186 protein-coding genes and 1 pseudogene (2 of these 187 cut by a window edge) are annotated in these 230,686 nt (G+C 70.9%); 76 read left to right on the forward strand and 111 right to left on the reverse strand.

The window, feature by feature from the left end; genetic code table 11:
* From ACLQ3B_RS23970 to ACLQ3B_RS23980, 3 genes are all read right to left on the reverse strand, one after another.
* On the reverse strand, positions 1–306 hold the 5' portion of the coding sequence (locus ACLQ3B_RS23970; RefSeq protein ID WP_266301961.1) for a TraR/DksA family transcriptional regulator. It extends 27 nt beyond the left edge of the window; only the first 306 of its 333 coding nucleotides appear in the window; the start codon lies at positions 304–306; its stop codon lies off the left edge, out of view.
* 423 nt (positions 307–729) lie between these two features.
* A complete protein-coding gene (locus ACLQ3B_RS23975; protein ID WP_425782944.1) occupies positions 730–1,464 on the reverse strand; it encodes a VOC family protein in 735 nt (244 codons plus the stop codon).
* Between the two features lie 58 nt (positions 1,465–1,522).
* The gene (locus ACLQ3B_RS23980) at positions 1,523–1,891 is read right to left on the reverse strand and encodes a DNA polymerase ligase N-terminal domain-containing protein (RefSeq protein ID WP_425782945.1); all 369 of its coding nucleotides are present in this window, start codon (positions 1,889–1,891) and stop codon (positions 1,523–1,525) included.
* 175 nt (positions 1,892–2,066) lie between these two features.
* Here ACLQ3B_RS23980 and ACLQ3B_RS23985 point away from each other — a divergent pair, with 175 nt between their 5' ends.
* Both ACLQ3B_RS23985 and ACLQ3B_RS23990 read left to right on the forward strand, forming a co-directional pair.
* On the forward strand, positions 2,067–2,687 hold the full coding sequence (locus ACLQ3B_RS23985; RefSeq protein WP_425782946.1) for a TetR family transcriptional regulator: 621 nt from the start codon (positions 2,067–2,069) through the stop codon (positions 2,685–2,687).
* Positions 2,688–2,809: 122 nt separating this feature from the next.
* Entirely contained in the window at positions 2,810–4,309 is a 1,500-nt protein-coding gene (locus ACLQ3B_RS23990; protein WP_425782947.1) for an FAD-dependent monooxygenase, read from the forward strand.
* Positions 4,310–4,344: 35 nt separating this feature from the next.
* Here the strand turns inward: ACLQ3B_RS23990 and ACLQ3B_RS23995 are convergent, their stop codons facing one another.
* From ACLQ3B_RS23995 to ACLQ3B_RS24015, 5 genes are all read right to left on the reverse strand, one after another.
* Complete coding sequence (locus tag ACLQ3B_RS23995) at positions 4,345–5,463, reverse strand: Gfo/Idh/MocA family protein (RefSeq protein ID WP_425782948.1); 1,119 nt, start codon at positions 5,461–5,463, stop codon at positions 4,345–4,347.
* A complete protein-coding gene (locus ACLQ3B_RS24000; protein WP_425782949.1) occupies positions 5,433–6,143 on the reverse strand; it encodes a ThuA domain-containing protein in 711 nt (236 codons plus the stop codon). The genes ACLQ3B_RS23995 and ACLQ3B_RS24000 overlap by 31 nt, the downstream gene beginning before the upstream one ends.
* 274 nt (positions 6,144–6,417) lie before the next feature.
* Positions 6,418–7,908 carry an RICIN domain-containing protein gene (locus ACLQ3B_RS24005; protein WP_425782950.1) on the reverse strand — a complete coding sequence of 497 codons (1,491 nt, stop codon included), beginning with the start codon at positions 7,906–7,908 and terminating at the stop codon, positions 6,418–6,420.
* A gap of 91 nt (positions 7,909–7,999) precedes the next feature.
* The gene (locus tag ACLQ3B_RS24010) at positions 8,000–9,439 is read right to left on the reverse strand and encodes a glycoside hydrolase family 43 protein (protein ID WP_425782951.1); all 1,440 of its coding nucleotides are present in this window, start codon (positions 9,437–9,439) and stop codon (positions 8,000–8,002) included.
* Between the two features lie 35 nt (positions 9,440–9,474).
* Complete coding sequence (locus ACLQ3B_RS24015) at positions 9,475–10,926, reverse strand: family 43 glycosylhydrolase (protein ID WP_425782952.1); 1,452 nt, start codon at positions 10,924–10,926, stop codon at positions 9,475–9,477.
* A gap of 258 nt (positions 10,927–11,184) precedes the next feature.
* Here ACLQ3B_RS24015 and ACLQ3B_RS24020 point away from each other — a divergent pair, with 258 nt between their 5' ends.
* Positions 11,185–11,667: a hypothetical protein gene (locus ACLQ3B_RS24020; RefSeq protein WP_425782953.1), complete on the forward strand. Its 483-nt coding sequence runs from the start codon at positions 11,185–11,187 to the stop codon at positions 11,665–11,667.
* A 63-nt stretch (positions 11,668–11,730) separates the two neighbouring features.
* On the opposite strand, the gene ACLQ3B_RS24025 is transcribed toward ACLQ3B_RS24020, so the two are convergent.
* Positions 11,731–12,360 (reverse strand): response regulator transcription factor, encoded by a 630-nt coding sequence (locus ACLQ3B_RS24025; protein WP_425782954.1) that lies wholly within the window; start codon positions 12,358–12,360, stop codon positions 11,731–11,733.
* Entirely contained in the window at positions 12,357–13,478 is a 1,122-nt protein-coding gene (locus ACLQ3B_RS24030; protein WP_425782955.1) for a sensor histidine kinase, read from the reverse strand. The genes ACLQ3B_RS24025 and ACLQ3B_RS24030 overlap by 4 nt, the downstream gene beginning before the upstream one ends.
* A 216-nt stretch (positions 13,479–13,694) precedes the next feature.
* Here ACLQ3B_RS24030 and ACLQ3B_RS24035 point away from each other — a divergent pair, with 216 nt between their 5' ends.
* A complete protein-coding gene (locus ACLQ3B_RS24035; RefSeq protein WP_425782956.1) occupies positions 13,695–14,345 on the forward strand; it encodes a DUF998 domain-containing protein in 651 nt (216 codons plus the stop codon).
* Between the two features lie 26 nt (positions 14,346–14,371).
* On the opposite strand, the gene ACLQ3B_RS24040 is transcribed toward ACLQ3B_RS24035, so the two are convergent.
* From ACLQ3B_RS24040 to ACLQ3B_RS24055, 4 genes are all read right to left on the reverse strand, one after another.
* Positions 14,372–14,773, reverse strand: coding sequence for a phosphotransferase (locus ACLQ3B_RS24040; protein ID WP_425782957.1), 402 nt, complete (start codon positions 14,771–14,773; stop codon positions 14,372–14,374).
* Between the two features lie 311 nt (positions 14,774–15,084).
* A complete protein-coding gene (locus tag ACLQ3B_RS24045; protein ID WP_425782958.1) occupies positions 15,085–15,480 on the reverse strand; it encodes a hypothetical protein in 396 nt (131 codons plus the stop codon).
* Between the two features lie 94 nt (positions 15,481–15,574).
* The gene (locus ACLQ3B_RS24050; protein ID WP_425782959.1) at positions 15,575–16,450 is read right to left on the reverse strand and encodes an endonuclease/exonuclease/phosphatase family protein; all 876 of its coding nucleotides are present in this window, start codon (positions 16,448–16,450) and stop codon (positions 15,575–15,577) included.
* Between the two features lie 151 nt (positions 16,451–16,601).
* On the reverse strand, positions 16,602–17,228 hold the full coding sequence (locus tag ACLQ3B_RS24055) for a disulfide bond formation protein DsbA (RefSeq protein ID WP_425782960.1): 627 nt from the start codon (positions 17,226–17,228) through the stop codon (positions 16,602–16,604).
* A gap of 39 nt (positions 17,229–17,267) precedes the next feature.
* Between ACLQ3B_RS24055 and ACLQ3B_RS24060 the strand changes: the two genes are divergently transcribed.
* On the forward strand, positions 17,268–18,302 hold the full coding sequence (locus tag ACLQ3B_RS24060; protein WP_425782961.1) for a GNAT family N-acetyltransferase: 1,035 nt from the start codon (positions 17,268–17,270) through the stop codon (positions 18,300–18,302).
* Positions 18,303–18,343: 41 nt separating this feature from the next.
* Here ACLQ3B_RS24060 and ACLQ3B_RS24065 read toward each other — a convergent pair whose 3' ends face one another.
* The 3 genes from ACLQ3B_RS24065 to ACLQ3B_RS24075 all read right to left on the reverse strand — a co-directional run bounded on the left by ACLQ3B_RS24065 (position 18,344) and on the right by ACLQ3B_RS24075 (position 21,081).
* Positions 18,344–19,246, reverse strand: coding sequence for a CPBP family intramembrane glutamic endopeptidase (locus tag ACLQ3B_RS24065; RefSeq protein WP_425782962.1), 903 nt, complete (start codon positions 19,244–19,246; stop codon positions 18,344–18,346).
* A gap of 130 nt (positions 19,247–19,376) precedes the next feature.
* A complete protein-coding gene (locus ACLQ3B_RS24070; protein ID WP_425782963.1) occupies positions 19,377–20,393 on the reverse strand; it encodes a sensor histidine kinase in 1,017 nt (338 codons plus the stop codon).
* Positions 20,386–21,081, reverse strand: a complete 696-nt coding sequence (locus tag ACLQ3B_RS24075) for a response regulator transcription factor (protein WP_425782964.1) — start codon at positions 21,079–21,081, stop codon at positions 20,386–20,388. Before ACLQ3B_RS24075 ends, ACLQ3B_RS24070 begins: the two co-directional genes overlap by 8 nt.
* Before the next feature lie 159 nt (positions 21,082–21,240).
* Here ACLQ3B_RS24075 and ACLQ3B_RS24080 point away from each other — a divergent pair, with 159 nt between their 5' ends.
* Complete coding sequence (locus ACLQ3B_RS24080; protein ID WP_425782965.1) at positions 21,241–22,320, forward strand: NAD-dependent epimerase/dehydratase family protein; 1,080 nt, start codon at positions 21,241–21,243, stop codon at positions 22,318–22,320.
* Here ACLQ3B_RS24080 and ACLQ3B_RS24085 read toward each other — a convergent pair.
* Positions 22,292–23,656, reverse strand: a complete 1,365-nt coding sequence (locus ACLQ3B_RS24085; protein WP_425782966.1) for a hypothetical protein — start codon at positions 23,654–23,656, stop codon at positions 22,292–22,294. The genes ACLQ3B_RS24080 and ACLQ3B_RS24085 overlap by 29 nt on opposite strands.
* A gap of 147 nt (positions 23,657–23,803) precedes the next feature.
* Between ACLQ3B_RS24085 and ACLQ3B_RS24090 the strand changes: the two genes are divergently transcribed.
* The 11 genes from ACLQ3B_RS24090 to ACLQ3B_RS24140 all read left to right on the forward strand — a co-directional run bounded on the left by ACLQ3B_RS24090 (position 23,804) and on the right by ACLQ3B_RS24140 (position 33,716).
* Entirely contained in the window at positions 23,804–24,481 is a 678-nt protein-coding gene (locus ACLQ3B_RS24090; protein WP_425782967.1) for a glycosyltransferase family 2 protein, read from the forward strand.
* Entirely contained in the window at positions 24,478–25,158 is a 681-nt protein-coding gene (locus ACLQ3B_RS24095) for a TIGR04282 family arsenosugar biosynthesis glycosyltransferase (RefSeq protein WP_425782968.1), read from the forward strand. Before ACLQ3B_RS24090 ends, ACLQ3B_RS24095 begins: the two co-directional genes overlap by 4 nt.
* Positions 25,155–25,868, forward strand: coding sequence for a class I SAM-dependent methyltransferase (locus ACLQ3B_RS24100; RefSeq protein WP_425782969.1), 714 nt, complete (start codon positions 25,155–25,157; stop codon positions 25,866–25,868). Before ACLQ3B_RS24095 ends, ACLQ3B_RS24100 begins: the two co-directional genes overlap by 4 nt.
* The gene (locus ACLQ3B_RS24105; protein ID WP_425782970.1) at positions 25,865–27,031 is read left to right on the forward strand and encodes a molybdopterin-dependent oxidoreductase; all 1,167 of its coding nucleotides are present in this window, start codon (positions 25,865–25,867) and stop codon (positions 27,029–27,031) included. The genes ACLQ3B_RS24100 and ACLQ3B_RS24105 overlap by 4 nt, the downstream gene beginning before the upstream one ends.
* Complete coding sequence (locus tag ACLQ3B_RS24110) at positions 27,028–27,453, forward strand: hypothetical protein (protein ID WP_425782971.1); 426 nt, start codon at positions 27,028–27,030, stop codon at positions 27,451–27,453. The genes ACLQ3B_RS24105 and ACLQ3B_RS24110 overlap by 4 nt, the downstream gene beginning before the upstream one ends.
* Positions 27,454–27,497: 44 nt before the next feature.
* A complete protein-coding gene (locus tag ACLQ3B_RS24115) occupies positions 27,498–28,346 on the forward strand; it encodes an S-methyl-5'-thioadenosine phosphorylase (RefSeq protein WP_425782972.1) in 849 nt (282 codons plus the stop codon).
* 57 nt (positions 28,347–28,403) lie between these two features.
* Complete coding sequence (locus tag ACLQ3B_RS24120; protein WP_425782973.1) at positions 28,404–28,982, forward strand: DM13 domain-containing protein; 579 nt, start codon at positions 28,404–28,406, stop codon at positions 28,980–28,982.
* 367 nt (positions 28,983–29,349) lie between these two features.
* Positions 29,350–30,696, forward strand: a complete 1,347-nt coding sequence (locus tag ACLQ3B_RS24125) for a lectin (RefSeq protein ID WP_425782974.1) — start codon at positions 29,350–29,352, stop codon at positions 30,694–30,696.
* A 68-nt stretch (positions 30,697–30,764) separates the two neighbouring features.
* On the forward strand, positions 30,765–32,102 hold the full coding sequence (locus ACLQ3B_RS24130; protein ID WP_425782975.1) for an RICIN domain-containing protein: 1,338 nt from the start codon (positions 30,765–30,767) through the stop codon (positions 32,100–32,102).
* Between the two features lie 381 nt (positions 32,103–32,483).
* Entirely contained in the window at positions 32,484–33,197 is a 714-nt protein-coding gene (locus tag ACLQ3B_RS24135; RefSeq protein ID WP_425782976.1) for a GAF and ANTAR domain-containing protein, read from the forward strand.
* Positions 33,198–33,308: 111 nt separating this feature from the next.
* The gene (locus tag ACLQ3B_RS24140; protein WP_425782977.1) at positions 33,309–33,716 is read left to right on the forward strand and encodes a four-helix bundle copper-binding protein; all 408 of its coding nucleotides are present in this window, start codon (positions 33,309–33,311) and stop codon (positions 33,714–33,716) included.
* A 94-nt stretch (positions 33,717–33,810) separates the two neighbouring features.
* Here ACLQ3B_RS24140 and ACLQ3B_RS24145 read toward each other — a convergent pair whose 3' ends face one another.
* The 4 genes from ACLQ3B_RS24145 to ACLQ3B_RS24160 all read right to left on the reverse strand — a co-directional run bounded on the left by ACLQ3B_RS24145 (position 33,811) and on the right by ACLQ3B_RS24160 (position 35,244).
* Positions 33,811–34,047 carry a hypothetical protein gene (locus ACLQ3B_RS24145; RefSeq protein ID WP_425782978.1) on the reverse strand — a complete coding sequence of 79 codons (237 nt, stop codon included), beginning with the start codon at positions 34,045–34,047 and terminating at the stop codon, positions 33,811–33,813.
* Positions 34,048–34,118: 71 nt separating this feature from the next.
* Positions 34,119–34,301, reverse strand: coding sequence for a ribonuclease (locus tag ACLQ3B_RS24150; RefSeq protein ID WP_425782979.1), 183 nt, complete (start codon positions 34,299–34,301; stop codon positions 34,119–34,121).
* Between the two features lie 134 nt (positions 34,302–34,435).
* Positions 34,436–34,819: a VOC family protein gene (locus ACLQ3B_RS24155; protein WP_425782980.1), complete on the reverse strand. Its 384-nt coding sequence runs from the start codon at positions 34,817–34,819 to the stop codon at positions 34,436–34,438.
* A 206-nt stretch (positions 34,820–35,025) separates the two neighbouring features.
* Positions 35,026–35,244 (reverse strand): hypothetical protein, encoded by a 219-nt coding sequence (locus ACLQ3B_RS24160; protein ID WP_425782981.1) that lies wholly within the window; start codon positions 35,242–35,244, stop codon positions 35,026–35,028.
* A 254-nt stretch (positions 35,245–35,498) separates the two neighbouring features.
* Here ACLQ3B_RS24160 and ACLQ3B_RS24165 point away from each other — a divergent pair, with 254 nt between their 5' ends.
* Positions 35,499–36,764 (forward strand): serine/threonine-protein kinase, encoded by a 1,266-nt coding sequence (locus tag ACLQ3B_RS24165; protein ID WP_425782982.1) that lies wholly within the window; start codon positions 35,499–35,501, stop codon positions 36,762–36,764.
* Positions 36,765–36,848: 84 nt separating this feature from the next.
* Entirely contained in the window at positions 36,849–38,618 is a 1,770-nt protein-coding gene (locus tag ACLQ3B_RS24170) for an extracellular solute-binding protein (protein ID WP_425782983.1), read from the forward strand.
* 44 nt (positions 38,619–38,662) lie between these two features.
* On the opposite strand, the gene ACLQ3B_RS24175 is transcribed toward ACLQ3B_RS24170, so the two are convergent.
* A complete protein-coding gene (locus ACLQ3B_RS24175) occupies positions 38,663–39,247 on the reverse strand; it encodes a hypothetical protein (protein ID WP_425782984.1) in 585 nt (194 codons plus the stop codon).
* 301 nt (positions 39,248–39,548) lie between these two features.
* Positions 39,549–40,403 carry a hypothetical protein gene (locus ACLQ3B_RS24180; protein WP_425782985.1) on the reverse strand — a complete coding sequence of 285 codons (855 nt, stop codon included), beginning with the start codon at positions 40,401–40,403 and terminating at the stop codon, positions 39,549–39,551.
* Positions 40,404–40,488: 85 nt separating this feature from the next.
* Here ACLQ3B_RS24180 and ACLQ3B_RS24185 point away from each other — a divergent pair, with 85 nt between their 5' ends.
* Positions 40,489–41,466 (forward strand): phosphotransferase family protein, encoded by a 978-nt coding sequence (locus tag ACLQ3B_RS24185; protein ID WP_425782986.1) that lies wholly within the window; start codon positions 40,489–40,491, stop codon positions 41,464–41,466.
* A 9-nt stretch (positions 41,467–41,475) separates the two neighbouring features.
* Here the strand turns inward: ACLQ3B_RS24185 and ACLQ3B_RS24190 are convergent, their stop codons facing one another.
* Genes ACLQ3B_RS24190 through ACLQ3B_RS24200 form a run of 3 tightly spaced genes read right to left on the reverse strand, consistent with a single transcriptional unit; the run spans position 41,476 to position 43,756 of the window.
* Positions 41,476–42,492, reverse strand: a complete 1,017-nt coding sequence (locus ACLQ3B_RS24190; RefSeq protein WP_425782987.1) for an ABC transporter permease subunit — start codon at positions 42,490–42,492, stop codon at positions 41,476–41,478.
* A complete protein-coding gene (locus tag ACLQ3B_RS24195; RefSeq protein ID WP_425782988.1) occupies positions 42,489–43,370 on the reverse strand; it encodes an ABC transporter ATP-binding protein in 882 nt (293 codons plus the stop codon). Before ACLQ3B_RS24195 ends, ACLQ3B_RS24190 begins: the two co-directional genes overlap by 4 nt.
* The gene (locus ACLQ3B_RS24200) at positions 43,367–43,756 is read right to left on the reverse strand and encodes a GntR family transcriptional regulator (protein ID WP_425782989.1); all 390 of its coding nucleotides are present in this window, start codon (positions 43,754–43,756) and stop codon (positions 43,367–43,369) included. Before ACLQ3B_RS24200 ends, ACLQ3B_RS24195 begins: the two co-directional genes overlap by 4 nt.
* Positions 43,757–43,966: 210 nt before the next feature.
* On the opposite strand from ACLQ3B_RS24200, the gene ACLQ3B_RS24205 reads away from it, so the two are divergent.
* From ACLQ3B_RS24205 to ACLQ3B_RS24215, 3 genes are all read left to right on the forward strand, one after another.
* Positions 43,967–45,142, forward strand: coding sequence for a hypothetical protein (locus tag ACLQ3B_RS24205; protein ID WP_425782990.1), 1,176 nt, complete (start codon positions 43,967–43,969; stop codon positions 45,140–45,142).
* A gap of 197 nt (positions 45,143–45,339) precedes the next feature.
* The gene (locus ACLQ3B_RS24210; protein ID WP_425782991.1) at positions 45,340–45,948 is read left to right on the forward strand and encodes a response regulator transcription factor; all 609 of its coding nucleotides are present in this window, start codon (positions 45,340–45,342) and stop codon (positions 45,946–45,948) included.
* A gap of 120 nt (positions 45,949–46,068) precedes the next feature.
* Positions 46,069–46,653 carry a response regulator transcription factor gene (locus ACLQ3B_RS24215; protein WP_425782992.1) on the forward strand — a complete coding sequence of 195 codons (585 nt, stop codon included), beginning with the start codon at positions 46,069–46,071 and terminating at the stop codon, positions 46,651–46,653.
* A gap of 11 nt (positions 46,654–46,664) precedes the next feature.
* Here ACLQ3B_RS24215 and ACLQ3B_RS24220 read toward each other — a convergent pair whose 3' ends face one another.
* The 5 genes from ACLQ3B_RS24220 to ACLQ3B_RS24240 all read right to left on the reverse strand — a co-directional run bounded on the left by ACLQ3B_RS24220 (position 46,665) and on the right by ACLQ3B_RS24240 (position 53,634).
* The gene (locus tag ACLQ3B_RS24220) at positions 46,665–48,443 is read right to left on the reverse strand and encodes an ATP-binding cassette domain-containing protein (protein WP_425782993.1); all 1,779 of its coding nucleotides are present in this window, start codon (positions 48,441–48,443) and stop codon (positions 46,665–46,667) included.
* Entirely contained in the window at positions 48,440–50,167 is a 1,728-nt protein-coding gene (locus ACLQ3B_RS24225; RefSeq protein ID WP_425782994.1) for an ABC transporter ATP-binding protein, read from the reverse strand. Before ACLQ3B_RS24225 ends, ACLQ3B_RS24220 begins: the two co-directional genes overlap by 4 nt.
* Before the next feature lie 72 nt (positions 50,168–50,239).
* The gene (locus ACLQ3B_RS24230; protein ID WP_013734295.1) at positions 50,240–50,359 is read right to left on the reverse strand and encodes a SapB/AmfS family lanthipeptide; all 120 of its coding nucleotides are present in this window, start codon (positions 50,357–50,359) and stop codon (positions 50,240–50,242) included.
* Between the two features lie 5 nt (positions 50,360–50,364).
* On the reverse strand, positions 50,365–52,962 hold the full coding sequence (gene lanKC, locus ACLQ3B_RS24235) for a class III lanthionine synthetase LanKC (RefSeq protein ID WP_425782995.1): 2,598 nt from the start codon (positions 52,960–52,962) through the stop codon (positions 50,365–50,367).
* A gap of 132 nt (positions 52,963–53,094) precedes the next feature.
* Positions 53,095–53,634: a carboxymuconolactone decarboxylase family protein gene (locus tag ACLQ3B_RS24240; protein WP_425782996.1), complete on the reverse strand. Its 540-nt coding sequence runs from the start codon at positions 53,632–53,634 to the stop codon at positions 53,095–53,097.
* 475 nt (positions 53,635–54,109) lie between these two features.
* Here ACLQ3B_RS24240 and ACLQ3B_RS24245 point away from each other — a divergent pair, with 475 nt between their 5' ends.
* The 3 genes from ACLQ3B_RS24245 (at position 54,110) to ACLQ3B_RS24255 (ending at position 56,987) form a co-directional block, all read left to right on the forward strand.
* On the forward strand, positions 54,110–54,688 hold the full coding sequence (locus tag ACLQ3B_RS24245; RefSeq protein ID WP_425782997.1) for a hypothetical protein: 579 nt from the start codon (positions 54,110–54,112) through the stop codon (positions 54,686–54,688).
* A gap of 223 nt (positions 54,689–54,911) precedes the next feature.
* Entirely contained in the window at positions 54,912–55,517 is a 606-nt protein-coding gene (locus tag ACLQ3B_RS24250) for a lytic polysaccharide monooxygenase auxiliary activity family 9 protein (protein ID WP_425782998.1), read from the forward strand.
* A gap of 213 nt (positions 55,518–55,730) precedes the next feature.
* Complete coding sequence (locus tag ACLQ3B_RS24255) at positions 55,731–56,987, forward strand: hypothetical protein (protein ID WP_425782999.1); 1,257 nt, start codon at positions 55,731–55,733, stop codon at positions 56,985–56,987.
* 64 nt (positions 56,988–57,051) lie between these two features.
* Here the strand turns inward: ACLQ3B_RS24255 and iolB are convergent, their stop codons facing one another.
* The 7 genes from iolB to ACLQ3B_RS24290 all read right to left on the reverse strand — a co-directional run bounded on the left by iolB (position 57,052) and on the right by ACLQ3B_RS24290 (position 65,097).
* Complete coding sequence (gene iolB, locus ACLQ3B_RS24260) at positions 57,052–57,876, reverse strand: 5-deoxy-glucuronate isomerase (RefSeq protein ID WP_425783000.1); 825 nt, start codon at positions 57,874–57,876, stop codon at positions 57,052–57,054.
* A 46-nt stretch (positions 57,877–57,922) separates the two neighbouring features.
* Entirely contained in the window at positions 57,923–59,107 is a 1,185-nt protein-coding gene (locus ACLQ3B_RS24265) for a glycoside hydrolase family 88 protein (RefSeq protein ID WP_425783001.1), read from the reverse strand.
* 84 nt (positions 59,108–59,191) lie between these two features.
* On the reverse strand, positions 59,192–59,869 hold the full coding sequence (locus ACLQ3B_RS24270; protein ID WP_425783002.1) for a hypothetical protein: 678 nt from the start codon (positions 59,867–59,869) through the stop codon (positions 59,192–59,194).
* A gap of 5 nt (positions 59,870–59,874) precedes the next feature.
* Entirely contained in the window at positions 59,875–60,768 is an 894-nt protein-coding gene (locus ACLQ3B_RS24275; RefSeq protein WP_425783003.1) for a carbohydrate ABC transporter permease, read from the reverse strand.
* Positions 60,768–61,631, reverse strand: a complete 864-nt coding sequence (locus ACLQ3B_RS24280) for a carbohydrate ABC transporter permease (RefSeq protein ID WP_425783004.1) — start codon at positions 61,629–61,631, stop codon at positions 60,768–60,770. The genes ACLQ3B_RS24275 and ACLQ3B_RS24280 overlap by 1 nt, the downstream gene beginning before the upstream one ends.
* A 116-nt stretch (positions 61,632–61,747) precedes the next feature.
* Positions 61,748–63,052 carry an ABC transporter substrate-binding protein gene (locus tag ACLQ3B_RS24285; RefSeq protein ID WP_425783005.1) on the reverse strand — a complete coding sequence of 435 codons (1,305 nt, stop codon included), beginning with the start codon at positions 63,050–63,052 and terminating at the stop codon, positions 61,748–61,750.
* Between the two features lie 41 nt (positions 63,053–63,093).
* Positions 63,094–65,097 carry a DUF2264 domain-containing protein gene (locus ACLQ3B_RS24290; RefSeq protein WP_425783006.1) on the reverse strand — a complete coding sequence of 668 codons (2,004 nt, stop codon included), beginning with the start codon at positions 65,095–65,097 and terminating at the stop codon, positions 63,094–63,096.
* A gap of 412 nt (positions 65,098–65,509) precedes the next feature.
* Here ACLQ3B_RS24290 and ACLQ3B_RS24295 point away from each other — a divergent pair, with 412 nt between their 5' ends.
* Positions 65,510–66,649 carry a substrate-binding domain-containing protein gene (locus ACLQ3B_RS24295; protein ID WP_425783007.1) on the forward strand — a complete coding sequence of 380 codons (1,140 nt, stop codon included), beginning with the start codon at positions 65,510–65,512 and terminating at the stop codon, positions 66,647–66,649.
* A 35-nt stretch (positions 66,650–66,684) separates the two neighbouring features.
* Here ACLQ3B_RS24295 and ACLQ3B_RS24300 read toward each other — a convergent pair whose 3' ends face one another.
* The 4 genes from ACLQ3B_RS24300 to ACLQ3B_RS24315 all read right to left on the reverse strand — a co-directional run bounded on the left by ACLQ3B_RS24300 (position 66,685) and on the right by ACLQ3B_RS24315 (position 69,814).
* Positions 66,685–67,326: a serine hydrolase gene (locus ACLQ3B_RS24300; protein ID WP_425783008.1), complete on the reverse strand. Its 642-nt coding sequence runs from the start codon at positions 67,324–67,326 to the stop codon at positions 66,685–66,687.
* 274 nt (positions 67,327–67,600) lie between these two features.
* Positions 67,601–68,215 (reverse strand): hypothetical protein, encoded by a 615-nt coding sequence (locus tag ACLQ3B_RS24305; protein ID WP_425783009.1) that lies wholly within the window; start codon positions 68,213–68,215, stop codon positions 67,601–67,603.
* 230 nt (positions 68,216–68,445) lie between these two features.
* Positions 68,446–68,946: a SigE family RNA polymerase sigma factor gene (locus tag ACLQ3B_RS24310; RefSeq protein ID WP_425783010.1), complete on the reverse strand. Its 501-nt coding sequence runs from the start codon at positions 68,944–68,946 to the stop codon at positions 68,446–68,448.
* Entirely contained in the window at positions 68,939–69,814 is an 876-nt protein-coding gene (locus ACLQ3B_RS24315) for a hypothetical protein (protein WP_425783011.1), read from the reverse strand. The genes ACLQ3B_RS24310 and ACLQ3B_RS24315 overlap by 8 nt, the downstream gene beginning before the upstream one ends.
* Positions 69,815–70,147: 333 nt before the next feature.
* On the opposite strand from ACLQ3B_RS24315, the gene ACLQ3B_RS24320 reads away from it, so the two are divergent.
* On the forward strand, positions 70,148–71,131 hold the full coding sequence (locus tag ACLQ3B_RS24320) for a GNAT family N-acetyltransferase (RefSeq protein WP_425783012.1): 984 nt from the start codon (positions 70,148–70,150) through the stop codon (positions 71,129–71,131).
* 235 nt (positions 71,132–71,366) lie between these two features.
* Here the strand turns inward: ACLQ3B_RS24320 and ACLQ3B_RS24325 are convergent, their stop codons facing one another.
* Positions 71,367–72,917 (reverse strand): mucoidy inhibitor MuiA family protein, encoded by a 1,551-nt coding sequence (locus ACLQ3B_RS24325; protein ID WP_425783013.1) that lies wholly within the window; start codon positions 72,915–72,917, stop codon positions 71,367–71,369.
* A gap of 124 nt (positions 72,918–73,041) precedes the next feature.
* On the opposite strand from ACLQ3B_RS24325, the gene ACLQ3B_RS24330 reads away from it, so the two are divergent.
* The 10 genes and pseudogenes from ACLQ3B_RS24330 to ACLQ3B_RS24375 all read left to right on the forward strand — a co-directional run bounded on the left by ACLQ3B_RS24330 (position 73,042) and on the right by ACLQ3B_RS24375 (position 82,457).
* Complete coding sequence (locus ACLQ3B_RS24330) at positions 73,042–73,710, forward strand: GAD-like domain-containing protein (RefSeq protein WP_425783014.1); 669 nt, start codon at positions 73,042–73,044, stop codon at positions 73,708–73,710.
* Between the two features lie 115 nt (positions 73,711–73,825).
* Positions 73,826–74,065, forward strand: a complete 240-nt coding sequence (locus ACLQ3B_RS24335; RefSeq protein ID WP_425783015.1) for a DUF7161 family protein — start codon at positions 73,826–73,828, stop codon at positions 74,063–74,065.
* Between the two features lie 5 nt (positions 74,066–74,070).
* Positions 74,071–74,457 carry a hypothetical protein gene (locus ACLQ3B_RS24340; protein ID WP_425783016.1) on the forward strand — a complete coding sequence of 129 codons (387 nt, stop codon included), beginning with the start codon at positions 74,071–74,073 and terminating at the stop codon, positions 74,455–74,457.
* Between the two features lie 511 nt (positions 74,458–74,968).
* Positions 74,969–76,342, forward strand: a complete 1,374-nt coding sequence (locus tag ACLQ3B_RS24345; protein WP_425783177.1) for an endo-1,4-beta-xylanase — start codon at positions 74,969–74,971, stop codon at positions 76,340–76,342.
* Positions 76,335–76,528 (forward strand): annotated as a pseudogene (locus tag ACLQ3B_RS24350) (non-reducing end alpha-L-arabinofuranosidase family hydrolase); the annotation flags it as partial. The gene ACLQ3B_RS24345 and the pseudogene ACLQ3B_RS24350, both read left to right, overlap by 8 nt.
* Positions 76,529–76,671: 143 nt before the next feature.
* Positions 76,672–78,003 carry a ricin-type beta-trefoil lectin domain protein gene (locus ACLQ3B_RS24355; protein WP_425783017.1) on the forward strand — a complete coding sequence of 444 codons (1,332 nt, stop codon included), beginning with the start codon at positions 76,672–76,674 and terminating at the stop codon, positions 78,001–78,003.
* Positions 78,004–78,540: 537 nt separating this feature from the next.
* Entirely contained in the window at positions 78,541–79,761 is a 1,221-nt protein-coding gene (locus tag ACLQ3B_RS24360; RefSeq protein ID WP_425783018.1) for a PP2C family protein-serine/threonine phosphatase, read from the forward strand.
* 258 nt (positions 79,762–80,019) lie between these two features.
* Positions 80,020–81,471 carry a PLP-dependent aminotransferase family protein gene (locus tag ACLQ3B_RS24365; RefSeq protein WP_425783019.1) on the forward strand — a complete coding sequence of 484 codons (1,452 nt, stop codon included), beginning with the start codon at positions 80,020–80,022 and terminating at the stop codon, positions 81,469–81,471.
* Positions 81,459–81,629: a hypothetical protein gene (locus tag ACLQ3B_RS24370; protein ID WP_425783020.1), complete on the forward strand. Its 171-nt coding sequence runs from the start codon at positions 81,459–81,461 to the stop codon at positions 81,627–81,629. Before ACLQ3B_RS24365 ends, ACLQ3B_RS24370 begins: the two co-directional genes overlap by 13 nt.
* 12 nt (positions 81,630–81,641) lie before the next feature.
* Positions 81,642–82,457 (forward strand): NAD-dependent epimerase/dehydratase family protein, encoded by an 816-nt coding sequence (locus ACLQ3B_RS24375; RefSeq protein WP_425783021.1) that lies wholly within the window; start codon positions 81,642–81,644, stop codon positions 82,455–82,457.
* A gap of 52 nt (positions 82,458–82,509) precedes the next feature.
* Here the strand turns inward: ACLQ3B_RS24375 and ACLQ3B_RS24380 are convergent, their stop codons facing one another.
* From ACLQ3B_RS24380 to ACLQ3B_RS24420, 9 genes are all read right to left on the reverse strand, one after another.
* Positions 82,510–84,669 (reverse strand): hypothetical protein, encoded by a 2,160-nt coding sequence (locus tag ACLQ3B_RS24380; RefSeq protein ID WP_425783022.1) that lies wholly within the window; start codon positions 84,667–84,669, stop codon positions 82,510–82,512.
* Positions 84,670–84,907: 238 nt separating this feature from the next.
* Positions 84,908–85,168, reverse strand: a complete 261-nt coding sequence (locus tag ACLQ3B_RS24385; protein WP_425783023.1) for a hypothetical protein — start codon at positions 85,166–85,168, stop codon at positions 84,908–84,910.
* Positions 85,169–85,376: 208 nt separating this feature from the next.
* Entirely contained in the window at positions 85,377–86,363 is a 987-nt protein-coding gene (locus ACLQ3B_RS24390; RefSeq protein WP_425783024.1) for a bifunctional lysylphosphatidylglycerol flippase/synthetase MprF, read from the reverse strand.
* Positions 86,364–86,391: 28 nt separating this feature from the next.
* Complete coding sequence (locus tag ACLQ3B_RS24395; RefSeq protein ID WP_425783025.1) at positions 86,392–89,247, reverse strand: FAD-dependent oxidoreductase; 2,856 nt, start codon at positions 89,245–89,247, stop codon at positions 86,392–86,394.
* Positions 89,247–89,783, reverse strand: coding sequence for a hypothetical protein (locus tag ACLQ3B_RS24400; RefSeq protein WP_425783026.1), 537 nt, complete (start codon positions 89,781–89,783; stop codon positions 89,247–89,249). Before ACLQ3B_RS24400 ends, ACLQ3B_RS24395 begins: the two co-directional genes overlap by 1 nt.
* A gap of 2 nt (positions 89,784–89,785) precedes the next feature.
* Positions 89,786–90,274 (reverse strand): SRPBCC family protein, encoded by a 489-nt coding sequence (locus tag ACLQ3B_RS24405; RefSeq protein WP_425783027.1) that lies wholly within the window; start codon positions 90,272–90,274, stop codon positions 89,786–89,788.
* Position 90,275: 1 nt separating this feature from the next.
* Positions 90,276–91,559 carry an aspartate aminotransferase family protein gene (locus ACLQ3B_RS24410; protein ID WP_425783028.1) on the reverse strand — a complete coding sequence of 428 codons (1,284 nt, stop codon included), beginning with the start codon at positions 91,557–91,559 and terminating at the stop codon, positions 90,276–90,278.
* Positions 91,560–91,567: 8 nt separating this feature from the next.
* On the reverse strand, positions 91,568–92,698 hold the full coding sequence (locus tag ACLQ3B_RS24415; RefSeq protein WP_425783029.1) for an acyl-CoA dehydrogenase family protein: 1,131 nt from the start codon (positions 92,696–92,698) through the stop codon (positions 91,568–91,570).
* Positions 92,695–94,311, reverse strand: a complete 1,617-nt coding sequence (locus ACLQ3B_RS24420; protein WP_425783030.1) for an aldehyde dehydrogenase family protein — start codon at positions 94,309–94,311, stop codon at positions 92,695–92,697. The genes ACLQ3B_RS24415 and ACLQ3B_RS24420 overlap by 4 nt, the downstream gene beginning before the upstream one ends.
* 112 nt (positions 94,312–94,423) lie before the next feature.
* Here ACLQ3B_RS24420 and ACLQ3B_RS24425 point away from each other — a divergent pair, with 112 nt between their 5' ends.
* On the forward strand, positions 94,424–94,918 hold the full coding sequence (locus tag ACLQ3B_RS24425; protein WP_425783031.1) for a hypothetical protein: 495 nt from the start codon (positions 94,424–94,426) through the stop codon (positions 94,916–94,918).
* A gap of 10 nt (positions 94,919–94,928) precedes the next feature.
* Here ACLQ3B_RS24425 and ACLQ3B_RS24430 read toward each other — a convergent pair whose 3' ends face one another.
* The 5 genes from ACLQ3B_RS24430 to larE all read right to left on the reverse strand — a co-directional run bounded on the left by ACLQ3B_RS24430 (position 94,929) and on the right by larE (position 102,026).
* Positions 94,929–95,855, reverse strand: coding sequence for a lysophospholipid acyltransferase family protein (locus tag ACLQ3B_RS24430; protein WP_425783032.1), 927 nt, complete (start codon positions 95,853–95,855; stop codon positions 94,929–94,931).
* Positions 95,856–95,868: 13 nt separating this feature from the next.
* The gene (locus ACLQ3B_RS24435) at positions 95,869–97,446 is read right to left on the reverse strand and encodes a lactate racemase domain-containing protein (RefSeq protein ID WP_425783033.1); all 1,578 of its coding nucleotides are present in this window, start codon (positions 97,444–97,446) and stop codon (positions 95,869–95,871) included.
* A 50-nt stretch (positions 97,447–97,496) separates the two neighbouring features.
* A complete protein-coding gene (locus tag ACLQ3B_RS24440) occupies positions 97,497–98,753 on the reverse strand; it encodes a zinc-dependent alcohol dehydrogenase (RefSeq protein WP_425783034.1) in 1,257 nt (418 codons plus the stop codon).
* Positions 98,750–101,074, reverse strand: a complete 2,325-nt coding sequence (locus ACLQ3B_RS24445) for an HAD-IB family hydrolase (RefSeq protein ID WP_425783035.1) — start codon at positions 101,072–101,074, stop codon at positions 98,750–98,752. Before ACLQ3B_RS24445 ends, ACLQ3B_RS24440 begins: the two co-directional genes overlap by 4 nt.
* 67 nt (positions 101,075–101,141) lie before the next feature.
* Positions 101,142–102,026, reverse strand: coding sequence for an ATP-dependent sacrificial sulfur transferase LarE (gene larE, locus ACLQ3B_RS24450; protein ID WP_425783036.1), 885 nt, complete (start codon positions 102,024–102,026; stop codon positions 101,142–101,144).
* Here larE and larB point away from each other — a divergent pair.
* The 3 genes from larB to ACLQ3B_RS24465 are packed head-to-tail and all read left to right on the forward strand — an operon-like array spanning position 102,017 to position 105,334.
* The gene (gene larB, locus ACLQ3B_RS24455) at positions 102,017–102,712 is read left to right on the forward strand and encodes a nickel pincer cofactor biosynthesis protein LarB (protein ID WP_425783037.1); all 696 of its coding nucleotides are present in this window, start codon (positions 102,017–102,019) and stop codon (positions 102,710–102,712) included. The genes larE and larB overlap by 10 nt on opposite strands.
* Positions 102,705–104,042 carry a nickel pincer cofactor biosynthesis protein LarC gene (larC, locus tag ACLQ3B_RS24460; RefSeq protein ID WP_425783038.1) on the forward strand — a complete coding sequence of 446 codons (1,338 nt, stop codon included), beginning with the start codon at positions 102,705–102,707 and terminating at the stop codon, positions 104,040–104,042. Before larB ends, larC begins: the two co-directional genes overlap by 8 nt.
* A gap of 8 nt (positions 104,043–104,050) precedes the next feature.
* Positions 104,051–105,334, forward strand: a complete 1,284-nt coding sequence (locus ACLQ3B_RS24465; RefSeq protein WP_425783039.1) for a glycosyltransferase — start codon at positions 104,051–104,053, stop codon at positions 105,332–105,334.
* Positions 105,335–105,455: 121 nt separating this feature from the next.
* Here the strand turns inward: ACLQ3B_RS24465 and ACLQ3B_RS24470 are convergent, their stop codons facing one another.
* The 7 genes from ACLQ3B_RS24470 to ACLQ3B_RS24500 all read right to left on the reverse strand — a co-directional run bounded on the left by ACLQ3B_RS24470 (position 105,456) and on the right by ACLQ3B_RS24500 (position 112,850).
* Entirely contained in the window at positions 105,456–106,808 is a 1,353-nt protein-coding gene (locus ACLQ3B_RS24470; protein WP_425783040.1) for a cation:proton antiporter, read from the reverse strand.
* The gene (locus ACLQ3B_RS24475) at positions 106,805–108,130 is read right to left on the reverse strand and encodes a PLP-dependent aminotransferase family protein (protein WP_425783178.1); all 1,326 of its coding nucleotides are present in this window, start codon (positions 108,128–108,130) and stop codon (positions 106,805–106,807) included. The genes ACLQ3B_RS24470 and ACLQ3B_RS24475 overlap by 4 nt, the downstream gene beginning before the upstream one ends.
* 5 nt (positions 108,131–108,135) lie before the next feature.
* Positions 108,136–109,317, reverse strand: a complete 1,182-nt coding sequence (locus ACLQ3B_RS24480; RefSeq protein WP_425783041.1) for an alpha-hydroxy acid oxidase — start codon at positions 109,315–109,317, stop codon at positions 108,136–108,138.
* A complete protein-coding gene (gene hppD / locus ACLQ3B_RS24485; RefSeq protein WP_425783042.1) occupies positions 109,314–110,393 on the reverse strand; it encodes a 4-hydroxyphenylpyruvate dioxygenase in 1,080 nt (359 codons plus the stop codon). The genes ACLQ3B_RS24480 and hppD overlap by 4 nt, the downstream gene beginning before the upstream one ends.
* Positions 110,394–110,437: 44 nt before the next feature.
* The gene (locus tag ACLQ3B_RS24490; protein WP_425783043.1) at positions 110,438–111,793 is read right to left on the reverse strand and encodes an NAD(P)/FAD-dependent oxidoreductase; all 1,356 of its coding nucleotides are present in this window, start codon (positions 111,791–111,793) and stop codon (positions 110,438–110,440) included.
* A 21-nt stretch (positions 111,794–111,814) separates the two neighbouring features.
* Complete coding sequence (locus ACLQ3B_RS24495; RefSeq protein ID WP_205780232.1) at positions 111,815–112,093, reverse strand: phosphopantetheine-binding protein; 279 nt, start codon at positions 112,091–112,093, stop codon at positions 111,815–111,817.
* Between the two features lie 202 nt (positions 112,094–112,295).
* The gene (locus ACLQ3B_RS24500; RefSeq protein ID WP_425783044.1) at positions 112,296–112,850 is read right to left on the reverse strand and encodes a TetR family transcriptional regulator; all 555 of its coding nucleotides are present in this window, start codon (positions 112,848–112,850) and stop codon (positions 112,296–112,298) included.
* A 233-nt stretch (positions 112,851–113,083) separates the two neighbouring features.
* Here ACLQ3B_RS24500 and ACLQ3B_RS24505 point away from each other — a divergent pair, with 233 nt between their 5' ends.
* Positions 113,084–113,602 carry a methyltransferase family protein gene (locus ACLQ3B_RS24505; RefSeq protein ID WP_425783045.1) on the forward strand — a complete coding sequence of 173 codons (519 nt, stop codon included), beginning with the start codon at positions 113,084–113,086 and terminating at the stop codon, positions 113,600–113,602.
* A gap of 118 nt (positions 113,603–113,720) precedes the next feature.
* Here the strand turns inward: ACLQ3B_RS24505 and ACLQ3B_RS24510 are convergent, their stop codons facing one another.
* The 5 genes from ACLQ3B_RS24510 to ACLQ3B_RS24530 form a co-directional block, all read right to left on the reverse strand.
* A complete protein-coding gene (locus ACLQ3B_RS24510; protein WP_167493162.1) occupies positions 113,721–113,879 on the reverse strand; it encodes a hypothetical protein in 159 nt (52 codons plus the stop codon).
* Between the two features lie 900 nt (positions 113,880–114,779).
* Positions 114,780–116,213, reverse strand: a complete 1,434-nt coding sequence (locus ACLQ3B_RS24515; RefSeq protein ID WP_425783046.1) for an MFS transporter — start codon at positions 116,211–116,213, stop codon at positions 114,780–114,782.
* A gap of 9 nt (positions 116,214–116,222) precedes the next feature.
* Positions 116,223–116,741, reverse strand: a complete 519-nt coding sequence (locus ACLQ3B_RS24520) for a flavin reductase family protein (protein WP_425783047.1) — start codon at positions 116,739–116,741, stop codon at positions 116,223–116,225.
* Between the two features lie 32 nt (positions 116,742–116,773).
* Positions 116,774–118,333: an AMP-binding protein gene (locus ACLQ3B_RS24525; protein ID WP_425783048.1), complete on the reverse strand. Its 1,560-nt coding sequence runs from the start codon at positions 118,331–118,333 to the stop codon at positions 116,774–116,776.
* A gap of 32 nt (positions 118,334–118,365) precedes the next feature.
* Positions 118,366–119,502, reverse strand: a complete 1,137-nt coding sequence (locus tag ACLQ3B_RS24530; protein WP_425783049.1) for an acyl-CoA dehydrogenase family protein — start codon at positions 119,500–119,502, stop codon at positions 118,366–118,368.
* Positions 119,503–119,653: 151 nt separating this feature from the next.
* On the opposite strand from ACLQ3B_RS24530, the gene ACLQ3B_RS24535 reads away from it, so the two are divergent.
* Complete coding sequence (locus ACLQ3B_RS24535; protein WP_425783050.1) at positions 119,654–120,244, forward strand: TetR family transcriptional regulator; 591 nt, start codon at positions 119,654–119,656, stop codon at positions 120,242–120,244.
* On the opposite strand, the gene ACLQ3B_RS24540 is transcribed toward ACLQ3B_RS24535, so the two are convergent.
* From ACLQ3B_RS24540 to ACLQ3B_RS24565, 6 genes are read right to left on the reverse strand one after another with little or no spacing between them, the layout of a single operon-like run.
* Entirely contained in the window at positions 120,222–121,973 is a 1,752-nt protein-coding gene (locus ACLQ3B_RS24540) for an NAD(P)/FAD-dependent oxidoreductase (protein WP_425783051.1), read from the reverse strand. The genes ACLQ3B_RS24535 and ACLQ3B_RS24540 overlap by 23 nt on opposite strands.
* A gap of 8 nt (positions 121,974–121,981) precedes the next feature.
* Positions 121,982–123,649, reverse strand: a complete 1,668-nt coding sequence (locus ACLQ3B_RS24545; protein WP_425783052.1) for an NAD(P)/FAD-dependent oxidoreductase — start codon at positions 123,647–123,649, stop codon at positions 121,982–121,984.
* A gap of 22 nt (positions 123,650–123,671) precedes the next feature.
* Positions 123,672–125,432: an NAD(P)/FAD-dependent oxidoreductase gene (locus tag ACLQ3B_RS24550; protein ID WP_425783053.1), complete on the reverse strand. Its 1,761-nt coding sequence runs from the start codon at positions 125,430–125,432 to the stop codon at positions 123,672–123,674.
* 23 nt (positions 125,433–125,455) lie between these two features.
* Positions 125,456–127,195, reverse strand: coding sequence for an NAD(P)/FAD-dependent oxidoreductase (locus tag ACLQ3B_RS24555; RefSeq protein ID WP_425783054.1), 1,740 nt, complete (start codon positions 127,193–127,195; stop codon positions 125,456–125,458).
* A complete protein-coding gene (locus ACLQ3B_RS24560; protein WP_425783055.1) occupies positions 127,192–133,923 on the reverse strand; it encodes a thioester reductase domain-containing protein in 6,732 nt (2,243 codons plus the stop codon). Before ACLQ3B_RS24560 ends, ACLQ3B_RS24555 begins: the two co-directional genes overlap by 4 nt.
* Position 133,924: 1 nt before the next feature.
* Positions 133,925–141,961 (reverse strand): type I polyketide synthase, encoded by an 8,037-nt coding sequence (locus ACLQ3B_RS24565; protein ID WP_425783056.1) that lies wholly within the window; start codon positions 141,959–141,961, stop codon positions 133,925–133,927.
* A 101-nt stretch (positions 141,962–142,062) separates the two neighbouring features.
* Here ACLQ3B_RS24565 and ACLQ3B_RS24570 point away from each other — a divergent pair, with 101 nt between their 5' ends.
* Positions 142,063–142,860: a thioesterase II family protein gene (locus tag ACLQ3B_RS24570; RefSeq protein WP_425783057.1), complete on the forward strand. Its 798-nt coding sequence runs from the start codon at positions 142,063–142,065 to the stop codon at positions 142,858–142,860.
* On the opposite strand, the gene ACLQ3B_RS24575 is transcribed toward ACLQ3B_RS24570, so the two are convergent.
* From ACLQ3B_RS24575 to ACLQ3B_RS24605, 7 genes are read right to left on the reverse strand one after another with little or no spacing between them, the layout of a single operon-like run.
* Complete coding sequence (locus tag ACLQ3B_RS24575; protein ID WP_425783058.1) at positions 142,781–143,815, reverse strand: phosphatase PAP2 family protein; 1,035 nt, start codon at positions 143,813–143,815, stop codon at positions 142,781–142,783. The two genes, ACLQ3B_RS24570 and ACLQ3B_RS24575, sit on opposite strands and share 80 nt — an antisense overlap.
* Positions 143,812–144,741: a phytanoyl-CoA dioxygenase family protein gene (locus ACLQ3B_RS24580; RefSeq protein WP_425783059.1), complete on the reverse strand. Its 930-nt coding sequence runs from the start codon at positions 144,739–144,741 to the stop codon at positions 143,812–143,814. The genes ACLQ3B_RS24575 and ACLQ3B_RS24580 overlap by 4 nt, the downstream gene beginning before the upstream one ends.
* A 10-nt stretch (positions 144,742–144,751) precedes the next feature.
* Positions 144,752–146,056 carry a beta-ketoacyl-[acyl-carrier-protein] synthase family protein gene (locus ACLQ3B_RS24585; RefSeq protein WP_425783060.1) on the reverse strand — a complete coding sequence of 435 codons (1,305 nt, stop codon included), beginning with the start codon at positions 146,054–146,056 and terminating at the stop codon, positions 144,752–144,754.
* Position 146,057: 1 nt separating this feature from the next.
* A complete protein-coding gene (locus tag ACLQ3B_RS24590; protein ID WP_425783061.1) occupies positions 146,058–146,615 on the reverse strand; it encodes a beta-ketoacyl synthase chain length factor in 558 nt (185 codons plus the stop codon).
* The gene (locus ACLQ3B_RS24595) at positions 146,612–147,727 is read right to left on the reverse strand and encodes a beta-ketoacyl synthase N-terminal-like domain-containing protein (RefSeq protein WP_425783062.1); all 1,116 of its coding nucleotides are present in this window, start codon (positions 147,725–147,727) and stop codon (positions 146,612–146,614) included. The genes ACLQ3B_RS24590 and ACLQ3B_RS24595 overlap by 4 nt, the downstream gene beginning before the upstream one ends.
* Positions 147,724–147,966, reverse strand: a complete 243-nt coding sequence (locus tag ACLQ3B_RS24600; protein ID WP_425783063.1) for a phosphopantetheine-binding protein — start codon at positions 147,964–147,966, stop codon at positions 147,724–147,726. The genes ACLQ3B_RS24595 and ACLQ3B_RS24600 overlap by 4 nt, the downstream gene beginning before the upstream one ends.
* Before the next feature lie 2 nt (positions 147,967–147,968).
* Positions 147,969–148,256 carry an acyl carrier protein gene (locus ACLQ3B_RS24605; RefSeq protein ID WP_425783064.1) on the reverse strand — a complete coding sequence of 96 codons (288 nt, stop codon included), beginning with the start codon at positions 148,254–148,256 and terminating at the stop codon, positions 147,969–147,971.
* Between the two features lie 15 nt (positions 148,257–148,271).
* Here ACLQ3B_RS24605 and ACLQ3B_RS24610 point away from each other — a divergent pair, with 15 nt between their 5' ends.
* On the forward strand, positions 148,272–148,904 hold the full coding sequence (locus tag ACLQ3B_RS24610) for a 4'-phosphopantetheinyl transferase family protein (protein WP_425783065.1): 633 nt from the start codon (positions 148,272–148,274) through the stop codon (positions 148,902–148,904).
* A gap of 49 nt (positions 148,905–148,953) precedes the next feature.
* On the opposite strand, the gene ACLQ3B_RS24615 is transcribed toward ACLQ3B_RS24610, so the two are convergent.
* Entirely contained in the window at positions 148,954–150,378 is a 1,425-nt protein-coding gene (locus ACLQ3B_RS24615; RefSeq protein WP_425783179.1) for a class I adenylate-forming enzyme family protein, read from the reverse strand.
* Positions 150,379–150,605: 227 nt separating this feature from the next.
* Between ACLQ3B_RS24615 and ACLQ3B_RS24620 the strand changes: the two genes are divergently transcribed.
* The 5 genes from ACLQ3B_RS24620 (at position 150,606) to ACLQ3B_RS24640 (ending at position 155,107) form a co-directional block, all read left to right on the forward strand.
* Entirely contained in the window at positions 150,606–151,070 is a 465-nt protein-coding gene (locus ACLQ3B_RS24620; protein ID WP_425783066.1) for a TetR/AcrR family transcriptional regulator, read from the forward strand.
* A gap of 97 nt (positions 151,071–151,167) precedes the next feature.
* A complete protein-coding gene (locus ACLQ3B_RS24625; protein WP_425783067.1) occupies positions 151,168–151,521 on the forward strand; it encodes a hypothetical protein in 354 nt (117 codons plus the stop codon).
* Positions 151,518–152,615, forward strand: a complete 1,098-nt coding sequence (locus ACLQ3B_RS24630) for an alpha/beta hydrolase family protein (protein ID WP_425783068.1) — start codon at positions 151,518–151,520, stop codon at positions 152,613–152,615. The genes ACLQ3B_RS24625 and ACLQ3B_RS24630 overlap by 4 nt, the downstream gene beginning before the upstream one ends.
* 125 nt (positions 152,616–152,740) lie before the next feature.
* Positions 152,741–154,081 (forward strand): carbohydrate-binding protein, encoded by a 1,341-nt coding sequence (locus tag ACLQ3B_RS24635; RefSeq protein WP_425783069.1) that lies wholly within the window; start codon positions 152,741–152,743, stop codon positions 154,079–154,081.
* A gap of 114 nt (positions 154,082–154,195) precedes the next feature.
* Positions 154,196–155,107 carry a GNAT family N-acetyltransferase gene (locus ACLQ3B_RS24640; protein ID WP_425783070.1) on the forward strand — a complete coding sequence of 304 codons (912 nt, stop codon included), beginning with the start codon at positions 154,196–154,198 and terminating at the stop codon, positions 155,105–155,107.
* Between the two features lie 42 nt (positions 155,108–155,149).
* Here the strand turns inward: ACLQ3B_RS24640 and ACLQ3B_RS24645 are convergent, their stop codons facing one another.
* Positions 155,150–156,499 (reverse strand): lysine N(6)-hydroxylase/L-ornithine N(5)-oxygenase family protein, encoded by a 1,350-nt coding sequence (locus tag ACLQ3B_RS24645; RefSeq protein ID WP_425783071.1) that lies wholly within the window; start codon positions 156,497–156,499, stop codon positions 155,150–155,152.
* Positions 156,500–156,625: 126 nt separating this feature from the next.
* Between ACLQ3B_RS24645 and ACLQ3B_RS24650 the strand changes: the two genes are divergently transcribed.
* The 5 genes from ACLQ3B_RS24650 (at position 156,626) to ACLQ3B_RS24670 (ending at position 183,498) form a co-directional block, all read left to right on the forward strand.
* A complete protein-coding gene (locus ACLQ3B_RS24650; RefSeq protein ID WP_425783072.1) occupies positions 156,626–157,570 on the forward strand; it encodes a methionyl-tRNA formyltransferase in 945 nt (314 codons plus the stop codon).
* A gap of 140 nt (positions 157,571–157,710) precedes the next feature.
* Complete coding sequence (locus tag ACLQ3B_RS24655; RefSeq protein ID WP_425783073.1) at positions 157,711–162,117, forward strand: amino acid adenylation domain-containing protein; 4,407 nt, start codon at positions 157,711–157,713, stop codon at positions 162,115–162,117.
* On the forward strand, positions 162,114–172,526 hold the full coding sequence (locus ACLQ3B_RS24660; protein ID WP_425783074.1) for an amino acid adenylation domain-containing protein: 10,413 nt from the start codon (positions 162,114–162,116) through the stop codon (positions 172,524–172,526). The genes ACLQ3B_RS24655 and ACLQ3B_RS24660 overlap by 4 nt, the downstream gene beginning before the upstream one ends.
* Positions 172,523–183,292: an amino acid adenylation domain-containing protein gene (locus tag ACLQ3B_RS24665; RefSeq protein ID WP_425783075.1), complete on the forward strand. Its 10,770-nt coding sequence runs from the start codon at positions 172,523–172,525 to the stop codon at positions 183,290–183,292. The genes ACLQ3B_RS24660 and ACLQ3B_RS24665 overlap by 4 nt, the downstream gene beginning before the upstream one ends.
* Positions 183,289–183,498, forward strand: a complete 210-nt coding sequence (locus ACLQ3B_RS24670) for an MbtH family protein (RefSeq protein WP_124820737.1) — start codon at positions 183,289–183,291, stop codon at positions 183,496–183,498. Before ACLQ3B_RS24665 ends, ACLQ3B_RS24670 begins: the two co-directional genes overlap by 4 nt.
* A 22-nt stretch (positions 183,499–183,520) precedes the next feature.
* On the opposite strand, the gene ACLQ3B_RS24675 is transcribed toward ACLQ3B_RS24670, so the two are convergent.
* From ACLQ3B_RS24675 to ACLQ3B_RS24695, 5 genes are read right to left on the reverse strand one after another with little or no spacing between them, the layout of a single operon-like run.
* Entirely contained in the window at positions 183,521–185,251 is a 1,731-nt protein-coding gene (locus ACLQ3B_RS24675; protein WP_425783076.1) for an ABC transporter ATP-binding protein, read from the reverse strand.
* Positions 185,248–186,930, reverse strand: coding sequence for an ABC transporter ATP-binding protein (locus ACLQ3B_RS24680; RefSeq protein WP_425783077.1), 1,683 nt, complete (start codon positions 186,928–186,930; stop codon positions 185,248–185,250). The genes ACLQ3B_RS24675 and ACLQ3B_RS24680 overlap by 4 nt, the downstream gene beginning before the upstream one ends.
* Complete coding sequence (locus tag ACLQ3B_RS24685) at positions 186,927–187,769, reverse strand: ABC transporter ATP-binding protein (RefSeq protein ID WP_425783078.1); 843 nt, start codon at positions 187,767–187,769, stop codon at positions 186,927–186,929. The genes ACLQ3B_RS24680 and ACLQ3B_RS24685 overlap by 4 nt, the downstream gene beginning before the upstream one ends.
* Positions 187,766–188,806, reverse strand: a complete 1,041-nt coding sequence (locus tag ACLQ3B_RS24690; RefSeq protein ID WP_425783079.1) for a FecCD family ABC transporter permease — start codon at positions 188,804–188,806, stop codon at positions 187,766–187,768. Before ACLQ3B_RS24690 ends, ACLQ3B_RS24685 begins: the two co-directional genes overlap by 4 nt.
* A gap of 44 nt (positions 188,807–188,850) precedes the next feature.
* Positions 188,851–189,930, reverse strand: a complete 1,080-nt coding sequence (locus ACLQ3B_RS24695) for a FecCD family ABC transporter permease (protein ID WP_425783080.1) — start codon at positions 189,928–189,930, stop codon at positions 188,851–188,853.
* Positions 189,931–190,026: 96 nt separating this feature from the next.
* On the opposite strand from ACLQ3B_RS24695, the gene ACLQ3B_RS24700 reads away from it, so the two are divergent.
* Positions 190,027–191,070, forward strand: coding sequence for an iron-siderophore ABC transporter substrate-binding protein (locus ACLQ3B_RS24700; protein ID WP_425783081.1), 1,044 nt, complete (start codon positions 190,027–190,029; stop codon positions 191,068–191,070).
* Positions 191,071–191,135: 65 nt separating this feature from the next.
* On the opposite strand, the gene ACLQ3B_RS24705 is transcribed toward ACLQ3B_RS24700, so the two are convergent.
* Positions 191,136–191,624: a MarR family winged helix-turn-helix transcriptional regulator gene (locus ACLQ3B_RS24705; protein WP_425783082.1), complete on the reverse strand. Its 489-nt coding sequence runs from the start codon at positions 191,622–191,624 to the stop codon at positions 191,136–191,138.
* Positions 191,625–191,632: 8 nt separating this feature from the next.
* Complete coding sequence (locus ACLQ3B_RS24710; RefSeq protein ID WP_425783083.1) at positions 191,633–192,880, reverse strand: FAD-dependent oxidoreductase; 1,248 nt, start codon at positions 192,878–192,880, stop codon at positions 191,633–191,635.
* A 170-nt stretch (positions 192,881–193,050) separates the two neighbouring features.
* Between ACLQ3B_RS24710 and ACLQ3B_RS24715 the strand changes: the two genes are divergently transcribed.
* Both ACLQ3B_RS24715 and ACLQ3B_RS24720 read left to right on the forward strand, forming a co-directional pair.
* On the forward strand, positions 193,051–194,346 hold the full coding sequence (locus ACLQ3B_RS24715) for a homoserine dehydrogenase (RefSeq protein WP_425783084.1): 1,296 nt from the start codon (positions 193,051–193,053) through the stop codon (positions 194,344–194,346).
* 65 nt (positions 194,347–194,411) lie between these two features.
* Positions 194,412–195,122, forward strand: coding sequence for a siderophore-interacting protein (locus ACLQ3B_RS24720; protein ID WP_425783085.1), 711 nt, complete (start codon positions 194,412–194,414; stop codon positions 195,120–195,122).
* A gap of 25 nt (positions 195,123–195,147) precedes the next feature.
* Here the strand turns inward: ACLQ3B_RS24720 and ACLQ3B_RS24725 are convergent, their stop codons facing one another.
* Entirely contained in the window at positions 195,148–195,738 is a 591-nt protein-coding gene (locus tag ACLQ3B_RS24725) for a dihydrofolate reductase family protein (protein WP_425783086.1), read from the reverse strand.
* Positions 195,739–195,801: 63 nt separating this feature from the next.
* Entirely contained in the window at positions 195,802–196,638 is an 837-nt protein-coding gene (locus ACLQ3B_RS24730) for a helix-turn-helix domain-containing protein (protein WP_425783087.1), read from the reverse strand.
* Positions 196,639–196,725: 87 nt separating this feature from the next.
* On the opposite strand from ACLQ3B_RS24730, the gene aroA reads away from it, so the two are divergent.
* A complete protein-coding gene (gene aroA, locus ACLQ3B_RS24735) occupies positions 196,726–198,009 on the forward strand; it encodes a 3-phosphoshikimate 1-carboxyvinyltransferase (RefSeq protein ID WP_425783088.1) in 1,284 nt (427 codons plus the stop codon).
* A gap of 71 nt (positions 198,010–198,080) precedes the next feature.
* Here aroA and ACLQ3B_RS24740 read toward each other — a convergent pair whose 3' ends face one another.
* Positions 198,081–198,533, reverse strand: a complete 453-nt coding sequence (locus ACLQ3B_RS24740) for a winged helix-turn-helix transcriptional regulator (RefSeq protein ID WP_425783089.1) — start codon at positions 198,531–198,533, stop codon at positions 198,081–198,083.
* 29 nt (positions 198,534–198,562) lie between these two features.
* Here ACLQ3B_RS24740 and ACLQ3B_RS24745 point away from each other — a divergent pair, with 29 nt between their 5' ends.
* The gene (locus ACLQ3B_RS24745; protein WP_425783090.1) at positions 198,563–199,378 is read left to right on the forward strand and encodes an SDR family NAD(P)-dependent oxidoreductase; all 816 of its coding nucleotides are present in this window, start codon (positions 198,563–198,565) and stop codon (positions 199,376–199,378) included.
* Here ACLQ3B_RS24745 and ACLQ3B_RS24750 read toward each other — a convergent pair.
* Positions 199,375–200,034: a response regulator gene (locus ACLQ3B_RS24750; RefSeq protein WP_425783091.1), complete on the reverse strand. Its 660-nt coding sequence runs from the start codon at positions 200,032–200,034 to the stop codon at positions 199,375–199,377. The genes ACLQ3B_RS24745 and ACLQ3B_RS24750 overlap by 4 nt on opposite strands.
* The gene (locus ACLQ3B_RS24755) at positions 200,031–201,143 is read right to left on the reverse strand and encodes a sensor histidine kinase (RefSeq protein ID WP_425783092.1); all 1,113 of its coding nucleotides are present in this window, start codon (positions 201,141–201,143) and stop codon (positions 200,031–200,033) included. The genes ACLQ3B_RS24750 and ACLQ3B_RS24755 overlap by 4 nt, the downstream gene beginning before the upstream one ends.
* A 219-nt stretch (positions 201,144–201,362) precedes the next feature.
* Here ACLQ3B_RS24755 and ACLQ3B_RS24760 point away from each other — a divergent pair, with 219 nt between their 5' ends.
* The gene (locus ACLQ3B_RS24760; protein WP_425783093.1) at positions 201,363–201,704 is read left to right on the forward strand and encodes a DUF6223 family protein; all 342 of its coding nucleotides are present in this window, start codon (positions 201,363–201,365) and stop codon (positions 201,702–201,704) included.
* Positions 201,705–201,763: 59 nt separating this feature from the next.
* On the opposite strand, the gene ACLQ3B_RS24765 is transcribed toward ACLQ3B_RS24760, so the two are convergent.
* Positions 201,764–202,537, reverse strand: coding sequence for a hypothetical protein (locus ACLQ3B_RS24765; protein ID WP_425783094.1), 774 nt, complete (start codon positions 202,535–202,537; stop codon positions 201,764–201,766).
* A 183-nt stretch (positions 202,538–202,720) separates the two neighbouring features.
* Positions 202,721–204,172 carry an endo-1,4-beta-xylanase gene (locus ACLQ3B_RS24770; protein WP_425783095.1) on the reverse strand — a complete coding sequence of 484 codons (1,452 nt, stop codon included), beginning with the start codon at positions 204,170–204,172 and terminating at the stop codon, positions 202,721–202,723.
* Between the two features lie 469 nt (positions 204,173–204,641).
* On the opposite strand from ACLQ3B_RS24770, the gene ACLQ3B_RS24775 reads away from it, so the two are divergent.
* Positions 204,642–204,767, forward strand: a complete 126-nt coding sequence (locus ACLQ3B_RS24775; protein ID WP_425783096.1) for a lasso RiPP family leader peptide-containing protein — start codon at positions 204,642–204,644, stop codon at positions 204,765–204,767.
* Positions 204,768–204,950: 183 nt separating this feature from the next.
* On the opposite strand, the gene ACLQ3B_RS24780 is transcribed toward ACLQ3B_RS24775, so the two are convergent.
* Positions 204,951–205,358 (reverse strand): hypothetical protein, encoded by a 408-nt coding sequence (locus ACLQ3B_RS24780; RefSeq protein ID WP_425783097.1) that lies wholly within the window; start codon positions 205,356–205,358, stop codon positions 204,951–204,953.
* Between the two features lie 147 nt (positions 205,359–205,505).
* On the reverse strand, positions 205,506–206,087 hold the full coding sequence (locus ACLQ3B_RS24785) for a DUF1801 domain-containing protein (protein ID WP_425783098.1): 582 nt from the start codon (positions 206,085–206,087) through the stop codon (positions 205,506–205,508).
* 99 nt (positions 206,088–206,186) lie between these two features.
* Between ACLQ3B_RS24785 and ACLQ3B_RS24790 the strand changes: the two genes are divergently transcribed.
* A complete protein-coding gene (locus ACLQ3B_RS24790) occupies positions 206,187–207,152 on the forward strand; it encodes a hypothetical protein (RefSeq protein WP_425783099.1) in 966 nt (321 codons plus the stop codon).
* A gap of 14 nt (positions 207,153–207,166) precedes the next feature.
* Here ACLQ3B_RS24790 and ACLQ3B_RS24795 read toward each other — a convergent pair whose 3' ends face one another.
* Together ACLQ3B_RS24795 and ACLQ3B_RS24800 are read right to left on the reverse strand one after the other, a co-directional pair.
* Positions 207,167–207,634 carry a response regulator transcription factor gene (locus ACLQ3B_RS24795; RefSeq protein WP_425783100.1) on the reverse strand — a complete coding sequence of 156 codons (468 nt, stop codon included), beginning with the start codon at positions 207,632–207,634 and terminating at the stop codon, positions 207,167–207,169.
* 91 nt (positions 207,635–207,725) lie between these two features.
* Positions 207,726–210,599 carry a BTAD domain-containing putative transcriptional regulator gene (locus tag ACLQ3B_RS24800; protein ID WP_425783101.1) on the reverse strand — a complete coding sequence of 958 codons (2,874 nt, stop codon included), beginning with the start codon at positions 210,597–210,599 and terminating at the stop codon, positions 207,726–207,728.
* A 209-nt stretch (positions 210,600–210,808) separates the two neighbouring features.
* On the opposite strand from ACLQ3B_RS24800, the gene ACLQ3B_RS24805 reads away from it, so the two are divergent.
* Together ACLQ3B_RS24805 and ACLQ3B_RS24810 are read left to right on the forward strand one after the other, a co-directional pair.
* Complete coding sequence (locus ACLQ3B_RS24805; protein ID WP_425783102.1) at positions 210,809–211,642, forward strand: alpha/beta fold hydrolase; 834 nt, start codon at positions 210,809–210,811, stop codon at positions 211,640–211,642.
* 11 nt (positions 211,643–211,653) lie between these two features.
* Positions 211,654–212,499, forward strand: coding sequence for an alpha/beta fold hydrolase (locus ACLQ3B_RS24810; protein ID WP_425783103.1), 846 nt, complete (start codon positions 211,654–211,656; stop codon positions 212,497–212,499).
* Between the two features lie 105 nt (positions 212,500–212,604).
* On the opposite strand, the gene ACLQ3B_RS24815 is transcribed toward ACLQ3B_RS24810, so the two are convergent.
* Entirely contained in the window at positions 212,605–213,471 is an 867-nt protein-coding gene (locus ACLQ3B_RS24815) for an alpha/beta fold hydrolase (protein WP_425783104.1), read from the reverse strand.
* A gap of 437 nt (positions 213,472–213,908) precedes the next feature.
* Here ACLQ3B_RS24815 and ACLQ3B_RS24820 point away from each other — a divergent pair, with 437 nt between their 5' ends.
* The gene (locus ACLQ3B_RS24820) at positions 213,909–214,451 is read left to right on the forward strand and encodes a hypothetical protein (protein ID WP_425783105.1); all 543 of its coding nucleotides are present in this window, start codon (positions 213,909–213,911) and stop codon (positions 214,449–214,451) included.
* Between the two features lie 63 nt (positions 214,452–214,514).
* Here the strand turns inward: ACLQ3B_RS24820 and ACLQ3B_RS24825 are convergent, their stop codons facing one another.
* From ACLQ3B_RS24825 to ACLQ3B_RS24855, 7 genes are all read right to left on the reverse strand, one after another.
* Positions 214,515–217,391: an AfsR/SARP family transcriptional regulator gene (locus ACLQ3B_RS24825; protein ID WP_425783106.1), complete on the reverse strand. Its 2,877-nt coding sequence runs from the start codon at positions 217,389–217,391 to the stop codon at positions 214,515–214,517.
* A 194-nt stretch (positions 217,392–217,585) separates the two neighbouring features.
* Positions 217,586–218,083, reverse strand: coding sequence for a hypothetical protein (locus ACLQ3B_RS24830; protein ID WP_425783107.1), 498 nt, complete (start codon positions 218,081–218,083; stop codon positions 217,586–217,588).
* A complete protein-coding gene (locus ACLQ3B_RS24835) occupies positions 218,083–218,601 on the reverse strand; it encodes a SigE family RNA polymerase sigma factor (protein ID WP_425783108.1) in 519 nt (172 codons plus the stop codon). The genes ACLQ3B_RS24830 and ACLQ3B_RS24835 overlap by 1 nt, the downstream gene beginning before the upstream one ends.
* Before the next feature lie 123 nt (positions 218,602–218,724).
* The gene (locus tag ACLQ3B_RS24840; RefSeq protein ID WP_425783109.1) at positions 218,725–219,135 is read right to left on the reverse strand and encodes a hypothetical protein; all 411 of its coding nucleotides are present in this window, start codon (positions 219,133–219,135) and stop codon (positions 218,725–218,727) included.
* A 198-nt stretch (positions 219,136–219,333) separates the two neighbouring features.
* The gene (locus tag ACLQ3B_RS24845; protein WP_425783110.1) at positions 219,334–220,155 is read right to left on the reverse strand and encodes an alpha/beta fold hydrolase; all 822 of its coding nucleotides are present in this window, start codon (positions 220,153–220,155) and stop codon (positions 219,334–219,336) included.
* A 19-nt stretch (positions 220,156–220,174) separates the two neighbouring features.
* The gene (locus ACLQ3B_RS24850) at positions 220,175–220,744 is read right to left on the reverse strand and encodes a DJ-1/PfpI family protein (RefSeq protein WP_425783111.1); all 570 of its coding nucleotides are present in this window, start codon (positions 220,742–220,744) and stop codon (positions 220,175–220,177) included.
* An 87-nt stretch (positions 220,745–220,831) separates the two neighbouring features.
* Positions 220,832–221,575 carry a GntR family transcriptional regulator gene (locus tag ACLQ3B_RS24855; protein WP_425783112.1) on the reverse strand — a complete coding sequence of 248 codons (744 nt, stop codon included), beginning with the start codon at positions 221,573–221,575 and terminating at the stop codon, positions 220,832–220,834.
* Between the two features lie 436 nt (positions 221,576–222,011).
* On the opposite strand from ACLQ3B_RS24855, the gene ACLQ3B_RS24860 reads away from it, so the two are divergent.
* The 9 genes from ACLQ3B_RS24860 to ACLQ3B_RS24900 all read left to right on the forward strand — a co-directional run.
* A complete protein-coding gene (locus tag ACLQ3B_RS24860) occupies positions 222,012–223,397 on the forward strand; it encodes an extracellular solute-binding protein (protein ID WP_425783113.1) in 1,386 nt (461 codons plus the stop codon).
* Positions 223,398–223,435: 38 nt separating this feature from the next.
* Entirely contained in the window at positions 223,436–224,344 is a 909-nt protein-coding gene (locus ACLQ3B_RS24865) for a carbohydrate ABC transporter permease (RefSeq protein ID WP_425783114.1), read from the forward strand.
* The gene (locus ACLQ3B_RS24870) at positions 224,344–225,255 is read left to right on the forward strand and encodes a carbohydrate ABC transporter permease (protein WP_425783115.1); all 912 of its coding nucleotides are present in this window, start codon (positions 224,344–224,346) and stop codon (positions 225,253–225,255) included. The genes ACLQ3B_RS24865 and ACLQ3B_RS24870 overlap by 1 nt, the downstream gene beginning before the upstream one ends.
* Positions 225,255–226,322 carry an ABC transporter ATP-binding protein gene (locus ACLQ3B_RS24875; RefSeq protein WP_425783116.1) on the forward strand — a complete coding sequence of 356 codons (1,068 nt, stop codon included), beginning with the start codon at positions 225,255–225,257 and terminating at the stop codon, positions 226,320–226,322. The genes ACLQ3B_RS24870 and ACLQ3B_RS24875 overlap by 1 nt, the downstream gene beginning before the upstream one ends.
* Positions 226,322–227,398: an ABC transporter ATP-binding protein gene (locus ACLQ3B_RS24880; protein WP_425783117.1), complete on the forward strand. Its 1,077-nt coding sequence runs from the start codon at positions 226,322–226,324 to the stop codon at positions 227,396–227,398. The genes ACLQ3B_RS24875 and ACLQ3B_RS24880 overlap by 1 nt, the downstream gene beginning before the upstream one ends.
* 186 nt (positions 227,399–227,584) lie before the next feature.
* A complete protein-coding gene (locus ACLQ3B_RS24885; RefSeq protein WP_425783118.1) occupies positions 227,585–229,045 on the forward strand; it encodes an NAD-dependent succinate-semialdehyde dehydrogenase in 1,461 nt (486 codons plus the stop codon).
* An 87-nt stretch (positions 229,046–229,132) separates the two neighbouring features.
* The gene (locus ACLQ3B_RS24890; protein WP_425783119.1) at positions 229,133–230,344 is read left to right on the forward strand and encodes an iron-containing alcohol dehydrogenase; all 1,212 of its coding nucleotides are present in this window, start codon (positions 229,133–229,135) and stop codon (positions 230,342–230,344) included.
* A 57-nt stretch (positions 230,345–230,401) separates the two neighbouring features.
* On the forward strand, positions 230,402–230,530 hold the full coding sequence (locus tag ACLQ3B_RS24895) for a hypothetical protein (protein ID WP_425783120.1): 129 nt from the start codon (positions 230,402–230,404) through the stop codon (positions 230,528–230,530).
* Between the two features lie 44 nt (positions 230,531–230,574).
* Positions 230,575–230,686, forward strand: partial view of an HAD family hydrolase gene (locus ACLQ3B_RS24900; RefSeq protein WP_425783121.1) — the 5' end (the start) only. Its footprint extends 551 nt past the window's final position; the window shows 112 of its 663 coding nt (coding positions 1–112); it begins with the start codon at positions 230,575–230,577; its stop codon lies off the right edge, out of view.

Raw genomic sequence — 230,686 nt, forward strand, 5'->3', positions numbered from 1 at the left:
CACGCAGAAGCGAGCGTGCGGGAGAATTTCGAGCCGCTCGGCCGGGATGCTCTGGCCGCACCTGTGGCAGGCACCGTAGGTGCCGTCGCTGATCCGATTCAGCGCACCGGTGATCTGCTCGATGTTCTGGCGGGTGGCCAGCAACAGCGCGGCCTGGTTGTGGGCCTCGCCGGGGTCGCCGGTGTCCGCGTTGAGCTCGGTCAGTTCCCGCAGCCGAGCCGTCTGAGTGGCGAAGTCGTCCGCCAGGGACGCTCGCAGGTCAGCCAGCCAACTCTGGTCGAGAGTAGGACGATGATCGACGCTCATGATCTGCCTTTCGAGGGGAATGGGCGGGAAAAACAAAAAGGGCCGAAGCTTGGATAGCTTCGCCCTGGCGGTCGTTCTGGATATGCAACGACTCCGCGGGTGGGCCTCGGCCGGTTCGCACCGGGCTCGACTGTGTGTGCGTGGACACGGTGTGCGGCGCGCGGACGACCGGCACCCGCATGTCGGCCTTGGGACGGGTCGCCGTCGGCACGCGCACAGCACCGCCCGCCGCCACCTCGGTGGCGGCGGGCGAGCGGAAGGTCACCGGCGGCATGCCCCCACCATAGAGCGGGGTCGCCCTAATGCCAACGTTCGCGGTGGGGCCCTCGTTCGGGCCACGAACTGCCACTTGCGCCGCAATGGGCCATTGCCCGAACTCGGTCGACGCTGTCCGGTTCTCCGTCGGCTCGGTGTCGCCGTTGGTCAACTCGGGGTGAGGAGGCAGAACTCGTTGCCCTCCGGGTCGGCGAGCACCCTCCACGGGACGTCCTGGCCCAGGTCGATGGGGGTCGCGCCGAGACTCCGCAGCCTGGTTGCCTCGGCCTCCGGGTCGTCACCGGGGTACGGACGGACGTCGAGGTGGACGCGGTTCCACCCGCTCTTCACGTCCGGGGTACTGACGAACTCCAGGTAGGGGCCGACGCCCTTGGCGGAGCGCAGTCTCGCACTTTGGTCGGTGACCTCGTGCACTGTCCAGTCCGTGGCCGCACTCCAGAACCGGGCCATGGCGCGCGGATCCGCGCAGTCGACCACCACGGCGGCGATCGGTCCGGTGTCCTGGTAGAGCGGTCGCGGATCCAGCACGCAGAACTCGTTGCCCTCCGGGTCGGCCATGACCGTCCAGGGCACGTCACCCTGGCCCACGTCGGCAACGGTTGCGCCGAGATCCGTCAGGCGGGCGACCACCTGCGCCTGGTGGGCCGCCGAGGTGGTGGCGAGGTCCACGTGCACACGGTTCTTCACCGTCTTGGGCTCCGAGGAGACGATGAGGTCGACGCAGACGGCGACGGGGTCAGGGTAGACAAAGCCCTCGGGTTCGAGGTTGGTCACGCCGGGGCCCTCACTGGAGATTTCCCAACCCAGCGCCTGCGCCCAGAAACCGCCCAGCGCGAAGTCGTCCCGAGCCTTCATGTTGATCTGAACAAGCCGTGTCGCCATGCCGCGATGTTAGGACCTGCGTCGAGGTCCCGCTGACCGTCGTCGCCGCCTACCCGCGCTACCCTCTGCGCTCGTCCGAGGGCTGCTCCTTCGTCAGGTGCAGCAGCCACCCCTCGCCGGTGCGGATGAGCGCGTATCGCCGGCGGCCGGTGCGGCCGTGCAGCGTGAACAGCATCCGCCGGTCGGTGCGATCATGCTCCTCCCAGGTGCCGATGTCGGCGATCGACTTGTCGACGTCCTCGTAGGTGAGGTGACCGAGGTCGTGGTCCGGTACGGCGATCGCGAGCCGGTTGTCGCTGGGGCTGTCCGGCAGACCGCGGGGCACCGCCCACGAGCGCAGCACACCGTCCTCCTCGAGCCGCAGGTCGAAGTGCGGTCGTGGTTTGCGGTGGTGGTGCAGGACGAAGGCGGGTGCCACCCTTCCCATTGTCGGCATCTGTCGGCCCTTCCGCCCGTCAACGCGACCACCTCACGACGCCTGCTACGCCTGATGTTGTGCGCGGCTCACGACGGCGCGGGAAGGCATCGACGGCCGGACCTGCGGCAAGATTTTGCTTGGCACGCATTTTTGCGTGTCACGCAATTAGTGCTAGCGTGGTGGCATGACGGGGTTGCGGGAGCGCAAGAAGGCCGAGACGCGGGCGGCGCTTGGTTGGGCTGCGATCCACCTCACTGCGGAGCGTGGCTACGACAACGTCCGCGTCGAGGACATCGCCGAGGCAGCCGGTGTCTCCCCGCGCACCTTCAACAACTACTTCTCCAGTAAGGCCGAGGCGATCGCCTCCCGCCACCTCGACCGCAGCCTGCGCACCGCCGCGGCGCTGCGGGAACGTCCCGCCGACGAGCCGCTCTGGGTGGCGCTCACCCAGGCCGCGCTGGGTCAGTTCACGCGCGGCCCCGAGGTCGAGGCGATGCCCTCCCCCACCCATGCCCAGTGGGTTGCCGGCGTACGCACCATGCTCGCCGAGCCCGCGCTGCAGGGCGAACGACTGCGCGCCACCGCGGTCGCCGAGGCCGAGCTTGCCGCCGCGGTCGCCGAACGCACCGGCACCGACCTCGCCACCGACATGTATCCGAGGCTCGTCGCGGCCGCCGCCAGCGCCGCTGTCGCCGTCGCCATGCAGCACTATCTCGACAGCGCCGACCCACCCGCCCCGATCGAAGGCCTCATCACCGACGCCTTCACCCAGGTCGCCGCCGGCCTCCCGGCCCCACCCCGCTGAGCCGCGCCTCGCCCAAGACTCAACCCTCACCCACGTCCCCAGCCGCGTCACACTCCCGCGGCGGGCCGGCCACGTGCCGCGCCTGCCGTGGCGATGACGCACACCCCGAAGGGATCACGATAATGATCGATGTCGTCATCGTCGGAGCCGGCCCCAACGGCCTCATGCTCGCCTGCGAACTGGCCCTCGCCGGCGTCCACCCCGTCGTCCTCGAACGCCACGCCGCGCCCACCGGCGAGCCGCGCGCCAACGGCCTCGTCGGACAGGTCGTCCGCCTGCTCGACCGGCGCGGCCTCTACGCGCGGCTCAGCGGGGAGAGCACCCCGCCGAGCCCCCAACCAGCCTTCACCTTCGGCGCGTTCCCGCTGGATCTCACGATGCTCACGGAGAACCCGCACTACGTGCTCGGCGTGCCGCAAGCCCAGCTCGAGGCCGGTCTCGCCGTCCGAGCCGCCGAGCTCGGAGTCGACCTGCGCCGCGGCCACGAGGTCGTCGACCTGCGCCAACGCACCGACGCGGTCGAGGTCCACCTCGCCGACGGTACGCAGCTCACCAGTTGTTTCGTCGTCGGAGCCGACGGCGGCCGCAGCGCGGTACGCCGCCTCGCCGGCATCGACTTTCCTGGCGTCAGCAACGACCGGTCGATCTCCCGCACCGCCACAGTGACAGTGCCCGCGTCATCCCTCGACCCCGAGACGGGCGGCCTGCGCGCCCCCGGCTACGGCGTCGTCCCGCCGTTCCAGCACACCCGCACCGCGCGTGGCCTGATCGCCTGGGCCCCGTTCCCCGGCCGCCCGGCGCTCCTGAGCACGACGGAGTGGCCCGACACGTCAACGAACGACGAGACGCCCATGAACCTGGCGGAGCTCCGCGCCAGCGGCGCCCGGGTGCTCGGCGCCGACATCCCCCTCGGCGCGCCTGACGGCCCCGGCCTGCTGCGGCGGCTGACCGGCCGCAACACCCGCATCGCCGGCCGCTACCGCGCCGGCCGGGTGCTGCTGGTCGGCGACGCCGCGCACGTACACCCCGCGATCGGCGGCCCCGGCCTCAACCTGGGCCTGCAGGACGCGGTCAACCTGGGTTGGAAGCTCGCCGCCACGGTGCGCGGCTGGGCACCGCAGGGCCTGCTCGACACATACGAAAGCGAACGTCGCCCCGTCGCCGAACGGGTCGTCATGTCCACCCAGGCGCAGTCGGCGCTCATCGGCCCGGGCGACGAGATCACCGGCTTACGGGAGCTCTTCGCGGAACTGCTGCGCAAGCCGGAGGTGACCGGGCACATCGCGGCGCTGATGTCCGGTGCGGACGTCCGCTACCCCGCCGACCCCGCCGACCCGTTGGCCGGCCGCTGCGCCCCCGACGTGGTCGTGCACACCGACCACGGCGCGACACGCCTCGCCGAGCTGACCCGCACCGCCCGGCCGCTGCTGCTGGACTCCACAGGTGCCTACGCCGAGATCGCCGCACCATGGCGAGGCCGGGTCGACGTGGTCACCGGCTCACTGCAAGGCACGACAGCGACCGCCTTGCTCGTACGCCCCGACTGCTTCATCGCCTGGTCCGCCGGGGACGCCGCCACGCTGCACGCCTCACTCACCCACCACTTCGGCCTTCCGGGATGACCACGAAACCATCCACCAGCGCGCCTCGCCCCTCTTCAGCGTGTCTCTGGGTCGTACGCCCTCCAGTCGTCGACAGCAGTGAGCGGGACCGGCGCGGGCCGCTGCGCCACCGTCGTCAGCTCGATCCGCCGACCTTCCGCCGCCGACCGCAGCAGGCTGGTCATCGTCTCGAGCACGTGCAGCGCGACGTCGCCGCCCGCGCGCGGCGGACGCTGATCGTCGGCCCTGACCAGGTCGATCAGACCGATGCCCCGGGAACCCTTGGCGTAACCGGCCCGCGGTTCGAGAGCGCGCCATTCGGTGTCGCCGAGCGCGAAGAGGCGGACCTCGCCGTCGAAGTAGTTCGGATCGGGTACGGCGAGCGTGCCGCTCTCCCCGTGCACCTCGATCGGGGCGGCCGTCGTCCTGACGCCGTCGAAGCTCGTGGTGATGGTCGAGAGTGCGCCGTTGGCGTGCTCCAGCACGCCGCTCAGGTGGGTGTCCACCCCCACCGGGATCCGCTGACCCGTACGCGGGCCCGAGCCGATGACGCGTTCGGCGCGCAGACGGCTGGCGGCTCCGGTCACCGCGCGAACCGGCCCGAGCAGGTGGATGAGCGCCGAGATGTAGTACGGCCCCATGTCCAGCATCGGGCCGCCGCCCGGGGCGTAGTAGAAGTCGGGATTGGGATGCCAACGCTCGTGCCCCGGAGTGACCATGACCGCCGACGCGGACATCGGGCGTCCGATGAGCCCGCCGTCGATGGCCGCCCGCGCCGTCTGCGTACCCGTGCCCAGCACGGTGTCCGGCGCGCAGCCGACGCGGACACCGGCCGATGCGGCCCGCTCGATGATCGAGCGGCCGTCCGGAAACGTCGCGGCGAGCGGCTTCTCGACATACACGCTCTTGCCCGCGTCGATCGCGCCCAGCGAGATGTCGGCATGCGCCGCGGGGATCGTGAGGTTGAGCACCGTCTGCACGTCCGGCCGGGCGAGCAGGCGCTCGACGCTCAACGCCTCGGCTCCGGGAATCGTGGCGGCGACCTCGGCCGACCGGGAGGCGTCGAGGTCGGCCACCGCGGCGATGCTCACCTCCGGGTGATCGGCGAGTGTGTCCAGGTACGCACGGGAGATGACCCCGAGACCTATGACGCCGACGCGGTGCGGGTCGCCCACACCATCCCCCTCTCGATGACGGTACGGACGGCCGCGTGCTCCAGCACGTCGAGGCTGTGACCCGGGGTGGTCACGACGATGCGCCCGGCACCCCACAGCCGGGTCCAGATCGCCGGCGAGGTGACCGGCCGGTGCCATGGATGCCACGCCTGCATCGGGTGGGTGGTCACGGCCAGTACGTCGATCAGGTCATCGTGCAGCACCCAGTACTGCTCGGTGACCAGATCGAAGTCCTCGATCCCCGCAGTGATCGGGTGCTCCCGGCCGAGGTCGGTGACGCGCACGGTGTGCGGCAGGAAGTTGTCCTCCGCACCACCGTGGCGCTCACACGGCTCCCGGCCCGGATGGGTCGCGAACTGGCCGCCGACCAGATGCAGGTATTCGGCTGACGCGCGGAACGAGTCCACGATGCCGCCGTGCCAGCCGGTGAAGCCTGTGCCGGCGATGACCGCCGCGCTGAGGCCCGCCACCTGGTCCGCGGTGATCTGCGACATCGTCATGCACTGCACGACGAGGTCGGTCTCGGCCATCTCGGCGGCATCGGCGTAGATCTCCGTCGACTCCTCGACCCGTACGGCGTAGCCGCTCCGTTCGAGGAAGGGGAGAAACAACTCCGTCGCCTCGACCGGCTGGTGTCCCTCCCAACCGCCCCGGACCACAAGTGCTCTCCGCTGCGCCACCCTCGCTCCCTCCCACGGTCCGTCACAGCGGGCTGGTCACTCCCGCCCGGCGACGTGCCGCCGATACCCATACGTGTCGATCACCGAAACCGTACCCGTGGTCGCCGCCGAAGCCGACGCTCGCCGGGTGGGGGATTCCACCGTGCCCGCACGGGCCGACGTTGGATCGGATGCTCGAAGTCCGTCGATGACACCGAACGCGGTACGGCCCGCACGACCCCTACGTGGGGTGTGCGGGCCGCGCCGTGGCTCCGTGGTTACGTCGCGACGACGGTCAGACGGCCGTGCGGGACCACTGCTGGTTGGTGCCGGTGTTGCACGAATACTGCTTGAGGACCACCCCGTCCGCGGTCGACGCGGCCGGTACGTCCACGCACTTGTTGCTGTGTCGCGCCCGGAGCTGGAAGTAGTTGCCGTTGGTGACCATCTGGAACTGCTGGTTGGTGCCGCTGCCGCAGGTGTACTGCACGAGTTCCGCGCCGTCGGCGGTCGACGCGCTCACCACGTCGAGGCACTTTCCGCTGTTTCGGCTGACGATGCGCCAGTAGCCGCTGCCGGCGTCCTGGAACTGCCACTGCTGCCAGGCATTGCCGCCGTACGTGTACTGGCTGACGCGCGCGCCGTTGTCGGTGTTCGGTGACTGGACGTCCATGGCCTTGCCACTGTGCCGCACGTTGATCCGGTAGAACGTCCCCGTCGACGGCGGAGGCGTCGTCGGATCGCCGCCGCCGATGGTGTCGCCCCACGCGTACCGGATCCGGTCCGCGCCGGAGGTGTTGCGGACGGTCAGGTTGAGGTCGGTGCCGCTGCCGGTGAGGGCGAACATCGAGTACCAGTCGTAGCCGATGGTGCCGGTCTTGCCGCCGAGGGCGGGCCAGTAGGTGCCGCCCATCTGGTTGTCCCGCATGACCTGGGCCATGGCCCGGATGTAGCGCACGAAGTTGTCGGTGCTGCCCGCGTCGGCGTAGTTGCGGCCGTCGTTCATGGGGGCGCCGAACTCGGTCGCGACCGCGCGGGAGGCGCAGTTACCGAGACGGGTCTGGATGTGGCTGCGGAAGGCGTCGTAGGTCATCGCGCCGTAGAAGAACGTGTAGTAGTGGAAGGAGAGCAGCGTCGCGTTGAAGCGGCTGTCGTTGCAGATGTCGCGCAGGTCCTGGCTGAAGCCGGTGCCGCCGATCAGCACCCGGCCGGGCACCGCCGAGGTGTGGTAGCTGAGCCAGTTCGCGGCGACGTTGCGCCACTCCGTCGAGCTGTAACCGTGCGGCTCGTTCATCGGCTCGAAGTAGACGTTGGTGTTCGAGCCGTACGTGTTGGTCACCGTGGACCACATCGTGTTCCACGCGGCGAGGTTCGTGATTCTGCCGCCGGAGGCGGCGCCGTCCTCCCAGTAGGCGAGGATGACCTTGAATCCGCGGGCGGTGGCAGCGTCGATGGCGCCGCGGTACGCCTCCCACCAGGCCGTCCCCACCGTGTGGGTGTTGATGGGCAGCCGGACCGTGTTGACCCCCATGGTCGACGCCATGTCGTCGTAGAGGGCGTTGGCCTTGGCCCGCACCGTCGCGTTGCTGTCGGACGAGCTCAGGCCCTGCACGACAAGTGGGCTGGTCTTGAAGTTGTCACCCAACATGGCCCAGTTCATGCCTCGGAACTGGCTGGTGGCGGCAGTGGCCGGCGCCGAAACGACGACGACGACCCCAACCATCGCCGTTATCGCGGCCACCAGGGCAATCACTGTCCGGCGCACCGACCGGCTGATTCGTTGCATGGAATGTCCAATCACTAGATCTTGCCTCTCCGGGTGCGACGCGTTCGGAACCATTCGGATTCGAACAGCCCTTGCACGTCGAGGTCGGGGTTCAGCTGGTCACGCGGAAGGTGGCGTCGGCACGGCTCTGCGCGTCGGGGATCGGGTCGAGTCGGAGCAGGTAGCCGTAGTGCCGGATGTAGCGGTCCGGGTGGCTGTAGGACTGAAATGACGTCCACGCGGAGTTGGCGAGGCCGGCGACCTGCCGGAAGGTGGCGTCGGCGGCGAAGGTGGCGGTGCTGTCGTTGGCCTCCAGCCGGAAGTCGAACCCGTAGTGGCGCAGGTAGTAGCCCGGGTAGTTGACCGACTGGATGGAAACCGTGCCGGAGCCGACGAGGCCGGGCACGACGCGCCACTGCCCGTCCTGGGCCGGGCTGACGTTCGGGTCGATGCGGACGTCGTAGTCGTAGTGCCGCACGTACCGGTCCTGGAAGTTGTACGACTGGATCCGGTTGACCGAGGTGACGGGCCAGCGGGCGAGCACGCGGGCCTGTTCGGCGGCGGTCAGGTTCAGGATCGTTCCGTGCCGCTTCCTGGTGCCACCCATGGAGTACGAGCCGGACGCCGGCAGCCGGTATGTGCTCGCGCTCGACGGGTTGGTGGTCAGCACCGGCAGGTAGCCGCGCCCGCTGGCGTACTGGTCAAGGTAGAGCACCCACTCGTTGCGGTTGTTGTACTTCATCCACATCGGGCCCTCGACCTGGGCGCCGGTCAGCCCGATGCCGGACAGGTTCCCGAGGCTCGTCCAGGTGCCGAGGATGGAGTTGCTGCCCTCGATGGCGATTTGGCCGTCCCGGGAGGCCCGGACGTACCGATAGGCGCCGACGCCGGCCGGCACCTCGACGATCTGGGTGTCGATGATCTCCTGATTACCGGGTCGGTCGATGTAGACCTGCGGCGTGGTGATGCTGCGAAAGTTCGCCGTGCGCGCGGAGTAGATGCGGTGTTTGGTCGCCCCGTTGAGCGGGACGTTCGTCGCCCAGTAGAGGACGTAGTCGCCGGTGTCCGGGTTCCAGATCGCCTCCGGCGCCCAGGCGTTGCGACCGTCCGGGATCGCGCCGGCGACGTTCAGCAACCACGGCGCGGACCAGTTGACCAGGTCGGTGGACTCCCACACGACGAGGTTGCGGCTGCCGTTGTTGATCGCGGTCGACCAGTCCTGGCCGCAGCCGATGCACAGGTCCGTGGCGATGATCCAGTACCGGTCGCCGGCGGGCGAGCGGACCAGGGCGGGGTCGCGAACGCCGCGGGTGCCGACTGTGGAACGCAGGGCGAGCCCTCCGTTGTTGAGGTCGGTCCAGCGGAGGCCGTCGGTGCTGTGGGCGAGGTAGATCTGTTGGCTGGTCGACGACTCGCCGGTGAAGTGCGCCATCAGGTAGCCGACGGTCGGGTCGAGCGCTGCGGCCTCCTTCGGTGTCGCCGCCGACCAGGTGCTGAACAGCAGGCACGCGGCGACCGCAACCGCGCCGAGCCGGGCGAGGACTCTGGACATGGGTCTTTCTCCTTCCGGAGGGGCGTACGAGTCAGCTAGAGGGTCGGTACGACGGGGCGGATGGTGCCGTCGGCGTTGAACTCCATCCGGTCGATGGCGGTCTCGCGGTTGGTGCCGTTGCCGGCCGGCACGGCGAAGCGGTGGTAGGCGATGTGCCAGGTGTCGCTGCCGGGGGCCCGGACCACCGAGTGGTGGCCGGTGCCCTTGATGCCGACTTCGAGCCGCTTCTGCAGCACCACGCCGCGCCTGGTCCACGGACCGAGGGGCGATGGGCCGGTGGCGTAGGCGACGCGGTAGTCCTCGCTACGCGTGTCGTTTTCCGACCACATGAAGTAGTACTGACCGTTGCGCTTGAACACGAACGGCGCCTCGTTGTAACCGGATGGCGTGACGACCCGCACCTGTGCCGCGTCGAAGGAGGTCATGTCGGCGTTCAGCCGTACCGCCCGTGCGACACCCTGGCCCCAGTAGAGGTAGGACTGCCCGTCGTCGTCGGTGAACACCACGGGGTCGATCGCCTGCCCGCCGGAGAACTGGTCGCTGCGGATGAGCGGTCGGCCCAGCGCGTCACGGAACGGCCCAGTGGGGCTGTCGGCCACCGCCACACCCAGTTGTTTGGCCGTGTTGCCGCTGGCCGCGCCGCCGCTGAAGTACAGGTAGTAACGACCGTTGGCACTGGCCACCGCGGGTGCCCAGGCCGAGTTGTCCGCCCAGGACACGTCCGGGCCGTGGTCGAGGATCACGCCGTGGTCGGTCCAGTTGACCAGGTCGGTGGAGGAGAACGCCTTGTAGTAGGTGCCGGCCCAACTCGCGTAGCCGTCGGTGGTCGGGTACAGGTAGTAGCGGCCATTGAAGACGGCGATGTGTGGGTCGGCGAAGAGGCCCGGGATCACCGGGCCTCTGGTGGTCCTGGGTGCCCAGGGCGCGACGAGGCGGAAGGCGCTGTCTGCTCGGAACGCGGCCGTGTCCTGGTAGGTGTCGAGCCAGAGCGCGTAGTCGCGGTGCCGGATGCGCCGGTCCGGGTAGTTGTACGAGGTGAGCGTCACCGTTCCGCTGCCCGAGCCGTCCACGGCGCAGAAGGTGGCGTCGGCCCGGAACGTCGCGTCGCCGGTGTTCGGGTCGACCCGGACCCGGTAGTCGCGGTGCCGCAGGAACATGCCTGTCTTGGTCTGGAACGAGTAGCACGTCGGCGACGCCAGACCGTTGACCACGGTGAAGGTGGCATCGAGCTTGGTCTGGTTGGCGCTGCTGGAGGTCACCGGGTCGAGCCGACCGAGATAGTCGATGTGCCGTACGTACCGTCCGGCCTGGATGACCGCCTCCAGCGAAACGGCACCGGTCGGGAGCGTGGCGGCGTGCGCCGGCCCGTCGGCGACCACCACGAAGGCGGCGGCGGCCACGACGGAGAGCACCAGGATCCGGATGCGGACGAAGCCGCTGGCCCCGGTGGTCGATGCCGCTGTTGTTCGCCACGGAACCACGGTCACGACTCCCCTTCCGGAACGGCAATCGATGTTAGCGTTAACAAGATCAACTGAGGCGTGACTCGGGGGCCTCGCGGTTTCGGGCTGCGGCAACCTGCCACAGGGAACAACTCTGGTGCGCCACGCCGTACAGGCACAATGTGTTCTGCTCGTTAAGTTCGCGTTGCGGACCAGTGTTAGCGATCGCATCAGCGAGTGTCAAGGATCGACGAAGCTCGTTCGGCTTGATCGCGCCGCCCCGGCCGGCGCTATCGTTCCGACATGGTGCTCCCGTCATCCGGCGCCGTCGGTGCCGCCTTCCTCGCGGACGAGCCGGCCCCCGGCGTCGACCTCAGCCTGTTCGGACAGTTCGCGGGCTCCTGGGCGCTGGACTGCACCGAGTGCGGCGCCGACGGGTCCTCGACCGTTCGACGAGGCGAGTGGCACTTCGGGTACGCGCTGGGCGGCCGGGCCACCACCGATGTCTGGATCCTGCCCGGCGTCGAACACGGCGTCAGCGTGCGTTTCCCCGATCCCACCGCCGGTGCGGAGGTCTGGCGCTCCACGTGGGTGGGACCGGGACGGCGTCGGACGCACACCTTCCTGGCCTCTCGCGTCGGCGAGCAGATCGTGCTCGACGGCGGCGACCTCCGCTGGACCTTCTCGGACATCGAGGCCGACGAGTTCCGCTGGCGCAACGAGGCACGACAGCCCGATGGCACGTGGCGACTCGACCAGACGTTCCGGGTATGGCGACAGACCTGACCCTCCCTGTGCGGCCGGGCCTGCCGTGGGCGTCGGGCCTCTCTGGGGCCTGCTCGGCTCGGACTACCCGTACCTGACGAGTCCGGCGCGCTGGGCGAGGAGGGCCGCCTCGGTCCGGTTGGTACAGCCGAGTCGGGTCAGGACCCTTGAAACATAGCCCTTGACGGTGGCCTCGGTGAGGTGCAGTTGGGCCGCCAACTGCGCGTTGGTCAGACCCTGGCCCAGGCCGGCCAGGATCTGCCGGTCCCGTTCGGACAGACCGTTCGGCAGGGTGACCGACAGGTCCGCGAGCAGCAGAAGCCGGGTCGCACCGGGCGGCAGGATCAGGTGGCCGGCGGCGGCGGTGCGGACGAGGTTGGCGAACTCGCGCGGCGGAGTGGTTTTGAGCACGTAACCGCTGGCTCCGGCACGCAGCGCGGCAGCCAGATACCGATCGGCCGTGAACGTTGTCAGTACCACCACAACCGGGGCCGGGTGCAGAGCGGCGATCTGCTCGGTGGCGACAAGTCCGTTGACACCCGGCATGCGCAGGTCCATCAGGACCAGGTCCGGACGGTGCCGGATGGCGGCCTCGACCGCCGCGGCCCCGTCCGCCACGGTGTCGACAACCTCGATGTCGCCGGCGCTCCCCAGGATTGTGCGCAGGTGCGCACCGACCAAGGGATCGTCGTCAGCCACCACGACCCGGATCATGAAGACCCATGCTGTTGTACGCCGGGCAGCCGCGCCCGCAGCGTGAAACCACCGCCCGGCTCGGGCCCAGCCGTGAACGTGCCGCCGAGCAACTCGACCCGACGCCGCAACCCGTGCAGCCCGGTCCCCGACCCGGAAGCGGCCAAGCGCGCGTCCGCCGCCGACCGAACCACTCCATTGCGGACAAGAACTCGCACGCCTCCGCCCTCGTACCGCACCCCCACCTCGACACGGGCACCCGGCGCGTGTTTCCGCACGTTGGTAAGGGCTTCCTGGACGACCCGGACCACCGCCCGCCCGACCGCCGGGGAAACCGGCACCGGGGTGCCCGTCACCTCCAGAGCCGCCGGACTCACCATTGGCCGCAAGTCGGGCAACAACACCGGCGCCGGCTCCCGCTCCGTCCGCTGTTCGGGCAGGACCCGGACCAGGTCGCGAAGGTCGTCGAGCGCGGCGCAACCGGCCTCTCGGATCCGCTCGGCGGCCACCCGGGTCGCCTCGTCGACTGCGCCCATCCCGAGCGTCCCGGCCTCCAGGACGATGAGGGTGACCCGGTGCGTCACCACATCGTGCATCTCGGCGGTGAGCCGGTCACGTTCACCTGCGACTGCCCGCTCCGCCGCCGCGTGCCGGTCAGCCTCGGCCCACCGGGCCCGCTCGCGCAACAGGTTGACCATGCGGCGGCGCGCCGCCAGGTACAGACCGAGAAGGACCGGAACACCGAGCAGCACCAGACCGGAGCGCAGCCGCACCCAGGAGGGCGGCCACGGCACCGCGGCCGCGACCACGAGAGCGACCACCGCCGCCCAGCCCAGGACGCGACGAGCCGCGTAGACCGCGACCGCGTAAGCCGCGAACGGAGCCGCCGGGATGAGGAACATGATCGTGTTCTCGCCCGGCCGGATCGAGCTGTCCGAGCCGAGAGTCTCGACGGCGACCAGGACGGCGCTGCCAGCGACAGCAATCCAGGCCACCGTGACCGGTGCGCTCCGGCGCCACCACAGCGCGCAAGCCCCGGCCGCGAAGACCACAGGTGTGAGGCCACTGCCGCCCCGCGGGTCAACGGTCGGCCCGGCCAGCAACAGCAGACCGGCGAGCAACGCGACCGCCACCACCACGGCGTCGACTGACCGCCGCCTCGATGAGTCACCCCGCCGCACGACGGACTGCGTCCACCTCAACCTGGCCCCCACCACGGCGCCAACGGTAGGCCGGGACCGGGCGTCCCGTCCGGCCCGTACCGACGAAAGTAGGTTCGGAACCGCCACAATCGTCGCCATGAGGACCGACGGCCGCCGCTACCACGATTCCGGTCCCGCACGCCCAATGGAGTAATGAAGGAAAGCGTCACCACCCGCCGGCTCCTCGCCTGCGGCACCGCTGCCGGGCCTCTGTTCGTCATCGTGGTCCTCGTCGGCGGCGCGCTACGGCCCGGATACCGCCCGATCCGCCAAGCCGCCAGCGAGCTGGCCCTCGGGTCGACCGGATGGATCCAGATCACCAACTTTCTCGTCTGCGGCGCCCTGTTCGTGGTCTGTGCCTTCGGTGTACGCCGCGCCCTGCGCCCCGGGCCGGCCGCCTGGATCGCGGCTGCCCTCACCGGCCTGTTCGGTGTTGCCCTCATCGCCTCCGGGCTGTTCGTCACCGACGTCGCCGGGCAGGCCCAGCGCACCTGGCACGGCACCGCGCACAACGCCGCCGGCAGCGTGGTGTTCCTGTCCCTGCCGCTGCTGACCTTCACCTGGGCATGTCAGGCTGCCCGACGTCGGTCCTGGGTCTGGGCGACAACAAGCGCGATCACCGGCGTGACCATGCTATTCCTCATCCAGGGCCTGGCCATCGCCGAATACCGGGGCCTGTACCAGCGCATCACCATCGGACTCGGCTGGACCTGGCTTACCGCCTTCGCCCTGCACCTCCGTCGCGCGACGCCCACCCACCCACGAGCGGCAGCAGATCGCCGCGGCTACCGGCGTCGTCGATGACACCCCCGAGGTTCGTGACGTCCGGGTCAGCGGGTTTTCTGGAACCACGCGGCGACCAACTCCAGCGGGCGGCGGCGACCGGTGAACATGGTGACCGTGTTACGGAGGTCGTAGGTCTGGCGGAAGCTCCAGTCCAGCAGCACCGGCCCCGAGTCGTCGACGATCAGGTTCGTCGGCCAGACGTCGTGGTGGCAGAGGGTGCGGGGCAGCTCATCCGTGGCACGCAGCACGTCGTACCGGCGTAGCCAAAGGTCTCGTAGGCTGGTCCGGAGGTCGTGCGGCCAGGCGGAGGCCGCGGTGGGGTGGTCCCAGGGGATCGGTTCGGTGACGGGGCGGGTTGTGGTGTAGTCGCGGGACAACCATGGCTCGGTGGGGCGCTGGCCTAGCCAGAACGCGTGCCCAGCGCCGAGCCGATTCCTGGCCCACACGCCGAGTACGTGAGCGAACGGGAGCCAGGCGATCAGGCCATCGATTTCCTCGGCTGGGACGATCTGGCGGACCTGGCCCGGTGTGGGCAGCAGTACGAATAGCGGACCGCGTCAGGCGGTGGCCAGTCGGATCACGAACTAGAAGCCTCCGGGAGTGTTGCGCACCTCGACCCGACCGCCGTGCGCCTCCACCAGGCCTTGGACGATGGCCAGGCCGAGCCCGCCGGCCCGCAACGCACAGACCGTCCGACTTGACCCGGCGGTCGTGGACCGCCACTTGGGCCTCTCGAAGCACACCCGCCGCCATCCGGCTAGCCCGCGATATCGCGGAACGGCCGCCCTTCCTCGATGGTCGGCAAGCCTGCCATTCTCGCGGTCCAGCGGTCGATGTAGATGTTCAACCCATCGGCGTTACGCGCCATACTCAACCAATCCCAGGCAACGTTCCGGATCTCCCGTTCGGCGATCATCTCGGCACCGTCGCCGTAGTCGAACGGGAAGCCGTCGACAATGTCCGACAGGTCGGCGTAGATGGGGTACAGCTTGTCGACACCCCGCACGAACACCTCGGGGTGCAGCTCGACCAACGCACCCTTCAGCTCCTCGATCACCATCACCGGATCCTCTGCGCCTTTCAGCACCCGGTACAAGTGCCCGTCGACGAGGTCGATCACGGTAGGCAGCCAAGACGGCGCGGTGTCGGTCACGCTCGCATTGTCGTCTGCCGTGACACGCGTATGGCGTCTTCCCCCGGTGGCACAGACCGCTCCAAAAACTCGTGGCCGGCCGAAGGCGGGCGCGTCAGTTCTGGATGGAGAACGCCACGACGACACCGTTGTGATCGGACCTGGTGCCACCGACGACGTCGTAGCCGGTCATCCACATCAGCTGGTATTCGGGCAACCGCTTCCAGAAGTAGACGTAGTCGATGTGCCGGTTGCCGTGCGTCCCGGTGCCCTTCTCGCCGTAGAGGTTGTAGTTGGAGCGCAGACTTGGCAGATCGTTGGCCTCGAAGACCTGCCACGGGAACTTCGCGTACCCGTAGCTCCGGTCGGCGCTGAAGTCCACGTTGAGGTCACCGCTCACGATGACCTGGCCCTCGTCCTGCTTGTCGACCGCCAGTTCCTTGAGGCCCTGGAACTGCGCCTCGGCACACCTGGTGCGCGGCAGGTCCTCGGGCCGGCCCGCGGTTTCGATGCTGGCCACCGCGTGGGCGTTGATGTGTGTCACGTTGCGGCCGGTGGCCTTGTGCCGGTACTTGACCCAGTTGTTGTAGCGCGCGGGAGGAACCTCGCCCGGACCGTTCGTGTCACAGACGAAAATCGAGCCCTTGTCGAGTACGTCGAACACGCTCTTCTTGGCGATCAACGCTTCGCCAGCCTGGTTGGTGCCGCCCGGCGCGTACGACCACCAGCCGTTGGCGGCGGCCCAGTTCTCCAGGAACGCCTTGCGGGTACCGACCTCGTTGAGGCCGACGAGGTCCGCCTTGGACGCGATCAGGTTCAGGTCGTGCGCGAAGTCGGCCTGGCTCAGCCCGTAGTAGATGTTCAGCGTCGCCGCCTTGAAACCCACGCTCGCGGCAGCCGCCGGGGTCGCCGGCAGCAGGGCCCCCACCAGCGCGACCGCGCCCGCGAGAGCGCCCAGGGCGCGGGCCGACCAGTCCGTTGTCCTGCGCATCGATGTCCCTCCGCACGAACCGCCGTCGGTGGCGGCCAACGCACACTATCGATTTGAGTCGACGCGAGGCCGAACATCCGGTGACGAAGCATGGACAGACCTGGGTCGACCGGTGCGGGGGTAATCAACTGTCCCAGTGGCGGTGGTGCGGCTACGCGAAGGTGAGGCCGTCGGACCGGGCGCGCTTGAGCTCGGAGAATGCCTGGCAGCCGGCGAGCAGGCGAGCGCCGTCGAAGACGCGGACGGCCTCCTCCCCACAAGGGATCGAGGTCAGCACGGGGCCGAAGAAGGCCACGTCGTCGACGACGACCGTCGGGGTGCCGAGGTCCTCGCCCACCAGGTGCTGTGCGCGGGCGGTGCTCGCCCGCATCTGCGGGTCGACGTCGCTCCGATGGGCGACGTCGGCCAGGTCGGCGGGGAGGCCGGCCTCGGCCAGGGCCGACGGAACGACTGTGTCGAAGTCCTTGTCACCAGCGTCGTGGATCCGGCGACCGAGCGCCGGATACAGCCGCGCGAGGGCGGCCGGGCCGTGTTGTGCGGCCGCCGCCACGCACACCCTGGCCGGCCCCCACGCCCGGTCGTTGAATTCGCGGTACCAGGGCTCCAGGTCGCGATGCTCGTTGATCACCGCGAGGCTCATCACCTCGAACCGCAGAGTGAGCGGCCGCATCTTCGCGACCTCCATGAGCCAGCGGGAGGTGATCCAGGCGAACGGGCAGGAGGGGTCCACATACGCGGTGACCACCGGAGCTGAGGCTCGCGTCGAATTGTCTTCCACGGAAGATAAGTTATCTTCCGTGGAAGGTAAGATGCAACAGTGAATGACGACCGGATCGCCGACATCGTTGGCCAGTGGGCCCGGGAGCGACCGGACCTCGACCCCACTCCCTTGCTGATCATCGGTCGCATCCAACAGATGGCCGCCGCACTCGATGCGGCGCTGCGGCCACCGTTCGCCGCGGCGGACCTCGGCAACGGTGACTTCGACGTGCTCGCCGCGCTGCGCCGCGAGGGCACGCCGTACACGCTCACGGCGGGCGAGTTGAGCCACCGGATGCTGGTGACCACCGGAGCGGTGACCAAGCGGGTGGACCGGTTGATCGCCCGCGGCCTCGTGTCGCGTTCGGTCTCCGCGGCCGACGCGCGCGGCAGAGTGGTCGGGCTGACTCCCGCCGGAGTGGCGTTGACCGATCGTCTCATCGAAGAACATCTCGCCAACGAGGCGGCCATCCTTGGTGGCTTCGGCGACAGCGACCGCAGAACACTTGAGCGCCTACTCGCGGCGATGAATCGGACCTTGGAGTCCCGAGATTCCGGGCGCATGGGCGACACCACCCGCGGCGTACGTATCAGACGCGGTGGCCCGGCCGACGCCCTCGCGATACTGGACATGCTCGACGCCGCGGTGGCCTGGATGAATGATCGCGGCAACACCGAGCAGTGGGGCACCACCCCGTTCTCTGCGAAGCCCGGCGGGGCCGAACTGGTCGACCGGTACCTGACCGAGAACCTCCCGTACATCGCGGAGGTGGACGGGACGCCGGCCGCAGCGCTGGTGTTGGACTCCGGGCCCGATCCGCGGGCACCGATCGCGCCTGCGGAAGAACCCGAGCGCTACGTCCGCCTCCTGGTCACCGACCGACGATTCGCCGGCCGAAATCTCGGGTCGGCCCTGCTGGCCCACGCCGTGCAGGAAACCCGGCGGGCCGGCGTGCGGTTGCTACGGGTCGACTGCTGGGCGGGTGGCGGTGGCGAGTTGGTGGCGTACTACGAGCGCCACGGGTTCACTCCCACCGAAACCTTCCTGGCTGGATCCTGGCCGGGGCAGGTACTGGCCCAGCGGGTCGGCTGAGCCGCGCCTCTCCGTCAAGGCCATCCTCCAGCGCACCCGGATCAGGAGTCGGGGTGGCATTGGCCCACGGGAGTCGCACGGAGCCACACCAGGCCCACCACTGCCGCCGTAGCCGACAGGAGAACAAGCTTCAGCCACGGGCCGCCGTTGCCCAGGTGTGGCATCGTCTCGTCGGCGAGGTTCCATGCCGCGTGCATCAGGATCGCCGCCGGGACACCACCGCGCAGGCGTTCGGTGACGAAGAGCATGAGGTAGGTGAATGGAAAGAGCGCCAGGAAGAACACCACCGCCTGCTGGGTGAACAAGCCTTCGTCGTGCTGCCCGGTGCCAGGCAGGAAGAACAGCGGCACGTGCCACAGGCCCCACGCGGCTCCCAGCACCAGGGTGGTCGCCATCCGGCCGTAGAACTGCCTCAGGCGTGGCTGTACGTACCCCCGCCAGCCGAACTCCTCCGCCACTGGCCCCGCGAGCAGCGTGTAGGCCAGCGCGATGAGCGGTCCGCCCACACCGGCGACTACCGAACCCGCGTGCTGCGGGATCGCCGACAGGTCGTTCAGGTTCATCAGGACCGCCGCACCCACCGGGGCGACCCCGCCCAGCAGTACCGCCAGCACTGACGTGCCAAGCGACAATCGCGTGCGGGGGCCCGGACGCCTCTCCCCACGGCGCCGCAACCACAGGATCAGCGCCGCCAGGGACGGGCCACTCGCCGCGAGCGCGAACACCAGCAATCCGAGGCCCTCGTCGATGCTGACACCCAACACTCCCAGCAGTGCAAACGGGATCCAGGTCAGCAACAGACACACAGCCCAAAACTCCAGCAGCCGCAGGCGGACCAAGCCGCGTTCGGCGGGCAGATGACGCGTCAGCGCGAATTCGTCCGCCACCGCGGCCCGGGTGACCGGACGGCGATGCCCACGCTGCCGTTGGCGCAACTTGGCCATGATGTGCTCATCTCGTCGTCGCATTGATGATCACGACGCTACGAGGATCCTCAGTACCTAACGATCCGGCTAGTCGGTGAGCTTCCGGTAGGGTTAACCCGCCTATCCGCCACCCCGAACGTTCGTTTCCTCAAGCGGTGGCCAGCCGGACCATGAACTGGCAGCCGTCCGGGGTGTTGCGCACCTCGACCCGCCCCCCATGCGCCTCCACCAGGCCATGAACGATGGCCAGGCCGAGCCCTCCGGACGCCCCACCATCACCGGGGCCGGGCGTGCGGGCCGGTTCACCACGGAACGCGATGTCGAACAACCGGGGAAGGTCGGCCGGGGGGATGCCGCCGCAGGTGTCGGCGACCGACAGCCAGGCGTGATCGTCCTCTCGGCCGGCTTCGATGCGTACCGTGCCGTCTTCCGGGGTGTAGCGGACCGCGTTGAGCAGCAGGTTCGCCACGACCCGGGCCAGCTCCGGCTCGCTCGCGGCAACCGTCGGCCATCCCGACTCGCTGGCGATCAGCTTGATCCGGCGAGCGTCGGCCAACGGGGTGGTGCTGGCCAGCGCGTCCGAGACCACCTCCCCGAGCGGCACCGCCGTCAACGACAAGCGCAGCGCTCCCGCGTTGATCCGGGACAGCTCGAACAGGTCGTCGACGAGTCGGGTCATCCGGTCGGTCTCCAGACGGATGCGTCGGTGGTACTCGTCGACCGTGTCCGGATCACGAACCACCCGGTCCTCCAGCGCCTCCGCCATGGCCCTCAGCCCGGCGAGCGGGGTACGCAGGTCGTGGGAAACCCAGGCGACCAGGTCGCGCCGCCCCTTCTCCAGCTGCCGTTCCCGCTCCCGGGCCTGGTCGCGCCAGACCGCGGCGCGGGCCAGTCGACGGCCGAAGTGCCCGCCGACGGCCAGGCTGACCACCGCTGCCGCCGCGACGGTGATCAGGACCACCTCAAGGTCGTGCGGGGAGAGGAACATCGCCTCCGCGACCGCCATCACCCCGACCGCGACGGCGACCACCGTGGTGGTGAGCAGCACGCTGAGGTGCACGGTGATCGAGCTGCGTCGAAGCGCGCGGAGCAGCAGCGCGCCGGCGAGCCCGATGCCGAGTGCCGCGCCGAGGGCGATCGCGAAGATCAGGAGTACGTCACGCATGGGCCGGCTCGTAGCGGTAGCCGACGCCCCAGACGGTCACGATCCGCTGCGGATCGGCCGGGTCGGTCTCGATCTTCTCCCGTAGCCGGCGTACGTGCACGGTCACGGTCGAGTGGTCCCCGAAGTTCCAACCCCAGACCTGCTCGAGAAGTTCGGCCCGGCGAAACACCCGGGACGGATGCCGCATGAGGTGGACGAGCAGGTCGAACTCGCGCAGCGTCAGAGCCAGGTCGGTACCGGCGAGGCGGGCGGTTCGGGAGGACGTGTGCACCACCAGATCGCCGTCGGTGAGCGCCTCCGGCCGCTCCGGTGGCGCCCCAGCGCCGGCGCGACGGAGCACCGAACGGACCCGCAGCACCAGCTCCCGGGGGGAGAAGGGCTTGGTCAGGTAGTCGTCCGCGCCGAGCTGCAGCCCGAGGATCCGGTCGGACTCGTCACCGCGCGCGGTGAGCATGACGATCGGTACGCCGTCGGGCCGTACCCGCAGCGCCCGGCACACCTCCAGGCCGCTGATCCGGGGCAGCATGAGGTCGAGCACGACCAGGTGTGGTGCCTGCCGCTCCACCGCGGCCAGTGCGGCCGCACCGTCCGCCGCCAGGCTCACCTGGAAACCGTCGTTCTCGAGGTAACGACGAATGACGTCGCTCACGGTCTGATCGTCGTCGACCACCAGCACGCGCTGTGTCACGAACCTTCCCCGTTCCGCCCCGTCAACGTCTCCGCCAGTTGTCCATCGGTCCAGCGTAGCCACGCGCCGGTGTCCGCCCGCACCAGCAAACCTTGCGAGGTTCTTACGGCTGCGAGCGGGAAGCCGCGTGGGCGTACCCGAGGTCATACGGTGACCGGAATGCGGATACTTGTCACCGGTGCGGCCGGGTTCATCGGCTCGCACGTCGCCGACCTGCTCACCGAACACGGGCACGAGGTGGTGGCCGTGGACGCGCTCCTGCCCGAGGCGCACGGTGCGACGGCACCGCCCTGGGCCGAGCGGCACGACCTCGTGGTCGGCGACGTACGCGACGGCGAACTGCTGACCCGGCTGTTGGCCGGGGTCGACGCGGTCTGCCATCAGGCAGCCATGGTCGGCCACGGCCTCGACCCGGCCGACGCCCCCCGGTACGCCGCGCACAACGACCTCGGCACGGCCACCCTCCTCGCGGCGATGCACGCCACCGGGGTACGCCGACTGGTGCTGGCCAGTTCGATGGTGGTCTACGGCGAGGGCCGCTACCACTGCCCCAGCCACGGAATCGTCAGGCCTGCCGGCCGCCGGGCCGCCGACCTGGCCGAGGGCCAGTACGAGCCGACCTGCCCACGCTGCGACCAGGCGCTCTCCCCCGGTCTCGTGCCGGAGGACGCGCCGTTGGAGCCGCACAGCACGTATGCCGCCACCAAGCTGGCCCAGGAACACCTCGCCGGCGCCTGGGCCCGGCAGACCGGCGGGTCGGTCTGGGCCCTGCGGTATCACAACGTCTACGGTGCGCGAATGCCCCGCGACACTCCGTATTCAGGGGTGGCGTCGATCTTCCGGTCGGCCCTGGCCGCCGGACGGCCGCCCCGGGTTCTCGAGGACGGCCGGCAACGGCGCGACTTCGTGCACGTGACGGACGTGGCCGCTGCCAATCTGCTGGCCCTCACGACAACGGCACCTGATCCGCTGACCCCGGCCAACGTCTGCTCGGGTGAACCGCACACCGTCGGCGAGTTGGCCCACGAGCTGGCGTCGGCGATGGGCGGGCCGTCGCCGGTCACGGTCGGGGGCGGGCGGACGGCGGACGTACGGCACGTCGTGGCCGATCCGGCCCGCGCCGCCCGACTGCTCGGTTTCACCGCCCGAGTCGGCTTCGCCGCCGGCATCGCCGACTTCACCACCGCGGTGATGCGGGAGCCGGCATCGGTCAGGAGACCGTCCACAGTAGGTGGTTGACGGCGAGGGCGGTGGCCGCCTGGGCGGCCAACCACCACCGTCGGTGACCGTGAGGCAGGTGCGCGGTGGCGACCAGTAGCCAGACGGCGAATGGTAGCCAGATCCGCTCCACCTCGGCCTTGCTGAGCCCCGACAGGTCCGCCGCGAGCACCGCCGCCATGGCCGCGACGGGCAACCACACAGTGGGCCCGGCGCTGACGATCCGCTGGCGGAGGGCTGTCGCGCGCGGTGGGTGCGGTGCTCGGATCGACACGGCGGCCACCGCCCGCCGCAGCGCCGGCCCGACCACCGGCCCCGTCGAGAGCAGCAGAGCGGCGAGATTCGCCCAGACCCAGTACCCGTATGGGCGTTCCGCCGCCCAACCCTGGTAGTAACGGCGTGCCACCAGGTGGTAGCCGTCCAGCCACCAGAAGCCGGCGAGGGTGAAACCAGCGACGACGGCCGCGACCGCCGTCGCCGCGACCAGGAGCACGCCGAGTCGGTCCCGCGCCCGGAGCAGCACCACTGTCAACGCGAGCAAGCCGACCAGGACGAACCCGTACGACAGGTAGAGCGCGAAGCCGAGCAGCAACCCGCCCAGCGCGGCCCCCGGTCGGCCGCCCACCGCCAGCAGCGCCAGCCCGGCCGCGACCACCGCGGCGAAGATCCCGTCCGCGGAAGCGCCCACCCAGACCGCCCCCGGGAGGAGCACCAGGAACGGCCACACCGCCCGGGCCGCGGCCTCGGCGCCGAGCGCCCGCAACGTCACCGGTACCGACACGCAGACCGTGGCGCCGAGCAACACGCAGGCGAGCCCGGCTGCGGTTCCGCCGCCCAGGCCGATCCGCTCCAACCAGACGAAGAACAGCAAGGCGCCCGGTGGGTGGGCGGCGGCGTGGGTGGACCACGAGTCGGGCTGGAAGTCGAGGATCCGGTCGGCGAAACCGGACAGCATGATGCCGACGTCCGTCACCCGGGGCACCTCGTGCAGGTATTCGGCCTGCACGGTGAGCCGCTCGGTCAACCCCCCGGACCAGCCGTCCACCAGGGCCAGCGACAGCGTCCAGAGCACCGCGGCGAGATAGCCGAACCCCAGCAGCCGTGGCCACGAGGTGTCGGTTCCCCAGCGCGTACCCCGCCAGACGAACAGCGCCGCGACGAGAAGCGCGGCGGGGGTTCCAGGCCCCAGATGCGGCTGCCAGGAGGCGTAGAGCGGAGCGGCGTCGGCATGGAGCCGCACGCCCTGATGGTTGAGCAGCGCGCCGACGGCGACGGCGACGGCGAGCAGGGCCATCTCGGCGCCGAGGACGATCAGGTCGGCGGACCGGGGTCGTCCCGGCCGGGTCATCATGGTCATGGTGACGGCCGACGATACGACCTCTGACCAGGCATCCGACAGCCAGACAGGGATACGTCAGGGAGTCGTAAGATCCATTGCCGCGTAAGCGATTCGTAAGGACGAACCGGGGTCCGGACGGCCCGTCGCGGGCCTAGCGTCGCCGGTATGCACCCAACGATCGACGTGGTCCTGCCGTGCCTGGACGAGGCGGCCGCACTGCCTGTCGTACTGAGCGGGCTGCCGCCCGGCTACCGCGCCATCGTGGTCGACAACGGCTCCACGGACGGTTCACCTGTCATCGCGGCCGAGTACGGGGCCCGGGTCGTCCACGAACCGCGACGCGGGTACGGGGCGGCCGTACACGCCGGCCTGCTGGCGGCGGACGCGGACCTGGTCTGCGTGCTCGACGCGGACGGCTCGTTCGATCCGGCCGAGTTGCCCAGGCTCGTCGCGGCGGTGCGCGACGGTCGGGCTGATCTCGCCGTGGGGCGGCGTCGGCCGGTCTCGGCGGATGCCTGGCCGTGGCACGCCCGAGCCGGGAACGCGCTGGTCGCCGCCCTGCTCCGGCGTCGTGGCGCGCCGGTGTACGACATCAGCCCGATCCGCGTGGCTCGCCGGGCGGCGCTGCTGCGACTCGGCGTCAACGATCGCGCGTTCGGCTACCCCCTGGAGTTGCTGCTGCGCGCGGCCAAGGCGGGTTGGCGAATTCTCGAACTGGACGTCGCGTACGCGCCCCGGGCCGCCGGGACCACCTCGAAGGTCTCCGGGTCGGTTCGGGGCACGCTGCGGGCGACCCGGGACTTCGCCGGAGTGCTGCGCGCCGACGCCGGTGGTGGCCGGTGAACGTCCTGCTCCTGGTCGCGAAGGCACCGGTTTCCGGGCTGGCCAAGACGCGCCTCTGCCCGCCCGCCGATCCCACCCAGGCGGCCCGGGTCGCGGCGGCGTCGCTGTTGGACACCCTCGCGGCGGTACGCGCCACCGCGTCGACCATTCCCGTGCTGGCCCACACGGGTCGGTTCGCCGATGCCGAGTACGGCGCGGAACTGACCGCCGCGTTGGCAGGGTGGCACCTGCTCCCGCAGCGCGGCGCCACGTTCGCCGACCGCCTCGCGAACGCCCACGCCGACACCGCGACGGCGTTTCCCGGCCGACCGGTGCTGCAGATCGGCATGGACACGCCGCAGGTCCGGCCGGCCCTGCTCACCACGGCGCTGGAGTTGCTCGCCGAGCACGAGGCCGTGTTCGGACCGGCGCTCGACGGCGGCTGGTGGACGCTCGGGCTCCGCGAACCGACGTACGCGAGCGCCTTACGTGACGTGCCCATGTCGACCGACGACACCGGTCGCCGCACCCTCGCCGCTCTGCGCGGGCACGGCCTACACCCGGCCATCCTGCCCGTTCAGCGGGATGTCGACGACTGGTCGTCGGCGCTGGCCGTCGCGGCCGACCTGCCCGGCACCCGGTTCGCGGACGCCGTCGGGTCGGTACGCGGCCAGCTGGTGAGCGGACGCCCCCGGTGACGTCGGCGATCAGTCTCGACGGTTTCGATGTGGTGCTGGGCAGGCTCGGCGGGTGGGCCGCCGATCAGGACGCCCGCGGTACGCCGGTCGCCCCGATGCCCGCGGCCCCGACCGACCACTGGCTGGTGCACACCGACGGGCGACGTGACCTGTTGCCGGTACGGCGCTGGCACGGCCCGCCAGAACCGGCGATCGAGTCCCTCGCCGCACGCTGCACCGGGCCCACCATCGATCTCGGCTGCGGCCCCGGCCGGCTGACCAGGGCACTCGCCCAGCGGGGCCTGGTCGCGCTGGGGGTGGACATCTCCGCCGAGGCGGTCCGTCTGACCCAGGGCCGGGGTGTGGTCGCCCTGCGACGCGACGTCTTCGAACCACTTCCCGGCGAGGGGAGGTGGGCACACGCCCTGCTCATCGACGGCAACATCGGCATCGGCGGTGACCCGGTCCGACTGCTGCGCCGCTGCGGCGCCCTGATCGCGGTCGACGGAACACTTGTGGTCGAGGTGGATCCCCCGGGCGCCGGGCTGTGGCAGGGTCAGGCGTACGTGCTGTCCGGATCGGCCGGCGAACGGGAGTTGCGCGGGCCGGCGTTTCGGTGGGCGCGGGTCGGCGCGGAGGCGGTGGCCCGTACCGCGGCCGCTGCCGGCCTGCGGGTCGCCGACCGTTTCCAGTTCGGTCCACGCTGGTTCGCCGAGCTGGCCCGCTCATGATCCGCCGGCCGCGCGTCCCCGCCCCCGAGGACTTCACCGCGCCGGCGCACTCACCGCTGGTCGCCGCCCGCCTCGGCCTCTGGCTCGGGGTGGCGTTCGGGCTGTGTTTCGGCACCGGACTGCTCAGCCACTACATCCAGCACCCGCCGGGCTGGTTCACCTGGCCGACCCGACCGGTCAACCTCTACCGGATCACCCAGGGCGTCCACGTGCTCTCCGGTGTCGCGGCGATCCCGTTGCTGCTGGCCAAGCTGTGGAGCGTCTACCCCCGGTTGTTCGTCCGTCCGCCCCTGCGCCAGCCGATCCGGTTGTCCGCCCATGCCCTCGAACGGATCTCCGTCCTGGTACTTGTCTGCGCCGCGTTCTTCGAACTGGTCACGGGCCTGTTCAACGTCGCCCAGTCGTACCCGTGGGGGTTCTTCTTTCCGACGGCGCACTACGCGGTCGCCTGGCTGGTGGCCGGCGCGATGCTGCTGCACGTCGCCGTGAAGCTCCCGGTCGCCCGCGCGGCGCTGAGCACGTCACTGCGGCGGCGGGAAGCGGTGCCGGCCACGACGCCGGGGCGTGCCGATCGAGATTCGTCCGAGCGCCGGGCGTTCCTGCGGGCGTCGGCAGGCGTCGCTGGCATCGCCGTGCTGGCCACCGCCGGGGTCACCGTGCCGTGGCTACGTCGGGTGTCGCCACTGGCGTGGCGTTCCGCCGCCGGACCGCAGGGCATACCGATCAACCGTACGGCGGGTGCCGCGCACATCACCGTTCCACCGGACTGGCGACTGGAGATCGTCTGGCCGGGCGGGCGGAACACCCTGTCCCTGGCCGAACTGGCGGCCCTGCCACAACGCACGGCGGAACTGCCGATTTCCTGTGTCGAGGGTTGGAGCGCGTCGGCCCACTGGACCGGCGTGCCCGTCGTCCAGCTGCTCGGCTGGGCCGGCGCACCGACCGGCCGACCGGTTCGGATCACCTCGCTGGAAACCGACGGCCTGTACGCGGCCAGCACACTCCCCGCCGCCCATGCCAGTGACCCGCTGACGCTGCTCGCCCTGCGGATCAATGGCGAGCAACTGTCTCCCGACCACGGTTACCCCTGCCGGATCATCGCTCCGAGCCGGCCGGGCGTCCTGCAGACCAAGTGGGTGGCCCGGCTGGAGGTGTTGCGGTGAGAGCCGTCCGACTGGTCCTGCTCGTGCTCGGTGTGGCGGCCACCGCGTACGGCGGTTGGCTGCTCCTGCCCCAGCTCGGCACCACCCTGCCGTGGCTGATCGGCGGCCCGGTGCTGCACGACGTCCTGGTGGCGCCGCTGGTCGGCCTGGTCGGGCTGGTACTGGGCCGACTGGTGACGAACCGGCTACGCCTGGCCTGGATCGCCGCGGGTCTGCTGGCCAGCGCCACGTTGCTGCTGATCGCGGTGCCCCTGCTGTGGCGACCGCCCTCGGCACCTCCGAACCCGGGCCTACCGGACCGCAACTACCCGCTGGGGCTCGCCGTCGGACTGGCTGTCGTCTGGGCCACGATCGTGATCGTTCTGGTCGTTGCCACCAGGGTCGACCGGCGCGTCACGGGCCGACGTACCGACCGTCCGTGACTCTGCCCCGCGTGTTCTCCACTCTTCGCCCAGGAGGGCCACACATGTCAGCAGGAGAAATCAGCACGACCGAGCGGGCGCCCGTCGGCGTGATCGGCGGATCCGGCTTCTACGAGTTTCTCGACGACGTCGCCGAGGTCACCGTCGACACACCGTACGGACCGCCGAGCGACTCGCTGTCCATCGGGAGTCTGGCCGGGCGGCCGGTGGCGTTCCTGCCCCGCCACGGACGCCGGCACACCCTCCCCCCACACCGGATCAACTACCGGGCCAACCTGTGGGCGCTACGAGCGCTCGGCGTCCGCCAGGTGCTCGCACCGGGCGCCGTTGGCGGCCTGCAACCGGATCTGGGCCCCGGGACCCTCGTCGTGCCGGACCAACTGGTCGACCGCACCAGCGGCCGCGCGCAGACCTACTACGACGGGCAGCCAGGCGCGGACGGGCAACTCCCCCAGGTCATCCATGCGCCCTTCGCCGACCCCTACTGTCCGGTCGGACGGGCCGCGGTCCTCGACGTCGCCCGCGCCGCCGGCTGGCAGCCGGTCGACGGCGGAACCATGGTCGTCATCGGAGGGCCCCGGTTCTCCACCCGCGCCGAATCACAGTGGTACGGCCGGGAGGGCTGGTCGATCGTCGGTATGACCGGCCACCCGGAAGCGGTGCTGGCACGCGAGCTGGCGCTGTGTTACACCGCGTTGTCCCTGGTGACCGACCTCGACTCGGGCGTCGAGGTTGGTCACGGGGTCACCCAGCAGGAGGTGTTCACGGTCTTCGCCCGGAACATCGATCGTCTGCGTCTCCTGCTCGGCGACGCGGTGCAGACGTTGCCGGAGGACCAGGGGGCCTGCCCGTGCGGACAGGCTCTGGCAGGTACGCAGCGGCGACCGTCGTAAGAGTTCCGAAAGGGTTCGCGAACAGTTCGACGGCCGTCGCGACCGTACGCTGCGGTGATGGGAAATCGGATCTTTCGGTCGCCGGTGGTCCGGGCCGGTCTCGCCTGCGCGGCCGTGGTGGCGGTGCTGGCCCTCTACTGGTTCCAGCCGTGGAAGCTGTTCACCGACACCTACGTCGACGAGGCAGTTCCCCGCGTGGCGGCGACCTCGGCCTCCCCGGTTGCGGCGTCCGCGAGCCCGACCCCCACGGCCTCGGCGGCCTCGGCGGCCACCCCCGCGGCGAACGAGATCCTGACCACCGGCGAGTTCGTCACCCATGAGCACCGGACGACCGGCAGTGCCGAGATTCACCGGCTCGCCGACGGCCGCCACCAGCTCGTCATCCGGGACCTGAACACGTCGAACGGCCCGGACCTGCGGGTGTGGCTGACCGACCAACCGGTCGTCCGAGGCACGGCCGGCTGGCGGGTGTTCGACGACGGCGAATGGATCGAGCTGGCGAAGCTCAAGGGCAACAAGGGCAATCAGGTGTACGAGCTGCCAGCGTCGGTGGACCCGCGCGACTTCCGGAGCGTCTCCATCTGGTGCAAGCGATTCGCGGTGTCCTTCGGGGCGGCCGACCTCACGAGCGCCTGACCGGGTCACCCCGGGCCGCAACCTGCCGGACACGGCATTGACATCTTTCACTGCGCGATCTAGCGTCGGGGCGAATCGGTTCGACGCCGAACTCGGTGCTCCGGCACCGTCCGGCGAACGGTCGCGTGGTGTTCGGGCACACGGCGTGACCGCCATCGATTCGGCGTTCGACTGGTCCTGCGTGGGCGGCGAGACCAGTGGCGGAGACCTGGGCCGATGAGCCGGCCGGGTGCCGTGGGCCCATCGCGTCTCCTCCGGGTTCGCGGCGAACGTGGTCGGCGGGGGTGACCTGCGGTGACGCGTCCTGACGGCGTCGGGTCACCGTGGACCTTTCAATCAGTTCGTGCCGAGTGGCGGGAGCCCTTTCATGACAAGACGTAGACCCATTCTTGGATTGCTCGCGACGGCGGCGACCGTCGTGACCGTGAGCGCGGCGGCACTGGCCGGTGGCCTGAGCACCACCGCGTCGGCCGCGGACCTCGGAGCGGCCGCGACGACCGCCGGGTGCGGCAAGGCGCCCACGTTGACCAGCGGCCAGCGGTCCATCCAGAGCAGCGGCCAGAACCGTAGTTTCATCCTGAGGATTCCTGACAACTACGACAGGAGCCACGCCTACCGGTTGATCTTCGGATTCCACTGGAACGGCGGCACCGCCAACGACGTCGACGGCGGCGGGTCCGACGGGGCGGCCTGGTCCTACTACGGGCTGCGGCAGCAGGCGAACAACAGCACCATTTTCGTCGCCCCCCAGGGCAACGGCAACGGCTGGGCCAACCCCGGCGGTCAGGACGTCACATTCGTCGACGACATGATCAGGGTGATCGAGACAGACCTCTGTGTCGACACCACGCAGCGCTTCGCGCTCGGCTTCAGCTACGGCGGCGGCATGAGCTATTCGCTGGCCTGTTCCCGGCCAAATGTCTTCCGCGCTGTCGCGGTCTACTCCGGCGGGCAGCTCAGCGGGTGCAGCGGCGGCACCCAGCCGGTCGCGTACATGGGAATCCATGGCATCGGGGACCCGGTGCTCAACGTCTCCGCCGGACGGTCCCTGCGCGACAGGTTCGTCCGGAACAACGGATGCACCGCACAGAACCCGCCCGAGCCGAGGGCGGGCAGCCTGACCCACATCACCACCACCTACTCCGGCTGCCAGGCCGGCTATCCGGTGGTCTGGGCCGCATTCGACGGCGGGCACGGCCCCGGCCCGGTGGACGGCGGCGGGGACAGCGGAGCCAGGACCTGGACCAAGGGTGAGGTGTGGAAGTTCTTCACCCAGTTCGGTAGTGGCACCGAACCCACGACGCCACCGACCACCCCGCCCCCGAGCAACACGTCGGCCCTGCGCAGCACATCCTCCGGGCGGTGCCTCGACGTCAACGGCGGCTCGCAGACCAACGGCGCGGCGGCGATCATCTGGGACTGCCACGGCCAGAGCAACCAGAGCTGGACCTCGACCGCCGCCCAGGAGCTACGCGTCTTCGGCGGCAAGTGCCTCGACGTCAACGGCGGCGGCACCGCGAACGGCAGCTCGGTGATCATCTGGGACTGCAACGGCCAGTCCAACCAGAAGTGGCGGCTCAACAGCGACGGCTCGATCACCGGAGTTGGTTCGGGCCGGTGCCTGGACATGGTCGGCGGCGGCACGGCCAACGGCACGCGAATCCAGATCTGGGACTGCACCGGCGCGGCCAACCAACGGTGGAGCCGGAGCTGAACCCGGCGAGGCTCCCGGCAGGCCAACAGTCGATCCGGCTGACCATTCACACACAAGGAGGCTCAACCGTGCCACTTCGTAAACTCACCGCCCCCTGGCTGGGGGCAGCCATGGCGATCATGCTTCTGTTCGCCATCGGAACGTACGTCGTCACGACCGTCGCACCGGCTGCCGCGGCCACCACTGCCGGCTGCGGCAAGGCACCCGGGCTGAACAGCGGCACCCACACCATCCAGAGCAGCGGGAAGAGCCGCAGCTTCATCCTTCGGCTGCCCGACAGCTACAACAACACCTATGCCCACCGGCTGGCCTTCGGGTTCCACTGGTTGGGCGGCACCGCCAGTCAGGTCGCGGGCGGCGGCAGCGACGGCGCCTCGTGGGCGTACTACGGCATGCTCTCGCAGTCGAACAACTCCACGATCTTCGTTGCCCCGCAGGGCCTCAACAACGGCTGGGGCAACTCCAACGGTGAGGACGTGACCTTCACCGACGACATGGTCCGCGTGATCTCGAACGCCCTCTGCGTCGACACCACGCAACTCTTCTCCGTCGGGTTCAGCTACGGCGGCGCGATGAGCTACTCGTTGGCGTGTTCCCGGCCGACGGTGTTCCGTGCGGTCGCGGCAATCGCGGCTCCGGGGGCCATCAGCGGATGCAGCGGCGGCACCCAGGCGGTGGCGTACCTGGGCATTCACGGCATCAACGACAACATCGGCAGCGGACGGTCGCTGCGCGACAGGTTCGTCCGGAACAACGGATGCGCCGCGCAGAGCCCGCCCGAGCCGAGGGCCGGCAGCCTGACCCACATCACCACCCCGTACTCCTGCCGGGCCGGCTATCCGGTGGTCTGGGCCGCATTCGACGGCGGCCACCAGCAAGGTCCGGTGGACGGGTGTGCCGGGTGTGAGAGCGGCGCGCGAAGCTGGGTCAAGCAGGAGGTGTGGCGGTTCTTCACCCAGTTCGGGTCGGACGTTCCGCCCACCGATCCCCCGACGTCGAACCCACCCGCCGGCCAGCAGAACGTGCTGATCGCGGGTAACCAGTCCGGCCGGTGCATCGACATTCCCAACTCCAGCACCAGCAACGGCGCCCGCCCGCAACTGTGGGACTGTCACGGTGGCACCAACCAGCGTTGGACCCACACCACCAACCGCACCCTGACCGTCTACGGCAACAAGTGCCTGGACGCCAGCGGAGCGGGCACCAGCAACGGCACCGCGGTCCTCATCTGGGACTGCAACGGCCAAGCCAACCAACAGTGGAACCTGAACTCCAACGGCACCATCACCAGCGCCCAGTCGGGGTTGTGCCTGGACGCCGTCGCCTCCGGCACGGCCAATGGGACGCAGCTTCACCTCTGGGCCTGCCACGGCGGCGCCAACCAGCAGTGGAGCACGCGCAGCTAGTACCGCACCAGGCAACGCCCAGTATGTCGCACACGCGCCGCTCGGGCCCTGGCCCGGGCGGCGCGTGGCCGTCGGGGTGACCGTAGGCCGGAGGGCCATGGTGAAGGGACTCGGCCCTCTCATACGTGGCTACGTACCCTGATGAAGGCCGCCGCACCCCAGGCGCTCGTCGTCGCCGACTGACAGCCCGAGCATGCTGGCGGTCCTGTAGTTCACATCTGTGTACCGGATGTGGCGAATCGGCGTCGAGCAACCGGCGTTGGTCCCGGCTCCGCCCGGTTGGGGGTCCGTGCAGCGGTCCGCGACACGCGGGCTGCCAACCGCGCGCCCACCATCCCGATCTGTGGTCCACGGGTGCGCCGGCCGTGAGGACCTGGCGCCATGACCCACTCGCCGACGGACCCCGCCGACGCCTTCGCCGAACTCGGCCGGATCAAGCTCGGTGAGACCAGCCTCGACAACGTTCTGCAGCGCGTCGCGGAACTGGCCAAACAGGTGCTGACCGTGCCGGTCGAGGTGTCGGTCACGCTGGTCCGCGGCGGAACCGGGCAAACCGCTGCGTTCACCGACGAGCTGGCCCTCGACCTGGACGAGCGCCAGTACGCCCAGGGAAGTGGTCCGTGTCTGGCCGCCGCCGCAGGCGGCGAGATCCTCGCCGTACCCGACCTCAGCGCCGAGGATCGCTGGCCCGAGTGGGCCGAACGCGGCCGCAAGGGTGGAGTCGGCAGTTCCGTCTCGATCGGCATGCCGATCCAGGAGGCGGTCGTCGGCGCGCTCAACGTCTATGCCCGCACCCCGCACGCCTTCGACGACGACACGGTCGCCCTGCTGGAGACCTTCGCCGCGTACGCCGCCGTCGCCCTGGCCAACGCCCAGCTCTACGAGAGCACCGCGAACCTCGCCCGCCAGATGCAGGACGCCATGGCCAGCCGCGCGGTCATCGAGCAGGCGAAGGGCATCATCATGGCCGAGCGCCGGTGCACCGCCACCGAAGCGTTCAATGTCCTGGCGAAGGTGTCGCAGGACTCCAACCGCAAGCTCCGCGACGTGGCGCAAACCTTGGTGGACCGGGCAGCCGGAAAAGCTCAGCACTGACCAGGGCCGGGGGCGCTTTCTGCCCGAAGGGCTTCCAACCGGCCGCGCCCGCCCGGTGTGTCCCGGGGCTCTTCGGGTAGGGCATCAGGAACCGAGAGAGAGGGATTCCTGATGCCGAGCACCACCATGGCCATGCTGGAGACGTACCCGAAATCGATCAACCTGGACCGCGCGAAGCTGGCGGCAGCGATCGACTCGCTCAGTGACTGCGCCCAGGCCTGCACGGCATGCGCGGACGCCTGCCTGAGCGAGGACATGGTCGCCGAGCTGACCAAGTGCATCCGTACGGACCTGGACTGCGCCGACATCTGCACCACGACGGCTCGGGTGCTGTCCCGTCACACCGGCTACGACGCGAACGTCAGCCGCAGTCTGCTGGAGGCGTGTGCCACGGCCTGCAAGTCGTGTGGGGACGAGTGCGCCGCTCACGCCGACAAGCACGAGCACTGCCGGGTCTGCGCCGAGGCGTGCCGCGCGTGCGAGCGGGCCTGCCGCGACCTGTTGGCCACCATGAGCTGAGAACAGGTCGGGGAGCTGAGAACAGGTCGGGGAGCTGAGAACAGGTCGGGCGGTGCCGGCGACCCGAGAGGGGCCGGCACCGACCCTCGTCGGGTCACCCGTCGCCGGCGGCGCGGTCACGGTCGGCCTGGGCGTCCGCCGCGCCGACCGGGATGCCGTCGCCGTCCCGATCTGCGCGGGACAGGTCCACATCGGCGCCGGTCCGGGCCGCGTCCGCCATCGCGTCGTCCGCGCCGACGATCTCTCCGGCGGGGTCGGCGCCCGCGCCGTCGTCGTCGACCAGTTGTCCGGCGTCGGCCAGTCCGATCGGTACGTACCTGGGATCGGTCATCTCGTCCTCCTTGGGGGTTTCTGCTCGCTCCCTACCGCTACCCCGAGGTGGTCTCCACACACCCCGGGCCGCTACTCCTCCGGGACGCGCGGGCCAACCTCGCCCTGCCTCAGGTGCTCCGCGTTGCGGTCGGCCTCGCTGTCGGCGTTCGCGGCCCCGGAGCCTGGATCGGTGGTACGGCGCCCCTCGGCGTCCTGATACACCGCGCCGGTCTCGAGGGCTCTCTCCTGCTGGCTCTGGTCAGGCGAAGTCATGAATTTCACCTACCCTCCGGCTTCACCAGCAAACGGGCCCGGCTCAAGCCGCGCGAAGGGCACCGCCCCGGTCGTGCGCGCCGCAGTCATGGACGACGACGGATTCGGATGCGGAATCGGCCCTGGTCATGGCATCAAGCGACGCAGAACTCGTTGCCCTCGGGGTCAAGCATGACGACGTGCCCGAGGACGTCCCCGTACCATTCCTCGCGGACCACAGTCGCACCGGCCGCAACCAGGTCGGACGCTTTCTGCCGGATCAGCAGGGCGTGCTCGGCCATGTCCCCAGAGCCCGGACCTGCCACTCGAATGTCGATATGCATACGGTTCTTGGCTGACTTGCCCTCGGGGACCTTGAGGAAGCCAATGGCAGGGCCCCGGCCGTCCGGGTCGACGATGGACGCGTTGTCGGGCTCGTCGAAGCCGGTTTCCTTGACGTAGCCGAGGGCCAACGCCCAGAAAGCAGCGATCCGCTGGGGATCGGCGGCATCGCATCCCAGGGTCCAAACAGTGGCCACCGCGCCAACGTACGCCAGCTATGACGACCTGTCTCCGACCTGTCGCCGGCGGGCGTTTTGAGTGGCGGCTGGTGAACACGCCCTGCGGCGGCAGCGTGGCGACCACCGAGCTGATGTGGGCCGGGCAGCGGCGCCGCAACGCTGACGAAGCGCCGTGCGGGGCGCTGCGCCCCGCGCAGCCTCTCACCCGTCCCTGCGGCGGCGGCTCAGCCGCTTCGCCGGTTACCCCACTGACGCGGGCTCTGGACCGAGCCCCGGCCGCCGAGGTGCTGACCCTTCCCGTGCGGCTGAGGTGAGGCGACCTTCTTGCCCTTCGCCCGCCGGGCAGCCCGGTTGGTGGGGACGGAAGCTTCGTCGGTGTCGGCCGTGGTCGGCGTGTCGGCATCCTCCGCGTGGGCGGCGTGGACGGGCTCAGGCTCCGACATCGGTATCTCCCTGGATCGGTGGGGCGCCCGGTGGACATCGAGAGCTGATGGACGGGCCTGCTCGACACCGGTGTGGGCCCCTTGACGGTATCGCAAGGCCGAGATCCAGCAACAATCCACCAGCCTGAAACCCGAGGATGGGCCTTCTCGACCCTCGACCCATGGTCGAACATCCTCGGTCATCGGCGGCCGACATGGCACGATGGCCGTGTCCTGCGCCGCCGGTGGCCGGGCGCGACACTGATGGAGTCGGGATGTCAGAGCTGGCCGGCACACCGGTGCCGGGGTTGGCGAAACTCTGGACGCACGACCCGGTCACCGCCGGCCCGTACCGGCTGGTCGGCCGGCTCGGCGCCGGTGGGCAGGGGGTCGTCTTTCTCGGTGAGGACGACGCCGGTGACCGGGTCGCGGTCAAGATGGTCAACGTCGATCTCAGTGATCCACGGGCGCGCTCGCAATTCGTCAAGGAGATCGCCGCCGCCCGCCGGGTGGCTCCGTTCTGCACCGCCCAGGTGCTCTTCGCCGAGGTGGACGGCGAGCGGCCCTACGTGGTCAGTGAGTTCATCGAGGGCCTGACCCTGCACCGGCACGTCCGCGAGCGCGGCCCGGTGACCGGTAACGCCCTGCACCGGCTCGCGGTCGGCACCGTCACCGCGCTCGCCGCGATCCACAGCGCCGGCGTGGTGCACTGCGACCTGAAGCCGGACAACGTGGTACTGGGCGAGGACGGCCCTCGGGTGATCGACTTCGGCATCGCCCGCGCGTTGGGCGTCACCGACACGGCGTCCAGCCGGGTCATGGGGACCACCGCGTACATGGCGCCCGAGCGGTTCCGCAACGACACGATCGGTCCGCCCTGCGACGTCTTCGCCTGGGCGGCCACGATCGCCTTCGCCGCAGGTGGTCGGCCGCCCTTCGGCAACGACTCACTCTTCGCCGTGATGCACCGGGTGCTGCACGACCCACCCGACCTGCCCGCGTTGCCCCCCGTTCTGGACGAACTGATCCGCGAGTGCCTGGCCAAGGATCCGGCGGACCGGCCGGCTGCCGAGCGCGTACTGGTGCGGCTGCTCCGGCAGGACGGCAGGGTCACCGAGCCGCTACGTCGGGAGAACCTGCTCGAGGCCGGCAACGAGACCGCAGGCGCGCCGACGCCGAACCACCCGCTGCCCCCGGTCCCGCCGACGGCACCACAGCCGGGTCCGACGCAGCCACGGATACCGACCCAACCGACGGTGCCGACCCAGGCCCGGCCAACCCAGCCGACGCACCTGCCGGTGACGGAACCTGGTGTCGGTGCTGGCGGCGACGGCGCGTTGCGGCGGCTGCGTGGTGAGGCCCTCGACGCCTGGGGCATCTCGACCGCGCTCTTCCTCGGTTCGGTTGGCGTCGCCGCCGGCTACGTCGCGTCGAGCGCGGTCGGCCCGGCCGCCGCGGTCGGGGCGGTCACCTTCGTCGTGGTCTACCTGGTTCGGCTGCTGGTCGCGACGGCGGTCGGGGGACGGTCCGACCACGGGTGACAGGTGCGCCGGGGTCGGGGCCGCCGGCTGGCGTCGGATCGATAGGTTGACTGCCACCAGCCGCCCGCCGAGGAGGACGTCCCGATGGCTCCAACCGCTTCGCGTACGCGGCAGTGGTTGCCGTACACCGCCGCCGTCACCGCCGGCCTGGTGGTCATCGCCGGGGCGTTCGTGTTCGTCCGGCAGCGTGAGACCGGCTGCGCCGTTACCCTCCAGGTCAACTCCTCCACCGAGAAGGCGGCGCTGCTTGTCGACCTGGCCGAGCGCTACAACCGCAGCGACAGGTCGATCGCCGGCGGCGGCTGCGCCCAGGTGCACGTCAGCGCGTTGAACTCGGGCCAGGCCACCGAGGCGCTGGCTACCGACTGGACCCACACCGGCCTGCCGCAACCGCAGGTCTGGCTGCCGACGTCGAGCCTGTGGACCGGCCAGCTCCGGCTGCTCGACGAAGCCGCCGGGCGGGAGTTGCAGACTCCGGACCGCTACCCGTCGATCGCCAACAGCCCGCTGGTCATCGCGATGCCACAGCCCAAGGCCGAGGTGGTACGCCAGCATGGGGCGCTGGGCTGGGAGGAGATCCTGGGCCTCTCCGGACGGGATGGATGGGCGGGCTTCGGCAAGCCGGAGTGGGGCCGCTTCACCTTCGGCAAGGACAACCCGAACCTGTCCACCTCCGGGTTGGCGGCGACCATCGCCACCTACTACGCGGCGGTGAAACGGGCCAGCGACCTGACCCGGTCCGATCTGGCCGACCCCAAGGTCACCCAGTTCGTCCGCCGGATCGAGGCCAACGTGTCGCACTACAGCGACGACTCGGTGGACCTGCTGCGCAGCCTCGCCGAGGCGGACCTGGCCGGCGGGGCGGGCAGCACGGGCGACATGAGTGCCATCGTCCTACAGGAGGAGCTGGTGGACCTCTACAACACGGGTGCGTTGAGCCCTCGGCTGGACGGGCAGGAGCGGGGCCGCCGGCCGAACGTCCCGCTGGTCGCCGTGCACCCCAAGGAGGGCACGTTCAACCTGGACCATCCGTTCGTGGTGCTGCCCACCGCCGACAGGCGGCAGCGCGCGGCGGCGGCCGACTTCCAGAAATTCCTGACCGAGGGCGCCCAGCAGGAGAGCTTCGCCCGCCTCGGCTTCCGGGACCACGAGCAACGGGCCTCGGCGGAGCTGCTGGCCAGCGTCGGCGCCGAGCCCACCGGCGGGCTCAGCTACTTCAAGCCGCCGGCCCCGGAGGTGGTCAGCGCGATGTTGGACGGTTGGCGCACGCTCCGCAAGAAGGCCAACATCCTGATCACCCTGGACACCTCGGGGTCGATGCAGGCGAAGGTCGGCACCCGTACCCGATTCGAGGTCGCCGCGGCGGCGGCGGGCAAGGGCCTCGCATTGCTCAACGCCGAAGACCGGGTGGGTCTCTGGTCGTTCTCCTCGGAGACCAAGCAGCATCCGAAGAGCCCTTACCGGGAGGAGGTCCCGCTCGGCGGGTTCGACCAGACGCGGATCAACAACAAGATCGCCGGCCTGCAGGTCGTTGGCGACACCGCGCTCTACGCGACGGTGCGGGCCGCACACCGAGAACTGCTCGACCGGTACGACCCGCAGCGGATCAACGCGATCGTGGTGCTGACCGACGGCAAGAACGAGTACAGCAAGGACAACGACCTCGCCCGGCTGCTCGCCGAGGTCACCCTTGACCCGCAGCATCCGGTGAAGGTGTTCTGCATCGCCTTCGACCGGGAGTCGGACTTCGCCACCCTGGACCGGATCGCCAAGGCATCGTCGGGCAAGGCCTTCGACGCCACCGATCCCGCCAAAATCGACGAGGCGTTCGTGAAGCTGGTCAGCAGCTTCTGACGTATGGGTCCGCCGTCGCGCTGGAGGCCCGCGCTACCACGAGATCAGGTTCGGTGGCGGTTACGGCGAGCTTCGATGTCGCGCAGCACATCCGGGTCCCATTGGCCGGCGTTCCAGTCGTCACGTGTCGGAGTGGGCGACAGCGGCCACGCCGGGTCCTGCCCGGCGACTGGCGAGTAGTGTCCGGCGACGACTCGGTCGACCTGGGCGATCAGCCGCAGGACCCGCGCCCGGCTGTGCAGCACGCCCCCGATCAGCGCGGCGGCTCCGAGGGTACGAAGGCCCGCCTGGCCGAACAGGACGGCCGGGGCGGTTCGGTCGCTGGCCAGCCAGGCCATGACGGTGCTGAAAACGATGCAGGAGGAGAAGACGCGTATGCCCCAGTGACGGCTGTAGGAGCGACCGGAGGAGCCGTGCGCCTCGGCAAGCTGGCGAGTGCCGCGCCCCCAGATCAGGCCGCTGACAGCCAGACCGATGAAGGCGGCGATCAGGATCAGGTTGGCCAGGACGAACCCGATCGCTGCGCCAGCGCCGGACGGGGGCAGTGGCCGAGCACGGCCGCTCGGGGTGCTGCCGAGGACGGCCGCGGCCATCGCGGCCAGGGCGAGAAGAATGGCAAACCCGACCACGAACCAGGTCGCGACGTTCCAACCTGCTGTCCTGAGCGCGGGCGGAGGTGTCGAGGACCGGCACGTGTGACCTTGGCCGGGGTGTGCCAGTTCGGCTCCGCATTTCGTGCAGTGCAACGTGTTCTCCATCAGTGGCGAGCCAAGCCCCGCCAGGCCCGGTGCGTAGAGGATCATGCCCGGTCTGCGCCGATCCGGCGACCCCGAACTCCGCCAAACGCTGGCCGACCTAACTGGCCAAGGAGCGTTAGAGTCGCGCGATGGTGGAGGAGTTGCGCCCCCGCTTGGCGAGTCACGCCGGCCGTCAGACCTCGGTCGCTGGCGCGTGTGTCCGGCCGGGACGATCGGTGAGACCTGCGACGAGCAGCAGGTACGCGGTCAGCTCGACCGCTGCCGTGAGCGCCGGCATCGGCTGCGGTATGGACAGCGTGGGCGTGATGGCATGCCAGGCGAACAGGGCATTGTCGCTGGCGGCGGATAGGGGCATCGGGACCACGTCAATGCACGTGTCCAGCAGAGGCAGCGCCATGAGGGCCAGCAACACCGCGCCGACCGAGGCGAGCCGTCGACCGTGGCCGACGAGCGCCGCGGCGAGCGCCAACGCGGCAATCCCGAGGACCAGGGGCGGCAGGACCGCCGTACCCACGGCCATCATCGTCTCGGCCTCGTCGGTGCCGCTCGCGCGCGGAGGCTCAGCAGCAACGGCGCGCCAAATACCAACAACGCGGAAGACCGCGTACCCGGTGATCAGCGCTCCCCCAACAACAACCGGAGCCACCGCGTGCCGGTGCCAGCCACCGCGGCGCCACGCGACGAGGAGCACACCTACCGCGGTCAACAAGGGCCAGCAGAGGGAGAGACCCGACTCGAAGGCAGATGGTGTATCAATGTTCGAGCTGGGCGCGAACACCACCACGCCGTAGCTGTCGCTACTCCGAGCGGCTGGCGTCGTGCGGACCGCGTCCACGAGCAGCACAGCGAGGGCCGCCCACAGCGGCCAGCGGGAACCCTGCGATCGGCTGGTCATGGCGTAGGCAAGGAGCAGACCGATGCTGAGCACCTCGGCGTAGCGCCAGATCGGATTGGCCGTCAGGACGCCTGCGACATGAAGGGCGGCGCACGAGGCCGCCGCAGTCAAAAGGATCAACCGAGGACGCACCGGCGCATCCTGCCACGTGTTGCCATTAGCCGTAGATCCCATCCACAGCGGTGCGATCCGCAGTCGCACCCGAGGAGAGGCACCCATGACACGGACGTTCCTGCAGTCGGATGAGTTGCACGACCTGGTGGCGGAACAGTTCGGCCCCAAGAGCCGGCTCACCGGCCTGGAGCGGCTGACCGGCGGCAGCAAGAAGGGCGTCTACCGGCTTGGCCTCGACGACCAGACAACCGTGATTCTGTACGTGTGGGCAGCGGGCGAGAATTACTGGCCGCCGTCGCCGACGGTCCCGGATGACCCGTTCACCGACGCGTCGGGCGCGGAACTGTTCGCGGCCAGCCACGCGGCACTCGCCGCCGCTGGTGTGCGCGTACCGCGGCTGATCATGCTCGACCGCGACGGTCGCCACCTCGACGCCGACATCGCGCTGCTCGAAGACGCCGGCGCGCTGCGGCTGGAGACGCTCATGGAACGCGATCCCGCCGCGGCCGCCGCGCCGCTGTCCATGCTCGGCGAAGCCCTGCGCCAGATGCACACCACCTTCGGCCCACGCTATGGCAAGCTCGCGGCCACAGCGCAGGGTGAGTCATCCCAGACTCGACGCACCGAGGACATCATCCTGGACCGAGCGCTCGGCCACCTCGACGCCACAGCGGCCCGCGACCCCCGGCTGACTGATGCGCAGCACCGGATCGCCGCCCACCTGCATCTCCTCCATGGCAGGGTGACACCGCGGCAGGAGTACGCACTTGTGCACGGTGAACTCGGACCAGATCACGTACTCGTCACACCGACCGGCGAACCGGTGGTGATCGACATCGAGGGGCTGTCCTACTTCGACGTCGAATGGGAGCACGCCTGGCTGCAGATGCGCTTCGGTGAGGCGTATCCGGCACTGCGCCCGGTCGATCTGGACCCGGACCGGTTGGAGCTCTACCGGTACGCGCAGGTGCTGTCGCTGATCGAGGGTCCGCTGCGCATCGCTGACACCGACTTCCCGGATCGACGATGGATGCGCGACCTCGCCGAGTGGAACATCACCAAGGCACTGGCCGCGATCTGAATGCCTCCGTCAGACGAGTCGGCGGCGGACCCACCAGAGGGAGAACAGGGACAGCACGACGGTCAACGCGAACAGCACGCCGAACTCCCGCCACTGCAGGGTCCAGAACTTCGAGCCGGGCACGTAGCTCACCTCCAGGCTGAGGTTCTGCTGCCCCAGCCATCTCTGGCACGCCTCGCGCCCACCGGACGCCCGCCGACCGCACTGGGTCATATCGGCCGGACCAATGAACTCCGCTCCGGTCGAGGTGATCGTGGTGCTCGATATGACCCAGTCGCCCCTACGCTCGGGCTCGATGTGGACCGTCATCTGCCCGGTGTCGGAGTCCATCGAGATCCCGAAGTCACCGTCGAAATTCAGAGGTGCGACCGTGGTGACCGGCTGCGCCAGCCAGGGGCGCACCACGAGTGGCGCGGCGATCTGGAGGCTGGCGATCACGAGCAGGGTCACCGCCATCGCGGCGAGGGTCCGCCGCAGCAGCAGCCCGGTGGTGACACCCACCATGAAGGCCAGCGCCGCGTAGCCAACCGGCACAACGCCTCGGGCCGCGAACACCAGCGGGTTCATCCGGTCCGCCGAGGCCCCGTCGATCGGCTGCGCCCACCTGGTGAGCATCAGGCTGAGCAGGCCGGCGCCGAGCGCTGCGGCCCCACCGCCGATCGCCAGCTTGACCAGCAGCCAGCGGACACGGCTGACGGACTGGCTGAAGACCATTCGGTACGTGCCGGACTCCAACTCCCGGGCCACCAGCGGCGCGCCCCAGAAGATGCCCACCAGGGCGGGCAGCAGGTACAGGGCCGCGATGGCGGCGATGTGGAACTCGCTCGCCCATTTTGGTTGCAGCGCCTGGAGGAACGCTTCGCCGGCGGCGAGGCAGGCATCGCCCTGACAGCCGGTGTATCCGGTCTGCGCGGCCAGGTCCGTCACCTCTGCCCAGGTCAGCGCCAGACCACCCAGGACCACCAGTAACAGGGCACCGGTGGCCAGGGCCGGGGTGCGGAACTGCCGCCAGGTCATCCAGATCATCGCTGTCCCTCCAGAACCCGTCCCGGCCCGTCGCCGGTGGCTCCGCTCATGTACGCCAACACGATGTCCTCCAGGTCCAGCCGGTCGACCTGCCAGGACGGGTCGACGATCGGCGCGGTGCTGCGCACCACCAGGGTCGACTGCACGTCGGTGTGGCTCTGCTCGACCAGGGCGCGCCCGACGCCCAGGTCGGCGGTGTCGCGCCGCTGCCCGACCAGGCGGTGGTGGGTGGCCAGCAGATCGTCCACGTCACCGGCCACCCGCACCCGGGAGGCGACCAGCACGATCAGGTGGTCGCAGACCCGCTCCAGGTCGGCGACCAGGTGCGAGGACATCACGATGCTCATGCCCTCCTCGGCCGTCAGCTCCATCAGCCCCTGCAGGAAGTTGCGCCGGGCGAGCGGGTCGAGTGCCGCCACCGGCTCGTCGAGCAGCAGCAGATCGGGCCGCTTCGCCGCGGCGACGGTCAGGGCCAACTGGGCACGCTGACCGCCGGAGAGCTTGCCCGCCTTCTGTGCCGGGTCCAGGCCGACCTGGGCGATCCGCCGCTGAGCGAGCGCACCGTCCCAGGACGGGTTGAGGTGCGCGCCCATCCGCAGGTGGTCCGCGACGGTCAGGGCGGCATAGACCGGGGTGTCCTGCGCGACGAACCCGACCCGCGGCGACCCGCTGACCGGCCGCACGCCGAGCACCTCGATCCGCCCCGCGGTCGGATCGAGCAGCCCGCAGGCCAGTTGCAACAACGTGGACTTACCGGCGCCGTTCGGCCCGACCAGGCCCACGACGTGGCCGGCCGGAATGTCCAGCATGCAGTCCTTCAGCGCGGAACGCCGCCCGTACCGCTTGGTCAGACCGTCCGCGATCAGCGCGCTAGTCATGCTCGGGCCTCCGAAAAAGTTCGAAAGCTAGTGAGGAAGAGCGCCTCGATGCTCTCGTCGTCCAGGCCCGCCTCCCGAGCCTCGGCCAGCCAGCGCGCCAGGTCCTGCCGCAGCGGCTCGTGCTTGCTCAACGAGTCGCCGCCCAGCGTGCGGGTGACGAACGTGCCCAGTCCCGGCCGGGCTGTGACCAGGCCCTCGTACTCCAGCTCGCGGTACGCCTTGGACACCGTGTTCGGGTTGATGGCGACCCGGGCCACCACCTCCTTGACGGTGGGCAGCTTGTCGCCCTCGTTCAGGACCCCGAGCCGGAGCGCGTGCCGTACCTGTCGGATGAGCTGCATGTACGGCGCAACCCCGGATCGTGAGTCCAGGTGAAACTCGATCACCTCGCCACCCCATTCCACTAGTTGCCTAGCACAATAGGGCCATGGGCGGTCTCTTCGCTACCGAATGACGTCACCTCGCGGCACGGGATTTCGGGCGACCAGCCGTCGACCCGCGACATGCGGCGTCACGGCGCACACATCAACGGATGCGGGTACGTGATTGCATCGCTACTATGGGTCAGCAATCCAGAGGGAAGGGGTCGTGCCCGCGTGCGAAGTCCCGTCATCGGAACCGCGCCGGCGTCCGCGCCGGGCCGATCCGCGCCACCTGTGGCCGGCCGGCTGCGCAGGCTCACCCGGCGGCTGGTGCTGATCGCGGCCGCCGTCGGGGCCGGCTTCGTCGTGGCCGCCCTGTTTCAGGGGCCGGCGGCCGCCGACGGGGTGCGCGGCGGGTCCGTTGCGGAGCTTCATCGGGAGATCGGCGGCCTGATCGAGCCGGTCGCCCGGCTCGCGGTCGCCGAGCGCCCCAGCCACGACCGCCAACGAGCCCGAGGTGCCGACGACCGCCGCCGCGACAAGCTCCCTGCCCCGCTGGCCGAGCCCATTGGTCGCGTCGTCACCCCCCGCGAGAAGCCACCCTCGACGGAGCCTCGACGGTTGACGCCTGCGGTGCCACCCGTCGACGTGCCGCTGCCCCGGGCCGCCGCAGCCGTCCCAGCCGGCGCGGCGGAGCGCGAAAGGCTACGCCCGGCTTCCGTGGCTCATCGTTCGGCTCACCGTGTCGCCCTGTCGCGACCGGCCACTGATCCGCCGCGACAGCCAGCCATCGCCGCCCCCCGCCTACCGGTGGTGCACGGGCCGACCGAGTCGCCAGTGGTGGGCCTGCTCAGCGCCCCACTGCCGCACATCGCCGACATCGTGCGCAGCGTGCCGATCCGGCCCATCGTCGTGATGCTCCTCCGTGTCGCCGACGCCGTTCTGTCACCCGCTCTCGGCGCGGTGACCGTTCCGACGGCGACATCCCCACTGCCCGTTCCCCCAGCGCTCGGGCCGGCCGCCGCGCCGGTGACCGACCCGACTCCCCCATCGCCGGTGCCGACGCCACCGGCGGAACCGGCACTGCCCCCCGTACGCGCCGCAGCGCCGCCGACCCCGGCCGCGCCGCCGCCGATGTGCGTCGTCGGTCCCGCGCGTGCCACGGCCCCGACGGGGCACCCCGCCGCACACCCGCGACCGGAACCGCAGGACGCTGAGGGTGTGTTTTCTGGTCAGCCCGTCACGCCCGCCGATCAGGATGCCGCTGGCGTCGACAACGGATCGACGCCTGGGCCAGGGGTGGTCCGGCCGCTCGACCGGCAGTCGCATTCCGGTGCCGGGCAGCACTGCGATCTCGTGCCGCTTCTGGTCGAGAGCCGAACTCCGTCGGCGATCGCCCGCCCGGGCTGAGGCGGCTCGACCGACCCGGTGGCCGGCCCGAGGGCCTGCTCCATCCGCTGGTCGGTCGAGCAGGGCCCGCGCTCGTCAGCTGTGACGATGCCCCGGGCCGATACCCACCCGTCTGTAGCGGCACGACCGCCCTGACCGGCCCGTGGACGTTCCGGGATCCGTGGCCGTCGTGACGCGTACCTGAGATCGGAGAAAACGTGGTGATCCACGTTGTCGTCGCCGAGGACATGGGTTTGCTCCGCGGGGCGCTCTGCGCCGCGCTGTCACGTGAGGAGGACATGGAGGTGGTCGCCGACGTCGAGGGTGTCGGCGAGCTGTTGACTGTGGTCCGGCGGTGCCGACCGCAGGTGGTGGTGCTGGCGCTGACACCGGAGCTGCCCGACCCGGTGGAGGTGGTCGCCCGGATCGACGTCGAGGCGCCGCACGCCGCCGTGTTGGCGATGAGCCCTCGGTGGAGTCCCGCCCTGGTGGAGGCGGCGCTGGCGGCCGGTGCGCGCGGCCTGGTCGGGAAGGACAGTTCGCTGGCCGAGTTGGTGCGGGCCATCCGCGCGCTCGCGGCCGGGGAGCGGGCCATCGACCCGGCCGCGGCGGTGGCGGTGCTGAGTCCCCCGGAGATGCCGTTGACGCCTCGGGAGATGGACGTGCTGCGGATGGCCGCCGAGGGTCTGCCGCTGAAGGACATCGCCGTCCGTCTTCACCTGGCACACGGAACGGTGCGCAACCACCTGTCGGTGATTCTGCGCAAGACCGGGGCTCGCAACCGGTTGGAGGCGGTGTCGCGCGCACGCCGTAACGGCTGGCTGTAGCCGTCGGGGCGGGTCCGGTCGGAGATGTCCGGACCCGCCCTCCTCGCCGTGCGGACCCGCCGAGCGCGTGTTTGAATGTTGACGTTGTGTGATCGCCATCGGAGTGCGGGAAGGTTCATCGTGATCCGTACCCTGCTCGCCCTGGACGGTGCCCTGGTGTTGGGCGCGCTGTCGTTCGTCCTCGCCGCCGAGGATGACATCCGTGTCGTGGCGGAGGTGGACCGCGGCGACGCGGTCTCCGCAGCCGTTCACGCCCAACGTCCCGACGTGGTGGTGGCCGACCTCGATTTCGTCGAGGGAGTCGATCCCGGTCGCCTCGGCCTGTGCCCCGTCCTGGTGCTGGCCCACCCCCATCGGGCCCGGCGACTGCGCGGCCTCCTCTGCCCGACCAGGGCGGTGGGCATCCTGCGCAGCGACGCCGCCCCCCAGCGGGTCATCGACGGGATCCGCCGTCTCGCCCGCCGGGAGCCCGTGCTCGACGCGGATCTCGTCGTCGCGGCGCTGCGCTCGGACGGCCCACTGACCAGCCGCGAGACGGAGGTGTTGAGGCTGACGGCCGCCGGGGCGCCGGTCGCGGAGGTGGCGGCGTCGCTGGGGCTCACCCGTGGCACCGTCCGCAACCATCTCGGTCGCATCACCCGCAAGGTGGGCGCGCGTACCCGGGTGGAGGCCGTACGGAAGGCAGGCGAGGCGGGCTGGATCTGACGGCGCCGGGCTCAGCCCTGCCGCGCCGGCACCTCCCGGGGCGGCACCGCCGAGTCGTCCCAGCAGCCGACGAGCGCCCGGTAGGTGGCCGAGCGGGCCAACAGCTGTTCGTGCGTCCCCACCACGGGCTCGTCGCCGTCGAGGACCAGCACCCGACCGGCGCGTAGCGCGGAGCTGATCCGGTGTGCGATCACCACGAGGCTGCCGGGCCGCCGGGCGAAGGCGGCCTCGACCCTCGCCTCCAACGCGGGGTCCAGGTGACAGGTCGCCTCGTCCAGGATCACCAGCGGGGCGGGTGCCAGCCAGGCCCGGACCGCCGCGATCAGCTGCCGCTCGCCGGCGGAGAGCAGGGCCGGCGCGACCGGCGCGCCCAGGCCGCCCAGGCGGGTCGCCAGGGGACGCGCGCCGAGCGCGTCGAGGGCGAGCTCCAGCGTGTGATCGTCGGCGTCCGGCCGGAGGTAGCGGAGGTTGTCGGCGAGACTGCCGGTGAAGACGTACGCCTCCTGCGGCACCAGCACTCGCATCCGGGCGAGACCGGCCGGTTCGACCTGGGTGACCGTCGCGCCGGCGAGGTGGACCGTGCCTGCCTGCGGCGGCACCAGACCGGCCAGCAGAGCGGCCAGTGTGGACTTGCCCGCACCGCTCGGGCCCACCACGGCGAGGTGGTCCCGGTCGGCAAGTGTCAGCGAGAAGTTCTGCAGGATGGGCCGGGCGCGCGGGCCGTAGCCGAAGGTCAGTCCCCGGACCTCGACGGCTGCGGGGCGGCCGGCGGGACCGGTGGGCGGCCGGCAGTGGGGTGACCGGGCGGCGGGGGCCGACGGGCGCTTGTCGTCGGACACCGGATAGGTGCGCAGGATGTTCTCCAGGGTGACCGCGTAGCGGAGCCCGCCGCCGCCGAGGCCCTGCACCAGGGTGTGCAGGGCGGGTTGCAGCCCGGTGGAGACGTAGATCAGCGCGCCCAGCACCGCGCCGGCGGTGAGACCACGCTCGACCAGCCACGGGGCGGCCACCATCAGCACCAGCAGCGGCAGCCAGCCGCCGATGCCGAGGCTGAGGGTGCGGATCGCCGCCATCCGGGCGAGCACGCGCTCGGCGGCGGCCTGCGCCGACACCCAGCGTGCCACGTCGGCCGTCACGCGTGCCTGGGCGCCGCAGGCCAGCACGTCGCGGTGACCGGCCAGCGCCGCCGCCGCCGACTGACCGAGCTGCTCACCGGCACGGACGTAGGCGCGCTGGTGGGTGACCATCGCCGGCAGCGCGGCGACGAAGACGACCAGGCCGGCGACAAGCGGCGCGGCGGCCAGCGCCGCCGCCACCGGCGCCAGGGCGAGCAGGCCGAGCAGGGCCGCGCCAGCGGAGAAAAGGAAACCGCGGGTCACCATCAGCAGACCGGCGAAGGTGTCGCGGACGATCTCCATCTGGTGGGTCAGCCGGGTCACGGCGGCGCTGTCCGGGCGGCCGCCCGCCCGGGTGGCGTCGCGCAGCGCACCCCGGACAACCTGAGCGGCCACCTCGTCGCGGAACGGCTCGACCACGGCACCGAGGCTCCGGTACGTCCGACCGGTGGCCGCCGCGCCGAGCAGCACGGCCACGGCGAGGACCCCCAACCAGGCCAGGCCGGTGACCGGACGCCCGGCCAGAAAACCCTCGTCGACGGCGCGGGCGACCAGATAGCCGGCGAGCAGCGCGGGCAGCGACTCGACAAGCGACCAGCCGCCGAGCCCGGCGAGCTCGCGCCGGCGGGCCCGCAACGCCCGCCAGGTCACCAGGCGTACGCCGGGTCGGCTCACGGCCCACCGCCGGCCGGTTGGAAGACGGCACGGTAGTCCGGGTGGGCCCAGAGTTGCCGGTGCGGCGCCAGGCCACGCAGCCGACCGCCGTCCAGCCAGGCGACGAGGTCGGCCGCCGCGGCCGCCGCGGTCCGGTGGGTGACCACCAGTCGGGTACGCTCCCCGGCCCGCCCGACCACCGCCTCGGTGATCCGGTGTTCGGTCGCGGTGTCCAGGCTGGACGTCGCGTCGTCCAGGATGAGCAGCCGCTCGGCGGCGAACGCGCGGGCCAGGCCGAGGCGTTGGGTCTCTCCCCCGGAGAGCGGTGTGTCCACCAGCGGGGTGCGGTAGCCGCGGGGCAGACGGTCGATCACGTCGGCGACCGCCGCCATCCGGGCCGCGCGTAGGACCGCCGGCGTGGCCGGGCTCGGATCGGCCGGCGGCGCCGCCGAGTCGACAGGCAGCGCCAGGCCGATCGCGTCGTGGACGGTCGCGCCGATCAGCACCGGCCGGTCGAAGGCGTAGCCGACGGCTCGGCGCAGCGCCGCCGCGTCGAGGTCCCGCAGCGGCACACCGTCCAGTCGCACCTCACCGCCGTCGGGGTCGTACAGCCGTCCCGCCACGGCCGCCAGGGTCGACTTGCCGGCACCGGACGCCCCGACGACGGCCACGGTGACGCCGGCCGGGACGTCCAGGTCGATGCCGTCCAGGATGGGCTGGCCGTCGTCGGCGTGTACGCACACCCCCCGCATTCGCAGGGCGCCGCCACCGGCTGGAAGGGGCCGATCGCCGGCCGGCGTGGCGGGCTGGGTCAGCAACTCGGCGACCCGGTGTGCTCCCGCGCGACTGCGGACCAGGTGGTTCAGGGTGGCCAGCACTCCACCGAGCCCGGCGCCCATCGCCGCGTACCGGACCGCGGCGACCAGTTCGCCAGGCGTGAGCCAGCCGGTGGTCAGGGCGTACCCGCCGACCGCGATGACGCTCAGGTTCAGCAGTGGCGCCACGGCCGAGGTGCGCGCACTCGCCCGGGCCAGCAGTTCCCAGGCGCGCCGACCGTGCCGGTCCAGGTCCGGCAGGGCCGCCAGCACCCGGTCCTCCTCGCGGCGGGTGGTGCCGGCGGCGGCGATGGTCCGGGCACCGGTCAGCGACTCCAGCAGTCGGCCGGCGATGGTGCCGAGTACCCGTTGGTACGCGGCGGTCGCGGCCGAGGCGTCGGTCACGAAGGCGCGCATGAGGACGGCGAGCAGGCCGAGACCGGCGAGCAGGGTGACCCCGAGGACCGGTTCGATGATGGCCAGCGCGACGACGCTGCCGAGCGGCGGAAGCACCGCCACGATGGCCAGGATCACGGCGTTGCCGGCCTGTCCCGCGTCGGCGGCCTGGCCGACCAGTCGGCCGACGAGGTCACCCACCGGGTGCCGGCGGGTGGCGCGGACGTCCAGGGCGAAGAGGTGACGCAGCAGGCGCCGACGCAGCCCGGCGGTGGCGCGTGCCGCACCGAATCCGCTGGCCAGGTCCGTCAGGGTGTCGACGCCGATGAGGACGACGACCAGGGCGCAGGCGGACACCGTCCACCAGCCGGAGCCGCTGGCGAGAGCGACGTCGACGGCGCGGCCGAGGGCCGCGGGTAGCAACAGTTCGGCGGCCGCGCCGAGCAGCGCGACCGCCGCGAGTCCGGTGGTCCAGCCGCCGCCCGCCAGGACCGTCTGCCGCAGCAGCCTGTCCCCCGTGGCGAACGTCGGCATCGGTCCTCCCGTTGGTACGCGGTTGCCCTGGGTGGGCACGTCTACCCACCCAGGGCCCCACGTGTGCGTGGATCAGTTGCAGGTCGTGACGGAGAGCGAGCTGTCGCCGCAGAGCAGCAGGCTCGCCCGGCTACCGCCACCGGTGCGGTCGGCCGGAGCCATCTCCAGGCCCTGGAGGTCCAGAAGTGCCATGTCGTTCACCTCCCTTCCATCCGTTCGCCGATCGGGTCGCCCCCGCTGTCGCGAGGGAGTCTGTTCGCGCCCGGCAGGGGCGCGAGGAAGGGCAGCAGCGGCGGCTGGTCGTGCTGCGCGCTGGCCAGCGCGTACAGCACACCGGCGGTGCCGGTGCCGAAGTCCATGGAGAGCCGCAGCAACTGCTCACCGGGGAACGCGGTCCCGTCGCGGTACGGCAGCGCGTGCCAGGACAGCCGGTCCAGCTGGGCGTCGAGTTCGCGGCGGTCGGCGGCGTCGGTCGAGGCGGCGAGGTAGGCGATGATGCCGGCCCGGCCGGTGAAGAGCCCGGACTGTGCGTAGAACGGTGAGCGGGCCGCACGGCGGACTCCCGCGCTCGCCTCGGCGAACTGGTCGTCATCGCGGTGGCGCAGGTACTGGTCGAGGACCAGCCCGATACCGACACTGCCGTGCGCCAGGTAGGGCATGGTGCGCCAGCCCTCGTTGACCTCCAGGGCGCCGTCCGGGCGCAGCACACACCGGCGCAGGTCCTGGCGCAGCGCGGTGGCGGCATGCCCCAACAGCTCGTCGTCGCCGCTGAGTTCGTAGAGCCGCACCAGCATCAGCGCCGGTCCGGTCCGGCCGCGCAGCAACCCGGCGTACGGGTTACGTCCGCCGCTGACGTCCGGGCCTGGGTCGTCGGCCAACTGCCCGATCACCTGCTCGGCGGCCCGCCACGCGGCGTCGCGCAACGACCCCTCCCCGGTACGCGCGGCCAGCTCGGCCAGGTTGAGCGCGATCCCGGACAGTCCGCTCGCCAGGCTGTGGTCGAGCCCGTCCAGGGGTTCCCGCAGGCAGATGTCGAGAACGTCAAGCGCGTCCTGCCGGCGTCCGAGGTGAACGAGCGCGTAGGCGACACCGTGCAGCCCGTCGTAGAACCCGCAGCGGGTGCCGGACGGGGGCGTTGTCGCCCGCCGCACCAGCCACTCTTCGTGCTCGGGCCACCGCCCGGCGCCGCTCTTGTCGAGCGCGTACAACACGCCCGCCGCCCCGTGGGCGAGGTTGAGGCCGCCACTGCGGAACTGCTCGATGTCGCCTGGGAAGAGCCGGTCGTCGCGCTCCGGGGTGGCGCTGGCGAGGATCGCCGTCGTCAGCCGGTCCCGCCTGGTGCGCCAGTCAACCGGGCCGAGAACCCCTGCCGGGTCAGCGGTGACCCGCGGGTCACCGGTGATCTCCTCGACCGCCGGGTCGAGGAAGGACCTCGGCACCGGGAAGTTCGCGGCGATGATGTCGGCCAGGTGGGTCACCTTCGCCGGGGCGAGCCGGACCAGTTGGGTCAGTGGCAGGAACAGCGCCAACCGCAGGCACGCCAGGGCGTACCTGTCGACCGCCGGCCCGGTCCGGTCCCTCGGTGCCGCGAAGCCCTGGTTGCGCAGCCCGGGTCGGCGGTGCCCGGCGATCGGGGCGGCCACCTCGAAGTCGACAAGGGCGACCCGGTCGTCCGGTCGGATCATGATGTTGAACAGGTGCAGGTCCCCGTAGACCAGGCCGCGCTCGTGGATCGCCGCCACGACGGATTCGACCTGCTCGTAGACCTGGCGGGCCCATCGGGCGTACGCCGCCCGGTCGCCGTCGGTCGCGTCGGCGTCGATCAGCGGGTACCTGTCGACAAGCACCTTGTTCAGCGGTCGGCCTTCGATGAACTCGAGCGCGAGGAACCGGTGCTCGCCGAGGACGAACTCGTCGTGCACCCGGGGCACCTGCGGCAGGTCAGCGAGTTGCCGCAGGGCCTGCGCCTCGCGGGCCAGCCGTGCGACGGCGTCGGTGCCGTCGGCGTCCAGGCCGGCGTGCGGTCGGGCCTCCTTCAGCACCACCTCGGTGTCGGTCCGCAGGTCCCTGCCCACGTACAGCCCGCCGCCGTTGGAAAAGTGGATCACCCGCTCGATCCGGTACGGCACCTGGTCCGTGCTGGTTCCGCTGCGCGCGGCCAGGTGCGGGCCGAGGAAGTCGGGCACTGTGACCCAGGACGGTACGTGGAATACGGGCTCACGGCGGTCTGGCACCAGCGTGCCGCAGTCGTCCTCGATCGCCGGCACCACCTGGCCGTCGGGCGAGTGGCAGTAGCGGGCGGCGAAGCCGCCGTAGCGCACGTGGACCGGGCCGGCGCCGTAGCGGAGATCACTGAGGATGTACGGCCCGGGCTCGCCGGCGAGCAGTTCGTCGAGTTCCTTGCAGGCCAGCTCCAGCTCCGCGTCGTCGCGGGGATAGACCGTGATGAACTTGCCGCTGGCGGCCCGGGCGGCGTACTTGGAATTGCGCAGCAGCAGCGTGCGCGGCCCGCGCAGGAACTTGAAGGACAGGCCGCGGGGGACGCAGTAGTTCCAGACCGCGTCCAGCACCCGCTCGGCGTTCGCCAGACCCGCCGACACATGGATCTTCCAGCCCTGCTGGGGCAGTGAGCCACCGTCGGGCGCGTAGATCAGCCAGTCGTCGAGTGGTTCGCGGCGCCAGCCGGTCGGCATCGGCCGGTCGGCGGCCGGGAAGACCGGCTGCGCGACGGCGCTGCCGAGCGAGTCGTAGAACAGCCGGTCTGCGGCGCAGTAGCTGTCGTAGCGTTCGTCCATCGTCCCACCGCCCCTCGAACTCGGCCGGCTGGTGTTCCGGCGTTGAATCGAGTCTCATCGACAGGACGCGGCGGCTCCAGTGCGCTTAGTCACGACCTTCGATGCGTGGCGCACAGGTACTCATGACATAAGTCAGGCACCGTAGACGGCGGCGCCCATCGGCTCGTCGACTTCCAGGTCCGCTACGGCGGCGACCCGGGCGATCATCATGTACTGCCCGATCACCATCAGGAGTTCGACCACCTCGCGCGGCGGGAGCAGCCCGATCAGTGCGGTGGTGGTGTCGTCGGGCGGGCAGACGTCGCGGACGACTTCGGTCGTGAAACGCAGGACGATTCGCTGGTCTGCCGTGAAACAGTCGTCCCCGATCTCGTCACGTCCGAGCGCGTGGATCATCTCGTCGGTGGCGCCGACGGAGCGGGCGATCGGCACGTGTTGAACCCACTCGTATGTGACGTCGCTGAGCTGGGCAACCCGCAGGATCGCGAGTTCGCGGAGCAGCGGGTCGAGGGCCAAGTCCCTGAGCAGCGTGCCGCCCCAGCGCATCCAGTCCGGAAACGCCGTCTCGGCGTTGGCCATGACCCGGAAGAAGCTCAGGGGAGCCGCGGCCTGCAACGCGTCGCGGACCGGCGCCGGGGCATCGGCGGGGTTCACATAGGGCAAGCGGCTCATATTTTCCCCTTGAGAAGCGGCAAATCGGGTGCAATGGACCATATCCGATCCCAGATGCGCGCGCCGAGGATCCCTTCGGGGCAGGCCCGCGGCGGTGCGGCGATGAGCACGCGTGCGCGACGACGGTGCGGGTGGGCCAGGCGGAATCCACGCTGATGCTCATCGATGTTGCCAGAGCGGGCCCAGACGTGTTGGAATGGCTCATATCGCCGCAGCGCGGGGGCAACCGCGCTGGGAACGGCCAGCACGGGAGCATCGCAGCGCCGGCAGCGCGCCGCCTTGGCGGACGCTCGCCTGCCGGATCGCCGGGCCACCGCTATGACGACGGGCATTTTCCGGGCAATCATCCCCGCCCGCCGTAGGCACACCCCGGCACGTTTCTCCGACGGACGACGCGCTCGACGCCTGACCCGCCGGGGGGCGTCCGATTCGGCCTGCCAGCGCACCAGAACCGGCGACGAGGTGAGAAGCAATCATGATTTCCCGAGAGAGTCTCGCGGGGTGGTACCGAAACCGATTCGTGTGGGTGGCGGTGATCCTGCTGGTGGTGTCGGCCGGCACGGTCGTACTGGTCAACCGGGCCGGCCCGGAGGCGGAGCCGGCGGACCTGCAGACGCAGATCACGGCCCGGATGCGCACCACCCTGGAACAGGCGGATCCGGGGCAGCACAACCACGCCGGACACGGTGCCCAGCAGGCGGCCACCACGGCGAAGCCGGCGGTGATCTGCGGGGTCCGCGTCTACGGCTACGAGCCGACCGAGGCCACCGCGCTCGCCGATGTGCGGACGGTCTACGGCTTCCACCTCTGCGGGGTCGCCGAACAGAAGCGCCCCTGGGACGTGGCGGTCAAACTGGCCGGTCCCGTGATCATGGACATGTCCACCGAGCCTCCGGGCATCCAGGTGGTCGAGGCGACCGCCGAGGTCATGTTCACCGACCGGGTGCGGCAGATGCTCCCGCCCAAGTACGCGGATTTGGCGCTCAAGGAGGCGCTGACCCAGTCGGAGATGGCCGAGCAGCGCCGCCGGTACGACGCCGCAGCCGGCCTCTGACCATGCCGCAGCTACGGACACTCCCGGTCAGCTCGATCCACATCCGACCATAGATAGATAAGCATTGATATTTAAGTGGATAGATGCAACAGTTGGTTTGGGAGCGTTCCCAAGCTGATTTGTAGCCCCGAAGAGCGGAGGATGAACAGTGCGTTCACTCAAGTCCGATCGATCCGGCGGACGATCCCGGTCACCCGTACGTCGCTCCCTGCGAGCGTTCGTCATGGTGTTCGCCATCGTGGCCGGCATGCTGCCCTTCACCGGGGCAGCCCAGGCCCACGGCACCATCATCAACCCGATGAGTCGTGCCTATCAGTGCTGGAAGACCTGGGGCAGCCAGCACATGAACCCGGCCATGCAGCAGCAGGACCCCATGTGTTGGCGGGCCTTCCAGGCCAACCCCGACACCATGTGGAACTGGATGAGCCAGCTGCGCGACGGCCTCGGCGGCCAGTACCAGGCTCGCACCCCAGATGGTCAACTGTGCAGCAACGCCCTGTCCAGGAACGACAGCGTGAACCAGCCCGGGGCGTGGAAGACGACCACCGTCAGCCGCAACCTCACGGTCCAGCTGTACGACCAGGCCAGCCACGGCGCTGACTACCTCCAGGTCTACATCACCAAGCAGGGGTTCAACCCCGCCACCCAGAAGCTCGGGTGGGGCAACCTCGATTTGGTCACGACGACCGGGCGCTACGCGCCGGCGCAGAACATCTCGTTCAACGTCTCGCTCCCGGCACGCAGCGGAAACCACATCCTGTTCGTGCTCTGGAGGGCGTCGCACCTGGACCAGACCTACATGTGGTGCAGCGACATCAACGTCACCTGATCGGCACGACCGACAGTTGTCGAACCACTCCGGCCCAGGGCGTTCACGCCCTGGGCCGGAGTGGTCTTCCGGTAGCGCTCCACTCGTGGCACAAACCGACCTTAAGGGTCGGAACGGTCTGCGAGGATGTGCACACCAGCAAGGTCTCAGCAGTGAGCGGACTCTTCACGGGAGGAAGCACGACGAACGCATCGCCCGGCTGGAGGAGCACGGATGTCCCACAGTGAACAGCAACGCCCGGAGATCGTCGTCGGGCTGGTGGCAACCCCACCGGACCACCCCGCCCGGGTGGCCGCGCGGCTCACCACCGAGCTGGCCGGCCGGCTCGCTGAGCAGGTGAGCGCGGATGTGCGGTGGACCGTTCGGGAGGGCTGGGGCGAGGTGGCGCCGCGCCGCGACGGCGGCGTTGAGGCACTGCTCGACGATGTCGCTCGGCGGCGCAGAAGCGACAAGTGGGACATCGCAATCTGCCTCACCGACCTGCCCCTGCACGCCGAGCGGGTGCCGTTGGTCGCGCAGACCTCCGCCCGGCGCCACGTCGCGATGGTGTCGCTGCCCGCGTTGGGACTGCACCAGCTGCGAGCAGCCCGCGCGGCCGTCCCGGATCTGGTGAGCCGACTGCTGACCGACGCTTCCGACCAGCGGGTGCCGCCGGTCGAGCGGGCATCAGCCGAGATGGCAAGCCGGATGCCCGCCGTCCACCGAGAGGTCGGCGAGGCCGACCCCGGTGAGCGGCGCTACGTCGCCTCGGGGCTGATCGGCCGGGCGCGGCTATTGACCGGCATGGTCCGCGCCAACCGCCCGGGGCGCGCCCTGCTGGGTCTGTCCAAGCTGCTGGTCGGTGCGTTCGGCACTGCCGCGTTCGCGCTCACCACGGACACCATCTGGCAGATGGGCGACGCGCTCGGCGGACTCCGGCTCGCCGTGATCATGCTGCTCGGGCTGACCGCGTTGGTGGCCTGGTTGATCGTCGCGCACGACCTGTGGGAGAAACCAGACCATGACACACCGGCTGAGCTGGCTCGGCTGTTCAACCTGGGTACGATCCTCACCCTCACGCTGGCCACGGCGGTGTCCTATGTGGTGCTGTTCGTGGGAACCGTGCTTGTCGGGGCACTGCTGATCGACACATCGGTGCTGGAACAGACCCTGCAGCGACCGGTCGACTTCACCGACTACCTGACGCTCGCCTGGATCACCAGCTCGCTGGCCACTGTGGGCGGCGCGATCGGCTCGGGGCTGGAGAACGAGGAAACGGTCCGGGCTGCCGCCTACGGCTACCATCCCGAACCGGACGGCTGGCGGGGACGAGAAGGGTCACTAGCGGCGGCGCGGGCGGGCCGTCGGACCCGCCGGTTCAGGGCTGGTACTGACCGCGGCCCATCCCTCGGGTGCCCGACAGAGCCGTGGCTCTCCCCCGGTGGACGGCGTACCGCTGCTGCTGGATTCCGACAGGTTCGGAAACGATGAACGAGAATCACCTGTGCCGCAACGGGCCGCCTCCCACTGGGTCGTCCGACCGGGGGCCGCCGCGCTAGAGACCCAGGCTGCGCAGGGTCGGCACGGTCTGGCCCACCCAGGCGAGGTCGGCGTCCTCACGGGCGCCCTGGGTGCGTTGTGTGCCGGCCAGGAACCACAGGAAGTAGGTGGTGTAGCCGGGCGCGCTGACCACCGTGTGGTACCCCTCGGGCATCATCTGCATCACATGATCGCGGATGGTGACGTTCTCCTCGTACCCCTCGTCGGTGTAGACCCGGCTGATGCCGAACCCGTTCGCCGGGTTGACGCGGTAGTAGTACATCTCCTCGTGTGCGGCCTCGGCGGGCAGGTCGTCGACCTTGTGCCGGTGCGGCGGGTAGGTGCTCCAGTTGCCCGAGGGCGTGTAGGTCTCGCCGACGATGAGCCGGCGGGCGGGCAGCTCCGGTTGGGAGACCTCGGTGAGGATCTGGTGGTAGGTGCGGCCGAAGTTGGCCGCTCCCCAGTTGCCCGTCGCGACCTGTTCCGGTGCGATGACATAGGGGTCGGTGGCCAGCTCGCTGGGGGCGCTGGGTAGGGCGATCTCCACGGCGGTGACGGCCTCGACGGTCACCGAGGAGCCGGCCGGGACGTAGACGGAGTGCGGCTTGCCGGAGAAGACGTCCGGACGCCGGCCGACCTGCGGGAAATGGTGTCCGTTGACGGTGAAGGTGGCCGTGCCACCGAGGATGACGGCCAGGATCTCCCGGTCACCGGACTCGCCGGTCCAGGACTCGCCGGCCGACAGCCGCAGCAGGGTGAAGTCCAGCAGTTGGCAGGGATTGAAGGGCAGCGTGTTCCGGCCGTCGGCGGCGGGAATGGCGCAGTGGTAGCGGTAGTCCATGGTCACCTTTCGTGGAATGCGGGGCGGTGCGGGTCGGTCCTGGTGGTCACCAGGGGCTGGTCCAGCCCGGGACCGTGGCGCGGGTGAGGGCTTCCAGGTAGAAGTAGTCGCCCCACAGGGTTCCCTCGTCCACACCGACGCCCTTGGGTTTGTCGTAGACGCCGTGCAGGAGCAGCGCGTTCGAGACCGGATGGCCACCGGTGGAGTAGTGCTCGATGAGCGAGCGCAGGATCGCGGCGGCGGCTGTCCGGTACCGGCCGGCGCTGGCCGGGTCGGTGAGGCTGTCGGCGAGTTCGACCAGGCCGCAGGCGGCGATGGCCGCGGCTGAGCTGTCCCGCTCCTGGCCGCTGCCGTCGCCGAACTCCAGGTCCCAGTACGCGACGTGGTCGTCGGGCAGGTGGGCGAGGAAGCGGTCGGCGCAGGTCATCGCGGCGGTGAGCAGCGCGGGGTCGCCGATGTGCCGGTGGTTGAGGCTGAACCCGTAGATGCCCCAGGCCTGGCCGCGGGCCCAGCAGGAGTGGTCGGCGTGGCCCTGTTCGGTTTCACCACGTAGTGGAGCGCCGGTCTCCGGGTCCCAGTAGAAGGTGTGGAAGGTCGTGCCGTCGGGGCGCAGGATGTGCTCGCGCAGCTGGGCGGTGTGCCGGCGGGCCGCGGCGGCGTAGCGGTCGTCGCCGGTGGTCTGACTGGCCCAGAAGAGCAGCGGCGTGTTCATGAGGCTGTCGATGATGGTGCGGCCACGTTGGCGGGGGTCGTTCAGGTCACCCCAGGCCTGGATGATTCCGGCGGGTTCGAGGACGCGCGTCATCAGGTGGTCGGCGGCGGCGAGCGCCGCGCCTCGGGCCTGTGCGTCGCCGGTACGGCGGGCCGGGGTGACGCAGGCGAGGGTGTAGAGGAAACCGAGGTCGTGGGTGTCCAGGTCGATGCCCTGGGTCATCCGGGCCGCGAAGCTGTCCACGTGGGACATCGCGGCGCGCAGGTGGCGGTCGTCACCGGTCAGGTCATGCGCCAGCCAGAGCATGCCCGGCCAGAAGCTGGTGGTCCAGCCGACGTTGCCGCCCTCGGGCTGGCCGGCGCCCGGTGGCCGGAGCGGGTAGCGGTTGGCGTCGGTGGTGTCCGCGGGGTACCGGTCGCCGAAGGTGGCGATGTTCGCGTCGACGGTACGTATCGCGGCGGTCACCGCGGCGGCCGTGGCCTCTGCGTCGGAGCTGGGACGGACGTCGGTCGCCGTCATGGATGCTGTTCTCCCTCGTGTGTCCGGTCCGGTGCCGGGCAGGTGTGTCATCGGCGTCCCGGCTTGGTGGCCGGAACGTGGTGGTCAGATGCGCTGGGGTGCGGCCGCCGGTGGGTCGAGGGCGGCGCGCAGGGTGAAGCGGCTGTTGGCCCAGACGACGTAGAGCAGCGGCGCGGCGGCGAGGCCGAGCGCGATCGCGGGGCGGGCCGCCAGAATCTGGGCGAGCAGCGCGAGCACGAGCAGAGACCCGGCGGTGAGGTACCAGCGGCGCACCGCCAGATACACGCAGGCGCGGGCCACCTCCCGCAGCGGCGCGGTGGGCCGGTCGGCGAGGGTCACCAGCCCCAGCAGCGTGGTCGCGACGGTGAGGACGATCAGGGTCGCCAGCACCGGCAGGGCGAGCGCCCCGACCCGGTGGCCCCACGCGGCGCGGGCGTCGACGGCCAGCACGACCAGGGCGGCCATGGCCGCCGCCGTCCAGAGCATCGCCGGCCGCGCAGTGGTTCGCCACGCCCGGCCGTAGGTGCGCAGCACGCCGCCGGTGTCGCCGGCCGAGTAGGCGGACATGACCGCGAAGACCGCACAGAGCCCGGGCGCGCAGAGCGGGGCGGTCAGCGCGTACAGCGGCCAGGACCGCGCCGCGTCGGTGGTGAACGCGAGCGTCACCAGTGGCAGGCAACCGAGCACCAGCAGCAGGTTGGTGACGAGCGCGACGTAGATTCCGTCGAAGACCGCGGTGATGATGTGGTGGCGCGAACGCATGGGCCTCAACCCTTCAGTCCGGTCGAGGCGACGCCCTCGATGAAGTAGCGCTGGCCGAGCAGGAAGATGACAGCGACAGGCAGCACGGACAGCACCGAGCCCGTCATGATCAGCGCGTACTCGGCGTTGTACTGGGAGATGAAGGTGTTCAGCCCCAACTGGATGGTGCGCAACTCCGGACTGCGCAGGTAGATCAGTGGGCCGAGGTAGTCGTTCCAGGTTGTCGTGAACATCAGCAGGGCCAGGCTGGCAAGCGCTGGCCGGGACAGCGGCAGGATGATCCGTCGGTAGATGCCGTACTCGCTGAGCCCGTCGATCCGCGCCGCTTCGCTGAGCTCCTCAGGGATCGTCTCGTAGAACTGCTTCATCAGGAACACGCCGATCGCGCCGAACGCCTGGATCGCGATGATCGACCACAGTGTGTTCGACAGGTGCAGCTTCGACATGAGGATGAACTGCGGGATCATGTACGACTGCCAGGGCACCGCGATCGTCCCGACGTACGCCAGGAAGAGCAGGTTGCGGCCGGGAAAGCGGACGCGGGCGAAGCCGTAGGCCGCGAAGCTGCCGGTGAACACCTGCAGGAAGGTGACGACCACCGACAGCAGCAGGGTGTTCCACAGCCACGTCGTCATGTCCGAGCGCTGCCAGATGTCGACGTAGTTTCGCCACACCACCGGATCGGGGAGCCAGGTGATCGGGATGGTGAAGACGTCGTTGTTTGTCTTCAACGACGCCACCACCATCCAGAAGAACGGCAGCAGCAGCCCGACCGCCGCGAGCACGAGAGCGGCGTACCCGAGGAGCCGCCCGCCCCGGGACCGGACCGTTCGGCGGGGCCGACGGTTGCCGGGCGCGGCGATGGCGGGGACGGGCGTGGAGAGGTCGGTCGCGGTCATCAGTTGTTCCCCCGCCTGTTGACCATGAACTGGATGATCGTGATGCCGAAGCAGATGGCGAACAGGACGATGGAGACCGCCGAGGCGTAGCCGAACTGGTTCTCCTCGAAGCCCTTCTGGTAGATGTACTGCGAGAGCACAAGTGTCGACTGGCCCGGTCCGCCGCCGGTCATCACGAGGATGAGGTCGAAGACCTTGAAGCTTTCGATGGTGAGCAGCACCGTGACGAAGAAGGTGGTGTGTCGTAACCCGGGGAGGGTCACGTGCACGAACCGCTGCCACGGTGAGGCGCCGTCGGTCTCGGCCGCCTCGTAGAGCTGGGCCGGGATGGTCTGCAGGCCGGCCAGGAACAGCAGCATGTAGTAGCCCATGTACCGCCAGGTGCCGACGATGATGACCGCCGGCATCGACCAGGTCGCCGACGCGGTCCAGCCCGGCGGGTTGTCCACCCCGACGGCGCCAAGGAGAGCGTTGATCGGGCCGTATTCCGGGCTGAAGAGCTGGTTCCAGACCACCGCGATCGCCACGATCGAGGTGATGTAGGGGAAGAAGGCGACGGTACGGAAGAACCGTACGCCGCGCAGTTTGCGGTTGAGCAGCAGCGCCAACCCGAGTGCCGCCACCAGGGTCAGCGGGATGTGGAAGACGGCGTAGTAGACGGTGTTGCGCAGTGCGGTCCAGAAGCTCGCGTCGTCCCACATCCGCCGGAAGTTGGCGGTGCCGGTCCACTCGGCCACCCCGAAGACGTTCCAGTTGGTGAAGGCCACGTAGAACAGCACGGCGACGGGTAGCAGGGTGAGCACGGCGAAGCCGACGAAGTTGGGAAGGATGAACGACCAGCCGGCGACCGTGTTGCGCGACACCAGCCGCCGGTTCCTGGGTCTTGTGCGCGGCAATGTTGCCATAGGGAGTCTCCGGAAGCGTTCGGCATGGCGGCGGGACCGGCGTGCGGCTCAGGCGCGCCGGGCCCGCCATCAGCTCACTGGTTGAGGACCTCGTTCTTGGCGCGGGTCCGCGCCTCGTTCAGCGCCGCATCGACGTCCTTGCTGTCGGAGAGGATCGCCGAATGCGTGTCGTTGAGGAGGTTTTGCAGGCCGGCGGTGTGCTTCGACACCGGGTTCTCCGGCTTGATGGTGTGCTTGGCGAAGGCGAACTTCGACAGGTCGTCCTGCGGCACGCCGTCCAGCCCGAACAGCGTGGCGGTGACCGCGTCGCTGACCTGGGCCGGGGTGATGCCGATCCCGGCCAGCGCCTTGCCGGCGTCCGGGCCGGCCGCGTACTTGAGGAAAGCCTTGGCCGCGGCGGTCTTGGACTTGCTGATCTTCGGGTTGATGCCCAAGCCGGTCGGGTCACCGAAGGTGACAGGCGTGGCGGAGGTGCCGGTGGTGGACTTGTCGAACTGCGGCGCCGGCGCGATGCCCCACTGGAACTTGTCGGCGTCACCGCTCGTTCGCTGGTTGAGCAACGTGGCCACGTACCAGGTGCCCATCAGCAGCATCGCCGACTGCTGCTTGCCGAACTGCGCCTGGTAGGTGAGCTTGTTGGTCTTCGCCGTGCCGAAGGTCGGCTGCGCGCCGGCCGCCTGCAGGTCCAGTGACCGCTCGTAGTACGGCTTCAGGTAGCCGAAGTCCCCGGAGAGCAGGTCAGCGTTGGGGGTCTGGGCGAGCGCGAAACCCTGCACTGTCGACTGGAAGGTGTGCTGGTAGGCGCCTGTCGCGTTCGAGCCGGCCCCCTTCAGCCCGGTGTGCAGTTGCTTCGTCGCGGCGGTGTAGTCGTCCCAGGTCCAGCTGCCGTCCGGCGGCGTCACCTTCGCCTTCGCGAAGAGGTCCTTGTTGTAGAAGAGCACCCACGAGTCCTGCCGGTACGGCACCGCGTACGCCTTGCCGTCCACTTGGTACGACGACAGCGCGGGCACCGAGTCGAGGCCGGCGGTGGCGTCGGAGACGTCGAGCAGCTGACCACCGCTCTGGTACGTGTAGAAGTTCTTCAGGTTCTTCAGGACGTAGACGTCCGGCGCGGTGCCGGCGGCCAGGTCCGTGATCATCTGGGTGTCGTAGTCGTTGCCCGGGGCGTACTCCTTGAGCTCCACCGTCACGTTCGGGTGGGTCGCCTTGAAGCCGTCGGCGAGCGTCTTGAACTCGGGCGTGGACGACAGGGTCCAGCCAGCCAGGGTGATCGTCACCGGGGCGTTGGGGTCGACTGGCTCGTCTCCGCCGCCGCAACCGGCAAGAACAAGCGTCAGGGCCGTCGCAGCGCTGATGACGGCCGGTATCGCACGCTTCATCCCTTTCTCCTTAGGTCAGGGGCCCGGACGGGCCCGCACTGCTACCAGGCCACCTGGGTGGGCCCGGCATACTCCGTGTTCAGACGGGTCGACGTGCTGATCCCGTCAGGCCAGTCGACCGCCAGGTGCAGGCCGTCGGCGTCCTCGTCGGTCACGACCTGGCATGCCTGCCCGGCCGTGGCCGCCGGCACTGTGGACAGCTCGATGAGGGCGGTGGCCCATGCGCCCGGCCGGACGGGGTGGTCCAGCCAGGGCACGACCAGCCCGCCGGCCAGCGGCCCGCCGTGCGGAACCGCGGTGGCGCCGGCCGTCGCGCCACCGTGCACGCTCTCGAGCCTGCTGGTCAGGCCGGCCCCGGTCACGACCGCCACCCGGTCGCCGAAGGTCGCCGTCGCGTCCCCGGCAACGGCCCAGCCGCCGATCCGCAGTCGCAGCGCAGCCGCCTCGACACCGTCGGCGAGACCGTCGACGCGGGTCAGACGGAGCTCCCAGGGGCCGCGGACCAGCGAGTACACCGTGAGGTGCCCGGCCGGTCGGGACGTGCCCCGGCGGCCCCCGCCGTGATCGCGCTGATCCGGGTCCGGGTCGACCCAGTGGGCGAGGGCACGTGAGCCGGCCACACCCACGCCGTCGGCGTCGACGCGCACGGTCAGCAGGCGCATGCCGGCGCGGTGGGTGACCCGACCCGCGTCGTCGACGAGAGTGACGGACTGGTCGAGCGGGCTGGCCCAACCGCTGTCGTCGAGGACGGGGGTGGTGGCGGTGGAGTAGCCCAGTCGGGCGTAGAGCGGGGAATCCGAGACGGTGGCACCCTCGACAGCGTGGTCGGTGCCGTGGTTGACGACGCGGACGATGCCGTCGGCACGGGTGCCGCAGACCAGCCAACCGGGCGCATGAATCGCCCGCACGGTGTCCCGCTCCTGCACCGGCAGCGGCTCCTCGGGAGTCGTCCACACCGGATGGTCGGCCGGCAGCGCGATGCCGAGCAGGCCCTTGCTTGCCCAGTACGGCGAGCCCGGCCCGGAGTACGACTGCGCCAGTCGCGGCCACGGCCCGTGCCAGCCCAGGGTGAGCAGGCCGCGTTCGTCCAGGGCGCCGTTGGCCACGAAGTGGCGCACGATGCGGGTGGCCGCGCCGCGCAACCGGCCGAGGCCGACCGAGGGCACGCCGGCGATGGCGCCCACCCAGAACGGCGCCGCCGCGGCGAAGCGGTAGGTCAGGCTTCGCCCCTGGATCAACGGTGAGCCGTCGGCGCCCACGAGCGCGACCGCGTCGCTCAGGAAGCGGTCGAGGCCGGCCAGGTCCCGTTCGCGGCGCTGCTCGGCCAGGTCGGCGGCGCCGGCCATCCGGGACCACAGCGTCGGGTACACGTGCAGGGCCCAGCCCACATAGTGGTCGTAGGCGCGCTCCGGCCCGTCGGACATCCAGCCGTCCCCGCGGGCGAAGCCGTCGTGCGTGCGCAGATCCTCGGCCATCTCGTCGAGTGAGTGCGGCCCGCCCACCGAACGCAGGAACGTCTGGACGACCAGCCGGAACCAGACCCAGTTGATCCGTGGGTACGTGTCGTCGCCGACCGCCGGGCGCAGATAGTCCACGACCCGCTCGCGCACCGCGGACGGCAGCCGGTCCCAGATCCACGGGCGGGTCAGGTCCAGGACCAGCGCGATGGAGGCGGCCTCCACCTTCGCCTGGGGGTGCTCGTCCAAGCGCACCCAGCGGTCCGGAGAGCGCGGGTCGGTGCCGGCGGCGATGCCGGCCGCGTACCGGTCCACGAGCTCGTCCACACCCATGCCCCGGGCGCCGGCGATGCGGAAACCGGCCAGCAGGAAGGTGCGAGCGAAGCCCTCCAGCCCGTCGACGGCCCGCCCGTAACCGCCCTCCGGCCCGGGAAAGGTGACGAGGGCGTGCCCGGGCGACGCGAACGGTCGGGCGGCGGCGAGCATCCGGTCGGCGAGGGCCACCCAGTCATCCCGGGTCCAGGTCGCGCCGGTGTCGGCGTCCGAGCCCGCCCCCGGCGCCATCCGGCCGGTCGCCGCGAACGTCATCCGAGATCCTGTCGCATCGATCCGTCTCCGTGGAGTGTGGCGAGCGGGGCGTCGCCCATGAATGTGTCGCGCAGGCATCCACGGGGTTTCCGAAGTAAAACGCTCACAACCGAGCAAGTCAATGCCGTTCCCAAACCGATACGAGCACATCTGATCAGAAGGACACACGATGCCGCCTCCGCCCACGGCGGCCGGGACCACTGCGGCCGGGCTCAACCGCCACAAGCGCTCTGATACGATCAGAATCGCTCATAGCCGCTCTATCAGTCTGAGGAGCCCTGGGTGCTCGCGCCGCCACCCGGGGAGAACAGCTGATCCGGCTCGCAAGCGTCGTCAGCGCGTTCGACCCGGCCGGCGAACTCCCCCGTCATGCAAGAGCTTTCGCCGCACGAAGCGTTCCTCGGAGGTCCCCATGACCAAGGACAGTCCTGTCGTCGCCGCGGCGGAGTCCTCCCGCGGGCCGCTTCAGGTCACCCGCCGCCAGCAACTGTTGGCCGCCCTGCAACGCGACGGCTCGATGCGCGTCTCCGACCTGTCCCACCTGCTCGGCGCCGCGCCGGTCACCATCCGACGCGACATTGCGGAGCTCGCCGCCGAAGGGTTGGTTCACCGTGTCCACGGCGGGGTCGCCCTGATCCTGCCGGACGACGTCCCGACAGCCGACGACGCACCCGCCGCCGACCGGACCCCGCGGGTCGGGCACTCCCTCGGCATGCTCGTGCCCTCCTTGGACTACTACTGGCCCGACGTGGCTCGAGGCGTCGAGGGCGCCGCCCGCGAGCTCGACATGCGTGTGGTCCTGCGCGGCTCCTCCTACGACAGCGATGACGACCAGCCGCAACTGGCCCGGCTGGTGGGGCGGATGGGCGTCGACGCGCTGATCATCGCGCCGAGCCTGGACGCACCGAACGCCGAGCGCACCATCGAGTGGCTCGACCAGGCCGGCGTCCCGGTCGTCCTGTTGGAACGCACCGCGACGGTAGGCAGCCACCACGCTGTCATGGAATCGGTCGTCACCGACCACGCGCTCGGTGCGGGCATGGCGGTGCGCCACCTCACCTCGCTCGGGCACCGCAAGGTCGGCCTGGTGCTCGACGCCAACAGCCCCACCAGCCAGCACGTGCGGCGCGGATGGCTCGACGCCACGACCGAGTGCGGCCTGGACCCGGAGGCCACAGTCGTGGCCGTCGTACCCGACGCGCGGTCACCGGAGCGAGACACCGCGCTCAACGACGTCCTCGACCGATGCCAGGCGACCGGGACGACGGCGCTGCTGGTGCACGCCGACGCGGAGGCAATCGCGCTCGTGCAGCACTGCGAGGAGCGGCACCTGTCCGTTCCCGGCGACCTCTCCATCGTGGCGTACGACGACGAGGTCGCCGGGCTCTTCAGTCCACCGTTGACAGCGGTGCGACCGCCGCGACGCTCGATCGGACGGGCCGCCGTGCGACTCGTCGCCGACCGGCTCGCCGACCCTGGCCGACCCACCCACCGGATCGTCATCAGCCCAGCACTGCGGATCCGGGATTCGACCGCGCCGCCACCGGCATAGGTGCTCCCGCACGTCCGCACCGTCGGACACCGGGCCTACCCCTGCGAAGGACCGTCGCCGGCAGTGGCGGCCCGCATCTCCTTGAGCACGTACGTGGCGGTCTTCTCGACGACGCGTACGCCCTCCTTCTGGCTCACATGATGGTCGGACAGCACGGCGATCAGCCAGTCATGACGGGCCTCGACGATCCGTCCGATGCTGTTGACCAGCCAGCGACCACCGTCGACGTCGACGGTGTCCCAGCCGTTCTTGACGTAGACGGAACGGTTGCCCGGCTCCCGCGCGGCGGTGACCCCCCAGCGCTGCTCGGGGATCACCTTGTTCATGAGGCCCATGACGAACGTCCGATCCGATGGGGTCAGTGGCCCCGCCGGCGACGTCAACGCGGTCAGCAGAAGCAGCTGGTCGGCAGCCGTGGTCGTGGTGAGCCCCCAGTGCTTGTTGGGCTTGGTCTCCCGCAGACCGAGTGCGCGGTTCGCGTCGGTGAGGCCACGTGAGCCCCCGATCCGCTGCCACAGGGCCACCGCCGCATCGTTGTCACTGGACACGATCATGGCTTCGGCCATCCGTCGGGTGTCCGAACCCAGGGCCTTGCCCGGCGGATCCTGGCGCAGCAGAAGGGCCGCAAGGATGTTGACCTTGACAATGCTGGCGGTCTCGAACCGTCTGGCGCCCACCGTCACCCCAGCCGTTCCCTGTCCATCCACTGCCGCGACCGCCAAGTGGCCGCCGTACCGCTGCACGTACGCCTCGATGCGCGTTCTCGCCTGGGCGACGCGGTCGATGGCCGGCGTCGTGGGGACCGGACTGACAGGCGAAGAAGCCCGCGCTGGGCCAGCCCCGTCGCCGTGGCCGCCGCGCGTGGCACCGAAGGCGGCCGTCGCGACGCCGGCGAGAGACAGGGTGGCCGCGGAGACGACCCAGCGGCGCGACAGCTGCCGACCTTCCCGCTCAGCCAAGACGGGCCACCGCCTTCGCCGCGATGAGGTCCACCGCGGCCTGGCTGCCCAGGTCGGGCAGGCTGACCGTCGAGACCGTCTCGCCTCGGCTCAGCATCACGAAGTACGTCACCGTGGTCGGGATGTCGGCATGCGCGATGCGACCTCGGATGAGCATGCCGGCGCCGTCCAGATAATGCGGATCGACGACGTCGAACGAAACCCGCGATCCGAGGACCAGGTAGCTCGCGCACCGCAGCAGGACCCGACGGACGTCGTCGACGTTCCGCGCGGCCCACCCAGGTTCGTACGTCTCCACGACGTGGTGGGCCGGCGACGAGCCGTCGAACGGCCGGTAGTAGCGCTCCACGGCAGCGCGCCGATGCGACTTGGCCGTGTAGTCACCGCTCCGATAGTTGGGACAGCTGCCCTGCTCCCACGGCCAGGGCGGCAGACCGGTTCGAGCGTCGTCCTCATGCCAGTCCGAACCCAGATCGCCGGCCCCCAGCAGCATGCCCGGATCGCCCCGTTCCGCGTTCGCGGTGTGCCGCTCGTCGGGGCCGACGCCGGCCTCCCCCCGATGACACCCTGCGGCCATCATCACCAACACCCACAGGACCGCCGGCACGACGACGACCGAGCCTCGGCCTCTGCCGCGAATCCGGCCTCCGCACGGCCTGCTGCTCGATGCGAACACGGAAAACCTCCCCAACCGCAGATGTGCGCCACCGCCCGTCGCGTTCAAGGCGACGATGCGTGGTGGCTTGTTCCTCGTCGCCGCACCACGGGTGCGGCGGATGCCGTCCGGCGGCCCAACACCGCCGAGATCCGCCGCACCGCGGCGGCGGACAGGACCGGTCAATGGCGTTCCTCGGCGAACAGCTCGGAACGGGTCTCGCCGAGCAACTCGCGCAGGCGACTGAGGGAACGCATGCTCTGGCTCTTGACGACCCCGGTGGAGACACCCACGACCTCGGCGGTTGCCTCCACGCTCAGGTCGTCCCAGTAGCGCAGGACGATGATTGCTCTCTCCCGCAACGGCAGGGTGGCGACCGCGTCCAGCAACGTCATGCGCAGCTCGGCCGGATGTTCCTCGCCCCGATCCGGCGGCGCCGACATTGCCAGCTCGCGGCTGGAGTGACGCCGCTGCTGATCGATCATGCAGCGCAGCAGTATCTTGCGCGCGTACGCGTGCGGGTCGTCGGCCCGGCGGACCCGCCTCCAGTTGGCGTACACCTTGGCCAGCGTCGTCTGGGTGAGGTCCTGGGCGAGATGCCAGTCGCGGCACATCAGGAACGCGGCGTCGCGCAGGCGGCCGGCGGCCGCCTGCGCGAACTCCACGAAGTCTTCGTCAGCCATTCGACCCGGCCAGCTTCGGGAACCTCTTGGCACCGGTGATGACGAACCCGGCCGGCAGTTTCGTCCCCCAGTTCGGATTCGCGGCGATCTCGATCGCCTCTTTCACGGAGAGGACGGGCGGTGCCGGCGAGGTCCCCTTGGGATCCCAGCTCAGACAGGTGGAGATCATCAGATCGACCCTGAGGCCACCGCCGTGGTGCACGGTGACCATCTTGTTCTGGACACAGTTGTCAGGTACTTCGGTCAGCTCGACCGTCCCCGGGGCCGGGCTACCGCGGAGGTCGTCCTGGTAGATGACGAGCCGCAGCATCCCCGGTCCGTCGCCTCGATCCAGGTAGACCTGGACGTACGGCATGCCGGGGCCTGCCCCGCTGCTCGGCAGGCTCGCATAACCGCTGGTCGGCCCCTTGGGCAGAAGCCGGGTCAGCAGCTCCAGAGCGCCCTGCGGTGTGGTGGTCAGCAACTCACCCTCCGGCCCCGGCCCCATCCTCACGGTGTCGATCACCGTGGTCGAGGAGGTCGGCGACACGAACCGGCGGGGGTCTCCTTCCTGCTCCTCACCGGCGCCCCCATCGAGCCCGGCCTTTCCGCCACCTGGGGACCCAGCCGGAGACGGCGTGGCGGTCTCGACCGGCCCACCCGGTTGACCGACGGGCTGGCCGGCGTCCGCACCGAAGCCGAGCGGCCCGGCGATCAGGCCGATCACGAGCAGCAGCACCAACGCCGCTCCGCCGGCGCCGAGCTGCGCCAGCCGGCGGTGGCGGCGCAGTCGGCGTCCCTGCACCACCGCCTGCTGCACCAGGTCACCCAACGGCGGGGCGGGATGTCGGGCCAGATCGTCCCTCAAACGCCCACGGACGTCGCCCATGTCCCGTACCCCTCCTCGGCCGACCGCCCGCAGTGGCGATCCATCACTGACCTGACGGGTTGGCCAACCGATTTGGTTACCGCGATTCGACGCGAATTTTCAGCCGCCCGTGTCGGCGGGACGCGGCCTTCCGGTACGTGTCCAGCCGCCTCCTCAGCGTCATGTTTCCCCTGCCAGGAGCGTCAGCGGGTGGCGGCCACACGGGTGCCCACGGTCGGTTGAGGCACAACCCGTAGAGCATCCTAGGAGGTTAGGTTGTCGAGTGTCCGCGCCTCATCGGCGACGGACTTCGTGATTGACCTCCATCGAGCCGGCTCCATAGGATGACCATCAATGAGGATCGCCGGATGGAGTCGCGCCACACCAGCCGAGGCACCACCGCTGGCAGCACTCTTCCAGCGCGCCGAGGCGGTCGCCCCCGTCGACATGGAGCAGCGCGCCGAGGACGTCCGGAACCGGCTGGCCACTCTCGGTCCGGACGGCGCCGGACGCACCCGAGTTGGCCGCGACGACACCGACACCGTCGTCGCATACGGTGAGGTCGCCGACATGGGAACAGCGGGCGACGTGCTGCGGATTCGCCTGACCAAGGTGTTTCACCCCGACATCGCGGACGACGTCCGCGCGGAGCTGCACCACTGGCTCATCGATCAGGCGAAGCAGCTGCGCGTTGACCGAGGGTCGGCACAGGCCGTCCTCGGTACCCGCTGCGCCGAGAACGACCCAACGGGGCGTGAGCTGCTGATCCGTGACGGCTTCGCGCTGGTCCGGCACGAACGGCACCTCGTCCTGACGGTGCCTGACGCGCCACCGGCTCCCGTGCTGCCGCCCGGTCTGGTGCTGACACCTGTCGACGAGCGCTACGACGAGTTGGCCCGGCTGGCCCACAACGAGGCCTACGCCGACAACCCGGCCGCTGTCCGACCAGACCAGCGCACCTGGCCCCAGCACGCAACCGGGCACCCCCGGTTCCTGCCCGACCTCTCCTGCCTGATGCTCGCCGAGGCCCACCAGGGCGACAACCCGGTGGCCGCCTTCCTCTACGCGCTCGCCCACGGCAGCACGGACACACCGACGGCGATTCTGCACTGTCTGGGCACCCGAGCACCCTGGCGGCGCAGCGGCCTGGCCACCGCGATGATCTCGCGGGTCCTGCACCGTGCACGCGCAGCCGGCATCCGGCAACTACGACTCCAGGTCACCGACAGCAACGACCCAGCCCTGGCGCTCTATCGGAAACTGGGTTTTGTCGAGTCGGGGCGAGGGTTCGCGGTGCTGATGCGGCAGCTCACCCCCGGGGCCGACGAGCAGCCGTAGGAAACGGTCGTCCCCACCAGCAACACCGCTCCTGGGAAGAAGTAGGTGTTGATTCCAATGCCGGCCCAGAACTCGCCCGTGGAGAAAGTGGCGTCAGGAGTAACCACCGGGGAAGATGCCGAGCCCGCAGGCGGACTGTGGCCAGAACGACGGCTGCTTCGATGGCCGACATCGAGATGAGCACCACGTTGAAGATCACGTAGGCCCTCATGTCCCGGGGTTCGACGCCCTGTGCCTACTCCCGCCAGCCGGTCAGTTCCACGCCCTTGGCCAGCTCGACCCGGAAGCCGATGGTGATCTCACCGCTGTCGCCCGGCGCGAGCGACAGCCGCCAGGCCAGCTCTCCCAGCTCCGTACGCTCGGCCGGCGCCGGTGCCAGGTTCGTCTCCCGCACCACCACCGCCTCGTCGCGGGACACCGGTAACTGGTCGCGTACCTCGACCGTCGCCGACCGGGGCGTGTGGTTGGCGACGGTGATCCGGTAGTCCACTTCTCGCCGCCTCGTCGACCCGAGCGCGGCCTTGGTCTCCGAGCGCCGGTGCAGTTTCCGCTCCACCCGCAGCCGGTCGTCGACCCCGAGCCCCAGCTCGATCTCCTCGCCCGGCGCCCACATCGGCAGCCCGGTGGCCGCGACGAAATCGGCGCCGTGGAAAACCGCCGCCGGACCGGGCAGCATCGTGTGATCCGACGTGTTGCGCACCGTGGCACGCAGGTGCGCCTCGGCGGCGCGGACCGGCACGGTCACGTGGTCCAGTCGGGCTGGCAGCTCCAGCACGGCGATGGTGGCTCGGTGCGCGCTGCCGTCGGCCGGCACCGCCGCCGGCCGGGCCGGCCGATAGGTGGCCGCGCTGATGCCGTGCTCGACCTGGGCGACGCTCTCCTGCACACGGGTCCCAGGGGCTGCGAACCGAGCCGCCGCCCCACCCGGCGCCGGTGGCGGCATCCCGACCGGCACGGCCGCCGCCGGCCGAAACCGGTCGAGATACCAGGGCGACAATTCGGGTACGACGCTCGCCGCGGCAGGGCGGGCGGTCGAGAGCTGAAGTTCGCACTCCGGCCAGTCCTCTCCGGTGCTCTGGCTGACCAACCCGAACCAGGTCACGGTCATGGTGTCCGCAACCAGCCGCAGGTCGTAGGAGGGCCGCCAAACCGCACCGTCGACCAGGTAGGTCAGCTCCAGCTCCAACTCGGCGCCGTCGGCCGCCACCGAGACCGTCACCTCGGCGGCCAACCGGTCCGGGGTCCGCTTGCCGCGCGCGGCGTTCAGGTCGCGCTCGACCGCGGCCAACTCCGCGGCCAACTCGGTGCGCCGCCGAGACAGCCCGCGCCGCCGGCCGCGTGACTCGGCGAGCTGACCGGCCACCGAGTCGGTGAAGGCCGCCACGTCGGTCGGCGACGCGTCGCCGGAGGCCAACGCCCGGGCGTACGTGCCACCGGCGCGCTCGGCCAACCGGGCGAGGAACTCCCCGCGCTGTTCCTCGATTCCGTCCGCGTCCTCGACCTCGGCCAACTCGTCGTCCAGCTCGCGGTGTCGCTGCTCGAGGACGACGATCTGCGCGTCGGCACTGCGGGCCTGCCGCCAGGTGGTCAGGTCCACTCCGAGTACCGTCGCCGCGCCCCGGCCGCCGACCCGAATGGAGTCACGCCGCAGGCCGAGTGGGAGTGGCGCGATGCGTACGCGGTGCTCGCCGGCGGTCAGCCGAGGGCTGCCCCGGCGGGTGACCCGGGCCCGGTCCGGGTAGACGGTGACCCCGACGATGGGTGCGTCGATCTCTGTGCCTTCCACGGCGCGAGGGTAGTTCAAGCGTGCCAAGCCAGCAGCAAAGGCCCGCGGCCGCGGATCGCCTGTCCGTTCTCGGGACCTGGGTGACGCCCCAACCGCTCGGGCGTGGCACCGTACGCTGCTCCCCGTGACTCGCAATGACGACGTAGCGGAATTGGCTGAGATATGGGGACCGCCAACCTATTCCGCTCCGGTCCGCGCGGATCGGCTGGCTCAGTTTGCGGGCGTTGTGCCCGATCTACTGCTGGCGTACTGGCGTAGGTACGGATTCGCCGGCTTCGGCAACGGATCGTTCTGGTTGTGTGATCCCGAGGTGTGGCAGCCGGCGGTCGACGCATGGACAAACGGCCTTGCCCTGCCGAGAGAAGAACGCTGGATTGCGGTGAGCCGCAGTGCGTTCGGCGATGTGCAGGTGTGGGGGCAGCAGACGGGCTCGCGGTTGACGATCGCCGCGCAGCACGGGTGGGTGGTCCATACGGACCAGGCAGGCCGCGCGATGTCGGACGATAACCGCGACGACCGGCTCTACGCGCTGTTGATGTGCCAGGACCGCCGCAGTGTCGACCTGTACGGCGCCGACAAGAAGCCGTTGTTCGATCGGATACTCGCACTGCGTGGTCCGGTCGGCCCCGACACCATCTATGGCTTTGTCCCGGCCCTGGGCCTCGGCGGGGCGCTGCGTCCCGACCGGGCAGAGATCGTCGACGGACCCGTCCATCTGGAGTTGCTCGCCGAGCTCTCCGCGCGTCGCATCGTGGACAATGACGAGCTCCTGCACACGTGGATCGGTCAGTGACCGGCTCCGGCGCTGCCGACGACCGGACGGCAGCTGAGCACCACCGAGCAGCGCCGCGCCCGCGCGTGTGCCAGCCAAACAGCCGACAAGGTCGGCGTTGACGGGCTGGCGGCCCGTGCGGGCCACCGACACGGGTCTGAATGGACGCGCCGCGCGCCTCCTGACAAGTGAGCCGACCGATGATGCGGGATGGCCGGCCGATCTGCCGGCCGGCACGACGGACGTGGTCATCGTCGAGGACACTCCTGGCCCGACAGTCACTCTGCGAGTGCAGACCACGGGGGACGCCGCGCCGAAGAGTGCGCGGGTCAGGTTTGACCAGCTGGCTGTACGCGATACGTACGCAGAAGGGTGACTGCGGTGTCAATGGGACTTGTGCAGATCACGGTCGTCGGACTGGCTGTGCTCCTGCGACTGACCGCCTTTGGCTGGTTCGCCATCATCACGATCTTCGTGAGCGCCATATCGCTCGGCACCATACCCGCGATCGTGCTGGGACCGCTGATCTACGCCGGATTCTCCGCGCCACAGTCTGCATGGCCCCTGCTCATCGCGGCCGACGTCCTGCTTCTGGTGTGTGCGTTGACTTTCGAAGACGGCGGCGACAACACGGGCACAACTCCACTGCAGGTGCTCACCGGTAGTCGCCGACTGTCCGGTCGCGCCACGGACAAGGCGTTCCAGGTCTGCGGCAGCGCCTACCTGCTAACCCTGCCGTTACTGGTGATCTGGACAATTGCCGGCTAGACCTGCCTCAGACGTGGGTTCTCCGGGCTGACCGCATCGATGATCATCCAGCAGGTCTCGCTGACCTGCGGGATGAGCACGCCGGGTGACAGCCGAGAGTGCTGGCCGCGCCGAGACGCCAGAGGATTCGATCTTGGCTGGCCGAAGAGGGCTCGGCGCCCTACCGCTCTGATCCGTAACAGGCCCGAAACTACCGGTTGAAAACTCTGGAATTTTCTGCCAGCCTGAGAGCCATCGATGACTGTGAACGTTAACAAGATCCTTCTGTACTGGAGGCGCCGCACGCGACAGTCAGGCCCACCCACCTGCCAGGTGAACACGCCCACCACCTAGACAGACCAACGCCCGTAACGACTTCACGGCGGGCGACCGGCCCCACCGCGACAGCGGCTTTCCACCCCACCACCGGAGGATCAGCATGGTTTCCCGGACCCGTCCCATCAGGCGTACCCGCATACGAACGCTCACATTTTCCGGAACGGCCGCGATAATTTTGGCCCTGGCCGTGTCGATGCTGCCCAATCTCGCCCAGGCCGCCGAGACGACCCTCGGGGCCGCCGCGGCCCAGTCCGGCAGGTACTTCGGCGCCGCCGTCGCCGCGAACAGGCTCAACGACAGCGCCTACACGACGATCCTGAACCGGGAGTTCAACACCGTCACTCCCGAGAACGAAATGAAGATCGACGCGACCGAGCCGCAGCAGAACAACTTCACCTTCGGCAACGCGGACCGGATCGTGAACCACGCCACCTCCCGGGGTTGGAAGGTCCGCGGCCACACCTTGGCCTGGTATTCGCAGCAGCCGGGTTGGATGCAGAGCATGGAGGGCACCGCGCTGCGCAACGCGATGCTGAACCACGTCACCCGAGTGGCCTCCTACTACCGGGGAAAGATCTACTCGTGGGACGTGGTGAACGAGGCGTTCGACGACGGCAACAGCGGCGCCCGTCGCAACTCGAACCTGCAGCGCACCGGCAACGACTGGATCGAGGCGGCGTTCCGCGCCGCCGACGCGGCGGACCCGAACGCGAAGCTCTGCTACAACGACTACAACACCGACAACTGGACCTGGGCCAAGACCCAGGCCGTGTACAACATGGTGCGCGACTTCAAGTCCCGTGGGGTGCCGATCGACTGCGTCGGCTTCCAGTCCCACTTCAACGCCAACTCGCCGTACAACAGCAACTACCGCACCACGCTGTCCAGCTTCGCAGCCCTCGGGGTGGACGTGCAGATCACCGAGTTGGACATCGAGGGCTCCGGCACGACGCAGGCCAACACCTACCGCAGTGTGGTCAACGACTGCCTGGCCGTGGCGCGCTGCAACGGCCTCACCGTGTGGGGGGTGCGGGACTGCGACTCGTGGCGCTCCAGCGGCACTCCGCTGCTCTTCGACTGCAGCGGCAACAAGAAGGCCGCCTACACGGCCACCCTTGAGGCGCTGAACAGCGCAGACCCCAATCCGACCCCCACGCCCACCACCCCGACGCCGACCCCCACCGTCCCACCGGGCTCCGCCAGCGAGATCGTCGGGACGCAATCGGGCCGATGCGTCGACGTGCCCAACGCCTCACGCACCAACGGCACCCGAGTCCAGCTCTACGACTGCAACAAACAGACCAACCAGGCATGGACCTACACCTCGACCAAACAACTCCAGGTGTACGGCACCATGTGCCTCGACGCGGCGGGCACCGGCAACGGCGCCGCAGTCCAGATCTACACCTGCCACAACCAAACCAACCAACAGTGGAACGTCAACTCCAACGGCACCATCAGCAACGTCCAATCCGGACGATGCCTCGACGCCTGGAGCACCACCAACGGAGCCCAGATCCAGCTCTACGACTGCCACGGACAAACCAACCAGCAATTCCGCCGGTAAGGCCAACGGCGGCGGGACCTGGACGATCGACGTCAGCCATGGCGAGCTGCTGCGCGGCAACGCGGATCAGACGATGACTGTCGACGCCTGCAACCTGCAACTGCTCCACCAGGGCGTTCTCCCAGCCCCGGCGGCGACTACGGCCTCCTGCCGTACCGGCCGGGCCTGCTGACGCCGCAACGCTGACGACCGGACAACGCCGGGGCGGGCGGGCTCGGCACCATCGCGAGCCCGCCCGTCTCGCACCCACCCACCACCAGGAGGTACCGACAATGCGCGAACCCGCGAACCACCACCCCCCGCCCGCGGCCAACACCCATGCTGGCCGAGTGTCACCCCGTCCTCGGGGACGCCTGTTGGTCAAGCTCGCCGCGGCCGGGATCGCCGCCGCGGTCGGGTTGTTCACCATCAGCGTGGCGACCGGGTCGGCGTCGGCCGCCGACAACCCGTACCAGCGGGGCCCGGATCCCACCCGGAGCAGCGTCACCGCCGTGAACGGCCCCTTCGCCAACACGTCGGTCAGCGTCCCCACCGGGTACGGCTTCAACGGCGGCAGGATCTACTACCCGACCGACACCAGCCAGGGCACCTTCGGGGCCATCGCGATCTCGCCGGGCTACACCGCGTTGTTCTCCGCGGAGCTGGCCTGGATGGGACCGTGGCTGGCCTCCCACGGCTTCGTCGTGATCGGCATCGAGACCAACAGCCGCAACGACTTCGACACGGCCCGAGGCACCCAGTTGCTCGCCGCCCTGGACTACCTCACCACGCAGAGCCCGGTACGCGACCGGGTCGACCCCAACCGGCTGGCGGTCGCCGGTCACTCCATGGGCGGCGGTGGCGCCCTGAGCGCAGCCACCCGGCGCTCGTCGTTGAAGGCAGTGGTCGGCATCGCGCCGTACTCGCCGTCGTCGAACCTGGCCAACGACCGGGTGCCCACGATGATCTTCGCCGGACAGGCGGACACGGTGGTCACCCCGTCCTACGCCACCGGGCTGTACAACAGCCTCCCGGCCACGACGGAGAGCGTCTACCTGGAGGTCGCCGGTGCGGATCATGGGTTCATGGTCGGACGGTCGAACCCGGTGATGGTCCGGACCATGCTGCCGTTCGTCAAGATGTTCATCGACAACGACACCCGGTACAGCCAGTTCCTCTGCCCGCTGCTGGACTCCAGTGGCGTGGTCACCTCGCGCAGCACCTGCCCGTTGCTGCCCACGACGCCGACCACCCCGACGCCGACCCCCACCGATCCGCCGACCGTCCCGCCGGGCTCCGCCAGCGAGATCGTCGGGACGCAATCGGGCCGATGCGTCGACGTGCCCAACGCCTCACGCACCAACGGCACCCGAGTCCAGCTCTACGGGTGCAACAAACAGACCAACCAGGCATGGACCTACACCTCAACCAAACAACTCCAGGTGTACGGCACCATGTGCCTCGACGCGGCGGGCACCGGCAACGGCGCCGCAGTCCAGATCTACACCTGCCACAACCAAACCAACCAACAGTGGAACGTCAACTCCAACGGCACCATCAGCAACGTCCAATCCGGACGATGCCTCGACGCCTGGAGCACCGCCAACGGAGCCCAGATCCAGCTCTACGACTGCCACGGACAAACCAACCAGCAATTCCGGGTGACCTCTCTCGCACGATGATCACCGCCGACTCCAAGCACAGACTGTTCGAGGACCTGCGGGTCTACCAGCCGCGGTGCGAGTTCCGGAACACCTGAGACGGGCGGGCTCGGCGTCACGCCGGGTCCGCCCGTGTCACAGGGCCTCGTAGATCTGGTCGAGGAGCGCTTTCTTGTACGTCTCGGGCTTACCCGCCCGGATCGCGACACGGGTGATTGGCATTGCTCTCCCTCTCTGCCGCACGACCTGGCGCCACCGGGTCAGCGCTCCACGTCGGGAGATCCAGGAGCTGGTGGGTGGTTTCTTCGGCGGCCTCCCCCGGGATGACGTGCCGACCGGGCCCGGCTCGCCGCGTACGTCGTCGGCCCACTCCCGCCGGATCGCGAGCTGGTCGTCGTGGCTTCGCGACCTGGCCGCGTTGGCTCCAGATTAACCAGGGCAGGTCGGGATTTTCGGATAACCGCACGTTCCCGCGCACTGCGGCACGGCAGACACGGCACCCTGTTGATCTCGCTGCTGGCGTGCTGTCGGCGGCGTGCCGGCGTCTAGGCTTCCTGGGTGGCCGATGCCGAGCTGATGACGAACGAGGAGCGGCTGCGTCGTATCGGGGCGATCACCGATGCCGCCCTGTCGGGGCTGAACGTCGCCGAGTTGCTCGACGAGCTACTGGAACGGGTCCGGGATCTGCTCAAGGTCGATACCGCCACCATCCTGCTCCTGGACGAACACACCGGCGAGCTCGTCGCGACAGCGGCCAAGGGCTTGGAGGAGGAGGTACGCCGAGGTTTCCGCATCCGGATCGGACGCGGCTTCGCCGGGCGAGTGGCGGCGACACGAGCGCCGGTCACGATCTACGACGTCACGCCCGACGACGTGGTCAATCCCATCCTGCTCGCCACAGGCATACGTGCCCTGCTGGGTGTGCCCATGCTCGTCAACGGCAACCTCGTCGGCGTACTACACGTCGGCTCCCTGGCCCTGCGGCGGTTCGGTCCCGACGACGTGCAGCTGCTGCAGCTCGTCGCCGATCGTGCCAGCCTCGCGGGTCAGGCCCGCTTGCAGGTCCTCGATCGGCAGGCGGCGCTGGCCCTGCAGCACAGCCTGCTACCCGGCCGGCTACCCGACATCCCCGGCCTCGACCTGGCCGCCCGGTACATACCCGGCCACGACCTGGGCATCGGCGGCGACTGGTACGACGTCTTCACGTTGCCCTCGGGCTGGCTGGGCGCCGTCATCGGCGACGTCTCCGGCCACGGGCTGCCATCCGCGGTCGTCATGGGACGCATCCGCAGCGCGCTACGCGCCTACGCCCTCGATTCCGACGATCCCGCCCAGGCGCTGACCTCCCTCGACCGCAAGATCCACCACTTCGAAGCGGGCACCCTCACCACCGCCGTCTACGCCCTCATCGCACCCGACCGCAGGACGGTGTACCTCTCCTCCGCCGGCCATCTGCCACCGCTGCTGGCCGTCCCCGGCCAGCCCACCCAGCTCGTCGACCTGACTGTGGACCGGCCGCTCGGTGTGGGCCGACCATTGGCCACTCGCCGCACCACAGTCATGGACCTACCGCCGGGTGCGGCACTCGTCTTCTACACCGACGGACTTGTCGAACGCCGCAGCGAGCTGATCGACACGGGGATCGAGCGCCTCGCCGACGCCGTGCGGTCCGGGCCATCCGAGGCGTTGTGCGACCACATCATGGCCACCACCGCGGAGCAGCACCCCAACGACGACATCGCCCTGCTGGTCATCCGCCGCCGACCAGCCCCGGAATAGACCGCTCCGGCGGCATCGGCGCCTCCGACGGCACATCAGGCGGCAGGGGAAGCGCCCGCCGCCAGGCGGCGGCCCGCCCCTGAACACCCCGGCCAAGATCGTCTCTGCGATCGGTGGCCCCTGAGCACCGCCTGCCAGCCGGCCTCGTCTGGGCGCGGTCGCGCACGCCGCACCGCCGGCCGGCGTGATCACGCGCGTCGCGAAGTGCGCGAACGCCGAACCTGCCGTCGCTGCTCGCACGAATGGGATCGTTGCTGGGTGACGAAGTCGCTCGACCTGCATCTGGAGTTCGATCGGGGTGCGGGTTTCCCGGGTCGCTCGCTGGAGAGCGCGTTACGGGAGAGCATTCGGACCGGCCGGCTGCGGGCCGGGTCGCGTCTACCCGGGAGCCGGAGCCTGGCCGCCGACCTGGGCCTGGCCCGAGGCACGGTGGTGCAGGCGTACGCGCAGCTGGTGGCGGAAGGGTGGCTGGTGGCGGCACCCGGCTCGGGCACCCGGGTCGCGGACGTGCTCCACGATCCGCCCCGCTCGCACAGGCAACCACGGCCGTCGCCCCCGGCCGGGCCGGTGATCGAGTTGCGTCCGGGGATTCCCGATCTCGGTTCGTTCCCGCGGACCCCGTGGGCCGACAGCGTCCGCCGGGCGCTGGGAACGGCTTCGCGTGGCACGCTGGACTACCCCGAGCCGGCAGGGCTGCCTGGCTTGCGGACGGCGGTGGCCGGTTATCTCGCGCGCACTCGTGGAGTTCTCTGTGACCCGGACTCGGTGGTGATCACGGCGGGCTTCACCCAGGGGCTCTCCCTGCTGGCGCGGACGCTGCGCCGGCGCGGCGTCCGCGCCATCGCCACCGAGAACCCCGGTCTGGCCCATCACCGCGTGGTGCTGCGCGCCGCGGGCCTGGCGGTCACCCCGCTCACGGTCGGCGCGGGCGGGGCCGACCCGGACGACGCGGCGGGTCAGGCCGCGCTGCTCACCCCGGCGCACCAGCATCCGACCGGAGAGGTTCTCGCCCCAGGCCACCGCTACCAGTTCATCGCCTGGGCACGGGCGCAGGACGCGTTCCTGATCGAGGACGACTACGACGGCGAGTTCCGCTACGACCAGCGGCCGGTGGGCGCGATGCAGGCGCTGGCGCCAGAGCGGATCGTGTACGCCGGCAGCACGAGCAAGTCGCTGGCGCCGGGCGTACGCCTGGGCTGGTTCGTCGTACCCGAGGCACTGCGACGCGACCTGAGCACGACGATCATGGAGGCCGGCGCGGCGGTCTCCGCGATCGACCAGCTCGCCATGGCCGACCTGCTCGCCCACGGCGACTACGACAGGCACATCCGCCGCATGCGCCTGACCTACCGGCGTCGCCGGACCGAACTGGCCGGCCGCCTGGCCGAGGTGACTCCGACCCCACTGGAAGGCGTCGCGGCCGGCATGCACGCGCTGCTGCCGCTGGCGTCCGTGGCGGAGGAGCGCTGGCTGATCCAGGCCGGGCGCCGCCGAGGGCTGCGCCTGGTCGGCCTGCACAGCAACGGCTACTGGCACGATCCGGCGGACGAGCGGCAGGCGGCGGCTCTGGTCCTCGGGTACGCGGCGCCGCCGGCTCATGCCTGGCAGGAGGCACTGTCCGGGCTCTGCCAACTGGTCCACCAGGCCGGTCGCCAACTGGTCCATCCTGCTGGTCCGGTCGGGGATACGTTCGATCCATGCCGACCATGAAGATGTCACTCCACGACCGGTCCGCCAACAACCCGCCCGATCGGGTGAGCACATTCCTGGTTGGCACGGCGTGCGCGCCCGAGCGGGAAATGCTGGTGCTGGTGAGCCCCGAGGGGCTCGAACAGGGTTTTGACCGCCGCTCATCCCGGCCGAACTGAGGGAGCACAGTCATGCGTATCCTTCTCGCCGGTTCGACAGGCGTCATTGGCCGCCGGCTGGAGCCGCTCCTGACCGCCCAGGGGCATGAGGTCATCGGGTTGGCCCGCAACGGCCCGGTCGCCGTCGACGTGCTCGACGGGGACGCGGTGGCAGCCGCCGTTCGCGACGCCCGGCCTGACGTGGTGATGCACCAACTGACCAACCTGAGCACGGGCGACTTCGCCGCCAATTCGCGGCTGCGTCGGGTCGGGACCCGCAACCTGGTCGACGCGGCGCTCGCCGCCGGGGTACGCCGGATCGTGGCACAGAGCATCGCCTGGGCGTACGCGTCGGGCGACGAACCCGCGACCGAGAAGACCCCGCTCGACCTCGGTGCGGCAGAGCCGCGGCAGACCACCGTCGGGGGCGTCGCCGCGCTCGAATCCGCCGTGCGGGAGGCGCCCGAGTGGGTGGTGCTGAGGTACGGCACCCTCTACGGCCCGGCCACCTGGTACGCCCGCGACGGCATGATGGCCCAGTTCGCCGCCGCCGGCAGAGTCGCCGCCGACGCGGACGTGAGTAGCCTGCTGCACATCGACGACGCCGTCGCCGCCGCGGTCGCCGCTCTGGAGTGGCCTCCCGGCGTCGTCAACGTCTGCGACGACGAGCCCGCCGCCGCGTCGCAGTGGGTGCCCGCGTTCTGCGCGGCGGCAGGTGTCGCGGCGCCAGCGGTGACCGGGGGCGAGCGGCATGGCTGGGCGCGGGGAGCGAGCAACCACCACGCCCGCACGCAGCTCGGCTGGATCCCGACCTATCCCACCTGGCGGAAGGGATTCGCCACCCTGTGAGCGTTCGCAGCTCATGCGACTCGGGCCCGCCCTCGTCACTCTCACAGATCCGTCAGAGCCCGGTCGGTGGGCCGCCCGGAAGAGGCCCCGAGTCGGTCGGCTGGCGAAGGCGCTCGATCAACTCGTGGGCCGTTTCGGCGTACCGCTGGTCCGATCCGCAGGGGCGGTGTCCCTGGATCGGTGGCGGGACGCTGTCGCCGGGCGGCGCCACCACATCGACCGGATCTCGTAGCCGGCGGTCCACAGGTGCCGGGCGGCCGACGGTGACCGGCGCGCCCGTCCGGTGGGCGGAGAATATCCAGCCGCCGATCGAGTCGGTGTCGCGCCACAGGTTCACCCACCGCCACCCGACCCGATCGCCGATCTCGTACAGCACCTCGTCGTCGACGAAGGCGGGAAACAGCCGCGCGTAGAGCCGGCTCAGTGGTGAGCCGTGCGTCAGGAGAGCGACTCGGCTGCTGACCTGGGGCGGTAACTGAAGCACTGTCGCGGCGGCCAGGACCGAACCGTGGCTGTGGGCGGTGAGCAGCACGGGGTTGCCGCGTCCGACCAGGTACATGATTCGTCGGGTCAGCTCCGGCACGGCTCGTTCGGCGTAGCAGGGTGGGGCGAACGGATGGGCGGCCCGGGGCCAGAACGTGCCCAGGTCCCACAGGACACCGACGTGGCGCCTGAATTCGACTGTCCGGTAGGCGAAGATTCCGCCGACGGCCAGACCGAGGATGATCGCGGCGATCCCCCAGCTCCCGAACGCGATGGAGAAGGTGATCAGGTCACCGGGCAGCCGCGCGTACCGCTGCACGGATTCGCTCGGGAGCAGATCCAGCAGACCGACGGTGGTGGTGGCCGTGCCGATCCCGGCCAGGCAGGCGTAGACCACGGCCAGTGGGATCAGTCTCTCCGTGAAGCGGGCCCTGGCTATCGCCTCGCGCACCTGCCGCAGTCGGGTCGCTGCTCCGGGCGGGCGATCCGGGTAGTCGCACGCCACGATCGCCGCCGCGGCACGGCGACGGCGGCGTCGGGAGATCAGAATGACCGGAACCGCCACCACCAGCGTGAACAGCACTGCCCGGAAGAAGCCGAAGATCGCCCAGGTCAGCGCCGGCGGCAGACCGGAGGCCAGGCCCTCTCCGGTCGGTGCGTCGCGGTCCAGGAAGTCCGCCACCCGGTAGACCAGCTCGGCGGACACCGCCACCGCCAGACTGACCGCGCTGGCCGCGATCACCAACGCGCCCAGCCCGAGCAGCGGAATGGCACCCCGCCGCCGGTCCCGGGCCCGGAGCAACACAGCTCCGAGGGCGATCAGCAGGGTCGTCTGGGCAACGAACAGCGAGGTGAGGATCGCGCCGTAGCCGGGTAGACCGCCCCCCTCGTGCCACGGCGCTGGGCTGGCCAGGACGTGGGCCGTCACCACGATGGTCAGGACGACGGCGACCGTCCGCACCGTGCGGGTGATTCGGTCCAGTCGCTGATCCAGGGCGGCCCGGTCGATCACCGGGGGCATGCAGAGCAGGACCGCGCAGGTGGCCAGCACCGCCCCGGTGGCCACGGCCAGCGCGATCGTGCCGGCCGAGGCGCCGGTTTCGGCTCGGGCGGCGAGCAGAACGACGTCCAGTGTCGCGAACGCCGCCGCGACGTGAATCGAGCGCAGCCGACCCACGAGTGGCCCGGCGTCCCACTGACCGATCTCGCTGAGTCGGTGCCCGGAGACCTCGTCCGCGGGAGCGCGGAAGGCGTCGAAGACCTTCCCTGGTCGCGCGCTGGCCCGCCAGAGCAGGCCGATGGCGGCGGCCGGAACCACCGCGAGCACCGCCAGGCGCAGGCCCACCGGTTGCCCACCCAACCAGGACAACCAGATGCGCCCGGCCAGGCAGTGTGACGAGCCCATGCACTTCCACGCGATCAGGTCCAGCGTCACGCCCGCGAAGGCCAACACGTACAGCACGGTGAGAGTGAGCGCCAGCAGCCGGCACAGGGACCTGACCGTCGCATCGGAGCCGGGGTTCGCCGGTCGCATCCAGATCGCCAGGTTGGCCAGCATGAACGGCAGGAGGAACACCAGCGACAGCGTGCGGACCACAGTTCCGGAGGGCAGGTCGGCCCAGCGGTACGCCTCCAGCGTCACCCGTTCACCGCTGCTGCACGAACAGTGGCGGCGGGGTCGGTAGAAGCCCCCACTGCGGTCGCCCGCGACCTGCTCGACCTCTGCCATGTCCAGGACCTGAGAGGCGCTCGCACTGGCAGCCCCATGGACCCGCAGCTCCACCACGTCATCGGAGATCCGCCGTCCGCGTGACCGCGCTGATGCACCCGACATCGGCTCCTCCGAAGCACCTCCGGTGGCCAAACCGGGTGAGCACAGCCCTTCGCCACTCGCGGCGGTGTACCCCGCCCGACCGAGACCAACCGTTGACCCTTCGGGTTGACCGGCTTGGCACCAGCCCCGGGTCTCAGCCGCGATGAACCTCGAGCAGCCGCAGCCACACCTCACTGATCGTCGGGAACGAGGGCACCGCGTGCCACGGCCGTTCGATCGGGACCTGGGCGGCGACCGCTATCGTCGCCGGCGGTGGCCTGATGCGGCCCCACGCGGTGGTGTCCAGCGGGCGGTCCGCCGCCCGGGCGGCGAGCACGTTGCCGACGACCCGGGCCTGGTACTTGCCCGCATGGGTGAGCAGCGCCCGGCGGTTGACATCGCCGATCGCGTACAACCAGTCACCGTCGATCTCCCGGACGGTGCACGAGTCGTCGACGTCCGGCCACGAGCCAGGAAGCAGGCCGCTCCGCCGCCGACCACGGCCAGGCGACGCGGCACCGTGTGGCTGTCGGTGGCTGACCGGTTCGTCCAGGGCCGCGCCTCGGCGATACCGGGGATGTCGGTCATCCGGCGGCCGGCGGCCCCGACCGGCGGCCGAGCTGTCACACCGCCCGGGTCAACCGCAGCAACCGCCACACGGTCCGCAGCGACACGTTCGGATAGAAACCGACGTACTCGGGCGTCACCCGCGGCTGCCACTTCTCCTTGAACTCGGCCTGGCTGCGGGCCGGGTAGATCCAGTCCCCGTGCTCGGCGATGAACCCGATCAGACGGTCGGTGCCCCGGTGGCTGCCGGAGACCGGCTGATGCAGGGCCGACAGCGCCCGGAAGGGCGTGAGGCCCAGGTGCAACCACCGCACGCCCTCGGCCTGGAAGCGTTGCAACGCGACGACGAACGCCAGATCGACCGCGCCCGGCGGCGCGTCGGGTTCGCGGCGGGTGATGTCGTACAGCCATCCGCCTTCCCGGCCGAACGCCGGGGAATACGACACATACGCCACCGGCTCACCGTCGGACAACGCGAGGAACAGCCGTCGCACCCGGTCGTCCTGGCGGCTGCGCTCACCAACCAGGAACTCGATCTGCTTGACGTGCCGACCCTTGTCGGCCAGCCAACGGGCATCCATGGCGTCGAGTTTCGCCGCGAGCCGAGCGTCGTACGGCACGTCCCGGCCGGCCTCCACGACTGTGACTCCGGCCCGTCGGGAGCGGGCCAACTTGTTGCGGACCTTCTCGAACTTCCGCCCGCTCAGGCGGAAACCATCCAGGTCGATCGAGTACGCGGCGCCGAGTTGACTGAGCTGGTAACCGAACTCGGCGTACAGGTCGAGGTCGTCCGGGGTGAGCTGGATCGCGCAGAGCCGCCGGCCCTCCTGCCGGGCCCAGCCATGGAAGGCGCCGAGCAGCCGCTTACAGTCGTCCGGGTCCGCGTAGACGCTCCCCAACTGCACGGCGTGACGGCGGCCGGCCGGCCGGTACGCGATGAACCCGTCGAGGCCGGGCACGGTGAAGTGCCGCGTGTCCTTGTTCAACGCCAGCGCGGCGCTGGAATGCTGCGCGTGCCGACGCAGGACGGCCAGAGCGCTCATTGGTTCCACAGCAGCGGCCTCCACCTCATCAGGGAGCGGACGGAGCGTGGCGAGTCGCCGCCCGCCGGCGCGCCCACGCGAGCTGGACAAGGTCGACGGCCTCGCGTCCGACGACCGAGGCGGGTTCGCCGCTGGTCACCCGCTGGGCGACGGCACCCACCAGCCGGGGCAGGGTGAGCAGCCGGTCGGCGTCGAGCCGGTCGCCCATCACGTCGTCGAGCCGGCCCACCGCCCGGGAGTCGCGCTGGATCCCGGCGAGGACCGCGCGCTCCATCGCGGTGACCGCACCACCACGGCCGATGTCCTGGCCGTACCAGTAGTTCGCCAGCTCGGTCCTGTCCCGGTCGCGGGCCCACCGGGCCAGACCCGACGACAGCGCCGCCGGCTGTCCCCAGTGTGCCGTGAGCACCGCCGCGAGTCCGCGGGCGCTGCGCAGCGCGTCGTTGATCCCGTGGCCCAGGGTCGCGTCCTTGGCGTGCCCCGCGTCGCCCACCAGAGCCCAGCCCGGCCCGAACGGCTGCCGGAAGAAGCAGGGGTAGCGCACCACGCGGTTGAGGTTCCCGACCGGCCGGGCGGCAGCGGCCAGCTCGGCCACCGCCGGGCTGACCGACTCCACGTGGCGCAGGAACCCGGCCACGTCACGGCCGGCCAGCTCGCCCTGCAACTGCTCGGGAGGCTGCGCGATGAGCACGAAGTCCTCGGGCCCGGTCGGCAGGATCGAGACGATGTGCACCCCGATGCGGTGCCACAGCAGCGCCGGCGGGATCCGGACACCTGTGAAGTATCGCCAGAGCAGGGCCCGTTCGCTGCGCGTGGTGAGGTACTGCCGAGCGCCCACCCAGCGGGCCACCGACGAGTTGCGGCCGTCCGCGCCGATCACCAGCTGCGCCGACACGTCCCGGACCGATCCGTCGGCGTGCTGCACGGTCACGCCGCTCACCGTGCCGTCGGAACCGCGCCGCAGACCGACCACGGCGGTGCCGGTGGAGGTCTTGGCACCGGCGGCGGCCGCCCGGTCCAGCAGGACCTGATCGAGAACCTCCCGCTGCGGACACAAACCGGGGTTGTCGGGGTGGCGGAAGTGCAACTCCACGTCGTCCAGTCGAACCCACACGTCGTGCAGCGGCGGTACGCCGAGCGCGACGACCGTGTCGTACACGCCCTCGATCCGCAGGTCCTCGGTGCCGTGCAGGATGTGCGTGGACAGGGTCGGCGTCGGCAGGTCACCGCGGTCGAAGAGCGCCACCGACAGGCCGGCCGCGGCGAGCCGGGCAGCCAGCGCCGAGCCGGCCACCCTGGCCCCGACGATCACGATGTCGACCTGCTGCTCCACCGGGCGGCTCCCGGCCACCGCCGCGGCGGTCGCCGGTGCCACCGGCGGATCTGTCGCCGCAGCCGCCGGCGGAACTGTCGCCGCAGCCGCCGGCGGAACTGTCGCCGCAGCCGCCGGCGGCGGGGCCGCCGGGGTGACCGGCGTCGGCTCGGCCGGCACGGCGGGAAGCGCGAGGGCGGGTGGGGTCGACCGCGCCGACCGGCGGGCAGGGGCGAGCCTGTCGACCGCGTCCAGCCCGCGCAGGTACCCGGCCAACAACAGGTTGCCGACCCGGCCCGTCGGCATCAGGCTCGCGGTGCCGCGCATCCAGGGCAGGTCCGGCATCGGCGCCGGCCGGTCGGCCGCCACCGGGCCCGAGCCACCGACGACCTCGGCCAGCCGGGGAGCGAGCAGCTCGGCCGTCAACGCGGAGAGGGCCAGGCCGTGCCCACACCAGGCGCCGGCGAACCACACGCCCGCCTGGCCCGGCACCGGGCCGACGATGGGCAGTCGGTCGAAGGTCGATGCCGTGACCCCGGACCAGAAATCGGTCACCGGCACGTCCGCCAACGCCGGAAAGGTCTCGGCGAGTTCGCGTACCAGCCGGGCCCGCACCGCGGCCACGCCGCGCTCGTCGACGCGAGGCTCCAGCAGGGCGGGACCACCGCCGAACAGCAACCGGCCACGCGCGGTCAACCGTAGGTAGTTGAAGAACGAACGGCTGTCGATGGCGGCGCCGCGACCGTCCCAACCGCTCTCGGCGAGCAGGTGCGGTGGCACCGGTTCGGTGCGCAGGACATGGGTACGGATCACCGCGACGTTCCGGGTGAACAGGCCCAGCCCGGTGGTGAAGCCGTCCGTGGTCAGGGCCACGCGCCGGGCGCGTACCCGGTGCCCACCGGCGGTCAGGGTGACCGGGGCACCGCCGGTGAGTCCGGTGACCGGCGTGTTCTCGGCGATGCGCACCCCGGCCGCGAGCAGCGCCGCCCGCAGTGACTGGACCAGCAGCCATGGGTTGATCAGCGAGATGTCGGGATAGCACAGCGCGCCGTGGTAGCGGGTGGTGCCCAGCCGTTCGGCGGTGCCGTCGCGGTCGAGATAGGAGGCGTCGAAGCCGAGATCGCGCAGGGTCTGCGCCTGCCGCCGCAGTGAGCCGGTGTGCGCCGGTGCCGACGCGGCCACGAGTTGGAAGCCGTCGGTCAGCTCACAGCCGTCGGGCAGTGCCCGGGCCAGCCGCCGCAGCGCGGCGATCCCGTCGAGCGTGGCGCCGAACATGGCCCGGGCCCGGTCGGGCCCGTACCGCTTGACAAGTGTGGTGATCGGGCCACCGACCCCGGGGCCGACGATGCCCGTGCTGTGCCCGCTGGCGCCGGAACCGACCTCGGTGGCCTCCAGGACCAGGATGTCGCTCCCGGGCAGGTGGTTCGTCAGCTGGTACGCCAGTGTCAGCCCGGCCAGACCGCCACCGACGATCGCGACTGTCGCCTCGTCGTCGCCGGCCAGCGCGGGTTGTCGCGCGGCCCGTGGGTCGTCGCGCTGCCAACCGCTCGCCGCGGAGCCCGACCCGCTCATCAGACCACCGAGGTGGGTCTCGGCGTGGTCGCGGCCGTGGCAGTCGGACCGCCGGATGGCGAGTCGGCGGCTCGCCCGGCCGGCCCCGCCGACGGACGGCCAGCCACCTCCCGCAGCAGCGCGTCGAAGGCCGGCAGACGCTTCGGCTCGAACGGTACGCCGAAGGGCTTGAGCTGGTTGCCGAAGAGCGAGCGGTCACCGAACAGGTGGATCGGCACGGCCAACAGCGCCCACTCGGGGCCGATCAACCAGGCCCACAGCGCCACCACGAGCCCGGCGCTGAGCAGGCTGTGCATGCTGTTGTAGAGAACGTAGTACGCCTTCGGAATCTGCCCGTCGGGGCTGCGCCGGTAGGCGATGGCGCCGGGGACGTACCCGATCAGGTCGATGTAGAGGAACAGCCCGATTGCCGGGAGCCAGCGGACGTCGTCCCAGTGCGCGAGCAACAGTCCGCTCGCCAGCGCAAGCCCGGCCAGGTACTCCGCACGGTGCAGTCGGGCGATCGTCGGCGTGTCGAACGTGTTCTGCTGATCCATGCTCAATCCCTCCCGCTGACGCCGATCGGCGTGGTCACCAGGACGCCGTCCGGGATGTCCACCGCCGGAAACAACCCACGAAGGACGTGGTGGATCGTCTCGGTGAGCACCCGCTCGGCGACCGGATCGATGATGCTGGCGAGGCTGGGCACGCCGAAGTCGAAACCCGCCACGAACGTGATCGCCACGCCGTCCGGTGCCTGCCGCAGCGTCCAGGCGCCGGAGAACTCGTCGAAGTCACCGTCGATCTGGGCGAACTCGATGGAGAGACGATCGCGGTCCAGCTCGTCGGCCTCGGTCCAGGCGAGGATTCCGTTGCGGAACAGGACCTCCCACGAGCTGACGATCCGCCGCGCGTCGGTCGGCGTCTGCACGGTGACCGTCTGCACCACGTCGACCAGATGCGGATAGCGTTCGAAGTCGACAAGCTGATCGAAGACCGCACTGCCGTCGCCGCTGGGCAGGAACGCCTGAATCTCGACACGTCGCATGTCAGTGGACCCCCAGCCGGTGTGCGGTCGGATAGCGGTGGGCGAGCGTGCGCAGCGCGCGGTCGAACGCCTCGACCAGGAGGGCGACCTCGTCGCCGGACAACACCGCGGGCGGGGTGAGGCGCAGCACGGTGCTGGCGATCATCGAATGGTTCACGATCACCCGGGCGCTGAGGAGCTCGAGGATCGCCTCGCCGGCCAGCCCCGGGCCGGCGAACTCCACGCCGATCAGCAGCCCGACCCCGCGTACCTGGCGGACCAGGTGCGGGTACGGGGCGGCCACCGCCTGCAGGCGGGTCAACAACTCGGCGCCGAGCGTCGCCGCCCGGTCGATGAGTCCTTCGTCCGTGACGGCCGCGATCGCCGCTCGGGTGGCCGCCATCGCGATCGGCGCGCCGGAGAACGTCGACGTGTGCAGGAACGGGTCCTTGTCGAAGGCCTGGAACGCGTCGGCCGTGGCGATCACGGCCGAGACCGGCACGATGCCGCCGGACAGGCTCTTTCCGGCCAGCAGCACATCCGGTCGGACGTCCTCCCGGTCGGCGCCCCACCAGTGACCGAGTCGGCCGACGCCGGTGAGAATCTCGTCGAGCACCAGGAATCCGCCGTGCTGCCGGCACAGCCGGGACACTTCGCGCAGGTAACCGGGCGGTGGAATCACCACTCCACCCTCGCCCTGCACCGGCTCCAGAATCACGCAGGCCGGCGGGCCGCCGGCCAGCGCGGCACCCAACGCCTCGGGGTCGCCGTACGGCACGTGCGTGACATCCGGCAACAGCGGACGGAAGGGTTGCTGGTAGAGATCCTGCCCGGTGACGGACAGGGCGCCCATGGTCTTACCGTGGTAGCCGCCAACGGCTGAGACGAGTCTGCGCCGGCCATGGGCACGGGCCATCTTGATGGCCGCCTCCACGGCCTCCGCGCCGGAGCCCGCGAAGTGCACCCGAGTCAGACCGGGGGGCGCCACCGCGACGAGCGCCGCCGCGGCGTCGCCCACCGACGGCTCCAGCAGCAGGCGGGTCGCTATCGGGTGGCTCTGAATCTGCGCGATGACCGCGGCGACCACGGCCGGGTGCCGGGCACCGTGGAGGAACACGCCGTAACCACCGGCGTTGAGGAAGCGGTCACCGTCCGAGGTGTAGACCCAGGGGCCCTCGGAGCCGACCTCGACGTGCCCACCGAACATGTCGCCGAGCTTCGCGCGGCCCCGGGACAGGAACCGGCGATAGTTGTCCCGTACCTTGTCCCGTACCTGGGAGTCCGCCTCTAGCCTGCTGGTGGTCACCGCTCCCCCTAGCTCAACACGAGCGGCTGGCCGGTGAGCCAGTTCGTCAGCTCGTCGGCGACGCTCGCGCGGGACGGTGGGTGGAAGGCGACCGCGTGCGACGCGGCGGCGAGATAGGCCACCTCGGGCGAGGAGATGAAAGCCATCCCCCCGAGCAGGTCCACCGCACCTCGTACCGCGGTGGCGATCGCGTTGGCGGCGGCGAACCGCACCACCAGGGCCCGGCCCAGCGCGTCGTTGCCGCCGTCGCCGTCGTCGAGGCTCCGCGCCGCGCCGTCCAACATGATCGCGGCGCCCTGCACGGCGGTCGCCACGTCCGCCCGGTCGGTGGCCGGTCCCCGGCCACGCGTGATGGCGCGTTCCACAAGCGCCGATGCGACCCCCAGGTAACACGCGGTCACCAGGAGTTGGAACCACACGAACCCGACCGTCTGCAGGTCGTCGAGCTGGCCGTCGAGCGCGATCTCCGGGTAGACGAACAGGTCCGGATGCACCTCCACGTCATCGAGCAACACAGCGTCGGACTCGGCGCCGGTGAGCACCGACGACGCCCAGAACGGCTCGATGGTGATGCCCGGCGACCCCGCCGGGATGAGCACCACCCCGAGTCTGGTGCCACCGTCCTCGGTGGGCACGGCGACGCTCGCGGTCAGCAGGTCCATCGAGGCGGAGAGGCTGCACGGGCGCTTCGCCCCGGTGACCCGCCAGTTGGCGCCGTCGCGTCGGGCCGTCATGGTGGGTGTCAGGATGCCGCGGCCGGCGTGGCCCTCGGCGAAGCCGGACGCCACCAGCCGGCGGTCGGTCGCGACCGCCTCCAGCAGCATCCATTCGAACCCCACGTTCGCCCGGGCCAGGGCCACCAGGCCGGCCACCGAGAACTGGTGCATCGTGGTGGCGACCGCCAGTGACGGCGCCTGCGCGGCCAGGGCGCGGGTGACCCGCACCGCCTGCAGCGCGGTGGCGCCGAGCCCGTGGTAGGTCTTGGGAACCACCAGGCCGGGGCCCCCGGCCTCACGGAAGAGCCCGATGCCCGGGCCGCCCCGGCGTTCCAGCTCCATCAGCGGAAACTCGCCGAGCCTCTTGAGCAGGCCCGGGAGCAGCACCTCGCAGGCGTCCCGCTCGGTATCGAGAAAGCTCATGCGGCCAGACCCTCCCGCTCGGCACGCAGCGGGGACGCCAGCGCCGCCCGCCGGGGTTGGACGTCGCGGCCGATGCTGATGCCCTGCAGGTGCGACGTGCGCAACATCGGATAGTTGCTCTCGCCCAGGGGCCCGCCGGTCAACCCGGCGCCACCGTGGGTGGACAGGTACGGCACGAAGCCGATGTGCGAGTCGTTGATCTTGAGTAGGCCGCCGTTGTGCACCCGGGCGACGAACTGGTCCACCGTCGACTCGTCGCCGGCCCAGACGGAGTTGCGCAGGCCGTACTCGTTGGCGTTGAGGAAATCGATGACGTCGTCGAGCAAGCCGTCGCCGCGGTCGCTCTCGGACACCACGACCGGCAGGAGCGGAAAGAAGGTCTCCCGGGCCACCGCCCACACCGACCGGGCGCGGGCCAGGCCGTCGACCCGCAGAATGGTCGGCTCGACGAACAGCCCGGTGGACGATATCGAGCCGTCCAGCTCCATCCGGTTACCGCCGGCGAGCACCTCGGCGCCGCTCTCGGTGGCCTGCTCGACGTACCGAGCGAACTGGTCGCTCTTCAGGACCGGCGACAGCAGGACGTCGGGATCCTCGGGGTAGCCGGGACGGATCTTGCGAGCGTGGCTGATCAGGCGGGCCAGCAGGCGGTCGGCGATGTCCGGATGGGCCACCACGTAGTTGGGCACCATGCAGATCTGCCCGGATCCGAAGAAGCTCTCGGTGAGCGCCTCGGCGGCACGGTCGAGATCGGCGTCGTGCCACACCACGCAGCCGTCGTTGCCGGCCAGCTCCAGAATCGGCTTCTTGCCCCGGCGCACCGCCTCCTCACCGAGCGGGATGCCGAGCTCGCTGCTGCCGAAGTAGAAGATGTCGTTGACGAGTGGGCTGGCCAAGAACTGGTCGAGGATCCTCTTGGGCGGGCCGCAGACGATGTTCAGGGTGCCGGGCGGCGCGCCGACCTCGTCGAGGATCGGTGCCACGATCTCCCGGAGCACGAACATCACGCCGTACGGGCTTCCGCGCGGCGCCTTGACGACGAGCGCGTTGCCGGCGGCGAGCGCGGGCACCCCGAGCAGTGAATTGACCGCCGCCGCGTTCTGCGGCGGGCTCAGCGCGACCACGCCGTCCGGCTTGCGCACCACCAACAGGCGTCGGTGCGCGTCTTCGTACTCCCGGTGCATCTGCTCGGCGCACAGCCCGACGGTCTCGGGACTGGTGCCGTGCAGGCAACCGGCCAGCTCCCACTCGGCGAGCGCCCGCGGGTGGCCCTCCTGGACGAGGACCTCCACCACCTCGTCGTGCCGCCGGCGCAGCTCCTCGTGCAGCCGGTGCACCACCCGGAGCCGCACCTCGAGCGGCATCGCGCCCCAGACCGGGGCAGCCGCCGCAGCGGCCTGGATGGCCCGCTCCACGACGGTGTCGTCGGCCACCGCACACCGGGCCAGCACGCTGGCGTGGTCGTCACCGTCGTGGCGCCGGCCGCGATCCAGGTCGCGCTTCAGGGAGAGCTGCGGCAGCATGTCGTCGAGCACGGCCGAGGCACGCAGGCAATGCACCCACTTGTCCGCCGGAACGTCCTGACCTGCGATGTAGGACCCGTACGATCGCAACGTCTCAGCCTTCCCGTGAGCGACTCTGTGCTAGTAATTCATTAAGCGAGGAGTGGTCGAACCATAGATGCCCGGGTTGAAGGGTGTCAACGAACCTCAGAGCAGAGGCAAGATGCCGACACACGAAGCAGATGCGCACAGGAAACGTCCACTGCGGTGGGTTCGGATCGGCTCGGCGATACTGGCCGCGCAGATGCTCGCCCTCGGCGTACCAGCGTCCGTGGCGCCGCGGTGGTTCTTCGACTGGTTCCCGTTCGGCGCGGGCTGGGTGGCCGCCGGCGGCCCGTACAACGGGCACCTGCTGTCCGATCTGGGCTACGCCTACCTGGCGTTGGCGGTCGTCCTCGGGTGGGCGGCCGTGCGGCCGGTGCGGGAGTTGTGCCTCGCCGCAGCGGCCGCAGCGGTTGTCGCGAACACACCACATCTTCTGTTCCACCTGGCCCACGCGGAGGCGCTGCCGATCGTCGACAGCGTCGCGGAGAACGCCTTGCTGGCATTCACCGTCGTGGTGGGGCTGGCGGTCTTCTTCGGCGCCTACGGGATCCCGGCCGGCAGTGCGCCCAGCGCGGCCCCGCACGGCGTCGACCTCCCGCGCGAGCGGGCGTAGCGCGGGCCGGTCACGACCGACTGATCGGCCAGATCCGTCGGGCCGGCCGGCCGTCGGCTGCGGGCAGCGGACGCGTCGACTCCCACATCCGCCGCCACTCGGCGGCCTGCGGCCCGGCGGTGGAGGCGACCGCGACCGCCGGCGGAGTACGCAGCGAGCGGTACCAGCCGACCTCCTCCTCCACCCACAGCCGGCCGACCGCGGCGGACATCCGCTCGTGGAACGCCCGTGCCCCCTCGCCTTCGCGGGGCCACAGCGGCCGGCCGTAGCGAACGACGACGGTGCGCCGGCCCGGCACCGGCCAGTTCCGTCCGCGCGGCATGGCACCGAACGTGCCGCGCAGCGCGACCGGCACCGCCGGCACCCCGTGTGTGCAGCACAGATGGGCCGCGCCCAGCCGCATCCCGCTCATCCAGCCGTCGGCGGACCTGCTGCCCTCCGGGAAGAGCAGCAGGCTCCAACCGTCGGCGAGCAGTTTGGTCGCGCGACTGCGCAGCCGCTGATCGCCCTGCCGCTCGATCGGGAAGGCGTTGAACACCAACGACGTCACGACGGCGCGCCAGCGTGCGTCGAAGAAGTAGTCGGCGGCCGCGCCGACGGCCAGCCGACGCGCGAACCGACGGGGCACCGACCCCAGGATCAGCGGCGTGTCCAGGTGACTCGCGTGGTTGGAGACGAAGACGGCCGGACCCTGCAACCCGTCGAGGTACTCCGTGCCGCGCACGACCGGGTGGGTCTGGGTCCAGGCCACCGACTTGAGGACCCCCCGCTGCAGGCCGAAGCGGACCGCCCTCGCCGCCCGGGTCCGGGCCCAGTCGGTCGGGAACTCGGAGCGCTCCCGACGGATCTCGTACGGCTCGGCGGAGCGAGGCGTGGTAGCCCGGCCACGCCAGTCGCGGCGGCCGCGCAGCAGCCTCACCTCGTCGATCAGGCGCACGTCGCCTCCCCGGTCATCGGACGTCCGCCAGCGTCACCGGCGGGGCGTGCAGGTAGGTGATGCTCGGGCTCGACCCGACGGTGTCACGCGCCATCTCCAGCGCGTCGGCGAGCGAGGAGGCCGCCCGGAAGCCCATCACCGCCGCCGTCTTCCGGTCGGCGCCCACGAAGATCACATCACCGAGGTGCTCCATCGCGTGGGCCCCCCAATACCACATGTAGAACGGGTGCACGCCGTGGTAGGCGTAGCTGGTCCGGTACAGGTGGGTGTACCACGGGTCGGTGGCGAACTGCTGCTCGTACTTCGCCTCGATCGCGGCCGGATCGGTGGTCTGCGGCAGGACCTCCTCGAAGAAGTCGATGTAGCTGGGGTGGTGCACGGGGTGGAACTCCTTCGGCATCGGGTGGTAGAAGATGCCCACCCCGCCGCGCCGCACGATCGGCTGGTTGCGGTAGAGGTTGAAGAAATAGCCCAGGCCCAGCGACATCACCAGGATCGGGTTCATGATCGAGTTGACGTTGTACGGGCAGATGAAGGGCAGCCCCCAGACACCGATGTCGCTCTGGCCCTGCACCTCGGTGAGCTGCTGGCGGTGCACGTTGGCGAGGGTGAGCGGGTGGACCGAATCCGGCCGGCCGGCGTTGACACCTGTCACCCCGTACGGCGCGTCGTTGCTCTGCCAGAGGCGTCGACGCAGCTTGGGCGGCGCCAGGTCGTTGGCCCGCTTGGCGGCCAGATAGGAGACCTGGTCGCCGATCCCCCACTCCCACTCCCGGCGGTTGAGGAAGCCGACGTGGTTGGGGAAGGAGTCCAGGTTCAGTGTGGTCTCGATCGTGAAGACCTTGACCGCCTCGCCCAGCACCTCGGCCATCCGGTCGTACGAGTGGTGCATGGCCGAATTCGGCGGGTCGTTGAAGGAGCGCGAGTGGCGCAGCGTGTGGACGTTGTGGTGGTGGCGCAGGCTCCGGTAGGAGCCGAGCCCCACGGTGACCGACTTGCTGCCGCCGCTCATCGCGGTGAGGTTGATGTTGGCGTAGACGATCAGGTCGCTCTCGGCCGCCCGCCGGTTGATCTCCACGTCCTCGCCGTGCTCGGTGGTGCCCAGGTGGACCAGCCCGTCCGGGTCCTCGGCATCGTGGTTGCGCAGATGCTTGGGGAAGAACGCCCGGAAGACCCGCTCCCCGACGATCCGCTTCAGCTCGGCCGGCGTCATCCGCCGGTGCAGGGAGTTCGCCGCGATCAGCTCGACGTCGTCCACACCGGCCTCGGCGGCGAGCTCCAGCACGTGCTCGATCACCCGCTGCCGGATGTCCGGCGGACGCATCTGCGGCAATGGGAGCGACAGGTCGTCGAAGACGATCGTCAGTCGCATCCCGGAGCGCAGCAGGTCGGGCAGCGGCGGGGAATCCACCGGCTGCATCAGCGCGCGTTGGATGGCCGCGTCGATGTTGGCGACGGGCGGCAGTGAGTCCGGCGGGTACACCACCCGCGTGCCGAGCGGGAACCGCTCGAGGAGGAAGCCCTCCCCCTGGTGTACGAGCAGCGGCGGCGTACGCTCATCGACCTCGAGCACGAAGCCAGGTCTGCTCATGAAATGTCCTTTCGTCGTTCCGGCTCGTGCGTGTGCGTCGGACTGTTGGATCAGTTCCGGCTGGGGTCGAAGGCCACCTTGACAGCGCCCAACTGCCCGGCCTTGGCGGCGTGGCCGAGCGCCTCCCGCCAGCGCGACAGCGGATAGACCGCGTCGACGTAGCCGTCCAGAGGCGCCTCGGCGGCCAGCGCCATGGCCTCGGCGAACGCGCCGCCAGCGGGCTCGGCGGTTTCCTGCCCATCGGTTTCGGGCCCGGCGGCCGGGCTCGCCGCGCTGCCGCTGGAGGCGTACGACCCGACAAGGTTCAACTCCCGGAACCACACGGGTGTCAGGTCCACGCCGCCGGAGGGCATCCCGGACAGGAGCACCGTGCCGCCGGCCCGGACCAGCCGCAGCGCCATGTCCAGGCCGGACCCGGCGCCGGTGCACTCGAACGCCACATCCGCCCCACCGAGGAGGAAGTCGCCGCCGATCATGGGCTGCTCCAGGGTGCCGCCGCAGGCGCGGCGCACCGCACGGGCCGCGCGGGACGGCTGGAACACCTCGGTGGCCCCGAGCTCGCGGGCCCGAGCGTGCTGGTGCGCGTGCTTGGCGACCACGTAGATGGGGCCGGCCTTGGTCAGTGCGCGCAACGCCAGCAGGGTCAGCAGGCCCACCGTGCCGGCGCCGACGATCAGCACGGCCGCGCCGGCCGGCACGTTCGCCCGGCGGACCGAGTGCACCGCGCAGGCCAACGGCTCGACGAGCACCGCCCGACGGTCGTCCAACGTGTCCGGTACCTGGTGCAACTGCGCGGCATGGGCGACCATCTGCCGACCCCAGCCACCGCCGGTGTCGGTGCAGTAGCCGGTCTGCAGGCCGGCGGAGACGCGACCGGCGGTCACCCGGTCGCACCGACTGTGCTGCCCCGCGACGCACCAGCGGCAGGGCGTCCCGCCACGCACCGCGCAGGACAGCACCGGGTCGACCACCACGCGGCTGCCCTTGGCCAGGCCAGGCAGGTCGTCCAGGGTCTCCGCGACCACCTCGTGCCCGGGCACGAACGGCATCGACACGACCGCGCCGAAGTAGGGCGACGAGCGGCCCGTCAACAGGCTGACGTCGGAACCACAGATGCCGGACAGCAACGGGCGCAACCGAACCCATTCGCCGGCGGGCAGGCTGGGCTCGGCGCGGTGCACCAGGCGTAGCGGCGCCACGTTGCTGGCCAGCACGCCGGACATCCGACCGCCGAGCCGGGTGGAGCTGGCACCACGGGCGGCGAGGAAACGCGGGGTGGACTGGCGGTACTCCAGGGCCGGCATCATCGGGCCGCTCCCCGCGCGCCGGGGCCGGCAGCCGACGTGGTCAGCTCCACCATCGTCTCGACCGGGCCGACCGTGTGACCACCCCACTCCTCGATGCGCCAGTTGTGGCGCTTGGCGTGCCGGAACAGCTTGGGATCGGGGTTGACGGCCACCGGATTGCCCACCCCCTCAAGAAGTGATCGGTCGGAGAAGCTGTCGCCGTACGCGTACGAGCTGCTCAGGTCGGCGCCGATGTCCTCGGCGTGTTGGCGGAGCCAGGCCAGTCGGGCCTCGCCCACCAGTGGCGGAGCGGCCAGGAAGCCGGTCAGCACGCCGTCGCGCACGTGTAGCCGGCTCGCGACCACGTCGTCGAACAGCGGCCGCAGCGACTCGATGAGGATGTCCGCGGTGCCGGTGATCAGGATGGTGCGGTGGCCGGCGGCACGATGCGCGCGAACCTGCCGGATCGCCTCCGGCAGCGACCGCCGCAGGAGCGCGTCGCCCAGCCGGTCCCGGATCAGTTCACGCAGGGCATCCTCCGAGGCGCCGGCGTACCGTCGCATGAAGGTCCGGATGAACTCGCCCCGGCTGCGCTGCTCGGCGCGCAGATAGCGCGGCGCGGCGCCGGCGAGCGCGGCGAGCTCCCTGGCCCAGGCGCCCTTCGGCCGGTCGGCCAGGCGGGCCCACAGGAAGGCCTCGATGAGGTTGGACGCCACCACCGTGCCCTCCAGGTCGAAGACCGCCACGGTGTCGCGGCCCTCCGGCAGCGGCCCGCGCCTGTTGGAGCGGGGACGCCGGGTCACCGACTGCCGCAGCAGCGCGGTGATGCTCGGGCAGTGCACCTCCTGGAGGTAGTGCGGCCAGTCCACCTCGGCGGCGTCGAAGCTGCCCCGGCTGACCACCTCGTCGGGCAACCGGCGGTGCAGCGCCAGCACGTTGCCGTCGGTGTAGATGGCCTCCACCTCGGTGTAGACGCCGTAGAGGGTGGAGAGCCGGCGCAGCGACTCGATCCGCTTGGTCTCCTTGTGCACCTTCGTCATCCAGTCCCGCGTGCGCGGCGAGGCCGGTAGCCGCAGCAGCGCCCGTTCGGCGAACGAGACGGCACGCTCGCCGGCGCGCAGTCTCCGCTCGATCTGGCTGGCGCCGGGGAACCGCCAGGTCGGCACCGCGATGTGGCCCCGACCCGCCTCGGGCAGCGGATGACGGCGGAAGTAGTTGCGGATGTTCTCGTCCAGCTGACGCTGGGTGAGCGGGTTCCGCGCGCCGGTGCCGACGTGGTAGTAGACCGGGGTGCCGGGTTCCGGCTCGACGGCCGCGACCGCCAGGAGAGCGTTGGTGACCAGGTCGATGGGAACGATGTCCACCACGGCGTCGGGCAGGCCCGGGAAGTCCGGGAGCGTGCCGCGCCCGTACGACAGGATGATCGGATCCACCATCTTGAAGGAGTCGAACCAGCCGGGGAACGGATGACGCAGGGCGCTCTGCACGATCGCCGGGCGGACGACGGAGACCCGCAGCCCCTCGTCGCGGGCGTACTGCTCGGCGACCCGCTCCCCCAGCGCCTTGGTGAACGTGTAGACATCAGGCCAGCCGACGCTGTGCGCCCGCAGCCTGCCGTAGTCGACCAGCCGCTCGGTCACCCGTCGACGCCGCGCCTCCTCTGCGGCCCGCGCCGTCGCCTGCGGGCCGGCCTTGCCGTGTTCGGCGCGGGCCTCGGCCAACAGCGCGCGCAGCGCCTCCGGACGGCGGGAGGCGCGCTCCACCTCGGCGCGGGCGGCCAGCGCGGCCGTGAGCTCGGCGTTCCAGTCGACGTCGTGGTCCAGCGGCGCCTCCGCCACGACGCCCTTTCGGGCGCCTGCGACGTAGGCAGTGGAGACGTGCAGCACGTGCGGACGCCGCGGCAGCGCGATGATCGCGTCGTAGAGGTTGACCAGACCGCCGACGTTGACCTGGAAGGCGTCGTCGATCGGCGGGTCGAAGGACACCGTGGACGCACAGTGGATGACGGTGGTCAGGTCCTCGGGCAGCGCCGGCACCGCGTCGGTGAGGTCGCCCTCGATGACGGTGACGCGCTCGGCCAGCAGCTGCGCGAGCGCGGGCCCGCCAATCCGGCGACGCAGCGTGCGGAACACCGGCTTGCGCGTCAACCCGGCGACGCGGTCGGCGCCCGACGTCGCGCCCCGACCGCGCACGAGCACCGTCACCCGGGTGTCGGGGTGGTCGGCGAGCAGCCGCTCCAGCGATGCCTGCCCCAGGAACCCGGTCACCCCGGTGAGGAGGACGTGGGCACCCTCGAGAGACCAGTTCGGCGTGACGGGTAGGTCGCCCGGGTTGTAATTCACCAACTGAGGATAGCGTCAATCGGGCCGCGCGTCAGCCCACCGATGGGCGAAAAAACCGCGCCGTCGCTCAGCGCCAGTGGTCCGGGTCGTGGAGCAGCTCGTTCATCGATCCGGAGCGGAAGGCCTCGACGGTGATCGGCTCGTCGGGGAACCCGGCCGCGCGGATGGCCGCCACGAGCCGCTGATCGCTGCGGGCCCGCTCCACGGCGGGCGCGTCGACCTCGATGCGCACGCCGTCGCCCAGGTCACGGACCCGCAGGTCGACAACCCCGTGCGGGTCCAGCAGGCGGCGCGCCGCCGACTCGGCCAGCTCCACCCGGGCCAGTCGGGCCGGCGAGATGGTCACGCCGTACGCGATGCGGCTGGCCAGACACGCGGCGGCCGGCTTGGCGGCCGTGTCCAGCCCCCAGAGCCGGGCCACCGCGCGCACCGTCGGCTTGTCCATCGCCAGGTCGGCCAACGGTGTACGGGCGGCACGCTCGGCGGCGGCCGCGATCCCGGGTCGGAAGCCGGCCACCACGTCCGAGGCGTTGGTGCCGGTCACCACGGTCTGGAAGCCGAGCTGGTCGGCCAGCTCGCGCACCGCGTCGATGAGCGTGCTCTTGCAGAAGTAGCACCGGCGCGGGCCGTTCTCGCGGTAGCCCTCGACCTCCATCTCGCGGGTGCCGAGCACGTGGTGCGCCACGCCGAGACCGGCGCAGAAGTCGCGGGCCGCGGCCACCTCAGCGGCGGGAACCGCGGCCGAGACCGCCGTCACCGCCGCGACATCGGCCGGGTCCAGAGCCCGCACCGCCGCCGCCAGGGCGACGCTGGAGTCCACGCCACCGGAGAATGCCACGAGCGTTTTGCCGTATCGTGTGAATTCCGCGACGAGCTGATCCGCCGCCCCGCAGGCCCAATCATCAGGTCTCACAGGTTCGACAGTACTGGAAGGAGCGTGAGGTGTCCGCACCGGAATTCATCGACCTAGGATTCGCACGGATGGACGTGGACCGTCTGTCGCGCACCGGCGACCCCGAGGTGGTTTACGGCGCGGGCAAGACCCCGGAGCAGGTGACCGGCGCGATGCACGCGTTGCGCGTCGCCCACCCCGACACGCCGATCCTCGCCACCCGGCTCAGCGACGCCGCCATGGCCCGGTGCGCCGACGAGTTCGGCGCCGATGTGGTGGACCCCGTGTGCCGAGTCGCGGTGGTCGGCCCCGCCCGGACACCCGTGGGCACGGTTGCCATCGCCTGCGGCGGCACGAGCGACCTACCGGTCGCCCGCGAGTGCGCGGCCACCGTGGCCGTCTTCGGCGCCAGACCGGACCTCGTGGTGGACGTGGGTGTGGCCGGTCTGCACCGACTGCTGGCCGAACGGGACCGCATCGCCCGCGCCGACGTGGTCGTGGCGATCGCCGGGATGGAGGCCGCGCTGCCGTCCGTCCTCGGCGGACTGGTCGGCAGTCCGCTGATCGCGGTACCCACAAGCGTCGGTTACGGCTGGCACCTGGACGGCCTGACCGCGTGGCTGGCCACACTGAACTCGTGTGCGCCCGGCGTGTTGACAGTCAATGTGGACAACGGCTTCGGCGCCGGCGTCGCCGCCGCGCGGATCGCCCGCCGCACACCGAGCTGCGCGGCCCCGAATGACTGAGGCGCTCAAGACGACCGAGCCTGCCGCGGTGGCAGAGCCGGGCGCGATGGCTGAGGCGGGCGAGGCGGCAGCGGCGGCCGGACCGGGTGCCGCACTCTGGGTCGACCCCGGCAACGGCGCCGCCGGCGACATGCTGCTGGCGGCGCTGCTCGACGCGGGCGCGAGCCTGGCCGCCGTGCAGCAGGGTGTGGCGCGACTCGCCGTGGAGCCGGTCGCACTGGAGCTGGAGTCCGTGCGCCGGCACGGCCTGCGCGCCACTCGGCTGATCGTCACGGCACCCGACTCCGGCACACACCGCGACCTGGCGGCGGTGACCGCGATCATCGCCCGGGCCGCCCTCCCGCCGGCGGTGCACACGTTCGCGGTCTCCGCCTTCAACACGCTGGCCCGGGCCGAGGCGCGAGTCCACGGCGTACCGCTGGCGGACATCCACTTCCACGAGGTCGGCGCCCTCGACGCGGTGGTCGACCTGGTCGGTTGCGCTCTCGCACTGGCCGATCTGGGCCTGCTCGACGCGCCCACCCGGGTGGTCGGTCCGGTCGCGGTGGGCTCCGGCACGGTCCGCACCGGGCACGGCCCGATGCCGGTGCCCGTGCCCGCCGTCCTGGAGATCCTCGCCGGCGCCGGCGCCCCGATCGCCGCCCATCCGGCCGCGATGGAGCTGTGCACACCGTCGGGCGCGGCCCTGCTCGCCACCATCGCCACCGGCTGGGGGCCCCCACCGGCGTTGGTGCCCCATTCGGTCGGGGTCGGCGCCGGCACCAAGGACCCGCCCGGCCATCCCAACATCCTGCGGGTGCTCGTGGGCACGTCCGCCGGCCGGGACGCCGATGGCACGCCGTGGCTGGGCGAGCCGCTGCACCGGGTCGACACGACAATCGACGATGTGGACCCGCGAGTCTGGCCGGACCTGCTGGAGCAGTTGCGGGCGGTGGGCGCGGCGGATGCCTGGTGCACTCCGGTACTGATGCGAAAGGGTCGACCGGGACAGCTGCTCAGCGTGCTGACCGCGCCGGCGCAGCTCGACCTGGTCTGCCGGCTGGTGTTCACCTACACCGGCACGCTCGGCGTGCGGGTCTCCACGGTGCAGCGTCGCCGGCTGCGCCGCGACCAGATCGCCCTGCCGTACGGCGACGCGGCCGTGCGGGTCAAGCGCGGTTATCTGGGTGACCGTCTGGTCAGCGTGCAGCCGGAGTACGACGACGCCCTGGCCGTCGCCCAGCGCGCGGACGTGCCGGTCGCCAGGGTGCTGGACGAGGTACGGGCGGAAGCCCGCGGCGCCGGCCCCCCGGCGCAGGCCGGCCCGCTCTCGGAGGCGACGACCGCATGATCTGCCTCATGCCGCACTGCGGCTTCCTGTCCGCCACCTCCCGGATGTTGGAGATCTACCGCGCGCTGCGCCAGCGCGGAGTGACCGCCAGAATCGCCACGCACGGCGGCACCTACGAGCACGTTCTCCGCGACGTCGGCGTCCCGTACGACATCGTCGGCCCGCGGATGACGCCGGAGAGGTGCGCCAGGTTCATCCGCGACGAGATCGGCATGGGGTACGTCGGTCAGAGCATGTACACCGACCGGGAGATGCGCGAGTACGTCAGCGCGGAGACCGAGTACTTCCGCCGGCACGACATCCGTACGGTGGTCACGGGTTTCACCCTGACCACCCTGCTGTCCACCAGGCTGGCCGGCGCCGCGCTGGTCACCGAGCACGCCGGCAGCTGGGTGCCGCCGGTGTTCGAGCGCGGGCTGCTGCCGGCCCCGAGCCAAGCCCACTTCGGCATGCTGCCGGCGCGCCTGCTGCGCCGGCTGTCGAACGCCCTGCCACCCCGGGTCGGCTTCTACTGCGGCGGGTTCAACAGACTGGCCGCCGAGCTGGGTGTTCCGCCCGTGCCCAGCCTCGCCTCGCTCGTCCTCGGCGACCTGGCCCTCATACCGGAGGTGCCGGAGGTGCTGGGCGTACCCGCGACGGAGGTGGCCGACTGGCGGCCGAACGGCCGTTCCGGCTACCGCGCGGGCACGCGGCTGCGCTGCGTCGGGCCGCTCTACGCTCGGTTGGACCTGCCGCTGCCGGACCGGGTCGCCCGTTTCCTCGCCGAGCCCGGCCCGGTCGTGTACGTGGCTGTCAACTCGACGGAGGTCGGGTTCGTGCGGCGGGTGGTGACGACCATCGCCGCGTTGCCGGTGCGCGTGCTGGTCGCCGGCACCCATCACGACCTGCACGACATGGCCGGCGACAGGGTCATGGTGGGCGGCGTGCTGCCCAGCCATCTGATCATGCCGGCGGTGGCCCTCGCGGTCACCGCCGGCGGGCAGGGCAGCGTGCAGACCGCGATGGCCGGTGGCACGCCGGTGCTCGGCTTTCCGCTCCAACCGGAGCAGGATCTGAACCTCGCGCTGCTGGAGCGGATCGGCGCGGCGCGCCTGCTCGCGCCGAGGCACGTGGGCGGGCGGCTGGCCGCGCTCGTCGCGGAGATGCTGGCCGACCGGTCCTACCGCGAGGCGGCCCAGCGGGTCCAACGCTGGTACGCGGCCACCGACGGGCCCGCGAACGCGGCCGAGGCCATCCTGGCGGTGCACGACGCCGACGGGGCCGACAGCATCGGCCCCGCCGGCGTCGGTTGACCGGCCAGGGCCTGTTTCATAAGGGCGGTCGAGTCGAGGCGGAGTCCGGGCGGCGAACCGCAACGCCGCCGGTCGTCGTCCGGGCCCGCCGCAGACCCGCCAGTTCCTATGAAACAGGCCCTCAAGCGGATGGCGGGGCGCCGGTCTCCGCCGGTCGTACGACCGGCCCGGTCGACCACTGTTGCTCGTGGTCGGCCTTCCGTAGGAGTTCGTCGGCGCTGTGCGCCACCCGGGACATGGCCAGGCGCAGCAGTGGGGGCGCCATCATCGACGTGACGATCGCGACGAGCGCGATGATCGTGAAGGTGGCGATGTCCAGGACGCCGAGCCGCAATCCCACCATCGCGACGACGATCTCGACCACGCCACGGGCGTTCATGCCGGCACCGACGGCCAGGGACTCCCAGTGGCCGAGCCGACTGGATCGCGCACCGAGGTAGGCGCCCGCGAACTTGCCGAGGATCGCCGCCGCGAGCACCACGACGGCGGCCAGCGCGACGTCGCCGTCGAGCAGCACGCCGAGGTCCATCCGCAGGCCGGCGGAGGCCAGGAAGATCGGGGCCAGCACGGTGAGCACGATGGTCCGCAACGGGGCCAGTATCGCCCGTCGCTCCCGGACCGCCTGCCCGATGAGGATGCCGGCGGTGAACGCGCCGAACACCGCCTCCATGTGCATCGACTGGGTGATCGCCGCGCCGACGAGAACGATCACCACGGCCGTGACGATTGTCGGTCCCGTCTCGGCGGACCGGCCGGCCAGCCGCATCGCACCGCGCACCAGCGGCCGGCCGACGAAGATCGCGGCGACCACGAACGCCACCAGCAGCAGCAGCGACAGCGCGACCTGGCCGACGCGCACGCCGACGGTCGCCATGGCCGACACGATCGAGAGCAGGAACCAGCCCACGGCGTCGTCGACCATGCCGGAGGTCATGATCAGCTGCCCGACGTCGCGGTGGATCAGCTTCATGTCCGCCAGCGTCTTGGCGATCACGGGGATCGCCGTCACGCACATGGCGACAGCGAGGAACAGCGCGAACACCGAGCGTTCGGTGGTGTCCGGCACCAGGACGGCCGGGGCCAGGTAACCGATCAGGATCCCGAAACCGATCGGGATGAGCAGGCCGCCGAGGCTGATCCGGAGGGCCGACGTGCCGCGCCGGCGGATGGTCCTGGTGTCCAGCTCGATGCCGGCCACCCCCACCAGCAACAGCACGCCGACCTGGGCGACGGCGTCCAGCAGGTGCATCTGCGCCGCGTCGGCGGGAAACAGCCAGTCATGGACCGCCGGGGCGGCGTGGCCGAGCAGCGACGGCCCGAGCAGCACGCCGGCCATCAGCTCGCCGACGATCGCGGGCAGCCCGAACCGCGCCGCCAACCGGCCCAGGCTCAGGCCCAGCAGGAGCAGGGCCGCGAGCTGGACCAGCAGGATCGCTACCTGGTCGCCGGCCAACGGCATGACGGGGGTGCTCATACCGGCCTCATCTCCCTGATCAGGGCCGCCAGCCGATCGAGCCCCTGCTCGATCTGCGAGGGCTGCAGCAGACTGATCGACAGGCGGAGCTGGTGACGCCCGCCCTCGTCGGCGTAGAAGTGATGCATCGGCGTCCACAACACACCGAAGTCGCGGGCGGAGCGCTCCAGCAGCGCGTCGTCGACCAGGAACGGCACCGTCACCACGATGAAGAAGCCGCCGGCCGGCGTGTTCCAGGACACCTGGTCATCCGGCGGGCCGGTCTCCGGGAAGCGCGCGGCCAGGCCGTCCAGCACGTGCCGCAGATTGCGCCGGTACGCCCCGGCCTCGCGCTCGTTGGCGCGCACCAGACTGCACCCGTGCTCCAGCAGCTTGCCGGCGATGACCGCCTGCGCCAGCGGTGAGGTGTTGACGGTCACCATGCTCTTGATCTTGGACAGCTCGTCCGCCAGCAGGCCGGTGCCCGCAGGCCCGGCCACCGGCTGGTCGGCGACCACATAACCCACCCGGGCGCCGGGCATCCCGGTCTTGGCGAACGAGCCGAGATAGACGACGCGACGCTCGTCGTCCATGGCCTTCAGGGTGGCCGGGCGGTCGCCGCCCGCGTGGAACAGCCCGTACGGGTTGTCCTCCAGGATCAGCAGGTCGTGCTCGGAGGCCGCGCGCAGCAGCGCCAACCGGGTGTCACCGTCCAGGCTCGCCCCGGCCGGGTTGGCGAAGTCGGGCACCAGGTACAGCGCGCGGGGACGCTGCCCCGCCGCCCGGGCGGCGAGCACCACCCGGGCGAGGTCGTCCAGGTCGATGCCCCGCGAGCCGTCCCGCACCGGCAGCGTGGTCATGTCGACGAGCGACGCGGCACCGCGAATCCCCACGTAGTTGGGTGAGACCGCCAACAGCACGTCGCGGGGGTCGGCCCGCAACGCCCGCAACACGAGGAACATCGCCTCCTGCGCGCCCACGGTCACCACGATGGCCTCCGGGTCGACGTCGATCCCTTCGTCGACCGACAGGTTGGTGGCCACCAGGTCGTGCACGATGCCCTTCGTCCGCCCGTACTGCAACAGGGTGCGGTTGACCTGACTCTCGCTCAACCCGTGCTCGTCGCGCAGGTGGTCGCAGTAGCGGCGCAGATACCGGTGCACCGCCTCGACCTCGAAGAACTCCTCGTACGGCCGGCCGGCCGCGAACGACACCGCGTCCGGGAAGCGACCGGCGATCTCGTTGAGGAAGGTCATCGAGTCGAGCACCGGGTCGGTCAGCGAATCGTGCAGGTCGCTCAGCGCGATCGGCGCGTGAGCGCCGACCTGGGTCGGCCCCACCATGCCGGTCACGGTGACCACCCAGCCGACCGCGCCGCGGCGTCACCGGGCGCTCGACCCCGCATCATCGGCGCAGACCCGCCGGCGGGCACGGTGGTGCCGTGGCCCAGCGCCCGCAGGTCGGCACAGCCCATCATCGCCATCGCATCCTCCAACTCGGCCCGCAGCAACGACAGCACCCGGCGGGCGCCCGCCCGGCCACCCACCGCCAGCCCCCAGAGGGCGGGCCGGCCCACCAGCACCGCGGAGGCGCCGAGGGCCAGCGCTCGCGCCACGTCCACGCCGCCGCGGACGCCGCTGTCCAGCAGCACCGCGCACCGGCCGTCCACGGCCGCGACCACCGGCTCCAGCGCCGCGATGCTGGGCACCGCGCCGTCGAGCTGGCGCCCACCGTGGTTGGACACCACGACCGCGTCCACTCCCAGGTCCACCGCCCGCACCGCGTCGTCCGGGTGCAGGACACCCTTCACGATGATCGGCAAACGTGTACGTCGACGCAGCCAGTCGAGGTCTCGCCAGGACAGCTTCGGGTCGAACGTGAGACCGGTGTGCACCATCAGCGCCGAACTGTTGGCGCCGCTCTCGTGTGCGGGCGCGCGGACCTCCGGCGGCAGGTTGGCGGCCACCACGTCGCCCGGCAGCGTGAACCCGGACCGCATGTCCCGCAGCCGGCGGCCCATCCGCGGCACGTCGACAGTCAGCATGAGAGCTCGACAGCCGGCGGCCTCGGCACGGGCAACCAGATCGGCGACCACCGTGCGGTCGCGCAGCCAGTAGAGCTGCAACCAGACCGCCGCGCCGGTGGCGGCGATCCGCTCGACCGGCTCGCTGCTGAGCATGCTGGCCACGAACACCGCGCCCTCGTCCCGGGCCGCCTCGGCGAGCGCCACTTCGCCGTCCGGATGCAGGAGCCGCTGGTAGGCCATCGGCGCCACCCCGACGGGCATCCCCATCGGGGTGCCCAGCAGCTCCGTGCCGAGGTCGCACGTCGCCGCCCCCGCCAGTACCCGCGGGACCAGGTGGACCCGGTCGAACGCGTCCCGGTTGTCCCGCAACGTCGACTCCGTGCCGCTGCCTCCGGCGACGTAGTCCCAGACCGGCTCCGTCAGCACCCGCCGCGCCGCCAGCGCCACGTCGTCGAGGCTGAGCAGGGCGTCCAGGTCGGTTCCCCGATCCGCGGTGGTGGTCACAGGACGTCGTGGGTCTTGGTCCGCTCCGCCTCGACCGCCTCGTAGAGCGCCCGGATGTTTCCGCTGCCGAAGGTTCGCGCGCCGAGCCGCTCGATGACCTCGAAGAAGAACGTCCGGCGCGGATGCGTGGACCTGGCGAAGATCTGGAACAGCTGCCCGTCGTGGTCCTCGTCGACGAGGATGTTACGGGACTGCAGCTGGCCCACGTCGTACCTGGCGAGGTCGAGTCGCTGGCCGAGCTGCTCGTAGTAGGTGTCCGGCGTCCGCAGGAATTCCACGCCACGGTCGGTCAACGCCGAGATCGCGGACACGATGTCGGTGGAGCACAGCGCCAGGTGCTGCACCCCGGGGCCACCGTGTCCCTTGAGGAAGTCGTCGATCTGCCCAGCTGCGGCGGAGGGGTCCGGCTCGATGAGCGTCAGCGTGACCAACCGGGACGGGCTCTGCACCACCTTGGAGAACATCGCCTGCCTGCCGACCAGGATGTGCTCCTCGAAGGTCACGTCGAAGTTCAGCACCGTGCGGTAGAAATCCACTGTCGGATCAAGCGTGCCCGACTCCAGACAGACGGCGAGGTGGTCGACCACGCCCAGCCCCGGCGCCGGGCCGGCCTCCGGCACCTGCCCGTCCGGCAGGCCGGGGGTCAGGCCGGGCAGCACCAGGCCGGCCGGCCCCTCGGGCGGCTGGACGAACGTGTGCGTCACGTCGCCGAAGCCGCCGACCGTGGCCGTGACGAACCCGTCGTGGGCGGCCGGTTCGACCACTGCCCGCGCGCCGCGCGACACCGCGACCTCGAACGCGGCCCTCGCGTCCGCGGTACGCAGCGCCAGGTCGGCAACGCCGTCGCCGTGCTGCTGCACGTACAGGCTGGACGGGTGCGCGTCGGCGAACCCCTCGGTGACCACGAGAACCGTCGAACCCTGCCGCAGCGCCACCGACACGTGGTCCTCGGCACGGCGCGAGCCCACGACGCCGAAGCCGTACTGTCCGGCGAGCTCGCGGGCCGCCCAGACCGCGTCGGTCACGTGGAACTCGACGTGGTGCACGGCCAGGTCACTGAACACACTGCTGCCCACGCTCACTGATGTCCCCCTACCGGGGCCGTCCGGCCCCCTTGTGATCAGAAGATGGGAGCCGCCGTCGGAGCCGACAGCTCACCGAGATACGGGTGCCAGAGATGTTCGGGATCCTGCTCAACGGCCCGGATGACGTTCCGCATCTCGACGAGCGCCTTGGGCTCGGCCTCGTCATACATGTTGCCCTGCAACATCTTCAGCACGTCGAGGCGATACCGCGGGTCCTGGACGAACGCGGTGAACAGGATGTTGAGCCGGTAGTAGACCGAGATGAACTCGTACCAGTTGCGCACGCCGCGCCGCAGCAGCATCTCGTAGGTCTTGAACCGCTCGCGCTTGAAGTCGCCCGCCTCGGCGGCGGCGATGATGTCCTGACAGGCCAGCCGGGCGCTGTTGAGGGCGATGCTGACGCCTGTGGAGAAGATGGGATCCACGAAGCGGGCGGCGTCGCCGACCATGACGAAGTTGTCCCCGCAGATCTGCTTCATCGCGTAGCTGTAGTCGCCCTCGGACTTGAAGGGCCGCACCTGCTCCGCGCTTCGCAGGGCCGCCTCCAGCTCGGGCCGGCTGCCCACGCACTCCCAGAAGAAGGCCTCGAGATCCTCCCGGGCCGCATCGGCGAACCGGCGCTTCTGGGTGACCACGCCGATCGAGGTGACCGTCTCGGTGATGGGGATCTGCCACACCCAGGTGTCGGTCAGTGGCAGGAAGTGGATGAAGATGAAGTCGGACTTCGACTGCTCCGCCGACAGTGCCTGTCGGTCGAAGCCGTCGAACCAGGTGTGGATCGCGTACTGGTTGAAGACCGAGTCGGCCACCTTCACCTTGAGCTGATTGCCCAGCGTGGTGTTCCGACCGCTGGCGTCGATCACCATCCGCACCGGCACCTCGCGGTTCCCGTCGGCGGAGCGGGTGTGCATGACGGGGTGCTCGCCGTCGAAGTCGACGCGGTTGACGCGTACGCCCTGGTGCACCTGCGCGCCGAGACTCGCCGCGTTCTCCAGCAGGATCTGGTCGAACTTGCCCCGGTCGACGTGGAAGGTGTAATCCCGGTCGACGCCGGCCTGATCCCGCTCGTTGAACATGACCTCGGCGAGCCGGAAGTCGTGGGTGAGGTTGGAGAAGCCGAGGTGGCTCACCGGCCGGGTCTCGGCCGACGTCCACGCCGCGCCGAACTTGCGCGGGAAGCCGGCTGCCTCGACGGCGGCCATCGCCCCGGTCTCCAACAGCACCGGCGTGGTGGCCGGGACCAACGACTCGCCCACGTGTTCGCGGGGGAAGTGTGCGCTTTCGAAGACCACGACGGACAGCCCCGCCTTGGCCAGGTAGGCGGCGGCTGTGGACCCGCCGGGCCCGCCCCCGATGATGCCGATGTCCCACTCTGCTGGCTTGGTGTTCATGGCGCCTCCTCGGCATGCCTGTCAGGCGCGGGGCAACGACAGGATCAGATCGGTGATGGTGTCGAGACTGCGGAAGTGCCGTCCCGTGATGTGCGAGGGCGGCACGTCGACATCGAGCTCCGCCCGGACGAACGCGATGAGCCGAGCCGTGTTCAGCGAGTTCAGGACGCCCCACTCCAGCAGTGGCGAGTCGGGACGCAGATCGACTCCGCTGACCGCCTCACCCTGGTCGCCGAGCAGCTCGTGGCGCACGTACACCATCAGTTGGCCGAGTATCTCGTCGCGTTGGTCTGTCGGCACAAACCCCTCCCAGGTCGCCGGACACGATCTCCCCTGTGGGTCGTCATCCGGGAGGCCGGGACATCGCCGGCGCTTCCCCTTCTGATGACATCCCTACCCGGTGAATTCTAGAAGCCAAAGTGGGTTCGTCAAGGGGATGTCGTGGAAGGATCGACGCCGACCACTGGCGCGACGACGGTGACGCCCGCTCAGTGCGGACGAATCAGGCCAGGACGCCGGTGAGGTAGGTCTGGATGGCCTTGCCCGTGCCCGCGGCCAGCCCGGCGGCGGAGAGCTCAACGATCGCCGGCACGCGGTAGACGTACCGGGTGGTGGCGAGACCGATCAGGTGCGAGCCCACCATGGCGGCGCGCAGCTCAGGCTGGGAGTGGCCCAGCGCCTGCGCCAGCGGGAGGATCACCTGGTCGCCGAGGAAGTTGCGGACGGCGTCCGCCGCCATGTCGTTGGCCGTCATCGACCGCAGGATGCCGCCGAGTCGCGCCGCCGTGTCGGGCTCGTCCCAGTGGCTGAAGAACAGCTCGACCGCGCGCCGGCCGACCTGGCCGCGCGGGCCCTTCATCGCCCGCTCCACCAGATCCGGCGGCTGCAGGGCGCCGCGTACCGCCGCCTCGAACAGGCCCTCCTTGGTGAGGAAGAAGTGGTGCACCAGCGCGCTGTCGACCCCCGCCTCCTGGGCGATGGTGCGCACTGTGGTGCCCTCGTAGCCCCGCTCGGCGAACTGGCCACGAGCGATCTCAAGGATCAGCTGATGACTCACCGTCGGCCCGGCGCGTCGCCCCGTCCGTCGTCGTGGAGCACCGTTCGGGGACACCTCCGCGCCCACAAGTTCACCTTTCCCAGTTCATCGCGTGCCCTATTCATCGTATGGGGGCAAACGCCATAGTATCGCCTTCCTACGTGCGGAATTACGCAGGTTCTGTGGCGCGGCAACAACAACAGTACGTAACGATGCCTTGACACGGTGCCCCGCACGCGCCGTAGCATGGCGCAGTGCTACGAACACGGGCGGTTGTCGGGAGTCTTGTCTTCTTTTGCGCCGCGCCGGGCGTGGTCGCCGGTCTCGGCCCGTGGTGGATATCCGACTGGGAGGTCGCGACGCCGTTCGCCTTCTACCAGCCGGTTCGAGTCCTCGGCGTGCTGATACTGGTTGCCGCGGTGGCCTTTTTGCTCCAGTCGTTCGTGCGGTTCGTCGTGGAGGGCCTGGGCACTCCGGCCCCGGTGGCGCCGACCGAGCACCTGGTGATCGGCGGGCCGTACCGATACGTCCGCAACCCGATGTACGTCGCGGTGGTGACGGCCATCCTCGGCCAGGCGTTGTTGTTCGGTCAGGGCGCGCTGCTGTGGTACGCGTTGGCCATCGCCCTCGTCCAGGCCGCGTTCGTACGGTTCTACGAGGAGCCTGGCCTGCGCCGGCGGTACGGCTCCACGTACGACACCTACCGCAAGGCGGTGCCGGCGTGGATCCCCCGGCTTCGCCCGTGGCAGGGGGCCAGCTCACCGCAGACGTGACCGCGCCACCCGACCACCCGGGCGGTCGACTGAGCCACCAACCCGCGAAGGGACTGCTATGCCGCTCTCCCACAAGGGCTGATGGCCCCCCGCCGCCTGACGGAGGGCCGCCAGCCGTCTAGGCCACCCGTTCCCGAGTGGGCAGCTCCGCCTGCGTCACCGATGCCTGGCAACTGGCCGTCAGCACCGGCAGTCGACCGGACACCTCGGCGATCAACTCGCCACGCAACAGGTCCTCGCCGTCGGGCTCCCCCCAAATGATGAGCCGACAGTTCACCTGCTCCGCTCGCACCGACGCCGAGGCGGTCCAAATGATGGGCAGACGATTCCGTGCCGCCCCCAGCAAATCAACCGTGACGAACTCTGGTGCCGTCTTGTCAGTGCCATCGCACTGCTGGAAGCCGACGTGTGCTGTAATCCCCCCATTACCCAAGTAACTTAGTTGAAACATTACGCGATACTCACGCCCGCCTACGTCTGCCGGCAATAGTCCCGCCGTCAACAACAGGCCTTCGGGCTCGTAGAAGAGTATCTGGACATCCGTAACCGCTAGCGTTGATGCTTTCATATCCCTGGTGGCCCCATCCCCCATTAGCGTACCGCCAGTTCATCGATGGATGTTATCCTGTCGGGCAGCCTCCTGTCCCCCCCTAAATGGGTACGCCATCGCGGCGGCAAGGTCCGGATGCGGACCGTCCCACCCGGAATAGGTCGGGTCGGGCATGACGTGCCAGGCCGAGGCAAAAAATACGCGCGCGGCAATCCGCAGCTGCTCGGCGGCACCGGAAAAACCCGTTTGACGTGGGACAACGCGATGAGCCGCCCGACCGGCGACGAATGTCGCACGGAGACGTCAGCGACCTCGCGGCCCAGGCGCCGAGCCGGTGCCGCGCGCTTCTGGTGGTGACTTCCGGCGGCCCGTCGGGAGCCTGCCGGCAATCTGACACCGGCTGCCGGCGGCGTCCCCACAGTCGGTCCGCGCGGCACCGCAGCGCCATCCGACCGGGTCCACGCACCGTCGTCGACCGCCGCTGACAGGTCCGGGATGCGATTGCGGCGGCACCGAGCCCCGCGCCGACCACTCACTCATCGGACAGTTTCCTCGCAGGCAACAACCCCTGCCGGGCGCGTTCGAGGCCCCGACCGTGCGGTCGGGGCCTCGAACCGGGTGGACCGCTCAGGCCGCGGCGCCGGCCGGGACGCTCTCCTCCTCGTCGTCAACCGCGTGGCCGTGACCCTGCGTGCGCAGGTGTGGGATGAACAGCGCGATCACCGCGCCGGCGCCGAGTGCGATGGCGGCCACCAGGTGAGCGTTCTGCAGGCCTTCGACGAACGTGGCCGTGGACTCGTAGCCGCCGTGGACTCCGAGGATCGCCCCGCCGACCGACACACCCAGCACGGTGCCGGTCTGCCGGATGGCGTTGGATACACCGGAGGCGACACCCTCCAACTCGGCGGGCGCGAACCCGAAGGCCAACCGACCGATCGGCGCAAGGAAGATGCCCAGCCCAAGGCCGGTGACCACGAACGGCACGACGAGCTTCGAGTACGTCAGATCGTCGGCGACCGCACCGATCCAGCCCACGCCGATCGCCTGCATCGTCAAGCCCAGGATCACCAGCGGCTTGCCGCCGATCTTGTCGGTCAGGATGCCGGAGATCGGCGCCGCGATCATCGGCATGGCCGTCCACGGCAGCGTGCGGAGGCCGGCCTCCAGCGGCGAGTAGCCAAGGACGCTCTGTAGGTACTGGGTGCCGAGGAAGACGGCGCCGAAGACGCCGAACGGCATGAGGATCGTCGCCACCATGGTGAGGCTGAAGCCTCGGCTGCGGAACAACCGCAGCGGCACCATCGGCGTCTGCGCCCGCGACTGCCAGAAGATGAACACCAGCACGAGGAGACCGCCGACGATGAATCCCGCAAGCACGGAGGCGCTGCCCCAACCGGCGGAGTTACCCCGCACGAGGCTGGACACGATGCCGAGCATTCCAGCGGTGATCAGGACGACGCCCAGGGGATCCAGTCGGCCATAGCCGCCGCGGCTCTCACGGACGCGCGTCATCACCGGCAACAGCAGCAGACCGATGGGCACGTTGACCCAGAAGATCCACTGCCAGGACCAGGCTTCGGTCACGGCGCCGCCGATGACCGGCCCGAGGGCGATGCCGAGACCCACCATCGCGCCCCACAGTCCGAACGCGTGGCCGCGCTGACGTGCCGGCACCACGCTGGCCAACAGGGTGAGGGTCAGCGGGAGGATGACAGCGGCACCCAGGCCCTGCACCGCCCGTGCCGCGATCAGGTAGTTGATGTCTTCGGCGAGGCCCGCCAGCCCGGACGCGAGGGTGAAGACCACAAGCGCGATGGTGAAGACCTTCCGCCGGCCGAAGCGGTCGCCGAGCGCGGCGCCGGTCAGCAGGAAGACGGCGAAGGTGAGCGTGTAGGCGTTGACGATCCATTCAAGATCTTCAAGGCTGGCGCCGAGTTCGGTGCGAATGACCGGTAGCGTCGTCGTGACGACGAGGGTGTCGATCGCGACCATGAACACAGCGACCAGGGCCGCAGTCCAGGTCCAGGCGGTGCTGTGGGTCGCTGGTTGGTTCTTGTCCACTCTGTTTCCCTACTCGAGATGGAATGACTGGGAAGGATCGCTGGGGCGATGCCCGTTGCGCTCCTCTCGTCGGTATTGGCGGGGAGTGACCCGGACATATGTTCCGCGCCAATAGCCCAGCGGGAATCGGTCCGGCACCGTCGCGCCGCCGACGAGGCGGCCGAGCACGATGACGTGATCACCAGCGGCGATCACGTCATGTAGCGCGCATTCGGTGAAGGCGACGGTGGGTTCCAGGCGCGGCATGCCGGCGACGTCGCCGGGACGCCACGCCACGCTCGCGAACTTGTCGTCGTTGTAGCTGGCGAACAGTTCGGAAATCTCGTGGCCGCCGGCATCGAGGAAGTTGACGGCGAATCCGCCGGTCTCCCGGATGGCGTCCAAGGTTGAGCTCACCCGACGCACGCAGAACAGCAGCAGCGGTGGGTCCTTGGAGACGCTGCACACCGACGACGAGGTCAGGCCGTGCGGCCGCCCGGACGCATCCAGTGCGGTCACCACGCTGACGCCGCTGGCCAGCGAGCCCATGATCGCCAGGAACGCACCTGGCTCTACGTTGACTAGTTCGGTGCCAGTAATGGTCCACCTCCTTCGATCGCCGCCAGCAGCGCGGCTCGATCGGTCTTTCCGTTCGGGGTGAGCGGCAGGCTCGTGGCCGCCTGGACTGAGTCGACGATCATGTAGGTCGGCAGCTGCCCGGCGCACCAGCGCTTGATCTCCAGCAGGCCGGGTCTGCGGTCGCCGGTCGGCACCACGACCGCGTGCAGCCGCGCGGCGAGCCCCGTGCCGGCGACGACCACCGCGGCCGCCGCGACGTCCGGATGTGCGGCGAGGACGGCCTCGATCTCCCCGGGCTCTACCCGGTTGCCGCGGACCTTGGCCATGTCGTCGTGGCGGCCCAGATACTCCAGACAACCGTCGGACCCCAGCCGGCCGAGATCGCCGGTCCGGTACGGTCCGCGCTGCGGCTCCCGGCCCCAGTAGCCGAGCATGACCGTGGGCCCGTCGACCACGATCTCGCCCTCCGGGTGGTCGCCGACACGGTCACCGCCCGCGCCGTTGGAGGTCGGCGGGTCCAGGTTCAACAGCGCACCGCTGGCCGATCGACCGATGGGCAGCGGGCGGTCGCGCCCCGCATCGGCGTCGGTCACCTCGTAGGAGGCACACACGTTGGTCTCGGTGGGCCCGTACCAGTTCAGCAGCCGCACTGCCGGCCAAGCGGCACGTAGGTCGTGCACGTACCGGATCGGCATCACCTCGCCGGCGAAGACGCAGGCCCGCAGGGCCGGTGGCGGCGGACCTTCCAGCAACCCGCCGTCCCGGATCATCAGGGTCAGGGCGGACGGCACCGAATACCAGATGGTGATGCCCTCCTCGCGCACGAACCGGGCCAACTGCACTGGCGCGTACGCCAGTTCGGCGGGGACCAGGTGCACCGACGCGCCCGCCCGGAACGCCGCGTAGAGGTCGAACACCGACAGGTCGAAGTTGAACGGGGCGTGGTTGGCCAGCCGATCCCGCGACGACACCGCGAGCAGGTCGCCGGCCCACTCGACGAACGCCGTCGCGTTGCGGTGGCTCAGGCTGACGCCCTTCGGGGCCCCCGTCGACCCGGAGGTGTAGAGAATGTACGCGGGATCGTCCGGGTCCGGTTGGTGCACTGGCGGCGGGTCGCGGTCGACCCCCAGGCGCTCCAGCTCGTCAAGGGTCACCAACGGCGCTCCGCCGGGGACACCGCCCTCCCGGGCGACCCGTTCCGCGCCCGGCGCGTCGGCGACGACGACGGTCGCCGCGCAGTCGGCCGCGATGCGCCACACCCTGGCGGGTGGGTTCGCGGCGGAAACCGGGACGTACGGCGCGCCGAGCGACAGCGCCGCCTGCATGACGGCCACCGCGGCGGGCCGCTTGTCAGACCACAGCACCACCCGGTCGCCCACGGACACACCTGCGCGGGCCAACCCCGCGGCCAGTCGACGGGCGGTCGCCGCCAACTCCGCGTAGGTGAGCAGCTCACCCTCCGCTGCCACCGCCGGCGCGTCTGGAGTACGCCGGGCCCACGCGGCCACGTAGTCGTGGATCCCCGCTCCACCCGGCGCGTGGGACCGGTCCGTGTCCCGCACGGTCGGCACCTCCTTCCTCAAGGCCACGGCCCTCACAGGCCCAGCTCGTGGGCGATCAACAGCCGTTGCACGTCGGACGTACCGGAGAAGATGGTGCTGGGCACGGCGTCGCGAAGAACTGTCTCGATGCCGGCCTCGCGCAGGTATCCGCGGCCGCCGAACAGGCGCACCGCGTCCAGCGCGCCGGCGACGGCCGCTTCGGACACGGCCAGCTTGGACAGCGCCACGTTGAGCTCCGATCCGGCGTTGTTGTCCATCTCCCAGCAGCAGCGATAGAGCAGCAGCCGCGCGGACTCCGTGCGCAGCTTCATCTCCACGATCCGGTTCGCCACCGCCTGGAAGTCGCTGATACGCCGGCCGAACTGTCGGCGCGAGGTCGCATGGCCGACGCAGCGCTCCACCAGGCGGTCCAGCAGGCCGACGTAACCCGCGAACAGGCAGGCGCGTTCCCACCGCATCGAGTGCTGGAAGATGGCCCCGCCCTGGCCCGGCTCGCCGAGCACCCGGTGCGCCGGCACCAGGCAGTCCTCGAAGGACACCCGTCCGGCGGGTGCCGACACGAGACCCATCTTGTCCAGCGACGCGCTGACCGTCAGGCCGGTCGTGTCGCGGTCCAGCACGAACGCGGTGACACCGAGGTGGCCAGCCAACGGATCGGTGGTCGCGTAGGTCACCAGCACGTCGGCCACCGGCCCGTTGGTCACGAACGTCTTCTCGCCGTTGAGCAGGTAGCCGTCCGCCGTCGCGGTCGCGGTCACGGCGAGCCGCGAGACGTCGGAACCGGCGCCCGACTCGGTCATCGCGTTGCCGGCCACCACCTCACCTGAGCAGATCCCCGGGAGGAGGTCCTCCTTCAGCTCCGGCGTGCCGAATCCCGCGACCGGCACCGCGCACGCGAACTGGTGTGCGCCGGCCGCGAACACCAGACCGGTGTCCGCGCACCCCCGACCGAACGCCTCGACACGCAGCGCGGTGTCCAAGGCGCCCAGCCCACCGCCGCCGTACTCTGCGGGAATGCAGAGGCCGAGCAGCCCCAACTGGCCGAGTTGCCGCCAGACATCGCGGTCGTGCAGTCGACCGGCGTCGGCGGTGGGCGCGAACGTCTGCTCGACGCTCGCGCGCACCTCGTCGTACGCGGCCCGCTGTTCAGGCGTCCAGGCGAAGTCCACGGTTCCCCCTCGGCCGTGCGGAAAGCCGGCGCGGCAAAACGACCGGGCTACAGGAGCAACAGGGTCGGTACTGACATATCCTCAAAGGTCTAGACTTAGGCACTTCATCGGGCTGTGCGCGCGGGTGCACGAGAACTCGTAAGAGGTTTCCTTGACGACGCAACAGGGCTTCGACGGTGGGACCGGCATCCGGCAGGCGATCCTCGACGTCACCCGGCGGGAGATCTCCGAATGCGGCCTGACCGGGGTGAGCATCCGCAGTGTCGCCCGGCGCGTCGGCGTCGACCCGCGGCTCGTGCGGCACTACTACGGCTCCAAGGAGCAGCTCCTGCGCCAGGCGGTGCAGGTCGAGGGCAACCCCGTGGAGCTGGCCGCGCATCTGCTCAGCGGCAGCCGCCGCCGGTTGGGCCGGGCCACCGCGACCGCCCTGCTCACCCATTGGGACAGCCCTCGCACCACGATCACGTACCGGGCCCGGCTGTCCGCCTCGCTGACCAGCGACGAGATCGCGGGGCTCATGCGCGACGAGTTCGTACGGACGTTCTTCGGCACGTTGGCCGAGGGCGTCAGCCCCGACCGGCACGAACTGCGGGCCGCGCTCGCCGCCTCCCAGGTGATCGGCCTGGCCCTGTGCCGCTACCTGATCGACGGCACCGAGTTGTCCCGGCACGACCGCGACGATCTGGCCCGGCTGATGGGTCGCACGATTCAGCACTACCTCACCGCCGACCTGGCTGAGTGATGCCGGGCGCGTCGGCGGCCGAGCCGTCCGCGCGCCCGTCATCGTGGGTTTCCACCCGCCCGTCGCCGGCCGAGACCGGCCCCCGAGCGGGGGTCGGCACCGGCGCGTCATCCCGCCGCCCGGTCACGTTGTCCTTGGTCAGCAGCCGCTTGAAGTCCGCGGGCGCCACCGTCATGACCCACGCCACCATCAGCAGGCGACGGGCCTTGGTGAAGTGGTAATACCGCGCGTCCGGGTCACCGAAGCGGTACAGCGGCGGCACGAACCGCGCCCGGCGCAGTTCCCGGAAGATCATGGCAGCCGCCTCGGTCTGCCCCAGCCCACCGTCGCGTACCCGGGCGAACACCCCGAAGAACCAGTCCAACATCTGGCGCAGGCCGTCCGGGGTGCGGAACCACAGCCCCCCGTCGGCGAACCGCTCGACCGGGTCCCACGTCCCGGTCGCGACGGCATCGTTGGTCGCCCGCTTCAGCGACAGATGGGCCAGGATCTGCCAGAGCAGCCAGACCCGGCTGTACGCGTTCCACAGCGCGAAGCTGCCGCAGGCGGTACGCGCCGCGGCCAGCATCTGGTCGTTGAACTCGATCAGGGCGTCCTGGAAAGCCGCCACCTCGGCCAACGCCGCGCCCGCCGCCTGCTCGTCGCGCACCGCGCGCGGCAGCGCCGCACCGAGCGCGTGGACCACCTCCGCCGTCATCGTCACGTCGCGGGACAGGAACTCGTCCGTGCGGCATGCCGACCGCTCCATCGCGAACCAGCGCGGCCCGTGGGTCGCCGCCGCCCGACGCTGCCAACTGGGCGAGCTGGTCCAGTCACCCTGCACCGTGGCGGACGCGAACTGTTCCGCCAGGCTCGGGAACCGCGCGACCAGCGCCCGGAACGCCTCCTCCGGTCCTTCCGGCAGGTCGAACCGGTCGGGGTCCAGCCCCACTGTCACGCTGCACAGGTCGTTGACCGCGTCGTCGTGGTTGCGGAAGTCCACCACCTGGATCCAGCCGCCGTCGAAGAGATGATGCACGGTCCCCCGCGACCACGCGGTCGCCCGGTGGTAATCGCTGAGCCGGCTGCACTCCTCGAACGTCCGGACGTCGCGCAGGTAGCCGTGCATCATCCGGGAGCGCAACGTCAGCGCGCCCGGATCCCCGTCGGCGGTCACCGCCCGCAGGGGTGAGTCCGCTCCGCACGCGTCCACCACGAACCGCGCGGTCGCCGTCTGCCCGCCGCCGAAGGTCAGGTGCACGGCGTCGGACGCCAGCCGAACCTCGGTGGCGGACGCCCGGTCCGGCAGGACCGACGCGCCGTAGCTGACGGCCAACTCCCGGGCGTACTCGTCGACGACCGGCCGGTAGAGGTGCCACTCGCTGTGCTCCCCCGGCACGTGGAACTGCACGGCGTGCGCCGGATCATGCTCGCGGTCCGCGGTGTGGTGCAGGAACGCGAGGCTCTTCTTGATCCCGCTGTTCCTGCGTACCCGCTCCGGTAGGTCCTCGAAGTGGGCGAAGGAGGCGATCTCCGGCACGTCGAACCGCTCGGCCAGCAGGTGCAGCACGGCCGTCGTGTACGGCACGGTGCTGTCGCCCGACGGCAGCACCGTGTCGTCGGGCGAGCCGACGAGCAGGACCCGCAGGTCCTGTCTGGCCAGCACCGTGGCGAGCAGGCCGGTCGCCAGATGGTTGCCCAGGATCACGACGTCGTACGACACCGCGGCACCGGGTTCGGTGGTAGTCATTCGGTCTCCTAGAAGATCTTCCGGCCCAGCAGCTGCTCCTTGCCGGCCTCGCGGAGGAAGCCGAGCATCAGCCGTCGCACGTCCGGCGGCGCCTTGGTCGCCGCCCAGAGCATGGTTCGGGCGATCTTGACTGGGGTCGGGTTGATGAACCGCAGGTTGCGGTCCTTCCAGCCCCAGTGGTCCGGCACGAAGGGCGCGCGGTTGAGGTGGTCGTAGAGGGCGTCCGCGGCCTGGTCGCCGGTGATCGTCCCGGCCTCGAAGTCACCGCACTGCTTGACCATGTCCTCGAACAGCTCGCCGTAGCCCTCGTGGTCGGACCAGTGCAGGCCGGGGTTCTTCACTTCCTCCAGCTCGTTCAGATGCCGCTCGTCGCCGGTGGAGCGCCAGCGGCGGTACGCCTCGTGGGCCCGGAACGTGCCGGCGTTCGAGCCCCACGCCCAGATCCGGAAGACAGCCGTCCACAGCCCGTAGTTTTCGAACGAGGCGTACGCGGCGTTTACCAACTTGTCGTTGCCGTCGAACAGCGCCTGCTGGCGGGTGTTCACTCCTTCGAACCGGTCGGCTGAGAAGTCGTCGTCGCCGACCGCCCGCAGGATCCGCCAGGCCAGCACGTTTACCGCTTCGCAGGTGTTGGACAGGCCGCGGGAGAACAGCGGGTCGATGAACGCCGCGGCGTGGGCCAGCAGCACCCACCGGTCACCGACTGTGGTCTTGGACGAGTACTGCACCCGGTCGGTGCCCACCCACTCCCGCATCGGCCGTGCGCCCTCGAACTGCGCGGCCATGCCCGGGAACCGCTGCATGTGCTTCCAGAAGTCCTCCTCCGGCGACATGCCGGGCGTCTTCGGGTACATGCGCGGGTCCATCGTCAGGCCGACGCTGCACAGCGGGTTCTTGGAGTCCTTGTGGTTGTTGAACGCGATCACCCACGACCAGCCCCGCGGGAACAGGTGGTGGACGGTGCCCTCGTAGAACGGCACCGGTGGCTTGTCCGCGCCGGTGCGCTTGAACACCTCGTCGGTGGTCTTGAGGTCGATCATGTGGTTCCAGATGGCGCGCGAGTGGTGCTTGTAGCGGCACGGGTCCTCACGCAGGGCGAACTTCTCGGCCAGCGGCGAGCGGTAACCGCTGGCGTCCACCACGTACCGGCTGCGGAACTGCTCGCCCCGGGTGGAGCTGACCGTCACACCGGAGTCGTCGAAGTCGACGTCGGCGATCGTGAAGTTCACCCGCGCCGTGCAGCCGTACTTGATCGCCGCGTGGAACAGGTACGCGTCGGTGTCCTGCCGGTACATGTGTGGCGTCTCGTGCAGCAGGCTCGGGAAGTTGAACATGGTGACCTGCTTCGGATCCTGCTGCTTGCCCTCCTGGTGGTTCAGGAAGGCGAAGTGGTCCTTCTTGCCGTGCCAGGGCGAGATGATCTTCTGGCAGGCGGTAAGCGTCGCCAGGGTCATCAACTCCGGCACCTTGTAGCGCTCGGACATGGTGCGCAACGACACAAGCATGTTGGGGATGGTGGACTCCCCGATGGCGAACTTCGGGTGCGCCTTGGCGTCGACCAGCAACACCTTCGCGCCGTTGCGCGCCAGGATCGCCCCGAGCATCGAGCCGGCGAATCCCGCTCCGAGAATCGCGACGTCATACGTGACCTTCTCGGCCTCGATCAATTCACTCACCGTGCACTCCAATTTTCTCGGTTTACTTCGGCTCGGGAACGCGCAGCCGGGAGCCGAGCACCGGCCAGCCGGCGAGCTTCTGCTTGATCTCCTCGACCGGCTCGAACTCGCCCCGGGCGAAGCGCTTGCGCATGAAGAGGGTCAGGCCCTCGTAGGTGAGTTCGCCGATCGCCGGCGGCGCGTCCCGCTTTGCCCAGCGCAGGGTGCCGAGCACCTTCGCGGCGGAGGCACCGGTGATCCGGACGGACGGGTCGGCCAGGCCGAACGCCGGCGGCACGAACGGCGCGCGTGCGAGCCGGTCGCGGATCTGGTTGGCGACGTCCTTGGGCTGGGCCTGCCCCGCGTCGACGGCGCGCATCATCCGGCTGACGTCGGCCAGGAACTCGAGCACCGCGGCGTGGTCCGGGTCGTCGACCTTGGACCTGTCGAACTCGCGCAGGTCCACCCGCCACCAGGGCCGTTCCATCCGCCGCAACACCGCCGGGTCGCGGGTCTTGGAGTAGAGCGAGTAGCCCCTGCTGATCTCGAACGTCGAGAGGATCTGGGTCAGCGCCCAGACCCGGAACCAGGCGTCCCACAGATCCCAGTCCCGGAACGCGATGTACGCGTTGTTGACCAGATCGTCGTTGAAGTCGAGTTGGCCCTGCTCGAGCTCCTGCACGTACTCGAATCGCTCGACGGCGAAGTCGTCGTCCTTCAACGCGTCGAGCAGCCGCTGGGTCAGCGCGTTGATGATCTCCATGGTGTTGGACAGGCCGCGCGAGAACAGCGCGTCGACAAAACCCGCGGCGTGCGACATCAGACACCAGCGATAGCCGACCGTCTTCGTCGGCGAGTACTGCAGGCGGCCCGTGCGCACCCACTCGCGCACCGGTGTGGCGTTCGTGAACTGCTGGGCGATGCCCGGGAACCGCTCGAGGAACCTGCGGAACTCCTCCTCCGGCGAGCAGTCCGGCACCGGGTGCGTCCGCGGGTCGAACTGCACACCGACGCTGCACAGGTCGTTCGTGGACCGCGGGTGGTTGTCGAACGGGATCACCCACATCCAACCGCCCTCGAAGATGTGGTGCAGCGTGCCCTCGTGCCACCGGGTCGGGTTGCCGTACTCGCTTCGCGGGGCGAAGTCGTCGTACGGCCGCACGCCGACCATGTGGGTGAACAGCGACCGCGAGTGGTGTTCCAGCCGGGTCGGCTCCTCCCGCAGGTCGAACTGCTCGGCCAGCGCCGAGCGGAAACCGCTGGCGTCCACCACGTAGCGGGCCCGAACCGGCGCGCCGGGGCCAACGTCGAGCGTCACACCGTCGTCGTCGACCTCAACGTTCGCGACGCGCACCTGCTGCCGGATCACGGCACCGTGCTTCGCCGCGACGGTGAGCATGAAGTTGTCGATGTCCTGCCGGAAGAAGTGGTTCTCGGTGTTGAGGATCTTCGGAATCTGGAACATGTTGGATTCTTCGGGCCGCTGCTGCTCGCCCGGGCGCTGATAGACGAAGCCGAAGTTCCTCTTCACCCCGCCGGTGGTATTGATGTGCGCGTACACCGACTCGAAGGTGCTCAGGTACTTGATCTCCGGCACCCCGTACCGCTCGCTGATCAGGCGCATCGCCATGGAGGTGTACGGGATGGTCGACTCGCCGACGGCGAATCGCGGGTGCGTGCCGGCGTCGAGCACGAGCGTGCGCGCGCCGTTGCGGGCCAGGCACGCCGCCAGGGTGGAGCCGGCCAGCCCGGAGCCGATCACCACCACGTCGAACGACCCGTTGTGCGCGGCTGCACCTTCCATCATGGGCTCCTTATCCGTCGGGTTCACTTCGGCGCCGGAACGCGTAGCCGCTTACCGATCACGGGCCAGCGGGCGAGAAGGTGCTTGAGTTCCTCGCCGACGGCGAACTCGCCGGGCGAGAAGCGCTTCTTCATGAACAGGGTGAGGCCGTCGTAGGTGAGGTCGCCGACGGCTTTCGGCGCCTTCTTGCGAGCCCAGCGCAGGGTCCGACCGATTTCGAGGAAGCTGGCGTCGGTCCACTGGTTGTTCGGGTCTGCCAGCCCCCACGCGGGTGGCACGAAGTCCGCCTCGCGCAGCAGCCGGAGCAGCTCCGCCGCGGTCGCCCCGGACTCCGCCCGGCCCTCCTGCACGGCGCGGGTCATGTCGTTGACCTGCTGCAGCAGTTCCATCACCGCCCCGTACGGCGAGTCCTGTGGGATGACCCGCCCCCGCCACCACGGCCGCTCCAGCGGGGCCAGCACCGCCGGGTCGCGGGTGTCGAGGAACTTGGCGTACGCCCGGTTCACCTCGAAGGTGGCGATGAACTGCCCGAGCGACCAGATGCGGAACCAGGCGTCCCACAGCCGCCAGTCGCCGAACGACGTGTAGGCGTTGGCGACCAGGTCGTCGTTGAAGTCCAGCAGACCCTGCTCGAACTCCTGCATGTACTCGAACCGCTCGACCGAGAAGTCGTCGTCGGCGATCGCGGACAGCAGGCGGTGCACCAACGCGTGCATCGTCTCCAGGGAGTTCGACAACCCGCGGGAGAACAGGGGGTCCAGGAAGCCGGCCGCGTGCGAGGTGAGGCACCACCGGTAGCCGACCGTCTGCCGCGACGAATACTGCAGCCGGCCGGTGCGGGTCCAGTCGCGCACCGCCCGAGCCTCGGCGAACTGCGGGGCGATGTCCGGGAACCGCGCGATGAAGCGACGGAACTCCTCCTCCGGGGAGCAGTCCGGCACCGGGTGCACCCGCGGGTCGAGCTGCAGGCCGACACTGCACAGGTCGTTGGTGCCCCGTAGGTGGTTGTCGAACGGGATGACCCACATCCAGCCGCCGGGGAACAGGTGGTGCAGCGTGCCGTCGTGCCATGGACTGGGATGCCCGTAGCGGGACTTGGGGGCGATCTCGTCGTAGGGCCGGATACCGACCATGTGGGTGAACAGCGACCGCGACTGGTGTCGGAACCGGGACGGCTCCTCGCGCAGGCCGAACTGCTCGGCCAGGACCGAGCGGAAGCCGCTGGCGTCCACCACGAACTTGGCCCGGAAGTGCCCGCCGGTGTGCGCGAGCGTCACCCCGTCGTCATCCACCTCCACACCGGTGATCCGCACCTGCTGGCGGACCGTGGTGCCGTACTTCGCCGCGACCGTGAGCATCCAGTTGTCGATGTCCTGGCGGTAGAAGTGACTCTCGGTGTGGGTGACCTTCGGGATCGGGAACATGTGCGTCTCGCGCGGATCCTGGCGTTCCCCGGGCCGGTGGTAGACGAACCCGAAGTTGCGCTTGACCCCCGACGTCGTGTTGATCTTCGACTGGACGCCCTCGAAGGTGGACAGCCACTTGATCTCGGGAACGCCGTACCGTTCGCTGACCAGCCGCATCATCATCGACGTGGCCGGAATGGTCGACTCTCCGATGGCGAAACGGGGATGGGTGGCGCCGTCGACGATCAGCACCTTCGCACCGTTGCGGGCCAGGCACGCGGCAAGCATCGTGCCGGACAGGCCGGACCCGATGATCGCCACGTCGTAATCCGGCGTGCTCCGCGGATGATCAGTCATGTCGTTCGAGCTCCTTTATCGGCCGCTCTGGGCGCGGGCAGGTAGCCGGTCCGCACCATCCAGCGCAGGTAGGTGTCGAGCAGGTCGTCGTCCAACGGCGGGCATCGGACGTCGGTGCCACGCAGCTGTTCCTCGGTGTTGTCGACGGCGTAGTGGACGGCCTCCTCGCCACCGACCACGAACTCCTCCACCACCGGCATGACGGGGTGCAACTCGTTCGTGCCGACGGCGTACGACGCCTTGAGCGCCTGCCACCACTCCTCCACCGGCACGACCTCGACCCCGAAGCCGTGCCGGCGCAACGCGCGCACCACGTCCGCGAACAGCAGCTTGTGCGGGCTCACCAGGTGGTACGTGCCTCCGAGCGCCGGGCCGTGCCGGGAGATGTGCACAAGTGCGCTCGCCACGTAGTCGACAGGCGTCATCTCCACCTTGATGTCGATGTCCGGAGCCATCCCCAGCTGCACGCAGCCCTTCATCACCCGGGTCGTGAAGTGGGTGGTCAGGCTGGCGCCGGTACGGGAGTCGCCGAGGACCCGGCCGGGCCGGTAGATGTCGACCGGGACTCCCCGTGCGCGGGCCAACTCGACCAGCCGCTCGGCCGCCCACTTGGTCTGCACGTAGCCGGTCACCAGCCGGCCGGCCGTGGCGATGTCGTCGTCCTCACCGACGACATCTCGACCGGGGGCCGGAAGGCCCCAGATGCCGTACGTCGAGACGTGGTGCACAGCGGTCGGACGGCCGCGCGCGGCCAGCCGCAGAATCTCCGCCGTGCCCGCGATGTTGTCCGGCCGGAGCTGGTGGTAGCTGTAGCCGAAGTGCACCCGGGCGCCGCAGTGGTAGATCCCGTCCAGCCGCTCGGCGAGTTCGTCGTAGCGGTCCGCGGGCAGGCCCAGTCTGGGCTGCCCCAGGTCGCCGGGCAGCACGGTGATCCGGTCGACTGCCCCGGTTGGCCGGGGAAGGTAGCGCTCCATGTTGTCCAGCACCCGCCGCAGCCCGACCGCCTCGTCGGCGCACCGGACCAGACACGACACGTGGGCCGTGGTCGACTCGAGCAGGGTGTGCAGCAGATAGCCGCCGACGAAGCCGGTGGCGCCGGTCAGCAGGACGTGCCGGGGGTCGCGTACCCGGGCCGGCGCCTCGCCGATCACCCGGACATCCGGCGCGAGGGTGACGTCGCCCGCGATCCACGCCGGGTCGCTTGCCTGGTCACCCGCCGGGTCGTCGCCGGCCTGATCGTCGGCGGGCTCGCCGACGGCGTCGGCGGCCGGGTCACCGAGCCGGTCGGCCAACAGCCCGGCGAACAGGTCGGCCCACTGCGCCGGGGTGGCCAGCGTGAGCAGGTCACCGGCCCGCACGGTGAGGCCCAGGTCGCGCCGGCAGCGCCGGACCGCGTCCATCACCATCAGCGAGTCCATGCCGCTGGCCAGCACGTCGCTCTCCTCGTCGAGGGCGCCCGCTCCGGCGCCCAGGACGTCCGTCGCCAGCTCGACGGCGTACGAGCCGAGCGTCGCGCGCGCCCGGCGCGGGTCGCGCTCGGAGCGCAGGCCGGCCAACAGGGGCGTCGCCGCGGAATCGTCGGTCGCCGGCTCGTCGACGGTGATCCCGCGCAGCATCGGCCGCTCCGTACGGGCCTGCATGACCGGCTTGAACACCGACCAGTCCACCGCGCACACCACCCGCTGCGGGGCGTCACCAGCCGCGAGCGCACCGAGCAGCCGAATGCTCTGTTCGGCCGGCAGCGGCCGCAGCCCGGTGGCCCGCAGGAACGCCATGACCTCGTCGCCGAACAGCGCGGAGGGCAGGTCCCATGGGCCCCACGCGACGGACAGCGCCGGCAGGCCGGCCGCGTGGCGGTGCCCGGCCAGCGCGTCCAGGAACGCGTTGCCGGCCGCATAGCTGGCCAGGTGCTGCGAACCCCAGGTCGCGGCGATCGACGAGAAACCGACGAAGAAGTCCAGCTCCGCGCTGCGGGTGAGCCGGTGCAGCAGCCAACCGCCGATCACCTTGGGCCGCCACACCCGCCGGTACGCGGCGCCGGTGGCCTCGCGGGCGAACTCGGGCTCGGACACCCCGGCGGCGTGGACGACCCCACGCAGCGGCAGAGGATCGGCATCCAACGCGGCGAACACGGCGGTCATCGCCGCCTCGTCGACGACGTCGGCGGCGACCACGTCGACCGCTGCGCCCAGTTGCTCCAGTCGCCGTACCGCGGACACCCGCCGCGCCGCCTCTCCGGTCGCGCCGGCCCAGCCGTCCCGCTCCGGCAGCGGTGTGCGGGCGAGCAGCACCAGACGGCCGGCACCGGCGCGGGCCAGCCACTCCGCGACGGTCAGGCCGATCCCACCGAAGGCCCCGGTGATCAGGTACGTGGCGTCGCCGTGGACCGGCGGCCGACGGCGCAGCGCCTCGGGCGGCAGCGGTGCGGGCACCAGGCGCAGCGCGTACCGGCTGTCCGCGCGCAGCGCCTGCTGATCCTCGTAGCCGTCCTCTCCGCCGGACGGCCCGCCCGTGGTCAACCCGCCCGTGGTCAGCGCGGCGAGCAGTTGGTGCTCCTCACCGGGCGGGCGGTCCGGGTCGAGGTCGATCGCCCCGCCCCACCGGTCGGGGTGTTCCAGTGCCAGCACCCGGCCCAGGCCCCACAGCGTGCCGGCGACCGGAGCGGTGGCGTCCGAGCTGCCAGCGACCCGGTCGGCGGTGTCGGTGACCGGTGTCGTCGGCACTCGCATCGCCGCACGGGTGACCACTGTGAGCCGGGCGTCCGCACACTCCGGCTTGTCGAGCAGCTCGCGCAGGAGGGCAAGGGTCAGCAGGTCCGCGCGCCCGGCGTACTCCTCCAGGCTCCAGGCGTCGCAGTGCGCGGACGCCGGTGTGTCGAGCCCGGTCAGGACCACCGCGAGCCAGGGCCGGCCTGGGCCGGTGGACCAGGCGGTCACCAGGTCCCGCACGCCGTCGGAGTCGGGCCGGCAGTCCGGCCCCTCCCCCACCACCGGTGGCGCCGCCACGGTCACCACCGCGCCCCGCTGCCGCAGCAGCGCGGTCAGCCGGGTCGTCAGCGCGGCATCCTGGCCCGCCGGATCGGCCACCAGCAGGTAGCTCCGTCCGGCCAGGTCGGCCGGGGGCTGCGGGGACGGCCCGGTCAGTGGCACCCAGGTCTGCTCGTAGAGCAGGTCGGCCGGATCCTCCCAGGTCGTCGCGGGCGGCACCGGCGCCACTGTCACGTCCTGCGCGGATCCGATCTCGACGCCCGATCCGTCGAGCAGGTCGACGGAGCCGGTCACCGCGTCGTCGACCACCCGCACGGACCCGGCGCGGACTCGCACGGCCCGTACGCCGTCCGGTGGCACGGCGCCGCCGCCGACCGCGGTGCCACCGACGCGCGCTCCGCCAAGCGCGCCGCAGCCGGCCACCGTCGACCCGACTGCCGGGTCCGGCGACCGCACCGCGCCCGTCGCCGTCAGCGCGACGCGGGCGGCCTCGAGCACCTCGTGCCAGCCCGCGCCCTCCGGCACGGAAACCTCAGTCATGGACGCCACGGTCGTCGCGTCGGCGTCGCGGTACTGACGATCCGCCGGCCACCGGCGGCGCAGCAACCCGCTGGCGTGGCGGATCCACGGGGCGGCCAGCGCCTCCCGTGCGGCCGTGGCCCCGGTCAGCTCCCAGCCGGCCGAGCCGTCGTCCCGCGCCGTGACGGTGAGCCGCAACTGACCCCGGTCGCCGGTCGGGACGGAGGCGTGGCCGGTCAGACCCTCGGCACACCGCCACACGCCACCCAGGCAGTCCGCGGCGGCGCGGGCGGCCAGGTCCAGCACCGCGCCCAGACTGGGCGGCTCGCCGGGCAGTGCCTCGGGTGTCACCTCGTACGCTGGCACCGGCCCCGACAGGCGGCGGCCGACGCCCGGGACCTCGCCGCTCACGACGGCGGCCCCGGTCTCCTCGCCGACGTCCGGCGCCACCGCGGACACCGGCGCGGCCGCCCGCCCGACCTCGCGGAACCAGTAGTGCGCGCCGCGCCACGGCGTCGTCGGCAGCGGTACCGCGCGCACGTCCTCGCCCGCGTGGAAGGCCCGCCAGTCCGGCCGGGAGCCCCGCAGGCTGACCGCGCCGACCGCGCCGAGCACGTCCCGCAGGTCGGCACCGCCCCGCCGCAGGGTCGGCACGAACGCGCAGTCCGCCTCGCCGGCGAGGGAGCGCGTGGCCAGCGTCGTCAGCACCGGGGCGGGCCCGAGCTCCACGAAGGTGCGGACGCCCGCGTCGTACAACGCGCGCACCCCCTCGCGAAAGCGGACCGCGCCGGCCGCGTGCCGCAGCCAGTAGTCCGGGCCGACCTCGTCGTCGCCCCACAGCCGGCCGGTGACGTTTGACGCCAGCGGGATGCGCGGCGGCCGGAAGGACAGCCCGGTCAGCACCGCCCGGAACGGCTCCAACATGGGCCGGATCAGCGGCGAGTGGAACGCGTGCGACACGGCCAACCGTCGGGTGCGTACGCCGTCGGCGGCCAGCCGTTCCAGGACGGCGTCCACGTGTGCTGTGGTCCCCGAGATGGTGACGTCGGCCGGCCCGTTGACCGCGGCGACGGCGACCGTGTCCGCGTACCCGTCGATCGCCGCGACGGCGATGTCCTCCGCGCAGCTCGCGGCGGCCATCGCGCCGCCCGGCGGCAGCTCGGCCATCAGTCGCGACCGCGCGGCCACAAGCGTCGCGGCGGCGGGCAGGTCCAGCACGCCGGCGACGCAGGCGGCGACCAGCTCACCGACGCTGTGCCCGGCCACCGCGGACGGTCGCAGACCCCAGGAGAGCCACATCTGGGCCAACGCGTACTCCACCGCGAACAGCGCCGGCTGCGTGTACCGGGTGTCGTCGAGCGGCGTCGGGCCGTCGGCCCACAGCACGTCCGCCACCGGGCGCGGCAACTCGGGATCGAAGAGTGCGGCGGCTTCCTCGAACGCGCTGCGGAAGGCGGCGTTCCCGAGCAACCCGCGGGCCATGCCCGGGTACTGCGCACCCTGGCCGGTGAACAACCAGGCGACCTTGCGCTCACGGCGGCGGGGCAGCGCGGCGACGGTCAGCCCGCGCGGGTGGCGTCCCTGGGCGTACGCCGACAGCACGTCCGCCAGTTCCTCGGTGTCCGCCGCGGTGGCCGCGAGACCGTGGGCCTGCACCGCCCGGCCGACGTGCGTCGTGTAGCAGGCGTCGCCGAGGGACGGCGCGTGGGGACCACGCAGCCACCGCGCGTGCCGGTCGGCCAGCTCGCGCAGTGCCTCCTCGGTACGTGCGGAGGCCAGGAACAGCCCGTGCGACAGGTGCGAGCCGGCGCGGTCGTCGCCGACCGGCGGGGCGGCGACCACGACGTGCGCGTTTGTTCCGCTGGCCCCGAAACTGCTCACTCCGCCGGTACGCGGGTGACCCCGCTCCGGCCACGGCGTGCACGCCACGGGCACCCGCACGTGCAGGGCCGACCAGTCCAGGTTCGGGTTCGGCTGGGTCAGGTGCAGGTGCGGTGGGATCTCCCCGTGCGACATCGCCAGGACGACCTTGAACAGGCCGGCGATGCCGGCGGCCGGCTCCAGGTGCCCGATGTTCGTCTTGACCGAGCCCACCAGCAGCGGATCCTCCGACCGACGGTGCCGGCCGATGACGGCTTCCAGCGAGCGCAGCTCGATGGGGTCGCCGAGGGAGGTTCCCGTTCCGTGCGCCTCGACGTAGTCCACGCCGTCCGGCCCGACGCCGGCCTGGGCCAGGGCCGCGCCGATGACGTCCTGCTGCGCGACGGGGTTCGGCACGGTGAGGCCGCTGGAGCGACCGTCGTGGTTGATCGCCGAGCCGCGGATGACGGCGACGATCGGGTCGTTGTCCGCCTGCGCCGCGGACAACCGCTTGAGCACCACGACGCCGGCACCCTCCCCACGGGCGTACCCGTCGGCCGACGCGTCGAAGGTCTTGCACCGCCCGTCGGCGGACAGACCGCGGAACTTGCTCATCATCACGAAGCCGTACGGCGACAGCAGCAGGTTCACTCCACCAGCCAGCGCCAGATCGCACTCCCGCAGCCGCAGCGCCTGGCAGGCCTCGTGCAGGGCGACCAGCGACGACGAGCAGGAGGTGTCGACGACCTTGCTCGGCCCCCGCAACCCGAGCAGGTACGAGATGCGGCCGGCCAGGAAGCTGGGCTCGCCGGTGAGCTGGTAGAAATCCACGTCGTTGATGTCGCCGACGGCCTGCCGACCGCGTACGTAGTCGGTCGTGCTCAGCCCGAAGTAGACGCCGGTGCGCGAGCCGTCGAGCCGGTCGGGGGCGTAACCGGCCCGCTCCAACCCTTCCCAACAGATCTCCAGCGCGATGCGGTGCTGCGGGTCCATGCCCAGCGCCTCGCGCGGGGAGATGCCGAACGCCTCCGGCTCGAACCGGTCGACCTGGTCGAGGAAGGCGCCCCGAATCGTGTACGCCTTACCCGGCTCCTCCGGATCCGGGTGGTGGTAGGCCTGGGCGTCGGCGCGCTCCGGCGGGAACTCCGAGGTGGTGTCCACCCCGTTGCGCAGCAGCGTCCAGAACTCCTCCGGCGACTGCACGCCGCCGGGAAACCGGCAGGCCATCCCGATGATGGCGATCGGCTCGTCCAGCCACGCGTCACGGCTGTTGGCCAGACGGCCGCGCAGGTCCTCGATGGTGCGCAACGCCTCGACCATCAGCCGTCGGCTGTCCGGGGTACGCGAAGTCTGCGTCGACATCTCAGCCTCCCTCCGCTATCGCGGCCGACAACCGCGCGATCAGCTCGTCCTCGGGCATCGCCGCCAGGTCGTCGTCGGCCCCGTCGAGCACGCCCGGAGCCGTGGTGGTCGGCGGGCCACCGGCCGGAGCGGCCGTCGGGTCGAGCAGCGTCAGCAGGTGATCGGTGAGCGCCGCCGCGTTGGGGAACTCGAAGGTCAGCGTCGCCGGCAGGGCGACCCCCAGCGCACGCTCGAGCCATCCGCGCAGGCTCAGCGACATCACCGAATCCATGCCGAGATCGAAGAAGCCCTGGTTGGCCAGGACATCCACCCCGGACGTCTCGCCCAGCACCTCGGCCACCGCGTCGAGCACCGTCTCCAACAGGTGCTCGGCCCGCTGCTCCACCGGCAGCGCCAGCACGACGGCGGCCAGCGGCGCGATCGGCGGCGCGGCCTCCTCCGCTCGGCCGCCGGTCACCGGCGACCCGGTGCCGACCTCGGCCAGGAACGCGCGGTTGGCCCGCTCTCGGCACACCCGCGCGTACCGCGGACCGTCGACATCCGCGACCGTGACCTGGGTCAGGCCCGCCCGGAGAGCTACCTCGAAGGCCTCGCCGACGTCCGCCCCGGCCAGCGGCCGCAGGCCGCTGTCGACCATCACCATCCGGTCCCGGCGGGACAGCTGGGCGGGGTCGTCGCCGGGCATGAACCGGACCACCTGGACGGGCTGGCCAGCCCGCTCCCGGGCGGCGGTCACCGCGTCGACCGCGCCCTCGGCCGCGGCTCTCGCGGCCATTCCGGTGGCCCCCCAGATCGCGGCCGCCGCCCCGGTCACGCAGAACAGCCGCGGCGCGAGTTCGCGGGTCGCCAGGTCCAGCCGGTGTACGAGGTCAGCCCAGCGCATGGCCGCCGACACCGCAGCCTCGTCGACGGTGTCGAGTGGGGCCGCCGGCACGGGCGAGCCGATCAGCAGAACGCCGCCGAGTGGGGCGCCCAACGCGTCAGGCGTCAGTTCGGCCGTGAGGTCGGCCGCCGTGGGCTCTGCCGCTGTGTGGCCTGCCGCCGTGAGGTCGATTCGTCGTACCGCCACGCCGGCCGCCGCCAGCTCACCGAGCCGGGCGTCGTGGGAGGGCACGGCGTCGGTTGGCACCGTTTCGGGCGGCGCGGTGTCTCCGATGATCAGCCGGCGCAGGCCACGGCGCACGAGAACGTCGACGAACGGCCGGCTGGCGGGGTGCAGCGCGTCGGTCACCAGATACCAGGCGTCCGGGTCGCAGTCGACCTCGGGCAGCGCGGCGGGCAGCGGGTCCGCCGGGGACAGCCGGGGGGCGTACCAGGTTCCGTCGCGCAGGCACAGCTCGTCCTCGGCCGGCTCGGTGCCGGGCGCGCGCGGCGCCGTCAGGGCCCCGGCCAGTTCGACCGCGTCGGCGGCGGCCCAGCCGGGCTCGGCGTCCGTGTGGTCCGGCTCGGCGTTGGTCTGGTCCGGCTCGCCACCCGCTCGCCGGGGGTTGGTGCCGAGCGCGTGCGGGTCGATGTCGACCAGACCACCCCACCCGGGCGCCGCCTCCATCGCGAGCACCCGCCCGGCGGCCCACACCGCCGCCTGTGCCGGGTCGACCTCGTCGGAGCCGGTCGGCTGGTGCGCGCCGGCGGTGACGACGCGCAGCCGCCCGGGCGCCACGTCCAGCCCGCTGCGCAGCTGACGGGCCGCCCGCAACACACGCGCGGCCAGGACGTCGCCCGGCACGCTGCCGGGCACCGCTGCCGCGACCAGCACGATCCCGTGGTCCGGCGGAACCTCGTCCCACGGCGCGCCGGCCACCGTCACCTCGGCAGCGCCGAGCCGCAGACCGTTCGCCATCGTCACCTCGGCAACGCCGAGCCGCAGACCGTCGGCCACCGTCACCTCGGCACCGCCGAGCCGCAGACCGTCGGCCACCCGGCGACCCGCCTCGACGGACGCGCCCGTGAGTGGGACGACGAGCCACCTCCCGGCCGGGTCCGCCTCGGGCGGCGAGACGCGGCACCACCGGACGGTGAACATCCGCGCCGCACAGCGGTCCCGGACGTCGTCGGGCAGGGCCGCGCCGACGGGGCCACCGGAGGTCACCTCGACAGCCTCGCGTGCGACGGCAGTGACAGCGGGCGCCGAGACAGCGCGGGCAACCGCAGCGGTCGGGGCGGTCGGGGCGGTCGGGGCAGTCGGGGCAGTGGTCGCTGATGCGGTGGTCGCTGATGCGCTCCGCACCACGGCCGACGGTGTCCCGGCGGGTGTCGACGGCATCGCCTGGTCCGGCGCGTCGGCCCAGTGCCGGCGACGCTGCCACGGGTAGCGCGGCAGCACCGCCCGGTACGGGCGGCGACCGAACAGCGTCTCCCAGTGGATGCCGACCCCGCGCACGTGCAGCCCGGCGATGACGTCCAGGAATCCCTCGGGGCGGCGCAGGTCCACCCGGACGGCCGCGAGGCCCGGCTGCCGCCCTTCGGCGACGGCCGTAGCGTCCGGCCCATCGGCGACCGCGAGCAGCTCGTACTCCCCCGCCGCCGCGAGTGACGCGGACAGCGCATCCCCATCGGACGCCGGTGTCCGCGCCGTCAGCGGGTACGAACCGGCCACCGGCCCGCCCACCGAGGCCAGCCACAGCACGGGCGCCGCCGGCCCGTCCACGGGCGACGCCACGGTGACCGTCGCGCCGTCGAGTGTCGCTCGGATCGCCTGCGCCTGGTCCAGCACGCCAGCCGCGCACGCCGCCGCCAACTCACCGACCCCACGGCCGGCAACCGCGTCGGGCCGCAGCCCGTACGCCGTCCAGACGGCGGTGAGAGCGAGCTGGATCGCCAACACGGCGGCGGGCTCGCCCCGCTCCGCGCCGTTGGCGGCCAGCGCCGCGCGCACCACGCCGCCGTTGTCGTCGAGCGCGTCCAACGCGTCCCGGAAGGCCGGCTCGTCCCGCTCCAGGGCACGCCAGTCCACGGCCACCCGGTCGCCGTACACGATCATCAGGCGCGCGGCGTCGCCCGGGGCCACGCCCTGGTGCGCGCTGGGGCCGCCGGACAGCCCGGCGGCGAGCTCGGCGGCACCGTGGCCGACCACCGCCAGCCGGTGCTCCAGGTGAGCGCGGCGGGCCGCCGCGGCGTAGCAGATGTCGCCGATGTCGGCGTCGGCCGGCGCGGACAGCACCCGGGCGAAGCCGTCCCGCGCGGCGGCCAGGGCGCCGTCTCCGGCGGCCGACAGCACCAGTAGGTGGGCCCGGCCGGAGATGATCGCGCCGGCTCTCGACGTCGGCGTGGCATCCGGCGTCGGACGCCCGGCACCGTTCGCCGTCGACGACGCCGATGGCCCGCTGAGCACCACGTGGGCGTTGGTCCCGGTGAACCCGAACGCGCTCACTCCGGCGACCCGGGATCGCCCGCCGGTGGCCGGCCACGGCGTCGTCGACGTGGTGATCCGGACCGGCAGCCGCGCCCAGTCCACCTGGCTCGTGGGCTGGGAGACGTGCAGGTGTGCGGGCAGCTCACCGTGCCGCAGCGCCAACGCGGTCTTGATCAGCCCGGCGATGCCGGCGGCCGCCTCCAGGTGGCCGATGTTCGTCTTCACGGACCCGACCAGCAGCGGCCGGTCCGGCTGGCGTCCGCCGCCGAGCGCGCGGGCGATCGCGCGCACCTCCACGGCGTCGCCGAGCACCGTGCCGGTGCCGTGCGCCTCCAGGTAGTCCACGTCCGACGCGGCGACGCCGCCCACGGCAAGCGCCGACCGGATCAGCTCCTCCTGTGCCTCGCCGCCCGGCACTGTCAGGCCGCCGCTGGCGCCGTTGTGGTTGACCGCGCTGCCGCGGATCACCGCGTAGATCCGGTCGCCGTCGCGCTCCGCCCGCGCGAGCGTCTTGAGCACCACCACGCCGGCGCCCTCACCGCGCCCGTAGCCGTCGGCGCCGGCGTCAAAGGTCTTGCAGCGACCGTCGGGCGACAGCGCACCCGCGGCCGACATGGCCAGGTGGACGGTGGGACCGACAATCACGTTGACCCCGCCGGCGAGCGCGACATCGGCCTCCCCCGCGCGCAGGCTCTGCACGGCCAGATGCACCGCTACCAGCGAGGACGAGCACGCCGTGTCGATCGCCAGGCTCGGGCCGCGCACGTCCAGGAAGTACGACAGCCGGCCGGCAGTGCCACTGAAGGAGTTGCCCGTGCCGTAGTAGAGGTCGACGTCCCGGGCGCGTCGGGTGAGCAGTTGCTGGTAGTCGGTGGTGTTCATGCCGACGAACACGCCGACGCGGGCGGCGCGCCGGTGCTCCAGCGTGATCCCCGCGTCTTCGAGTGCCTCCCACGCCACCTCCAGGAAGAGGCGCTGCTGCGGGTCCATGGCGCGGGCCTCGCGGGCCGAGATTCGGAAGAACGCGTTGTCGAACAGGTCGATCCGGTCCAGGAAGCCGCCGCGACGGGTGACCACCGTGCCGGGCGCCCCGGGCCCGGCGCCGAGCAGCGCCCCGGCATCCCATCGGTCCGCCGGCACGTCGCCGGTGGCGTCGACGCCGTCGGACAGCAGCCGCCAGAACTGCTCGGGGCCGTCGGCCTGCGGCAGTCGGCAGCCGATGCCCACGATGGCCACCGGCTCAGCCGGCCCGCGTGCGACGGACGCGACCGGGCCAGGCGTCCCCGACGTGGCGCGCGCGGCAAGTGCCGGCGCGACGACCGCATTACGGGTCGGCGGCGCTTCCGGCTGAAGCGGTGATCCAGGCTGACGCGACGACTCAGGCTGGAGCGGTGGCAAGGCCGGGAGCGGTGGCGCAGCCGGGAGCGCCTCCGCGAGGAGATGGTCGGTGAGGGCGTCGATGGTCGGGTGCTCGATGCCGACGGCGGCGCCGAGGACCGCCCCCAGCTCGCGTTCGAGCCGGCTGACGAGAGCGACCAGGGCGAGCGAATCCATGCCCAGCTCGAAGAACCCACGCCCGCGCGCCAGACGCCGGCCGGGCTCGTACCCCAGGGCCTCCGCGGCCGCGTCGTTGACCAGGACGGCGAGCCGCTCGCGCTCCGACGGCACGCCAACGCGAGGGCGGGCCCCGTTGGTGGCGGCACGGCCGCCGTTGCCGACAACGCCACCAGCGTCACCGCTTGTCGCTCCCGTGTGGTTGGCCGCCGCGGCGGCGCCGTGCCCATCGCCGGCGGCGCTGCTGTTCCGGCCACCGTTGCCACCGCCGTTGCCCGTGGCGGTCGCCGGCGCACCGACCCCGGCCAGCGTCTGGACGACGGTGCCGTCCGGCGCGATGAGGCGCACCTCGGCCCGCAGTTCGCCGAGCGTCAGGTTGGCGAGCCCACGGGCGCCGGGCCCGGGGTCGGCCGGCCCCGGGGAGTCCACCCGCGCCGCATCCGATGACGCCTGGGCGACGGATGCCACGTTCTGGGTCGGCGGGCTCGGCAGCCAGTACTTCTCGCCGGCCAGCCGCACCGGTGGCAGCGGCACGTACCGCCGGCCCTCGCCGTGCACAGCCGCCCAGTCCACAGCGACACCGGCCGAGTACGCCTCAGCGAGGGCGCGTGTCATGCTCTGCACCGGCGGCCGGCCCCGGGCCAGAGTGCCGATCGCCGCGCCCGGACGGGAGCGGACCACGAGTGCGGCGCTCAGTGGCCCGGTCAGCACCGGGTGCGGGCCCAGCTCCAGGAAGACCGCCGGTCGCCGGGCCAGCAGCCGGTCGACCGCCGGCCAGAACAGCACGGGTTCGCGTACGTTGCGGCCCCAGTAGGCCGGGTCGGGCTTGGGTGCGCCGGCGACCGGATCCACACTGGACAGCATCGGCACCTGCGGCTTGGCCGGTGTCAACCCGTCGAGCTGGCGCTCCAGCTCGTCGCCGTACGCCGCAACCGCCGGGCTGTGGAACGCGTAGTCACCGGCCAGCGGCGCGCAGTGCACCCCGGCGGCGGTCAGCTCGGCGAGCAGCCGGTCCAGGGCGGCCGCCGGACCGGCGACCACGACCGAGCGCGGCCCGTTGACAGCGGCGATCACGACCTCGCCGGCGTACCGTTCGGTGGCTGCGGTGACCTCGTCGGCGGACAGCGCGATGGCGGCCATCCGCCCGGTGCCGGCGGCCTGTTGCAGCAGCTCACCACGCAGCACGATGACCCGTAGCGCGTCCTCCAGCGGCAGCGCGCCGGCGACGCAGGCCGCGGCGACCTCGCCCATGCTGTGACCGACGACCGAATCCGGCCGGACACCCCACCGCGACCAGAGCCGGGAGAGCCCGACCTGGAGCGCGAAGATGGCCGGCTGGGCGAACCGGGTGTCGGACAGCCGGCTGCCGGTGCGGCGGCCCAGCTCCTCCAGGAGCGACCACCTGGCGATCCGCCGCATCAGTGCGTCGCACTCGTCGAGCGTGGCGCGCATGGTCGGGTCGGCTCGGTAGAGGTCGAGCCCCATGCCCGGGTATTGCGAGCCTTGGCCGGAGAACACGTGCACCACGTGCGCCGGCCCGTCGTGGAGCAGCTCCCCGGCGACCGTCTCGGGGGATGCCTCGCCGTCCTGGTGCCGGGCCAACGTGGCGCGCAGGTCGGCTGCCGTCGCGCCGGTCACCGCGAGCCGGTGCGTGTGGTGGCTGCGCCGGGCGCCGGTGCTGAACAACAGGTCGCCGAGCTGGTCGGGCTCGGCCACCGAAGGGTCGTCGAGCAGCTCCGCGTGTCGCGCGACCTGGTCCGTCAGGGCCGATTCGGTGGGACCGGACAGCACCAGGACAGGCCACCGGACGGGTGCCGGCGCCGGTGCCGGGCGGTCCTGGGCGGGCGCGGCGAGCACGACGTGGACGTTGCTGCCGGACAGGCCGAACGCGCTGACGCCGGTCAGGCGTTGGGGGGCGTCGGGCAGCGCCGTGCGGGTGGTGGGGACGGCCAGACCGGAGCCGGACCAGCCGAACCGGGGCGTCTGCTGGGCCAGCTTGATCTGCGGCGGCACCATGCCGGTGCGCGCGACCAGAAGGCCCTTGAGTAGCCCGAGGATGCCGGCGGCGGAGTCGAGGTGGCCGAAGTTGGCCTTGTGTGAGCCGATCAGCAGCGGGCGCTCCGGTGGACGCTCCGGGCCGAAGACCGCCGCCAGCGCGCTGAGCTCGATCGGGTCGCCCAGCGGTGTGCCGGTGCTGTGGGCCTCGACGTAGTCGACCTCCGCGGGCGCCACGCCGGCATCGCGCAGGGCGTTGCGCAGCAACTGCTCCTGGGCGACGGCGTTGGGCGCGGTCAGGCCGGCGCTGCGGCCGTCGTGGTTCGTCGCGCTTCCCTTGATCACACCCCAGATCTGGTCGCCGTCGGCGACCGCGTCCGCGTACCGCTTGAGGACGACGATGGCGCCGCCCTCACCGCGCACCACCCCGTCGGCGGCTGCGTCGAATGGTCGACAGAGCCCCTGCGGCGACAGCGCCTGAATGCGTCGCATGTAGAGGGTGAGCTCCGGGCCGACCATCAGGTTCACCCCGCCGGCCAGCGCGGTGTCACAGTCGCCGGCGGCCAGGGCGCGGGCGGCGAGGTGCACCGCCAGCAGCGAGGACGCGCAGGCGGCGGTCAGGGTCATGCAGGGCCCGTTCAGGCCGAACGTGTACGACACCCGCCCGGAGCCGAAGCTGAACTCCTTGCCGCTGGCGTAGTGCGCGCCAACCTGGTCGACGCCGAGGGTGCGGGCGTGCAGGACCGCGTAGTCCATCGCCAGAATGCCGAAGTAGACCCCGGTGTTGCTGCCGGACCAGGTCGCGAGAGGCACGCCGCTGTGTTCCATGGCCCGCCAGGCGAGCGTCAGGAGGAGGCGCTGTTGGGGGTCCATCTCGCGGGCCTCGTGTGGCGAGACGCCGAAGAACTCGGCGTCGAACCTGTCGATGTCGGGTAGGAAACCGCCGACGCCGACCGTGTCGAGCGAAGCGGCGCCGGGCCGCCCGGCCGGGACCGGACCTGTGACGTCCCGGCCCTCCTCCAGAACGCGCCAGAGCGAGTCGAGGTCGTCCACGTCGCCGGGGAACCGGCAACCGACGCCCACCACGGCGATGTCGGTCCCGCCTGCCCGGGAGGCCGAGCGACGGTCGCGGCGCATCCCCACGGCACCCCCCACGCTCATCCGTCTGGCGAACTGCAACGGCGATTCCCCGCCTGATGATTTCCCTGTATGTTGAAGTACATCGGACGAGAAGCGAGATGTCAATGCTGATAGATCACGCCTCGACTGGGGTTAGCGCCCTGCACAACGGCCAGAGCGGGCTGCCGTCGCTGACGGTCTTCGGCTTCCCGGCCGCCGGTGGGTCGGCATCGCATTTCACCAGGTGGAGGCGCTGGCTTCCGACCGGAGTGACGGTCGAGCCGGTGGACCTGCCCGGGCACGGCACCCGCCGGCAGGAGCCGGCGATCGACGACTGGCCCCGGATCGTGGCCGCGGCGTGCGAAACGCTGCGTGGCCGGGTGTCCGGTCCGTACGCGCTGGCCGGGCACAGCTTCGGCGCCCTCTTGGCGTACGAGGTGGCGGCGACGCTGCCACGCACCGGCCCGGGCCCGGCGCTGCTGATCGTCGCGGGACGCAACGGACCCGCCGCCGGTCTCGCGCACCGCCCCCTGCACGCGCTGGACGACGACCGGCTCATCGAGTCGTTGCGGCGCCTCGGCGGCACCCCGGCCGAAATCCTCGCCGAACCGGCGTTGATGCGGCTCGCCCTGCCTGTGCTGCGCACCGACCTGCGGCTGGCAGAGACCTACGCCCGCCCGCCCCGGCCGGCGTTGCCATGCCCGATCGCCGCCGTGGTGGGCCGCCACGACCGGATGGCCGACGCCGCGGGCTCGCTGACCTGGCAGCAGGAGACGGCCGACCGCTTCGACCTCACAGTTGTCGACGCCGGACACTTCCTTCTCGACCATCCGCAGGTCATCGCGACGCTGACGGCGCGAATGACCGAGCTGCTTCGGCCGGGTCGTCGACCCGAGACCGGTACCACCAGCGGTTGACCCGTCCGGACACCACCACCGCCAGCACCGCGAGCGCTATCCCGGCCAGCAGGTCGACGGCGTAGTGCTTACGCAGGTACAGCGTGGACAGCAGCAGTCCCAGGCCGATCGGCAGATACCACCAGAACAGCCGGCGGGCGTCGCGCCACAGGTACACCATCAACACCACGGTCATGGCGGTGTGCAGGCTGGGAAAGAGATCCCGCGCCGGGCCTTGGACCGCGGTGATGGCGTCCAGCGCGCCGCCGATCGACCCCTCCTGCCCAGGGAGCGGGTCGGCGTACGTGTCGGTCTGGTAGATGTGCGGACCGACCCCCGGCACCAACACGTAGCCGGAGTAGCCGACGACCGCGGTGATGGATATGGCGAGCGCGAAGTCGTGATACTCCCGCACCCGGCCCCGCAGGTACGTGGTCAGGGCGTACGCCCCCTGGGACACGCCGTAGCTCAGGTAGCAGATCACCATGAACAGCGTCAGTGCGGGTGAGCCGAGGGCGTCGTTGACCCAACGGCTGACATCACCGCCGAACACGGCCCGGTCGAACTCGATCAGCGCCGGATCGACGAGCGGAAGGTCGAGCTGCGGGGTGATGGTGCGCAGGCTCGTGTAGATCACCACGCAGGCCAGGAACGGCACCGCCGTCCTGGCCGCCCCGCCGACGAGCCCGGCCAGTCCCGCCGGGCCGCCCGTCCTCGCCGGCCGGTCGAGCGCCGCCGACCCCAACGACTGTGTACGTCGGCGGCGCGACAGCGTGAACGCGGCCAGGAGCCCGGCGACCACCACGGCCAACGCGCCAGCCAGCGCCCACGAGAACGCGCCGGTGGCCACGGCCAGCCCGGCGACGAGCGTGAGGGCCACCGCGAACAGGCACTCCTCTGGCCACAGCAACGGGTCGCGCCGGCTGTCGCCCCGGTCCCGCGCAACCGCCGCGAGCCGGGGCGTGCCGGTCGTCATGCCGTCTCGTCCGGGGCGGTTGGGGACTGCCACAGCACCGGGCAGAACTGCGGATCGCTGTAGTCGGCCAGACCCGCGTCGTCACGGCGCACCAGGGAATCGTGGTTGTAGACGACGAGTTCACCGTCCGAGCGGTGGAACTGCCGGTACCGGTTGTCGCCGTCCTGCAGGTGCAACGAGATGGCGCGCCGGGGACGTGGGCTGCGGTTGGCCCCGCTGCCGTGGTACGTGCGGCAGTGGTGGAAGCTCATGTGCCCCTTGGGGATGTGCATGGGGATCTTGTGCACCTGCGCGCCGTTGTACTCCGCATTGCGGACGAGCAGGTCCTCCAGCTCGGAACGATTACGTTCGGCGAAGTGCTTCGTCGTCTTGTCGTCCCCGCCGATCTCCTTCCAGACGTGGCTGCCGTCGACCATCGTGATGGTGCCCATCTCCTCGGTGCACTCGTGCATCGGGATGAAGGCCGTGAGCATCCGCTCGGAGGTGCAGGTCTGCCAGTAGTGGCGGTCGAAGTGCCAGGGCACGATGTTGCTCGGCTCGCCGGGGCTCGGCGGCTTGAGGATGAGCGTGCTCTGGAACACCCGGATCTCGGCCGCTTCGGCCAGCCGCGCCGCGACCGCGCCGATGATCGGCTTACGCAGGATCGCGGCGATCTCGTCGCTCTCGTAGTGCACGTAGTCGTTGTGCCGCTGCACGTCGCCGTGCTCCGGCTCCCAGTAGGCCAGCTTCGCCGGCCGGCTGGGCAGCCGCCGGTCGCGGTGACCCGCGTAGAACCGTTCGCTGGCCTCGGCGAGCGTGTCGACCTCGTCGTCGGTGAGAAGCTTCTGGCTGAGGTACCAGCCCCGCTCGGCGTACGACCGCACATCTTCGTCGGTGGGTAACACGGCCCGTTCCGCGTCGGTCAGCGTGAATTCCGTCGTTGTCATCGCGCGCCTCTCATCGTTGATCCGTTGTGGTGACGGCCGGCGCCGCGTCCGCCTCCCGGGCCCGGGCCGTGGACGGCGGGCCGAACATCAGGCTGACGTTGTGTCCGCCGAACGCGAAGGAGTTGGACAGGGCCGCGCGGGGCCGAGCGGGGCGCGCGGGACCGCGCACGTGGTCGAGGTCGCAGGCCGGGTCCGGCTCGTCGAGGTTGTGGGTCGGCGGCAGCAGCCCGTACGTCATCGTCAGGGCGGTGGCTGCCGCTTCCACGGCTCCGGCGCCACCCAGCAGGTGGCCGGTCACGCCCTTGGTGGAGCTGACCGCGGGGGCGTGCGCACCGAATGCGGTGTGGACGGCCCGGGTCTCGGCCACGTCGCCCCGTTTGGTGCTCGTGCCATGGGCGTTGATGTAACCGACGTCGGTGGCCTCGACGCCGGCGTCGGCGACCGCCCGGCGCATGCTCTGCGCGGCACCGGCGCCGTCCGCCCGCGGCGACGTGGGGTGGAAGGCGTCGGTGGTAGCTCCCCACCCGATGATGTCGGCGTAGCCGGCCACCCCCCGCGCGTCCGCGTGTCCGGCGCGCTCGACGATCATGATCCCGGCGCCCTCGCCGAGCACGAAGCCGTTGCGTCGCCTGTCGAACGGGCGGCTCGCCTGCGTCGGGTCGGGCCAGCCGGTGGCCAGCGCCCGGGCATTGGCGAACCCGGCGGTGCCTGTCGGCCCGAGTGGTGACTCGGCACCGCCGCACACGACCACGTCCGCGTCCCCGGCCCGAATGAGCCGCAGCGCCTCCGCCACCGCGTGCGCGCCGGCCGCGCAGGCAGTGGCGATGCAGGAGCTGTAGCCCTGAATGCCGTACCTGATGGCGATACGGGCGGCCGCCATGTTGGGGAGGAAGCCTGGATAGAGGTACGCGCTGACAGCGGTGCGGCCGCGCTCCTCCCGGGCCTTGGCCTGCGCCTCATACGTGGTGAGGCCGCCCGCTCCGCTGGAGACGACCACGGCGATCCGCAGCGGGTCGACGTCGCGGCCGACCTCCAGCGCCGCGTCGCGCATCGCGTCGTCGGCGGCGGCCAATGCCATGATCAGGAATCGGTCGGCGCCCAGCACCTCGTTACGCGGCAGCACGGTGGTGGGGTCGATGTCCGGGGCGATCCCGACCGCCTCCGTGGCACCGGCCGCGCCGTGCCCGTCGGGTGGGCGCACCAGCCCGGAGCGTCCGGTGCAGATCGCCCCGAAGAAGTCCGCCACGCCCCGCCCGACGGGCGTCACCAACCCGATGCCGGTGATGGTGGCCGAGACTCTGGTCGATCCGGTCATGTCAACCGCCCTGTCCGCCGCCGGTCGGCGGCCTGGTCGTCTGGTGGTCCGGCTTCAGCAGCACGGCGGTGGCGCCGGAGGGCTTGGCCGGGTCGGCGCCGTGCTCGACGATGATCACCAGCGCCTCGGCCGCGTCCCCGTCGGCGAACAGGCCCTCGGCCACCGCCCGGCCTTCGCCGACCGGGTCGCCGGCCGGGCTGAGGCACACGACCGGTCCGGTCAATGCCCATTCGGTGGCGACGTGGCCGAGGACCGAATTCGGCACGGATTGGAAGAAGTACATCGGCGACACCCGGCGGCCACCGTCCACCTCGGCGACGACGGCCGCCGCCGTCGCCTGGTCGGCGTACGCGCTGACCAACACGACAGCGGTCTGCCCGGCGGGCCCGACTCCGGTGCGCCGCTGCAGGCAGCGGCCGGCGACGGCCGCGACGAGCGGGGCGAACGGCGAGGCGACGAAGCCGCGGATCGGGGGCGGTAGGCCGGTGTCGCCGGGCTCGGGCCACGCCGCGCGGGCCAGCTCGTGAAGCGCACCGTGGGCGGTGTCGAGGCCGGTCACACCGCCCCCAGCACCAGCGCGGTGTTCGCACCGCCGAAGGCGAGGTTGCAGCTCAGGGCGTACCGGCCCACCATCGGGCTGGGCTCGCGGACCACCCGTACCGGGCAGTGCGGATCCTCCGCCCGGAAGCCGGCGTTGACCGGCAGCTGTCCGGCGTCGAGGGCGAGTGCGGTGACCGCGAACTCCAGCAGGCCGGACGCCTCCAGGGCGTGCCCGTGAACGGACTTGGTCGAGCTCACCGCGACCGATCCCGCCACGGCGCCGAGGCCGACGCGCAGCGCGCTGCTCTCGGCGGCGTCGGCGCGCGCCGTGCCGGTGCCGTTGGCGTTGACGTAGGCCAGCTCCGCCGGCGTCACCCCGGCCCGGGCCAGGGCGGCCCGGATGGCCGACGCCAGCCCGGCGCCGCCCGGGTCGGGCTGGCAGACGTGGTACGCGTCGCCGGCCCGAGCCCAGCCGGCCAGCCGGGACCGCACCCGATCGCCCCGCCCCCGGGCGCCGGCCTCCGACTCGAGCACCACGGCGACGATCCCGTCGCCCAGCAGCATTCCCCGCCGGTCCTTGCTGAACGGCCGCACGGCGCCGTCGTCGGCCAGCGCCCGACCAGCGTCGAACAGGGCCTGGTGGTCGGCGTCGACGAGGAAGCCCCCGGCGACCACGGCACGTTCGCATCGACCCCGAGCAATCATCGAGGCCGCCTCGGCCAGCGCGGTGCTGCCGGCCACGCACGCCGACGTGTAGACCCGTGCGACACCGGACAGGCCGGACCGTCGGGCCACGGCGGCCGCCAGCTCGGCCGGCCCGTTGCCCTGCCCGCCGGAACGGACCACCGTGGTGCCCGTACCGGTGGCGAAGAACAACTGGCACTCCGCGCGGCGGTGCGCCAACCCGGCGTCGTCGCAGGCGTCCGCCACCACGGCCACCATCTCGGCGGTCAGGTCGCCCGCGTCGGCCAGCGTCGCCGCCGCCCGCACCCGGCTGCGGCCCGGGTCGAAACGGCGAACCTCGCCGAACGCGGGCTCCCCGGCCAACACCGCCGCCAGCAGCCGCGCGGGGCCGCGGCCGTGGGCCGTCAGCAGGCCCAGCCCGGTGACCAGAACAGGTGCGTGGGTCACTCCGGCTCCGCCGCCGTCAGGGTGAGGCGGTCGAGGATCTCCGCCGCACCGGACACCGTGGACATGGCCGCCAGCTCGTCGTCGTCCAGGTCCAGGTCGAGGCCGTAGCGCCGCTCTATCTCGTGAACCAGCCGGGCGAGCTCCAGCGAGTCGATGCGCTCGCGCGAGGCGTCGACCGTCTGGTAGCCCACGTCGGCGAGGATCGACAGGATCTCGTCGCGGCGATCGCTGCCGCCCACCGTCATTCCGCCGCAGGAGCCGGCGCGGCAGGTGCGCTCAACGCCGGCTCCGCACGCCCGGCCACCTCGGCGGCGAACCGATCGAGCGTCAGGTCGGCCAGCTTCTCCAACTCCTCGTCGGTGAACTTGACGCCGAACGTGTCCTCCACCCGGACGGCGAGTTCGGCGACGGCTAGTGACTCCAGGTCGAGCCCGGCGGGGCCGAGCACTGTGGTCCCGTTGACGTCGTCGACGTCGTAGTTCATCTGGGCCAGCGCATCGATGATGGACTGGCGAACCTCATCTGACATTGCTTGACTCCTCCCATGGAATGGGTCGTGGTGCGGATTGCGGTGGTCACCGGCGACCCCAGGGGTCGGGCGTCGGGATATCTGGTCGACACCGCCGCCGACGTGCTCGGCGTGCCGGCAGACGAGGTGGGCGTGGCACGGGACCAGACCGGCCGGCCGCGGCTCACCGGCGCGGCGCGAGGGCTGCACGCGAGCATCAGCCACGGACGCGGCGTGGTCGCGGTGGCCGTGTCTGCGATCACGGCGGTCGGTGTGGACATCGAGCGTGAACGCGCGCTGCCGGGTGTGGCGTTGGCCCGGCGCTGGATGACGGCGGCCGACGCCGACTGGCTGACCGATCGGCCGGCGGCGCTGCACACCAGCGCGTTCCTGTGGCTGTGGACGCAGAAGGAGGCCATCGGCAAGGCACGCGGCACCGGCCTGCGCGGCGGCGGTCTGCGGCAGCCGCTGGTGCTGCCGCCCGTCTGGCCGGACCCGCTGGGGTCGCTGCCGATACGCCCCGTGCCCGGCAGCGGGGCCGGCGTGGCCTGCGGTGTGCTCTCCGGGGGCCTGGTGCTGGCGGTGGCCGGGCAGGACGGGCTGCTCCACGACGACACCACCGACGGCATCCGACTGGTCACCGACCCCCGGGAGGCGACCGCGCAGTGACGGCCGGGGCCGATCGGCAGCCGCGCCGCACGCGCCAGGCGTCGGGGCATCATGACGGCGTCGGCCCGGCCGACGCACGGCGCAGCACCGCCACGTCGCGCACCACCTTGCCGCTGGACGTACGCGGCAGGCGCTCCAGGAGTTGCCACCGCAGCGGTCGCTTGTACGGGGCCAGCACGTCCTCCAGCGCGGCGTCGAGCTCCGGCCCGGTCCACGGCTTCTCCACGGCCGTGTAGGCCTCGATGGCACCGCCGTCGAACGTCACCACCACCTCGGTGACGCCGGGCAGGTCGAGGATGGCTTGTTCGACCTCGGTCAGGTCGACCTTGAGGCCCCCGATGGAGACCTGCGAGTCGAGGCGACCGCGGATCGTTACCAGGCCCGTCCCGGGGTCGAGCGAGGCCGCGTCCCGGGTGCGTAGCCAGCCGTCGGACCAGCGACTCTCGTCGAAGAGCCCCACGTACGGTGTGACGGGCCGGCGCACCTGAAGCTCACCGTCGACGACCCGTACCTCGATCCCCGGCGCCGGGGAGACCGCGGGCCGGTGCACGCCGAGCAGGTCGGTGGCGATGACGCCGACCTCGGTCATCCCGTACATGTTGGCCAACACGGTGTCGTAGCAGGTCGCGAAACGCTCCCTGACCCCGGGCCGGACCAGCTCGCCCGCCGTGGTCATCCGCACGAACTGCGGCAGCGGCCCGTCGGGGCGACCGGCCATCAGCATCTCGAGGTGGACCGGCACACCGATCACCGTGGTCGGCGTCGATTCGGCAGTGATGGCGCCCAGCACCCCGCCCACGGTCATCCGCTCGGGCAGCGTGAGCCGGACACGGGCGTGCAGCGCGTAGAGCAGGCCGCCGACCAGGCCGAGCACGTGCGCCATCGACGCGAGCAGCACGAGCCGCTCGCCGGGCCGAGGCACCCCGTCGATGCGTGTGTAGCGCTCGATCTCGGCGACGAGGTCGTCGGCGGTGCGGCCGATGACCTTCGACGGACCGGTGGACCCGGAACTCAGCTGGATGAGCACGTGCGACGTGGGCGCCGGCCGACCGGCCGGGAGTGCGACGACCGTCTCGTCGACGGTGACGAAGCCGCGCAGTGGAGCGACCACCGCCGCGGCGGGTTGCACGAGGAACTGCGCGCCGACGCGTTCGAGCGCCCGCTCGACCTCGCCGCGCGACAGTCGGTGGTCCAGCAGCGTCACTTGGGCGCCGATCCGCCAGGCGGCGAGAAGGTTGGCCACGTACGCGAGCGAGGAGGGCAGTCGCAGCGCTATTGCGCCGCCCGGACGCAGGCCGGCGTCGGTGAGCCGGGCCTGCCGGGTGGTCACCTCGGCGCGCAGCTGCGCCCTGGTGACCGGTGCGCCGAGGACGAGGCAGGTTTCGCTGCCCGGCCCGGCCAGCAGGACGTCGTCGACCCAATCGGTGCCGTGCGCGGGCAAACCGTGCCTCCCGGACGTCAGCGACGAATCTATAGTGGACACGTAGCCTCCACGCTGCTCGAACGGCGGGCCGGCTCGACTGGTGTGCTCGTGCCGAACGAAGGGCTTTCCTCATCTGGTGACATCCCGGTTTGATGAATTATATCGGCGCGACCCCTACCGTCAAGCCGCCCGACAGGCATCGCACGGCGCCCGTGGAGTCTCGGGATTAGGAACGATTGTTCTTGACTGGTCGTTCCTCAATCATTAGGGTTCTCGACATGGGACGCCCGAGGGGTTTCGACGAACAAGCCGTGACGGCCGCGGCGGCGGAGCTGTTCGCCGGCCGGGCCTACGACGGGGTGTCCGTCGACGACCTCGTCCAGCAGCTCGGGGTGCACCGCAACAGTCTCTACAAGACCTTCGGCAGCAAGCGAGGTCTGTATCTCGCCGCCCTGCGGTGGCACCTCGAACACCGGCTACCGTCGCTGACCGAGCAGCTCGCCGCCGGCGCCGACGTCGCCGACAGCCCCGCGCTCGATCTACTGTTGCTGGCCGCGGTCGAGCGTGCCCCCAACGACGTCGAGGTGGCCGCCCTCGTGGCCAAGGCGTGGCAGACGCTTGATCAGGCGCTGCAACGGGCGCCGACGGCCCCCGCCGACGACCCTCGCTCGACCACCCTGGACGCGCTGCTGGGCGAACGGCTGCGGGTCCGGGCCGCGATGGCATCGGCCGGCCCTTGGTAGCCCTCCCCCACCGACCACCCCGACCGGCGCTGATCGCGCCGGTGCCCCACCATGCCCCGCAGCCGGTTGCCGCCGGGCTGACGAAAGGACAGTTGTCATGGCCAATGTCCTCATCGACGGCGACGATCTCGTCGTGCAGATCGAAGGTATGGACAGGTTGTGGTCGCTCAAGAACCGCATGGTGATCCCGTTGGCCAACGTCCGCGGCGCCACCGCCGACCCGGGTATCGCCGCCGAACCCAAGGGCCTGCGGGCACCGGGCACGAGCCTGCCCGGCGTGATCACGGCGGGCACCTTCCACCAGGACGGTGAGCGCGTCTTCTGGAACATCCGCGACGGTGCCCGCGCCGTCGTCATCGAACTCGCCGACGAGCACTACGCCCGCCTGGTCGTCGAGGTCGCCGACCCAGCCGCCACGGTCGCCCTGATCGAGCAGGCGGCCCCGCGATGATCTCGCTCGCCCGGATGCCGCGCAGCGCCCGCCGGATCGCACGGACGGTCGCGGTCGGCACCGTCGTGGTCGGAAGCATCGCCGCGGGAGCCCTTCCCGCCACCGCCGTGCAGGCCATGCCGGCCACGCCGGCCACGCCGGCCACAGACCGTGAAGTCACCTTCACGGTGGACGGAACCATCACGTACGGCACCCTGCACATCCCCGCCCATCGCAGGGGGCAGAAGATGTCTGCCGTGTTGTTGCTGCCCGGCAGCGGTCCCACCGACCGCAACGGTGATCAGCCGCCCGCGCTCACCCCGCACACCCTGGCCAAGCTCGCCGGCGCGCTGGCGGGCGACGGAGTCGTCAGCCTGCGCTTCGACAAGTACGGCACGGGCCGGACCGGCCTGGGCGCCTACGCCGGAAGGCCCGAGGCGATCGACTATCCCGCCTTCGTCCGCCAAGCCGATGCCGCGTATCGCCTACTCGCCGACCAGCCCGAGGTCAACAGACGAGCGGTACGCCTGATCGGACACAGCGAAGGCGCACTGACGGCCCTGCGGGTCGCGGTCACCGCCGCACCTCGCGCGGCCGGAGTCGGGCTGTTGCAACCCCTGGCGAGACGGTTCCTCGACGTGCTCGCCCAGCAACTGCACGACCAGGTCGCCGCCGCCGTCGCCGCCGGTCAGCTGAGCCCGGAGGAGCAGGGCACCATCGGGCGCGCTGTCGACGAGGCCGTTGCCGACCTCCGGGCGCACCGCCCGCCCGACACCAGCGCCATGCCGCCCGCGCTCGCCGAACTCTTCCGGGCCCTCGGTGGCCCCAGCCGGCGCTACGTGGAAACCATCGACGCCATCAACCCTGCCTCGGTCGCACACCAGCTCCCACCTCGGACCCCTGCCTTGCTCACCTGCGGCACCATCGACCAGCAGGTCCCGTGCCACACGACCACGCCGCTGACGGTGGCGCTGGAGCGGGCGCACACCAGCGGGCCTGGCAGAGTCGTGCTACCCGGCGTGGCCCACGATCTGACCGACCCCGCAAATCCGGACGTGCTCGCCCCGGCGACACTCGACGCACTGCGTCGATTCATGAGGTGCGGCGCCAGCTAGACGAAGCCTGCGGTCCACCCGCCCACTCCCCCAACTTCCCGGGATCTGTAAACAACCCTTGATATTAAACTTCACGAACGTCAATATGTGGAGGTCACGGGTCGCCGAAGCCTGGGGAGTGAGCCATGAGGAGCCGTCGGATTTTCGCAGTGGTAGCCGGGGCGGCGATGACAGTCGCGGCCGCCGTCGCCTTCGTCCCCAGCAGCATGGCGGCCGTGTCCTCGACCGACGCCGCCCCGATGGTCGCCTGCACCGCCCCGGGCTGGGCCGAGGGCACCACCTACCAGGCGGGCGCCCAGGTCACCTACAGCGGCCGGCTCTACCAGGCACTTGTCACCCACACCGCGCACCCCGGCGCCGGCTGGAACCCCGCCGCGACCCCGTCGCTCTGGCGTGACCTGGGCGCGTGCTCGGGGAGCACCCCGCCGCCCACCACCCCACCACCGACGACCACACCGCCCACCACGCCGCCACCGACCACACCTCCCCCCACCACGCCGCCGCCGACCGGTGGAACCTGCGCGGTGAAGTCGCGGCCCACCGGCAAGGTGTTGCAGGGCTACTGGGAGAACTGGGACGGCGCCTCCAACGGCGTACACCCCGGCCTCGGCTGGATCCCGATCACCGACAGCCGGCTCAACCAGCACGGCTACAACGTGATCAACGCGGCGTTCCCGGTGATCCGTTCGGACGGCACGGTCCTCTGGGAGAACGGCATGGACGCTGGCGTGACGGTGGCCACCCCCGCCGAGATGTGCCAGGCCAAAGCGGCCGGCGCCACCATCCTGATGTCGATCGGCGGAGCCGCCGCGGGCATCGACCTGAGCTCCACCGCTGTCGCGGACCGGTTCATCGCGACGATCGTGCCGATCCTGACGGCCTACCACTTCGACGGCATCGACATCGACATCGAGACCGGCCTGACCGGCAGCGGCAACATCAACACCCTGTCGACGTCGCAGGCCAACCTGATCCGGATCATCGACGGTGTGCTGGCCCGGATGCCGTCGAACTTCGGCCTGACCATGGCGCCGGAGACGGCCTACGTCACCGGCGGCAGTGTGGTCTACGGCTCGATCTGGGGCTCCTACCTGCCGATCATCAAGAAGTACGCGGACAACGGCCGGCTCTGGTGGCTGAACATGCAGTACTACAACGGCAGCATGTACGGCTGCGCCGGCGACTCGTACCCGGCGGGCACCGTGCAGGGCTTCACGGTGCAGACGCAGTGCCTGAACAACGGCCTCACCATTCAGGGCACCACCATCCGCGTGCCGTACGACAAGCAGGTCCCGGGCCTGCCGGCGCAGAACGGTGCGGGCGGCGGCTACCTGTCGACGTCGTTGGTCACGCAGGCCTGGAACTCGGTGCCCGGCCTCAAGGGCCTGATGACCTGGTCGGCGAACTGGGACGGGTCGAAGGGGTGGACCTTCGGCGACAACGTGAAGCGGCTGCAGGGCCGCTGACGGGTGACGACGCCGGGCCGTCAACGACGTCGAGGCCCGCTGGCTCACGGCTTGCGGGTTCTCGTCGTACGAAATTGAGGTGTCGACGTGGTTGGCGGTGGCTAGCGTACGCAGATGAGCATTGTTCCGATGGCCGGCCTGCGGCTGCGGTTCTACACCGATGCGAGCGAGTTCCTGGCCGCTGCGGGTGACTACCTGAGCGCCAATCCCGTCGTCAGCACGGTGGTGACCACCATCGCGCACCGGGTGTTGTCGCAGCAGGCCGAGGGCATCTCGCAGCCCGACCGCAACTGGTGGCTGGTGGTCAGCGACGACTCCGGCGCCGTGGTCGGTGCCGGGATGCGTACCGCACCGTATGCCCCCTACCCGCCGTTCCTGCTGCCCATGCCCGACGAGGCGGCCGTCGCGCTGGCCCACGTGTTGCACGAGCGCGAGGAGGAGGTCCTCGCGGTCAACGGCGCTCTGCCCGCCGTTGAGCTGTGCGCCGCCGAACTGACCCGGCTCGGCGGGGGGCAGGTCCAGGTCGGCCAGCACACCCGGCTGCACGAACTCGGCGAGCTGGTGTGGCCGCGACCTGTCCCTGGCGGTCTGGTGGCCGCGAGCGAGGCCGACGTGGGCCTGGTCACGGAGTGGTTCGCCGCGTTCGTGGGCGACGCCGACGAACAGGCGGGCCGCCCGCGCGGCGCGAGGGCGCACGAAGTGCCCGACCACGCGGAGATACGGCGCCGGCTCCACGCCGGACGGATGTGGTTCTGGGTCGACGAGGCAGGACAGCCCGTGCACCTCACCGGCGCCAACCCCCCGTCGTTCGGGGTGGCCCGCGTGGGCCCGGTGTACACGCCGCCGGCCCAGCGCGGGCGTGGTTGGGCCAGCAACGCGGTCGCCGAGGTCTCCCGGCGAATCCAGGCGGAGGGTGCGCGGGTCTGCCTGTTCACCGATCAGGCCAACCCGACCTCGAACAGGATCTACGCCGCCCTCGGCTACCGCCCGGTCGTCGACATGGCCGACCTCGTCATCGTCCGCTGACGCCAGTGGGCACCAGCCCCCGGTCCACCGGGGACTGGGCCGTCAGTCCGGAACGCCTGCGCTCACCGCGACGCGGGTGGCCATCGGGCGCGCATCGGTGAGGTGGCCGACGATGGAGCCGAGGATCTCGCCGGCGCGTACGGCCGCGTTGGACAGCAGGGAGGCGGTGATGCCGTGCGAGTGTTCGGTGCCCCCCTGCAGGTAGACGTTTGCCGACACGGACGCGTCCGCCCGGATGCGGTAGTCGCGCTGCACCACGGGCCGGCCGAATTCGTCGCGGTGGTAATACCGGGCGGCGTCGTCGAGCAGCGGGAACGGATCGACCGGCTGATAGCCCGTGGCGCAGATCAGGACGTCGGCGTCGAGGACTGACACCTCGCCGGTGGTCAACGTCTCGACGGTGACCGCCACCCTGCCGCCGTGCTGACGGGCTCCGGTCAGACGGGACATGTTCAGCAGGCGCAGCCGCTGGACGCCGTTCACCTTCTCCCGGTAGGAGCGCCGATAGAGTTCCTCGATGAGGTCGGCGTCGACGACCGCGTAGTTCGTGTTGCGGTGGTAGTTCATCAGCATCGTCTTGACCTCCGACGGCGCGGTGAAGTAGTCGTCCACGGCGGCCGGGTCGAAGATGCGGTTGGCGAAGGAGCTGTCGTCGGCCGGGCTGTAGCCGTACCGGGAGAACACGCCGCAGACCTCGGTGCTCGGGAACCGCTCGTGCAGGAACGCGGTGACCTCGGCGGCACTCTGGCCGGCGCCCACCACGACGACCCGGGACGGGTCGGTGCCGTCGAGCCGGTCGATGTTGGTCAAGAGGTCGCGGCTGTGCCAGATCTGGTCGGAGATCTGCACACCGGCCGGGGTCTGCGGTTGCAGCCCGGTCGCGATGACGAGATTGCGAGCGCGGTACGAGCTGGCGCCGCCGCTGTGGCACACCAGCACGTCGAACGCCTCGACGACGCCGTCGCGGAGCACCGGGACGACCTTAGTGACGTCCTGGCCGTAGTGCACCATGTCGCCGACCTTGGCCGCGGCCCACTCGAGGTAGTCGTGAAACTCGACGCGCAGCGGGAAGAAGCTCTTGTGGTTGACGAAGTCGATGAGTCGCCCCTGGTCCTGCAGGTAGCACAGGAAGCTGAACTCACTGGTGGGGTTACGCAGCGTGACCAGGTCCTTGAGGAAGGACACCTGCATGGTCGCGTCCGACAGCAGCATGCCGCGGTGCCAGCCGAAGCGGGCCTGGCGCTCCAGGAACACGGCGGTGACCGGGTCGGTCGCGCCGTCGCCGTTGTTGTGCTCGTGAACGGCGACCGCCAAGGCCAGATTGGACGGACCGAAGCCGATTCCCAGCAGGTCGATGACCGGAATTGCGCCGTACGGAGCGGCCTGTGACATCGGCAGTCCTCATCGTCAGGTCGAGCGGGTCGACACCCTGCACGTGAACGAGCCGCCCCCGGGGACGGCGCGAAGCTAGGTTAGACTAACCTAACTTTTGCTGAGTTGGATGGGCCAGGAGGAACCGTGCGGGTAGTCATGTTCGGGTACCAGACGTGGGGGCATCGCACCCTGCAAGCGCTGCTGGACTCGGAGCACGAGGTGGCTCTCGTGGTCACGCATCCGCCGAGCGACCACGCGTACGAGCGGATCTGGAGCGACTCGGTGGCCGACCTCGCGGAGGCCCACGGCATCCCGATCGAGGTCCGCGACCGGCCCGACGACGATCTGCTGGTCCCGCTGGAGAAGGCCGATCCCGACGTCATCGTGGCGACCAACTGGCGCACCTGGATCCCACCGCAGATCTTCGAGCTGCCCCGGCGGGGCACGCTCAACGTGCACGACTCGTTGCTTCCCGCGTACGCGGGCTTCTCGCCGTTGATCTGGGCTCTGATCAACGGCGAGAAGGAGGTCGGGGTGACCGCGCACATGATGGATGCGGAGCTGGACGCCGGGAACGTCGTGTTGCAGCGGTCGGTCCCGGTCGGCGCACGGGACACGACTACCGACCTCTTCCACAAGACGCTTGAGCTGTTCGGGCCGATCACCGTCGACGGTCTCGCACTGATCGCCTCCGGCAAGACCGATTGGACGCCGCAGGACCGCTCGAAGGCCAGCTTCTTCCACAAGCGGTCCGATGAGGACAACCGCATCGACTGGACCTGGTCGGCGGAGGAACTGGACCGGCTGATCCGGGCGCAGTCCGACCCGTATCCGAACGCGTACGCGTTCCACCAGGGCCGACGACTGCGCATCGTCGCCGCGTCCGTCTCGAAGGGCAACTACGGCGGTACGCCGGGCCGCATCTTCATCCGCGAGGGTGACGCCGTCGTCATCGTGGCTGGCGCCGAGGCCCGCCGCGGCAAGAGCCCCGGCCTCGCGATCGAGCGGGTCCGCCTGGACGACGGCAGCGAGCTGACCGCGACCGAGTATTTCCGCACCATGGGCGGCTACCTCACCAGCCACCCGTGACGCACGGGCGCTGATTCGTTCGGGCCTCCGGGGCTCGCGCCCGACGGGCCGAGCCCCGGATCCTTCGCGCCTCGAATCCACGCGTTTAGGCCAGCCTTACCTTATCGACGTCCACCGCCCCGTCCCTCAGGAGCGACTGTATGCAGATCATCGGTGGCAGCACCGGCGGCACCGTGGCGGACCGGGCAGCGCACTCCAGCGGCGGCCCGCTGACCGTCGCCCCGACCACACTTCCGGACGCCTTCGCGACGATGGCTCGGCGTCACCCCGACGCGGTGGCTGTCGTCTTCGAGGACATCGAGGTCAGTTACGCCGAGCTGGACGCCAGGGCCAACCAGCTGGCGCACGTGCTCGTCGCCCGAGGGCTGGGCCCGGATCGGGTGGCCGGGCTCGCCGTGCCGCGCTCGGTCGACATGATCGTGGCGGAGCTGGCCGTGCTGAAGGCCGGCGGCGCCTACCTTCCGCTGGACCCGGCCGACCCGGCCGAACGACTCGCCTACCTGGTCGGCGACGCCCGGCCGGTCTGCCTGGTCACCACCTCCGAGGTCGCGGACCGGCTGCCCCGAGTCGATGGTGTGCCCCGGCTGCTGCTCGATGCCCCCGAGGTGACGGCCGAGCTGGCGAACGCGTCGGCCGACGACCCCGAACGCCCCGGCCTGCGGGTCGAACACGCCGCCTACGTCATCTACACCTCGGGCTCGACCGGCCGACCCAAGGGGGTGCTGCTCACGCACACCGGCGTGGCCAAGCTGCTCTCCACCCAGTTCGAACGGTTCGGGCTCACCCCCGACGTGCGGGTCCTGCACTTCGCCTCACCGAGCTTCGACGTGGCGTTCTGGGATCTCTGCCTGGCGCTGCTCTCCGGTGGACGGCTGGTCATCGTCCCCGCCGACCGCCGCGTCGCCGGACCGGCACTCACCGAGTACGCGATCCGGCACCGGGTCAACTTCATGATCCTGCCGCCAGCGCTGCTGGCCGCGCTGCCCCCGGAGGGTGAACTGCCCCCGGGCATCCTGCTGGCCGGCACCGAGCGAGTGTCGCCGGAACTCGTCGCCCGCTGGGCGCGGGGCCGCCGCATGTTCAACGCGTACGGCCCGACGGAGGCCACCGTCAACTCCACGCTTGGCGAGTGTGACCCGGAGCGGATCGACGGCTCCTCCGTCCCGATCGGACGCCCCGACCCGGGCACCGACGCCTACGTGCTCGACGACGCGTTGCGGCCGGTCGAGCCCGGTGTGCCCGGCGAGCTCTACCTCGCCGGTCCTGGGCTGGCCCGGTGCTACGTCAACCGACCGGACCTGACCGCCGAGCGGTTCCTGGCCGACCCGTACGGGCCGCCCGGCCGACGGATGTACCGCACCGGTGACGTGGCGACCTGGCGTGCCGACGGACGGTTGGACTTCCTCGGGCGGGTCGACGACCAGGTGAAGGTGCGCGGATACCGCATCGAGCTGGGCGAGATCGAGTCGGTGCTGGCCCGCCACCCGAACGTCGGCCAGGTCACCGTGCTGGCCCGCGAGGACCGCCCGGGTGACGTGCGGTTGGCCGCCTACGTCGTACCGAGTGCGGACGACGCACCGCAGGACCGGGCCGACAGTCAGGTCGCCGAGTGGAAGGAGCTGCACGAACTGCTCTACCAGGCCGGCCGCGTCGAGCGCTTCGACGAGAACTTCACCGGATGGAACAGCAGCTTCGACGGCTCGCCCATCCCGTTGGCGCAGATGCGCGAGTGGCGGGACACCACAGTCGACCGGATCCGGTCGTTCCAGCCCCGACGCGTCCTGGAGATCGGCGTCGGTAGCGGGTTGCTGCTGTCGCGACTGGCCCCGCAGTGCGAGAGCTACTGGGGGCTGGACCTCTCCGAACAGGCCATCGACACGTTACGTGCCGCGGTGACGGCGATTCCGGGGCTCGACGAACGGGTCACGCTGCGCGCCCAACCGGCCCACGACCTGACCGGGGTGCCGACCGGCTGGTTCGACACGGTCGTCATCAACTCGGTGGTGCAGTACTTCCCGAGCGCCGACTACCTGACCGGCGTGCTGCGCGCGGCGGCCGAGCGACTCGCCCCCGGCGGTGTGATCTTCGTCGGAGACGTCCGTAACCTGCGCCTGCACCGGATGCTGCACGAGGCCATCCAGACCAGCCGTGGCGTCGCCCCCACCGAGTTGGACGCCGCCGTCGAGGCCGCGGTCCGAGCCGAACGCGAGCTGCTGCTCGACCCGGACTACTTCGCCGCGCTGCCGGGCGGGTCGATCCGGGGCGCCGAGGTGTGGGTCAAGCGGGGCGGCTACGACAACGAGCTGAGCCGCTACCGCTACGACGTCGTGCTGACCACCGCGCCCACGCCCGCGCCGACACCCGAGGCGGCGTACGCCTGGGCCGGGCGCCTGGACGACGTCCGGGACCAACTGGCGGTCGGTCCGCAGCGGCTGCGGGTCACAGGTGTGCCGAACGCGCGCCTGACCGGTGAACCCGCCCCGTCCGTCGAGGACTTCCACGCGCTGGCCGACGCATCCGGCTACCGGGCCGTGGTGACCTGGGACGGCTCCTCGACAAGCGGGGCCCTGGACGTCGTCTTCCAACGCGGCGCCGAGCCCCGGCACGCCTACCGTCCCGGTGGCGTGGTCGCGCACGCCAACACCCTGACCGCGGTCGCCGACCCGACGGCGCTGGTGAAGGCACTGCGCCTGCACGCCGAGTCCTGGCTGCCCAGCTACATGGTCCCGACCGGCTTCGTGCTGCTCGACCGGCTGCCGGTGCTGACCAGCGGCAAGCTCGACCGGGCCGCGTTGCCAGCACCTGACTACGCCGCCCAGGCCACCGGCACCGCGCCGCGCACGCCGCGGGAGAGGGTGCTCTGCGAGCTGTACGCCGACGTCCTGGGCGTCCCCGGCGTCGGCATCGAGGACGACTTCTTCAGCCTCGGCGGGGACAGCATCGTCTCCATCCAACTCGTGCTGCGCGCCCGCGCGGCGGGGCTGGTGTGCACCTCACGCCAGGTGTTCGAGCGTCGGACGGTGGCCGCGTTGGCCGAGGTCGTCACCGACCTCGACACAGGCGCCCAGGACCAGCCCGACGACGGTGTGGGCGACGTCCCGTTCACGCCGATCCTGCGGTGGCTCGACGAGACCGGCGGCCCGATCGACGCGTTCAGCCAGTCGATCGTGCTCGCCACCCCGGCGGGAGCCACCGAGGCCGACCTGGCCGCCGTGCTGGACGCGCTCACCGACAGGCACGACCTGCTGCGCGCACGGCTCGTCCGCGCCACCCCCACGACGCCGGGCCGGCTGCACGTCGAGCCTCGTGGCACCGGCCGGTCGTGGCTGCGGCGGGCCGAACCCGCAGCGGTGATCGAGGCCGAGGAGCAGGCCGCCGCCGGCCGGCTCGACCCCGAGCGGGGGGTGCTGGCCCAGGCGGTCTGGTTCGACCGCGGGGACTCCGCGCCGGGCCGGCTGTTGCTGGTCATCCACCACAGCATCGTGGACGGCGTCTCGTGGCGGATCCTGCCGGCCGACCTCGCCTCCGCGTGGGAGCAGCGGGTGGCTGGTCGTACCCCGGTGCTGGAGCGCACCGGCACGTCCTTCCGGCGGTGGGCCACCGAACTCACCGAGGCGGCCCGGCGACCGGAACGCACCGCGGAGCTGGCGCTGTGGCAGCGCATCCTGACCGGCGCGGACCCGGCGTTGACGCGGCGCCCGCTGCGGCCGGTGGATGATCTCGCCACGGTCGCCCGGCACACCGTGCGGCTGCCGGCCGCGACCACCGAGCCGCTGATCACCACTGTCGCCGCCGCCTTCCACGCCGGCATCAACGACGTGCTGCTCACCGCGCTCGCCCTGGCGATGATCGACTGGCGGACCCGGCACGGGAAGGGCGCCGAACGCTCGGTGCTCATCGCGCTGGAGGGGCACGGCCGGGAGGAGCAGGTCGTCGCGAACGCCGACGTCACCCCGACCCTCGGCTGGTTCACCAGCGTCTTCCCCGTCCGCCTCGACCCCGGTGACATCGATGTCGCCGACGCGTTGGCGGGTGGGCCGAACGCCGGCACCGCGCTGAAGCGGCTCAAGGAGCAACTGCGGGCCATCCCGGACCACGGCATCGGGTACGGGATGCTGCGCTACCTCAATCCGGATACCGAGCCTGAGCTGGCCGCCCGCCCCGCGCCGCAGGTCAGTTTCAACTACCTCGGCCGGTTCACCGCCTCGTCCGGCGACGGCGGGAGCTGGACGCCGGTGGCCGGGCACGGCATCCTGGCCGGCGGGTTCGACCTGGGCATGCCTGTCGCGCCGTACACGTTGGAGGTCAACGCGTACGTGCAGGACACCACCGCCGGCCCCGAGTTGGGTGTGACCTGGGCGTACCCACGTGACCTGCTGGACGACGCCGCGGTCGCCGACCTGGCCGCGGCCTGGTTCGCCGCGCTGGAGGCGCTCGTCGTGCACGCCCGCGGCCCGGCCGCCGGTGGGCTCACCCCGTCCGACCTGACGCTGACGCTCAGCCAGGACGAGATCGACGAGTTCGAGGCCGAATGGGAGCTCTCGTGACCGCGACCGCCACTGGAGGGCAGGCCTCCGGGATCGCCGACATCCTGTCGCTGACCCCGCTGCAGGAGGGGCTGCTGTTCCACGCGCATCTCGCCGCGGACGGCCCGGACGTCTACACCGGACAGTTGACGATCGCCCTGGACGGGCCGCTGGACGCCGAGCGGCTGCGGGCCGCCGGGCAGTCCCTGCTCAACCGTCGGCCCAACCTGCGGGTGGCCTTCCGCCGCCGCAAGAACGGGCAGTCCGTGGCCGTGGTGCCGCGCCACGTGCCACTGCCCTGGTCCGCCCTGACCCTGGCCGAGGACGAACTCCCCGGTTTCCTCGACACGGACCTCGCGACCCGGCTCGATCCGGCGACCGCGCCGCTGCTGCGGATGACAGTGGTCCGTCTCGGCCCGCACCGGCATCGGCTCGTGATCACCCACCACCACCTGCTGCTCGACGGTTGGTCGGTGCCGCTGTTGCTGGACGAGCTGATCGCCCTCTACCGGGGCGACCCGCTGCCGGAGCCCGCCGACTTCCGCGACTACCTCGCCTGGACCGCCGCCCAGGACCGCCCGGCGGCCGAGGCCGCGTGGCGCGAGGCACTGGCCGGGCTGGACGGGCCGACCCTGCTCGCCGGGCGTCCCCCGGCCGACGCGGTCGTGCCGGAACGCCTCGTGCGGGACCTCCCGGTCGACCTGACCGCCCGACTCACCGCACTCGGTCGTGCCCGTGGGCTCACCATGAACACCATCGTGCAGGGCGCCTGGGGAATCGTGGCCGGGGCGCTGACCGGACGCGACGACGTGGTGGTCGGCGCGACCGTCGCCGGTCGTCCGCCGGACCTCCCCGGCGCCGACACCATGATCGGCCTGTTCATCAACACCATTCCGGTACGCATCACCCTGGACCCGGCCGCGCCGGTGGCGACAGTGCTGCGCCGCCTGCAGGACGGGCAGGTGCGGCTGATGGACCATCAGCACCTCGGGTTGGCCGAGATCCAGCGGCTGGCCGGGCACGGCGAGTTGTTCGACACCCTGACGGTCTTCGAGAACTACCCGCTGGGCGAGTCGCTGCCGCCGCCGGTCGACGGTGTACGCGTCACGGGCGCGGATGTCCGCGACTGCGCGCACTATCCCCTGACGCTGGCCGCGCGGCCCGGGCACCGGCTGCACCTTGATCTGGAGTACCGCGCCGACCTGTACGACCGGGACGCCGCCGGCACGCTGCTGGACCGGCTGACCCTGGTGCTGACCCGGATCTGCGACGCCCCGGACGCGCCTCTCGCCGCCGTCGACGTGCTGACCTCGGCGGAACGCGACCGCGTCCTGCGGGGCTGGAACGACACCGCCAGGCCGGTGCCGGACACCACGGTCAGCGCGCTGTTCCACGAGCAGGCGACCCGGACGCCCACGGCTGTTGCTCTCGTCGCGGACGGACGCGAGTGGACCTTCGCCGAGGTGGAGCGCTGGGCCGCCGGACTGGCCGGGGCGTTGCGCGAGCACGGCGTCACGCGTACCGATCGGGTCGCGCTCGCGCTGCCACGGGCGCTCACCGTGCCGGCGGTGTTCGGCGTGCTCGACAGCGGCGCGGCCTACCTGCCGCTCGACCTGAACCAGCCGACCGACCGGATCACGGCGATGCTCGACGACGCGGCCCCGGCGGTGCTGGTGCTCGCGGCCGGCGACGACCCGGCCCCGCAGTGGACCGGCCCTCGGCTGGTGGTGGGTTCGGCGGTGCCGCAGGCCGAGCCGTTCGTGGGTGCGCCGTCGGCGGAGGACGCGGCGTATGTGATTTTCACGTCGGGGTCGACGGGTCGGCCGAAGGGTGTGGTGGTGCCGCACCGGGGCATCGTGAACCTGTTCGCGTCGCACCGGGAACGGCTGATGGCCGGTCCCCGGCGTCGGGTCGCGCACGTCGCGTCGTTCACCTTCGACGGGTCGTGGGAACCGCTGATCTGGCTGCTGGACGGGCACACCCTGCACGTTGTCGACTCCGAGGTCTACCACGACGCCGCCGCGCTGGTCGGGCACCTGCGTGAGCAGCGGATCGACGTGTTGGACGTGACACCGACGTTTCTGCGGGAGTTGGTTCCGGCGGGTGTGTTGGACGCGGGCCTGAGCGTGTTGCTGGTCGGTGGTGAGGCGATCGACGGGCAGTTGTGGCAGCGGGTGTGTGCCACACCGGGCCTGACCTGTCACGACCTGTACGGACCGACCGAGGCATCGGTGGACGCCTACGGGTGGCACGGCCCGGATCGGTCGGCGTACCGGTTGGCGAACGTGCGCACGTACGTCCTCGACGGTGGGTTGCGGCCGGTGCCCCCGGGGGTGCTCGGTGAGGTGTACGTGGCCGGGGCGGGGTTGGCGCACGGGTATCTGAACCGGGTCGGGTTGACGGCGGAGCGGTTCGTGGCCGACCCCTTCGGCCCCGCCGGTGCGCGCATGTACCGCACGGGGGACCTGGCCCGGCTCAACCGCGACGGGGTGCTGGAGTTCGCCGGCCGCGCCGACGGGCAGGTAAAGGTCCGCGGTTTCCGGATCGAGGTCGGCGAGATCGAAGCAGCCCTCGGCCAGGCCGCCGTGGTCGTCCGCGACGGCCGACTCGTCGCGTACGTGGTGGGCGGGCCGGTCGATCTGGATCGCCTGCGGGCGACGCTGCCCGACTACATGATCCCGTCGGCGTTCGTCGAGGTCGACGCGCTACCCCGGACCGTGGCCGGGAAACTCGACGTCGCCGCATTGCCGGCTCCGGACTTCACCGCGTCGAGTGTGGGCCGCACCGCCCGTAACAGCCGCGAGCAGCACCTGTGTGACCTGTTCGCGGAGGTGCTGGGCCTGCCTTCGGTCGGCATCGACGACGACTTCTTCGCCCTCGGCGGCCACTCGCTGCTGGTCATGCGCCTCGCCGGCCGGGTACGGGCCGTCATGGGTGTCGAGTTGCCGGTCCGCGCGGTGTTCGACGCACCGACCGTGGCGGGTCTGCTGCCGAAACTGCTCGGGTCGAGTCGAGCGCCGCTGGTGGCACGGCCGCGCCCGGACCGGGTGCCGCTGTCGTACGCCCAACAACGACTGTGGTTCCTCTACCGCCTCGAAGGACCCAACCCGACCTACAACATCCCGATCGCCTGGCGGCTACGGGGCCGATTGGACGCCGCCGCGCTGATCGCGGCCGTCGGCGACGTGGTCGCCCGACACGAAACCCTCCGCACCATCTTCACCGACCAGGACGGGGGCGAGCCGTACCAACGCGTTCTGCCCGCCGAACCGGTCGCGGTGCCGGTGGCGGACATCGCCGAGGCGGACCTCCCCGAACGGCTCGCGGAGATCGGGGCGTACGGATTCCGCCTCGACCACGAGCCGCCACTGCGCGCCTGGCTCTTCCGGATCGCACCTGACGAGCACGTGTTGCTGCTGCTGTTGCATCACATCGCCGGCGACGAGTGGTCGGACGTGCCGCTGCGCCGGGACATCGTGGCCGCCTACACGGCCCGCTGCGCCGGACTGGTGCCGGCGTTCCCGCACCTGCCGGTGCAGTGCGCCGACTTCGCGCTGTGGCAGCGCGAGGAGTCGAGCGCGCTCGCCGCGCAGGTCGACGGATGGCGGGAGGCCCTGGCCGGGCTGCCCGACGAGGTGGATTTGCCGGCCGACCGCCCCCGCCCGGCCGAGGCCAGCCACCGCGGCGACGTGGTCGACTTCACGCTGCCCGCGGAGGTGACCGAACGGCTGCGTGCGCTGGCCCGGTCGACCGGGACCTCCATGTTCATGGTGGTGCAGGCGGCGGTGGCGGTGCTGCTGTCACGGTTGGGCGCGGGCACGGACATCCCACTGGGCGCACCGGTGGCGGGCCGACCCGACGCCGCGCTGGACGACCTTGTCGGCTTCTTCGTGAACACACTCGTGCTGCGCACCGACACCTCGGGCGACCCCTCGTTCCGAGAACTGCTGACCCGGGTCCGAGAGACCGACCTCGCCGCGTACGACCGGCAGGACGTCCCGTTCGAGCACCTGGTAGAAGCCCTGAACCCGACACGGTCACTGGGCCGACACCCCCTCTTCCAGACGATGGTCTCCTACCTCGGCGAGGCCGACGCCGCCTGGCACCTCGGGTCGCTGCGCGTCGAAACCGAGCGCGTACCGCAGCACGTCGCGATGTTCGACCTCTCCTTCGACTTCTTCGAGACGCGCGGTGGCGTCCGTGGCGAGTTGGAGTACGCCACCGACCGGTACGACAGTTCCTCCGCCCAGACCCTTGTCGAGCGGTTGCAGCGGGTCCTCGCCACGGTCGCCGCCGACCCGTCGGCAGTGGTGAGCAGGATCGACGTGCTCGCCCCGGCGGAGCGTTCGCGGCTGCTGGCCGTGGAGGCCGCGGCGCCGATCCCGGCTGGCTCCGTCGTGGACCTGTTCGTCGCGCAGGCTGCCGCCAGACCTGACGCGGTGGCCCTGGTCTGCGGCGGCCGGGCCTGGACGTACGCCGAACTGGACGACTGGTCGTCGCGGCTCGCCGGCGCGCTGGCGTCGTACGCGGGCGGCCTCGTGGCGCTGGCCACCTCCCGCCCGCTCACCGTCCCGGCGATCCTGGGCGTGCTCAAGGCGGGTGCGGCGTACCTGCCGCTCGACGCGTACCAGCCGACCGACCGGATCACGGCGATGCTCGACGACGCCCAGCCGGCGATCCTGGTCACCACCGGGGACACCGACGTGCCCTGGTCGGGCCCTCGGCTGGTGGTGGGTTCGGCGGTGCCGCAGGCTGCGCCGTTCGTGGGTGCGCCGTCGGCTGAGGACGCGGCGTACGTGATCTTCACGTCGGGGTCGACGGGGCGGCCGAAGGGTGTGGTGGTGCCCCATCGGGGCATCGTGAACCTGTTCGCGTCGCACCGGGAACGGCTGATGGCCGGTCCCCGGCGTCGGGTCGCGCACGTCGCGTCGTTCACCTTCGACGGGTCGTGGGAGCCACTGATCTGGCTGTTGGACGGGCACACCCTGCACGTATTCGATGATGACGAGTACCGCGACGCGGGTGTTCTCGTGTCGCGGCTGCGTGAGCAGCACATCGATGTGCTGGACGTGACTCCCACGTTCCTGCGGGAGTTGGTGCCGGCGGGGCTGTTGGACGCGGGTCTGAGTGTGTTGCTGGTCGGTGGTGAGGCCATCGACGAACGGTTGTGGCAGCGGGTGTGCGCCACCCCGGGGCTGACCTGCCACGACCTGTACGGGCCGACCGAGGCGTCGGTGGACGCCTACGGGTGGCAGGGTCCAGGCCGGTCGGCGTACCGGTTGGCCAACGTGCGGACCTATCTGCTCGACGCCGGGTTGCGGCCGGTGCCCCCGGGCGTGCTCGGTGAGGTGTACGTCGCCGGGGCCGGGTTGGCACACGGCTACCTGAACCGGACCGGGCTCACCGCAGAGAGGTTCGTGGCCGACCCGTGCGGTCCCGCCGGTGCGCGGATGTACCGCACCGGGGACCTGGCCCGGCTCAACCGCGACGGGGTGCTGGAGTTCGCCGGCCGCGCCGACGGACAGGTCAAGATCCGCGGCTACCGGATCGAGGTCGGCGAGATCGAAGCAGCCCTCGGCCAGGCCGCCGTCGTCGTCCGCGACGGCCGACTCGTCGCCTACGTGGTAGGCGGGCCGGTCGACCTGGACCGCTTGCGGGCGACGCTGCCCGACTACATGATCCCCTCGGCGTTCGTCGAGGTCGACGCACTGCCCCGCACCATCGCCGGGAAACTCGACGTCGCCGCGCTGCCCGCCCCGGACTTCTCCACACTGGTCGGCGGCACGGCCGCCCGCAACAGCCGCGAACAACACCTGTGTGACCTGTTCGCCGAAGTCCTCGGACTGCCCTCGGTCGGCATCGACGACGACTTCTTCGCCCTCGGCGGCCACTCGCTGCTGGTCATGCGCCTCGCCGGCCGGGTACGCGCCGTCATGGGCGTCGAGCTGCCGGTCCGCGCGGTGTTCGACGCACCGACCGTGGCGGCTCTGCTGCCGAAACTGCTCGGGTCGAGTCGAGCGCCGCTGATGGCACGGCCACGCCCGGACCGGGTGCCGCTGTCGTACGCCCAACAACGACTGTGGTTCCTCTACCGACTCGAAGGACCCAACCCGACCTACAACATCCCGATCGCCTGGCGGCTACACGGCCGCCTCGACACCGACGCCCTGATCGCGGCCGTCGGCGACGTCGTCGCCCGACACGAAACCCTGCGCACCATCTTCCCGGACGTCGGCGGGGCCCCCTACCAACACATCCTCCAACCGGACGCCGTCCCTGTCGCGTTCCACGAGGGCGGGGACGTCGACGCCGCCGCCGCGCACGCGTTCGCGCTCGATCGGGAGCCGCCGCTGCGGGTCGACGTGTTCCGGGTGGCACCGGACGAGCATGTGTTGCTGCTGCTGTTGCACCACATCGCCGGCGACGAGTGGTCCGACGAGCCGTTGCGCGCCGACCTCACCACGGCGTACGAGGCGCGCCGCGCCGGACGCGCCCCAACGTTCCGACCACTTCCCGTGCAGTACGCCGACTTCGCCCTCTGGCAGCGCGAACAGTCCGCGGACCTGACCGACCAGGTGCAGGCGTGGCGGGAGGCCCTGGCCGCGCTGCCCGACGAGGTGGACCTGCCGGCCGACCGGCCCCGCCCGGCCGAGGCCAGCCACCGCGGCGACCTCGTCGACTTCGTCCTGCCCGAGGCGGTGGCTCGCGACCTGAGGCACCTGGCGCGGTCGACAGGCACCAGCCTCTTCATGGTGGTGCAGGCGGCGGTGGCGGTGCTGCTGTCGCGATTGGGCGCGGGCACGGACATCCCACTGGGCGCACCGGTGGCGGGCCGACCCGACACCGCGTTGGACGACCTTGTCGGCTTCTTCGTGAACACACTCGTGCTGCGCACCGACACCTCGGGCGACCCCTCGTTCCGGGAACTGCTGGCCCGGGTCCGAGAGACCGACCTCGCCGCGTACGACCGGCAGGACGTCCCGTTCGAGCACCTGGTGGAAGCCCTGAACCCGACACGGTCGCTGGGCCGACACCCCCTGTTCCAGACGATGGTCTCCTACCTGCCCGGCGGTGGCGACACCTGGACGCTCGCCGAGCTGACCGGACGGCCCGAACCCGTCGGACACCGTACGGCGATGTTCGACCTCTCCTTCGACTTCGCCGATGCCCCGCACGGCGGCATCGAGGGAAGCCTCGAATTCGCCACCGACCGGTACGACCGCGCGACGGCGCACACCCTGGTCGAGCGGTTGCAGCGGGTCCTCGCCACGGTCGCCGCCGACCCGTCGGCGGTGGTCAGCCGAATCGACGTCCTGAGCCCTGACGAACGGGATCGCCTATTCGACACCGACGTCAGCGCGACCATCCCGTCCGGGTCCATCGTGGACCTCTTCGAGACGCAGGCATCGACCACGCCCACGACCGTGGCGCTGGTTTCCGGTGGCCGGTCGTGGACGTTCGCCGAGCTGGACGGGTGGTCGTCCCGGCTGGCCGGGGTGCTGGCCGGACGCGACGTGGGCCGAGGGGACCTGGTCGCGCTCGCGGTCCCCCGCCCGCTCACCGTCCCGGCGATCCTCGGCGTGCTCAAGACCGGTGCCGCGTACCTGCCGCTGGACGCGTACCAGCCGACCGACCGGATCGCCGCGATGCTCGACGACGCCGCGCCGACGCTTGTGCTCACCACCGCCGACACGCCCCTGCCACCCGGCACCGCCCGCCTGTCGCTCGACGAGCCCACAGTCTTCGAGGGCCCGATCGGCAGCGCCGTCCGCCCCCGGGCGGACGACCCGGCGTATGTGATTTTCACGTCGGGGTCGACGGGTCGGCCGAAGGGTGTGGTGGTGCCGCACCGGGGCATCGTGAACCTGTTCGCGTCGCACCGGGAACGGCTGATGGCCGGTCCCCGGCGTCGGGTCGCGCACGTCGCGTCGTTCACCTTCGACGGGTCGTGGGAACCGCTGATCTGGCTGCTCGACGGGCACACCCTGCACGTCCTGGACGACGACGAGTACCGCGACGACGCGGCCCTTGTCGATTACGTCCGCCGCCACCACCTCGACGTGTTGGACGTGACGCCCACCTACCTGCGGGAGTTGGTCGCCGCGGGAGTGTTGGACGCGGGCCTGAGCGTCCTGCTGGTCGGTGGCGAGGCGATCGACGAACGGTTGTGGCAGCGGGTGTGCGCCACACCAGGGCTGACCTGCCACGACCTGTACGGGCCGACCGAGGCATCGGTGGACGCCTACGGATGGGAGGGTCCAGGCCGGTCGGCGTACCGGTTGGCCAACGTGCGCACCTACGTCCTCGACGCCGGGTTGCGGCCGGTGCCCCCGGGCGTGCTCGGTGAGGTGTACGTGGCCGGAGCCGGGTTGGCACACGGCTACCTGAACCGGACCGGGCTCACCGCCGAGCGGTTCGTGGCCGACCCCTTCGGTCCCGCAGGTACGCGGATGTACCGCACCGGGGACCTGGCCCGGCTCAACCGCGACGGGGTGCTGGAGTTCGCCGGCCGCGCCGACGGACAGGTCAAGATCCGCGGCTACCGGATCGAGGTCGGCGAGATCGAAGCAGCCCTCGGCCAGGCCGCCGTCGTCGTCCGCGACGGCCGACTCGTCGCCTACGTGGTAGGCGGGCCGGTCGACCTGGACCGCTTGCGGGCGACGCTGCCCGACTACATGATCCCCTCGGCGTTCGTCGAGGTCGACGCACTGCCCCGCACCATCGCCGGGAAACTCGACGTCGCCGCGCTGCCCGCCCCGGACTTCTCCACACTGGTCGGCGGCACGGCCGCCCGCAACAGCCGCGAACAACACCTGTGTGACCTGTTCGCCGAAGTCCTCGGACTGCCCTCGGTCGGCATCGACGACGACTTCTTCGCCCTCGGCGGCGACAGCATCGTCTCGATCCAACTGGTCAGCCGGGCACGTGCGGCCGGCCTCGGCATCAGCCCACGCGACGTGTTCCGGCACAAGACCCCGGCCGGCCTCGCCCAGGTCGTCACCGTCGAGACCGCAGTGGCCGAGGACCCACGCGAGGCGTACGGGAGCGCGCCGCTCACCCCGGTGATGCGCTGGCTCGCCGAGGTCGATGGCCCGACCACCGGATACAGCCAGTCGATGCTGCTGCACGCCCCGGCCGGGCTCACCGCAGCCGGGCTGGCCGAGGTGCTGCAGGCGCTTGTCGATCGCCACGACCTGCTGCGCGCCCAGGTGACCGAGGACGGTGTGCGGATCCCCGAGCCCGGCGCGCCCGTCGACGTCGTGCGGGTGGCCGCGTACGACGAGGAGAACCTGCCCGCGATCGCCGCCGCTGCCCGCGACCGGCTCGACCCCGCCCGTGGCGTCATGCTCCAGGCCGTGTTGCTCGAACCCGGGCACGTGCTGCTCGTCGTGCACCACTACGCCGTGGACGGAGTGTCCTGGCGGGTCCTGCTGCCCGACCTCGTCGCCGCCTGGGCGGCCTGGCAGGCGGCCACCCCGATCGCTCTCCCGGCCACCGGCACCTCGTTCCGCCGCTGGGCCCGGGAACTCGACGGCCTCTCCCGCGACGCGAGGACCGTGGCGCAACTGCCGTACTGGACCGAGGTTCTGGCCGGGTCGCGTGCACCGCTGGGCAACCGACCCCTCGACCCGGCCCGCGACCGCACCGGCACCTGCGACGAGATCACCATCGAGCTGCCACCGGAGGAGACCCAGCCGCTGCTCACCACGGTGCCCACCGGCTTCCACGCCGGCGTCGGCGACGTGCTGCTGACCGGGCTCGCGTTGGCGCTGCGCGACTGGGCCGGCGGCACCGGCTGGCTGGTCATGCTCGAAGGGCACGGCCGCGAGGAGCACCTGGTGGCCGGCGCCGACCTGTCCCGCACGGTCGGCTGGTTCACCAGCGAGTACCCGGTACGGCTGGACCTCGACACGGAACACCCCGCGGACGCCCTGAAGACGATCAAGGAGCGGTTGCGGGCGGCGCCGGACAACGGCGTCGGCTACGGCCTGCTGCGCCACCTCAACCCCGAGACGGCAGGCGTGCTCGCCGGGTACGACAAGCCGCTGATCAGCTTCAACTACCTCGGCCGGTTCGCCGCCGGGAACGCCGACGAGGGGCCGTGGGAACCGGCCGGGGAGGGCTGGGGTGGCGGCGCCGACGACGGCATGCCCGCCGACTACCCGCTGGAGATCAACGCGACCACCGAGGACCACGCCGACGGGCCCCGGCTCGCCGCGACCTTCACCTGGCCGCGGGACCTGCTCACCGAGGCGCAGATCCGCGACCTGGCCGGTCGCTGGCAGGAAGCGCTACGAGCGCTCGCCGCCGATCCGGGATCCGGGGGTTACACCCCGTCCGACCTGAGCCTGGTCGAGTTGAGCCAGGCCGACATCGACAGCCTTGAGGCCGAGTTCGCCGACCTCGAGTCCGAGTGGGAGACGCAGTGACCAAGAAGACCGGGCTCGAGGACGTCCTGCCACTGTCGCCGTTGCAGGAGGGGCTGCTCTTCCACGCGCTCTACGACACCGACGCCCCCGACGTCTACACCGTGTCGACCGCGCTGGACCTGACCGGGCCGCTGGACAGCGTCCGGCTGCGCGACGCCGGGCAGGCGCTGCTCGACCGGCACGCCAACCTGCGGGCCGGGTTCCGACGTACGGCCAAGGGCACCACTGTCGCGGCGATCCCCACCCGGGCACGCCTGCCGTGGGCCGAGCACGACCTCAGCGGCCTGCCCGAGGCCGAACGAGACGCGGAACTCGACCGGCTCGGCGCCGCCGACCAGCGACAACGCTTCGACATGGCCCGGCCGCCGTTGCTGCGGATGACGCTGACCCGACTCGGGAACGCGACCCACCGCCTCACCATCACGCACCACCACATCCTGCTCGACGGCTGGTCCGCGCCGCTGCTGGTGCGGGAACTGCTCGACCTGTACGCCAAGCCCGGCTCGTTGCCGCCGGTCACCCCGTACAAGGCGTATCTGGCGTGGCTGGCCCGCTGGGACCGGGACGCCGCTACCGCCGCCTGGCGGCAGGCGCTCGCCGGTCTGGACGAACCGACCCGGATGGCACCCGCCGGCACCAGGCCCGAGCCGGTCGTCCCCGGCTCGGTGGAGACCGCGCTGCCAGCCGAGCTGAGCTATCGGCTCACCGATCTCGCGCGTACCCGCGGCGTCACAGTCAACACGGTGGTGCAGGCGGCCTGGGGTCTGCTGCTGGCCCGGCTCACCGGCCGCGGCGACGTGGTCTTCGGCGCCACCGTCTCCGGGCGGCCACCGCAGTTGCCAGGTGTCGAGTCGATGATCGGCCTGTTCATCAACACCGTGCCGGTGCGGGTCCGCATCGATCCGGCCGAGTCAGCCGACGCCCTGCTCGTACGCCTGCAGGACGAGCAGGCCGCGCTCATGGAACACCAGTACCTCGGGCTGGCCGACATCCAACGGCTGGCCGGGCACGGTGAACTGTTCGACACGCTCACCGTCTTCGAGAGCTACCCCGACGACCAGGACGCCGCCGAGCCGGTGCCCGGGCTGCGGGTCACCGAGGCGCAGGACGAGGACGCCACCCACTATCCGCTGGTGCTGGTCGCCGAGCCGGGCACCCGGATCAACCTGGAGATCCGGCACCGCGCCGACGTGTTCGACGCCGACGCCGCCCGCACCATCCTCGACCGGCTGATCCGCATCGTCACCGCGATGGCCGCCGCCCCCGCCGCCCCCGTCGGCCGGATCGACATCCTCGACCCGGCCGAGCGTGCTGCCGTCCTCACCGAGTGGAACGGCAGCACGGACGGCATCGTCGCCACCACCTTCCCCCGGCGGTTCGCCGACATGGTCGCGGCGTATCCGGACAACGTCGCCGTGATCTGCGAGGACGAACAGATCAGCTACGCCGAGCTGGCCGTCCGTTCGGACCGGCTGGCCCGGGCGCTGGCCGCCCGTGGGGTCGGCCCCGGCCAGGTCGTCGCGGTGGCACTCCCCCGCTCCGTCGACCTGGTCACCGCGTTGGTCGGCGTGCTGCGCTGCGGCGCCGCCTACCTCGCGCTCGACCTGGACTACCCGGCCGACCGGCTGCGCTACATGGTGGAGGACGCCGCGCCGGCCTGCGTCATCAGCCGCGCCGAGCTGACCGACGCGCTGCCCGGCGACGTCCCCGTGCTGGACGTGGCCGCGTCCGGACCGGACGTGCCGCTGATCGAGCCCGCCGTCTCGGACGCCGCGTACGTCATCTACACGTCCGGTTCGACAGGCCAGCCCAAGGGCGTCGTCGTCACCCACGAGGGCGTCGCCAAGCTGCTCGCCACCCAGCAGCGCCGGCTCGGCGTCACGCAGACCAGTCGCGTGCTGCTCTTCGCGTCACCCAGCTTCGACCTCGCCTACTGGGAGCTGTGCCAGGCGCTGCTGTCCGGCGGCGCGCTCGTGGTGGTCCCGGCCGAGCTGCGCGTTCCCGGCGCGCCGCTCGTCGACTACCTCACCAAGCACGAGGTCACCCAGTTGGCGTTGCCGCCGTCGGTGCTCAGCGCGCTTCCCGCGGACTGCCGACTGCCGCTCGGGGTGTCCATGCTCGTCGGTACCGAGGAGGTGCCCGCGCGGCTGGCCGAGCGGTTCGCCGCCGGCCGGCGCATGTTCAACGCGTACGGGCCCACCGAGACCAGCGTCAACGCGACCCTGTGGGAGTGCGCGCCGGTCTCCACCGGCAGCGTGCCGATCGGCTATCCCGATCCCGGGCAGTTGGCGTACGTGCTGGACAGCGGTCTGAATCCGGTCCCGCCCGGGATCGTCGGTGAGTTGTACCTGGGCGGCCTCGGGCTGGCCCGTGGCTACCACAACCGGCCCGGCCTGACCGCCGAGCGTTTCCTGCCCGACCCGTTCGCCGCGCCCGGTGCCCGGATGTACCGCACCGGTGACCTGGCGCGCTGGGCCCCGGACGGGGCGTTGGAGTTCGTCGGTCGCGTCGACCACCAGGTCAAGATTCGTGGGTTCCGGGTGGAACTCGGCGAGATCGAGGCTGTCGTCGCCCGCCAGGAGGGCGTCCGGCAGGCCGCCGTGGTGCTGCGGACCGACGGTGGCGTCAAGCGGATCGTCGCGTACGTCGTCGGCGGCGCCGATCTCGGCCGGGTGCGGGCGGGCATCGCCGCCACGCTGCCCGACTACATGGTCCCCGGCGCGTTCGTCGCCCTGGACGCGCTGCCGGTGTCCGTCAACGGCAAGCTGGATCGGACCGCCCTGCCCGCCCCGGAGTTCACCGCCGACGGCGGCGGCCGCACCCCCCGTACTCCCCGCGAGAAGCTGCTCTGCGACGTGTTCGCCGAGGTGCTGGGGGTGCCCACGGTCGGCATCGACGACGACTTCTTCGCCCTCGGCGGGGACAGCATCATGTCGATGCAGCTGGTCGGCCGGGCCCGGGTCGCCGGCCTGGTGATCACCCCGCGCCAAGTGTTCCACCACCGCACCCCGGCCCGGCTGGTGGCCGTCGCCGGCACCGTGACCGGCGCCGACGCGGTTCCGTCGAGCCTGTCCCTGGTCACCCTCACCGAGACCGACAGGCGCGAACTGGCCGGCCTCGGCATCGACGTGCGCGAGGTGCTGCCGCTCTCGCCGTTGCAGACCGGCCTGCTGTTCCACAGTCTGCTCGACGACGCAGGTCCGGACGTCTACACCGTCCGCATGGTGGTCGACCTGACCGGGCCGATCGACGCCACCCGGCTGCGCGCCGCCGGTCAGGCACTGCTCGACCGGCAGGCGAGCCTGCGCGCCTCGTTCCACCACCTCACCTCCGGCACGGCGGTCAGCGTCGTCCCGGCCACCGTCAGCGTGCCGTGGACCGCTGTCGACCTGTCCGAGTTGGACGGCGACGCGAGGGAGGACGCCTGGCAGCGGCTCCTCGCCGAGCAGGGCCGCCGCTTCGATCCGACAGTCGCGCCGTTGCTGCGCCTTGCCCTGGCGCGTACCGGCCCGGACTCGCACCGGCTCGTGCTCACCCACCACCACCTGCTGCTCGACGGCTGGTCCCGAGGACCGCTGCTGGCCGAGCTGTCCGCCCTGTACCGCGACGGCGACACCGCGCCGGTGACCAACCGGCCGTTCCGGGACTACCTCGCCTGGCTGGCCGGGCAGGACCGGCGGACCGCCGAGGATGCCTGGGCCGCCGCGCTCGACGGCCTGGCCGAGCCGACCCGTGTCGCGCCCGGCGACGGGCGTCGTGCCGCGCTGGCGCCCGAGGTGGCCGAGGTGGAGTTGTCCGAGGACCGGACGGCGGCGTTGACCGCCAGCGCCCGCGCCCGTGGTCTCACCGTGAACACCATCGTGCAGGCCGCGTGGGCGTTGCTGCTTGCCCGGCTCACCGGCCGCGACGACGTGGTCTTCGGCGCCACCGTCGCCGGGCGACCGGCGCAGTTGCCAGGCGTCGAGTCGATGATCGGGCTGTTCATCAACACCGTGCCGGTGCGGGTCCGCATCGACCCGGCCGAGCCGGCCCACGCGCTGCTCGACCGGCTTCAGGACGAGCAGTCCGCGCTGATGGAACACCAGTACCTCGGCCTCAGCGACATCCAGCGCATCGCCGGGCACGGCGAGCTGTTCGACACCCTGCTGGTCTTCGAGAACTACCCGGACGGCGACGCCGACGACGACGGGTTGCCGGTCACCGGCACCGACGGGCACGACGCCACCCACTATCCGCTCACGCTGATCGCCGAGCCGGGCCCGACCCTGCACCTCGCCGTCGAGTACCGGCCCGATCTGTTCGACGCCGCGTACGCCACCCGGCTCGCCACGGCGCTGGTCACCGTGGTCGACGAACTCGTCACCGGGCTGGACGCCCCGGTCGGTCGGGTCGGCCTGCTCGACCGGGCCGGGCGCGCGGCGACCCTGGCCGCCGGGACCGGCGAGATCCGGGAGCTGCCCGAGGCGACGCTGCCGGAGTTGGTGGCCGCACAGGTCGCGGCGACCCCCGACGCGGTGGCGCTTGTCGACCCGGACGGTGTCGCGATGACCTACCGCGAACTCGACGCGCGCACCGAGCGGCTGGCCCGGGTGCTGGCCTCCGTCGGCGCCGGACCGGAGACCGTCGTCGCGCTGGCCCTTCCGCGTTCGGTCGAGCTGGTCGTGGCGATCCTCGCGGCCGGGCGGGCCGGCGCCGCGTACCTGCCGCTGGACCTCGACCACCCGGACGCGCGGTTGGCGGCGATGCTGGCCGACGCGCGGCCCGTCGCGGTGCTCGCCGTCGGCCACACCGCGGCGCGCGTCGCCGGGCTGCCGCACGCGGACGCGCCCATCGTGCTCGACGGACCGCTGGACGACCCGGAGGTGCCGCTCAGCCCGCCCGGTCCCCGGCATCCGGCGTACGTCATCTACACCTCCGGCTCCACAGGCGTGCCCAAGGGTGTCGAGATCGAGCACGCCGGCATCGTCAACCGGCTGCGCTGGATGCAACACGAGTACTGCCTCACGGCGGGCGACCGGGTGCTGCAGAAGACCCCGGCCGGCTTCGACGTCTCGGTCTGGGAGTTCTTCTGGCCGCTGATCACCGGGGCCACCCTCGTCCTCGCGCGACCGGACGGCCACCGCGACCCGGTCTACCTCGCCGAACTGATCCAACGGGAACGGGTCAGCACCGTGCACTTCGTGCCGTCGATGCTCGCCGCGTTCCTCGCCGAGCCGCGCGCGGCCGGTTGCACAGCTGTGCGCCACATCCTGTGCAGCGGCGAGGCGCTGCCCAGCGTCCTCGCCGATCGGTGCCGGGAACTGCTGCCCGACGCCGCCCTGCACAACCTGTACGGCCCGACCGAGGCCTCGGTCGACGTGACGGCGTGGCCCGCCGAGCGTGGCACCGGCACGGGAACGGTCCCGATCGGCGCGCCGGTGTGGAACACCCGGGTGACAGTGCTCGACACCGGGCTGCGTCAGGTGCCGGTGGGGGTGCCGGGTGAGCTCTACCTCGCCGGCGTGCAGTTGGCCCGCGGCTACCGGGGCCGGCCCGACCTGACCGCCGACCGGTTCGTCGCCGACCCGTACGGTCCGGCCGGGGCGCGCATGTATCGCACCGGCGACCAGGTGCGCTGGAGCGCGCCAGGGGTGCTGGAGTTCCTCGGTCGCGGCGACGGCCAGGTGAAGATCCGTGGGCTGCGCGTCGAACTGGGCGAGATCGAGGCCGCGCTCACCGACCAGCCCGACGTGGTAACGGCTGTGGTGCTGCTGCGCGAGGACCGGCCGGGTGTCGCACACCTGGTCGCGTACCTCACCGTGGCCCGCGCCCTGGACGAGGCCGTGTTGCGGGCGCGGCTCGCGGCGCTGCTGCCCGAACACATGGTGCCGTCCGCCTTCGTCGTCCTCGACGCGATGCCGGTCTCGGTGAACGGCAAACTGGACCGGGCCGCCCTCCCCGCGCCCGACTTCGCCGGCGCGGGCACCGGCACTGCCGCCCGCAACAGGCGTGAACAGGTGCTCGTCGACCTGTTCGCACAGGTGCTGGCGGTGCCCACGGTGGGTGTCGAGGACGACTTCTTCAGCCTCGGCGGCGACAGCATCATCTCGATCCAGTTGGTCGGCCGGGCCCGCGCCGCAGGTCTGTCGCTCACCCTGCGGCAGGTGTTCCAGCTGCGTACGCCTGCCGCGTTGGCCGCCGCCGCCGGGTCGGCGTTCACCGTGACCAGCGGCAGCGGCGCGCTTGTCACGCTCACCGACGCCGAGACCGCCGAGATCGCCGGGCGGGGCCTGGACGTGGCCGAGGTGCTGCCGCTCTCACCGCTGCAGACCGGGCTGCTCTTCCACGCCGCGTTCGACGCCGACGGCCTGGATCTCTACACCGTGCAGATGGTCTTCGACCTGCCCGGCAGCGTCGACCCGGCCCGGCTGCGCACCGCCGGGCAGGCGCTGTTGCAGCGGCACGCCAACCTGCGGACCTCGTTTCACCAGCTCGAGTCCGGTCGACCTGTCGCCGTGGTGAACCGGGGTGTCACGCTGCCCTGGGCCGAGGCGGATCTGTCCGATCTGGAGGCGGCGCGGCACGAGGAGGCGTGGCAACGCTGCCTCGCCGAGGAGGGCCGCCGATTCGATCCGGCGGTCGCCCCACTGCTGCGGATGATGCTGGTCCGCACCGGTGACGCGTACCGGCTGATCCTCACCCACCAGCACATGCTGCTCGACGGCTGGTCCCGAGGGCCGCTGATGGACCAGCTCTCCGAGTTGTACGAGGCCGCCGACGGTGGCACCGCCCCGGCGCCGTACCGCGACTTCCTCGCCTGGCTGGTCGGGCAGGACCGGTCCGCCGCCGAGCAGGCGTGGCGTGCCGCCCTGACCGGGGTCGTCGACGCCACCCGGCTCGCCCCGGCCGACCCGCAACGGGAACCGGCGGTGCCCGAGCTGGTCGAGCAGGAGCTGACCGAGGCCGTGACCGCGCGCCTGACCGGCCTGGCCCGCTCCCGGGGGCTGACGCTGAACACGCTGGTCCAGGCCGCCTGGAGCATCGTGCTGGGCCGGCTCACCGGCCGTGACGACGTGGTGTTCGGCGCCACCGTCTCCGGACGACCGGCGCAGTTGCCAGGCGTGGAGTCGATGATCGGGCTGTTCATCAACACCGTGCCGGTGCGGGTGCGCATCGACCCGGCCGAGCCGGTGGCGGGGCTGCTGGCCCGGCTGCAGGACGAGCAGTCGAAGCTGCTCGATCACCAGTATCTCGGCCTGGCCGACGTCCAGCGCCTGGCCGGGGTCGGGGAGCTGTTCGACACGCTGCTGATCGTGGAGAACTACCCGGAGCGTACCGACGACGGGCCGGCGAGCCTGCTCGCCGCCGTCGACGCGGGCGGGCGCGACGCCACCCACTACCCGCTCACCTGGGTCGTCGACCCCGGCCAGCGGCTGCGGGTGGGCCTGGAGTTCCGTCCCGACCTCTTCGCCCCGCCGGTGGCCGGACGCCTGGTCGGCGCGCTCACCACCGTCCTGACCGCGTTCAGCACCGATCCGGACCGCGCGGTGGGCCGCCTCGACCTGGTGTCGGACGAGGACCGCACCGGCTGGAACCCGCCGCCGCCCGCCGGCGGCGACGACCCGACGGTGGCGGCCCTGTTCGAACGGCAGGTGGCCGAGTCACCTGACGCCCCAGCTGTCGTCTGCGGCGCGGTCCGCCTGACGTTCGCCGAACTCAACGATCGCGCCAACCGGCTGGCCCGGCTGCTGGCCGCCTGTGGGGTCGGCGCCGAGGACGTGGTCGGGCTGGCCCTGCCGCGCACCGCCGACACGATCACCGCGATCCTCGCGGTGCTCAAGTGCGGCGCCGCGTACCTGCCGCTGGACCCGGCCTACCCACCGGCCCGGGTCGCCGCGATGCTCGCCGACGCGCGGCCCGCCCTGCTGGTCACCGCCCCCGGCGTCGGTGTCACCGCGGACGGGCTCGACCACCTCCTGGTCGACGACCCGGCGCTGGACACCCTCGCCGGGCACGACCTGACCGACGGCGAGCGGGTACGTCCGGCCCTCCCCCAGCACCCGGCGTACGTCATCTACACCTCCGGCTCCACCGGGCGCCCCAAGGGCGTGGTGGTGACCCACCGCAACCTGGTCAACCTGTTCCGGAGCCACCGCGCGCAGCTGCACCTGCCCGCCCGCGCCGCCACCGGCCGCCGTCACCTGCGGGTCGGGCACGCCTGGTCGTTCGCGTTCGACGCCTCCTGGCAGCCGCAGCTGTGGCTGCTCGACGGCCATGCCCTGCACATCGTCAGCGAGGAGCGGCAACGCGACCCGGAGCAGCTCGCCGAGCTGATCCGGGCCGAGGGGATCGACTTCATCGAGCTGACCCCCTCGCACTTCGCGCAACTCGCCGACGCCGGCCTGATCCGCGACGGGCGCTGCCCCCTTGCCGTGGTCGGTGTCGGCGGCGAGGCGGTGCCGCAGGCGCTCTGGCAGCGCCTCGGCGGGCTGCCCGGCACCGAGGCGTTCAACCTGTACGGTCCGACCGAGGCGACAGTGGACGCTCTCGCCGCCCGGATCGGCGACACCGCGTCCCCCGTGATCGGCCGGGCCGTCGCGGGTGCCCGCGCGTACGTGCTGGACCGGGCTCTGCGGCACACCCCGACCGGTGTGGCCGGCGAGCTGTACGTCGCCGGCGCCGGCCTGGCGCGTGGTTACCTGGGCCGGCCCGACCAGACCGCCGAGCGTTTCCTCGCCGACCCGTACGGCGCGGCGGGCGAGCGGATGTACCGCACCGGTGACCTGGTGCGGTGGACCGAGGACGGTCGGGTGGAGTATCTCGGCCGGGTCGACGAACAGGTGAAGATCCGCGGCTTCCGGGTGGAGCTGGGTGAGATCGAGTCGGTGCTCGCCGCGCAGCCCGGCGTCGCCGAGGCCGTGGTGATCGCCCGGGAGGACCGCCCCGGCGTACGCCTCCTGGCCGGCTACGTGGTCGGTACCGATGGTCTCGACCTGGCCGCGCTGCGTGCCGCGGTCGCCGTCGAGCTGCCCGACTACATGGTGCCGTCCGCCCTGGTCCGCCTCGACCGGTTGCCCACCCTGGCCAACGGCAAGCTGGACCGGGCCGTGCTGCCCGCGCCCGACCTCGGCGCGACAGGCGCCGGTCGGACGCCCCGCACGGAACGGGAACGGGTCCTGGGCGAGGTGGTAGCGGCAGTGCTGGGTCTGCCCTCGGTGGACGTCGAGGCGGACTTCTTCACGTTGGGCGGCGACAGCATCGTCGCGATGCAGCTCGTCGGTCGGGCCCGTGCCGCCGGCCTGCGCCTCACCCCCCGGCAGGTCTTCGCGGAGCGTACGGTGGCCGGGCTGGCAGTGGTCGCGACCGCGCTCGAACGGACCGGCGGCCGGGCCGACGACGGTGTCGGGTCGTTCCCGCTGACCCCGGTCATGCGCTGGCTGCGCGAGGTGGACGGCCCGATCGACGGGTTCAACCAGTCCGCGGTCGTGCAGGTCCCGGCGGGCCTCGGTTGGGAGCCGTTGCTGGCCGCGTTGCAGGCCGTCGCCGACCGACACGACCTGCTGCGGGCCCGGCTGGACCGCACCGGCGACTGGTCGGTGACCGTGCCGCCGCCGGGCTCGTCGCGAGCCGCCGACTGGACCGTACGCGTCGACGTGCGCGGCCTCGACGATCGTGGCCTGTGGGACGCGGTCGTCGAGCAGGCGACAGCCGCGCAGGCCGGACTCGACCCGGACAACGGGGCGATGATCCGGGCCGCCTGGCTGGACGCCGGCCCGCACCGGCCGGGCCGCCTGCTGCTGCTGGTCCACCACCTGGTCGTGGACGGTGTCTCGTGGCGGGTGCTGCTGCCCGAGATCGGGGCGGCCTGGCGGGACGCGGTCGCCGGTCGTGCACCGCTGACCGCCGCGACCGGCACGTCGTTCCGTCGCTGGGCGACCGGCCTCGCCGAGCGGGCGTTGGACCCGGCACGGGTGGCGGAACTGCCGAGGTGGGCGCAGATCGTGCGGCGGGGCGACCCGTTGCCGGTACGCCGCCCGCTCGACGCCACTGTCGACGTGGCCGGCACCCTGCGCGACATCACCCTGACCCTGCCCACCGACGTCAGCGAGGCCCTGCTCACCCGCGTTCCGGCCGGGCTCGGCGCCGGTGTCAACGACGTCCTGCTGGGCGCGTTGGGTGTGGCCGTCACCCGGTGGCGGGCCGCGCAGGGCGACGACGGCGACGCGGTGCTCGTCGCGCTGGAGGGCCACGGGCGGGAGGAGCACCTGGTGGACGGGGCCGACCTGTCCGGCACCGTCGGCTGGTTCACCAACATCTTCCCGGTCTGCCTGGACACCGCCGGGATCGATGTGTCGGTCGGCGGTGCCGCCGTGGCCGATGCGGTGGCGCGGGTCCGCGACCACCTGGCCGAGCTGCCGGACAACGGCATGGGCTACGGCATGCTCCGCTACCTCAACCCGGTGACCGCGCCCACCCTGGCCGCGCTGCCGCATCCGCCGATCCAGTTCAACTACATGGGACGGTTCGACTTCCCGGAGGCCGCCGACTGGGAGTTCGCCCCCGAGGCGGAGGCCGCCGAGAACGGCGCCGACGACGCCATGCCCGAGACGTACGAACTGGTGCTGAACGCCCAGACCGAGGACCGCGCGACCGGCCCGCAACTGGTCGCCACCTGGAGCTGGCCGGACGGCGTGTTCCCCGAGGGATCGGTGGACGATCTCGCCCACCTCTGGTTCGACGCCCTGCAAACCCTGGTAACGCACACCCGCACGAGGAGTATCCGATGAGTACGAACCCGTTCGACAACGCTGATGGCACGTTCCTGGTGCTGGTCAACGGCGAGAACCAGCACAGCCTCTGGCCGGTCTTCGCCGAGGTGCCGGCGGGCTGGCGGGCCGTGCACGGCCCGGCCGGTCGGCAGGACTGCGTCGACTACGTCAACGCGAACTGGACCGACATGCGTCCGCAGAGCCTGATCGACGCCGACCGCTGACCGGCGGCCCGGACCAGCGCGCTCAGTGCCGAGCGCGCTGGTCCGACCAGGCCCGCCACAGCGTGGCGTACGGGCCGTCCCGCTCGATCAGGTCGCGGTGGGTGCCCGCCTCGACGATTCGGCCGGCCTCCATCACCACGACCCGGTCCGCGGCCACCGCCTGGGTGAGTCGATGCGCGACGATCAGCGCGGTACGCCCCGCCAGCGCGGCGTCGGCCACCCGTTCGAGCAGGCGCGCTCCGGCGCTCCCGGCCTCCGCGGTGGCCTCGTCCAGGATCGCCACCGGCGGATCGGCCAGGATCAGCCGGGCGAACGCCAACTGCTGGGCCTGCGCCGCGGTGAGGACGTGCCCGCCCGCGCCGACCTCGGTGTGCAGGCCGTCGGGCAGTTGCCGCACCCACCCCAGCGCCTGCACCCGGTCCAGCGCGGCGCTCACCTCGCCGTCGGTGGCGTCCGGGCGGGCCAGCCGCAGGTCGTCGACGAGGGGCCCGGCGAAGACGTGCACCTCCTGGGTGATCAGCGCGACCTCGCCGGCCGGCACCGCGACCTTCCCGCGGGTCGGCTGGTGCACGCCGGCGATCACCTTGGCGAGAGTGGTCTTACCGGCGCCGCTGCCGCCGACCAGGGCGACCCGCTCGCCGCGGGCGATCGTCAGGTTCACGTCGCGCAGCACCGGCCGGTCCGGTCGGTAGGCGAAGTCCAGCCCGCCCACCACCACCGCGTCCGGGCCGTCGCCGGCGCTGGCCCGTTGCCGTACGGGCGGGGTCAGGTCGGCGACCCCGACCAGCCGGTCCAGCCCCGAGGCGGCGGCCTGGGCGTCGTCGACCAGGGCGAGAGCCACGTTGATCGGGCCGAACAGGCCGTGGAAGTACAACGCCGCCGCGGTCGCCGTGCCGATGCTCACCAGATCCCCGCGCACGAGGAAGAAGCCGGTGCCGAGGACGGCGGCGAGCCCGACGAACTCGGCGACGTGCAGCCGGGCGTAGAACCGGGTCTGCAACGCGACGCCCCGCAGCAGCAGGTCCACCGCCTGCTGGGACTTCGTGGCGACCCGCTCCCGGTGCTCGTCGGCGATCCGGAACGCGCGGATGGTCGACGCGCCGTCGATGGTCGCGAGCAGGTGGTGCTGTTGCGCGGCGACGGCGACCCGCTGCCGGGCGTAGAGCGGCACGGCGCGGCGGGCGTACCAGCGCACCGTGTGCGCCTGCACCGGCACCGCGATCAGCGCCGCGACCAGGAAACGCCAGTCGAGCACCGCCATCCCGGCCAGGGTGAGCACGATGGTCAGCAGGGCGCGGGTGAACTCGGGGACCGCGCTGCGGGCCGCCTCGGCGATCACCGCGACGTCGTTCGTCACCCGGGAGGTGAGGTCACCGGTCCCGGCGCGCTCGACCTGTTCCAGCGGAAGGTGCAGCGCCGAGGAGACGAACCGTTCCCGTAGTCGGGCCAGCACACCCTCGCCGACCTGCGCGAGCAGGGCGACACCGAACCCGGCCAACACCGCCTCGACGAGCGCGGCGGCCACCAGCCCCACGCCGGCGAGGACCACGTCACCGGTGCTGCCTCTGCCGGTGGCCAGATCGACGATGCGCCCGAGCAGCGGCGGGCCCACCAGCCCGGCCGCGGTTCCAGCGACCAGCAGGGCGAGTGCCCCGGCCAGCCGGGACCGGTGCGGACGCACAAGCGCCCGCAACTGCGCCAGGGTGCGACGTCCGGTCGCGATCGGCAGCAACGTCGTCGAGTCGGTGGTCATGCGAGCACGGTCTCCCGGTAGGTGTCGTCCTCGGCGACCAGGTCGCCGTGCGCGCCGCCGGCGCGGACGGTGCCGTCGTGCACGACGATCACCCGGTCGGTGACCGCGAGCAGCGCCGGACTGGCGGTGATCAGGATCGTGGTACGTCCGTCTCGCATCGCGCGCAGCCGCCCGGCGATGCGGGACTCCGTCGCCGCGTCGACAGCTGTGGTCGGGTCGTGCACGACAAGCACCGGCGGTTCGCCGGCCAGTGCCCGGGCGAGCGCGATGCGCTGCCGCTGCCCGCCGGAGAGCGAACGAGCCCGATCGTCGAGCACCGTGTCCAGTCCATCCGGGAGGCCCCGGGCCACGTCGTCGGCGTCCGCCGCGGTCACCGCGGCGTCGACGCGCGCCGGGAGGGCCCGTCCGGCGAGCGAGACGGCGGCTCGGACGGTGTCGTCGAACAGGTCGGTCTGATGTTCGACGGCCAGCACCACGGCCCGCAGGTCGTCCGGTGCGAGGTCGGCGAGCGGTAGGCCGTCCAGTTCGATCACCCCGGCGACCGGATCACGCACCCGCCCGAGCAGCCGCACCAACTCGGCGGCCTCGGCCGGGTCGGTGGCCACGATGCCGACCAGCTCGCCGGGGGCGACCTCCAGGTCGATTCCGCGCAGGGGTGGGCTGTGCACCCCGCGCAGCGCGAGCCCACCACGGGCCGGAGTGACCGGGTTCGCCGTGCCGTCGGGTACCGCGACGGGGGCGTCCAGCACGGCGGCGACGCGGCGGGCGGACGCGCGGCCCTGAGCGAGGTCGGCGCCCACCCAGCCGAACGTGGACATCGGACCGACCAGGAACTGCGCCAGGCCGAGTGAGGAGATGAGCTGACCGACGCTGATCTGGCCGCGGAGTGCGAGGACCCCGCCGATCACCGCGATGACCGCCAGGAACGTCCCGCTGAGCGTGAGCACCAGCCCCTGGTACGCGGCCTCGGCGCGCGCCGCTCGTACGGTCGCGGTGAGCGCGCTGCGACTGCGCTGCGCGTACCTGTCGACCGCCGCTGTCTCGGCCCGCAGGCCCTTGACCACACGGAGGCCGACGACGAGGTCGGCGGCTATGCCGGAGGCGTGCGCGCTGTGCTCCTGCTCCGTTTCGCTGCGCTCCTCCAGCGGCTTGCCGAACAGGCGGGTGAGCAGCAGCAGCGGCGGGGTGCCCAGGAGCACCACCAGCCCGAGTGGCAGGGAGATGGACAGCAGCAGGATCGCCGCGAGGACCAGGCCGACGACGGCGGCCACGCCGGAGACGACGGCGATGGCGACCGCCCCGACCCGGGCCGCGTCGCTCGTCGCGATCGACACCAGGGCGCCGGGTAGCCGGTCGACCTCCGCGCCGCCGCGCTCGTGCAACACCCGCCTGGTCACCCGTAGTCGCAGGTCGTGCGCCGCCTGTTCGGCGGCACGTTCGCCGGTACGCTCGCCGTACCGGTAGCTGTAGCTCAGGCCGACGTAGACGGCGGCCAGCACACCCAGCCAGAGGGCCAGGCTGCCGACGCCGCCGTCCACGGCCCGGTCGATGATCACACCGATCAGGAACGGCACCGCGGCCTCGCCGGCCTGGTGGCCGGTGATCAGGAGCGTGCTCAGCGAGATGAGCCGCCGCTGCCTGCCGAGCGTGTCGGTGAGCAGTCTGCGTCCGCCGGTCACGCGAGAACCCGGTCGACAGGTGTCGCGATGACGCCGGCGCGGGCCAGTCGACGCCGTTGCCGGCCGGCCGGGACCACCATCGGTGTGTCCGTCTCCGGGTCGGTCATCACCCGGCAGGGCATCGCGAAGACCGTCTCCACCAGCTCGACCGTCATCACCTCGGCGGGCGGGCCCTGAGCGAGGACGCGGCCCTCCCGCATCACGATCAGCTCGGTGGCGTACCGGCAGGCGTGGTTGAGGTCGTGCAGGACGGCGACCACCGTCCGGCCCTGCTCGTGCAGGTCGGCGCAGAGGTCCAGGACCTCGAACTGGTGCGACAGGTCGAGGAACGTGGTCGGTTCGTCGAGCAGCAGGATCGGCGTCTGCTGGGCCAGCGCCATCGCCAGCCAGACCCGCTGACGCTGGCCACCGGAGAGCTCGTCGACGAACCGGTCGGCCAGCTCGGTCACCTCGGTCTGGCGCATCGCGTCGGCGACCGCCGCCTCGTCCTCCGGCGACCACTGCCGCAGCAGACGCTGGTGGGCGAAGCGGCCCCGGGCGACCAGCTCCTCCACCACGATCCCACCGGGTGCGACCGACGACTGCGGCAGCATGCCGAGCTGCCGGGCCACCTGCTTGGAGGGCTGCGACGCGATGGTCTGGCCATCGAGGTAAACGGCGCCGGACTGCGGCTTCAGCACCCGGGCCAGGGACCGCAGCAACGTCGACTTGCCGCAGGCGTTGGGGCCGACGATGACGGTGAACGACCCGTCGGTGATCTGGACGTCGAGGTCCCGGACGACCACCCTCTTGTCGTACGCCAGGGTCAGCGCGTCGGCCCGCAGCCGCGACTCGGTCATCGCTGTGCTCCTTGTCCGCGGTTACGTCGCTCGTGGAAGAGCAACCAGGTCAGGTAGATGCCGCCCAGTGCGGCGGTGACGAGGCCGACCGGGACGTCGTCGTCCGGCAGGATGCGCTGCGCCACCCAGTCACTTGCCGTCAACAGGGCGGCGCCCATCAGCGCGGCCGACAGGATCCCGGCGTTCGGGGACCGGGTCAGCCGAGCGGCCAACGGCGGCGCGGCGAGAGCGACGAACGCGATCGGTCCGGCCGCGGCGGTGGCGCCGGCCGCGAGTCCGACGCCGGCCAGCGCGAGCACCACCCTGCTGCGTTCGACCGGGACGCCGTGCAGCATCGCGGGCTCGTCGCCCAGGGCCAACATGTCGAGGTGCCGGCCATGGTAGAGCGCGACCGGCAGCAGCACCGCGACCGCGACGGCGACAAGCGTCACCTCGGTCCATCCGGGGCCGTTGACGCTGCCGATCAACCAGACCTGGGCGGCGATCGCCTCGTCCAGTCGGCTGCGGTAGATCAGGAACGAGTTGAACGAGTCGAGGAGCGCGGACACGCCGACGCCCATCAGCACCAGCCGGAACGGCTGCACTCCACGGCGGAACGCGAGCAGGTAGATGGCGACCGAGGTGGCCAGGCAGCCGACGATCGCACCGGCCGCGACCTGGAAGCCCGAGCCGTTGAACAGCAGCAGGACGATAAGCGCACCGGTCGCCGCGCCCACCGTCAAGCCGACGAAGTCGGGACTGCCCAGTGGGTTGCGGGTCAACCCCTGGAAGATGGTGCCGCTCGCGCCCAGGGCCGTACCGACCAGCAGGGTGATCAGCACGCGGGGCAGCCGCAGCTCGTGCACGATGAAGTCGGTGCCCGGGTCGCCCTGGCCGACGAGGCTGCGGAGCACGTCGGGCACGGGGATCGGGAAATCGCCGCTGGAGAGGTTGACCAGCGCGACACCCAGCGCCGTGAGCAGCAGCGCGGTGCCGGTGATCAGCGACCGCAGGTGCAGCCGCAGGGAGAGCTGGCCACCGCGGCTACGGATCACCACCCGGGTTGTCCGCCGAGACGGACGCAGCTGGAGCACCGGCCCGCTCACAGGGTGCTCAGCCGGCGGCGGCGGCACAGGGCGATGAACAGTGGCGCGCCCAGGAACGCGGTGACCACCCCGACCGGCAGCTCGGCCGGGGCCACCAGGACCCGCCCGAGCACGTCCGAGACGAGCAGCAGGGTCGGTCCGAGGACCAGCGAGTAGGCCAGGATCCAGCGGTGGTCCGAGCCGGTGAACATCCGGGCCGCGTAGGGGACGGCCAGGCCGACGAACCAGATCGGGCCGCAGGCGGCGGTCGCGGCGCCGCACAACAGGGTGATCGTGATCATGCCGAGCACCCGGATCCGTCCCGGGTGTGCGCCGACCGAGGTCGCCGCGTCGTCGCCCATGCTCAGCGCGTTGAGTTGGCGGCCCAGCAGCAGCGCGAGCAGGACACCGACCAGCAGGAAGGGCGCCAACTGGGTGATCGTGCTGGTCTCCCGGTCGGCGAGCGAGCCGACGTCCCAGTGCCGGTACCTGTCGAACGCCTCCCGGTGGGTCACCAGGATCGCCCAGACTCCGGCGCCGAGCACCGAGGTGAGGGAGACCCCGGCAAGCACCTGCCGTTCCGGGGTGGGCGCCCGGCCGGCGCCGCCGAGCGCGAAGACGGCCGCCGAGGTGAGCCCGGCGCCGGCGATGGCGAACCAGACGTACCCGTTGGCACTTGTCACCCCGAGCAGCGCGATGGCCAGCACCACGCCTGTGGACGCGCCCAGGCTGACCCCGAGCAACCCGGGTTCGGCCAGCGGGTTGCGGGTGAGCGCCTGCATCACCGTGCCGGCCAGACCCAACGCCGCGCCCACGCCGAACCCGAGGATCGTCCGAGGCACCCGTAGCTGGTGCACGATCTCCGAGGCGGCCGAGCCGTCGTCGTGCCAGAGCACCTGCCAGACCGTGCCGAGGCCGAGCGAACGGCTGCCGACCGCGATGCTCAGCGCGACTGCTGCGGCGAGGGCGACGACGCCGACGACGAGGCCGGTCCAGCGCCGACCGGTGCGCGACAACGACTCGCGCGGCGCCTTGTGGGGTGAAACGGTCCCGGGCTCCGGGCGGGTGCCGGTGCCTGAGGTCAACACGTGCTCCATCCGTCCACCCGTTCGCATTACTCAATTAGGTGAGGCTAACCTACACTCCCGTTCGAGGTCACCACCCTGGGGCCTCGCTGGCAGAAAGGAACAGCCGTGCGGCTTCCCTCAATCCGCCGGAGCGCCACGGTCGCGGCGACCGCGCTCCTGCTTCTTCTCTCGGCCTGCGGTGGTGGGTCGGAGCCGTCGGCCCCGTCGTCCAGTGCCGCCACCTCCAACGCCTTCCCGGTCTCGATCGAGCACAAGTTCGGCACCGCCACCATCCCGGCCGAGCCCAAGCGGATCGCGGTGGTCGGCCTGGTCGAGCAGGACGCTCTGCTGTCGCTGGGCGTCGTGCCGGTGGCAACCACCGAGTGGTTCGGCGAGAAGCCGGGCGCCATCTGGCCCTGGGCCGAGGCCGCGCTGGGCTCGGGGGCCAAGCCGCAGGTGCTCACCAACACCGATGGCATCCAGTTCGAGAAGGTGGCCGCCCTGCGGCCCGACCTCATCCTCGGCCTCTACTCGGGGCTGACGAGCGAGGACTACGCGAAGCTGTCGAAGATCGCACCGACCGTGGCGCAGCCGAAGGACTCCGTCGACTATGGGGTGTCCTGGCAGGATGTCACCCGTACCGTCGGCGCCGCCGTCGGCCGCAAGGCTCAGGCCGACACGGTCGTCACCGACGTCGAGGCCAAGTTCGCCGCGGTACGCACGGCGAACCCGGCCTTCGCCGGCGCGACCGGCCTGATGGCCACCACCTACGAGGGCTACTACGTGTACGGCCCGCAGGACTCGCGCGGCCGGTTCCTCACCGACCTGGGCTTCACGTTGCCGCCCGGCCTGGCCGAGGTGACCGGCAAGGAGTTCGGCGCCAACCTGAGCCGGGAACGCACCGACATGCTCGACACCGGTGTGCTGATCTGGCTTGTCGACAGCCACGACACCGACAAGGCGAAGGTCCAGGCCGACCCGCTCTACAGCAAGCTCAAGGTCAAGACCGAGGGTCGCGACATCTACCTGGAGAACGAGGAGCTGGTCGGCGCCGCGACCTCGTTCATCACCCCGCTGAGCCTGCCGTTCCTGCTGGAGAAGCTCGTCCCGCAGCTGACCACGGCGATGGACGGCAACCCGGCCACGGCGGTGCAGAGGTCCGCCTCCTGACGATCCGGGCGGGGAACTGGACCCGACAGGACAGTTCCCCCGCCCGGCGGGCCGGCGATGGGCCCTCAGGCTGACCGCCGCGCGGCGTCGCCGCCGCGGAGGTGGTCCAACTCGGCGAGGTACATCGCCTGCATGCGCTCGAAGTGCCGGGCCAGCAGCAGGACCTCCTCGACGCGATAGCCCTCGACGAGCCGCTCCGCCCGCTCGGCGAACCGCTCGTACGGTCGCCTCAACTCGGCGATCCGCTCCGGTCGCAGGGTGACGATCACCCGCCGCCGGTCCGCCGGATCGCGTTCGGCAGTCACGTAGCCCGCCTGCTGGAGCCGGCGGAGCATGCTGGTCACCGCCCCGGTGGTCAGGTTGGTCCGCTCGGCGACCTGCCCAGCGGTGGCGGATCCGACGTCGGCCAGGTAGTCCAGGCACTCCAGGTCGCTCACGGTGAGGCCCAGCCGCTCCGCGATGGCGTACCGGAACACCGCGGACAGTCGCGACGTCTCCCGCCCGGCGCGCATGAGGTCGGCGGTCGCGGACGCACGGGCCGGCTGGTGGGGCATGCCCGCCATCATGCCTCCGGCACGGTGACCCGGTGCAGTCGAGGTAACACGCGGGTCAGCACCCAGTGCGGTGCGGCCGCACCCCCGGTGAGGCGGTGCATCAGCCTGGCGGCGGTGTCGACGGCGCGGAAGGCGTACGGCACCATCTCGTCCTGGTAGCCGGCGATCGCCTCCTCCACCGACGTGCCGCCGGCCCGGGCCTCGACCAGCCGGTGGCCGAGCAGGGCGGCGTCGCGGAGCGCGGTGTTGCCGCCGTGAGCGCCGAACGGCGGCATCACGTGCACGGCGTCGCCCATCATCGTCGCCCGGGGCACCGCCCACCGGCGCGGGCGCTGTCCGGTGGCGAAGAGGTTGAGCACCGTGGCGTCCAGTTCGGCCGTGTCGACCAACCGCCGGATGAGCGGGTGGAAGTCCGCACTCATCCCGGCGGCCAGCCTCCACAGCGCCCGCAGGTCCCCGCGGACGCCGACGGGCACCTCCTCCCGCCGGAGCAGCAGGCCCCACATGACGTAGTCGTCGCCGGTGGGCGCGTAGCTGCCTGGGGCCAGGCGCGCGAACGCCTCCGGCGGGCTCTCGCCGAACCGCATGGAGGTGAAGAAGAAGGCGCGGCCCGGCCGGTCGGCGATGGCCAGGACACCGCTGGTACGCAGCGCGTCCGGGATGACGCTCGCGCCGTTGCTCCACAGGGGCGACCGACCGTAGATGCCCGCCATCGGGGTGTTCGCCGGGTCCGCGTCCGGCATGAGCTGCGCGCGCAGCGCCGAGCCGACGCCGTCCGCGCCCACGACGACGGTTGCCGCGGCGGACCCGCCGTCGGAGAACCGCAGCCGTGGCCGTGCCGGGTCGCCGCCGTCCACCGCGACGGCGTCCTTGCCGTAGTGGACGCGTCCGTCCAGCCCGGACTGCAGGATCGACCGCAGGGTCAGCCGGTCGACCTGACGGGTCGCGTGCGGCTCGTCCTTGAAGGTGATGGTGAACGCGTCCCGCAGCCGGCTGTCGGTGAAGCGCAGGTGCCCGCCGGGCTCGTCGCCGGTGGTCAGCGCCAGGTTGTACAGCGAGCGGGGCAGACTCTCGCGCAGCGCCTCCAGCCCGTGCCGGTCGAGAATGATCCGGTAGCCCTGCCGCCGCACGAAGGGGGCGGGATCCCGCTCGTAGACGTGCACGTCGATGCCGGCGCGCATCAGGTACTGGGCGAGGCAGAGGCCGGAGAGGCCGGCGCCGGCGATTGCCACCGAGAAGTCAGTCGATGTGCCCATGCAATTATCTTAATGACTAAGATGATTTGGGCAACCCCACCCGGCCGAATCCCCGCCGACAGCCGTCGAGCCTCCGCGCAGGAGATTTTTTCTTTCCGGCCGGTTTCACCATCCAAGACGGCGCAGCAGAGCGGCGGTGACCGAACGATGCGGGTGTATATGCTCCCGCCATGGATCGTCCCGTGCACGTGGGCATGCTCGGTTGCGGCAACGTCGGAGCGGCCTTCGCCGAACTTCTCCTGGGTCGGGCTCCCGATATCCGGGAGATCAGCGGCATCGATCTGATACTCGAGCGCATCGCCGTACGGGACGCGGGGAAGAAGCGATCGGGCCTGCTGGCCCCGCTCATCACCGACGACGTGCGGGCGATCACCGACGCCGACGACATCGACGTGGTGGTCGAGGTGATGAGCGGCATCGAGCCCGCCCGCGCGTACGTGCTCGCCGCGCTGCGCGCCGGTAAGCCGGTCGTCACCGCCAACAAGGAGCTGATCGCCAAGCACGGCCCGGAGCTGTACGAGGCGGCCGACACCAGCGGCGTCGATCTCTTCTTCGAGACTGCCGCCGTCGCGGCCGTGCCGATCCTGCGCGTGCTCCGAGAATCGTTCCTCGGCGAGGACATCACAAGCGTCCTCGGCATCGTCAACGGCACGTCCAACTACATGTTGACGAGGATGTCCGAAGAGGGGCTCGGCTACTCCGAGGCGCTGCGCCAGGCACAGGAGGAGGGCTACGCCGAGCCCGACCCCACGAACGACGTGACGGGCGCGGACTCCGCGTCGAAGCTGGCCATCCTCGCCTCGCTCGCCTTCAAACGCGCGATCGCCGTCGACGACGTCGAGCGCGAGGGGATCGACAAGCTCGAGCGGGACGACTTCGACATCGCGGCGCGTTTCGGATATGTGATCAAGTCGATCGCCAGGGCCGAGGTCTTCGGGGCGGCCGGCTCCGGCGAGCGCGAGATCGGTGTCCAGGTCTTCCCGGCCCTGGTGGACAAGAACCATCCCCTCGCCAACGTGCGCCACACGTACAACGCGGTGTTCCTCAAGGGCAGCGCGGCCGGTGACCAGATGTTCTACGGTCACGGCGCGGGACGGCTGCCCTCCGCGTCCGCCCTGCTCGGCGACCTGGTCAGCGCGGCGGACCACCTGCGACGCGGCACCCACCGCAGGGTGCCACTCGGCAGCGCCGCGGTGCTGCGACCCACCGAACGGCTGGCGCACCCCCACTACCTCAGCCTGGAGGTCACCGACGCGCCGGGCGTCCTGTCCGAGGTGTCGGGAGTGTTGGGCCGCCACCAGGTGTCCATCCGCTCCATCACCCAGGAGGACCGCGCCTCGAAGGCGCGCGTCGTCTTCATCACGCACCGCGCCGAGGAAGGCGCGATGCGGCAGGCCGTTGCGGAACTGCGCAGCCTCGACAGCGTCCTCGGCGTCGGCGGCATGCTCCGCATCGTGGAGGCGTGAGCTGTGCCCCGCTCGGGAAGCGGGGCACCGACCGCCGCACAACTACAGAGCCTGAGTGAGGAACAATGATCGGACTCGCCGGACGCCTGGCCGACCTCGCCAGTGGCGCGATGCTGGACAGCGCCAACGTCACCGGCCTCAGCCACCTCTCGCCCGAGTTCATTCGGATGACGCTGTCGGCCGAGGCGTTCCGAAAGGCGACCTGGGTGCCCGGGGCGAAACTCCAGCTCCGGCCGCGGCGCGGCTCGATGAGCCTGCGCACCTACACACCCACGAGTTGGGACGCCGCCCGCGGTGTAACGGAACTGGTCGTGTACACGCACGGAAACGGTCCGGCGGCGCAATGGTTCGAGCGGGTGGCGGAAGGCCAGACCTGTGAGGTCTTCGGGCCGCGGCGCTCGATCGAGATGCGCGAGGCCGCCGGTCCCGTGCTCTTCGTCGGGGACGAGACCAGCGTGGCGCTCGCCCGCGCGTTGCGTACCACTCCCGCCGAGACGTCTTATGTCTTCGAGGCCCGCGATCCCATCGCGCTCACCGACGTACTCGCCCAACTGGGGATCACCGAACGAGTGGCGGTCGTCACGAAGGACACCAACCGGGCGGAGCTTCTCCAGCACGCCCGCACAGCGGCCACCCCGGCGCCGTACACCCTCATCGTCACCGGCGACGCGGCGACCGTGCACGCCGTACGACGCGACAGCCGTGGGTGGCAGCGAAAGCCCCGGCAGGTCATGGGCAAGGCGTATTGGGCCGAGGGCCGCACCGGCCTCGACTGACCGCATGACTTCTGCGCGTGGCCGCTCAGATCGGTCGACGGCGCACCCGATAGCGCAGGTGGAGCACCCGGTTGCCCTGGATCACCACGTCAGGATCCTCCAACAGGTGCTGCGCGTGGACCGACCCGAAGTAACGCCTACCGGACCCGAACACGACGGGTACGACGTCCATGCGCACCTCGTCGACCAGGCCTGCGGCAAGCACCTGGCCACCGACGTCGCCGGCGGCGACCTCGACGACGCGGTCACCCGCAAGCTCCTGCGCCTTGGCCACGGCCGCCTCGACACCGTCGACGAAGTGGAACGGCGCCTCGGGGTCCCAGCCCTCGGGCTGCGGCCGGTGCGTCACGACGACCACGTGGTCGATCCCGCTCGGCGGCTTCCCCTCCCAGCCGTCCGTCATGTCGAAGACGTGGCGGCCGGCGATCGTGACTCCGATCTGGTCCCAGTACGGCCGGGTGTAGTCGTAGGACAGCTGCGACACCTTCAGCACGCCGCTCTCGTCCAACGGGACGTCACCGCTGGACAACCAGTCGAACAGTGGCCCGGGCTGGTCATTCTCGTCCGCGATGAAGCCGTCCACCGACACCGAGCCGTACATGACCACCTTGCCCACGGGGCTCTCCTCTGCTTTGGGCCCTCAAATTAGCGTGTCGTGAGCTGTCGTTCTTGTAAGAAATCAATCGGCCGGCAGCGGCCAGCTGTCCAGCACGTGGCCGGGGTGTTCGCGCAGGAACCGCCGCCGGACTTCGACGTACCGGGTCGGCGTGAGCCCGGTGAACGCCCGGAACTCGTGGCCGAAGTGCGCCTGGTCGAAGTAGCCCGCGCCAGCGGCGAGGTCGCCCCAGTCGATCGGTCCGGCGGGGTCGATCGAGAGCACGGTGGCGGCGAAACGACAGGTGCGGGCCAGCCGCTTCGGCGTGACGCCGACGAGTTCCTTGAAGCGCTGCGCCAGGTGAGTGCTGCTGACACCGGCTGCCGCCGTCACGTCGCCGATCGCCACCGCCCCGCTGGTCTGCGTGATGAGGCTGCTCGTGTGGCGGACCAGCCCCAGACCGGCGGTCTCGCACAGCCGTCGCATCAGCTCCTCCTCGAGCAGCGTCAGCATCTCGTACGGCCCGGCCGCCGTGGCCAGCCGGTCGCGCAGCTCGGCAATGGCGGGCCGGCCCCACACCTGCTCCACCGTCACCGGCCGGTCACACAGTTCGGCCGCTGGCATCGGCAGGAACGGTGCCAGTCCCCACGGCTTGAAGTGCACGCCGACGGACCGGGTCCAGAGTGGGTAGCCGAACTCCCACGCGCGGGTGGGCATGGTGACCACGCAGCCGTCGGCGTACTCGGCCGCCTCGATGTCGGTGCCGGCGCGGATGCGGAACGGCGCCCCGAGGTTGACGATGAGCAACGCCGACGGCGGCGGCAGCGTCAGCCGGGCGTACGGCGGCGCACCCTCCAGGTAGTAAAGGTCGTCGATCAGCCCGTCCAGCGGCGGTCGCGGCACTCTGGACACGTACTCCACGCCGACAGTATCGCCGACGCCGTCGGGCGAGGACTGAAGCACCGATTAGTCTGGTGGCACCCGGCCGGCTAGCCAGGAGATGCCTGCATGCTTTCTGCACCCCGCACGGTAGTCGCGCGTGTTCCCGGCTCGAAGTCGGTCATGGCCAGAGCGTTGGTCATCGCGGCTCTGGCCCAGGGGACGACCCGCCTGGTGGCCCCTCTGGTCGCGGCCGACACTGTTGCTTTCGCGGAGGGCCTGCGCAGCCTTGGGTTTCCGGTGATCCGCGAGCCCGACGTGTGGAGCGTGACAGGCGATCCGGCCGGCCCGCCCGCCACGGAGGCGACGGTGTGGTGCCACGATTCGGGCACCGCGGCGAGGTTCGTGCCGGCCTTGGCGGCGTTGGGGTCGGGGCGCTACGTGATCGATGCCAGCGCGCAGATGCGTGCCCGCCCCATGGGGTCCTTGTTGACGGCGATGCGGGGCCTCGATGTTCGGGTCGACGCTGCGGTCGGGGGCGGCCTGCCGTGGGTCGTGCACGGCTCACGCGTCGCTGGCGGGGCCATCGAGGTGGATGCGGGCGCGTCCAGTCAGTACCTGTCCGCACTGTGCCTGTCGGCGCCGGCGATGCGACACGGCCTCACGGTGCGGGCGCCCGATCCCGTTTCGGCGCCGTACGTCCATCTCACGTTGACGATGATGCGACAGTTCGGGGTCGAGTCCAGTTGGCAGGATTCCACCATCACTGTCCCGCCAGGCACCTACCGCGCTCAGGAGTATCGGATCGAGCCGGATGCGTCGACGGCGTCGTACTTCTTCGCCGCTGCCGCAGCCACGGGAAACACCGTGACGGTGCCGGGTCTCGGCCGGCGGTCGAGCCAGGGCGATCTCCGGTTCGCCACGGAGGTTCTGCCGACGATGGGTTGCCGGGTGGAGGTCGGTGACGACAGCGTCACCGTCACCGGCCCGGCCCAGCTGCGTTCACCGGGCACGGTCGCCATGCGCGACATCAGCGACACCATGATGACCCTGGCGGCCATCGCACCGTTCGCCGACGCGCCGACCCGGATCACCGACGTGGCGAACTGCCGGCTGAAGGAGTCGGATCGCATCGACGCGATCACCACCGCGCTCACCGCCTGCGGCGTGTCCACCCGCTCAGGGCCGGACTGGCTCGAGATCGACCCGGGAGTCCCGACTGGAGCGCTGGTGCAGACCCGCTCAGATCACCGAATCGCCATGAGCATGAGCGTGACCGGCCTACGGACGCCGGGGATCGAGTTCGACGAACCGTCCTGCGTCGACAAGACCTTCCCGCAGTTCCATGAGGAGTTCGCGGCGCTGGCACAGGGCTGGGGCCTGCCACTCGACGAAAGAAAGAGCAGTGTCTGAGTCCGGGGCGGCGACCGAGGCGGTGCGACAGGCGTCGCTCACCACCGACCTCTTCGATGGCGGAAGCCGTCTCAGATGGGCCGCTGGCGTGCCGCGGCGATCTCGGCGTGGTGATCGACCGCCCAGTCGGCCAGCGCGGAGAGCGGTTCCAACAGGCTGACGCCGAGCGGCGTCAGCCGGTACTCGACGCTCGGCGGCAACGTCGGAAACACTTTACGTTCGACCAGGCCGTCATTCTCCAGCGTGCGCAGCGTTCGGGTGAGCATGCGCGGGCTGATGCCCGCCACGGCCCGGTGCAACTCGTTGAACCGGTACGGATGCTGCCCGAGCAGGGTGAGCAGCAACAGCGTCCATTTGTCGCTCAGCTGGCGCAGCAGGTCGGTGGCCGGACAGCGCTCGTACTCGCCCGCCGGAACGGGCACCGGCAGACGATGCTCACGCAGTGAGGCACTCGCACCGATGTTACTTGTGGACATGAAAATGCCTTCTTTCGCTTCCGCCGACCGGCTGCCCAGAATCAGCACATCAATGGGCAACGATAACGGGGGTCGGAATGGGCGTCGTGGTGATCAGTGGCGGCACGAACGGGATGGGACGCGCGTTGGCCCTGGGGCGTGCCGAACGCGGCGACCGCGTCCTGGTGCTCGGCCGCAGCCGTGAACGCGGTGAGGCGCTGGCCGAGGGCTCGATCGCCTTCCTCCGCGTCGACCTGTCCAGCGTGGCCGAGACGCGGCAGGTCATCGAGCACATCCTCGGCGAGTACGAGGCCGTGGACGCGCTGGCGTTGTTCGCCAACGCTGTGGCGCCGCGTCGCATCGTGACAGCCGAGGGCCTGGAGCGCACATTCGCGCTCTACTACCTCAGCCGATATCTGCTCAGCTTCGGCCTGCGTCCGGCCCTGGACCGGGCCACCGCACCGGTGATCGTGAACGTCGCCGGCGTCGGAGTCACCAAGGGCACGGTGCACTGGGCCGACCCGCATTTGGCCTCAGGCTACTCGGCCATCGCCGCACAGCTGCAGGCCGGTCGCGCCAACGACCTGCTCGGCGTGGGCTTCGCCCAACGGTCCGGCAGCACCGCCCGATACGTTCTCTACCACCCCGGATTCACCAAGAGCGGCGACCGCGGCCCGCTCCCGCCGGTGGTCCGCGGGCTGCTCGCGGTCGCGGCAGCGGTGGCGGCCCGACCCGTCGCAGACGCGGTGGCGCCGATTCACCAGTTCCTGGACACGCCGCCAGCCGCACCGGTGACCGCGGTCGACCGGGAGAAGCTGCTTCCGCCCACTTTCCCGACCCTCGACCCCCGCGACGCCGAGCGGTTGATGGACCTCACCGAGAAACTTCTGGCAGAGCTTGGCGGTGGGCGTTAACGGGGGCGGGGGATCACCAGGCCGGACTCGTAGGCGAGCACCACCAGTTGGGCGCGGTCGCGGGCGTGCATTTTGGTCATGGCGCGGTTGATGTGGGTCTTGGCGGTCACCGGGCTGATTCCCATCCGTTCCGCGATCTCGTCGTTGGACAGGCCGTGCGCGGCCAAGGCGACGGCTTCACGTTCGCGGGTGGTCAGGTGTGCCAGCGCGGCGTTGTCGGACGGTGGCGGCTGGGTGACGTACCGATCGATCAGTTTGCGGGTGATCGATGGTGCGAGCAGCGCGTCGCCGCGTGCGGCGACGCGGATGGCGGGCAGGAAGTCCTCCGGCAGGATGTCCTTGACGAGGAAGCCTGCCGCGCCGGCCCGCAGGGCGTTGAAGACATATTCGTCCAGGCCGTAGTTGGTCAGGATGACCACGTGGACCGCGGCCAGGGCCGGGTCCGCCGCGATCCGGCGGGTCACCTCGATCCCGTCGAGGATGGGCATCTGGACGTCGACGAGCGCGACGTCGGGCAGGTGCTGCCTGGCCAGCGCCACCCCCTCCCGGCCGTCGGCGGCCTCGGCCACCACCGTGATGTCGTCCTCGGCGTCGAGCAGGGCGCGGAACCCGCTACGGATGAGCGGCTGGTCATCGACCAGCAGGACCCGGATCACGACGCCCGCTCCACGGGTAGTTCGGCGTACACCCGGAAGCCGCCCTCGCTGCGCGCCCCGGCGCGGAGCCGTCCGCCCAGAGCGGTCACCCGCTCCCGCATTCCGAGCAGCCCGACCCCGGGCACCAGCCCGGACTCCGGCGTGGCCGTGCCGTCGTCATCGACCTGGACGACTACCGCGTCGGGCCGATACTCGACACGGACCGACGCGGTGGCGGCCGCGGCGTGCCGGGTGATGTTGGTCAGTGACTCCTGCACGATCCGGTACGCAGTCTGGTCCACGGTGACCGGGACACCGCTGCGGCGGCCCTCGATCGTCAACGACGCGGCCAGACCTGTCGTACGCGCCCGCTGCACCAGGTCCGAGATCTCATCGAGCCCGTGCGGCACGGTGCCGCCGTCCTCGCGCAGCGCCTCCAGGGTCGCGCGTAGTTCCCGGGACGCCTCACGACCGGCGTCCCGGATCGCCAGAAGCGCGTCCGGCACCGGTTCGCCCCGCTTCTGGGCCAGGTGCACGACGGCTTCGGCCTGCACCTTGATCACCGATATCTGGTGGGTGAGGGTGTCGTGCAGCTCACGCGCGATGTGCAGCCGCTCTTCGTCGGCGCGGCGCAGCGCGATCTCCTCGCGGGTGCGTTCGGCCTCGTCCGCCCGTCGCTCGGCTTGGCGCAGCGCCTCGCCCGCCGCACCCGCGGCGATCAGCCAGGCCAGCTCAAGAACACCCCTGGCCTGCACGAACGCCTCGCCCGTGGGCAAGCCCGAGGTCATCGCCGCCACCGGAAGAGCGGCCAGCATGAGCACGCTCGTCACCACGGTCACGGTCCGGTGCCCGGCCCGCACCGCTGCGTAGACCGCGACCAGATACGCGACCGCGAACACGTCGAACCCGGCTGCCTGATAGCCCGTCGCGCACACCCCGGCCACGACCAGGACAACGACCGGAGCCCGCCGCCGCAAGACCAGTGCCAGACCGCCGGCGCCCAACAGGACGACGCCGAACGGGTCGAGGCCGGTGCCGGAGCGCTCCCCGGACAGCCCGCTGATCAGCAGGATCGCCGCTACCCCGGCCGCGATCAGCCAGTCGCGGACACCGATCCGTGCGCTGCTCATGCGCGCACCCTAGCCGGACAACCGCCCGGGGTGAGTCGTGCGAGCGAAGGACCCGCAGGTACCGCGTTCGCAGTACCTTCCCGGCTCACGCCCGCAGCCGCGGTACCCGGGGCCCACGATCGCGGCAGCATGACATGACCACGCCGGCACGACGTCAGACGGCGAGCCACCGGACAGGATCAGGCGACAGCTAGTTCGGGCCAGACAGAGGAGCACTCGATGCCCATCAGTCACCTGCTCGCCGCGTCCACAGTCGACGCGTCCACCCTGACCGGCGACCGCATCGTGGCCACCGCTGCCGCCGTGGTGGCGCTGGCCGGGGCGATCATCGGCGGACTGTCGCTGGGCCGCCCCACCGGCGGCAGCAGGAAGCGGAGGTCAGCAGCGGCCCTGATCGCGGGAGTGACCGGCGTGCTCGTCGGCGGCCTGGTAGTGATCACCGCCGATGGAGGACCCGGCACCGGCAACGGCATCGTCGGCGGCTACGCAGCCCTGGTCCTCGGTCTGCTCGCCGCACTCCTCAGCGGGCTAGCCTTCGCCCGGACCCGCCGCGCCGCCTGAGTACCGGACCGCCGATCCGTGAAACGAGCCGCCCAGCTTGGATCGGCCGGGGCCGCAGGTCAGCAGCCGAGCCGCTTACTCGACAGGGCGATGTCGTCGATCCAGAGGTCGAACTCGCCAGGTGTCGTGCCGCCCTGGTACAGCTGCCAGCCGATCTTCACCGTGTCGACAGTCGGCAGGACGAACGGAACATCGTTGCCACCGTGGTCGTTCGTGGAGGCGGTCAGCTCCGGGTTCGCCACGCCGTCGATCCACACCGCGACGCGGTTGTCCGCCGCGTCGATCTTCCACTCGAAGCACTGCCAGGTGTCCTCGACGACCGGGGCGGACTCCCGCCAGTTGGTCCAGTCACCTGTCGGACCGCCGTCGGCACCGATCCCCCAGAAGGTTCCGGGGACCGTGGGGGCGTACTGGCCTCCGATCGGACGGACGACTTCCGCGCTGCCGGTGCCGGTGGCTTCCACAAGCGTGAAGTGCGCCCAGTCCGGTGCCGTGGGGAAGGCATCGACGCGCAGACGCATCCGCCCGTAGAAGCGGTTGCCCGGCGCGGCGAAGTCGTCGACGCGGAGGAAGGCGCGTCCGTTGTCGACCGTCTGGATGTGCAGCACCTGGTTGCCACGGCGGGCGCGTTCGACGGTGAGCGTGCCGTGACGGGTGTCGACGCCCCAGTTCAGGGTGCTGGGCCCCCCGGGAGGCAGTCGCTCGAAGTCCTCGCAGAAGAGCAGGCCACGGGGGCACGAGGGTGTGGAGGCCCCCGACGCGGCGGCGGGAGCGCTGCCGACTGCGGCGCCGAGGATCAGGGCGGCGCTGAACACCGCGAGAATTTTGCGCATGGTCATCCTCCATGAGGGCTGGTCCCCCGCACGGGGGTGTGCGAGGGGGTTGGCTTCGGTCGGCCGGCAGCCGGTGGACCGCCGTGAACCGGGTGCGACCGACCACGACGGCACCCGGGCCCGGAGCCGGTGGCTCCGGGCCCGGCCAGCGTCCCGCTGCGGCGGGTCGGTACGTGCCGCCGGTCAGGGGCTGGTGCAGGAAAGGCCGGCGGGCGCCGTGTTGCTGCTGCCGTTGACCAGGAAGCCGAAGGTGGTCGAGGCGTTCGCGCCGAGAGACTTGTTGTACTCGGCGTTACGGACGCTGACCGCCCCACTGGTGCCGGTGTTGATGCCGTTCCAGACGTTGGCGATGGTTTGCCCACTGGCCAGCGTCAGCCGCACGGTCCAGCCACTGAGGGTGGTGGAGCCGTTGTTGGCCACGGTGACCTCGCCCTGGAAGCCACCGTTCCAGCTGTTGGCCATGCGGTACGTCGCGGTACAAGCGGTGCTGGGCGGCGTGGTCGGCGGATCGGTCGGCGGATCCGTGGGCGGATCGGTCGGCGGATCGGTCGGCGGATCGGTCGGCGGTGGGGTCGTTCCCGGCACGGTGGTGGAGGCGGCGTTGAGAGCGTTGAGGACGGCGGTGTACGCCGCCTTGGGGTTGCTGTTGCGGTCGAAGAGCAGCGGGCTCTCGTTGCCGCGCCAGGAGTCGCTGTCCCGAATGCCCCACGTCGTGATGCCGACGCAGCGGGGGACGTTCATGCAGGCCTGGGTCAGGCCCTGGTACTGGCTGGTCGAGGCGTTGGTGACGTCGGCCTCGGTCAACGCCACGTCGACCCCGAGCGCGGCGAAGCTGGACAGCGTCTGCTGGAAGTTGCCCGGCAGCGAGCTGCCACCTGTGAAGTGGGTCTGCAGGCCAACACAGTCGACCGGGACGCCACGGGCCTTGAAGTCCCGGATCATGTTGTAGACGCCCTGCGTCTTGGCGTACGTCCAGTTCTCGATGTTGTAGTCGTTGTAGCACAGCTTCACGTCCGGGTCGGCGGCGCGCGCGGTCCTGAACGCCACCTCGATCCAGTCGTTCCCGGTGGACTGCAGGTTCGACGACCGCCGGCTGCCGTTCTCGGCGAAGGCCTCGTTCACCACGTCCCAGTAAGCGAACTTGCCCTTGTAGTGGGCCATCACACCGTTGATGTGGCTGATCATCGCGGCTCGCAGGGCGCTGCCGCTGAGACTTCCCCAGAACCTGGGCTGCTGGCCGTGCCAGGCCAGGGTGTGACCACGGAACCGCATGCCGCGCTCGGTGGCCCAGTTGTAGATCGCGTCACCGCGACGGAAGTCGAACTGGCCAGGGTTGGGCTCGGTCGCGTCGGGCTTCATCTCGTTGACGGCCGTCATCATGTCGAACTCGCGGTTCGCGATGGTCAGGAAGCCCGAGTCGGTGAGACGGTCCGCCCCCATGGCGGCGCCGAAGTAGCGGCCGCTGCGCTCGGCGGCGGCTTTCAGGGTGGTCCCGGGCGGTCCGCTGAGATCGGCGCGGGCGATGGTCGCCAGGGCCATCGAGGACACGGTGATCGCCAGGGCGCAGGCCCCGCCCAGAAGCAGCCTGGCGGCACCCCTGGCTCGGCGTTTCGGTTGCGCGGGTAGATCGTTCATCTGTGCTTTCTCCTCGGTGTTCTGTCTGGTCCATTGCCGACGGGAGGCACGGAACCGACGATCGCTGCACGGCCGACGACCCGAGCACCGCGCTCGCCTCTGGTGCAGCACGCCGCTTGTGACGCCGAGCCGGCGTCAACCCAGCCGTGCCCGAATCGGTGGCCACCGCCGGCTACCCGGTCCGCGCGGTGGTGAGTGAGCACTCCGCGTCGTACGCCCGTGCGGAGTGACGCTGCCCTGCCGAAGATGTTATATCGAATCAATTCGATTCGCGCGCTCAGTGGTCGATGGTGTTGAGGCTTGTCCTGTCCGAGCCCTTGTCCGGGACAGCCGCACCGCCGCTGGTGGTCCACGGCGCGGCTGTCCCGGACAGGATGGCGCGATTGCCGGTCGGCACCCACGGATATCTGATGGGTGTCAGCGAGGCAGTCACAAGGATCGCCTCAACTCACCGAACGAGGTGAACAGCATGAACGAGAAGACGATGGGCTACGAGCCCCCCGCGCTGGTCGAGGTCGGCGACTTCACCGAGCTCACCCGCATCACCAACATCGGCGACTGGACGGACGTCTGGGGCGGCTGGTTCGACTTCTGAGTCGACCCGACCTACCTACCGGTGGACGACCAACGCGCACCACCTAACGCACGTCGAACACCGCATCAACGCGCCGGGGTGGTCGGCCAACTGCACCAGGGCTGACCACCCCGGCGCCATGCGTTCAGACGGATCTTGCCGAAGGGAGCGGGCATGCGGTTCATCATCCTTTCCGACCACGAGTCAGCGGCGGCCCTGGCCCAGCGCCATGGCGGAGGACAGACGATCCGGCACCCGTCCGGACGGCCGTGGATCGTCGGACACTGGGACGACGACGACATCGCCGTGGCCCGTGCCGGTGACCGGTCCCTGGTGCTCCTCGGCCGAACCGCCGAGACCAGCGAGAGCCTCACCCGGCACCTCGACACCGTCCGAAGCGTTGCCGACCTCGACGCGGTGGCCAGGAGCGTGCCGGGCTGCTACCACCTCATCGGATCGATCGGTGGGGTCACCCGTGCGCAGGGCAGCCTGTCCAACCGCTACCAACTCTTCACCGGGACCGTCGACCGGGTCGCGGTCGCGGCCGACCGCGCCGACACGATCGCCGCCCTGACCGGCGCCGGCATCGACCCCGAAGCCGTCGTGCTCCAACTCGTCGCACCGTTCGGGCCGCCGTGGCCGCTGCGCGAGCGATGTGTCTGGCAGGGCGTCGAACAGGCCTCCTTGCCGAGGCCGCGGACAGTTTCCGTTCCAGCGCCGCGTGGTGAGGTGCGCGCAGGACTGTTCGGAGGCCTGCGCCTACAAGGCCGCCGAGGCCTTGCCCAGGAGACTGGCGAGTGTGCCGTAGTCGACGTCTTGCCCTTCCGTGATGTCGACAGTCTTGCGTTCACCGTTTCCCATCGACCGCAGGAATCCCTTGACCTCGGGGATGTCCGTCGCGTTGAAGATCATGAACGAGACCTTGGACTTGGCTACCGCGATGACGGCGGCGTAGTGGCCGTTCTTGAGGTAGTGCGGCTTGCCGTACTGAAGCCGCTCCTCGACACCCGGAACATTTTCGTCGATCATCGCACGCAGTTTTTCGCAGACGTCGATCTGCCACGGCTGCGTCTTGTTGATGTACTGGGTGACGTCGTCGTTCACGGTCTTCCCCTTCATGGCGCATGAGAAGGCAGGTGCCTGTCGCCCGCGTGGTGGACGAGGGTGGAGTGCCGTTGCGCTCGCACCCTGCACTGCTTGGGACCCCGGGCTCCGGACCCCCACCCGGCGAGCTTGACCCCGGTCAGAGCATAGGTCAGCACGACCATTCCCGAGTCCCACACGCCTGCGTGCCGACCAGTCGGAAGACCACCGGCTCGTCCGAGCTGCCTGGTCACGCATGGCGTTGATGCGGAACGGGTGGGTGTACGCGGCGCCGCGCGGTCGTCGTCAGCCAGAACGAGGTGCCGTTGTATTGCGGCATTTCGCTACCATGACCGGGTGGCCGCCACCTCTCACCGGAAGCTGGTGTGGGTTGGGTTTCTGATCCCCCCAGCGTGGATCGCTTTGCTGATCACGACGAGTCTCGGCGATGCATGGGCAGCCTGGTGGTCCGGCGACTCCACCATGGACATGAGGCTCGGGTGGTGGCCGATGCTGATCTGGAGTCGCATCGGAAAGGTCTTGCAGCTCTTAGCCGGGCTCGCTGTGATACTCGACTTGATCGACTTGGATCGGCTGCGGCGATTTGCGGTCAAACTCGACCGCAGAGGGCGTGATCTCAGTCATCTTGCGCCAATAGAAAGATACCGCGCCACGGTGTACGGCGTTCGTGAAGAGCTCGCCGACTGCCTCGTGCACACGAAGACCCTAGGGGCCCGAGGAGGCGCGACTCTCGACATCTCGTCCCTCCGAGTGAAGCCTCACCTCAGCGTCTCCGAGGAGACGGAGGACATGCTCGACACGGTCGATGTTCCCGAACTTCTGAGCAGGATGCATGCCGAGGCAGCCAAGGAAGGGTGGCGCGGCGCGGAACTCACGCGGTCCGTCCGCGGACGCATCGACATGTTCCTTGCCGGGCACCTCGGTCCGGGTGAGCGGGGATGGTCGGGCAAGGTCGCTTACCAGTTCCAGGCGAGCAGCAGCATTTTCGGGCTTTTCGGGGTGCTGGCAGCGGTAGCTGTCACCGCAGCGGTGACCCTGGCCCTGGCCTCCACGGCGCTCAGTAATTGGATATCAGCTTCCATCGCGCTCGCCGTCTTTGTCGTGAGCGTCACCATCGGCATTTTGCCGCTTGAAGATTGGCGTCTGGGTGGGTCATTGCTGGCGGCCTGGCGCTCGGGCTGCGCCCGGATCCTGTGCCTCTTCGCCGACGTGATCGGCACTGCCCGGCCGGGGCACGTGTTCCGTTGGGTGGCACTCTGGTTCTTCCTCGCGGGTATGCACTTCGACCTGTTGGCCTCGTGAAACCTGGATTCCACCTACCCGGGTGGGGTCGTGGGCGATGCCGCCGATGTGGGGATGAGCGCGTCTCGTCTCGCCAGTTCTCTGCGCGAGGTGATGTCGAGCTTGCGGAAAATCTTGCGTAGGTGGTAGTCCACGGTGCTGGGGCTGATGAACAGTTGTGCGGCCACCTCGCGGTTGGAGGCGCCGTTCGAGACCCGCCGCGCGATGTCCCGCTCCTGGCTGGTCAGGCAGCAGCTCTGGGCGAGGTGGTTGGTGGTGTCGTGGCAGGCCAGCCTGCTGCGCAGTTCGCGGCGAGATGCGACGCCCAGCCGGTGGAACACCCCGCGTAGGTGATGTTTGACGGTATGGGTGCTGATGACCAGGTGTGTCGCGACCTCTACGTTTGTGGAGCCTGCCGCCACCAGCAGGGCGACCTGTTCCTGTCGTGGGGTCAACACCGCACGGGGAAGGATTCGGGCAGGCTCGGCTACGACGCAGTGCATGGTGCTCCTCGGGCGAGGGTTCGGGGTCTCGACAACCATCCGATCGCACCGCGGTGCACGACGAGTGCAGACTGAGTGCTCGCCTACCCGCTCAGGACGCGCCCCCCATCAGGCTCAGCCGGGCCCGGACATACGCGACCATGGTCCGGTATGTCTCGGCCTCCTCCATGCCAGAGAACTCGACGAGTTCCCGGAAGCCGTTGTCGGCGATCAGCTTCTCGAACTGCTGGCACCCCCGTTCCGCGTGCGCCAGGTCGCCCAGATCGAATGCGGCCCGCGCGAGGATCGCCGCGACGGCACACCGGGGGCCGTTCGACTCACAGACGCCTTCCGACAATCCCCACTCCGACACCTTCGCCGCTCGTTCGAGCCGGCCGAGTTTCCAGGAGGACTCCGCAATGAGCTGTGCGTAATAGATCTTCAGGTGATCGAGGTGCTTTGCCACCGCGATGGCCAGCCCTTCGTCCGCGACCCGTGTGCCAGCCTCGAACTGGTCGGATCCCAGGAGCGCTCTCGTGAACGTCAGCAGCGAGACGGCGAGCAGTTCCTGGCGCCCCGTCTGCCGGGCAAGACCCACGGAGCGTTCACCGTACGCGTTGGCGGCGTCGTGGTCGCCACGCGACAACGACAACACGGCGAGGTTTCGTAGGACGTCGGCTTGTCCGGCGACTTCTCCGGCGCCTTCGAAGATGACCAAGGCGCGACGGAGATATTCGTCGGCGGATGGCAGCGGGGCGAAGACCTCACCGACGGTACGAAGAAGTTCGGCCTCCATCAGCGGCTCACCGAGCTCGCTGGCCAGATCGAGGATCGCGAGTACCGTCTCCGTCCGACCCGCGGGTATGGAGTTGCTACCCGGTGCTGAGGCGGCGAGGACCATGGCCGCCGCGTCGCGCCCCAAACCGTGTGCGAGGGCCAGATCGATGGTCGCCCACAACGCGGACCGTTCCCGTGCGTACCAGGCGGCAGCCTGTGGCACGCTGTCGAACGATTCAGCTGTCACACCCGACGGCGGTTCGCTGACGGCGCCGACCGGCTGCCGGTGATGCCGCGCGTAGGCGGCACGGGCCGAGTGCAGGTAATGCGTGATGAGACGCCGCTCGTACTCCGGTCGCTCTTGATCCTCGTCGAGGAGCTCACCCGCGTAGGCCCGCAACAGGTCGTGCAGAACGTATCGCCCGGACTGCGACTCGTCGAGCAGATTCGCGGTCACCAGTTCCATGAGCAGTTGGCGCGCCTGGGCGCGACCGACTCCGGCGACACTGGCCACCGACTCCAGTGAGATCTCCGGACCCGAGTGGACGGCGAGGGCACGAAACACCTGCGCCGTCGACGGGCCGAGGGCGCGATACGACCACGAGAACACCGACCGGACATCGTCGGACGAGTCCGCGCTGGACAACGCGTCGAGCCTGGCGGACGGCGCCGAGACGTCGCTGAGGACCGCGCTCAGTGGCAGGGCCGGATTGAGGGCCACGCGGGCCGCGACGATCGCCAGCGCGAGCGGCAGCCCGGCACAGAGCGCGATGACCTTGTCCAACGCGTCCGGGTTCGTGGTGACGCGACGGGCGCCGAGGCGGTTGATCAGAAGCTGGCGGGACTCGGCCCCGGTCAGCCGATCGACGTGCAGGTAATGTGCGCCCTCCCGGGTGACCAGGCTCGTCATCCGGTTGCGGCTCGTCACGATGACCAGGCAGCCCCGGGCGGCCGGCAGCAGCGGGCGGACCTGGTCGGAGTCGCGTGCGTTGTCCAGGAGAATCAGGATCCGACGACCGAAGAGGCGACTGCGGTAACGAGCTGCCTGCGCGTCGACGTTCTCCTGCGGTGACGACACCGCAGGCTCGCCCAGGGACGCGAGCAAGGTGGCGAGCGCCTCCTCCGACGACAGAACGCGTCCGTCCGGATCGAGACCCCTCAGGTTCAGGAACAACTGGCCATCGGGAAACTCGGTGACGATCTGGTGGGCCCAGTGCACGGCGAGCGCGGTCTTGCCGATGCCACCCATGCCGCCGAGCACGGTGATCACGGTGGCCGCGTCGTTGAACGCGCCGGACAGTTGGTCGTCGAGCGCGTTGGCCACGTCGTTTCGGCGGACGAAGCCCGCGACCTGCGGCGGCAGCTGCGCGGGCCGGGGAGCCTCCGGCGGACGCAGTTCCTCCTGCAGGGTCCAGCCGCTGGCGAGCAGTTCCCGGTACGCCTCCCGCAGTTCCGGCCCCGGGTCCACCCCCAGTTCCTCGGCGAGACGTTGACGGCTGCGCTCGAAGATCCGTACCCCTTCCGCCCGGTGACCGGTGGCCACGTACGCGCGCATCAGGCACGCCTGTAGCGCCTCGTCCAGCGGCGCCGCGGCGGCAACGCTCAGGAGTGGGGTCAACACGGTGCCGGCCATGCCGTGGGCAATCGCTGCCTCGCTGGCCGCGAGCGCCACCGCGATGCGTTCCCGTTCGATGGCGACGAACTCCGGCGAACTCAGGGCGCTGGTCGGAAGGTCGATGAACGCGGGGCTGCGGCCAAGCTCCAGAGCGGTCAGGTACGCCCGCACGCCGGCCACGACGTCCCCGCCGGCGAGCGCCTCACGGGCCCGCCGGACCAACTCGCGGTACATGGCCAGATCGGAGGCCTCGGTCGCGAGGAGCAGCCGGTAGCCCGTACCGGCCGGTAGGAGGTATCGACCGGTTTCGCGGACGTCCAGGTCCGGTTCGAGAATCCGCCGGAGGTTGCCGACGTGCCGGTGGATCTGGTTGGCGGCGCTGGACGGCGGTTGGTCGTCCCACAGGCTGTCGATGATGTTGTCGAGGCTGACCGCGTCACCCCCGGCGGCGAGGAGCTTGGCCAGGATGATCCGCTGGCGTACCGGGCCAAGATCGACGTCCGAGCCGTCCCGCCGGCAGCCAAGACCGCCGAAGACCTTGAACTCGCAGTGGGACTGCGGCGCGTCCGGGAGGCTGCGGTCGGGCGTCGTCACGATTGACATCCTAGAGATGGAAGGGCAGCGGCTTCGCTTTTCGGCCCAGCCTGCGGTCTGCCTCAGGTCCCCCGCATCCCCCATCTCTCGTTGTCCGTCGAGTTGGTCGCCAAACACCGGGACTACGTGATTCGGGTGATTCGCGAAACACTACGCATCCATATCTTTGGCAAGGTTCCCAGCGCGGAACGCAAGCCCAAGGAGTGCGCATGCCCCATGTCACCGTTGGCTCAGAGGGAGCCAACTCGATCGAGATCTATTACGAGGATCACGGCACCGGCACGCCAGTGGTGCTCAGTCACGGCTATCCGCTGAGCGGACAGGCTTGGGAAAAGCAGGTCTCCGCACTGCTCGCAGCCGGTTACCGGGTCATCACGTACGACCGGCGGGGTTGGGGCAATTCCAGCCAGCCCGCCGGTGGATACGATTACGACACGTTTGCCGACGATGTGAATGTGCTGCTCACGGCTCTGGACGTACGCGAGGCCATCCTCGTGGGTCACTCGATGGGCACCGGCGATGTTGCCCGGTACCTGGGTCGCCATGGCACCGGACGGGTCGCGAAGGCCGTACTGATGTCGCCGATTCCACCGTTCCTCCTGCGCACGGACGACAATCCCGAAGGCGCGCCGCAGTCGTTGTTCGACGGTTTCATCCAGGCGGCGCGGGCGGACCGGGACGCGTGGCTCAAGCAGTTCCTGGAGAACTTCTACAACCTCGACATCTACGGCGGCTCGCTGGTCAGCGACGAGGCGTTCCGGGCAAGTGTGGCCGTGGCCCTGGCCGGCTCTTCCGTCGCCGCGGTGGCCTGTATCCCGACCTGGCTCACCGACTTCCGCGAAGACCTGGCCAAGATTGACGTGCCGGTGCTCGTGATTCAGGGCGATCAGGACCGGGTCCTACCCATCGGGGCGACCGGCCAGCGGCTGTCCGCGTTCCTCGGGGATACGCGGTTGCTCGTTGTCGAGGGCGGGCCGCACGCCATTGCCTGGACCCACAGCGATCAGGTCAACGCCGCCCTGCTCGACTTTTTTCAGAAGTGAAAGGAAACACCGTGAAACTGTCCTTGCGGCGCCGCCTTGTCTACGTAGGCGCGACCATCGGCGCCCTGACCCTGGTTGGTGCCGGCATCGGCACCGCGCAGGCCTCGACGGCTCAGCATTCGCGCCCCGCATCCGTCAAACCGACAGTCGTGCTCGTGCACGGTGCGTGGGCTGACGGGTCCAGCTGGGACAAGGTGACGACCAAGCTCCAGCACGACGGCTACCGGGTGGTCACGCCGCCGAACCTGCTGTCGGGCGTGGACAACGACGCCGCGAATCTCCGCGCGTACCTGGACACCGTCACCGGGCCGATCGTCCTCGTCGGGCACTCGTACGGCGGCATGGTCATCACCAACGCCGCTCTGGGCAACGAGCAGGTCAAGGCCCTGGTGTACGTCGACGCGTACATCCCGGACCAGCACGACACCGTGTACTCGCTGACCTCGGCCGTGCCGGGCTCGGTCTTCGCGGCCGAACCGTCCACCATCTTCGACCAGGTCGCGATCCCCGGCGCCGACGAGGGAGTCGCCAACTTCTACGTGAAGCCGTCGATCTTCGGCAAGGCGTTCGCCGACATGACCATTCCCGCCAGGGACGTGGCGGTACTGGCTGCCCGGCAGCGCCCCCTGGCCTCGAACGCCCTGTTCGAGGAGTCCGGCGAGCCGGCCTGGCGCACCATTCCCTCGTGGTCGGTGATCGGCAAGCAGGACGCCGTCATCCCTGCCGCCGAGCAGGTCGCCATGTCCAAGCGGGCCAAGGCGCACACTGTCGAGATCAACGCCCCCCACCTGTCGATGATCACTGACACGGGCGCGGTCACCAACCAGATCGAGGCCGCCGCCAAGGCGACCAACTGACACGACAAGAGGCCGTGGCATCGCTCAGCGCGATGCCACGGCCTCTTGGCGAACCTGCTCTTACGGATCAACCGGGGTACGGCCAGCCGACGTCACGAGGTCCCGTCAGGCTGTCGTCCGGGCCGCCTCCAGGATGACCTCGGTGACCTCGCCGGGATGCGAGATCAGGCCCAGGTGACCGGCGTCGATCCGGGTGATGTCGGCCCCCGCCCGCTTCATCATCTCCTCCTGGCGGGCCGGCGGGATGACCAGGTCCTCGGTGCCGATCACCGCCCACACCGGGATCGTCTTCCACGCCGGCTCGGTGGCCGGCTCCGCCAGGGCGTTCGTGGCCAGGGCGACCTGGGATACGGAGAGCACCTCTGCCTGCCGCCGAGGCAGACCGTTGGCGAAGCCCTTGATGAACACCTTCGGCAGGACGTAAGCGTCGGCCGCACCTTCCGGGGCACCGGGGAACGGCACGAGCTTGAAAACGCTCGTGGGGTCGGTCAGGGCCGGCTCCAGCACCGAGCCGGAGCCGGCGGTGAGTTCCTCCACCGTCTCCCCCTTGTCCGGGGCGAAGGCGTCGACGAACACGAGCGCCTTGACGTTGCTGTTGCCGGTCGCGGCGTCGCTGACCACGAAGCCACCGTACGAGTGGGCCGCGAGCACGATGGGACCTTCGATGGTGGACAGGAAGTCCTTCAGGTAGCCGCTGTCGATCGTCGGCCCCCGGTTGGGTTGCGGCGCGACCTGGACCTCGAAACCACGTGCCTGGAGTCTGCGGACCTCCCCACTCCAGCTCGAGCCGTCGGCCCAGGCGCCATGCACCAGGACGATTGTCGGCTTGGTGCGATGCCCCTCGTCAGGACTTGGTCGGGGACCGCCGTCCGCGGACACGCCTGGGGCGGCTGAGCCGAGCACCGTCACCAGCGTTGCGGCGACGAGCGTTGCGGCGATGGTCTTCGGCCGACGTAGCGAGATACCGAGCATGTCTCTTCCCCCTCGTTGGTCAGTGGTTTCCGAACGCGGGCAGATGCGCTGGCGCCAGCGCGACCCCGCCGGAGCCGCGGCCCGTCGGATGTACCGCCGAGCGGCGCGTGCACCGACAGCGGCCGGGCTCCGGTGCCGCGACGACGTGCCTGATCGCCCAAACGTCACCGTACTGACGCGCATCGCAAGTATCGGACAGAAAGGGAATATCACTCAGGTTTCACTCTGGCGATGGACATACCACTAAACCTGCTCACCTCCGTCGACGGGCACCATCAGCGGCAGATCCGCGCCGGACCTCTGCGACCGTTTCGGCGCCTCTCCCGATCTCGGAACGCCCGGCAAGGTCATCGCGGCGGCCGCTGTCGCCGCCATGAGCGGACGCCAGCGGCAGTGCGTCACGGTGCTCCTCGGTGCCGGCCGGGTATTCTCCGGCCGTGACCGAGTACGCCGCTCTGCTGCACGCCTACGGCCTCGCCGTGGACACTCCCGGCCACCTGGCGGCGCTCGCCGGCGACGACCCGGAGGCCCGCGCGAGGGCACTCAAGCACCTGTGGTCGGCGATCATCCACCAGGGAACGCCGTGGACCGCGACTGCGCCGGCCGCCCTCGACGTGGCGGCGCTGCTCGCCGACCCGCGGGTGACCGATCCCGGCCTGCGTGCCGAACTGCTCAACTTCCTGGCCGCGGTGGCCGAGGCGGGCAGCATCACGGACAGGGATTTGTCCGAGCCGGACTTCGACGTGGACGCCGCACTGGCCCAGGCGCTCGACGACGGCGACGAGGAGGGGATCTGGGAGGACGAGCGGCTGCAGAGCGCCCTCTACGCCCGGGCCGTGCTCGGCTGCCGGCAGATCGTGCCGGCGTTGCTGGCCACGGCGACCGCGGCGTTGTCCGATCCGTCCCCGCAGGTCCAGGCCGCCGCCGCGCAGACGATCGGCGCCTGCGATGCGGTGGCGCCTCTCACCCGGAGGAGTTGACCCGGGCGGCGACCGGGTTGGTGCGGTCCGTCAACTGTCCCCACATCCATCGTCGACGCGCCATCAGGGGTCGAGTTTGGTGCGGAGGGTGTCAGCGTCCGGGTGATGGAGATCGTCGAGGATGCTCAGGGCTTGTTGCCAGGCATCCCGGGCGGCAGATGTGTCACCGGCGGTGTGGTGGGTGTCGCCGAGGCGGGTGAGTGTCTGTGCCTCGTGGACGTGGTTGCCGAGGTCATGGAACAGGGCGCGGGCGTTCTGGTAGCAGGTGATGGCTTCGGTGTGGTGGCCCAACTGGTGGTGGATGTAGCCGATGGTGTCCCAGGTGTTCGCCTGACCAATCCGGTTGTGCAGATTCTGGTTCAGGGTGAGGGCCCGGCGGGCGGCGGCGAGAGCCTGCTCGTTCTCGCCGAGCAGGATGCGGCACCAACCGATCGCGTTGAGAGCCCTGCCCTTCCCGACCAGGTCCCCGGATGCCTGGAACAGGTCGAGGGCGAGGCAGGAGTGGTCGAGGGCTTGGCGGGGGTCACCCTGTCGTTCCCACATCCGCCCGAGGCTGAGGTGGGTGTGGCCCTGTCCGGCGCGGTCTCCGGTCTGGACCCCCACGGCGAGTGCGTGTTGCAACTGGACGTGGGCGTCGTCGAAACGGCGCAGGGCGGTGTAGGCGTCGGCGAGGTGGCGGTGGGTGTTCAGTCGTGCGTCCGGGTCGCCGAGGCGCCGGGCGGCGGTGACCGCGGTGCGTCCGGCGGTGACCAGATCGTGCCAGAGGCCTCGACGGAAGAAGAAGGTGTTCAGGGTCCAGGAAAGCTGCCAGGCGTGGGCGTCGAAGCCGGTCGCTGCGGCGTGTTCGACGGCGGCTAGCAGCACGAGGCGTTCGGTGCTGAACCAGTGCGTCGCCTGCCGGTCGTCGGCGAGGGGGTGCGGAATGACCTGCGGGTGCGCCGGGATGAGGTTGATCGGGTGCCGGGTCGGATACAGCAGCCGCTCACCGGCGTGTGCGGTGTGCAGGTAGTGGTCCAGGACTCGGGTGGTGGCGACGTGGCGATCCTGGTCGGTGTCGAGGGTGTGGGTGAGTTCGCTGGCGTAGGCGCGTAGCAGGTCGTGGAAGGTGTACCGACCGGAGACGTGTTCGGTGAGCAGGCTGGCCCGGATCAGTTCCGCCAGCAGCAGGCGGGTCTGTGACATCGTGTGGCCGGCGAGGTCTGCGGCCGCGGCGGTGTCGGTGTCGGGGCCGGGGTGCAGGCCGAGAAGTCGGAACAGCCGGGCGGCGGCCGGGGTGAGGGCGGTGTAGGACCAGGAGAACACCGTCCGGATCTGGATGGTGGGGTCTCCGGCGTCGAGGGTGTCGAGGCGTTGCTCGGCGTCGCGCAGTTCCGCGGCCATCACGGCGAGCGGGAAGCGGGTCTGCCGGGCGCGGGCGGCGGCGATCGCCAACGCCAGCGGGAGCCGGGCGCACGCGCTGATGACGTGGCTGGTGGCGGTGGGGTCGGCGTTGACCCGCTCGGCGCCGATGCGGCGGACGAGGACATCGCGGGCTTCGTCATCGGGTAGCACGTCGAGCATCAGGGGGTGGGCGCCGTGGGTGGCGATCAGTCCGGTTAGCGGGTTACGGCTGGTGACGACGGCGAGGCAGGTGCCGGTGGCGGGCAGCAGCGGGCGGATCTGTTCGGTGTCGCGGGCGTTGTCGAGCAGGATCAACAGGTGTTTGTCGGCGGTCAGGCTGCGATAGAGCCCGGCCCGGGCGTCGAGGCCCGGTGGGATGCGTTCGGGGGGTACGCCGAGGGCATCGAGGAATCCACGGATCGCCTCGGCCGGGTCCAGTACCTGCCCGCTCGGGTCGAACCCGCGCAGGTTGACGTACAACTGCCCGTCGGGGAACCGGTACACGACGCTGTGCGCCCAGTGCACCGCCAGGGCGGTCTTACCGACCCCCGCGGTACCGGACACCGCGGAGATCACCACCGCCGTCGGCCCACCCTGCACACCGTCATTCGCGCCCTCCGGGCGCGTGTCGTCACGGTGGGCGGGATCGGACCCGGCGGGTCCGGCAGCCGGCTGGGACAGGAGTCTGTCCAATCGGCTGAGGTGTTCGTGGCGGCCGGCGAAGCCAGTGACGTCAGCGGGTAGCTGACGGGGCACCATGGCGGGCGCCTCGGTGCGCCGGGCGATCTCCGGGGCGGGGAGGGCCAGGGCCGGGTCGGCGGTGAGAATCTGTTGGTGGAGTTGCTGCAGGGCCGGGCCGGGGTCGGTGCCCAACTCCTCCGCTAGTCGCTCGTGAACGTGCCGATAGTGGGACAGCGCGTCGGCGGTGCGCCCACTGCGGTACAACGCCAGCATGAGTTGGCCAGCCAGCCGCTCGTCCAGCGGGTGCGACTCCACGCGGGTGGGCAGCTCGGCCACCAGCCGCACGTGTCGGCCGAGCCGCAGATGGAGGTCGCCCAGTTCCATCTCGGCCGCGAGGCGTTCCCGGTACAGGGCCGCCCGCAGGGTGTTGAACCACGGCGTGTCCAGGCCGGCGAAGCTCTCCCCCCGCCACAGTTCGAGCGCCTGCTCCAGCAGGGCCGCGGCGTGGTCGTCGTCCTGGACCGTGCGGGACTGCCCGACCAGAGTGCGGAAGCGGTTCAGGTCCACCGTGGAATCGTCGACGACGAGGGCGTAGCCGCTCGTTCGCCGCAGAACACGCGCATCGTCTGCGGCCGAAGCCAGGGCCTGCCGCAGACGGGAGACATAGCTGTAGAGCGTCCCTTGGGCCCGCTGCGGTGGGCGCTCTCCCCACACTCGGTCGATCAGTTGGTCGACTGACACCACCCGGTTCACATCGGCCAGTAGAGCTGCCAACACACTGCGCTGGCGGGCAGGACCCAAATCGAGCGGCTCAGCACCGACGGTTGCCTCGACACCGCCCAGCACACGAAACTCCACCGCCGCGCCGCCGACCCCCATGGCCCGATCCTAGGGCCGAGATCGACGGGCCTGAACAGCTGATTCAAGCCTGTCGCATGGTTTGCACATGGTCGGCCGAACAAGGTGGTGGTCATCTCGTCAAGCACGCTTCAGGAACGGGCAAGCTGATCACCCTGGTCCAGACCTGCCCGGCGCACCACGGGGGCGCCGGGCGGTCGGACCCAGGCGGGCGGTCAGGAAGCGCAGAACGACGCGGCCTCGGTCAGGCCGAGATCCTTGCAGTCCCATCCGGTGCCCTGGTCGTGGAATCGCCAACCCGTGCCAGCCGTGTAGTGGAACAGGTAGATGACGGCGCTGGCGTCTGGACGCTGCACGTCGGCCGCCGCCCACGTCTCGACGCACTCCACCGCCCTGGAAGCGAAGGACCAGCCCGCCGGCAGCTCGACCAGGCTCCCGAGGGTCTGGGTCGACGGACAGGTGGGATTCTGCGGGCCGTCACTGGTGCGGGTGGATGCAGGTGGCGTCGGAGGGTCGGGCCGGTGGCGGGTGGCGAAGGCGACCGTACCGCCGATGGCGAACACCACCGCCGCGGCCGCGGCGCCGGTGGTGACCGCTACCCGTCGCTGCGACTGCCGTGACCTGCGCAGGGCGCGCTCGTACATGTCGGCGGTGCCGCCGTACTCGCTCAGATCGGACATGGCCTGACGCAGAGGCCCGAGGTCGTCGGTCATCAGGCCTCCTCCATCACGGCCGAGAGCAGCTCCGGCGCTATCTCCCGCATCCGGGCCAGTGCCTTACTGGTCTGGCTCTTGATCGTGCCGACCGAGCACTGCAACAGATCCGCGGTGTCGGCCTCGCTGCGGTCCTCGAAGAACCGCGCCACCAGTACGGCTCGTTGCCGCTGGGTGAGTTGGGCGAGAGCCTGGTGCAGGGCGAGCTTGAGATCGGTACGGCGGGCATGGTCGCTGCCGGGCTGAACGACGTCGGCCAGTTCGCCGGGCAGGGACTCGGCTACCTTGCGGCGCCGCCACCAGCTCACATGCTGGTGGTACATGGCGGTTCGGGTGTACGCCTCGAAGTGCCCGGGATCATCCAGCCGACGCCGGCCCCGATGTGTGCGGGCCAGCGCGTCCTGCACCAGGTCCTCGGCGAGGTGCCGGTCACCGGTCAGCAGGAACGCCGTCCGCAGCAACGCCGGCGAGCGGGTCCGCACGAACTCACAGAAAAGATCGTCTATGGAGTCCGCCATGCCGCGCTCGTCCCCCCACGTACCCCAAAATCCTTCAGGCAGCGGCGGCGTCGATGCGGCCGGTTGACTGTGGCGCACACCTTAGCCGGTGTGCGCCACAGCAAGCGACCGCGGTCGACCCGGTCAGGAGATGCAGAACGGCGCCGGCTCGCGGAGGCCGAGATCCTTGCAGTCGTATCCGCTGCCGTCGCCGTAGTACTTCCAGCCCGTGCCGGCCACGAAGTGGAACAGGTAGACGCCGTCACCTTCGGTCGGGCCCTGCGGATCGGCTCCCGCCCAGTCCTTGACGCACTCGACACTGCCGAACGTCCAGCCCTTCGGAAGCTCGACAAGGGTCTCGAGGGTCTTCGCCGACGGGCAGTCGGCAACCCCGGCCGCCGCAGCGGGCGACGCACCGGGGGTGCCGGTGGCCGCAGCAGCCGACGTCGGCGCAGATGCGGTCGGGCTGGGACCGGATGGCGTAGCGGAGTCGCAGGCCGACAGTCCGATGAGGACGGCGGCAACGGGCAGCAGGAGGAGGTGACGTGCAGACATTTCCGGGCCCCTATGGATCGTGGCGATCGTCGCTTACACCCGGGTACATGCGATCCATCGCGGGGAGGTTGCCGCCGACCGGAATCTTTCTTCAAGATCTTCCGGCAAGCCCGGTCGGACGGCTCGGCCCGCGCCTCAGGGAGGACGCCAGCTTCACGCCGATCCGCTTCGGCACGGGCTGCGGACCTGCCGCAGCAATCAGTGGCCTCGGTCCTGGCGGAGGAAGCACGACAGCAGTTGCCTGAACTCGTGCGGGTGCTCGATCGCCGGCACGTGCCCGCAGCGGCCGAGCACGTGCAGACGGACATCGGCCAGGTGTTCGAGCAGGGGCTGGGCTGCCGTCCCGAGCGGGGTCACTCGGTCGTCGGCGCCGTGGACGAGCAGCACGGGCGCGCGGACCGTTGCCAGCGTCCGCGCCGAGAGGGTGAGATCGTCGACCCATCGTGCCCTGGGCGGAGGAAACAACGACGCGAACGCCTCCGCCCCCGCTCGCATCGCAGCCGCACGGGCATCGACGGCCGAATCGGTCACGAGCGCCTGGTCGAGGACGAGGCGACTCAGCATGTCTCGTGCCCCGAGCGGGCCGGCGGGGGCGGCCCAGAGTGCGTCGAGGTCGGCGGACAGCGGTGCCCCGGGGGCGCCCATCGTCGCGACCGCCACGACACGGGTGACCTGCTGGGGGCGCGCGGCCGCCAACGCCAGCGCCACCGCACCGCCCATGGAGTGACCCACCACGGCGTAATGCTCGATACCGAGGGCATCCATCAGGCCCGCGGCCTGCTCCGTCCACAGCCTTAGCCCACCCCGGGAACCCGCCGGGACAGGTGTGCGGCCGAACCCCGCCTGGTCAGGCGCCACCACGTGCCAGGACGTGCCCAGCGCCTGCGCCGTCGTCGCCCAGGCTCCGGACCCGGTCGTGCCGGGCCCGGAGCCGTGCAGCATCAGCACCGCAGGCCCGGCGCCGCTCTCCAGGACGTGGACGGGCGAACCGTCGACCGCGACGGTCCGAAGTGCCGTCACCGGGGCAGGCCAGGCATGCTCATGCCGACGCGGGGCTGACAGACTTCGAGAAGACCTCCATCATCGCCCTGCCGAACTGCGGCATGTCGGGCCACCCCCGGCAGGAGACGAGGTTGCCGTCAACGACGTCGGGAGCGTCGATGACGGTCGCGCCCGCGTTCTCCATGTCACCGGTGATGGGCGGGAAGCACGCGGTCTTTCGACCCTTCAGTAGCCCGTACACCGCTGGCACCTGCGCGCCGTGGCACACCAGCGCGATGGGAAGGTTGCGCGCGAAGAAGTGCTCGGTGATGCGCCTGACGTCGGCGTCGACCCGGATCCACTCGGGGGCGCGTCCACCGGGAATGATGAGGGCGTCATAGCGCTCGACGTCGACCTCGGCCCACGGCACGTCGACCGGCAGCTTGCGGCCGTCCTTCTCCACATAGGCGTCGGAGTTGGGGTCGAACTCGTGGATGACCAGTTGCACGTCACGCAACGTCCGTGACGAGACGTCGACGTCCCAGCCGCCCTCCTGCACGCGATAGTAGGGATACATGGTGTCGAGCTCCTCGGCGGCGTCGCCGGTCAGGAGCAGCGCTCTGGGCACCTGCTTCTCCTCGCATCTGGTGGCGGGTGAGGTGAATCCAATCCGATCTGATCGATTGGGTCAGCATTCCTCGGCCCAGCCCGCCCGTCAAGCCTCTACCGGCAACCCGTCCGCGTCCTTGACCTCGTCGAACAATCGTCGGAAACGTTCGCCGGACCGCAGGATGTGCCGACGCATCGCGTAGGCGGCAGCGTCGGGGTCACGCGCGGCGATCGCGGCCACGACTTCCTCGTGCTCGGCCATGGCCAGGTGAGTGACCTGGATGTCGTGGTGAAGCCGGAAGAGGTGCACGTGGCTGTGCAGGCGAGCGAGCGCCTCACGGATGACCTGGTTCTCCGCGCTCAGGGCGACGAGATCGTGAAAAGCGGCGTCACGGAGCCCGAAGGCCCCATAGGCCATCGGCCCGTTGCCCCCCTCCAGCTCCGCCATCTCCTCCAGCATCCGTTGCAGACCGGCCACCTGCTTCAGGGAGGCGCGTTCGGCGGATCTGCGCGCCGCCGCCGGCTCAAGGAGCAGGCGGACCTCGAGCATGTCCTCGAATCGGTGCCGGGTGATCTGGGGAGGAATGCGGTAGCCGGCATGGGGCACGCGTACGACCAGGCCCTCGGCCTCCATACGGTTCAGAGCGTCTCGGATCGGCGTCTGCGAGACCCCCAGCTCTCGCGCGAGGACGTCGATCGTGACGCGCGACCCGGGCTCGATCCGTAGCGACATCAGCTGTCCGAGCAGCGTGTCGTACACCTCGTCGGCAAGCCGGCCGCCAGATCTTCCCGGCGGCGTTCCGCCCGCCACGGCCCTGCGGCCCGGCGCGATCATCGCTTCCTCGTCCATCGTGACGTGAGGTCCTTCCTTGCGTCTTCGGGAACCTGTTGACATCAGTCACAACGCTGCGGGATGCTGACGCCCCACTAGATCGTATAGGAAAAGTGCCGGACGCTCGCCATCCTGCACCATCGCGGAACCGCCCGCCATTGCTCCACTTCGATCCCCGGAGCGCCCGTGAGCATGCTCGACGTCCTGCTCGGTGCGTCACCGGCCGCAGCTGGATCGAAGGGCTTCTCGAGGGCGTGAAGACCCGGTACGTCGCGCGTACTCGTGACACCGGTCCGCGGGTCGGCCCCCGCGACAGCCCGGCGACACGCCTGAACAACCCAGCAACTGCTCGGCGAAGCGCATAGCGAGGCTCTAGAGATCCCCAACCCAGAAAGCAGGTAAGAATATGCGGTATCCGAAGCGAATAGGACGAACATCCGTTTCCGGGCGCAAGGTGAAGCTGGCGACGGCGGCCATGCTGCTGGTGGCCACGACCATGACGGCTTGCGGCGATGACAAGGGCGACGACGCGAAGGCGAGCGCCCCCAAGGCGCCGGCGACCATCCCGGAGCTCACCAAGGACCCGCTGACCCTCAGCTTCATCTGGTTCGAGTGGCCGCCCGCGAAAGCACTCGAAGCCTTCGCGAACGCGGAGTACAAGAAGGAGCGGCCGAACACGACCATCAAGGTCAACACCGTGCCGAACGCGAACTGGCACGACGCGATGTTCACCCAGTTCGCCGCGCACAAGACCGATTTCGACATCGCGATCCTGGACTCGCAACACATCGGCGAGGCCGTGACGAACGGCAACATCCTCGACATCACCGACTTCGTCAAGAAGAACATCGACGTCACGGCCTACAACCCGTACCTCCTGGCGGCCTACGGTCAGTACCCCCAGGCGGAGACCGGCAAGCGCGACGAGAACGCCAGCCTGTACGGGCTGCCGCTGCTCGGCGACACCTGGACGATGATCTACCGCAAGGACCTGATCGGCGACAAGCCACCGCAGACCTGGGACGAGATGATCTCAGCCGCCGAGAAGTGCCAGGCGGAGAACCCTGGCGTCAGCGGGTTGGCTTTCCACCAGGCAAACGGCTCCGACGCCGCGGCCGTCACCTACAACACGGTCAACGGCGTCTACGGCGGCAACCTCTGGGACTCCAAGTCGCGCAAGATCGACGGCGTCCTCAACGACGCTGCCGGCCAGGAGGCGATGGACGTCCTGGTCAACAAGATGAAGCCGTTGACCGCCAAGGGCTCCGGCAACTGGTTCATCGACGAGGTGAACGCGGCGGTCGCCCAGGGCAAGGCATGCATCGCGTTCAACTGGATCGCCGCGAGCGGCGGCCTGCTTGATCCGAAGCAGTCGACGCTCGGCACCTCGCGGAAGCAGATTCTCGACAAGCTGGGTTTTGCCACCCTGCCGAGCCAGAAGACGAACCTGGTCCCTCTCGGCGGTATGGGGATGCACGTGTCGGCCTACGCCTCCAAGGCCAACCAGTCGGAGGCCCTGAACTTCATGGAGTGGTTCGAGCGGGCCGACATCCAGAAGAAGTGGGCCGCGGCTGGTGGTGTGCCGTCGCGTACGGACGCCCTGGAGTCGCCCGAGTTCCTCAACGCCGGGCCGTTCAACCAGGTGTACACCGACTCGGTTCCGCGGATGCGGGACATGTGGAACGTGCCCGAGTACGCGCGCCTCGTCAACATTGAGAACACCAATGTGAACGCGGCTCTCAACGGCGCGAAGAAGCCGAAGGATGCGCTCGACGACATCGCCAAGGAGCAGCAGGGAGTGCTCGACTCCAGCAGCCGCAAGGGCGGCGGCGGACTGTGAGTGACCCCGCCCCTCTGACGACCGACAGCCCCGGGCGGGTGGCGTCTGCGACGCCACCCGCACCGGGTCGGTCCCGCCGGCTGAGCGACCGCGGACTCGCCGTCGCCTTCATCTCCCCCGCGCTGCTGCTGTTGCTCGCCATGTCGGTGTTCCCGTTGCTGTGGGCGTTGTACCTGTCTTTCACCGACTACTCGGCCACCCGCGGCGGGCCCGCCCATTTCCTCTGGTTCGGCAACTACACAGCCATCCTGACGTCGGCGCAGGTCCACCAGAGGGCCCTGACGACGTTGATCTACGTGATCGGCGCGGTCGGCCTGCAGACCGTGCTCGGTTTCGCCATCGCCTACCTGATCTCTCGGCGCACACACGGGCGGGGACTGCTGACCACTCTGTTCCTGGTTCCGATGATGCTGTCGCCGGTCGTGGTCGGGCTGTTCTGGCGATTCATGCTCGACGCGCAGTTCGGCGTGATCAACAGCATGCTCGGCTCACTCGGCGTGGGGCAGGTGGAGTGGCTCACCCGGCAGCGAACGGCGTTGGTCTCCCTGATCGTGGTGGACACCTGGCAATGGACGCCGTTCATCATGCTCATCGCACTCGCGGGCCTGACCGCGGTTCCCAAGTACCTGTACGAGGCCGCCTCGATCGACCGGGCGTCCGAGTGGTTCCGGTTCCGCAACATCACCCTTCCGCTGGTGTGGCCGCTGCTCCTCATTGCCGTGTTGTTCAGGGCCATCGAGGCCTTCCGGCTGTTCGACCTCGTCTACATCCTCACCAGTGGGGGTCCGGGTGTCTCCACCGAGACGTTGTCGTTCCACGTCTACAAGGTCGCGTTCCTGGGCTTCAATACCGGCACCGCCTCGGCGTACGGGATCCTCATGGTCCTCGTCGTCATCATCCTGACGCAGTTCTACCTGCGCTACTTGAACAAGCTCAAGGAGGGCTGATGGCCGTCTCCGTCGACGAGGCCGTGTCAACAGGTCCTGCCCCGGATCACACGCCCCCCGCGCGCCGCCTTGGCAGCCGGGGCCGCTCGGTGCTGGAGGTCGCGCTGCTGACCGTGCTGGCCGTCGTGATGCTCTTTCCGGTGCTGTGGATGATCGAGACGTCCATCAAGGAGAACAGGGACGTCTACGCCGTCCCGGCCGAGTTCTTCGGCTTCAAGGTCACGTTCGACCATTACAAGGACGTGTTCGTCGCCCCTGGCGGCGGTCGCTCGGCCTTGTCCGTCGCGTTCCTCAACTCCGTCGTGGTCGCCGGGGTCTCCACGGTGCTGGCCACCGTGCTGGGAGTCCCGGCGGCCTGGGCCTACTCGCGCTTCGCCGTGAAGGCCAAGAAGGACCAACTGTTCTTCATCCTGTCCACCCGCTTCATGCCGCCCGTGGTGGTCGTGGTCCCGATCTTCCTCATGTACCGCCAGGTCGGACTCATCGACACCAAGCTCGGTCTGATCCTCATCTACGCGGCGTTCAACGTCCCGTTCACGATCTGGATGATGAAGGGATTCGTCGACGAGGTGCCCGCGGAGTACGAGGACGCTGCCATGCTCGACGGCTACACCCGCTTGCAGGCGTTCTGGAAGTTCACCCTCCCCCTGCTCGTGCCCGGCATCGCCGCGACGGCGGTCTTCGCCCTCATCTTCTCCTGGAACGAGTTCGTGTTCGCCATCTTCCTCACCTCCAGCGACGACGTGCGGACGGCCCCACCCGCCATCGCCGGTCTCATCGGCGGCACCACCGTGGACTGGGGCCTCGTGGCGGCCGCCTCCGTGGTGTTCGCCCTACCGGTGCTCGTCTTCGCCTACCTGGTGCGCAAGCACCTCGTCGCCGGTGTGACGCTCGGGGCGGTGCGACGCTGATGGCGGGCATCGAGGTGACCGCGCTGCACAAGCGCTACCCGGACGGGACGGTCGCGGTCGAGCACGTGGACCTGTCCATCGGTGACGGCGAGCTGTTCGTGATGCTCGGCCCTTCGGGTTGTGGCAAGACGACCACGCTGCGCGCCATCGCCGGCCTGGAGAGGCAGACGACAGGTGACATCCGCATCGGCGACACGCTTGTCAACGACCTGCCGCCCGCCGAGCGCGACATCGCCATGGTGTTCCAGTTCTACGCTCTCTACCCGCATCTGAGAACCCGCGACAACCTGGCGTTCCCGCTGCGAGCCGAGGGGCTGCCCAAGCCGGAGGTGCACGAGCGGGTCGAAGAGGCCGCCCGGCTGATGCGGCTCGGTCCGCTCCTGGACCGGCGACCACGGCAGTTGTCCGGCGGGGAGCAGCAGCGCGTCGCGCTTGCTCGCGCCCTGGTGCGGCGACCGCGCGCATTCCTCATGGACGAGCCTCTCACCAATCTGGACGCGGAGCTGCGGGCGGACATGCGCACGGAGATCAAGCACCTGCAGGGGGAACTGGGGGCGACGATGGTCTATGTCACCCACGACCAGGTCGAGGCGATGTCGCTCGGTCACCGAATCGCCATCCTCAACAAGGGCCGCGTCGAGCAGATCGGCACGCCACTGGAGGTCTACGACCGTCCGGCGAGTCTTTTCTGCGCCGCATTCATCGGCTCGCCGCCGATGAACCTCATTGAGGTGGAGGTCGCCGACGGGAAGCTGCGCAGTCAGGGCGGACTGGCCCTCACGCCGCCGCCAGGCCTGCCCCGCGACCGTAGCCTGGTCGCAGGCGTCCGGCCGGAGGCGCTGGAAGTCACAGCACCAGGAGCGGAACGGTCGGTCCCGGCCCGCGTGGTCTCGGCGGAGTGGCTGGGCGACGAAATCATCTACGTGGTCGACCACAGCGGCCAGGGCGACGTACGAGTTCGGATGCCACCGACTGTCCGTTTCGCCGCTGACGCACTGGTCGGGCTACGGCACACCGGCGGGACCCCGGCGGTCTACGACGTGAGCACGGAAGAGCTGGTGGCCTGATGGGAACCGTGGCAGTGCACGGGCTGTGCAAGTCCTTCGGCAAGGTCCAGGCTCTGGACGGCGTGACGCTGGACGTGCCGGACGGCTCGTTCTTCGTCGTGCTCGGGCCCTCCGGGGCGGGCAAGACGACGACCCTGCGAGCGATCGCCGGCCTGGACAAGCTTGACGCCGGGTCCGTGCATCTGGACGGGAGGGACGCGACCGGCGACACCCCGGCCGCGCGCGACCTGGCCATGGTCTTCCAGAGCTACGCCCTCTACCCGCGACACACGGTGTACGACAACATCGCCTCGCCGCTGCGGGCACGCCGCTGTTCGTCGAGCGAGATCGCCGCTGCCGTCAACCAGATGTCGAGCCTGCTGCACATCGAACGTCTACTGCAGCGTCGTCCCGCCCAGTTGTCGGGCGGTGAGATGCAGCGTGTAGCCCTGGCCCGGGCGCTGGTCCGTACCCCCCGCGCGTTTCTGATGGACGAGCCGCTGACGAACCTCGACCTCAAGCTCCGCGTCGAGATGCGCACCGAGCTCACCCGCATCCACCGGAGTCTCGGCGCGACCTTCGTCTACGTGACCAACGACCAGGTCGAGGCCCTGTCCATGGCCGACCAGGTCGCGGTCCTCAAGGAGGGAACTGTGCAACAGGTCGGAACACCGACCGAGGTGTACGAGCGTCCCGCCAACCAGTGGGTCGCAGGATTCGTGGGCAGTCCGCCGATCAGCCTGCTCGCCTGCCGCGCCGAGGGGGATCGTCTGGTCGGTGCGGAGGGCTGGACGCTGCCGCGGCCGCGCTGGACCACGGCTGAGGACGGTCGTGCGCTGCTGCTGGGCCTGCGCGCGGAGGACCTGTCCGTCGAGCGGCGTGGGGACGCGTCGTTGTCGGGCGAGCTCTACGGGCTTGAGCCGCTCGGTGACCGAACGGTGGTCGACGTCCGAGTGGGGACGGAGATCCTCAAGGTCAAGGCACGTCCCACAGTCACGGGTACGCCGGGCGAGCGGCTGCTTGTCGCGGTCGACCTGGACCGTGCGCACCTGTTCGATGCGGGCACCGGACTGTCGCTGTCCGAGGCTGGGCGATAACCGCGCGGGGCGGCGACGGCGGCCCGAGAAGGCGATCGGTGGCCGGGCGTCGCCCCGCACAGCGGACCACGGGCCATGTTCGGCAACCTCGCGCCCGACGAGGGCCGGTGACCCGTCCGGCTACGCGCATGGCGCGATCGCTGAGGCACGCCGGACATCACCAAGAAGATCACAGGAGGCGACGCAATGAGTGACCCGATGAACGTCCTGGCCCCCGAGCACCGGCGGCTCCGGATCGGCGACGCCTGGCGCGACGCCGCAAGCGGAGCCACGTTTGCCGTCGAGGACCCGGCCACCGGCAAGACCATCGCCGAGGTGGCGGACGCCGGCGTCGTCGACGGGCTCGCCGCTCTGGACGTGGCGAGCAAGGCAATGACGGAGTGGGCGGCGACCCCGCCGCGGAAACGGTCAGAGTTGTTGACCGCGACGTACCGGGCACTGACCGAGCGGTCCGAGGACGTCGCCCGGCTGATAACGCTCGAGATGGGCAAGCCGCTCGCCGAGGCTCGGGGGGAGGTGGCCTACGGCGCCGAGTTCTTCCGTTGGTTCGCCGAGGAGGCGGTACGCGTCGAGGGGCGCTACAGCACCGCTCCCTCAGGTGGATATCGCATCCTCACCGTTCCGAAGCCGGTCGGACCGTGCGTCTTCGTGACGCCCTGGAACTTTCCGTTGGCCATGGGCGCCCGCAAGATCGCTCCCGCGCTGGCGGCGGGCTGCACGACGATCACCAAACCAGCAGGCCAGACGCCACTCACCATGCTGTTGCTGGCCCGCATCATGGAGGAGGTCGGTGTTCCCCCGGGCGTCGTCAACGTGGTGACCACCAAGCGTTCCGGCGAGGTGGTCTCCGCACTGCTGGCCGACAGTCGGACCCGCAAGCTGTCGTTCACCGGGTCGACCGAGGTCGGGCGCGTGCTGCTACGACAGGCGGCGGACAACGTGCTGCGTACCTCCATGGAGCTGGGTGGCAACGCGGCCCTGATCGTGTGCGCCGACGCCGACCTGGACGTCGCGATCGACGGTGCCATGGTGGCCAAGATGCGCAACATCGGGGAGTCCTGCATCGCGGCCAACCGGATCTACGTCGAGGAGCCGGTGCGCGAGGAGTTCGCGGCGCGCTTCGCCGAGCGGATGGGCGCGCTGTCGGTGGGCCACGGTCTCGACGACGGCGTGGACGTCGGGGCGTTGATCGACGATGCGTCGGTTGCCAAGATCGACGAACTCGTCGCCGACGCGGTCGATCGCGGCGCCCGGGTCCTGGTGGGCGGCGAGCGTCCGGATGGGCCGGGCCACTTCTACCCGCCCACGGTCCTCGTCGACGTGCCCGATGACGCGCGGATGCTGGAGGCGGAGATCTTCGGTCCGGTGGCGCCGATCATCTCGTTCACGTCCGACGACGAGGTGATGGCGAAGGCCAACGACACCGAGCACGGCCTGGCCGGATACGTCTTCACCCGGGACCTCGGGCGGGCGCTCCGGTTCACCGAGGGGCTGGACACGGGGATGCTCGGCATCAACCGCGGTCTGATATCGGACCCGTCGGCTCCGTTCGGAGGCGTGAAGCAGTCCGGGATCGGCAAGGAGGGGTCGCACGAGGGCATCCTCGAGTACCTCGACCTCACCTACGTGGCTATCGACCTCCCGTGACCGTCCTGCTACTCCGGGCGCCCGCCGAGGATCACCGCGCCCTGTGCGCCCAGCAAATCGCCGCCGACGTTCCGGAGAGGCACCGACATGCTTGAGACCGTCCGCGGACCACGCCAGCTGATAGTGGGCGAAGGGGTCGCCCAGAACATCCCGCGAGTCGTCGCCGAGAGCGGCTCACGCGTCCTCATCGTGACCGACCAGGTGCTCCTGGGGCAGCCGGGCGTGGCCGAGATCGTGGCCGCCGTGCGGGAGAAGGTCGAGGTCGTCGCGGTGTTTTCCGACGCGACTCCGGACGTGCCACTCGCCGATGTAGCCCTGGCCGTCTCGGTCGCCGCCGAGGTGAACGCCGACGTGATCCTGGCCATCGGCGGTGGCACGGTGATCGACCTCGCCAAAATCGTCGGCGTCATCCGCCGCCACGGTGGGACGCCGCGCGACTACTACGGCGAGTCGAAGGTACCGGGGCCGACGATGCCTCTCGTCGCGGTCCCGACGACGTCGGGCACCGGCTCCGAGCTCACACCCGTCTCGGTTTTGACCGACCCGGACCGCGAACTGAAGGTGGGGGTGTCCAGCGTCCACATCGTGCCCGACTTCGCCATCGTCGACCCGGAACTCACCTACACCTGCCCGGCGACCGTCACCGCCCACTCCGGCATCGACGCGTTCTGTCACGCGGTGGAGAGCTACACCGCGCGACCCCGGGCCCACGGGCCGCGCGACCCGGTGGAGCAGGTGTTCCTCGGCCGCAACCCGATCACCGACCACTACGCGCTGCTGGCCGCGGAGCGGATCGCCCGTAGCTTGCGCCGTGCCGTCAGGGACGGGAGCGACACGGACGCGCGCGCGGACATGTCCTACGGGTCCATGCTCGCCGGGCTCGCCTTCTCCCACGCGGGAAACGCGGCCCCGCACGCTCTCCAGTACCCCATCGGCGCTGCCACGCACACGCCGCACGGTCTGGGCGTCGGGCTGCTACTGCCCTACGCGCTGGACGCGGCCAAGGATGCCATCAGCGACCGGCTGGCCATCCTCGCCGGGGTGTGCGGGCTCGACGTGACCGACGCCTCGGATGCCGAGGCCGCGGATACGTTCCTCAGCTGGCTCGACGGGCTCCTCGCCGACATCGGCATCCCTCCCACCTTGGCGGACATCGGCGTGGCACGCGCCGACCTCCCGCGCTTCGCGGAGATGGCCAGTGGCGTCACCCGCTTGATCCAGAACCATCCAGGGCCGACCGACACCGCAGGCCTGACCGCGATCCTCGAAGCGGCGTGGACCGGCGGCCGTCCACGATAGGTTGATCATCGTGGCAGCCCTCAGCGCCCTGTGGTCCTTTGTCATCGCTGGTCGGCGGTGCTGGTCGTCCTGGCCCGGCGGTTGCGCACGGTGCTGCACCGCCCCACGGCGTGCCGGCTGTTGGACCGCGTCACCGGCACTGTGATTACCGGGTTCGGGATCCGGCTCGCCACCAGCAGCCACTGACCTCTCCGGACCCCTCCGGCCGCGGCGACGACTACGCTGCGAACGTGATCAAGGGACTGCTGCTGGACTTCTACGGCACGGTGGTCGAGGACGACGACGCGATCATGCAGGCGATAGCTGACCAGGTAGCCGCCGGCGCCTCGAGATCCGTCTCTG

Origin of the sequence: Micromonospora sp. DT53, from assembly GCF_049841535.1 — a bacterium.
Taxonomy (GTDB): Bacteria; Actinomycetota; Actinomycetes; order Mycobacteriales; family Micromonosporaceae; genus Micromonospora.

What these genes read in the sequence shown, in the direction of transcription:
- ACLQ3B_RS23975 (WP_425782944.1), bottom strand. Translation starts at nt 1,464, where the DNA reads ATGGCGACACGGCTTGTTCAGATCAACATGAAGGCTCGGGACGACTTC.
- ACLQ3B_RS23980 (WP_425782945.1), bottom strand. Translation starts at nt 1,891, where the DNA reads ATGGGAAGGGTGGCACCCGCCTTCGTCCTGCACCACCACCGCAAACCA.
- ACLQ3B_RS23985 (WP_425782946.1), top strand. Translation starts at nt 2,067, where the DNA reads ATGACGGGGTTGCGGGAGCGCAAGAAGGCCGAGACGCGGGCGGCGCTT.
- ACLQ3B_RS23990 (WP_425782947.1), top strand. Translation starts at nt 2,810, where the DNA reads ATGATCGATGTCGTCATCGTCGGAGCCGGCCCCAACGGCCTCATGCTC.
- ACLQ3B_RS24005 (WP_425782950.1), bottom strand. Translation starts at nt 7,908, where the DNA reads ATGCAACGAATCAGCCGGTCGGTGCGCCGGACAGTGATTGCCCTGGTG.
- ACLQ3B_RS24010 (WP_425782951.1), bottom strand. Translation starts at nt 9,439, where the DNA reads ATGTCCAGAGTCCTCGCCCGGCTCGGCGCGGTTGCGGTCGCCGCGTGC.
- ACLQ3B_RS24020 (WP_425782953.1), top strand. Translation starts at nt 11,185, where the DNA reads ATGGTGCTCCCGTCATCCGGCGCCGTCGGTGCCGCCTTCCTCGCGGAC.
- ACLQ3B_RS24025 (WP_425782954.1), bottom strand. Translation starts at nt 12,360, where the DNA reads ATGATCCGGGTCGTGGTGGCTGACGACGATCCCTTGGTCGGTGCGCAC.
- ACLQ3B_RS24035 (WP_425782956.1), top strand. Translation starts at nt 13,695, where the DNA reads ATGAAGGAAAGCGTCACCACCCGCCGGCTCCTCGCCTGCGGCACCGCT.
- ACLQ3B_RS24050 (WP_425782959.1), bottom strand. Translation starts at nt 16,450, where the DNA reads ATGCGCAGGACAACGGACTGGTCGGCCCGCGCCCTGGGCGCTCTCGCG.
- ACLQ3B_RS24065 (WP_425782962.1), bottom strand. Translation starts at nt 19,246, where the DNA reads ATGGCCAAGTTGCGCCAACGGCAGCGTGGGCATCGCCGTCCGGTCACC.
- ACLQ3B_RS24070 (WP_425782963.1), bottom strand. Translation starts at nt 20,393, where the DNA reads ATGCGTGACGTACTCCTGATCTTCGCGATCGCCCTCGGCGCGGCACTC.
- ACLQ3B_RS24080 (WP_425782965.1), top strand. Translation starts at nt 21,241, where the DNA reads ATGCGGATACTTGTCACCGGTGCGGCCGGGTTCATCGGCTCGCACGTC.
- ACLQ3B_RS24085 (WP_425782966.1), bottom strand. Translation starts at nt 23,656, where the DNA reads ATGACCATGATGACCCGGCCGGGACGACCCCGGTCCGCCGACCTGATC.
- ACLQ3B_RS24090 (WP_425782967.1), top strand. Translation starts at nt 23,804, where the DNA reads ATGCACCCAACGATCGACGTGGTCCTGCCGTGCCTGGACGAGGCGGCC.
- ACLQ3B_RS24105 (WP_425782970.1), top strand. Translation starts at nt 25,865, where the DNA reads ATGATCCGCCGGCCGCGCGTCCCCGCCCCCGAGGACTTCACCGCGCCG.
- ACLQ3B_RS24115 (WP_425782972.1), top strand. Translation starts at nt 27,498, where the DNA reads ATGTCAGCAGGAGAAATCAGCACGACCGAGCGGGCGCCCGTCGGCGTG.
- ACLQ3B_RS24120 (WP_425782973.1), top strand. Translation starts at nt 28,404, where the DNA reads ATGGGAAATCGGATCTTTCGGTCGCCGGTGGTCCGGGCCGGTCTCGCC.
- ACLQ3B_RS24125 (WP_425782974.1), top strand. Translation starts at nt 29,350, where the DNA reads ATGACAAGACGTAGACCCATTCTTGGATTGCTCGCGACGGCGGCGACC.
- ACLQ3B_RS24135 (WP_425782976.1), top strand. Translation starts at nt 32,484, where the DNA reads ATGACCCACTCGCCGACGGACCCCGCCGACGCCTTCGCCGAACTCGGC.
- ACLQ3B_RS24140 (WP_425782977.1), top strand. Translation starts at nt 33,309, where the DNA reads ATGCCGAGCACCACCATGGCCATGCTGGAGACGTACCCGAAATCGATC.
- ACLQ3B_RS24145 (WP_425782978.1), bottom strand. Translation starts at nt 34,047, where the DNA reads ATGACCGATCCCAGGTACGTACCGATCGGACTGGCCGACGCCGGACAA.
- ACLQ3B_RS24150 (WP_425782979.1), bottom strand. Translation starts at nt 34,301, where the DNA reads ATGACTTCGCCTGACCAGAGCCAGCAGGAGAGAGCCCTCGAGACCGGC.
- ACLQ3B_RS24160 (WP_425782981.1), bottom strand. Translation starts at nt 35,244, where the DNA reads ATGTCGGAGCCTGAGCCCGTCCACGCCGCCCACGCGGAGGATGCCGAC.
- ACLQ3B_RS24165 (WP_425782982.1), top strand. Translation starts at nt 35,499, where the DNA reads ATGTCAGAGCTGGCCGGCACACCGGTGCCGGGGTTGGCGAAACTCTGG.
- ACLQ3B_RS24170 (WP_425782983.1), top strand. Translation starts at nt 36,849, where the DNA reads ATGGCTCCAACCGCTTCGCGTACGCGGCAGTGGTTGCCGTACACCGCC.
- ACLQ3B_RS24185 (WP_425782986.1), top strand. Translation starts at nt 40,489, where the DNA reads ATGACACGGACGTTCCTGCAGTCGGATGAGTTGCACGACCTGGTGGCG.
- ACLQ3B_RS24190 (WP_425782987.1), bottom strand. Translation starts at nt 42,492, where the DNA reads ATGATCTGGATGACCTGGCGGCAGTTCCGCACCCCGGCCCTGGCCACC.
- ACLQ3B_RS24195 (WP_425782988.1), bottom strand. Translation starts at nt 43,370, where the DNA reads ATGACTAGCGCGCTGATCGCGGACGGTCTGACCAAGCGGTACGGGCGG.
- ACLQ3B_RS24225 (WP_425782994.1), bottom strand. Translation starts at nt 50,167, where the DNA reads ATGCCGACGTTCGCCACGGGGGACAGGCTGCTGCGGCAGACGGTCCTG.
- ACLQ3B_RS24230 (WP_013734295.1), bottom strand. Translation starts at nt 50,359, where the DNA reads ATGGCACTTCTGGACCTCCAGGGCCTGGAGATGGCTCCGGCCGACCGC.
- lanKC (WP_425782995.1), bottom strand. Translation starts at nt 52,962, where the DNA reads ATGGACGAACGCTACGACAGCTACTGCGCCGCAGACCGGCTGTTCTAC.
- ACLQ3B_RS24240 (WP_425782996.1), bottom strand. Translation starts at nt 53,634, where the DNA reads ATGAGCCGCTTGCCCTATGTGAACCCCGCCGATGCCCCGGCGCCGGTC.
- ACLQ3B_RS24245 (WP_425782997.1), top strand. Translation starts at nt 54,110, where the DNA reads ATGATTTCCCGAGAGAGTCTCGCGGGGTGGTACCGAAACCGATTCGTG.
- ACLQ3B_RS24250 (WP_425782998.1), top strand. Translation starts at nt 54,912, where the DNA reads ATGGTGTTCGCCATCGTGGCCGGCATGCTGCCCTTCACCGGGGCAGCC.
- ACLQ3B_RS24255 (WP_425782999.1), top strand. Translation starts at nt 55,731, where the DNA reads ATGTCCCACAGTGAACAGCAACGCCCGGAGATCGTCGTCGGGCTGGTG.
- iolB (WP_425783000.1), bottom strand. Translation starts at nt 57,876, where the DNA reads ATGGACTACCGCTACCACTGCGCCATTCCCGCCGCCGACGGCCGGAAC.
- ACLQ3B_RS24265 (WP_425783001.1), bottom strand. Translation starts at nt 59,107, where the DNA reads ATGACGGCGACCGACGTCCGTCCCAGCTCCGACGCAGAGGCCACGGCC.
- ACLQ3B_RS24270 (WP_425783002.1), bottom strand. Translation starts at nt 59,869, where the DNA reads ATGCGTTCGCGCCACCACATCATCACCGCGGTCTTCGACGGAATCTAC.
- ACLQ3B_RS24275 (WP_425783003.1), bottom strand. Translation starts at nt 60,768, where the DNA reads ATGACCGCGACCGACCTCTCCACGCCCGTCCCCGCCATCGCCGCGCCC.
- ACLQ3B_RS24285 (WP_425783005.1), bottom strand. Translation starts at nt 63,052, where the DNA reads ATGAAGCGTGCGATACCGGCCGTCATCAGCGCTGCGACGGCCCTGACG.
- ACLQ3B_RS24290 (WP_425783006.1), bottom strand. Translation starts at nt 65,097, where the DNA reads ATGACGTTCGCGGCGACCGGCCGGATGGCGCCGGGGGCGGGCTCGGAC.
- ACLQ3B_RS24295 (WP_425783007.1), top strand. Translation starts at nt 65,510, where the DNA reads ATGACCAAGGACAGTCCTGTCGTCGCCGCGGCGGAGTCCTCCCGCGGG.
- ACLQ3B_RS24310 (WP_425783010.1), bottom strand. Translation starts at nt 68,946, where the DNA reads ATGGCTGACGAAGACTTCGTGGAGTTCGCGCAGGCGGCCGCCGGCCGC.
- ACLQ3B_RS24315 (WP_425783011.1), bottom strand. Translation starts at nt 69,814, where the DNA reads ATGGGCGACGTCCGTGGGCGTTTGAGGGACGATCTGGCCCGACATCCC.
- ACLQ3B_RS24320 (WP_425783012.1), top strand. Translation starts at nt 70,148, where the DNA reads ATGAGGATCGCCGGATGGAGTCGCGCCACACCAGCCGAGGCACCACCG.
- ACLQ3B_RS24345 (WP_425783177.1), top strand. Translation starts at nt 74,969, where the DNA reads ATGCTGCCCAATCTCGCCCAGGCCGCCGAGACGACCCTCGGGGCCGCC.
- ACLQ3B_RS24370 (WP_425783020.1), top strand. Translation starts at nt 81,459, where the DNA reads ATGCCGACCATGAAGATGTCACTCCACGACCGGTCCGCCAACAACCCG.
- ACLQ3B_RS24375 (WP_425783021.1), top strand. Translation starts at nt 81,642, where the DNA reads ATGCGTATCCTTCTCGCCGGTTCGACAGGCGTCATTGGCCGCCGGCTG.
- ACLQ3B_RS24380 (WP_425783022.1), bottom strand. Translation starts at nt 84,669, where the DNA reads ATGGCAGAGGTCGAGCAGGTCGCGGGCGACCGCAGTGGGGGCTTCTAC.
- ACLQ3B_RS24390 (WP_425783024.1), bottom strand. Translation starts at nt 86,363, where the DNA reads ATGAGCGCTCTGGCCGTCCTGCGTCGGCACGCGCAGCATTCCAGCGCC.
- ACLQ3B_RS24395 (WP_425783025.1), bottom strand. Translation starts at nt 89,247, where the DNA reads ATGAGCGGGTCGGGCTCCGCGGCGAGCGGTTGGCAGCGCGACGACCCA.
- ACLQ3B_RS24400 (WP_425783026.1), bottom strand. Translation starts at nt 89,783, where the DNA reads ATGGATCAGCAGAACACGTTCGACACGCCGACGATCGCCCGACTGCAC.
- ACLQ3B_RS24405 (WP_425783027.1), bottom strand. Translation starts at nt 90,274, where the DNA reads ATGCGACGTGTCGAGATTCAGGCGTTCCTGCCCAGCGGCGACGGCAGT.
- ACLQ3B_RS24415 (WP_425783029.1), bottom strand. Translation starts at nt 92,698, where the DNA reads ATGAGCTTTCTCGATACCGAGCGGGACGCCTGCGAGGTGCTGCTCCCG.
- ACLQ3B_RS24425 (WP_425783031.1), top strand. Translation starts at nt 94,424, where the DNA reads ATGCCGACACACGAAGCAGATGCGCACAGGAAACGTCCACTGCGGTGG.
- ACLQ3B_RS24435 (WP_425783033.1), bottom strand. Translation starts at nt 97,446, where the DNA reads ATGAGCAGACCTGGCTTCGTGCTCGAGGTCGATGAGCGTACGCCGCCG.
- ACLQ3B_RS24440 (WP_425783034.1), bottom strand. Translation starts at nt 98,753, where the DNA reads ATGATGCCGGCCCTGGAGTACCGCCAGTCCACCCCGCGTTTCCTCGCC.
- larC (WP_425783038.1), top strand. Translation starts at nt 102,705, where the DNA reads ATGACTGAGGCGCTCAAGACGACCGAGCCTGCCGCGGTGGCAGAGCCG.
- ACLQ3B_RS24465 (WP_425783039.1), top strand. Translation starts at nt 104,051, where the DNA reads ATGCCGCACTGCGGCTTCCTGTCCGCCACCTCCCGGATGTTGGAGATC.
- ACLQ3B_RS24470 (WP_425783040.1), bottom strand. Translation starts at nt 106,808, where the DNA reads ATGAGCACCCCCGTCATGCCGTTGGCCGGCGACCAGGTAGCGATCCTG.
- ACLQ3B_RS24475 (WP_425783178.1), bottom strand. Translation starts at nt 108,130, where the DNA reads ATGGTGGGGCCGACCCAGGTCGGCGCTCACGCGCCGATCGCGCTGAGC.
- ACLQ3B_RS24490 (WP_425783043.1), bottom strand. Translation starts at nt 111,793, where the DNA reads ATGAACACCAAGCCAGCAGAGTGGGACATCGGCATCATCGGGGGCGGG.
- ACLQ3B_RS24520 (WP_425783047.1), bottom strand. Translation starts at nt 116,741, where the DNA reads ATGGGCTCGCTGGCCAGCGGCGTCAGCGTGGTGACCGCACTGGATGCG.
- ACLQ3B_RS24540 (WP_425783051.1), bottom strand. Translation starts at nt 121,973, where the DNA reads ATGACTACCACCGAACCCGGTGCCGCGGTGTCGTACGACGTCGTGATC.
- ACLQ3B_RS24550 (WP_425783053.1), bottom strand. Translation starts at nt 125,432, where the DNA reads ATGGAAGGTGCAGCCGCGCACAACGGGTCGTTCGACGTGGTGGTGATC.
- ACLQ3B_RS24555 (WP_425783054.1), bottom strand. Translation starts at nt 127,195, where the DNA reads ATGACTGATCATCCGCGGAGCACGCCGGATTACGACGTGGCGATCATC.
- ACLQ3B_RS24560 (WP_425783055.1), bottom strand. Translation starts at nt 133,923, where the DNA reads ATGTCGACGCAGACTTCGCGTACCCCGGACAGCCGACGGCTGATGGTC.
- ACLQ3B_RS24565 (WP_425783056.1), bottom strand. Translation starts at nt 141,961, where the DNA reads ATGCGCCGCGACCGTCGCTCGGCCTCCCGGGCAGGCGGGACCGACATC.
- ACLQ3B_RS24570 (WP_425783057.1), top strand. Translation starts at nt 142,063, where the DNA reads ATGTCAATGCTGATAGATCACGCCTCGACTGGGGTTAGCGCCCTGCAC.
- ACLQ3B_RS24575 (WP_425783058.1), bottom strand. Translation starts at nt 143,815, where the DNA reads ATGACGACCGGCACGCCCCGGCTCGCGGCGGTTGCGCGGGACCGGGGC.
- ACLQ3B_RS24580 (WP_425783059.1), bottom strand. Translation starts at nt 144,741, where the DNA reads ATGACAACGACGGAATTCACGCTGACCGACGCGGAACGGGCCGTGTTA.
- ACLQ3B_RS24585 (WP_425783060.1), bottom strand. Translation starts at nt 146,056, where the DNA reads ATGACCGGATCGACCAGAGTCTCGGCCACCATCACCGGCATCGGGTTG.
- ACLQ3B_RS24605 (WP_425783064.1), bottom strand. Translation starts at nt 148,256, where the DNA reads ATGTCAGATGAGGTTCGCCAGTCCATCATCGATGCGCTGGCCCAGATG.
- ACLQ3B_RS24610 (WP_425783065.1), top strand. Translation starts at nt 148,272, where the DNA reads ATGGAATGGGTCGTGGTGCGGATTGCGGTGGTCACCGGCGACCCCAGG.
- ACLQ3B_RS24620 (WP_425783066.1), top strand. Translation starts at nt 150,606, where the DNA reads ATGGGACGCCCGAGGGGTTTCGACGAACAAGCCGTGACGGCCGCGGCG.
- ACLQ3B_RS24625 (WP_425783067.1), top strand. Translation starts at nt 151,168, where the DNA reads ATGGCCAATGTCCTCATCGACGGCGACGATCTCGTCGTGCAGATCGAA.
- ACLQ3B_RS24630 (WP_425783068.1), top strand. Translation starts at nt 151,518, where the DNA reads ATGATCTCGCTCGCCCGGATGCCGCGCAGCGCCCGCCGGATCGCACGG.
- ACLQ3B_RS24635 (WP_425783069.1), top strand. Translation starts at nt 152,741, where the DNA reads ATGAGGAGCCGTCGGATTTTCGCAGTGGTAGCCGGGGCGGCGATGACA.
- ACLQ3B_RS24640 (WP_425783070.1), top strand. Translation starts at nt 154,196, where the DNA reads ATGAGCATTGTTCCGATGGCCGGCCTGCGGCTGCGGTTCTACACCGAT.
- ACLQ3B_RS24645 (WP_425783071.1), bottom strand. Translation starts at nt 156,499, where the DNA reads ATGTCACAGGCCGCTCCGTACGGCGCAATTCCGGTCATCGACCTGCTG.
- ACLQ3B_RS24655 (WP_425783073.1), top strand. Translation starts at nt 157,711, where the DNA reads ATGCAGATCATCGGTGGCAGCACCGGCGGCACCGTGGCGGACCGGGCA.
- ACLQ3B_RS24670 (WP_124820737.1), top strand. Translation starts at nt 183,289, where the DNA reads ATGAGTACGAACCCGTTCGACAACGCTGATGGCACGTTCCTGGTGCTG.
- ACLQ3B_RS24675 (WP_425783076.1), bottom strand. Translation starts at nt 185,251, where the DNA reads ATGACCACCGACTCGACGACGTTGCTGCCGATCGCGACCGGACGTCGC.
- ACLQ3B_RS24685 (WP_425783078.1), bottom strand. Translation starts at nt 187,769, where the DNA reads ATGACCGAGTCGCGGCTGCGGGCCGACGCGCTGACCCTGGCGTACGAC.
- ACLQ3B_RS24695 (WP_425783080.1), bottom strand. Translation starts at nt 189,930, where the DNA reads ATGGAGCACGTGTTGACCTCAGGCACCGGCACCCGCCCGGAGCCCGGG.
- ACLQ3B_RS24705 (WP_425783082.1), bottom strand. Translation starts at nt 191,624, where the DNA reads ATGCCCCACCAGCCGGCCCGTGCGTCCGCGACCGCCGACCTCATGCGC.
- ACLQ3B_RS24710 (WP_425783083.1), bottom strand. Translation starts at nt 192,880, where the DNA reads ATGGGCACATCGACTGACTTCTCGGTGGCAATCGCCGGCGCCGGCCTC.
- ACLQ3B_RS24715 (WP_425783084.1), top strand. Translation starts at nt 193,051, where the DNA reads ATGGATCGTCCCGTGCACGTGGGCATGCTCGGTTGCGGCAACGTCGGA.
- ACLQ3B_RS24720 (WP_425783085.1), top strand. Translation starts at nt 194,412, where the DNA reads ATGATCGGACTCGCCGGACGCCTGGCCGACCTCGCCAGTGGCGCGATG.
- aroA (WP_425783088.1), top strand. Translation starts at nt 196,726, where the DNA reads ATGCTTTCTGCACCCCGCACGGTAGTCGCGCGTGTTCCCGGCTCGAAG.
- ACLQ3B_RS24745 (WP_425783090.1), top strand. Translation starts at nt 198,563, where the DNA reads ATGGGCGTCGTGGTGATCAGTGGCGGCACGAACGGGATGGGACGCGCG.
- ACLQ3B_RS24755 (WP_425783092.1), bottom strand. Translation starts at nt 201,143, where the DNA reads ATGAGCAGCGCACGGATCGGTGTCCGCGACTGGCTGATCGCGGCCGGG.
- ACLQ3B_RS24760 (WP_425783093.1), top strand. Translation starts at nt 201,363, where the DNA reads ATGCCCATCAGTCACCTGCTCGCCGCGTCCACAGTCGACGCGTCCACC.
- ACLQ3B_RS24765 (WP_425783094.1), bottom strand. Translation starts at nt 202,537, where the DNA reads ATGCGCAAAATTCTCGCGGTGTTCAGCGCCGCCCTGATCCTCGGCGCC.
- ACLQ3B_RS24770 (WP_425783095.1), bottom strand. Translation starts at nt 204,172, where the DNA reads ATGAACGATCTACCCGCGCAACCGAAACGCCGAGCCAGGGGTGCCGCC.
- ACLQ3B_RS24775 (WP_425783096.1), top strand. Translation starts at nt 204,642, where the DNA reads ATGAACGAGAAGACGATGGGCTACGAGCCCCCCGCGCTGGTCGAGGTC.
- ACLQ3B_RS24785 (WP_425783098.1), bottom strand. Translation starts at nt 206,087, where the DNA reads ATGCGTGACCAGGCAGCTCGGACGAGCCGGTGGTCTTCCGACTGGTCG.
- ACLQ3B_RS24795 (WP_425783100.1), bottom strand. Translation starts at nt 207,634, where the DNA reads ATGCACTGCGTCGTAGCCGAGCCTGCCCGAATCCTTCCCCGTGCGGTG.
- ACLQ3B_RS24805 (WP_425783102.1), top strand. Translation starts at nt 210,809, where the DNA reads ATGCCCCATGTCACCGTTGGCTCAGAGGGAGCCAACTCGATCGAGATC.
- ACLQ3B_RS24815 (WP_425783104.1), bottom strand. Translation starts at nt 213,471, where the DNA reads ATGCTCGGTATCTCGCTACGTCGGCCGAAGACCATCGCCGCAACGCTC.
- ACLQ3B_RS24825 (WP_425783106.1), bottom strand. Translation starts at nt 217,391, where the DNA reads ATGGGGGTCGGCGGCGCGGCGGTGGAGTTTCGTGTGCTGGGCGGTGTC.
- ACLQ3B_RS24830 (WP_425783107.1), bottom strand. Translation starts at nt 218,083, where the DNA reads ATGACCGACGACCTCGGGCCTCTGCGTCAGGCCATGTCCGATCTGAGC.
- ACLQ3B_RS24835 (WP_425783108.1), bottom strand. Translation starts at nt 218,601, where the DNA reads ATGGCGGACTCCATAGACGATCTTTTCTGTGAGTTCGTGCGGACCCGC.
- ACLQ3B_RS24840 (WP_425783109.1), bottom strand. Translation starts at nt 219,135, where the DNA reads ATGTCTGCACGTCACCTCCTCCTGCTGCCCGTTGCCGCCGTCCTCATC.
- ACLQ3B_RS24855 (WP_425783112.1), bottom strand. Translation starts at nt 221,575, where the DNA reads ATGGACGAGGAAGCGATGATCGCGCCGGGCCGCAGGGCCGTGGCGGGC.
- ACLQ3B_RS24870 (WP_425783115.1), top strand. Translation starts at nt 224,344, where the DNA reads ATGGCCGTCTCCGTCGACGAGGCCGTGTCAACAGGTCCTGCCCCGGAT.
- ACLQ3B_RS24875 (WP_425783116.1), top strand. Translation starts at nt 225,255, where the DNA reads ATGGCGGGCATCGAGGTGACCGCGCTGCACAAGCGCTACCCGGACGGG.
- ACLQ3B_RS24880 (WP_425783117.1), top strand. Translation starts at nt 226,322, where the DNA reads ATGGGAACCGTGGCAGTGCACGGGCTGTGCAAGTCCTTCGGCAAGGTC.
- ACLQ3B_RS24885 (WP_425783118.1), top strand. Translation starts at nt 227,585, where the DNA reads ATGAGTGACCCGATGAACGTCCTGGCCCCCGAGCACCGGCGGCTCCGG.
- ACLQ3B_RS24890 (WP_425783119.1), top strand. Translation starts at nt 229,133, where the DNA reads ATGCTTGAGACCGTCCGCGGACCACGCCAGCTGATAGTGGGCGAAGGG.